This is a genomic window from Rickettsia endosymbiont of Cantharis rufa, from assembly GCF_964026445.1.
In the GTDB taxonomy this organism is placed as follows: Bacteria; Pseudomonadota; Alphaproteobacteria; order Rickettsiales; family Rickettsiaceae; genus Rickettsia.
Genome location: NZ_OZ032150.1, coordinates 1,032,906 through 1,263,591, shown reverse-complemented (window position 1 = coordinate 1,263,591; position 230,686 = coordinate 1,032,906). Strand labels below are relative to the sequence as shown.

Here is a 230,686-nt window from a genome sequence, read left to right as displayed (position 1 = left end):
TGCCTCATGATTTAGTAAATTCTAAAATTTTAGTTTCGGTAGTAAAAGAATTTTTTAGTACTTCGCAATTATCGCAGTTTATGGATCAAACAAATCCATTATCAGAAATAACTCATAAAAGAAGGTTATCGGCCCTCGGTCCGGGAGGTCTTAGTCGAGATCGAGCAGGTTTTGAGGTGCGTGACGTACACCCGACTCACTATGGTCGTATTTGTCCTATTGAAACACCTGAAGGTCAGAATATCGGGTTAATTAACTCTATGGCTACTTATGCTAGGATAAATAAACACGGTTTTATAGAGAGTCCATATAGAAAAGTTAAGGATGGGCGTGTAACTGATGAAGTGGTATATCTTTCTGCTATTGAAGAAGGTAGATACAAAATCGGACAAGCAAACTCTAAAATTGACAAAGATGGAGTATTACAAGGGGAGTTTATTAATTGCCGAGTTGAAGGTGGTAATTTTGTAATGGCAGAGCCGCATGAGGTGGACTTCATTGATGTAACCCCTATGCAGGTAGTATCGGTTGCGGCTTCTCTAATACCTTTCTTAGAAAATGATGATGCTAACCGTGCTTTGATGGGCTCAAACATGCAAAGACAGGCAGTTCCCTTAATTAAAACGGATGCACCTTTTGTAGGTACCGGAGTTGAAGGGGTGGTAGCTAAAGATTCCGGAGCATCGGTACTTGCGTTACATGACGGTATTGTTGAGCAAATAGATTCAAATAGAATCGTAATTAGAACTCTAGAACAAAAAGTTGACGGTTCTCCTTCGGTTGATATTTATAATTTATTAAAATTCCAAAAATCTAATCATAATACTTGTATAAATCAAAAACCTTTAGTTAAGGTTGGTCATTACGTTAAGAAAAACGATATTATAGCTGACGGTCCTAGTACGGACAACGGTGAAATTGCTTTAGGTAGAAACGTGCTTGTGGCTTTCTTACCTTGGAATGGTTATAATTTTGAAGATTCAATTTTAATATCCGAGCGTATAGTAAAAGAAGATGTATTTACATCTATTCATATTGAAGAGTTTGAAGTAATAGCTAGAGATACACGTCTTGGTCCTGAAGAAATTACTCGTGATATACCGAATGTAAGTGAAGAAGCGTTGCGTCATCTTGATGAGGTCGGAATAATTTATGTAGGTGCAGAAGTAAAAGCCGGCGATATTTTAGTCGGAAAAGTAACGCCGAAAAGCGAGTCACCTATTACTCCTGAAGAAAAATTATTGCGTGCTATTTTTGGAGAAAAAGCTTTTGACGTGAAAGATTCATCTTTGCATGTGCCTTCTGGAGTTAGCGGAACTGTGGTAGAAGTAAGGGTATTTTCTCGTAGAGGTGTAGAAAAAGACCAGCGAGCTATTGCTATTGAAAAACAGCAAATTGAAAAATTAGCAAAAGACAGAGAGGATGAATTAGAAATTATTGAACATTTTGTGTTTAGTTGGCTTGAAAAACTTTTAGTAGGGCAAGTGATTATTAACGGTCCTAAGCAAGTAAAAGTCGGACAAACAATTACTAACGAAACGCTGAAAGGTTTATCTAAAGGGCAATTTTGGCAGTTTACTGTGGAAGATGCAAATGTAATGAATGAAATAGAGCGGGTTAAGACTCATTATGATGAGAAAAAATATACTCTCGATAAAAGATTCGCCACTAAGGTAGAGAAATTGCAAAGTGGTGATGATTTACCTCAGGGAGCTTTAAAAGTAGTAAAAGTATTTATCGCAACTAAGCATAAATTACAACCAGGTGATAAAATGGCAGGAAGACACGGAAATAAAGGTGTTATTTCACGTATCTTGCCTGAAGAAGATATGCCATTTTTAGAAAATGGAAGAGTAGTAGATATCATTCTTAACCCCCTTGGCCTTCCGTCCCGTATGAATATAGGACAGATTTTAGAAACACATCTTGGGTGGGCATCAATAAATTTAGCAAAAAAAATATCCGAATTAGTCAAGGAATATCAAAATAAACAGATCGGTATTGAGCAGATTAAGAAGTTCTTAATTGAGCTGTACGGGGAAGATATTAATCCTATACTTGAAAGATCAGAAGAGGAGATTATCTCTTTCTGTAAGAAAGTAGATAAAGGCGTACATTTTGCAACTCCTGTATTTGACGGAGCAAAAGTTCAGGATGTTAAAGATATGCTAAAACTTGCCGGTCAAGATCCTTCAGGACAAGTAAAATTAATTGACGGTAGAACTGGTGAATATTTTGATCGTCTAGTAACCGTCGGACAGAAATATTTGCTGAAATTGCATCATTTAGTCGATAATAAAATTCACTCCCGTTCTATAGGACCTTATAGCTTAGTAACACAGCAACCGCTTGGAGGTAAATCTCATTTTGGTGGACAGCGTTTTGGGGAAATGGAATGCTGGGCTCTGCAAGCTTACGGTGCAGCTTATACTTTACAAGAGATGTTAACGGTTAAGTCAGATGACGTAAACGGTAGAATTAAAACTTATGATTCTATAGTGCGCGGTGAAAATAATTTTGAATCAGGTATTCCTGAGTCATTTAATGTTATGATAAAAGAGTTTAGATCTTTATGTCTTAACGTAAAACTTGAAGTGACTTCGAGTTAAATGTATGCTTGGTGAATTTCAAAAATTGGCTACGTCGTCTAGCAAGTTCTGCGGTACTCACGTATTAAGTATACGCTCCGCTCCTCGCCTTGCAGACCCTTGCTCTTTTTGAAATTGACCTTCGCAGTACCTTTTAATGGCTGGATTCCCGCCTTCGCGGGAATGACATAAACGAGGCATGCAACAAGGCTGAATAAGTCACGTGGTGACATTTTTAGAGTACGAGTAATTTTTAAGGAAAAGTATTTATGAGTGTAGTAAATTTTTACGGACAATTAAGTAATACTCAACAATTTGATCAGATAAGGATTAATATAGCAAGTCCCGATCAAGTACGTTCGTGGTCTTTCGGTGAAGTAACAAAACCTGAAACAATTAACTATCGAACTTTTAAACCTGAAAAAGACGGTTTATTTTGTGCAAGAATTTTCGGTCCGGTAAAAGATTACGAATGTCTTTGCGGTAAATATAAGCGGATGAAAAACCGTGGTATTACTTGTGAGAAATGTGGTGTTGAAGTTACGGTTTCTAGAGTAAGACGTGAAAGAATGGGGCATATTGAACTTGCAGCCCCCGTTGCTCATATTTGGTTTTTAAAGTCACTGCCTTCAAGAATTAGTACGATTCTTGATATGACGATGCGAGATGTAGAAAAGATTCTTTATTTTGAAAATTATGTAGTAGTTGACCCAGGGTTATCGATTTTACAAAAAGGCGAACTCCTAACAGAGGAAGAATTACAGAAAGCAAAAGATAAGTATGGTGAAGATGCGTTTACTGCGTCTATTGGTGCAGAAGTAATACAACAAATGCTAAAAGAACTTGATTTTTTAAAGTTAAAGCAAGAATTATACGAAGAATTACAAACCACTTCTTCAGAGGTCAAAAAGAAAAAGTTAGTAAAGCGTTTAAAATTAGTAGAGGATTTTTTAGAGTCGGAAAATAAGCCGGAATGGATGATTATGGATGTTTTACCTGTGATTCCTCCTGAAATTAGACCGCTTGTTATGCTTGATGGTGGAAGATTTGCTACTTCAGATTTAAATGAACTTTATAGAAGAGTAATTAATAGAAATAATCGTTTAAAGAAATTAATAGAGTCAAAAGCGCCTGATATAATAGTAAGGAACGAAAAAAGAATGTTACAAGAAGCGGTGGATGCATTATTTGATAATGGCCGCCGCGGCAGAGCAGCAAAAAATGCTAATAAGCGTCCATTTAAATCATTAAGTGACATGCTTAAAGGTAAGCAGGGTCGTTTTCGTCAGAACCTGCTTGGTAAGAGGGTTGATTACTCAGGACGTTCGGTTATCGTAGTAGGACCTGAGCTTAAGCTTCACCAGTGCGGCTTACCTAAAAAAATGGCGTTAGAGCTATTTAAGCCGTTTATTTACTCTAAGCTTGAATTATACGGTATCGCTACAACTATTAAAGCTGCTAAAAGAATGGTGGAAGCTGAAAAACCTGAAGTTTGGGATGTGCTTGAAGAAGTGATAAGAGAGCATCCGGTTTTACTTAATAGAGCCCCAACGTTACATAGGCTTGGTATTCAAGCATTTGAACCTTTATTAATTGAAGGTAAAGCGATTCAGCTTCACCCACTTGTTTGTGCTGCGTTTAATGCGGATTTTGACGGTGATCAGATGGCGGTACATATTCCATTATCGATTGAAGCGCAGCTTGAAGCTAGGGTATTTATGATGTCTACAAATAATATCTTAAGCCCTGCTAACGGACGTCCTATTATTGTACCGGATAAAGATATAGTACTTGGTTTATATTATCTAACCCTTGCATTTAATAATGAAGTAGGCGAAGGGATGATATTCGCGGACCTAGCTGAGATGGAGCATGCTCTATATAATAAATTTATAACTATCCATACAAAGATAAAATATCGTAGAAATCAGCTAAATGCTGAAGGTAAAATGGTTCCTGTTATCATTGATACTACTTACGGTAGATTAATAGTTGGCGAGTTATTGCCTTCTAATCCTAATATAGAATTTAAATTTATAAATAAACAACTAACTAAAAAAGACATATCATTAGTTATAGATTTAGTTTATCGTCACTGCGGTCAAAAAGCTACTGTGATTTTTGCTGATCAGTTAATGAAATTAGGTTTTAAATATGCTTGTTCCTCAGGCATTTCTTTTGGAATGGACGATATGGTAGTGCCGGAATCTAAGAGTACTCATATCAATGAAACTCAACTTGAAATAAAAGAATTTGAACAACAATATTCAAACGGTTTAATTACTTACGGTGAAAAATATAATAAAGTAGTTGATGCTTGGTCAAGATGTACCGATAGAGTAGCAAACGACATGATGAAAGAGATTGCTACGCCACCGATTAATGATGATCCGAATCATCAGAAAATAAATGCCATATATATGATGGCTATTTCAGGTGCAAGGGGTTCTTTCCAACAAATTAAGCAGCTTGGTGGTATGCGTGGTCTTATGACCAAGTCAAACGGGCAGATTATACCTACCCCTATTAAATCTAACTTTAAAGAGGGATTAACTGAATTTGAGTGCTTCAATTCTGCTAACGGAATGCGTAAAGGGCAAATAGATACGGCTTTAAAAACTGCAAGTTCAGGCTACTTAACAAGAAAATTAGTAGATGTTGCACAGGATTGTATTATTACTGAAAGAGATTGTGGAACAGATAAAGGAATTGAAGTTAAAAGCGCTATTGAAGGTGGTGAAATTATAGTACCTTTAGCTGAAAAGATTCTAGGTCGTACTGCTGCTATCGATATATTTCATCCGGTAACTAATGATCTAATCCTCAATAAAGGCGAGTTAATTAATGAAGCTAAGCTAGAGCAGATTGAATCCGCGGGCTTAGATAGAATTATGATTAAATCTGTATTAACTTGTGAAAGTACTATCGGTATATGTAGCATATGTTACGGTAGAGATCTTGCTACCGGCACGTTGGTGTCGGAGGGTGAAGCAATCGGGGTTATTGCTGCTCAATCTATCGGTGAACCTGGTACGCAGTTAACCATGAGAACTTTCCATATCGGGGGAGCGGTAACAAAAGGTGCTGAGGTTTCTTCCGTAGAAGCTTCATACGATGCAAAAGTTAAGATCATAAGCCGTAACGTTGTTATTAATTCCGAAGAACGCAAAATTGTTATGAGTCGAAATTGTGAATTATTGCTGCTTGACAATAATGGTAACGAAAAAGCTCGTCATAAAATTCCATACGGAGCTAGATTACTTGTTGATGACGGTGATATGGTGACTAAAACTCAAAAACTAGCGGAGTGGGATCCCTACACTATACCTATTATTACCGAGAAATCAGGTAAAGTTTTATTCAAAGATATGGTTGACGGTATTTCTATTCGTGACGTAACTGACGAAGCTACCGGAATACCAAGTAAAGTTATTATTGAATCAAAGCAATATTCACGCGGTGCAGAATTACGCCCTCGTATACAGCTTTTAGATTCTAAAGGTGAAGTCATTACCTTATCAAACGGTTTAGAAGCTAGGTATTACTTGCCGGTTGGAGCAGTTTTAAGTGTAGAGGACGGAGTGCAAATATCGGTAGGTGATATTATTGCACGTATACCGAAAGAATCGACTACTACTAAAGATATTACCGGTGGTTTACCGAGGGTTGCTGAGCTTGTAGAAGCAAGACGCCCTAAAGATCATGCAGTTATTGCTGAGATTGACGGTAGAGTAGAATTCGGTAAAGACTATAAATCTAAGAGACGTATTATTATACATCCGATTGATGAAACAATGTCTATTGAGTATATGGTACCAAAAGGCAAGCATGTTGTAGTCAATGAAGGTGATTTCGTCAAAAAAGGTGATTTATTGATTGACGGTAATCCGGTACTTCAAGACATTTTAAAAGTAATGGGTGTAGAGGTTCTTGCAAATTATATTGTTAAAGAGATTCAAGCCGTTTATCGTCTACAAGGTGTAAAGATTGATGATAAGCATATAGAAGTTATTATTCGTCAGATGTTACAAAAAGTAGAGATTACAGATTCAGGCGGAACTACCTTATTAGCAGGTGAAAAAATAGATAGACATGAATTCGAGGAGATAAATGAAAGAGCTATTAAAAATGGTTTAAAACCTGCTGAAGCCCAATTAATATTACAAGGTATTACTAAAGCTTCTCTGCAAACTAGATCATTTATCTCTGCGGCATCATTCCAAGAGACTACTAGAGTTTTAACTGAAGCGGCTATTGCCGGCAAAGTAGATAAGTTACGAGGGCTAAAAGAAAACGTAATAGTTGGACGATTAGTACCTGCCGGAACCGGTTACTTTATGGATAAAATGCGTAAAGCAGCCGCAAAGCTTGATGAAGAGAATGTATAAATCTGACAAAGAATAAGATTTTAATCTTATCCTAAACTGATGTTACGAATGTTTAGTGTGTTATTCCTGCTTTCGCAGGAATGACTATAGTACCGGACAATTTTTTTCGATGTCATTTCTAGCTAAAGGCGGGAGTCCATTACTTTAAAGCCATTTTAGAGCTTAATTTGAAAAGCAAAAAACCTTTGAAATTAAGATTTTTTAAAAGCTCGATTTATCTCGCTTTACCCTGGATTCCAGCTTTCGCGGAAATGACATCGAACGAATTATAGTAAAAGCAGTTAATAACAAACGATTGGTGCTATTAAAGGCTCATAGTTTTGACCTAAATAAGATACCAGTTGTTCACAGGTATTAGTGTTATTGCTCTCATAATTATAATTACCGTATAATTGTAATCTTGCTAAAGAATCTTCATATCGGAAGTTTTCAAGTATTTCTTGATGATTACGTATTCGCCATTCTGCCAAATAATCCTCAATATAGACTTTTTGTACTTCTTGACAAATTTCATCATGTAAAGCTTTTAACATGAGTAAGTTTACGACAGGGTTAATATTATTATTAGTAATCTTAATTTCTTCACGTTTTTGATCAACAGGTAATTTACAAATTAAAGATTCTTTACTATTTATTTCTGCTTTATCTATCTCAAGATTTTCTGATTCAGCTTTGACCTCTTTTTCAAATTTATTTTTGGGAAGAGTGCTTTCACATCTGTTATTTCAAGTTCCCCTTCTTTTTTACCTACCTCATAAGCTTTAGAAACAATTTGTTTATAAATAACATCAATTAATTCTCGTTTTGTTTGTATTTCGTCAGAATAGTTTACTCCTCCTTCATTCCAAAATTTTGCTATTTTAGAAAAAGCAGGAATATATTTACCAGCCTTTGCTAAAAATTTTTGTATAAATGTAGGTTCAATAATAGGTGCTAATGTAGGGGTTTCTTCATATTGTTTAAATACATATTCAACAATTTTAGGTATATTTTGATCTGTTTCTATCTCATCAGGTAAGCCATGTAATATTTTTGGCTATTGCTTGATCAATCTTCTTATATTAAATATTAACCCCGATCCATGTCCATACCGAATTAGCTGAAAGACAAAGCTTTGTTACATAAAATGCTAGTGATATAGGTAGAGATAATAGCTTTAAATAATTAAGGTAAGTATAGCGTATTGGATGAGGCGCGAGACTATAAACCTCGTCCATATCACAGTTTAATTCACATGATGTTTTAATCATTGTGTATTTCTGTTTAATCAAGTAAGGAGTGATGTCATGTATTAGCATATGATTACTTAAATTTAACTAATTCGACAGCAAAATATAAAAAACATTAACATTTATCAACTATTATTTAATGGGATTTTGTTTTAAATCAATTATAATACTTGCAAAGTTTTAGCAAGATAAATAGAATTATCCAAAGTCAAAAGTAATATAAGGAATAAGTATGCTTAATATAAATTTTGTGAATGAAGAATCATCTACTAATCAAGGTCTAGTAGTTTTTATTGATGAACAGTTAAAGCTTGATAGTAATTTAATAACACTTGATCAACAACATCACGGATTAATTTCTAAAACTATTAAGAATAAACTGCAATTTACCGGTAAATATGGACAGATCAAGGTTATTCCGTCCGTTATTAAATCAGGCGAGATTAAATATTTGATAATAGCGGGTCTTGGGAATGAAGAAAAATTAACTGAAGCAAAAATCGAAGAGTTAGGGGGCAAAATCTTACGGCATGCAACCAGTAGCAAAATTTCTACTATTGACTTAAAGATTATAAATAGAATAAGCAAATTTACATCCCAAACATTTGTATCTTTAATTGCTAGCGGTGTGTTTCTCGCTTCTTACAGATTTGATAAATATAGAACTACTTTAAAAGAAACAGAGAAGTTCGCAGTAGAATCAATTGAAATTTTTACTGACAATAATTCGGAAGCAATAAAGTTATTTGAAGTCAAAAAATTAATTGCTGAGGCAGTATTTTTTACAAGAGATATATGTAATGAACCGTCAAATATTAAAACTCCACAAGTCTATGCCGAAAGAATAGTTGATATATTTGAGCCACTCGGAGTAGATGTCGACGTTATCGGTGAACGTGAGATGAAAAATCTTGGTATGGGAGCATTACTTGGTGTTGGACAAGGTTCACAAAATGAGTCAAAATTAGTGGTTATGGAGTATAAAGGTGGCAGTAAAAATGCTCCTACTATTGCTTTGGTCGGTAAAGGAGTGATTTTTGATACAGGCGGTATTTCCTTAAAACCATCAAGTAATATGCATTTAATGAGATATGATATGGGAGGTTCTGCAGCAGTTGTGGGCGCCATGATTGCGGTCGCCGGTCAAAAATTACCTGTAAATATAGTTGGTGTTGTAGGGATTGTCGAAAATATGCCGTCCGGTAATGCACAGCGTCCTGGGGACGTCGTAACTACTATGTCAGGGCAAACTGCTGAAGTTTTAAATACCGACGCAGAAGGGCGTTTAGTACTTGCTGATGCTGTTTGGTATGCACAAGAAAAATTTAAGCCTAAATGTGTGATTGATGTTGCAACTCTAACAGGAGCAATAACTGTGGCACTAGGTAGCACATATGCCGGTTGTTTTGCCAATAACGATGAGTTAGCTGATAAGTTAATAAAAGCAGGGGAAGAAGTTAATGAAAAACTTTGGAGAATGCCGCTTCATGATGAGTATGATGCAATGATTAACTCCGACATAGCTGATATGGCAAATATCGGTAACGTACCAGGAGTTGCCGGAAGCTCTACGGCTGCTCATTTCATTAAGCGCTTCATTATAGAGGGAGTAGATTGGGCTCATTTAGATATAGCAGGCGTTGCAAATAGTAATAAAGCTTCAGCGCTTGGTCCTAAGGGAGCTGTGGGGTACGGCGTGAGATTACTAGAGAAATTCATCAAGGAATATACTTAATGTTATTCTTGCTTTTAGAGGCGTTGTTGTATGGCTCGAGAAAAGTGTTCGATGTCATTCCTGCGAAAGCAGGAATCCATCATAAAGCGAGATAAATCGAGCTTTTAATTTCAAAAATTTGCTGTATGTATATTTTTTTTCTGGATTCCCGCTTTCGCGGGAATGACATAAAATTTCGTTTATTCTGAATATAATTATGAACACAATAAATAAACCTTATATATTTGTTGTAGGTAATGAGAAAGGCGGAGCAGGTAAAACTACCTGCTGCCTGCATCTAATAATAGCTTTGCTTTACCAAAATTATTCGGTAGTAAGTATAGATACCGACTCACGCCAAAGTTCTTTAACAAACTATTTAAAAAATCGAGATTCATATAATAAACAAAACCCTAATAAACTCGTATTAGTACCGAAGCATTTTCATATATCTGAAGGAGAGATAGGGTGGCAAGCCAAGAGTTTTGAGAAGATGCTAGAAAATAATCAAAATGCCGATTATATCGTGGTTGATACGCCTGGTAGTCATACTGCTTTATCAAGAATTGCTCATTCTTACGCTGATACAATTATTACACCGATTAATGATAGTTTTCTAGATTTAGACGTGATAGCAAAAATTGACAGCAAAGACGAAATTATCAGTCCGTCAATCTACAGCCAAATGATTTGGGAACAGAAAATGCAGCGAGCAAGTCGTGATAGAGGTAGTATAGATTGGATAATATTGCGTAATCGCCTAAGTAACCTTGATGCGTTGAATAAAAGGCGAGTAGGAAATGTATTAGCTAAACTTGCAAAAAGAATCAATTTTAAACTTACTGAAGGTTTTAGTGAGCGTGTAATATATAAAGAATTATTCCTGCAAGGTCTAACATTACTTGATCTAAAAACTGCAAAATATGATAGAGCATTTAATAGCTCACATGTGCTTGCACGCCAAGAACTACGAAACTTTTTAGACTTTTTAGGCATTAAAACCATACTCAAAAGTTAATTCATTAAAGTTTTTCTTGTATAAAGTTAAAAAATATATATAATGTGCAACATTAGTATGTTTTAACTTTTTAAAAGAAACAAATGCCAAATATTGCTGAAAATATTTCACCGAACCAACGAAAAGCAGCGGATGAGCTTATTAATAAATATAAAAATTTAACTCCTGAAGAACAAAAAGAAGTTGATAGAAAACTTGAATCACATTTCAGAGAAAAAAATCTTGAACGAAATGATCTTCAGTTAAGAATGAATAAGATATTTGGTAATCTATCAAGCGAAAATCAAGAAAAATTACAAGCAAGTAATAATTCTATAAATAAAATTAAAGATGAGTTATTACCGTTAATTAAGGGAATAATAAATTTAGTAGAAAATGTTGCAGAGATAATTAAAAATCCTAAGAAAGCAATATATGAATGGATTAAAGGTGAGTTAAGTCAAGCAAAACCTCAACAGCAAAATTATCAGCGGCTCCCATCAAAGCCAAAAGTTGCCGCAATATCAAGATAAATTTTTAGTTTTTATTTGCGAAAATTTGTAATTTTATGTATATAATATAAGGAAAATCGTATAATAAAAAATAAAAATGCATAAATATAGAACTCATAATTGTAACGAATTACAAATTTCTGATGTTAAGAAAGAAGTTAAACTATCAGGTTGGGTACATCGAAGAAGAGATCATGGTAATTTGGTTTTTATAGATTTACGTGATCATTACGGTATAACTCAAATCGTCTTTACCGATCAAAATCCAGAGCTTATGGATACGGCCGGCCGTTTGCGTTATGAGTCGGTAATCACTGTAACAGGAAAAGTGGTAGCAAGATCAAGTGATGCTATTAATGACACGCTTACCACCGGTCATATTGAAGTATTAGCCGGAGGATTTATTATTGAATCAGCTGCGGATACCCTACCTTTTGTTATTAATACCGAAAAAGACGCTCCGGAAGATTTAAGGCTTAAACATCGCTTTTTAGACCTTAGACGTGAGAAATTACATAATAATATAATACTCCGCTCACAAATTATTGCTCATATTCGTCATTTAATGACAACAAGAGGTTTTACTGAATTTCAAACACCGATTTTAACGGCAAGCTCACCTGAGGGTGCTAGGGATTTCTTAGTGCCGAGTAGAATACATTCGGGTAAGTTCTATGCGTTACCTCAAGCACCTCAGCAATTCAAGCAGCTTTTGATGGTTTCGGGGTTTGATCGTTATTTCCAAATTGCTCCTTGTTTTCGGGACGAAGATGCAAGAGCCGATAGATCACCTGGCGAATTTTATCAGCTAGACGTAGAAATGTCGTTTGTTACACAGGAAGACGTGTTTAGTACTATTGAGCCTGTCATGTATGATTTATTTACTAAATTTACGGATAAGAAAGTATCCAATACTCCTTTTGTTCGTATCCCATATAATGAATCTATGCTAAAATATGGCTCTGATAAGCCTGATTTACGAAATCCCATTATAATTGCCGATGTAACAGAAATATTTAAAGATTCTAATTTTACAATCTTTAGGGAAAATATTAAAAAAGGTAGTGTTGTTCGTGCTATTCCTACGCCTAAAGCTGCTTCATTACCTCGTAGCTTTTTCGATAAAATGATCGAGTTTGCGATATCCGAAGGGGCGAGGGGGCTTGGCTATATTCAATTTAGCGAAACCGGTGAAGCAAAAGGGCCGGTAGCAAAGTTTTTAACTGAGCAGCAATTAGATACTTTAAAAACTGTGGCTAATATAAGTAATGGTGATGCAGTGTTTTTTGCTAGTGATAAAAAGGAAAAAGCTGCCAAACTCGCCGGCAAGATTAGAATTAGAATAGCAGAGGAGCTAGATTTACTTGAAAAAGATTGCTTTAAATTCTGCTGGATTACTGACTTTCCATTTTATGAATTAAATGAAGAAACAAGTAAAATTGACTTTAGCCATAATCCGTTTTCTATGCCGCATGGTGGTTTAGAAGCTCTAGAAAATGCTAAAACAACGGAAGAACTACTTGAGCTTACCGCGTACCAATATGATATTGTTTGTAACGGCACTGAACTTTCTAGTGGTGCTATTAGAAACCATAAGCCGGAAATTATGTATAAGGCATTTGTCATAGCAGGTTATAGTGAAGAGGAAGTTGATAAAAGATTTGGGGGAATGATTAGAGCATTTAAGTTTGGTTCTCCGCCGCATGGTGGCATAGCTCCAGGAATTGACCGAATTGTTATGCTACTTGCGGAAGCTAATAATATAAGAGAAATAATTGCATTTCCTTTAAACCAACAAGCCGAAGATTTACTTATGAGTGCTCCAAGCTATGTAGAGGATAAGGCTCTAAAGGAGCTAAGTATTATGCTCTCACCGTCAGCCCCTAAGAATATGAAATAAACTTCGCATAATAAATTAAATTATTTATTCAATTATGTATATACATTGGTGTTGCTGCCTAACGCTGCATCATCGGGTCATTATTTTATAATAAGTACAAGACTCTGCTAACAAGGTTAATAATGTTAGTAATAGTCTGTTTGGTGAAAGTTTAATAATGCAATATGATGCGGTATAAATAAATACCAATTTGCTATAGCATAATTCAGAAAGCTTCAGATAAGATGAATTTAAAAACAAGTCTGCACAGCGTAGATAACCAGACGAGTCATGCGAAATTCGCTTGTATCAAGCTTTATGAAATATGCTGTGCATTATCTCCTATTGTTATTAACTCATCCTCTTTAATTTTGGTATTAGCTTGACTAAAAATCTTTGATAATATTAAATCATCTATATCATTCATTAATTCCTGTGAAGTAACGCCTTCATGATTAGGTATATTTATAGGTGCTTCCTTTTTTACTAATATAGATATTACCGTATAATTATAATTCTCACTATAGATAGCCAAATGTAACGTCGTATCGCCAGCAGAATTTGGTAGTTTAATATTTGCTCCTTTTTCTATAAAATATTTTGTTATTGTTATGCAACCACTTTTACCAAATAAATGTAACGGTGTATTCCCCGCGTTATCCCTAACAGTAATATCAATATTATTATCTAAAAGCAGCTTTATGATTTCTGTATAGCCTCTTGAAGCAGATATATGCGTTAAAGTCCAACTGTTTTCTTCGTCTATAATAGTATTGGCAAAATTTATTAACAATTCTTTCACCGCTCCGTTAATAGAACTATTATATTTTAATAATAAATTAACTGTTTCAAAGTAACTTTTTCTAACAGCAATTTGTAATATGTCTATTTTACCTGGAGCTAATATATGTGCATTTGCGTTATGTGTTAAAAGCAACTCTACTACCCTAGAGTGATTATTCATAACAGCTAGATGTAACATAGTAAAACCACCATCATCCTTAAGGTTAATATCTACTTTATCTATGAGTAGTTCTATGATTTTCTTATAATCTTTTGCTGCACTCGTATGTAGGATAGTAAAACACTCTTTAGTTATATGAAGGTTAGGATTATGTTCTAAAAAGAGTTTTAATATTTGAATTTTATCCTCTAAAACTATAACATCATTTAATATCAATAAATCAAGTGATGCTTCACCTTTATTATTAAGTGCATTAATATCAATTTCATGTTTCAGTAGATTTTCTATTACCGCAATGCTTCTACCATCAAAATTTGTAATAGCTAAGTGTAGTGCGGTATATCCTGCGTTGGTGGTAACTTTTAGATTAGTCTTCCTGTGAATTAAGTCTTGCAAGACCGAAGAATTTTTAGCAATAACTGCCAAATGTAATATGGAGTAACCTTGATCATCCCTTATATTGTCAATCTCACTTATAGAGAGTTGTTTTGTTAGATTCTTATAAGCTTTAATTCTCTGATTACTAATAGCATCATTCAGTTTTTTAATTAAACTGACAATCCCCCCTCATCTTTATTAATACCAATAGCGAAATTCATGCAGATTCAACTATTAAGGTCTTAACACCAAATTTTGTAAGATTCGCTTATACTCACGTATTAATACACACTACGTTAATTTCACTTTTAAATTTAATGTCAAGATCTTAATGCTTTTTGCTGTAACCAGCTATTGGTGATCGTAGCCTCTATAGACGAAAATATAAAGTCTTTCTAATTTCTTCTATTGCCTAAAAATCTCATTAAATATAGGAAAAGATTTATAAAATCTAAATATAAAGTAAAGGCTGCCATAATAGAAAGCTTTTGTCCTACTTCATCGTTTCCTGCTGTATAATACATAGACTTAATCTTTTGAGTATCCCAAGCTATTAAACCCATAAATACTACTATTCCAATAAGAGAAGTGGCAAAAGAAAGAGCTGAGCTTTTCAAAAACAGATTAACTAGCGAAGCAATTATAAGACCTATAAGACCCATTGCAAAGAATGAACCCATGGATGTTAGATCTTTACTTGTACTATAACCGTATAAGCTCATTGCTCCAAAAACAGAAGAACAAATGAAAAAAGTACGTGCTATTGATGCCCCGGTATAAATAAGAGCTAGATATGCAAGCGACATACCGGTTAAAGCGGCATAAACCCAAAATAATACTTGAGCTGTTTGTAAGCTCATGCGTCCGAAGCCCATAAAGAAATATAAAGCAATACCAAGCGGTGCAAACATTATAATAGTGCCAAAGCCGGTTTGAAACATTAAGTTATATAGCGGTTCAACTGATATAGTCGTTACGGCTGCTACGCCGGTTAATAAAAGTGCTAAAGCCATATAATTATATACTTTAAGCATGTATTTTTTTAAGCCTTCATCAAAAGTTTTATTTTTTGAGGCTGTTGTTAAAGTTTTTGTATAATCGATCATAAACAAACCTATATGTATTTATATAATAAAATATAGCCTGTTAGAAGTATTTTTTCAAGCTATATTAATTATATTTTATATGTGACTGTTAACAAAATAAATTTTAAATCTAATTAAATTACTTTTTGCTGCAAATTATAAAATTTTTTTGAAATAGGAGTAGCTATTCTTTCAAAAATCTAATTAATTTTCGGGTCGCACCTCCATTTTACAGATGTGGATATTAAATGCTATACGTTCAATAAGAGTTCCGATGACTTTATCATGAATATCCAATGACTTGGAAAAACAAATTGTTTTACGTGTCAGTCTTTTGCATCTTGTTCTAAGATTTAAGTTACCCCGTTCTATCCGTTGAGTATATTTTTTACTAACAATGTGTTTTTTGGGATCTAATAACCTAGCATAACTTCCCTATCCATCTGTAAAGTAAAAAGTAACCTTAAAATCCTCCAGTTTTTTTCAGTAATGATTCTGATGTGCTATCACATCTTGTACCAAAAGTATAAGCAACTACTTTTAACAAAATCTTATCCAAAGAATATCAAAGCCATCTTTGTTTGGATTTATTCTGTACATAAGACCATTGTTCATCTATTTCAGGAGCAATAATTACTTCTATCGTATTGATAGAATGATTTATCTTTTTTAACGCTAGATTTTTTTAAAACACGGATAACCGTATTGATACCCACTTTTAATACTCTTACTGTATCCCTAACTCCAGAGCCATTGATTGACATATCTACTATCTGAGCCTTGACTCCAGGCTTAGAGGCATTATTAATATATTACAGTTAAAAATATCGATTACACTGCTTGCATTGATATCTCTGTTGTTTTGAAATTGAATATCCCGCCTTTACTACTTTTTCTGTGTCGTTATAATATCTACACTTAACATCTATTCTTGATCTACACTTAACATCTATTCTTGCCATAACTCCTTAACTATAATTCTCTTTTATTACTGTTTGAGGATTATAGACTATTCATGCTAAGCTGCAATACGGGGGCGCGGCCACCCCTGTCATTCCCGCGCAGGCGGGAATCCAGAAAAATAACTTCAATATTGCTATTGCTACAGAGTTACATAATTGATTATATAACAATATAAAAACTTGTTTTTTTTATATGGTTATACTGGATTCCCGCTTTCGCGGGAATGACATATAAAGCCGCTTAAACCTAGACAATAATGCCATTTTACGAAAACAACTTTCCAATTCCGCTACGTAATAGATTTTTAGGATTCATTTTACTTGCTTTTTTCATCATCTCGCTTATTTGTCTATGTTGCTTTAGCAAAATATTTACTTTTTGTACCGTGGTCCCTGCTCCAGCAGCTATACGTTTTCTACGAGAGGCATTAATCATATCGGGGTTTTTACGCTCTTTCAGCGTCATAGATAAAATAATTGCCTCTTGATGTTCAAGTATTTTACTATTTAATTTTGATTGATCTATTTGATCCATAATTTTACCGCTTCCCGGTAACATACTAAGTATACCTCCAAATCCCCCCATTTTTTTTATGCTTCTCATTTGCTGCATATAATCATTTAGATCAAATTTACCTTTTTTTAATTTAGATGCCGTTTTTTCGGCTTCTTCTCTATCAACTATACTGGCGGCTTTTTCAACAAAGGAGATAATATCGCCCATATCGAGTATTCGAGAAGCTAAACGTTCAGCATTGAATTCCTCTAAATCAGTTAGCTTTTCACCACTACTTAAAAATTTAATCGGCTTTTTAGTAATATATTTTACACTAAGTGCCGCACCACCCTTAGAATCACCGTCAATTCTAGATAAAATTAATCCTGAAATTTCTAACTCCTCATTAAAGCTACTTGCCGTAACTACTGCATCCTGCCCTGTCATACTGTCAATTACTAATAAAGTTTCCGTAGGTTCTACTATCTTTTTTATTGCAAGGGCCTCATTCATCATCTCTTTATCAATTTGTGTACGACCTGCCGTATCATAAATTACAACGTCATAAGCAGAGAGCTTAGCTTCAGCGATAGCTCTTTTGACAATATCAAGAGGTTTCTCACCTTTAACAATCGGTAATGAATCAATACTCACTGAACTTGCAAGTATCGCTAGCTGCTCTTGTGCTGCGGGTCTATAAGTATCAAGAGATACAAGTAGAGGCCTTTTATTTTGATTCTTAAGACGTAAAGCAATCTTTCCACTCGCCGTAGTTTTACCGCTACCTTGCAGACCTACCATTAATAAATTTACCGGCGGCTTTGAATTTAAATTTAACTTTGTATCGCTTTCACTCGAAGCTAGGAGATTTATCATCTCTTCATGAATAATTTTAATTATCATCTGTCCAGGTGAAACAGACTTAATAACCTCCTGCCCTAAAGCTTTTTGTTTAGCTTCTGCTATAAAATTTTTTATCACCGGCAATGCTACATCCGACTCCAAAAGAGCTACTCTTATATCCCTCATAGTAGCATCTATTTGAGCTTCCGTTAAAATTCCTGAGCTGACTAGTCTATCAAAAATCTTCGTTAAATTTTGTGTTAAAGTTTTAAACATGTAAGTAATTTAATTTATAAAGTCCTAATATATTTTGCCCAATATGTTTTAGCAACAATAATATTTTATGGTTTTATGGGCATTGCCTGGAAACAGTTGGTTCATGGTGTAATTTAGTTTTTTGATGTCATTCCCACGAAAGTGGAAACCAGGGTAAAGCGAGATAAATCGAGCTTTTAATTTTAAAAATTTGCTGTATTTATGCTTTTTTCCCGGATTCCCGCTTTCGCGGGAATGACATCGAAACCTCAGATAAACTGTTTTTAAGCAACCTCTGTTTTATGGATAACATGTAGGATAGTATCGGATTCAATAGACCTATTCGGAAAGTCGCTTATAGGGAGGAATTTGAAGGAGACACTTCACCTCGAACCGCAACGAGCTTAAACATACGTGAGGATTAGGGGTTAGGATCGACGTACAAATTACTCCTAGAAGTAAAATTTCCAAGTAGGTCTAATTACTAGAGAACTCATTCACCACTAATATATAACTTGTTTTTAAGTCTAAATCATAATCAATGGTATTATATATTAACTTTTTTATGTCGATAAATTTTTGCAGTAAATATGAAGGATGCTTATTCGGTAGTTTATTAAAAATCTTATTTTCCAAATCTAGGAGTTCAATATTAATGTTAGCAGATTTTTTAAGGATTCTATTCATTAATAATAATATATTATCAATAAAATCTAGCCATAATTCTCGGTCTTTAGTAGTAAAACGATTAATAAAATCTAACGTTTCATTATCTGCTATCGGCTGAATAAACTCGGAATATAATTCGTTTTTAGTATGGTGGATAGATGATCTAACATTAATTTTAAAACATCTTGATCTAATTGTAGAAATAATACTTGCAGCTCTTGAAGTAATTAAAAAAATATAACTATTCTTTGGCGCATCTTCAAGAATTTTTAAGCAAGAATTAGCCGCATTCAAATTCATAAGATCCGCCGAATAAATTACGGCAATTTTATAACCTGAAATTGCAGAAGTCTTACTTAAAAAATCTTGTAACTTTCTTATTTGCTCTATAGAAATATTTTTAACATTAGATGTACTTGGAGTTTCCCTAGCGATAAAATGATAATCAGGATTGTTTATGAGAGGAATATTATTCTTAAAAAGCTTTAAATATATAAAATCTTCTAAATCTCTTAAAGCCTGTCTTATATTTTCAGCTTCAATAAGCCAGCTGTTATATAACTTGTTATGTTTTAAGTTAAACTCTAGATTTTCGATTATCAATGGTTGTAATATCGTTATAAATTCTACTTAAGAAGCATTATATATCATTCCGGCTTTTGCAAAGCATTGTTGCATGAGCCGGTTTTTCTAGTGTCGCCCCGCAAGCTTGTAGCGGGGTTCGAGAATTATCAGTACTATAAGTTACTTCCTTATCATTAATTACAAGCTTCTTTCATTTTTCTTCCTGCTCTAAAAGTAGGTTGATTGTAAGCATCTATCTTCATTTTTGCTCCGGTTTTTGGATTACGACCCTCACGTGCTTTTCTATGATGTATTTCAAATGAACCGAAACCTGTTATATTAATATTATGGTGACTATTTATAGCACTAATCACACTATCAAGAACTAAATTAAGTGCTTTCTCGGCATCAGCTTTTGTTAATGATTTATGTGAAGCATGTTTATGATTATGACCATGGTCGGTCATAAATGCTATAAATTCGGTTTTATTCATTTTTTTTGATTCTTGTTTGTTATGTGTACTCATAATAAAATCAACTCTCCTTTAATGGGTTAATATGTATTGATGTTTTTTTATAAAACAATATATACAACTGACAATAATATGCATCAATATATTTTTTATGTGAGTTAATTATAACAAACTACCCAAATACTGCAAATGCCAGTTATTTACAAAGTTTAAAGTATATACGTTATTATACTAATTTATAGAAAAATGTAGCCATTTTACATCAGTTATACTGTTAAAACTATCTTAATCAAGTAATTAAAGTGAAAATTTATCATTAAAACCCTAATTTATTGTCAGTAGTAAATTACAAAAATTAATTTCCTACCCTGTAAAAAATTATAAGTTTTTTAATAAAAAATAATATATACTTTTTTATATTAAATATTTCTAACCGAATAGAGGATTATATAATAATTCGCTATTCACGTTAATTTAGAATAAAATTTTTAAAAAACACCCATTAAATATTATGTTATTATCTGAAATTTGTATTAAGCGTCCTGTCTTTGCTACGGTTTTGAGTTTGGTTATCGTAGCTCTTGGAGCAATTTTTTTTACTAAACTACAAATTAGAGGAACTCCGGATATTTCAGTTCCTATAATAAATGTCAATGCTCATTATGCAGGTGCCGATGCTTTATATATGGAAAAAGAAATAACAACACGTATAGAAAAAACTTTAAAGACGGTTAAAAATTTAGATTATATAACTTCTCAAAGTTCCACCGGCGAAAGTAGTATTACTTTATCGTTTCTATTATCTACCGATATTGAAATAGCATTAAACGATGTTCGCTCTAAAATATCGGATATTACTTACATGTTTCCACAAGATATGAAGGCCCCATCGGTTGCAAAACTTGATGCCGATAGTTTTCCGAGCCTCTTCATAAGTGTTGAAAGCGACCAATATAACGATTTGGAGTTAACAAAAATTGTTGAAGATAGTCTACAAACACCATTGGATAAACTTGAGTCGGTTGGACAGTCGCAAATTTACGGTGGCAGGGAATATATAATGAGAATAGAACCAGACTCTAAAAAATTATATCAGCATAAAATTTCTTTATTGGAGATTGAATCCGCAATAAAAGAACAAAATAAAGATTATCCGGCAGGTACAATTAAAACCGGAATTAATAATTTTATAGTAACTCTTGAAGGCTCTTTATCTACACCAGAAGAATTTGGCAATATTATTCTAAAAACACAAAACGGCAGTATACTAAAATTACGAGACATAGCGAAAGTATCTTTAACTTCTCCCGATGAAGATATAATTTTTAGATATAACGGCAAAAGTTCTATTGCTCTTGGTCTTATAAAAGAATCAAAAGCCAACGTCATCGATTTATCAAATGAAGTAGCTAAAGAATTAGAAAGAATTAAAGAATCAATGCCGAGTGGAGTAAGCATGGGTATCGCATACGATGGAGCAACGCCGGTAAAAGCATCAATTTATGCAGTATTTCAAACAATTTTCGAAGCTTTAATATTAGTAGTTTTAGTCACTTATTTATTTCTTGCATCAGCTAAAATCACCTTGATTCCGTTTATAACGATTCCGGTATCGTTGATTGGTACTTTTAGCGTGATGTATGCTTTCGGCTTTTCTATTAATATATTTACGCTCCTTGCTATGATACTTGCTATCGGTTTAGTCGTCGACGATGCAATAGTTATGCTTGAAAATATTTTTAGATATAATGAAATGGGGCATAAACCCATGGAAGCAGCTTTGCTTGCTTCCAAAGAAATCGGTTTTGCAATCATTGCTATGACTATTACGCTTGCTGCCGTATTTTTACCTGTCGGTTTTATAGAAGGCTTTATAGGCAAATTATTTATTGAATTTGCCTGGACTTTAGCATTTTGTGTTTTGTTTTCAGGATTTGTTGCTTTAACTTTGACTCCCATGATGTCGAGTCGTATGGTCACAAAACATAATACGGACTTACCAAAATTCTTAGTAAAGTTTAATGATATTCTACAATTTATTCAAAATAAATATATTTACTACCTAAAGCTAACTTTTGACAATAAAAAGAAGTTTACTCTCATTATTGCTGCATCATTTATAGTACTGATAGTCAGCTTTAAATTTACTCAAAAAGTTTTTGTACCACAAGAAGATGATGGATTTTTGCAAGTTTCTTTTAAAGGGCCGGAAGGTTCTAGTTTAGAATCTTCTACTAAAGTAGTGAAGGAGGCAGAAAAAATCCTTGCTAATTATAAAGATATATTAGGTTATCTGATGGTAATAGGTGCAGGCGGTAGCGATAATGTTTTTGGATTCATTCCGTTAAAAGACTGGGGTGAGCGTTCTCGTTCCCAAGAAACTATTAAGAATATGCTAAATAAGCAATTTTCCGAAATACCAGGTATGTCGATTTTCGCTATGGATCCACGTTCAATGGTTAGCGGGAATGCCGGTAGCCCTATCGAGTTCACTATTCAAACAAACCTTGAGTACGATGATCTAGATAAAATATCACAGCAATTTATCGATATAATGAAAACAAACTCTATTTTCTTAAACGTCAATAGAAATTTACAATCGGCGATGCCAACTATAAGTATAGAAATTAATCGTGATAAGGCTTATTTATATGGGATGAATTTGGCAAATATCGGTAGAACAATACAATATTTACTCGCAGGTCAACAAATCGGTGATTTTAGAATGGGCAATGATTTATACGATGTTATATTACAATCTAATCAAAAAGAGCGAAAAGATATTAGCGACTTTAGTAAAATTTTAATTAGAGCAAATAATAATATGTTACCGCTTGAGTCGATAGCTAGCATTAAGGAAACAATATCCGTAAAATCATATAGCCATTATAACAATTCAAAATCCGTTACTATTTCTTCCGATCTCGCTCCTGATAGAAAAATTGATGACGCAATTGATGAAATTAATAAAATATCCGTTAAATTACTTGATCCTAGTAATACTATGCTTGAATATATCGGAGAAATTAAACAAATGAGAGAGGCAGACAGTAATATGCTTATAACATTTGGATTTGCTCTTATATTTATCTATTTAGTGCTTGCAGCTCAATTTGAAAGTTTTACTGACCCTTTATTAATATTACTTGCCGTACCTTTCTCAATAACCGGCGGCGTACTTGCTCTCTGGCTTGCCGGCAACAGCCTTAATATGTATAGCAATATTGGACTTATTACTTTAATTGGATTAATTACCAAAAATTCTATTATGTTAGTAGAATTTGCTAACCAATTAAGAGAGAAAGGAGTAAATGTTAGAGAGGCTATAATAGAATCCTCAAAACTCCGCTTGCGTCCAATTCTTATGACTACTCTTGCCGCCGTAGTCGGGGCTCTACCTCTAATCTTTGCAAGCGGCGCCGGTGCTGCTGCTCGTAATTCTATCGGTTTTGTAATAGTTGGAGGATTAAGCATCGGTACTATATTTACAATTTTTGTTATACCCGTAATATACCAAACTTTTAAAAAAGATTAATACGGCTTCAACCGGTAAAGTATTGACACTAAATTTTTGTAAGACTCGTCTATGCTCACGTATTTATATACGCTCCGCAGACTCACTTTGAAATTTAATTTTAATATTTTACTGCTTTTTGCTGCATGTTATGAAAATTTAGTAGACATAAGACTTAAAATACGAAATTATTATTTTACCATAAGTAAATAATTTAACAAAAGGTTTAGTATGCTAATAAACACTTCTAATAATCCGCTTATTACTACTATACATTTACTATCTTCTATAGGTGCTATAAATTGGGGTTTAGTTGGATTGTTTAACTTCAATTTAGTTACACTTTTACTTGGTTCATTTCCAATTATTGCTACAATACTTTACATAATTATAGGATTTTGCGGGGTTTATTCCTTTCTTTGTTTAGGTAAATTATTCTGCAAGCCAGGAATAGAGAAAGCGAGGTAAAATCCCTTTTTGCCATTGCGAGGAGGCGTTGTTGCGTGGATCGGTTTTTTCGTCATTGCGAGAAGAATTACCGTAATAATTCGACGAAACAATCTCGTGCCAAATTCCTAAGATTGCCACGTCGATGCTCCGCATCTCCTTGCAATGACGGCTCAGGTGTTCACGCGGGCAATACCTACTCACAATGATATCGCAACAACTTCACTTGTGCTATAGCAGTTATTGCTGCTGTTTCAGCTCGCAGTATATTACTTCCTAAACTTATAGATTTTGTATTCTTATGCGAGGCCAGAAGTTCAAGCTCATCATTAGTAAAGCCGCCCTCCGGTCCAATAACAATAGTTATACTCGATGAACTTGAAAAATTGGCTACGTCGTCTTTGTAAGTCCTTGGATGCTGAACGTTTAATATACGCTCCGCTTCTCGGCTTACAGACTCTTTGCTCTTTTCCAAGTTGATCTTCGTATAATCCCTCTTCATTTCGCAAGAGTACACATTACTAAGTGATGATGAAATTTGTAATATAGAGTCTTCTTCTTTTTCATGTTCATTAGCATATAACATAAAATTATTATTTTTTTTAAGATAATCCTGCAGTTTAATAGCTTGCTCAATTATCGGTGGGGTAAGACGTTCTGATTGCTCCGTCGCTTCAATAGTACACTTCGTTAAACGTTCAATATTTATCGATCTAAATTGGCATCGCTCTGTGATTAACGGAATAATTTTAGTTACACCGAGCTGCGTAGCCATATTTATTGTAAGCATTAATTTATTCTGCTTTATTATAGCAATAGCAAGAGTTAAAGCAGATTCCGTATAAGGCCTTTTTAGCTGTTCTTTAATCTTAACCGCTAGATTATTTTTACCTATATCGGTAATTTGTGCTAAAAATTCTCCGTCTATGTCGTTAAAGATACGTAAGGCATCATTTACTTTAAGACGTAGCACCGTTTTAATATAGTGAATATGATCGCTTGTTAATTCTATCTTGCTATTTTCACCTAAACGACTATTAATATAAATACGATTAAATTTCATGAGTATTAATTATGGACGATAAAAAAGATAATAATATATCAGAAGAAGAAAATTTGCCAAAAGAAAAAGAAACGCGGGAAGAGATTGGTGGTGTTAAAGGTCTAGAACCGACAAGATACGGCGATTGGCAGCATAAAGGTAAAGTCACGGATTTCTAATGTCTTGCTACCAACAAACAAAAATTTTACCTTACAAACCGCAAGAATTATTTGATTTGGTGTGTGATGTAAAGTCTTATCCTAAATTCTTGCCTTGGTGCTCTGCTTCTAGAATTATTTCAGAAGATAACTATGAGACCGTTGCCGAGCTAGTAATTCAGTTAAAAGGCTTCTCAGAAAAATATAACTCACGAGTTATAAATACAATAACAGATGATGGAATATATTTGATTAATACAATAGCTATTTCAGGACCCTTTGAATACCTAAAAAGCACTTGGCAATTTGTTCCGTGTGCAGTAGGAACTGAATTAAAATTCCTTATTAATTTTAAGATGAAGTCCGTAATACAAGATAAGTTAATTGGCACTTATTTTACCAAAGCAACCGAAAAAATGATTGTAGCTTTTGAAAAGAGAGCAAAGGATGTCATTAAATAAAAATTAAAGAGGTAATTAGTCAATCATTAACAACTATTAATATTAATACTTGACATTTGTTAAAAAATTCCGTATTTTATGGTAATTACAAATAAATTAGCATTGGAAAATACAAATGAAAGAGTTCGAGTATTTACATATAGCAGAAATTCCTGCAAATAATATAAGCAATAAGGAGTTTGCTCATTTAGGAGTAAATCTTGCATATAAGACAGATGATACAAATCGATATCTTGCAGAAGCATTAATGACTGATGGTCGTCACTTAGTAGGTAGTGGCTTTGAAATACTCGCAGCTTCTTGTGAGAATGCAAGTACAGCTCAATATGGTTACAAGGCCGTTGCGTTTATAAATAAAGACAATAAAGAAATTCATATTGCTAGTGCCGGCACAAAAGCGGATATTAATGATATATTGGATGATATACGTATTACTTTCCATTATGCTCCTAGCAAACTAGTACCAGTTAAAGAGTTTATTAACGAAATAATCCAGAAAATAGGCGGTAGCGAGAAAGCTGCAGAATATATTTTTAATACTAGTGGCCATTCACTTGGAGCAATAGTTGCGGATTTAACCGGCGTAGAATTACATTCCCGTAATTTAAATTTTAATAAATCTACTACTTTTGACAGTCCAGGTTCAGCAGAAGTAATTAGATATGCTATTGATCAGGATTTATTTACCGAAAAAGTGACAACTTCGATAGAGGAACTTGCTAACCATTCTGAAGTATATAATGCAAAACCTAATATTATTAATACTACCAATAATCATGCCGGTAAAATAAACTTAGTTTTACCGAAAATAACTAATATAGAGGAGTCCGGATCATCAAAGGCAGAAGGATGGGGAACATATTTATATAATATGGCTGGCTCTGCCGCTTACAAAGCCGCAGAATATCTAGGCATTAATAAAATGGTTGAAGGAATAAATAATCATAAGCTAAAGAATTTTGCTGATCTAAAAGATAGTGCTGTTTTATCCATAGCTGATTGGAAAGAACAAATATTAGAAAATAACAAATATACTCAAAAACTTAAAGACATTCCAGGTCATGGTAAAGATTTATTTTTATTAGACACTTATTTTGAAGAGGAATATCCTAGTATGGTCGGAATAAATATGTATCATTGGGGATATGACAGCTTACAATCTTGTGCTACAGAAGTTGAGCAAATAGGCAATATAAATAATAATGTAATACCGATAATATGTTAGAGTATGTTGTTTTCGGTATTGCTAGACTAGCACGCAGTGGAGCTAATACCATTTCAGAAGTTTGAAAAGACACTATTGATACTATTTCAAATACAACTCCGGAAGTGATAGAAGAACCTAACCTAAAGTCAGAAGATATTGAAGGCGACTGGGTAGAAGTATCTCTAATAGGAAAGTAAACTTCTATATTTTAATTGCAATCTAAATTACCCTCAATTGTTGATAAATAGTTGGGTTTTTTACTTTAAGCCAACTCTATAAATTTCCCCTGTAGAATATTTTAAAATAAACTCATATTCTATATCCTAATAAATATTAGCTTGTTGATTGACTTTTATTTCAAATTACCATAAAATATGGTTACAGATTAAAAAAGAAGTGGATATGTCTAAGCACAAAAATTCTAAACATATTAGCACTAAAAAACTTGCTTATATAGGTTTAGACCTAGCATATAAAACAGATGATTTAAATATTTATAATCTAGAAACATCAAAAATCAATGCACAATTAACAGATAGCGGCTAGGAAATACTAGCTGCTTCATGTGATTATGTCAGCACTACTCAATATGGTTATAAAGCCGTCGCATTTATAAATAAAGAAACTAAAGAGGTTCATATTGCTAGTGCCGGCACAAATTTAATATATATGATTTATTAGACGATGTGCTTATCGCTTTTCGCTACTTACCTACTAAACTAACTCCACTTCAGGATTTTGTTGGTGAAGTAATTGACAAATTAAGCGGCTTAAGTAAAGCCACAGAATATAGTTTTAATACTAGCGGTCATTCACTTGGAGCAATAATTGCAGATTTAACCTCAGTGAAAATACATTCTTGCAACTTACATTTTAATAAATCTATAACTTTTGACAGCCCTGGCTCAAAACCGATAATTGAAAGAATCATCGAAAAAAATTTATTTACCGGAAAAGTGGCAACTCCAATAAAAGAGCTAGCTACCCATCCCAAGATATATAATGCAAAACATAATCCTATTAATATTACTAATAAGCATTCGGGAAAAACAACAATGGTACTTCCAGGTAAAAAAACAGGGTCGCACCTCCATTTTACAGATGTGGATATTAAAAGGCTATACGTTCAATAAGAGTTCCGATGACTTTATCATGAATATCCAATGACTTGGAAAAACAAATTGTTTTACGTGTCAGTCTTTTGCATCTTGTTCTAAGATTTAAGTTACCCCGTTCTATCCGTTGAGTATATTTTTTACTAACAATGTGTTTTTTGGGATCTAATAACCTAGCATAACTTCCCCATCCATCTGTAAAGTAAAAAGTAACCTTAAAATCCTCCGGTTTTTTTCAGTAATGATTCTGATGTGCTATCACATCTTGTACCAAAAGTATAAGCAACTACTTTTAACAAAATCTTATCCAAAGAATACCAAAGCCATCTTTGTTTGGATTTATTCTGTACATAAGGCCATTGTTCATCTATTTCAGGAGCAATAATTACTTCTATCGTATTGATAGAATGATTTATCTTTTTTAACGCTAGATTTTTTTAAAACACGGATAACCGTATTGATACCCACTTTTAATACTCTTACTGTATCCCTAACTCCAGAGCCATTGATTGACATATCTACTATCTGAGCCTTGACTCCAGGCTTAGAGGCATTATTAATATATTACAGTTAAAAATATCGATTACACTGCTTGCATTGATATCTCTGTTGTTTTGAAATTGAATATCCCGCCTTTACTACTTTTTCTGTGTCGTTATAATATCTACACTTAACATCTATTCTTGATCTACACTTAACATCTATTCTTGCCATAACTCCTTAACTATAATTCTCTCTTATTACTGTTTGAGGATTATAGACTATTCATGCTAAGCTGCAATACGGGGGCGCGACCATTTACACATAGCAGAAATGGAAAAATTACCTCTGTTTTCCTTTATCCATGCGTACCTTATTGGGATTCTTTTGCAAAGTACGCGGCAGCCTTTTTAATAGATCACGTTCTTGTGTTACTCTATCTAGTTCTTCTTCAATCTCCTTAATTCATCATACAGATGTTCTTCATATCTCATTACTTCCTTGAGTTTTGAATGTTTATTAACCCAATTATATAGACTATACTTCGTAATTCCTAGTTCTCTAGCTGCTTGAGCAAAAGGTTGCTTAGACTCAATAGCTAATCTAATCGCTGATTCTTTAAATTCAGCTGGATATATCTTTGGCTCTATATCCGGCATTTTTATCCCTACTGTTAATATCGTCTATTATTAACTTTCTGGAAAACTATAGCCGCATCAATATGGAATCAGTAAATATGGACTTGTTAATTTTTCTGATTTGAAACAGAATATTACTTTAACCGTAGATGATTGGGAAGCAGAAATACAAAAATATGCTAAAAATACTCTAAATTTAAAAAATAATTTATATAATCAAATAGTTGAAACTGAAACTGGGGTTAATTTAGTTGAGATGTATAATGGTTTTCAAAGCTACAGCCAAGAATATACTCAAGAAGTCAGGACAACAGGAGATATAAGTAATTATCATCTAGTATGTTAAATAAAAAAATAATATATATAGTAAATTTGATAGGCAAAAATCACCTCTCACCTTCCATATTCATTAGACTTCTTGCATAGCGTGGCTAATAAGGAGAAATTTGAAGGGGACGCGGAAACGCTTGTCGCCGCAGCGTACACTTTAGTTCGTGCAGATGCGAGTACCCGAACGACGCACAAATTACCCTTAGAAGCAAGTTATGCAAAAAGTCTACTATTTCTTATTTAGAGCAACTAAATAGATTTCCGTAGATTCGCTACGGCTGGATGAAGGTTTAAAATGTTTCACCGTTCTAAATTCACGCTTCACTTTATTTAATAATTCGTTTTCTGCACCGCCACGAAAGATTTTAGCAATAAAATGACCGGAGGGTTTTAGCGCTTTTACAGCAAACTCAAAAGCTTGCTCGCATAAAAGTAAGGTTCTTATATGGTCGGTAGTTTTATGTCCTATAGTATTTGATGCCATATCACTCATTACTATATCAGCTTTACCGTCTAAAGTCTGAATAATTAATTCTTCCGCATCTTTTTCAAAAAAGTCTTTTTGAAAAAACTCAACTCCGACAATAGGTTCGATTTCTAATAAATCGATAGAGATTATTTTATTATTTAGGCTATTATCCGAAGCTTTAATAAGCTTAGACGCTACCTGACTCCATCCACCAGGAGCTGCTCCTAGATCAACAATTTTCATATTAGGAGTGAAAAGTTTAAATTTCTCATGAATTTCAAGTAGTTTATATGCAGCTCTTGATCTAAAGCCTTCAATGCGTGCTTTTGCAACATACGGATCGTTTAATTGGCGTTTTAGCCAGTTATTAGAGGAGACGGTACGCTTTTTAGAAGTCTTCACCCTAACGAATTTATTTCTATAACCACTTAAATTATTTGTCATAAAATCTTATAAATAAATGAAGAATAAGTAGACGAAGTTTAATTTGGAAAAGAGCAAGAAATCCACAAAACGAGGAACGGAGCGTATAATAATATGTGAGTACCCCCGTTCTTGTATGATGACGTAGCTAATTTTTCAAATTAAACGGGTATGCTCTTGTGCTATTTTGTCTAATACCGAATTAACAAAACCAATTTCATGCTCATTTAACATATCATTTGCTATATCTGTATATTCATTGATTACTACTTTAGCCGGCGTAGTAGGACAAAATAATAGCTCACATATACTAACACGCAATAAAGCTCGGAGTAAGATCGGCATATGCGCAGGATCTTTATCATTTGTTAGATGATTGTCAATAATTTCATCTAGTTTATTAATATTTTCAAATACTGACTTTACCAGCATTTTAAAATGACTTATACTTAATGATATTTTTAAATTGTCCGGTAAATTTGTTATAGAACTATCATTTTGATAAAAAGAAAGTACATTTTGCATGATATCATCCATATCCTCGTTATTTTGCAATATGTTTTGATAAATAGCCTGCACTGCTGCAATACGTGCAATCGACTTTTTATTAATTTTATTTGAACTCATAATACAGAAAAAAAGTTTAAGATTACTAAATTATACTTTAAAACTACTTACTTGTATACTCATAAACTTGTATACAAATATACTTGTAAATTAATAAAAATTTTATGCTACCTATAATCGGATTTATTATAACCATTAGTATCTTAGTGTTTATCCATGAACTTGGGCATTACTGCGTCGCTAGATATTTTAATGTAAAAATTGAAGAATTTTCAATAGGTTTTGGTAAAGAACTGATAGGTATTACCGACAGAAAAGGAGTTAGATGGAAGATTTGCCTTGTACCGCTTGGCGGCTATGTCAAGATTTACGGATATGATTGTAGCCTTATGGGTAAGACTAAAGAAGTTAACGAAAAAGTAGCTTTTTATACTAAATCTTGTTTAGAACGTTTTTTAATAGTTGCGGCAGGGCCGTTAATTAATTACTTACTTGCCATAATAATATTTGCAGGTTTTTATTGCTGCTTTGGAAAAACGGAGATTCCTCCTATAATAGGCGAGGTAATAGCTTCGTCACCGGCAGAGAGAGCAGGATTACGAGAAGGAGATAAAATTATTAAGGCCAATAATAAATCGGTTAAAAATTTTAGTGATGTACAACAAGAAATATTAATTAGCGGCTTTAGTTCTTCTACTTTAACTATAGAAAGAAAAAGCGAGGAATTTACCGTTAATATAATGCCTGAAGAAATAATTATATCGCATCCTGAAGAAAAGAAAGTTAAGAAAACCCCCCGTATTGGTATTGTAGCTAAAAATGAATTTATTCATACAAAAATAGGAATTTTAGAAGGATTTTGGGAAGCTATTAATGCTACTACAGATATGTCAGCTTTAACCCTAAAAGCAATATCGCAAATGATTATAGGAAAACGTTCGCTTGATGAGATAGGAGGGCCGGTAGCTATTGCTAAAGAATCGGGAAAATCTATAGCGAAGGGGGTTGAAATGTATCTGCTATTTATAGCAATGCTTTCTGTTAATTTAGGGTTACTTAACTTACTACCTATACCGGTCCTTGACGGAGGATATTTAGTATTTATACTCTATGAAGCAATTACCGGTAAATTACCGAATCCTAAAACTAAAAATATTTTGTTACAATTAGGAGCGGCAATAATAATTTTCCTTATTATAATCTCTGTTTCCAACGATATACAAAATTTATTTTCTTAGCGGTATTATAATAGATTTACTTGCTCTGACTAATATTATCCACTATAGTGGAGTACATTAATTATGTTTAAATGCATCTGTCATTCCGTGGCTTGACCACGGGATCCAGTTAGAAATATCAAGATTATTAGTATTGTTTTTTTTGGATACCGCGGTCAGGCCACGGGATGACTTCGTATTTAAACATTAGAAATCTAAATTAAATCTTAAAGAAGGTTTTAAGTGAAAATCAAATCAATTAATAAGTTAACAATTTTATTATTAACAATTTTTTATTATCATATTTCATTAGCTGACTCTGTAATTCGTAAAATAACTATCGAAGGTAACCATAGGGTTGAACGTTCTACTGTTGAAAGCTATTTAAAGCTTAAAGTAGGAGAAACTTATAATAGTTCTAAAGAAGATGAGGCAATAAAACGTTTATATGCCACCTCGCTTTTTAGAAATATAAATATGTATATAACAAATGACGGTAATTTAATAGTGGGCGTTACTGAAACGCCTTTTATAAGTAGCGTAGTATTTAGCGGTAATTCTAAAATCAAAACTAATATGCTCGCTAAAGAAATTTATACAATGTCTGGCGAATCTCTTAGCCAGGCTAAAATGGAATTAGATGTAAAGAAAATATTAGAAATTTATAAACGTAGCGGACGTTTTTCTACTACGGTAACACCTAAAATTGAGAATTTAGAAAATAACAGAGTTAAGGTTATTTTTGATATCGCAGAAGGACCGAAAACCGGTATTAAATATATTTATTTTAGCGGTAATGAAAATTATAGCGATTCAGAACTCAAATCTATTGTTTTAACTAAAGAATCTCGTTGGTTTCGTTTTTTAGAAAGTAACGATACTTACGATCCTGATAGAGTGGAGTATGATAAAGAATTACTAAGAGAATTTTATCAATCCGTAGGTTTTGCAGATTTTAGAGTAATTTCGGCATCGGTAGAGCTCAATAATACTAAAGAATATTTCACCCTTACATATTCTATTGAAGAGGGAGAAAAATATAGCTTCGGTAATGTTACGATAGACAATAAATTAACTAATATAAATATAACACCGCTTAATAAAATTGTTAATATCAGACAAGACAAGGTTTTCAATATGAAAACGATTGATGATATAGCTAAAAAAATCGGAGAATATTTTACAGCAAACGGTTACCCTGCAGTAAATGTTTATCCGGATATAATGAAAAATGCTAATCATACTGCAGATATTAAATTTATTATTGAGAAAGCCGATAGAGTTTATATTAATAAAATTAATATTATTAATAACCTTAAAACTGAAGATCATGTTATAAGAAGGGAGTTTAAAACAGAAGAAGGTGACATAATTAACCGTTCATATATTGAAAAAGGTGAGCGTAATCTTAGAAATTTAGATTATTTTGAGAAAGTAGCAATTAGCTTAGCTCCGACTAAAGCAAAAGATAAATATGACGTCAATGTTGAAGTTGATGAAAAATCTACTTCTTCTATAGGCTTTGATTTAGGATATAATACTGCCGGCGGCCTATTTGGACGTTTCTCTTTCCTAGAGCGCAATTTAGTCGGTACCAGTAAACTGCTTAATGCCGGTGTACAAGTAAGTAAAAACAGTACAAGCTATTACGGCGGTATCACTGAGCCTCACTTTTTAGATCGTGATTTATCACTTGGTGTAAATACATTTAGAAACTATACTGGACGCGGTGCTAGTGTATTAAATACGACCGATCAAAGCTATAAGTTACACTCTATAGGAGTAAAAACTTCTCTTGGTTATGAAATTAAAGAGGATTTAGATCACGAAATAGATTATTTAATCAAACGTGATATTTTAAGTGCACCATCTCCATCAAGTTCAATATTCTTAAATGAGCAAATGGGAAAATTCATTACTTCTGCTATAGGACATACTATTACCTATGATCAAAGGGATAACAGAATTGTACCAAAGAACGGTTATTTAGTAAGTGGCACCCAAGAATTCGCCGGTGTCGGAGGTGATAACAAATATATAAAACATGAAGTTGAAGGTAAATATTATAAATCTTTCATACATAACAAACTTATTTTAAACTTATCCGCTTCCGGTGGTGATATTGCAGGCCTTGGCGGAAAAATTATTAGAATTTCCGATCGTTTTAATTTAGGTGATTATAGTTTAAGAGGCTTTGCAAGCGGTGGAGTTGGACCTCGAGAAAAGGTCACTAATGAAGGACTTGGTGGGGAGCGATATTATACATTTTCAACAGAGCTTAATTTCCCAACTCCTGTACCTGAAGAGTTTAATTTAACGGGTGCGGTCTTTATGGATTTAGGAAGTGTATGGGGAGTAGGTTTAAATAAGAAACAATATCAAACTCCAAACGGCTTTTACAATGATAAATCGCTTAGAGCTTCTATTGGTTTTGGCTTTATTTGGGTAACACGTTTTGCACCGATCAGAATGGATTGGGGCTTCCCGGTTAAGAAGAAGAAATATGACGATACGCAGCATTTCCATTTAAGGTTTTCGACGCATTTATAAAGACGCTTCATTGTCACCTTGTGACTTGTCTGCGTTGTTGCATGGATGCCAAATTGTCATTGCGAGAAGCAAAGCGACGTGGCAATCCAAAAAATAATTAAAAATTTTGATTTACAAAATTTTTTGCTGGATTGCTTTGTCTAATTACTACGCAATTCTCCTCGCAATGACGGAAAACCGGTCCACGCAACAATACCTCACAGGAATGACATATCCCAAATAGCATAACTACATTTCAGCCGATGTAGCTCAGCTGGTAGAGCGACGCATTCGTAATGCGTAGGTCTGGGGTTCAAATCCCCGCATTGGCACCATTTTCTAAATACAAATTTATAAGGGTCTGTTAGTAAGTAAGTAAAGTTTGATATGTTGCATCTATCTTTGCTGCTAATATAAAGTCACTTTCCGTAAGACCGTTAATTTTATGAGTCCATATTTCTACACCACATGCGCCCCAAGATATAGTTAAATCCGGATGATGAGCTTCCTTCTCGGCAGTTTCAGCTATTTTATTTGCAAATTTCATAGCTTTTATAAAATTAGGAAATTTATATTTTCTATAAAGATGCCCCAATTCATCTACTTGCCAATCATTCTGTAGCTCCGCTAGTAACTTATCAATTTCTTTTTTCTCAAGCGGCGGAACCCCACCCTCACACGGAATACATTTTTTTTCGCTTAACGAACATATTGTTGTCATAATAAACCTAATTTTTAATTTGTTAATCTGCTGCGTACTTCTTCCCAATTGAGATGATTTAGCACATCAAATAATTCCTGAAAACTTTTTATTACAAAGTATGTTTTCTGAAAGGAATCTATATCATAATGTGTTTTTATTGCTTTTTCTAAATTAAATTCCAAGCGCACAGGAATTTCCGAATCCAAAGAGTAAATTGATTCGCCTTTTGATGAAATAATACCGGCTCCATATATACGTAATCCATTATTTGATTGCATTAGTCCAAACTCAACAGTAAACCAATATAATGCCGCCGCATATTCAAGCATATTTGCTTCAATCGCTTCTAAACCTCTTAATCCAAATTGCTGCATAAAATCTGCAAATATAGGATTTACAAGTAGCGGTACATGACCAAAAACATCATGAAATATATCAGGTTTTTCCAAATAATCAAGCTGATGCGATTTGCGAATAAAGCAAGTAGAGGGAAATTTACGCTCTGCTAAAAATCTAAAAAATAAATCTTCGGGAATAAAACCTTTTACCGGTATTATAGAAAAATTAGTTTCTTTCATTAATATCCTATTAAGTTCTGAAAATTTAGGTATTTGATTATTACAAATTTGCAATTTTTCTATTCCCTCTATTATTTCATTTGCAGCTCTGTTTTTTAATAGCTTAGTATGCCTTCCAAATAATATGCTCCAAATCTTGTGATCTATTGAAGTAAAATTTTCCCATTGCTCATGACATACCATGGGATGGTTTAATAATAAAGATGACATTATTTCCTCAGAATAAATTGTTAATTATTTTCTTTAAATACAAATACAAAAACTAACAATAGGTTAATAACAAACAAGTATTAGACAAAAAAGAATTAGTTAATTATTAGATGATTTAAACTTAGAATTAATATCGATAGTAAGAAATTAGGGAATAGTAATATGAGATAGTGGGGAGTAGTATAGGAATGAATATTAGATTAGCCGCAACAAGGCTGATATTAGATGATAAATTTTTTAAAGAATTTATAAGACAGATAAGTTGTGAGACGGACATTGTTTTAATCTATTTATTATTATATTACATGGTCGAAATATTTTTAAAATTTGATAATAATAAGACATAATTTTTCCTTAATATTCAATTAACAAGTTTATTATAATATATTTTATGTAAAACCGCAAGAATTTTTGCTGTAATGTATATTTTTAATAGAATGTGAGGGGGAAACATTTTTAGTACCGATTTCTAAAGTTTTGAATTAGCTTATCTTCCTTTCTTTGAAAAAATCACCTAACTAGCGCAAATAGTGGGTTATGTAATAATTCGCCATTCAATTAAAATCTAATAGACTCTAATAGTTGAGAACTAAAGAAAAATTAATTAACTATTATCTTTTTTCTTGGAGGAATATAGATTGTTTCATCTTCAGCATGTGAAATCTTTTCTAAAAGCCCTATAAAACGGTCTTTATCAGGTACTAGCTTTACTATCGCCCACCCCTCCTCTATTGATTTCTTTATGCGTTCTATATCAGATTTATGCTCTGAAAAAGATATAACTTTTTGTGCTGGATTTTGCATATTGATAAATCAGTTATAGTTAATAAATGTTAATACTATAGTAAATATTTTTTAATAAATCAATCAGATATTTATTATTTGCTAAATATAAATAAAATGATTACCATATATTAGGTCTTGTCTACTTATATCCTAATAAATAGTTTAATTAAAGATTAAAAGTTGTACAACAATTTTTTACTTTAAACACATATTTTTATGTTACTTATTAACTTTATTTAATTTAAACTGTATAATTTAATTATGTCAAATGATAATTTACAACCGCCTGCTCTTTCTAAAAAGCAATTATTTGCTTTTTTTGGTATGGTTGTCGGGATGTTTATGTCGGTACTTGATATTCAAATTGTCGCTAGCTCATTATCTGTAATAGCTTCTGGCCTTGCTGCTTCAAGTGACGAACTTTCTTGGGTTCAGACATCTTACTTAATAGCTGAAGTTATCATTATTCCTATTACCGGCTTTTTAGCAAGGTTACTTTCTACCAAGATTTCTTATTTTATTGCAGCCTTAGGATTTACGATTATGAGCATACTATGTTCGCTTGCAACTAATATTGAATCCATGATTATCTTTAGAGCATTACAGGGATTTTTTGGCGGTGCTATGATACCGACAGTATTTAGTACCGTTTTTATAATTTTTCCGGCATCACAACGTCCTACCGTTACTATCTTGATTGGGCTTGTCGTAACTGTTGCACCTACTTTAGGACCTACACTCGGTGGATATATTACAGAAATTTTGTCATGGCATTTTATGTTTCTACTAAATGTTATTCCAGGAATTTTTGTTTGCAGCGTTGTTTTTTTATACGGGGATTTTGATAAACCAAATTATAAATTACTGAAAAACTTTGATTTTCTCGGTATATTATTAATGGCTTTAACGCTTGGCTTATTACAATATGTTTTAGAAGAAGGAAACAAAAAAGGATGGCTTGAAGATAATTTAATATTATTCTTAAGTATTGCAGTAGCTTTAGGTTTTATTTTATTAATCATTAGAGAACTAACCTTTATTAATCCAATTTTAGATTTAAAAACATTTCTTTATAAAGACTTTACTTTCGGCTGTCTTTATTCGTTCGTTATGGGTATCGGATTATATGGGGCAGTATATATATTACCGCTATTTCTCTTTACCATTGCCGGATATGATACATTACAGATCGGGGCTACTATGATGGTGACGGGTGGAGCACAATTTTTATCTGCACCACTAGCTGGTAGAATGATGGGGGCAGGAGTAGATTTACGTATAATGCTTATTATAGGGCTTGGAGGGTTTGCTCTTGGATGTCATTTGAATAGTTTTCTAACACCTGATTCTAAATTTGCTGCATTTGCGCTTCCTCAGTTTGTTAGAGGGATTTCATTAATGTTTTGCTTTATACCGACTAATAATATAGCTCTTGGCAATATGCCAAAAGAAAGAGTAGGTAATGCTAGTGGGCTTTATAATCTTACTCGTAATCTAGGTGGAGCGGTAGGGCTTGCAACAATCAGCACTATACTTACTAATGATACTAAAACCTTTATGCAATATTTATCGGAAAATATCTCATCTACTTCTATAATGGCATTAGAACAGCTAGATTCTTACACTGAATTATTAAGCGGAAAAGTTCTGAACCCCGAACAAGCATCCTACTTGTTATTAGTAAGTAAACTGAATAACGATGCTTTTGTAATTGCAATAAATAACATATTTAATATGATAGGGCTATTATTTGTATTAATAATGCTGCTGATACCCTTTACTTCAAATATCAAATTAACCGGAAATGTTAATGCTCACTAAAATTAAATTTATATTATATTTTCCTTGGTTATTATTAGAAATATGGAAATCAGCTTTCTCGGTTATTAAAATAATTTGGCAAAGAAAGATAGAGATAGAGCCGGTTTTTGAATGGATTGACGCAGAAGGACTAGAAGAAATCGGTGAAGTAGTGTATAGTAACTCGATTACGTTAACACCTGGCACGGTAACACTCGACACAAATAATAATATGCTATTAGTGCATGCACTTGATAAATCATCAATTGTTGACCTACAAAGAGGTATAATGATCAAAAAAATTAAGCAGCTATTGAAAACAACTTAAAGTAGAAAATGATATCAGATATAAACACTCTAAAGTATAAAAAAGTTTTACTTAAAGTTTCAGGGGAAGCTTTAATGGGAGATAAGCAATTTGGGCATGAATATGAGGTAATAAAAAAGATTGCCGGAGATATTAAAGAGGTCATTGATTTAGGTGTAGAGGTTGCTATTGTAGTCGGCGGTGGAAATATTTACCGCGGGATTAATGCAGCACTCGTTGGCATGGATCGTGCTTCAGCAGATTATATAGGTATGCTCGCAACGGTAATTAATGCATTAACTTTGCAAAACGTTATGGAAAGCCTCGATATCTATACAAGAGTTCTTTCGGCTATTCCTATGATGAGTGTCTGCGAGCCTTATATTCGCCGTAAAGCTAAAAGACATATGGAAAAAAAGCGTGTAGTAATTTTTGCCGGCGGTACTGGTAACCCGTTTTGTACAACCGATAGTGCAGCAGTACTTCGAGCAATCGAAATGAATTGCGATATTTTATTAAAGGCAACTCAGGTTGACGGCGTATATGATTCTGATCCTAAAAAAAATCCGGATGCTAAAAAATATTTCACTATTAGCTATAAAGATGTTATAACTAACAACCTGCAAGTCATGGACACGGCCGCTATTGCAGCTGCAAGAGAAAATAAATTACCTATAAGGGTATTTTCAATAAAAGAACAAGGAAATTTTGCCAGAGTAATACAAGATAAAGGTGATTATACGACAATTGAGGAATAATATATGGACACAGAAACGCTAAAGAAAAATTTACAAGAAAAGATGGATAAGGCTCTAAAAGTTTTAGATCATGAGCTTAAAGGCTTACGTACCGGTAGAGCTTCAGTTAATTTACTTGATAGTGTAGCTGTGGAAGCTTATGGCAGTAAAATGCCCCTTTCACAAGTTGCATCTCTTACAACACCTGACGCACGGACAATTAATGTGCAGGTTTGGGATAAATCTATGGTATCATCGGTAGAGAAAGCGATTACGGTGGCAAATCTTGGCTTAACTCCATCATCAGACGGTCAACTAATCAGACTACCGATACCGGCTTTAACCGAAGAAAGACGCAAAGAACTTGTAAAGCTTGCTCATAAATACGGTGAGGATACTAAAATTTCATTACGTAATATTAGAAGAGACGGCAACGAAGAACTTAAAAAGCTAGAAAAAGAAAATATTATTGCAAAAGATGAGCATCATAACTTATCTGAACAAGTACAAAAGTTAATTGATGAATACAGCAGTAAAGTTGACTCGGCAATAAAACAAAAAGAACAAGAAATAATGACTGTTTGAATCTAATAGTCATGAGCTAAGCGACTGAAGGCGTTATTGTGCGGCTTGTTTATGTCATTCCCGCCTTCGCGGGAATGACAGCGATGGAATTGATCTATGCAACAATGCCAAGCGATAATGACATCAGAGCTACGTAAGTCTTCAAGGAAATAACATCAGATTATACCACTCAAAATAATAAAACTATGATTACAAAAGAAGCAGCGCAGAAAATAGCAAAATTAGCTAGATTAAAATTTGAAGAAGATACTGTAGAAAAATTTTCTACTCAGCTTAGTACTATTATGGATATGATCGATATTTTAAATGAAATAGATTGCAAAGATATAGAGCCTTTAACTTCGGTTTCTAATATGAATGCTAGAACGCGAGAAGATGAAGTTACAAGTTCTGATTTATCAAATAAATTATTTGATAATGTCAGCGGGAATAGTGCTCAGCTCGCTAAAGAAGTAAAATATTTTATCACTCCAAAGGTTGTTGAATAATTATGACGGAACTAAACAAATTAACAGTAGCAGACAGTGTAAGAGGTTTAAAAAATAAAGATTTTACAAGTACGGAATTAGTTAATGCACATATTAAACAAATAGAGAGGCATAAAAACCTAAATGCTTATGTTACCGAAACTTTTGATTTAGCTTTAAAACAGGCTGAAGCAGCTGATCAAAATTATGCTCAAAACCAGCCGCGAACTCTTGAAGGTATCCCGTTTGCCGCTAAAGATCTTTTTTGTACGAAAGGAGTTAGAACTACGGCATGTTCTAATATACTGAAAAATTTTATACCTAATTATGAATCAAGTGTTACACAAAATATTTTTGATAAGGGCGGTGTGATGCTCGGCAAAACCAATATGGATGAATTTGCTATGGGTTCAGCAAATATTACTAGTTGTTTTGGAAATGTAATTAGCCCCTGGAAAGCAAATGATGATAATGCTGATTTAGTTCCAGGTGGTTCTTCAGGAGGTTCAGCGACGGCAGTTAGCGGATTTATGGCACCCGCTGCTCTTGGTAGCGATACGGGCGGCTCGGTACGTCAACCTGCAAGCTTTACGGGTTTAGTTGGGTTCAAGCCCACTTACGGACGTTGCTCAAGATATGGAATGGTATCGTTTGCTAGCTCCCTTGATCAAGCAGGGATATTTACTAGAAGCGTTTTAGACAGTAGCATTATGCTTGAAGCAATGATGGGGTTTGACGAAAAAGATTCCACTTCAATCAAAACAGAAGTTCCAGTGCTACAATCTGCTATCGGAAGTTCGGTAAAAAATATGAAGATAGGCGTACCTCTTAGCCTTGGTGAAGGAGGTATTATCGAACCTGATATTATGAAAATGTGGCAAGATACTATAGAACTACTTAAAAATGCCGGTGCTGAAATAGTAGATATTACGCTGCCGCATGCTAAATATGGTGTTGCCGTTTATTACGTAATAGCACCGGCTGAAGCTTCTTCAAACTTATCTAGATATGACGGCGTTAGATACGGTCCTCGGGTAGAACGTGAAAATATGACGCTTGACGAAATGTATGAAATGACTAGATCAGCCGGATTTGGGGAGGAGGTAAAACGTCGTATTATGATTGGAACATATGTGCTATCATCTAGTTGTATGGATGCGTATTATTTGAAAGCTCAGAAAGTACGTCGCTTAGTTGCAAACGATTTTAACAATGCTTTCGCAAAAGTTGACGCTATTTTATTACCGGCTGCCCCGTCTGAAGCATTTAAGATTGGTGAAAAACAAAATGATCTGACTATCATGTATTTAAACGATTTATTTACTATTCCTGCAAGTCTAGCCGGTTTACCTTGTGTATCGGTTCCTGCCGGTTTATCGGCACGAGGTTTACCTCTTGGAATGCAGATTATAGGTAAACAATTAGATGAATATAATGTTTTAAAAGTAGCGTCGACAATTGAGTCAGGTGTTAAACATATTAAATTTAAGCCAAAAGGTTTTTAATTATGGCATATATTGAAGGTAATACGGGGAAATGGGAATATGTAATAGGGCTTGAAATTCATGCTCAAATTTCCTCAAAATCTAAGCTTTTTTCAGGAAGTAGTACTACATTTGCAGCAAGTCCAAATTCGCAGGTTTCTTATGTTGATGCAGCAATGCCCGGGATGTTACCGGTATTAAATAAGCACTGTGTACACCAAGCAATTAAAACAGGACTTGGGCTTAAAGCTAAAATAAATAAATATTCGGTATTTGACCGTAAAAATTATTTTTATGCCGATCTACCGCAAGGTTATCAAATTTCACAATTTTACTATCCTATAGTACAAAACGGGATTATGGAAATACCAACCGATACCGGTGACCTTAAAACTATTCGTATTAACCGTTTGCATTTAGAGCAAGATGCGGGTAAATCTATGCATGATCAGTCCCCGCATTATAGCTTTATCGATTTAAATCGTGCCGGCATTGGGCTTATGGAAATTGTGACCGAACCTGATATATCATCACCTGACGAAGCAGCTGAATTTGTAAAAAAGCTTAGAAGCTTACTACGTTATATTGGTAGCTGTGACGGTGATATGGAAAAAGGGTCAATGCGTTGTGATGCTAATATATCAGTAAGACGTAGCGGCAAACCACTCGGTACAAGATGCGAAATTAAAAATATTAACTCAATTCGTAACATAATTAAAGCAATAGAATTTGAAGCTAAAAGACAAGTAGACTTACTTGAAAGCGGCGGGACAATAATTCAAGAAACACGCTTGTTTAATGCCGATAGCGGCATCACTAGAACTATGCGTTTAAAAGAAGAAGCGCTTGATTATAGATATTTTCCTGATCCCGATTTATTACCGCTTGTTATCTCTGATGAGTTAATAAACGAACTAAAAGCAAACTTACCCGAGCTACCTGATCAAAAGATTGAGAAATATATAAAGGAATTTGGCTTAAGTAAATATGACGCCGAAGTAATTGTAGCCGATGAATCGGTTGCTGAGTATTTTGAGAAAGCAGCAAATGAATGTGACCCTAAAATGCTTACTAATTGGCTAACTAGTGAGTTGTTCGGACAATTAAATAAAGCATCAATAGGAATAAATGAATGTAAAATTACTCCTAGCAACTTTGCAAAACTGGTAAAGTTAATAGAAAATGATACTATTTCCGGTAAAATTGCAAAAATCGTTTTTGAAATTATGTTTGAAACCGGTAAAGCACCGGATAAAATAGTAGAGGAAAAAGGACTGATACAAGTTTCGGATAATAACGTGCTAAACACGGTAATTGACGAGGTAATGACTGAAAATCCTGAATCTGTGGATGGGTATAGAAGCGGTAAGGATAAATTATTCGGTTTCTTTGTAGGGCAGGTAATGAAGAAAACCGGCGGTAAGGCTAATCCGACGCTTGTGAATCAGCTTTTAAAAGAGAAGTTGGATTCTTGATGTTTAGTGTTATTGTCTGTATAGTTTCTATGTCATTACTAGCTAAAAGCGTGAATCCAGCTTTTTAAGCAAATAATATACTAAATTTTCATATAATTCTCTTTGTACTTATTATTTTTTACTGGATTCCCGCTTCCACGGGAATGACATAAGAGCCATACAATAAGAACAATGTCTCGCGAGAGGACATACTCAAACTTAAAACATTATTTTTATGAAATTTCTGAAAATATTTTTACTATCTTTCTTATTAGTTTCTTGTGAAAAAAAAGAGACGGAAAAAACTTTAATAGTCGGTACTGCCGCAGATAATCCTCCCTATGAATTTATTCAAGACGGAGAGATTGTCGGGATTGATATTGATATTATCAAAGCAATAAGCGAACGTCTAAATAAAAAACTTATCATAAAAAACTTTGACTTTAACGGTTTACTTGCAGCTTTGATTAGCGAAAATATTGATGTTGCGGTAGCAGAGCTTTCCGTAACACCGGAGCGTGCCGAATATATCAGTTTCTCCAATAACTATGCTACTGCAAGATTTGCCATAATATATAGAACAGGCGATAATATACAAAGTAGCAAAGATCTAGATAATAAAATAGTAGGAGTACAACTCGGTAGTGTTTTAGAAAAAAAAGCACAAGATCTATCACGGACAATGAATATTAAAGTTCATTCTTTAGCAAATCATTTAATGTTAGTTGAAGAATTAAAAGCTAGAGTCATAGATGCTATTATTTCCGAGGAATTTCAAGGCAAAAAATTAAAAGAAAATAATTCAAATTTAGAAAGCAGTATTTTAGAAGAATTTTCATCCGATTTTGCTATAGGTATGTCTAAAAACCCAGGACTAATCAATGAAATTAATGAGGCAATCGATTCATTAAAAAAAGATGAAACCATTAACAAAATTATGAAAAAATGGCTGGGACAATAATAGAAAGTCAATTTAAAGATGCTATGAGTCGCTTTCCTCAAGGAGTGACTATTATAACAACAAATTACAATGGCGAACTTTTTGGCTTCACTGCCAGCTCTTTCACTTCCGCATCTTTAAAACCGCCGTTAATATTATTTTGTCTTAGTAAAAACTCTTTTAGTATAAACAGTTTTCAAAAAAGCGATAAGTTTGCAGTTAGTATTTTAGCAGAGAATCAAATTGATACCTCAAAACATTTTGCTAAATTACAACCTAATAAATTTACAAAAATTGATTATGAGCTTGGCAATAAAACCGATTGTCCTTTGATAAACGGTGCAACTTGTCATATAGAATGTAATAAATACGCTTCTTACGATGCCGGTGATCATGTTATATTTATTGGTGAAGTAATAAATACAGCTATTAAAAATGATTTAAAACCTCTATTATATTTTCATAAATTATATACTAGTTTAATTTGAAAAATCGGCTTGTATCTAGCTTTCTGAAATAAGCTGTATGTCGCATTATAAGAGCTGCGGTGCGAACTATATTAAAGTATACGCTCCGCTCCTCGCCTCATAGACCGATTACCCTTTTCCAAATTAAACTTCGTCTACTACTGTTCATTTATTAGGCTTCGTGAAGGAAAATTAAATTATTGATATTTTTAGATATTTTTGAGCGAAAATTAATTAGATTTTTGTAGTAATAGTTGTTCCTATTTCAAAAAATCTTGTAATTTGCAGCCAAAAAGAGCTGAAATATAGGTGAATTAATTTTCCTTCACACAGCCTAGGAGTATATTATTACCAATATGATAAATATCGGTCTTAGCGGTTCTACCGGTAAAATGGGAAAAGCCATTATAGAGAAAATAGATAAATTTAAAAATTGCAATATTTCAGCAAAATTTAATAGTATTAATAATTTAGATGATTTAGATAATGTTTGTAAAAATTCTGATGTGATCATCGATTTTTCTACCCCCGAAATACTAGAAAAATTAATTAATTATGCACTAAAACATAATACAAAATTAGTTATCGGCACAACAGGTCTTCAGCCCCAACATTTTAAGCTTTTAGAAAAAGCAGCTCAAACCTTACCTATTTTATATTCTGCAAATATGAGTATAGGAGCTAATTTGCTCAGCTATTTAGCTAGAGAAGCAACAAAAATACTAGATGATTACGATGTTGAAATTCTAGAAACGCATCACCGTAATAAAAAAGATTCACCCTCTGGAACTGCTATTATGCTTGCTGAAACAATTGTCAGCGAAAAAGGATTAGATATAATATTTAATCGCGGTAACAGACCAAGAAAAAAAGAGGAAGTAGGTATTTCATCACTTCGTGGCGGGAATATTCATGGTACACATGAAGTATCTTTTTTAGGTGATGATGAAATAATAACTTTAGGACATGAAGCTCTGAATAAAAATTCTTTTGCCATTGGTGCAATTAAAGCTGCTATTTGGCTACAAGATAAACCTTCTGCTTTATATTCAATACAAGATATAGGACTATTAACAAAATAATTTTTAGCGAAAATTGGCCGCGCCCCCGTATTGCAGCTTAGCATGAATAGTCTATAATCCTCAAACAGTAATAAGAGAGAATTATAGTTAAGGAGTTATGACAAGAATATATGTTAAGTGTAGATCAAGAATAGATGTTAAGTGTAGATATTATAACGACACAGAAAAAGTAGTAAAGGCGGGATATTCAATTTCAAAACAACAGAGATATCAATGCAAGCAGTGTAATCGATATTTTTAACTGTAATATATTAATAATGCCTCTAAGCCTGGAGTCAAGGCTCAGATAGTAGATATGTCAATCAATGGCTCTGGAGTTAGGGATACAGTAAGAGTATTAAAAGTGGGTATCAATACGGTTATCCGTGTTTTAAAAAAATCTAGCGTTAAAAAAGATAAATCATTCTATCAATACGATAGAAGTAATTATTGCTCCTGAAATAGATGAACAATGGTCTTATGTACAGAATAAATCCAAACAAAGATGGCTTTGATATTCTTTGGATAAGATTTTGTTAAAAGTAGTTGCTTATACTTTTGGTACAAGATGTGATAGCACATCAGAATCATTACTGAAAAAAACTGGAGGATTTTAAGGTTACTTTTTACTTTACAGATGGATAGGGAAGTTATGCTAGGTTATTAGATCCCAAAAAACACATTGTTAGTAAAAAATATACTCAACGGATAGAACGGGGTAACTTAAATCTTAGAACAAGATGCAAAAGACTGACACGTAAAACAATTTGTTTTTCCAAGTCATTGGATATTCATGATAAAGTCATCGGAACTCTTATTGAACGTATAGCCTTTTAATATCCACATCTGTAAAATGGAGGTGCGACCCGAAAATACTAATAAATTTAGTATTTTTAACTGGCTCCCGGGAACTTCGTCCTGGGATGACATTCGAGTATTATTTCCTTAAGTTGACATCTATGCGCTTTTAGCTAGGATGACATCGGAATCTTTTTAAAAAATGTCCGGTACTATACTATTTACTACCAAATGAAGAAACTATTTTATTAATTAATGATTCAATATTAATTGCCGATTGAGTATATCTTATTTCTTCATTAGCTGCTAAATTTTCATCGTCATTACCTGGTACGATTGAAATATACTTACCTCCAAGTAATCCACTGGTGACTACTTGAGCCTTAGAATCTTTAGGTATTTTAAAATCATCATTAATATTTAGATATACACTCGCATAAAAGCTATCTGGATCTAAAATAATTTTCTTTACAGTACCGATTTTTATACCTGAAATCATTACGTCGCTTCCGACTGCTATCCCTTCCGCACTTTGGAAATTAGCAGTTACCTGATAACCTTTTGAGCTAGTTATAGAACTACCTGCTTTGTAGGCAAAAATCAAAAATAGCAAAGCAATAATTAACACTACAAAGCCGATAATTGTTTCAATAATATTCTGTTTCATTGTTTTTAATGTTATTTAGTTACGGTTGCCATCTATTATATTTAAGATTTAATATTTTAGATGATGTTTTAGTTGCTCTATTATTCTTTTGCCATGGAAAAAGTTGAATATTTTTTGGTATCTCATTTACTAAATGATGTAACCAAGCATGCCAACTTGGCGGAATTTTTGTAGGTTCATTTACATTTTTATAAATAACAAACCTCCTCGGACGCCCTAAATAATCAATATTACGGCTTTCATAATATTGATTCAAAAACTCATCTTCTCCTACTTTTTTATGAAAAAAAGTAATAAAAAACTTATCTATCCACGACATTTTAAAATTTCTATAGCAGTTTGTTTTCCTTGCGCTGCAAGTTTATCGGCAGCAATATTACCGCTATTATTTGCATGACCTTTTACCCATTTCCAAATAATAGTATGTTTACTCAATTCTGCGTACAATTTTTGCCATAAATCAGCATTTTTAACGGGTTCATTATTGCTTTTACACCAATTATTCTTTATCCAATTATGAATCCAAGCAGTAATTCCTTGTTGCAAATATTTACTATCGGTATAAATCTCAACATTACAAGATTTTTTCAAAATTCTCAATGCTTCAAGTGCGGCCATAATTTCCATACGATTATTAGTCGTATCTAACTCATACCCAAATATTTCTTTACTAGTATCACTAAATTGAAGTAAAGCTCCCCATCCTCCAGGACCAGGATTACCCGCACATGCACCATCAGTATATATAACTACTTTTGAATCCATATATGGGCATTAACTAGGTTTGGGTTTAGAAGAGTTACGAAACTTATCTAACATTATAACATTTGGATTTGGAGATAATGAAGTTTTATAACTTTCATTATTACTTATTTCCTCTTCATGTTGATGATTTTCTTGTATATTTAACGACTTCTTAAAAGTTAGGCTGTAATTATTATTGGAATCAACAAAACTTATAAGTGCATCAAAAGGTACGTAAATTATTTCTTTAACACCGTCAAAACTTACTGTTAAAGAAAAGCCCGTATCATTTACTATTAAATTTTCAAACTGATATTGCAGTACTATTGTTATCTGTTTTGGATATGCTTGCCTAACTTTTAAGGGTAAAATTACCGCAGGGTTATCGGTTCTGTATGATATATATATTAACTGATCCCAATATAATTTTTCATGCTGAATTTTTGCTAGAATTTTTTTCACAAATTCTAGCATATATTCATTCACAAATTTTTTATATTCGGTATTCATATGAGAAAAATAAATAAAAATAGGTAGACGAAGTTTAATTTGAAAAAGAGCAGGGTGTTTTATATTTTTGACCGCAGCGTGCATATTAGTACGTGAGGATCAAAAAATATGAAACAACGACGCTAATTTTTCAAATTAAACGAGTATACGCGAGGGTTTTTCTGTTGCCCGGCAAACCCCCAAGCCGCGTAAGGTTAAGCTGCTAAAGCTGCACCTACACGATTATTATCGTTTGCGTTTCTTTGTTTTGACCCATATGACAAAAGCCATCGGCGGAATCATCCCGAGTAAAAGCAATCTTTTTATTAGGCACGTCGATCCTATTTCGCCCCCAAGATTTTGATGTTATGTCTGTGTAGACGAGGCCTTTGTGTACGACTCCTATGTCATTCCCGCGAAAGCGGGAATCCAGTACTTTAAAGCTTTATTTGAAAGCTCGATTTATCTCGCTTTACCCTGGACCCCCGCCTTCGCGGGGATGACAAATACAACATCGAGTATTGGTGGAGGCGTCGGGTACTGCCCCCGAGTCCGCAACCTCTATTCCAAATTACGTTTATTACTATAGCTATTACTAGCACCAAATATTATGCCTTAATTTGATTAAAATGTAAAGGTTTTCTGGATTTATATTAAAAATATACTTATAATAAATGTTTAGACTTCTAAATTAAAAACTTATTATGCTACCAAATCTTGGAATTATCGCCGGCAGAGGTTCATTACCTTACTTAATAGCAGATAACTATACAAAGCAAGGCGGTAATTGTTGTATAGCCGCAATTAAAGACGAAGCCGATATAGATCAAATTAAAAATTTTGAATATAAAGTTTTAAAAATCGGTATGGTCGGGGAAGCTATAAAATATTTCAAGGATAATGAAGTACAAAATATTATTTTTATAGGTGGAGTTAATAGACCGAATTTTAAAAATTTAGCCGTAGATAAAATAGGTGGTTTATTGCTTTTCAAAATACTTGGACAAAAAATTCGAGGGGATGATAGTTTGCTAAAAATAGTAGCATATTTTTTTGAAAGCTACGGTTTTAAAGTAATTTCAAGTAATGAAATATATAAAAATCAACAATGTGACTCCAGTATTATAACCGATACCACCCTTGCGAGTTCAGATAAAAATGATATTGAGCTTGGAACGAAATTATTAAATCATCTAAGTTCATTCGACATCGCACAATCGGTTATAGTTGAAAGTGGATATATCCTTGGTATAGAGGCTGCCGAAGGGACGGATAATTTAATAGCAAGATGTACAGATTTACGTAAAAATCCTTATGGGGGAGTATTGGTAAAAATACCGAAATTAGGTCAAGATAATAGACTAGATATGCCAACGATTGGTCCTAATACTATAAAAAATCTTGCTAAATATAATTACAAGGGAGTAGCGATTCAGAAAAATAACGTAATTATAGTCGAAGAAGAATTAACTACAAAACTCGCTAATGAACATAAAATTTTTATAACAAAATGTTAGCAATAGGTATTACCGGTAGCTATGCATCAGGCAAAACTTTTATTTTAGATTATTTAGCAGAAAAAGGATATAAAACTTTTTGTGCCGATAGATGTATAAAAGAATTATATCAAGATTTGAGCGTGCAAACTCAAATATTAAGATTATTACCTGAGCTTGAGTATTTCAATATTGGAAAAATCAGTAATTTAATCTACAATAACGACCTAGCTAGAGAAAAGCTGCAAAATTTTATTTATCCCTTACTAATAGATAAACTCATTTTATTTAAAAAAGAAAACGCTAGTTCTAAATTTGGTTTTGCCGAAATACCACTGCTTTATGAAGCTAAATTTGATAAATATTTTGATTTTGTCGTAACAATACATTGCTGTGAAGAAATAAGAATGCAGAGAGCAGTAACGAGATCTTCGTTTGATATAGAAATTTATAACAAAATTAAAGAAATTCAACTGTCACAAGAGAGTAAAATAGCAAAAGCAGATTTTGCTATAAATAGCGGTGTTGATATGCTAGATTTGGAAAAACAAATAGCCGAGCTAATTCTTGTTATTGCAAGGAAATTATAAGCTTGTTGTATAGCACTTATGTCATTCCCCCACCAGCAATAACGATTTTAAAAAATAATGCAGGAATTGGAATGTCAAGTTTAAGAGAAATAATTTTAGATACCGAAACTACAGGGCTTGATCCAAAAGGCGGTCACCGAATCGTCGAAATCGGTGCAATTGAGATGGTGAATAAGGTATTGACCGGCAGACATTTTCATTTTTATATTAATCCTGAGCGAGACATACCGTTTGAGGCTTATAGAATTCACGGTATTTCCGGTGAGTTTTTAAAGGATAAGCCGTTGTTTCATACTATTGCCGATGATTTCTTAGAGTTTATCTCCGATAGTAAACTTATTATTCATAATGCTCCTTTCGATATTAGATTTCTAAATCATGAATTATCATTATTAAAAAGAGCTGGAATCAAACTTTTAGAACTGTCAAATGCTATCGATACTCTAGTTATGGCTCGAAGTATGTTTCCTGGAGCAAGATATAGTCTTGATGCTTTATGTAAAAGGTTTAAGGTTGATAATTCCGGAAGACAACTTCACGGCGCTTTGAAAGATGCAGCATTGCTTGCAGAAGTATATGTAGAACTAACGGGCGGTAGACAATCTGCTTTTAAAATGACTGATAAATCTGTCGAAATAAATAACTTAGCAACTAATCAAGTAAATAACAAAACAGAGCAAGCTACTATTGTTATTAAACCTACTAAAGAAGAGCTGCAAAAACATAAAGAATTTATAAATAGGATTTTAATACCGGCTTGATTAATGTCATTCCTAGGCAGCGTTGTTTGCATGGATCGAGAAAAGTGTTCGATGTCATTCCTGCGAAAGCAGGAATCCAGCATAAAGCGAGATAAATCGAGCTTTTAATTTCAAAAATTTGCAGTATTTAATATCTTTTTTCTGAATTCCCGCTTTCGTGGGAATGACATTGGATAATCATGACTAACAAAACTAATTTAACAAATTTCTTTGTACTTATAACCTTTATAATACTTATCTCTTTAGGCTTTTGGCAGCTTAGCCGCTTAAAAGAAAAGAGATTATTTTTAGCTTCAATGCAAACTAACCTAACCTCACCTGCAATTAATTTAGCAGAAATTCAAGACGGTTTACCTTATCACAAAGTAAAAATTACCGGTCAATTTTTGCCTAATAAAGACATATATTTATATGGCAGGCGTTCAATGTCGAGTGAAAAAGACGGCTATTATTTAGTGACTCCCTTTAAAACTTTAGAAAATCAAATTATTTTAGTAGCACGAGGTTGGTTTAGTAATCGCAATAAAAATATGATTGCCCAAGCTTCAAACGAGCATCCTCACGAGATTATCGGCGTTACTATGCCATCTGAAAAAACTCGTAGTTACTTACCTGCCAATGACGTTAAAAATAATGTGTGGCTAACGCTAGATTTAAAAGCTGCATCCGAAACTTTAGAGTTAAATCTAGAGAATTTTTATATTATCAGGGGAGGAAAAGACATTAGCAATCTAGATATTTTATTACCTCTTTCCATAAATCATTTAGCAGCTATTAGAAACGACCATTTAGAATACTCTTTAACTTGGTTTGGTCTTGCTATTTCCTTAATCGTAATATATGTGATTTATCGGCGTAATGTTATTCCTGTGTAGGCGATCTATATCATTCTCGCGAAAGCGGGAATCCAGTGCTTTAAGACTTTTTAAAAGCCAGATTTATCTCGTTTATGATGGATTCTCGCTTTCGCGGGAACGACATAAAATGAGCCACACAATATAGAAAAAGAAATAATGAGCGATTTACAACAACAAGCATCCGATCCTAATTATTCCGTTTGGGTATCGGCTTCAGCCGGTACCGGTAAAACCAAAATCCTAACCGATCGATTTTTACGTTTGTTAATAACAGGCGTAGAACCTACAAATATTTTATGCCTTACTTTTACTAATGCTGCTGCTGTAGAGATGCAAGCAAGGATTAATAACAAACTTAGAAATCTTTCTCTTTGCGATGTAGGGAAACTAGAAGAAGAGCTCTTCTTAATGACTGGTCATAAACCACTATTGTTAGAAATAGAAAACGCAAAAACTTTATATGATAAACTACTAAATAGCAATGAGCCTTTAAATATCTATACAATTCATGCTTTTTGTCAAAAAATTCTTAAAACTTTTCCTTTAGAAGCAGGCATAACACCGGAATTTAAAATTCTTGAAGAAACCAAGCTGCAAGATATTTTTCTAAATATCAGGAACGAAATTTACTTAAGCAATGAGCATAATGACCTAATTAAAATTTTACTTAACCGCTTTCATGAAATAACTCTTCAAGATATTTTTACTGAAATAATTGAGCAGAAAATTAAATTCAAAAAGTTATTTACTTATAAAACTATTCCGGAAGAAATACACAATAAAAGATTAGCATTAGGAGAATTAAATAATATTTATGATAAGGTAAAAAACTTATTTCTAGAATATGATTTAGAAACAGAGCCGAAAGAACTTTTTTTTACGAAAGACGGGAAAAAGCGTAAAAGCCTTTTATCGAAAGAATTAATAAGAAAATATTTTAAATTATTGCCAGAGTTAAAAAAAATTACCTCTGAAATTTACCGCTTGGATGAGCTACGTCGCATAGAGGAGCTAGAATATCATACGAACTTACTTACTAAACTTGCTTATATTATCTTAAAAAAATACGACTCATATAAAGAAGAAAATAATTTACTCGATTACGACGATTTAATTTACTACACCGAGAAATTATTAAATAATAAAACTACGCATGAGTGGTTAGTACACAAACTTGAAAACGAGATAAATCATATTCTTGTTGATGAAGCACAAGACACAAGCCCCCCGCAGTGGGATATTATCACTACTTTAATAACAGAATTTAATGCGGCAGATAAGCCAAGTAATAGTACCTTTATAGTAGGCGACGATAAACAATCTATCTTCAGTTTTCAGGGCGCCGATCTTGCTAATTTCAGCTTAGTAAGTGAGCAACTAAAAACAAACCTTATAAGTGCTAATAAGAAATTCAAAAATATCACCCTTGAATATTCATATAGATCATGTGCAGAAATTTTACAATTTACTCACCATGTTTTGAAAAATATAAAATCCAATTACCCTAATTTATTCCTTTCGGATAATCCCTTAATATCTTCATTTCGTACACATCAAGGTTCTGTAACGGTATGGCCTTTAGTAACGAGTGAAAAACAAGAAGAGTTGTTTTGGGCATTGCCTGAAGATTATAAAAATTCTAAATCTGCTGCCGATTTACTCATAGAAAAAATCGTAAATTTCATAAAAGAACAAATAGAAAGCAAAGAAATTTTGCCCTCTTCCGCAAGCAGAATATCCGAAAAAGATTTCATGATATTAGTAAGAAAGAGAGATGAATTTAGTAATAATCTGATCAAGGAACTTAGCGAGGCTAAGCTTAAAGTTGAGGCAAGTGATAGAGTTAACCTTAAAGAAAATCTAACGATAATGGATTTAATTTCGGTAGCTAAATTTGTGTTATTACCTGATGATGATTTAAATCTTGCTGGCTTACTAAAATCACCGATTATCGGCATGAACGAGCAACAATTATACGAACTTCTTGTAAATAAAAATGATAATAGCTTATGGGGTATACTCTCTTCTCATGAGGAAATATATAGTAAGCTAGATTCTCTAATTAAAATTTATAAAATATCAACTGCCGAAGACTTCTTTGATTTAGTGGTGAATAACTTAAATTTACGAGAGATTTATGATTATGATAGCGATGATATGATAAATGAGTTGTTAAAGTTAAGTAAAAATTATGCGAATGATGTAGATAATTCTTTACAAGGATTTGTTGCCTGGTTTGAAAATAACAACATTACGGTTAAGCGTGATATGGAGCATTCGGACAAAATAAGAGTAATGACCGTCCACGGCTCTAAAGGGCTTGAAGCACCGATCGTTATATTATGCGATTCTACTACTTTGCCGGTAAGCAGCAATAAATTTATTTGGGATGATAAAGGTGAAGCAGAGCCCTTGAATAACGTAGCTAATAAAGAGGAATTTGAAGGAAACACGGAACACAGCACCACAGCATACACAGGCGTACGTGAGGATGCGAGTATCGGATTGACGTACAAATTACCTTCAGAAGCAAGTTATGCAAGAGGGCGGATGTTTTTTTCTGCTAATGCTGCCGATACCCCAGAATTTTTACAAACACTAAAAGAAGCTGAAAAATTAAAAGACTTACAGGAATATGTAAGACTACTCTACGTTGCAATGACAAGAGCTAAAGACCATTTAATTATATGTGGTTTCAGTAATAAATCCAATATTTCTGAAAATTGCTGGTATGAAATGACTAAACAGATTTTCAATTAATAGTTGTTTAATTAAATATAATATGTTATTAAGGCGTGCATATAACTTAAAATAGCATATTATGTGGAATATTTTAGAATTTTTAGAAAATAAAGCAACAATTAAGATAGAGAAATTTAAGCAATTACCGCCTTTACATGCAGCTGCCTCAGAAGGTAATATTTCAGATGTAAGAATATATTTACATAGAAAATGTGATGTAAACAAGCAAGATATTAACGGTAAAACCCCCTACATCATGCTTATGAAAAAGGCAATAGGGAAATAATAGAAGTACTGCTTCGATATCATGACATTGATACGAATATTCAAGATAATAAAGGTTATATCCCTGAGTATTATAATACCGAATTTGAAAATAAAGTAGATGAGCTCAGAGGCCACGCCCCCCGTATTGCAGCTTAGCATGAATAGTCTATAATCCTCAAACAGTAATAAGAGAGAATTATAGTTAAGGAGTTATGGCAAGAATAGATGTTAAGTGTAGATCAAGAATAGATGTTAAGTGTAGATATTATAACGACACAGAAAAAGTAGTAAAGGCGGGATATTCAATTTCAAAACAACAGAGATATCAATGCAAGCAGTGTAATCGATATTTTTAACTGTAATATATTAATAATGCCTCTAAGCCTGGAGTCAAGGCTCAGATAGTAGATATGTCAATCAATGGCTCTGGAGTTAGGGATACAGTAAGAGTATTAAAAGTGGGTATCAATACGGTTATCCGTGTTTTAAAAAAATCTAGCGTTAAAAAAGATAAATCATTCTATCAATACGATAGAAGTAATTATTGCTCCTGAAATAGATGAACAATGGTCTTATGTACAGAATAAATCCAAACAAAGATGGCTTTGATATTCTTTGGATAAGATTTTGTTAAAAGTAGTTGCTTATACTTTTGGTACAAGATGTGATAGCACATCAGAATCATTACTGAAAAAAACTGGAGGATTTTAAGGTTACTTTTTACTTTACAGATGGATAGGGAAGTTATGCTAGGTTATTAGATCCCAAAAAACACATTGTTAGTAAAAAATATACTCAACGGATAGAACGGGGTAACTTAAATCTTAGAACAAGATGCAAAAGACTGACACGTAAAACAATTTGTTTTTCCAAGTCATTGGATATTCATGATAAAGTCATCGGAACTCTTATTGAACGTATAGCATTTAATATCCACATCTGTAAAATGGAGGTGCGACCGAAAAGAGTAATATTAATACTAAAGAAATCTATAGCTATACCCCGCTACATTTTGCCGCTAATTATGGTAACTATTTTATAGTAGCATTATTACTTAGCTATGGAGCTAATCCTAATATACAAAATAATAATGGCGAAACTGCGTTACATTTTGCTGCCATTAATGGTTGTGTAAGAACTATAGAGTGTCTCATAAAAAGTGGGGCAATAATAGATAGTTTTGATAAGTTTGAGAGAACTCCTTTAGAACTTGTAATTATAGTGGAAATACAGACGCAGTTAAGTTATTTTTACAATATGAAGCTACTATCAGTAATGCTCTAAGATCAATATCTAAATATACTAGTGAAGAATTAATAAATTTATTATACGTAGAACATACCTTACAAAAAATAAAAGAGAGCACGTGGGTAGTACAAAAAGTAGGGATGAGCTTTATTTCTATTGAACAAGAAGAAATACAACGTCTCTTAAAGTTTAGAAAAAGTGAGTGGCAAAAAACTCTAGCACCATGTAATATGCTAGATGAAAATTTTCATAAATATCTAGGTGCTTCATTTCATGTAAAAAAATATCATGATTGTAATGGTAAAGAATTTAAACATAAGTTTTATGATGTTTATAATAATGCCGAAGCGGGTAATCAGCCTATTTTATCTTTAAAAATACTGTCATTAAGTACAGTTGATAAATTCTTCCGTACAGAGGGGTTGGTTAACGATAGTATAGTACAAGATGTGTTTGCTCAATGCGGTATTAAATTATTAGGGAATGATTCACCTACAGAAGAAGTCATATGGATTTTATTATAAACAGCAATAATAATTGCATTATTAGACAAAAATACACAAAGTTACTAGATTTAAAAAATTGAATCCTTGAAATTCTTTAAGCCTATATGTATATTTAGGTATTAACTGAATTTAAGTTCTTATGAAATTAGCAAAATTATTAAGTGTCCTGTTCATTATAGGACTATCTTTAAGTGGCTGTAAAAGCAAAAAAAACAGCGATGACATAGTAATACCTATTCCTACTCTTTATAATGAAGGTCTTACTTTACTTGAGAAGAAGAAATATAAGAAAGCTGCAGAAGAGTTCGGAAGAGTATTTTACCAACATCCCGGTAATGAAATGACCCCGCAAGCTGAATTGATGCAAGGTTACTCTTTATTCCTTGCCGCTCAATATGAAGAAGCGGTTGACGTGCTTGATATGTTCATTAATTTACATCCCGCAAATGTTGATACTGCTTATGCATATTATCTTAAAGCTCTATCATATTACATGTTAATTTCAGACGTAAACCATGATCAGTCTAGAACTTTCCTTGCTAAAGACAGCTTTGAAGACGTAATAGCAAAATTCCCTAATACCAGATACGCTATTGATTCATCTTTAAAAATTGACCTAGTAAACGATCATTTAGCAGGTAAAGAGATGATGGTAGGTAGGTTCTACTTAAAGAAAAAGAGCCCTATGGCAGCTATTAATAGGTTTGAAGAGGTAATTGATAATTATCAAACTACTTCTCACTCGGTAGAAGCTCTTTACCGTTTGACCGAAAGCTATATGATGCTTGGACTGCCGGATGAAGCAAAAAAATATGCCTCCGTGCTAGGTTATAACTACCCTGATAGTCAGTGGTACAGTTATGCATATAAGTTGGTTAAGTAATGCACGGCTCTTAAAAAAAGCGTTTTATGTCATTCCCACCTACGCGGGAATGACATAATGGCCATGCAATGCAGCTTTTTTCAAATTCAGCGAGTATAACTATGTTTCATAGTCTTTCAGTCAAGAACTTTATTCTGATAGACGAGCTGGAAATTGAGTTTAATAAAGGTTTATGTGTTATTACTGGTGAAACGGGGGTCGGTAAATCTATTTTACTTGATGCTATTTTATTTTGCCTAGGTTATAAAACTTCAAATAATATAATAAAGCGTGGAGAAGATTACGCTGTTGTTAATATAATATTCTCTTTAAATGAAGAAATAAAAAATTTTCTGATCCAAAATTTTATTGAGCCTGAAGATTCATTGCTTGTAAAATGTTTGCAGAAAGCTGAGGGACGAAAAAATTTTTTCATTAATAATCAAGTAGTTAATAAGGCTATCATGCAGCAATTAGCTACTATTTTATTTGAACTTCATAGACAAAATAATAATATTTCTCTTATGGAAGCAAATACGCAGCGTGATATTTTAGATAGTTACGGAAACCTTTTGGACTTTCGAGCAGAGCTTTTCAAATGTTATCAGACTTGGCAAGATACTCGGAAAGAAATTGCCGAAGTATCACTTAAACAAAATTCTATAGACCAAGAAATTGATTATTTGAGCTTTGCAACGGAAGAATTAACTAAACTGAATATTCAAATAGGCGAAGAAGAAAAATTAGCAAATATCAGAAAAGATTTGCAAAATAAAGATAAGGATTTACAGTTAATAAAAGATATTCTAGAGCAGATTAATAGCCCCGAAATAAATATTTCAATTAATAGAGCAGAAAAATTATTAGCAAGGCAAAGGAGTAATGAACGCTTTGAAGCTATCGCTACAAATTTAGAAGAAGCCTATAATAATCTAGAGGAAGCACGCCAAGAATTATCAAATCTGTTAGATAGTTTTAATCATGAGGGATATAATCTCGAAGAAACAGAAGAAAGATTATTTTTAATAAAAGCTATTAGCCGTAAATATAATGTTCGCACTGATGAGTTAGGTATATTTTTAGATAAATCTTTAGAGCAGCTCGATATATTAAAAAACAAAATAGCAAGTAGCAATGAGTTAAAAGCTCAAGAAGTACTATTGCAGAAAAAATATTATGAACTAGCGAACGCTTTGTCCGCAAAGCGTCTCATTGCTGCAAAACACTTAGAAGAATCATTGCATCAGGAGCTAAAACAGCTTAAAATGGCGAAAGCAATTTTTGAGATTGAAATAACTGCTAAAAAAGAACCGACATCCGGCGGTAATGATGATATTGTGTTTAAAGCTTCTACTAACCCAGGGATGGCAGCAGAAGCAATTAATAAAATCGCTTCCGGCGGTGAATTATCTAGGTTCATGTTAGCTTTAAAAACTTCTTTATTTGATAAAATGGCAAAACAATCTATTATATTTGATGAAATAGATGTCGGGATTGGTGGAGAGGTTGCAGATAAAGTAGGTGAGAGGTTAAAAAAGCTCAGTAGCGTTACTCAAGTAATCGTTATTACGCACCAGCCGCAAGTAGCAGGTAAAGCAGATTTGCATATAAAAGTTGAGAAAACGCAGCTAGAGAAAGAAACAAAGGTAACCGTAAAAGCTTTAAATTTAGGTGAAAGACAAGAGGAGCTTGCACGCATGATTTCAGGTAAAACAATTACCGAGGCAGGTTTAAAAGCGGCAAAGGAGTTGCTGCATTTGTAATAGGCACTAGCGCTCCGGTTTTTATGTCATTCCTGCGAAAGCAGGAATCCATCATAAATGGAGCTTTTAATTTCAAAAATTTGCTGTATTTATACTTTTTTGGATTCCTGCTTTCGCAGGAATGACATAGTAGGGAAAATATGAACAACTACATAAAATTAGAAAACGAATTTTCAACCATTTCTCATTTTAATAATATCCTGAGCATATTATACTGGGATGTCGCCGTAAATATGCCTATAGGCTCAGGAGAAAGTCGCAGTAACGAAATAGTAACTTTAACGTCGCTCGTTCATTCTATGCTCAAATATCCTATGCTGAAAGAGCTACTTAGCAAGGCAAAAGAAGAATCAAAGAACCTTGACGATTGGCAAAATGCTAATATTAGAGAGATTGAGAGACAAATAATAGATGCGAATTGTATCGATGAGCAGCTACAAAAGAAATTGGTAGCTGCTACTACTAAATCTGAACTTGTTTGGCGAGAAGCAAGAAAAAATAACGACTATAATTTATTCAAACCATACTTACAAAAAGTTTTAAATTATACGAAAGAAGTAGCAAAAGCACGGGCAGATGTTTTTAATTGCGGATCGTACGACTCATTAATAGATATGTTTGATCCAAGTAGAAAAAGTAGCGAGATCAAACGAGTTTTTTCGGTACTTAAAAACGAACTCCCACAACTTATAAATAAAGTTTTAGAAAAGCAAAAAAGCGAAAAAGAATTAGTAAAGAGCAGTGAGCTAGCTCCTGAGATGCAAAAGTGTGTTGGAAAACGCATTATGGAAATTATACAGTTTGACTCTAACAAAGGATGCTTAGGCGAATCGACTCATCCTTTCTGCGGCGGAACGCCGAACGATATACGCTTAACTACTAGATATGACAAAGACAACTTCATAAGTGGTCTAATGGGAATTATTCACGAAACAGGACATGCTTTATATGAACAGAATTTGCCAGAAATGTACAAAGGACAACCGGTAGGACGCGCTAAAGGTATGGCTTTCCATGAGAGTCAGTCTTTATTTATGGAGATGCAAGTAGGTAGATCAAGAGAATTTACGGAATTTTTAGCTAAATTACTTCGAGATGAATTTGCTTTTAAAAGCGAAGAATATTCAGCGGAAAATTTATATAGAGCAATTACAAGAGTTACGCCTGATTTTATAAGAGTGGATGCCGATGAAGTAACTTATCCGATGCATGTAATATTACGTTTTGAGATAGAGGAGCTGCTAATAGGCGGTGATTTGAATCTTGATGAATTACCAAACTTTTGGGATAGTAAGATGCAGGAATATTTAGGCGTTAAGCCGTCAAGTTTCAGTAACGGCTGTCTTCAAGATATTCACTGGTCACACGGAAATTTCGGTTACTTTCCCGCCTATACAAACGGAGCAATTATCGCATCAATGGTGATGAAGAAAGTAAAACAGATACATCCGAATATAAAAGATGATGTACTAAAGGGTGATTTTAATAATTTAAATAATTATCTAAATAATAGCTTTAGAAATCTCGGTTCGTTAAAAAACTCTGATGATTTATTAAAAGTAGCAAGCGGTGAGGATAAGATTAACCCAGAAGTGTATATAAAATATTTAGAAGGGAAGTATTTATAATGTCATACCGTGGCTTGACTACGGTATCCATAAAAACAATTAAAAAATACTAATACTATTAGTATTTTTTAATTGGATCTCGCGATTAAGTCGCGGGATGACACCAAAAAGGACTGGATTCCTGCTTTCGTAGGAATAAAATATTATGCGCAATCAAACAATACAAACAACAATATGGAAGAATATTTAAAAAAAACGGACTTTTTATTTGGTGGGAACGCTGTTTTTGTTGAAGAGATATATAGGCTATATTTAAAAAATCCCGCTCTAGTTGATCAAACTTGGCAAGAATTTTTTGCTAAGCTCAAAGATAATAATGAAACTTTGCTTAATAAAAGTACGGCAAAAATAATTATTCCTGATGAAATAAAAAAAGAATCGTTAAGTAACAATCTATCTTCTGAAAGCTTAAATAGTAGACATATTTCCAATAGTTTAAAAGCTAAAGAAATGATTAATGCTTATCGCAAGCATGCTCATTATTTAGCAAATCTTGATCCGCTTGGTCTTGAGATACGCAAAACAAAAAATGATTTAAAGATTAATATAGAAACTTTTGGTCTTGATAGTAGCCAGTTAGAAGAAAATATCAATATTACGGATGAATTTGTCGGTAATTGGAACTGTAAATTATCTGCATTAGTTACTAAGCTCGATAAAGTTTATATAAATTCTATAGCTATAGAGTTTGAACAAATAGAAAATGTAGAGGAAAAAAACTGGTTATACCGTCAGCTAGAGAACGAAACTATATTTTCTTCTGAAGACAAAGAAACTATCTTAACTGATTTAGTAGAAGTAGAAGGGTTTGAGCAGTATCTACATACAAAATTTCCTGGAGCTAAGCGTTTTTCCGTTGAGGGCGGAGATAGCGCTATAGTTGCCATGAGCAAAGCTATTGACTTATCTATGAATTACGGCGTTGAAGAAATTGTCATCGGCATGGCGCATCGAGGGAGGTTAAATACTCTGACTAAGGTAGTCGGTAAACCATATAAATCTGTTATTGCAGGTTTTATAAGCGATAGTGTATTCCCTGAGGAGCTAAATGTTTCGGGTGACGTAAAATATCACTTAGGTTATTCTTCTGATAGAGTCATAGGGGGTAAAAAAATTCATTTATCATTGACCGATAACCCTTCACATTTAGAAGCAGTAAATTCTATAGTTGCAGGAAAAGTAAGAGCAAAACAGGATATTATTGGAGATACTAAACGCAGTAAAGTTAAGGCTATTTTAGTGCATGGGGATGCTGCTTTTTGTGGTCAAGGCGTGGTTGCAGAGTGCTTATCGATGTCACCGCTCACTGCTTATGATATCGGAGGAATATTGCATTTTGTCATTAACAATCAATTAGGTTTCACGGCAAATGCTGCGGATACTAGGGCTAGCAGATACTCTACGGAATTTGCTAAAATAATAGCTGCTCCGATTTTACACGTTAATGGCGATGATATAGAAGCAGTGTTAAAAGCAACTAATATTGCGGTAGAATACAGGCAAAAATTTGCTAAAGATGTTGTAGTGGAAATTATTTGTTACCGCAAATATGGGCATAATGAGGGCGATGAGCCGATGTATACACAAGGAAAAATGTATAACATTATTAAAAGCAAACCAACGCCCGGAAATATTTATGCAAATGAGCTAGTAAAAAGCGGTATAATTGATAATAATTATTTTCCTAAATTAAAAGAAGAATTTAAAGCAAAGCTAGACAAAGAGTTTGAGCAAGCGAAGAATTATAAGCCAGAAGCACATTCCTTAGACGGGTTATGGCAAGGTATTTCTCGTACTTGTGCCAAAGTTGCAATAACGGGTGTTAGTAAAAAAGCTTTGCGAGATTTAGGAACTAAACTATGCGAGATACCGGAAAATTTTGCCGTTAATCCAAAACTTATAAAATTATTTGATGCTCGAAAAACTACTCTAACGACTAATCAACCTGTTGATTGGGCAACGGCTGAGCAGTTAGCCTTTGCCACGCTGCTTAACGCTGGGACGTATATAAGACTAACGGGACAAGACTGCGGACGCGGTACTTTCTCACATCGTCATTCAGTATTGCACAACCAAATTGACGATACTACCTATATACCTCTAAATAATTTATCTAGGACCCAAGCAAAATACGAGGTAGCCGATAGTAATTTATCGGAATATGCGGTGCTTGGTTTTGAGTATGGTTATTCGTTAGCAAATCCAAAAAATTTAGTTTTATGGGAAGCACAATTCGGTGATTTTGCTAATGGAGCTCAGATTATTTTTGACCAGTTTATTTCAAGCAGTGAAACTAAATGGCTTCGTATGAGCGGTCTTGTGGTACTACTTCCGCACGCATTTGAGGGGCAAGGACCGGAGCATAGCTCGGCAAGACTTGAAAGATTCTTACAATTAGCCGCAGAGGATAATATGTATGTTACATATCCAACTACTCCAGCTTCGATTTTCCATCTGCTACGTCGCCAAATACTCGATGATGCCCACAAACCTTTAATTGTAATGTCGCCGAAATCGTTATTACGTCATAAATATGCCGTATCTAAACTTGATGAGCTAGCCGAAAATACTACTTTCCTACCGGTTTTAGATGAAATAAATAAAGTAGATGCAAACAATATTACTAAAGTAATTTTATGCAGCGGCAAGGTGTACTATGATCTATTTGAAATGCGTGGCAATAATAGTAATATAGTAGTTGTCAGGCTTGAGCAATTATACCCTTTTGAAAAAAAACTTGTAGCATCGCTATTAAAAAAATATAATAAAGCCGTGGAATTTATTTGGTGTCAGGAAGAACCAAAGAATATGGGGGCTTGGCGTTATATAGTTTCCCACTTAAATGATGCTTTAAAAGAAGCCGGGATTAATAACGAATTTAAATATGTAGGCAGAGAGGAATCAGCTTCTCCGGCAGTAGGTTCGCTGCAAGTACATAATAAACAGCAGGATAAGCTATTAAGAGAAGCATTAAAGGCGTGAATATTGTGGCTCTTAATGTCATTCCCGCCTAGGCGGGAATCCTCTATTGTCACACCGCGACTTGATCGCGATATCCAAAAATACAACTTAAAAATACTAAAATTTTAGTATTTTTAACTGGACCCCGCGGTCAAGCCACGGGGTGACACGGTGGATTTTACCGGTCCACGCTGGAATGACATAGAAATCGTATTTTTAGGAGTAAAATAAATTATGAGTGTTAGAATAATAGTACCGCCACTTGGGGAATCCGTAACGGAAGCGACTATTGCCAAGTGGTATAAGAAAGAAGGTGATTTAGTTAAAACCGATGAATTACTGTTAGAAGTCGAAACCGAGAAAGTAACTTTAGAAGTTAATGCTCCTTGCAACGGTACTATAGGTAAAATATCGAAAACTGACGGTGCAAATGTGCTAGTTGGCGAAGAAATAGGTGAAATAATAAATGAAGAAGCGGTTGCAAGTACTACAAATAGCAGTAATGAAGCTCCTAAGCCTCAACCGGTAGCACAACCTACTTCAGAAAAACCTGCCGTGGCTAATAATACTATCGCTCCTTCCGTGCAGAAATTAGTTACCGAAAATAAGCTTGATTCAAATAATATAAAGGGAACAGGCAGAGACGGTAGAATTACCAAAGGCGATGTGCTTGAAACACTAAACGCCCCAGCTACCGCTACTCCTACAGTAAACAAAGCTAACGAAGATAGAGTACAGCGTGTTCGTATGTCACGCTTGCGTAAAACTATCGCACAGCGTTTAAAGGATTCACAAAATACGGCAGCTATTTTGACTACTTTTAACGAAATCGATATGTTAAAAGTAATTGCCTTGCGTAATCAATATAAAGAAGAATTTGAGAAAAAGCACGGCGTAAAACTTGGGTTTATGTCTTTCTTTGTTAAAGCAACCGTTGAAGCTTTAAAGCTTATTCCTTCGGTAAATGCCGAAATAGAAGGCGATGATTTGGTATATAAAAATTATTACGATATAGGGGTAGCGGTCGGGACAGAGCAAGGGCTTGTTGTACCTGTCGTTAGAGATGTCGATAAAATGGGCTTTGCCGAAGTAGAGAAAGCTATAGGTGTTTTAGCTAAAAAAGCTCGTGAGGGTAAGCTTTCTATGGCTGATTTGTCAGGAGGGACATTCTCGATCTCCAACGGAGGGGTATATGGATCATTATTATCCACGCCGATTATTAATCCGCCCCAATCAGGTATTTTAGGCTTACATAAAACCGAAGAGCGGGCTGTAGTCATAGACGGTAAAATTGAAGTACGACCGATGATGTATATAGCTTTATCTTATGATCATCGTATAATTGATGGAAAAGAAGGAGTATCATTTTTAGTAAAAATTAAGCAACTTATTGAGAATCCTGAAAAGTTATTGTTAAATTTGTAGTATACTCGCCTACCAAGTCTTCTTTATCAATTCTTCATTTGCTCGGAGTTATAATTAATGATAAAATGTACTCGTCGCATTGAATTCGATGCAGGACATAGAATTATTGGACATCAAAATAAATGTCAGTTTTTACATGGTCATCGTTATGTTCTTGAGATAACTATAGCCGCAAACGAAACCGATAAACTCGGTATGGTAATCGATTTTGGTCTAATTAAAGATTTGGCCAAAAAGTGGACTGACGAAAACTTTGATCATGGCTTAATCCTACATCAGGATGATAAGGAAATGGGGCAGCAAATAGAAAATTGTACCGGTCAAAAAATATATTACATGCAAAATAACCCGACTGCAGAAAATATAGCGACGCATTTAAAAAATGAAATTTTTCCTAAGCTTTTCGTAAATCAAAATTTTTTCGTCGCTAGCCTTAAATTATTTGAAACTCCTAATTGTTTTGTTGAGGTTTAGGTGTGCATCTCAGCGAAATGAAGAATTGGGATACGAAGATTAACTTAGAAAAGAGCAAGAAATCTGTAATCCGAGGAGCGGAACGTACAAAAGTACGCGAGCATCCGAGGACTTATAAAGATGATGTAGCCAATTCTTTAAGTTCATTGAGTATGCAAGGTTATTGTTTAATTTTAACCACTACTAATGATTTGCAAATTGCCGAAAAAATAGCATCTATTTTGTTAGAATCAAACATCGCTGCTTGCATTCAAATTGACGATGTCAAAAGTTACTTTAGATGGTGTGGTAGAGTAACTTTAGAAACTGAATATAAACTTGTAATTAAAGCAAAAACTTCTAATTATAATGGAATTGAGAATAAACTCCTTGTAATTCATAATTATGAATTACCGCAAATAATAAAAATAAATATTGACTGTGGCCTTCAAAAGTACTTAGAATGGATTGACCAAAATGGTAAATAAACTCATAGTTGAGCAAATTTTAAAATTAAGTAAGTAAGTTATGAAATTATGGCAAAAAGTTACCTTAGGGTTAATCTTAGGTATTATATTTGGTATATACTTACCACAATATGTTAATTATATTAAACCTATCGGTGACATTTTCTTACGTTTGATAAAAATGATCATTACCCCTTTAATTTTCTTCAGTTTAGTTTCCGGTATCACCAGTATGAATGATACTTCCGCGCTCGGTAGGGTAGGAATGAAAGCGGTAGCTGCTTTTTTAGGTACTACTTTTTTTGCCACGGTTTTTGGACTGACTGTTGCTTTGGTATTAAAGCCCGGAGTAGGCATACATATAGATTTCACCTCCTCAGGAACGACAAGCAGAACTTCATTTAATATAATTGATTTTTTTGTAAATATCGTCCCTGATAATGCTATTGGGGCTTTTGCAAACGGTGATGTCTTGCAAGTTGTATTTTTTGCTATTTTTGTTGGAATTACCTTAAACAAAATGAAATCTATCGGTGAACCTATTACTGATTTAATTCATATCATGTCAAAATTAATATTAAAAATGATATCGTTTGTTATTCAATTATCCCCTTACGGCGCTTTTGCCTTAACAGGCTGGATTGTAGGTATGCAAGGAGTTGAGGTAATGATTAGTTTATCGAAACTTGTTGTAGCGGTAGTTGTGGCAATGACATTCCAATATTTAGTTTTTGGCTTACTTATATATGTATTCTGCCGTGTTTCCCCTGTACCTTTTTATAAAAAAAGTTTTGAGTATCAGATACTTGCTTTTTCTACTTCAAGTAGTAAAGCAACTCTTGCAACTACTATGCAAGTTTGTCGTGAAAAGCTTGGCATTTCAGAGTCCAGTACTTCATTCGTACTTCCGATAGGTGCGTCAATTAATATGGACGGCTTTGCTATAAATTTATCTCTTACTACTATATTCTTTGCTCAGATGATGGGAGTAACGCTTGCTCCTCACGACTATTTAGTAATTATTCTCACTTCAACACTTGGATCTATCGGCGGCGCCGGTATTCCCGGTGCCTCCTTGATAATGCTCCCTATGGTCCTTTCTTCGGTTCACTTACCTATAGAGGGAGTAGCAATTATAGCCGGTATTGACCGAATACTTGATATGCTCCGTACTACCATCAATATTACCGGCGATGCAACAATTACTATGATTATAGATAACAGTGAAGATACTTTAGATAAGGAAGTATATTTGTCTTAATACTCATCGACATTCCAAGCTAATTACGTCATTCTTGCGAAAGCAGGAATCTAGTTTTTTAAGCTTTTTTAAGAGCTCGATTTATCTCGCTTTACCCTATTCCCGCTTTCGCGGGAATGACACCTATCCACGCAACAATGCTCGCTCGTAATGACGGCTTGGGTATTAACACAACAACACTATACCCTATTCATTTACTTGAAGTATAGTTATAAAAAATTCTTTTCTTATTTTTAATTTTAATTTAAGAAGCTGTTGACTCTGGAATCTAAAGTATGTATTACAATAGCTATATTAACCTAGGATTAGAAATATATGCTAAATTTTCTAAATAATACCGCACCACCAAAGAGATTCGTGTCTATAAATAATAGAGCTTCAACAAGCGATTTACCTGTATCATTTTGGCATTCTATCGCCGAAAATAGCTGTGATATTAATTGGAAAAATATACCATTACAAAAAAGTCCTCTTCAGATTGTCACTACTTAAGGTTTAATTCAAGAATTAAAGCCCAAGGCCATAATTGAATTTGGAAGTTTTAAAGGGCTTCAGCCCTTTGGTTAGCGGACATACAAAGTTTATCGGTAAAAGACGGTATAGTTATTAGTATAGATATCGATTTTGAAAATATTGATCAAACTGTAAAAGAAGATAATAGAATAGAATTTTTACAATGCAATTCTAATAAAGTAGAAGCGATATTCCAAAAAAAATATCTGAAATAGTACATCCTATACTTTTAATAGAAGATGTTCATATTAATACTATAGGTATTTTAGAATATTTTCATAATAATATCTTTGAAGAAGGGGGCTATTTCATCATTGAAGATACTAGTATTGATTATAATAATGCGCGCTATGATGTTTGGAGGAAAACTTTAGATGAAAAAACTTGGGCCGCCCCCCCGTATTGCAGCTTAGCATGAATAGTCTATAATCCTCAAACAGTAATAAGAGAGAATTATAGTTAAGGAGTTATGACAAGAATAGATGTTAAGTGTAGATCAAGAATAGATGTTAAGTGTAGATATTATAACGACACAGAAAAAGTAGTAAAGGCGGGATATTCAATTTCAAAACAACAGAGATATCAATGCAAGCAGTGTAATCGATATTTTTAACTGTAATATATTAATAATGCCTCTAAGCCTGGAGTCAAGACTCAGATAGTAGATATGTCAATCAATGGCTCTGGAGTTAGGGATACAGTAAGAGTATTAAAAGTGGGTATCAATACGGTTATCCGTGTTTTAAAAAAATCTAGCGTTAAAAAAGATAAATCATTCTATCAATACGATAGAAGTAATTATTGCTCCTGAAATAGATGAACAATGGCCTTATGTACAGAATAAATCCAAACAAAGATGGCTTTGGTATTCTTTGGATAAGATTTTGTTAAAAGTAGTTGCTTATACTTTTGGTACAAGATGTGATAGCACATCAGAATCATTACTGAAAAAAACTGGAGGATTTTAAGGTTACTTTTTACTTTACAGATGGATAGGGAAGTTATGCTAGGTTATTAGATCCCAAAAAACACATTGTTAGTAAAAAATATACTCAACGGATAGAACGGGGTAACTTAAATCTTAGAACAAGATGCAAAAGACTGACACGTAAAACAATTTGTTTTTCCAAGTCATTGGATATTCATGATAAAGTCATCGGAACTCTTATTGAACGTATAGCCTTTTAATATCCACATCTGTAAAATGGAGGTGCGACCACGCATTGCAAGACTAATAAAAGAAGCTAATTTGCTATGTAAAACTAAACGTAAATTTAAAGCCATTACTGACTCTAATCATAATAAGCAAATTGCTCCTAATTTATTAAATAGAGAGTTTACAGTTTATGCTGCTAATTGTTATTGGGTTGGAGACATAACCTATGTGCCAACTGGTGAAGGCTGGCTATATTTAGCAACTGTTATTGATCTATTTTCTAGAAAAATTATAGGATGGTCTATGAGTAATAACATGAGAGCTGATTTGGTTAATAATGCTTTATTAATGGCAATATGGCAACGTAAACCAGCAAAAGGGCTTATTTGGCATACTGATAGAGGTAGTCAATATTGTTCTGATAGTCATTTAAAAATTATAAAACAACATGGTATCAAACAGAGTATGGGTCGTAAAGGAAATTGCTTGGATAATGCTGTTGCTGAAAGTTTCTTTCATACTATAAAAACAGAATTAATGTATCAATATAAATTTAAAACTAAGGAGGAAGCAAAATATGCCATATTTGAATATATAGAGGTATTTTATAACCGTATCAGAATGTATTCTGCTAACGATTATTTATCACCAGTAAGATATGAAGAGATACAAAATTGCGCTTAAACTGCAATAGCTGAGATTCAATCTTACATTTAGTAAAATAAGATAAGTATTAAATAGAGGATTAGAGATGAATCTAAATCAAAAAATAATAAAGCCAAAAATAGGATTACTGGGATTAGCTAGGAGTCTTGGAAGTATATCGTCAGCGTGTAAAGCTATGGGATACAGCAGGGACAGTTATTATAGGTTCAAAGAGCTATATGAAACTGGGGGAGAAGAGGCGTTATATGAGATTAGCCGGAAGAAGCTAATTATAGCAAATAGAGTTGATCCTGCGGTAGAGAGAGCAGTATTAGATATGGCGGTAGAATACCCAGCTTATGGTCAGATGCGAGTATCAAATGAGCTTAAGTGTAATTGGATTTCCGACTTTTTGATCATACGTGACACCATCCACATATATCTTTTCAATCTTAAACTCAAGTTTACATTCCGTAGCATGAACAGAAGGAGTAATAAAATAATTACAAACTTTAAAACTACTTGAATAATTTTCATATAATTAATCTTAATGGTTAACTACTTGATCAATCTAGGTACTATGTAACTATGCAGCATTAAACCTTTATCGGTAAGATAAATATTTTCATCTAGTCTAATTAAATCTAGCGCTTGATAATGTTTAAGGTTATTAATATCTAAAATATTCTCTAATTTTGCGCTCACTTTCTGCTCTAATGTAGAAATATTTATGCCACTTTTAAGACGCAACCCCATCATCAGTACTTCTTCAACAATTTCTTGATTTGCTAGCTTAGCATTAGTTTGAATACCGACATTTTTTATTTTAACCGAATCTAACCATTTTTCCGGTTTATGCAACATCATAATTGCCGACACCGAACTTGAAGCATCAATTATTCTACTATGAGCTCCAGGACCTATACCTAAATAACTATTATAATTCCAATAAGTTAAATTATGCAAACATTCATGCTCTACTTGAGCATAATTAGATATCTCATATCTAAAATATTTTTTAGATTCTAGATAATGGTTTGTCCATTCATACATTTCAGCTGCTTCATCCGAATGTGGTAAGGTCAAGTTACCTCCATGAAATAATTTATAAAACGGTGTACCTTTTTCGATAGTCAATTGATAAAGAGAAATATGACCGTTTGCGAGCTGCATAGCTTGCTTTAATTCTCCTTGCCAATCTTTTAATTTTTGACCGCTACGTACATATATTAAATCAAATGATACTCTTGGAAAAATCGTATTTGCCACCTCAATTGTTTTGATGGCTTGCAAAGCATCATGAGTTCTACCTAATTTTTTTAAATCATCTTCTTTCAAGGATTGTACCCCAATAGAAGCACGATTAATTCCGGCGGATTTGAATGCTTTAAACTTTTCAGTTTCAAAGGATGTGGGATTGGTTTCTAGAGTTATTTCAGTTTGATTATCAATAATTGCTAGATTACCGATTTTATTTATTATCCCTTCAACTACTACAGGATTCATTAACGAAGGTGTGCCACCGCCGAAAAAAATAGACTTTATATATTTATTTTGAATAATATCCTTAAAATACTCAATTTCAGTTTCATAAGATTTAAGCCATTGATTATGATCTATAATGTTTACAACATGAGAATTAAAATCACAATACGGACATTTTGATAAACAAAAAGGCCAATGAATATAAATGCTTAAATCATTAGCCATAACCCTCATATTTTGTATTTTTTCTAGTGCTATTTTAGCATTTTCTTTGATTTTGTTCAAGGTGTATGATGAAACATTATTCTGATTCAAAAGGAGCTTTAAATAAAGCAAGGCCTAATTGATTATTAATTGCATGATGGTTAGCTAATTCTGAAGCAACCGTAATTTTTCCGCTATTTAATTCAAATTCCCAATATGCCGGAATACGCCAGTATTTACCATTTGCTTTTAGATTACCGAAGTCCTCTTTAAAGGTTGCTGAAGCAAAGGTTTTAGTAATTAAATTTCCATTTTCAAAAACCCCAACTGATTCAACAATCTGAGTCACGCCCGGAAAACTTTTACGAAAATCATTAATACGGTAATGTAAATCATAAATAGTAGAAATATCAAGTATTGAATTTATAAATTTACCTTTACCATAAACATATTGTGCTACTTTATCCCATGAGCTATCCGGTTCAAAAAGTGCATCAATAAAATTTGTTATAATTTTTTTTCTGTATTCATAGTAAATAACCCTGATTAAATATAGTTATTGTTTATTGACTTTTAAATTAACATTTGATATCTCTTTTTTAATTTTTAAACAATATAATTAAATATTATAGGACTCAACGAATAGCAAGATGATTAACATTGAAAATTTGTATAAAAAACCTTATTTGTTAATTTCTTTTTCAATCAAAAAACTCAAATAGAAGAGAAGACAGTTGATTTAAACACCGTAACCATAAGGATTTAGAAATTGTTCAACAATGAATAAAAGTTTAGTCAAAAATCATAATAATCGAGAGATTACCTTAAAGGGGATTAGGTTTTACAATTTTTGGCCATTAATACAATATATATTGATTAGAATAAAATTTTTGTACTAGAAGATCAACGGTCCATTAACGGGGAATTCTACATAGAAGAAATTAAAGTTGAGCATTATATACTCTTTGCTCAGAATAGAACAATAGGTATAGGTAGAATTATATATGAAAACACATAACCTATTTAGGTAGAATAGCGATTCTAAAGGAGTATAGAGGTCAAGGTTATGGCACTATAGTAACTAATCTACTTATTGACACTACAAAAGCTCAAGATAATATAACTATTATAAGCCTTTTTGCTGATAATAAAAATAAGTTTCTATAAAAAATTTGGCTTTATAGAAACCCAGAATAAAATGACTTTTAATAATACTATATATGATAATTAATAAGAATAAATATGCTAGCTGAGATTTCAATAATCAGCATTTTTAATTTAAGAGTCTATCTATAAAATTATGAAAAAAATTACCTGCTACCTTACAATTGTTTTATTAACTTTTTGCATTCAAGCTATGGAAATGACAATAAACAAATATATAACCCGAAAGATGCTAAATTTCTAGAAGAAGCAGAAGGCTCTGAAGCTCTAAAATGGACTAAAGAGCGTGCTGATAAGACTAAAAACTCTTTTAAATCTATGTCTACTTATAACCAAACCTCTATAAAGCAGTTACAATAAGATGGAGTAATTAAAATAAATCATTGTAATAACATATTCAGTAGACTTTAGAAAGAAAGTTTCAGCAATCAAGAAAAAAAAGAAGATGAGTTTTGCATCAATATCAAAACGTTTTGGAATAGGAAAGAATAGAGTATTTGTATGGACAAAAAGAATATCGCCCTTAAGAAGTAGAAATAAAGATTCAACAAAAATACCGCTTGATAGATTGAAGGTAGGCGTAGAGCAATATAGTGATGCATACCAATATGAAAGGGCTGAGCGGTTAGGAGTTAGTAAATCAGGGATACATAAAGCATTAAATAAGTTAAATATTACGTATAAAAAAAGCTTTAAGACATCCGAAGGCAAAAGAAGAAGAGAGGCTAGAATTTCAGCATAAGATCAAAAAGTATAAAGCGGAAGAGAAAGTGATCGTATTTACCGATGAGAGCTGTTTTGTCCGTAGTGCTCCTAGGACCCATGGGTATTCAGTAAAAGGTCAGAGATGTTATGGTATCCATGATTGGCATCCGTCAAAAAGAACTAATGTTATAGGGGCGTTAATAGATAAATCATTGCTGACTGTGTCAATTTTTGAATGCAATGTTAATACTGCTATTTTTAACGCTTGGGTAGAACAAGATTTAATACCTAAATTACCCCATAATTCAGTAGTTGTAATGGATAATGCAAGTTTTCATAAAAGTCCAAATTTAAAAATTATGATAGAAAAAGCCGGTCATATATTAGAGTACTTACCGCCTTATTCCCCTGATCTAAATCCCATTGAACCAGAATAGTTTTAAGCTAAATCTAGGAGAAGAAAATATCTCTGTGATGTAGACACGCTTTTCGAAAAGTACATGACGTAACTGTTTTATAGAGGCTTAGCTATAGACCATAAATTTTATAAAAATCCCGTGTTTTATGGTTAACTTGACGGTGCCGATGCGACAGAGCCAACAAAGCCCCTATTTATCTGCGTCACACACGTACTTATTGGGACCTAAGTCTATGACTCCCGTTGCGTCCAAAAATCTCATGATGTTATCTGTTCTTGTTATAATTAGAATACCTACCATTATCATCATAGAGACCTGCCATGATATTTTGCCACGTAATGCTTGAATACCAAATACAATTATTGCAATTACTGCTATTGCCCTTGTTATTTTTGGACGCATATAGAATGAAAGCAAACATAAAGTTACACCGATAGGATCGTTATCATAATGTACATCTGCTAGTGCAACGCATGATGTAAGATGACATATAGCGCAAAATATAATTTTATAATGTATACTATAACCCTTCTTCATTATGATAACGATATATTAATTTTATATTAAATTAATATAAAATTAATGATGAGAGCAAGAAAAAAACGACGGCACACCGTCAAGTTAACCATAAAACACAGGATTTTATAAAATATATGGTTTATATACCGCATAGCTTCGTTCATAAAATACTCATTTTTTGCTAAATTTGAGTTAACTTGACGGTGCCCTAAAAAATGGAGCAACAATTAAAATCTACTATTACTAATAAAGAAAAACTTGAGAAGAGTTTAGGTGGACATGTAAGCAGTAATGTCACTGACTACTCTCAAGTAAATATATTTGATGAGATAATTACTACATCTGAAAATCATCTGCATGATCATGCTGTGGTACATATAATGGGGATGTTTTATGCAGAAGATGGTACTTTATAATGAACTGCGAGTTAATTTATAAAGCATAAAAGAAATCTAGCCTTACAAAACTGATCTGTCAACACTTTTCCGGACAGTTGTTTAAGCGCAATTTTGTATCTCTTCATATCTTACTGGTGATAAATAATCGTTAGCAGAATACATTCTGATACGGTTATAAAATACCTCTATATATTCAAATATGGCATATTTTGCTTCCTCCTTAGTTTTAAATTTATATTGATACATTAATTCTGTTTTTATAGTATGAAAGGGTCGCGCCCCCCGTATTGCAGCTTAGCATGAATAGTCTATAATCCTCAAACAGTAATAAGAGAGAATTATAGTTAAGGAGTTATGGCAAGAATAGATGTTAAGTGTAGATCAAGAATAGATGTTAAGTGTAGATATTATAACGACACAGAAAAAGTAGTAAAGGCGGGATATTCAATTTCAAAACAACAGAGATATCAATGCAAGCAGTGTAATCGATATTTTTAACTGTAATATATTAATAATGCCTCTAAGCCTGGAGTCAAGACTCAGATAGTAGATATGTCAATCAATGGCTCTGGAGTTAGGGATACAGTAAGAGTATTAAAAGTGGGTATCAATACGGTTATCCGTGTTTTAAAAAAATCTAGCGTTAAAAAAGATAAATCATTCTATCAATACGATAGAAGTAATTATTGCTCCTGAAATAGATGAACAATGGCCTTATGTACAGAATAAATCCAAACAAAGATGGCTTTGGTATTCTTTGGATAAGATTTTGTTAAAAGTAGTTGCTTATACTTTTGGTACAAGATGTGATAGCACATCAGAATCATTACTGAAAAAAACCGGAGGATTTTAAGGTTACTTTTTACTTTACAGATGGATAGGGAAGTTATGCTAGGTTATTAGATCCCAAAAAACACATTGTTAGTAAAAAAATATACTCAACGGATAGAACGGGGTAACTTAAATCTTAGAACAAGATGCAAAAGACTGGCACGTAAAACAATTTGTTTTTCCAAGTCATTGGATATTCATGATAAAGTCATCGGAACTCTTATTGAACGTATAGCCTTTTAATATCCACATCTGTAAAATGGAGGTGCGACCTACTGTACATCAAATTAGAAATAGTTTACGATATGTATCATACAAGGACCGAAAAGAGCTAGCCGGTGATTTAAAACCTATTTATACAGCTAGCACAGAAAAAGAAGCACCTTCCACTTTAGAGGCTTTTGAATCTAAATGGAGTAAACAATATCCTCAAATTGCTAAATCTTGGTACGTTCATTGGGATAATTTAATGATTTTCTTAGAATACCCTGAAGAAATACGAAAAATCATTTACACAACTAATGCTGTGGAATCCGTTAATAGTCAACTCCGAAAAGTCACTAAAAATAAACGTGTTTTTCAAATGATAATGCTGTTTTTAAAAGCTTGTATTTAGCAATTGATTACATGACCAAGAAATGGTCCATGCCTATATCAAATTGGAATGCGGCTATGGCTCATTTTTTTAATAAAATTTGAAGATAGAATCTAGGCCTTTGGGAAATTTACACACTTAATTGGGAAGACTCAATAATTCTAGATTCTGTGAAGGAAAATTAATTTAATTTTCTTTCACAGAGCATAGACCATGACCTGCTCATGAGAGTAGGAAAGTTAAGCAAAATTTACGACCATAAGCTTTTCATTTTGTTAAAAAAGCTGCTGTCATTTTCTTTTTCATTTACGGATTCTTTTTTGAGTTCTTCTAGTAACTCACGTTGTCTTTTGGATAAATTTTTAGGTACTTCAATATGAATGTGTGTAAGCATATCGCCTCTAATAGTAGATCGTATTTTAGACATACCTTTGCTACGTAGTCTTAATTGATCGCCGTTTTGTGTACCTGCAGGAATTGTTAAGTTTACTTTTTCTCCCTCAATTATCGGCACTTCTACCTCTCCTCCAAGAGCAGCATTTACAAAGCTAATTGGTAATTTACAATGTAAATTTGCTCCAACTACTTTATAAATATCATGAGGTTTTATTGCTATATCAACATATAAATCTCCGCTATTACCACCCCTAATACCTGCTTCACCTTCGCCTGGGTGCCTTATTCGAGTGGCATTTTCAACGCCGGCAGGAATATTTACCGATAAATTTCGTTGCTTATGGTAACGTCCCATGCCATGACATTTTTTACAAGGATTTTTTATAATTTGTCCATTACCTTGACATTTATGGCAAGCTTGCTCGATTGTAAAGAATCCCTGCTGAATTCTAGTAGCTCCAACACCGCCGCAAGCATCACAAGTAGTTACGGTCTCACCTTTTTCAGAACCGCTACCGTGACAAGTATCGCATTTTACTTCGCTAGAAAAGCTAATATTTTTTTCTATACCGTGAAATGCTTCTTCTAAATTAATTGTCAGATCATATTTTAAATCAGAACCTCTAACTTTGCTTGACGTGGGTTTTCTTCTACCGCCTCCCCCCATAAAGTCGCTAAAAAAATCGCCGAATATATCATTGATATCGGGATGAAAACCGCCGTGATTTCCTGCTCCTCCTCGTGATTGTTGATTTTGAAAAGTATCGTGTCCAAAACGGTCATAAGCTACTCTTTTCTTCTCGTCTTTTAAAACGTCATAAGCACTATTTATCTCTTTAAACTTCTTTTCAGCATCTTTAGCATCAGTAGTATCTGGGTGATATTGCTTGGCTAGCTTGAGATAGGCTTTTTTAAGATCAGCTTGACTTGCTGTTTTACTAACACCTAGTATTTGATAATAATTTTGTGACATGAAATTATGTTATATGGTTTTAATGTCATTCCCGCGGAGGCGGGAATCCAGTAAGACATATAAAAACAAGTTTTTATATGTCTATCTTGTTAAATATGTAATTTTTGTGCTAATGTTAAGGTTGTTTTCCTGGATTCCCGCCTCTAGCTAAGAATGACATTAAAACCACCGCGCATTAACATTTCTACTTCTTCCCTACATCCTGAAAATCAGCATCTACTACTTTTTCATCGTTAGTAGTATTTTCTTCAGGAGGCTGGCTCTCGCTTTGTGCTTTATACATTGCTTCGCCGATTTTCATACTGGCTGCAGTTAAGCTTTCGGTCCTTTCTTTAACTAAAGTCGCATCTTCCGACTCAAGCACAGCCTTTAAAGCAGCTAAAGATTCTTCGACCGCTCCTTTATCTTCGGATGATAACTTATCACCATAATCCGTCAAAGTTTTTTCGGTAGAATAAACTAAACTATCGGCAGCATTTTTTGCTTCAATAAGCTCTTTACGCTTTTTGTCTTCATCGGCATTCTGCTCAGCATCTTTAACCATTTGCTCGATTTCGGCATCACTAAGTCCTCCTGAGGCTTGAATAGTTACTTTCTGCTCCTTACCGCTTGCTTTATCTTTAGCCGAAACATGCACTATTCCATTAACATCGATATCAAATGTAACTTCTATTTGTGGCAAACCTCGTGGTGCAGGGGGGATGCCATCAAGATTAAACTGACCAAGTAATTTATTATCCTTTGCCATTTCACGTTCACCTTGGAATACTCTAATAGTTACGGCATGCTGATTATCGTCGGCTGTAGAGAATACTTGGCTTTTCTTCGATGGAATAGTGGTATTGCGATCTATTAATCTGGTGAATACGCCGCCAAGAGTTTCAATACCGAGCGATAGAGGTGTAACGTCTAATAATAATATATCTGTTACTTCTTTATTAAGTACTCCGCCTTGGATAGCTGCTCCAAGTGCTACCACCTCATCAGGGTTTACGCCTTTATGCGGTTCACGTCCAAAGAATTTCTTTACGGCATCTTGTACTTTCGGCATTCTAGTCATACCGCCGACAAGTACTACTTCCTGAATATCAGAAGCTTTTAAACCTGCATCCTTTAATGCCTTACGGCAAGGTTCAATGGTTTTCTCAATTAAGTCATCTACTAATTTTTCGAGTTCTGCTCTAGTAAATTTAATATTTAAATGTTTCGGTCCTGTGCTATCAGCCGTAATATAAGGTAAATTGATATCGGTAGTTAATGCGGAAGACAACTCTTTCTTAGCTTTTTCCGCCGCTTCTTTCAAACGCTGAAGTGCTAAAGGATCGTTACGTAAATCTATATTGCTTTCTTTTTTAAACACATCTATTAAATGATTTAATATTCTTGTATCGAAATCTTCACCGCCAAGAAATGTATCACCGTTTGTTGATTTTACTTCAAAAACACCATCGCCGATCTCAAGAATTGAAACATCGAATGTTCCGCCGCCAAGATCGTATACTGCAATAGTTTTGTTTGCCGATTTATCGAAACCGTAGGCAAGAGCTGCGGCAGTCGGTTCGTTAATTATTCTAAGTACCTCAAGACCTGCTATTTTACCGGCATCTTTTGTTGCTTGACGTTGTGCATCATTGAAATAAGCAGGTACGGTAATTACTGCTTGCGTTACTTTTTCACCTAAATAACTTTCGGCAGTTTCTTTCATTTTTTGTAAAATGAATGCACTAATTTGGCTAGGTGAATATTTTTGATTATCAGCTTCAACCCACGCATCACCGCTGTCAGCTTTAACTATATTATAAGGTACGATACCTTGATCTTTTGCAACCATAGGATCGGTAAAATTTCTACCGATTAATCGCTTTACCGCATATATAGTATTGCGAGGGTTGGTTACTGCTTGCCTCTTAGCAGATTGTCCAACTAATTTTTCGCCGTTTGCAAAAGCTATTATTGACGGCGTAGTTCTCTCTCCCTCTGAATTTTCTATTACTTTTGACTCTTTCCCCTCCATTACCGCAACACAAGAGTTGGTGGTTCCAAGGTCGATACCTATCACTTTTCCCATAAAAATCCTCGTTCTCTTAATTTCCTATTTTGTTATGACTTTTTATTTGATATAGTGCGACTTTAATTATTTTACAAGAGGTGAAAATGAAAAAACTACCGATTTTAATAAAATTTTTATTTATTATTAATTTAGTTTTCCTAAATAATATAGTTTTAGCCTCTTCTGAAACAAACAACGCTATATTTGAAAAAGCGAAGAAAGCAATCGTAACGATTGATACTAGAATTGCCGTATCGGCGTATGACGATACAAGCAGTTGGACAGGAACGGGATTTATTAACGATAGGCAAAACGGTTATATAATTACTAATACTCATGTTGTTGGCGGCGCGTCTACCGGAACTTATTTTGCTACTTTCTATAACGGTGAGCAGGCAGAAGCAAAACTTATCTATTATGATATTTGGCAAGATTATGCAATTTTAAAAGTAGCGAGCACAGATATACCAGAATCTGCAACGCAAATATCTTTCTCTAATGAAATACCAAAGCTAAATCAAAAAGTCTTTGTAGTTGGCAATACCGAAGGACAGGGTTTTTCTTTTCATAACGGTCATTTATCAGATCTCTATAACATTGACGGATCGATGCCGCAAGCTACTTATAATATTAATTTAAATATTACCGGTGGTGCTAGCGGTTCACCGGTACTAAACGATAAGATTGAAGCTATAGGAGTATTATACGGTGGCGGTAAGACCTACTCTTTAGCATTGCACGGTGATTATGTAGCTCGCACTTTGGAAAGTTTAAAGAATAATAAACAGCCGAGCAGAAAGCATATAGGAATAATAAGCGAGCTATATTCTTTAAATAAAGCAGTTAGACATCATAATTTCCCTAAAGAAGAGATGGATAAATATATAAATAAGTTTCCTGATAGTAGAAATAGAGTTATAAGCGTTAAGGCAGTTTTAGCCGGATCACCTGCCGAAAAATCTTTAAAAGCTGGTGATATTATTTGGGCAGTGAATGATAAGGAACTCGGCGGTAATCTAGCATTGTTTGATAGAGAAATCGATAATTTTAAAGGAATAGCTATTAAACTTACTATATTTCGTGACGGCAAAAAATTAGAACAGTCGGCAGATTTATATGACGTAAATGGTAACAAAATCACTAAAATGGTAAATTTCGGCGGCGCTGTATTTTTTGAAGCCGATGATTATTTTAGCAATAAATCAGGCATTCCGCTCAAAGCTTTAAGTATAGCCTCTGTTCAATCCGGTAGTAGCTTTAGCTCTATACCAACGTTTTTTACTAAAGATTATAAGAATGTTTATAGATTACAAATTTTTGAGATGAAAGATTTGCCTTTAAGTAATCTTGATGATTTGGTGAAATTCTTACCTGCTATTACTAAAGAGAAGTTTATAACGGTTAGATTTAGAAATTATCAACCTTATTATGCTAATTTCGGTTATAATGAGCTTATCTCCTCGCATGATGATATGATTGCTGATGTAACTCTAGATTCTATATATACTAAGCCTTATATATTAAAATATAATACTATTTCTCATGATTGGGGCACGGAAAATATAAAACTACAGTAACTAATGAATTGTGATAAATTAACAATTCTTAATCAATTAAGTAATAATCAATTCAACTGGGCTTATTGCATCATTACTTCTAAATTTGTAAGCTAAAATTTGAGAGAATTTCAAATTAGTTCAATGTCGTTCGCCATACTATATCATATTCCTGCGAGGCATTGTTGCGTGGATCGGAGAACGCTTTTGATGTCATTTCCACAAAAGTGGGAATCCAGTCATTAAAAAGTATAAACATATTAAGTTTTTAAAGTTTAAAGCTCGATTTATCTCGCTTTATACTGGATTCCTGCTTTCGCAGGAATGACATCAATCCGCCACTAACACTAATTAGCAATTCGTCCTAAAATAATTAACAATTTATAAATTTAGGAGAATTAATGACTAAGCAAGATACAATACATGATGAAGAATTATTCAGTGCTAAAAGTATGTTAAATTATTTGGCCGCACCTCCATTTTACAGATGTGGATATTAAAAGGCTATACGTTCAATAAGAGTTCCGATGACTTTATCATGAATATCCAATGACTTGGAAAAACAAATTGTTTTACGTGTCAGTCTTTTGCATCTTGTTCTAAGATTTAAGTTACCCCGTTCTATCCGTTGAGTATATTTTTTACTAACAATGTGTTTTTTGGGATCTAATAACCTAGCATAACTTCCCCATCCATCTGTAAAGTAAAAAGTAACCTTAAAATCCTCCGGTTTTTTTCAGTAATGATTCTGATGTGCTATCACATCTCGTACCAAAAGTATAAGCAACTACTTTTAACAAAATCTTATCCAAAGAATATCAAAGCCATCTTTGTTTGGATTTATTCTGTACATAAGGCCATTGTTCATCTATTTCAGGAGCAATAATTACTTCTATCGTATTGATAGAATGATTTATCTTTTTTAACGCTAGATTTTTTTTAAAACACGGATAACCGTATTGATACCCACTTTTAATACTCTTACTGTATCCCTAACTCCAGAGCCATTGATTGACATATCTACTATCTGAGTCTTGACTCCAGGCTTAGAGGCATTATTAATATATTACAGTTAAAAATATCGATTACACTGCTTGCATTGATATCTCTGTTGTTTTGAAATTGAATATCCCGCCTTTACTACTTTTTCTGTGTCGTTATAATATCTACACTTAACATCTATTCTTGATCTACACTTAACATATATTCTTGCCATAACTCCTTAACTATAATTCTCTCTTATTACTGTTTGAGGATTATAGACTATTCATGCTAAGCTGCAATACGGGGGCGCGACCTGCTAGGTTATTAGATCCCAAAAAACACATTGTTAGTAAAAAATATACTCAACGGATAGAACGGGGTAACTTAAGTCTTAGAACAAGATGCAAAAGACTGACACGTAAAACAATTTGTTTTTCCAAGTCATTGGATATTCATGATAAAGTCATCGGAACTCTTATTGAACGTATAGCCTTTTAATATCCACATCTGTAAAATGGAGGTGCGACCTTTCTTCGCTATTAGAATGTTGTATACACCCCTTACTTATCGGCTTTCCGATTTTCTTTGCATCCATTACGGCTTTTCTATGGTTTGAATCATCTTGTTTTGTAAAAAATATACTATTTACTGATTCAAAAAGAGTGAGTATCCCTTTATTTTGTTCTTCCATTATCGATTTTGAATTAGATAACTCTATCCCGTTTTCTCATATGGGTTTTTTGTTGGGTGACTACTAAGCGTTCTTCAAAAGATGTATCTACACATGTATCATCGGGAAATAGTGTATATAATGATTCTGATTTATAAAAAGTTTCTTTTTGCTAAAACAAGGCCCATAAACCTTTTGGAATATTTGATTTAGCTTTACTAGGGGAGTTGAATCATCTGCTATTTCTGAAGGCATTCTATTATTTTCTGTAGAGAAATTATACATGTTTTTTTGCGGCACTGATTGTGTCCGTATATTTATGTAATAATTTTTTACCAAATGAGCTTATTTGATTTAATGAAGTGGTTGAACGTTGTAAAAATGTTGTTAAACCCAACATATAATAATACCTTAAAAATTATTTTGAAGCGGCAATAATAAGTATTATTTATAGATATTGCTTAAAAAATTATAGCTCAGTGGTAGGAATATACTGGATAATTCCATCATCTCCCATTAATGGATAATATTCTGTTACAGTGTCATAATCATAATTACCAATTGATGTTTGTGATGATAGTTTTTGTGCTAATATTGCCAATTTTTCTTCATATAACTCAAAAGATTTTTCTAAATCTTTTCTTGTAATCTTTGCAGGTCCCGCTTTATCTACTTCATCCATGCTTCTGTTAGATACTTCAAAATCTTTTGTAACTTTTTTTTGAGAAAGAAAAATAATTTTTATTTTTACTAATGCTGTTTTTATTTTTTTTGGAATAATCATAATAAATTTATCTAATAACGTCTAATACCTTAAAATTATTTTGAAGCGGCAATATACAAGCCTTATTTTTAGATGTCAACGTAAATTAACTATTATTATCATAAATGCTAATTATTATAATTTTCTTTCACAAAACTCAAATAAACCGATATAATAAAAAATAAAAAATTATGCGTTCCTCATTTATAATAATATTCTTTCTAATAAGTAGCTGTAATTTAAAGCCCGTATATAAAGAAGAATACAATAGAAATAACGATTTAGAAGCTATTGAAGTTGAGCCGATCAAAACAATTGAAGGAGCTGAATTTTATCACCGTTTAACTAGTATTTTACCTCAAAAAGCAAAAGTGAAATACTTGCTTAAAGCAGAGCTTATAGCAACAACTTCACCTGCTACTATTGAGAAAAACTCGAATGTCTTAAGGGAATATATTAATCAATTAGTTAGATATAAATTAATTGATATAGAAAGCCAAAAGGTTCTAAGTGAGGAGAAGTTTTGCCAAAACACATCATATAATGCTATTTTTACACCATATGCAACAAATGTTGAAAGGGAAGATACCGGAATAGATTTGGCGTATCAAGCAGCGGAAGAAATTCATAGCAGATTAATTTTATATTTTAACCGGAAATAGGTTTATGAAATTTTACTTTTCACAAATTAAGCGATTATTTGAACTAATAACAACCGGCAAAGTCAAAGCTCTGTTATTATATGGTCCAGATAAAGGCTATATAGATAAAATTTGTAAGCACTTAGTAAAAAACTTAAATATGCTACAAACTTCTATAGAATACACGGACCTTAATATTTCATCTTTAGAAATATTGCTTAATTCACCTAATTTTTTTGGTCAAAAAGAATTAATTAAAATTAGATCAGTCGGGAACTCAATAGATAAGAATTTAAAAACAATTTTAAGTAGTGATTATATAAATTTTCCTGTATTTATAGGTGAGGAAATTACTTCTAGCGGGAGCTTTAGAAAATTTTTTGAGACGGAAGAATATTTAGCGGCAGTCGCTTGTTATCATGACAATGAAGCAAAAATTGAAAGAATTATTCTAGATAAAGCAACCAAAACTAATAAAATTATAAGTAAAGAAGCTATTACTTATTTAAAAGCTCATTTAAAAGGTGATCACGATTTAGTTTGTAGTGAAATAAATAAATTGATATATTTTGTTCATGATCGAAAAGAAATTACTTTAAACGATGTTCTAGAAGTTATAAGTAGTGAAATTACGGCAAACGGCAGTGATTTAGCAATGTATTTTTCAAAAAAAGATTATAATAATTTTCTGCAAGAGCTTGATATATTAAAAAAACAAAATATCAATGAAGTATTAATTATCAGAGCCATAATAAGACATTATTTAAATTTATATATAGTTTTATCGAAAGTAAAAAACGGTGAGCGTTTAGACCTTGCAATAAAATCATTATCACCACTGATTTTTTATCAGTATATTAATGATTTTACAAAAATAGCAAACGGTCTTAGCCTAACTGAATGTTTAGAGACTTTAAAACTGCTACAGCAAGCGGAAGTAGACTACAAATTAAATCCCGCTGGTTTTGATTTGCTCCAAAGTATACTCTAAAGTAAATGAAGAGTAGACGAAGTTTAATTTGGAAAAGAGTAAGGAGACTATAAGGCGAGGAGCGAGGCGTATACTTAATACGTGAGCACCGCAGTTCTTATAAGACGACGCAGTCAATTTTTCAAATTAAACGAGTATACATTATGCCAAGACCTGATTTTTCTGACCCTGACAAACAAATTCATGAAATTATTAGAGTTAATCATGCCGGAGAGTATGGTGCAAAAAGAATTTATCAAGGGCAGCTAAAATATATTAAATCTCAAAATGACCATATTTTGATTAAAGAAATGCTTGATCATGAAGAGATCCATTTAAATTATTTTGAAAAAAAATTATTAGAAAAGAAAGTAAGACCCACGGTTTTATTATTTTTTTGGCATCATTATGGCTTTCTACTTGGCGCTTTATCTTCCTTGACTGGAATAAAAACAGCGATGCTTGTTACCGAGAGTGTAGAAGAAGTAATAGAAAAACATTATGAACAGCAAATAAATTATTTAGAAAATAAAAATGTTGAGCCGGAATTATTAAATAATATTATTAAATTTCGGATTGATGAGATTGAGCATAAAGCTATTGCTATAGCAAATGATAGCACTGAGGCAATATTTGCAGATATAACTAGTAAAATAGTGAAGATAATTTGTCGTATTTCTATAAGTTTAAGCAAAAAAATTTAGAATAGATAGTTTAATAAGTAAAAATATATTTTTGAGTAATTACTTAGTTGATTGAAAAATATAGAAATATTTTACTTCTAAGATGCTAAGAAGATAATAAAAAAATATTAATAATATTATTAGAAACGGTAATGAAAGGAAAATTTTTTTAATTTTTTCTTTATTTTCGGCCTTTGTATTTTTTAGAATTAATAAATCTTTATTTTTATCAAACATAGCTAATACTACTACTCGCAATTCCTTTACTTAATTTATACCTAAACCTAATCTAGAAATTAATAAATAAAGGTGCCAGTGATTAAGCTCCGTTGCTGTAAGACAACAACCTCCATCATATTTCATGATTTTACTCACTTATAATAACAGACCTCTGGCATAACTTAATATTAAGTTTTGACAGATTGGTCTTGCAATAATGAAGCTTAAACATTATTAGCGGTCTATATATTAGTTGAATAATATAAAGAGTCAAGAGATTTCAGTTGTCATTAATAATAAATAATGTAATTCTAAGTTACGAAGTATATTTTCTATATAATCTGCTTCTAGAATTTGCTTTTACATCAATAATAATTTATATTTATTTTTAATTCACGCGAATAGCTGATTACTTTTGTAGTTTGTTATTGGTGATAATTAGGAAATATAAAATAAAAATATGAGTCAAAAAATAATTTTAAATAATTCGCATCCTATTACTAAATCGCACTTATTCCATATAGTAGGCCCAAGCCCTTGGCCTGTCCTAACATCTTTTGCTTTATTTCTTTCGGTTATAGGCGGCGTCTCGTTCATGCATGGCTACAAATTTAATGTATACATTTTATCTGCAGGAGTTATTTCAGTAGTCTGCTGTTTATATTCTTGGTGGCGGGATGTAGTGAAAGAAGGAATAGTTGAACATCAACATACCAGTCCGGTTAGAAAAGGTTTGCAAATAGGTATGGCGTTATTTATCTTAACGGAAATAGTATTTTTTTGCGTATTTTTTACTTCTTTTTTTAAATCAAGTTTATCGCCTGTAGGTCTTTTAGATGGTGTATGGGTTGTAAAACAAGGAATTTGGCCTCCGCCTACCATCAAAACTTTTGATCCGTTCGATATTCCTTTTATCAATACTTTAATATTACTCTTATCAGGCACTACCGTTACTTGGGCTCACTACGCCTTAGAGGAAAAAAATCAAAAAGATTGCGTAACTGCCCTCGCTCTGACCATATTGCTCGGAATATTTTTTACAACTATGCAAGCATATGAATATTATCATGCGGCGTTTAAATTTACAGATGGTATATATGCATCTAATTTTTATTTAGCCACAGGTTTTCATGGAGCTCATGTAATTATAGGTACTATATTTCTAATAGTTTGCTACTTTAGAGCAAAAAGAGGGGATTTTACTACAGAAGGTAATGGACATTTAGGGTTTGAATTTGCTGCATGGTATTGGCATTTTGTTGATGTAGTTTGGTTATTTCTATTTACGTTTGTTTATATATTGGGGAGTTAAGTTATACTATATGTGATTATAATGTTACTTAAAACAAGGGTTCTTGAAATATTTTTGCATATTAATTAAAATTGCATATATTTAGGAGTTGATTTATATGTAAATAAATTATACATTATTTCTTAAATACTAATTATTTTATTGAGGTAAAACATATGAACTTTCCTATTCGTAAATTAAACGAAGAATTAATTGATTATAATCTATCATTGCGTATATTATTTACTATTCTAAGCGTGGCTATTATCATGGTAGCTTTTGATAGCTTAGGTAGTAGCGTTGGCGATCCTATAGGTGATGCATTATGTAAGTTAATTAAAGTATTCAGAGGCAATACTGCAAAAGGTATAGCCGTTGTCGGTATAATTGTTCTAGGAATTCAAACTTTAAGAGGAAAATTGCAGTGGGAAGTAGCTTTAGTCGTAGTTACTGCAATTATTATATTATTTAAAGCTCCTGATATTGTTAACATGGTATCAAGTGATACTAATAACTCAACTTGTGGTGTTTCCTAATACTCTGTAATAAAAATTATTGTATCTTTAGTAATACCCATAAGTTTCGACTTATGGGTATTATCATTTTTAAGTGACGTTGTTGCATAGCCTCTATGTCATCCCCACATGGCATCGGTGTTGTTTCGTGGCTCTTATGTCATCCCTGCGAAAGCAGGAATCCATACTACTTCAAAGCTTTTTAAAAGCTCGATATATCTCGCTTTATGTTGGATTCCTGCTTTCGCAGGAATCACATAAATTGCCTTTCAGGTTAACAGCAACATTCCTACAATACTCAATATTATTGATGTTTTTAGTTGTTTTTTGGATCCCGTGGTCAAGTCACGGGATGACAGAAATGAAATTGATCCGCGCAACCATCTTCACATAAATAAAAGCCCCAATCTATTACCTATAGCAATATCAATATATTTTGCCGTAACAGGTATTCCTTCAATGTCCATTTCTAGATATATTGCTTGTTTTGCAGGAATTTTTGTTTGCAGCTTTGTAATTGATACATGTTCATCTAAAGCTTGATTATTAGTATCCATTACTCTAACTTTAATTATAGGATCATAAATAAGATAATCTGATTCATTAGATAATTTATAAAATATCTTCATACCGCCTATGTGACGAGATTTTCCTAAATTAATTTCCTCCATTTTTAATTGATCATATCTACCTAAGAATTTAAAGCTATCTACTAGTAATATCACTAAACAAAAAATTATAAAGCTAGTCCATAATATTGGAAATATATTGTATTTTTTCTTAGGAGGAATATAGGGTAAAATAACCGGTACATTAGCGTTATAATGATTTTTAATAGGAGTTTTAATAGTTTCTGTGCTTACTTTATCTTTAAAGTCATTTAATTCACTAGTATTATAGTCTAATTTTTGATACCACAAATGGCTACATTTGGAACATTTTACTCGTCGCCCGTTAATACCTATTTGATTGTTTGTAACAATAAATTTTGTTTGGCAATTTGGGCAAGTAATATACATAGTTAATTATAATTATTATGTTTGACTTCATGATAATCTCATTTATTATTTTTGGCAATAAAACAGTTAAAAGATATGTCCTCTCTTATTAAAGAAATTGAAGAAGCTTGGCAAATTAAGGACAAGCTTCTTCAGGATTCTACAAAGCTTATAACATTAAAGAAAAACCTTAATGACATTATAGAAGGCTTAAACCAAGGTGTTATTCGTGTTTGTGAAAAAAAAGAACAAGACTGGCAGGTTAATGAATGGGCAAAAAAAGCTATATTGCTATATTTTATCACTACGGAATCGCAGCTTTATAATAATAATTATAATAGTTGGTATGACAAAGTTGCTCCTAAATTTTCTGCAGATATCGATAAAAATATATTCAAAGAAGCAGCTATACGCAAAGTCCCTGGAGCTTTTGTTAGAACCGGTACTTACATAGCTAAAAATGTTGTAATTATGCCTTCTTTCATTAATATGGGTGCTTATATAGATGAAGGGACAATGATTGATACATGGGCTACTATCGGTTCATGTGCCCAAATTGGCAAGAATTGCCATATTTCAGGCGGCACAGGAGTAGGCGGGGTGCTTGAACCGCTGCAAGCAAAGCCTGTTATCATTGAAGATAATTGTTTTATTGGTGCAAGATCGGAAATAGCAGAGGGTGTAATAGTAGAGGAGGGAGCAGTCATTAGTATGGGAGTATTTATCGGTAGCTCTACAAAAATAGTATACAGAGACACAGGAGAAATTATTTATGGTAGAGTGCCGGCTTATTCTGTTGTAGTCCCTGGAGTATTACCTGCTAAGGAAGTCGGCAAGCCTGGACTTTATTGCGTAGTTATCGTAAAACAAGTCGATAAAACTACTAGAGCTAAAGTATCCGTAAATGATCTGTTAAGAATTTAAATCAACAATATCGCCTATTATACCCCTAAGACACCCCTTTCTTTGCTGTTCTAACATATCCGTTTACTGAATTTCGTTATTATCTAAGGTTTCTAGAGAGGTATTATATACCATCAACAGTGCATCACGTTCTTTTATCGGGCCAGATGCATAATCGGCAGCTTTATAATATGATGCTATAGCATATGATTTTTGTTGCTTCTGAGAGCAAAGATATTTTCCTTGCTCAATATATAAATCATGTATTAAATCTTGATTCTAGCTGAGATTTTTTTCAGCCTTATCGATAAGACTTCTATAACATTTTAATATCAAATTCAATGAATCATTAACTTTATAAAATATGATAGCTAATTTCCATGTTCTAATTTAAATAGCATGTCACCGACTTTATTACTAACTCCTTTAAGTTCTTTATTGTATACAAGAGTTAAGTGATAATTAGCTAAAGCGTTTTTGTAATTTCCTTCTTCACTTAATATATCGCCAATTTTAGAGTAGCAGACAGCTTTAGTTTTAGTTATTTCAGCAGGATGAGGTTTATCATATTTATTTAACCAGTCTAAGGCTTCTTTATAATATTTCACCAGTTGATCATTTTTAGGTTCTATATTTTTTATAGAAGATGGATAGTTAGTTTGTTTAAATGCTTCTAACTTTTCGATTAAAGAACTATAGCACTCATTAGATTGAGACCATGTTGTAGATAACATTTCTTCAAATAATAATAATTCTTTAATTTGTAGGTCTAATACATAATTGTAATTTTGAATAATCTGTTGATTACTCGCGAATTTCTCGATGCAGTCTAAAATTTGAAGTATTGCCGCTATGAGGTTACTATCTTGTTTATTTGATATAATAGCTTGAAATTCTAATAGTCGGGTTAATCCATCAAAATAAGAAAAAGTTTTTTCTAGAGCTGGATATTGTATTTGAGCATTTGGTAAATACAACTTAACATAATCCCCATAGTTATTATTATCTAAAAATTTTGAACAGTTAATAGGTGTAGATATATTAAAATCTCTGAAAATTGATTAGATAGTATTAATTATACCTTCTACATTTAGCTGTGTTTGTGCATGTAAGTTTGCCATAAGGATGTCTTGTTCATGTAGAAATGAACCTAGCTTCTTTATCTCTAGATTTTGCGCTCCTGCACTTTCTTCCAAGTCTTTCCACTCTAGAGTGAGGTTTATTCCCCCATTTTGAGAAATAGGTTTATAGAAAAATTTTATATCTGACAATGCTAATATATCATTATTAGTAGTAAGGCTATTTTGTAATATCAGTATAATTTTGTCGTGATTACTTCCATGATATTTTGTTATTACACACATAACATTTCCTTTTAATTTTGTGTGTTCTTTTGTAGGAAAAATGTTTTTAAAGCTTGTTAGAATATTATTAAAGCCAACGGGGGCTTCTACTGCTCCTTCCTCCAATATGAGGATAAAGTTTAATTTATTGGTAATTTTAATTAGGTTTTTAATGAAAAATACACTAATTAACTCTTGAATGACAACATCAGTCGTACCAGTTTTGCTAGAACATTCTCAAAATACTTTTCCTGCAATTACAAATTTTCGGGGTAATATACAGCCGGTTCATATTCATACTTAATCCCAGGTGCTTCGTTATGTTTTACGGATTGATCGAATACAAATTCTTCGCCTTTTTTGATAATTTTAAGGTTTTTTACAAGAGCGTTTAAAAAGGTACTTTTCCCGTTATAAGATAACCCTATTATTAATGTAGCTCCATGTGTTTTTCCTGTTTGTACTAATGAATCATTAACTTTAGTCAATGCTTTCGGAATATTTTCTTTTAAAGAGTCAAGATCAGTCTATTTTTGTGTTAAAGCTTTAAAATCAATTTTTGAAAATCTAGACTTCATAGCTATATTACTAATGTTTAATATAAATTTTTATACTGTCGCTTTCCCCGCTATCATTGATAGCTCTGATAATAAACTCGCTGGCTTTTGCTTTTCATATTACTGCTTCGTTTGGTTTTGCGGTTGTTATTAATTCATTACCTACAAACCAAAAGATATTGTTTGTTGTATTATCACTAATCGCACTAAAAGTAATATTATCACTATTGTTAATTAAATGTACGGAATTTTTGGTCGTGCCCCCCGTATTGCAGCTTAGCATGAATAGTCTATAATCCTCAAACAGTAATAAGAGAGAATTATAGTTAAGGAGTTATGACAAGAATATATGTTAAGTGTAGATCAAGAATAGATGTTAAGTGTAGATATTATAACGACACAGAAAAAGTAGTAAAGGCGGGATATTCAATTTCAAAACAACAGAGATATCAATGCAAGCAGTGTAATCGATATTTTTAACTGTAATATATTAATAATGCCTCTAAGCCTGGAGTCAAGACTCAGATAGTAGATATGTCAATCAATGGCTCTGGAGTTAGGGATACAGTAAGAGTATTAAAAGTGGGTATCAATACGGTTATCCGTGTTTTAAAAAAAATCTAGCGTTAAAAAAGATAAATCATTCTATCAATACGATAGAAGTAATTATTGCTCCTGAAATAGATGAACAATGGTCTTATGTACAGAATAAATCCAAACAAAGATGGCTTTGATATTCTTTGGATAAGATTTTGTTAAAAGTAGTTGCTTATACTTTTGGTACAAGATGTGATAGCACATCAGAATCATTACTGAAAAAAACTGGAGGATTTTAAGGTTACTTTTTACTTTACAGATGGATAGGGAAGTTATGCTAGGTTATTAGATCCCAAAAAACACATTGTTAGTAAAAAATATACTCAACGGATAGAACGGGGTAACTTAAATCTTAGAACAAGATGCAAAAGACTGACACGTAAAACAATTTGTTTTTCCAAGTCATTGGATATTCATGATAAAGTCATCGGAACTCTTATTGAACGTATAGCATTTAATACCCACATCTGCAAAATGGAGGTGCGACCACGCATTGCAAGACTAATAAAAGAAGCTAATTTGCTATGTAAAACTAAACGTAAATTTAAAGCCATTACTGACTCTAATCATAATAAGCAAATTGCTCCTAATTTATTAAATAGAGAGTTTACAGTTTATGCTGCTAATTGTTATTGGGTTGGAGACATAACCTATGTGCCAACTGGTGAAGGCTGGCTATATTTAGCAACTGTTATTGATCTATTTTCTAGAAAAATTATAGGATGGTCTATGAGTAATAACATGAGAGCTGATTTGGTTAATAATGCTTTATTAATGGCAATATGGCAACGTAAACCAGCAAAAGGGCTTATTTGGCATACTGATAGAGGTAGTCAATATTGTTCTGATAGTCATTTAAAAATTATAAAACAACATGGTATCAAACAGAGTATGGGTCGTAAAGGAAATTGCTTGGATAATGCTGTTGCTGAAAGTTTCTTTCATACTATAAAAACAGAATTAATGTATCAATATAAATTTAAAACTAAGGAGGAAGCAAAATATGCCATATTTGAATATATAGAGGTATTTTATAACCGTATCAGAATGTATTCTGCTAACGATTATTTATCACCAGTAAGATATGAAGAGATACAAAATTGCACTTAAACAACTGTCCGGAAAAGTGTTGACAGATCAGTTCCGACTGTAACCCATAGCTTTACATGCTGACGATATACTTCCAAGACTCCTAGCTAATTCTAGTGATCCTATTTTCGGCTTCATTATTTTTTGATTTAGATTCACCCCTAATACCCCATTCAATATTTATCTTATTTTACTAAATGTAAGATTAAATCTCAACTATTACAATTAAGTTATAATCATCTTATGAACGGCGGTATCACACTTACTCCAAATATTGGTGTAAGATATGACCATTCTAAAGACGGTTTATACCAAGAAAGCGATGTAGGTATACAGCATTTAAGCATCTCTTCTAAGAAGCAAAACTTATGGATCGGTATTTTAGGCGGTAGCGTAGCGTTAGCTCCGCAGAAGATAGTTGAAGGTTTCAGTATTACGCCTGCACTTCAAGCTTCTGTAGAAAACTACTTTAACAATAAGAGCAAGAAATTTAATGCTAAAGTAAAATGGAAAGATAGAGAAGTTAATAAAACTATCGCATTACCAAAACAGCCTAAAGTCGGTTATAATATCGGCGCTAGTGTTTTAACTGAAAAAGGTAATGCAAGTATGTTACTTGAGTATAACTGTCACTTACAAAAGAAATATCAAAGCCACCAAAGTTTTGTAAAATTGAAAGTGAAGTTGTAAGTTATTGTGCTATACAAATTTTGACTTACGTACGGAGTAAATCGTCATTGCGAGCGGTCCAAAGACCGTGTGGCAATCCAAAAAAATAAAAAATTCTGTAAATCAGAATTTTTTACTGAATTGCTTCGTTAAAACCTAAAGTTTTTTCTCGCAATGGCGAAAAATACAAGTCGTACAATACTACCTATTCATCTCTTACTACTAAAACTGATATATCTGAATGGCGGACAATTTTAGAAGCATTAGGTCCAAGCATATAATCTTTTAATTGCAGTCTGACTGCAGATATTATTATTAAATCAGCTTTAATTTCATTAGAGCGCTTTATTATTTCATCATAAACGGCGCCGCTACCTATATAATAATCTGTTTCAATTTCATCGGGAATATATCGTTTGATAAGCTCTTTAATTTGAGCTCGATACTTTTCTTTTTTTTCTATTCTCCAATTTTTAGGTAAATAATCTTCGAACATTTTCGTACCGAATTCAGGAATTACATACATAAAATGTAATTTTGCTTGAAAGTTCGTCGCAAGCATTAAAGCCTTAGAAAGAATGCCTTTTATAGATTTTTTATCATTTAAATCTATAGGTATAAGTATATTTTTAAATATAATATTTTCAGACATAAGATATTATTAGTTTTTGTTTCTTACTGAATCATGTTTTGGTAGAACAAAATTTTTAGTACCGGCAAAATAGTTAATGTCGAGTTTATTTAATAAGTCATTAGAAAGCTTAAAATTCGCTACGTTTCTATGAAAAGCTCCGATAAATTTATCTAAAGTATCGCGATTCACCTCATCCCTAGTCACTAGGATTGCCGATACTTTTACTGTAGTTTGATCATCGGTAATCCCTTGATACAAGCCCTTGTGAAGTATCGTTTTATGAAAAGCTCTATTTTGTTTTATTAATTCTGCTATTTTATCATTTTCAATTGAAACAAAATCAACTTCACACTTATTAGCTATTAATTTTACTAAGGGGTTAGAGTGTCCAACCATCATTATTATAGCGTCTATTTCCTTATTACAGAATTTATCAATAGAATCCTCATAATTAATGTGTAGCTCTTCAGGTTCTTTAGAAAATTTATATAAAGAGCGTACAGCATTATAAGTAATATTACTACCGGAAAATGCCGGACCATTAGTTATTTTTTTTTCGTCAATATCAGCAAAAACTTTTATTTTATCCTCATCTTTTACAATAACCGTAAAAAATTCATCATGTAGATTAAGCACCTGACGTAAATTTTGCATTTTTTCTTGATCGTGATAATATCCTATACCCTCATATGCTTCTACTGCAATATTGGCTTGCACTAAGGCTAAATCAATTTTCCCTTGTTGTAATAATTCTAAATTTTCTATACTTCCGCTTGTTGCAACAACTTCGCATTTAATACTTTCATTATTTTTATCGTCGTTTGTAATTGTTTTACATAAATCAAGACCTATAGAATAATACCCTTTTAAAATAGAACCGGTACCGATTTTAACAACTTTTGGAGAAGCATAAATATTACTGCAAATAAGAAATATAATAATGCCGTATATTTTAAAAATAAAATTATTCATACAATTAATTTAGATTATTTTCAGTACTTTGTTCTTCCTTATGTTCACCAAGTTTTAGTTCCAATAAATTAATAGAACCGATATTTATTCCTTTATCTGAAAACTCAATATCAAACTTAGCTTTTTCTATATTGTTGTAAGCTGAATTTACATCAGTTTGATCTATATTTAAGCCCTCATCGGAAGCTTTATGAATTGCTTTAGTAATGATTGTTTTAATTATTTTTTTAGAAAAAATAATGTTATTCGGTAATAATTTATCAACTATAGAATTATAATTTTCCAGTTCAAAAGATAGTTTACCTTCCGGTAATTTATTAGCAAAGAATTGTAAAGCACCGTTTAAGTTAACTTTAGAATCATTATCACAAGTAAAAATGAATCTTTCTACGGTAAAATTTTGTAAAAGAGCTGAATCTTCCCCATCTTCAACAAATTTTAAAAAAGCAGCAATATCTAAATCAGCATTTTTAAAATTAAAAATATCTTTTTTAGAAGCGTAATTCACATTTAAAAATAGGGAGATATTTTCTTCACTTGCTAAATTCTGTTTTCTTATAAAAAGGGCTAAATCATTAATTTTAAAGATTTCTTGATCATCTTTAAATATCAATAATGCTTTATTATTTAACTGAATTGATTTCAATACATCTTTTAAATTATCATTTTTTGATATTTTGTATAAAGGTTTATTAAATTTTCCTATACCATTTATGTCGTCATTACTGCGTACATCATAAGTAAATGTTTTATCGCCATAATTATCAGCCTCTCTAATAAAAGGACCAAAATTAAGAGTAGCTTTTTTGGTACTAAAAGCTATATCTAGGACAATATTTTTGCTAATAAATTCTTTAGAATTTACATGATCAATTAATTTTAGTTTAGGATCAGTTACGATGATTTTCCAATTAAAAGGATAGCCTGAAAACCTAACCGCATTATAAGATATTTTAAGATTATCGGATTCAGAATTTTTAATTAAACTTACAACATTGTTTTTTATAGTATATGCGATTGCAAACCATGCTATAGTAAATGCTAAAAACACAAAAAGAAGTATTTTACGTATCACTTTATTTAACCCTTTATAATTTTATATTACGAGTAGCAGAAGGAAGGCGTGCTTTTATACCATCTAATTCTTCGGTTAAAATAATTTGACACCCTAATCTAGAAGTATCCGTAAGACCGAAAGCTAAGTCAAGCATATCTTCTTCTGCTTCCGTAGGTTTTTTTAATTTGTTGTAAAATTCTTCTTCTAAAATAACGTGACAAGTAGCACAAGCAAGCGATCCTTCACAAGCTCCTTCAAGGTCTATATCGTTACTATGGGCAATTTCTAAAATAGAAAGCCCTATAGGTGCTTCTACTATTTTTTCTTCCCCACCATTTATAATAAATGTTACTTTTATTTTTCCCGACATTCTTCTTATTCTTCCTTATCTTATTTGATTGATATTTTTGCCTTTTAGCAAATCATTAATTATTATATTAAACTTTGTACCCATAGATTTTTTTATTTTGGATTTAAAATCTTTAATAGAATTATTAATTAAGAGCCGATCTCTAGCGCATGCGGCTTCTTTTATATTATCTAATAAAGAATTAATTATAGATATCTCACTTTCCGATAATAAAGTTGTTAATTCTGCTATAGCACTTTCTATGTTAAAGATTAAAGCCTCTGCCCCAATTACTGCTTCTTGTAATAATCTTGTAGTATAATCTATTTTAGCATTTTTATAAGCGTTTTCTAATATAATATCAATCTCTGTTTTATCAATACCGTGATTTGGCTTTACTTCTATAGTATGTGATGTATTACTGATTTTTTCATAAGCGGAAACGGATAATATTCCGTCTGCATCAATAGCAAAAGTAACTTCTGCTCTAATACTTCCTGCTTTCATAGGAGGAAGTCCCTTTAACTCAAACCTTGCTAAACTGCGGCAATCAGCAGCCATTTCACGTTCACCTTGCAGTATATGAAATTGTATACCGGTTTGATTATCGGCATAAGTCGTAAATTCTTTTACTACCGAAATAGGAATCGGAGTATTACGCATGATGATTTTTTCAACTATACCGCCATATAATTCCATACCCAGCGATAAAGGTACTACATCAATCAATAATGAATCTATATTGGGGGTTGTTAAATTTTCTGCTTGTAATGCAGCTCCCCATACAACTGCTTTATCAGGATCAATATCAGATAAAATATCTACGGTAAACGCTTTATATAATTCTTTTTTTATTAAAGGAGTACGGGTTGCGCCGCCAACTAAAATAACCCCGTCTATATTTGGATTTCCTGCTTGCTCTAAGCATTCTTTGGCTATATTGATAGTACGTTCTATTAAAGGTAAAATTAATTGCTCTAATGATTGCTTATTAATTGATATATTATCGTTATTAAAACTATCTTTATATGTTAAAGTTTCTTTTGCTTTTTTTGCAAGTTGTAAAGTATCTATAGAATCAGGTAAATCAAATTTATTACAAAGATATTGTGTAATTACTACATCTATATCATCGCCCCCAAGCATGTTATCGCCGTTTGTTGCTATAACTTGAAAAATACCTTCTTGTATATTAAGAATAGATACGTCAAAAGTGCCGCCGCCTAGGTCATATACTAAATAACAACCATTTTGGTTTTTGTTTAAGCCGTAAGCATAGGCAGCTGCAGTAGGTTCGGCAATTAGCCTTAACACTTCAAAACCTGCTATTTTAGCTGCAAGCATTACTTCCCCTCTTGCTGCATCGTTAAAATGTGCAGGTACTGTTATAACGGCTTTAGTTATACTAATCTTCAATTGCTCTTCTGCTTGATTTTTTAGGTAAATAAAAACTTCCGCTGCAATTTCAGGGATTCGCATCTTTTTATTGGCAAAATTTAGTTTAAGCTGCCCGCTATTTGTATCTAGATAATCTTTAACTATCGAAAAAAGTGTTTGGGTATTTAGAATCTCCTTTAATGTTTTACCGAATAGTCTTTTAATGGAACGAAGACCCTTATTATTACCTATCGTAAAACTTTCATTTGTAAATTCTATAGTAGTCGGAATTAATTCTTTATCGTCTATAGTATTAATAACTTTAACTTCTCTATTAGCTGAAATGGCTATTAGTGAGTTAGTAGTGCCGAAATCGATACCTACTGCTATTTGAGGCTCGCACTTAATGTCAGCTTGTTCCGGTTCCCTAATTTCTATTATTTGCATGATTTTATTTTTTCTTGCAGCTTACAAAGCAATGTCCCAATATATTTAAGTTTGCTAGTTTTTATGGTTGCATCTGATAAATTCTGCTCTTCAAACGCTTGGTTTAAAGAATCAATTTCTTGCTTCTTCATTAATTCATACCTATCTTTTATTTTTTCTAAATCACTTAATAAGTTAGTATTTTCAATTATTTCCATTTCATCCCAAAATATACTTAATTCTGAACTAGAAAGTGAACTACGTACTTTTTTGTCATTTAAGTTTATATCTTGTAAAAGCAGCATATATTCGGCACGTTTCAAAGTATCTTTAAGAGTAGAGTAAGCGTTATTTAATTCAGCTGCAATAATTAGATTTTGTTCCTTTTCTTGCAAATTTTTTGCTTTGTCAGGATGATATTTCACCTGCATAGCAAAATATTGCTTTTCTAATATCTTTAAATCAATATTATAATTTTGCGGAAGCCCTAGTAATTGAAAATAATTTTGCACTTTATAATTTTATATTGTTTTAGGTTTTGTTGCATGGCTCGTTCACGTCATTCCCGCGTAGGCGGGAATCCAGAAAAAAGTATAAAATACAGCAAATTTTTAAAATTAAAAACTTAGGTTATCTCGCTTTACGCTGGATTCCCGCCTACGCAGGAATGACATAATCCAATTTTTCAAATTAAACGAGTATACATTAAAAATTAAAAAAATACAATTATGGAAGTAGATCAATTACAGTTTGAGAAGAAATATCATAACTATATTGTAGCAGGTATAGATGAAGCAGGTAGAGGACCTCTCGCAGGTCCAGTAGTAGCAAGTGCCGTTATAATAGATAGCGCCAATATTATACCGGGTATTAAGGATTCCAAAAAGCTTTCTAAAAAAAAAGAGAATTATTATATGAGCAAATAACTAGTAACTATGTTTGGTCAACCGCTATTATTTCCCATACTGAAATTGATGAGATTAATATATTAGAAGCAACTAAAAAAGCTTGTGCTATTGCTGCGGCAAATCTTACCGTTAAACCGGAAATAGTTTTAATTGATGGCAATATGCGGTTCAATGATGAAAGGTTTGTTAGCATCATAAACGGAGATAATTTATCATTATCGATTGCTGCGGCTTCTATTATCGCAAAAGTTACTAGGGATCGTTTGATGTTAGATTTAAGTACTAAATTTCCGCAGTATTTATGGCATAAAAATTCCGGCTACGGTACCAAAGAGCATATCGAAGCTATTAATAAACACGGCTTATCACCGTATCATAGAGGGAGTTTTAAGCGTTGTTAATGAGTATTACCTGTGTGGTGATCGATGTCATTCCCGCGGGGCATTGTTGTGTGGATCAATTTCACCTCTGTCATCCCGCGACCTGACCGCGGGATCCAGTTTAAAATACTAAAATTATTAGTATTTCAGTTGTTTTGTTGGATACCGTGGTCAAGCCACGGTATGACACCGAACGGATTTTTCGATCCACGCAGGAATGACATCGATCTAACTCAATTCAAGTGCTGCTCCTTCAAGCATTTTTAGCTGATCACGAAGTTTAGCGGCTTGTTCAAATTCAAGATTACTTGCAGCTTTAAGCATTTCTATTTTTAATTTATCAATATGAGCTTTTAACTTAGCCGGATTGTCAAATAGAGTGTGAACTTGTTTCTTATCAAGCTTATTATTGATTTTTTCAAGTTCTGTTAAAGCGTGAATAGCACGATTGATGGTTGTTGGAATTATGCCGTGTTTTTCATTATATTTCTGCTGAATCTGTCGTCTACGTGCCGTTTCACTAATGGCTTTATCAATAGATTTAGTCATTTTATCGGCATAAAGTATTACTCTGCCTTCACTATTTCTTGCAGCTCTTCCTATAGTTTGTATTAGCGATACTTCTGACCGCAAAAATCCTTCCTTATCAGCGTCAAGTATAGCCACCAAAGCACATTCAGGGATATCAAGCCCCTCCCTTAATAGATTAATACCGACTAAAATATCGATAGTACCTTGTCTCAAATCTCTTAATATTTCAATACGTTCTAGAGTATGAACATTGGAATGTAAATAAGATGTTTTGTATTTTAACTCCTGCAAATAGGCGGTTAAATCTTCTGTCATTTTCTTAGTTAAAGTAGTGACTAAGACACGAAAACCTTTAGCGATAGTGTTTTGGATCTCGCTAATTAAATCCTCAACTTGGTTAGTAGCAGGTTTGATAATACATTCAGGATCAAGCAATCCCGTAGGTCTGATAATCAGCTCTACTACAGTACCGCCGGTTTCTTCTAACTCAAACGGTCCCGGAGTTGCAGATACAAAAACGGTTTGTGGTCTGAATTTTTCCCATTCTTCAAATTTTAAAGGTCTATTATCAAGAGCGGAGGGTAGACGAAACCCATGCTCTACCAAAACTTCTTTCCTTGCTCGATCACCGTTATACATCGCTCTAATTTGCGGAACAGATACGTGGCTTTCATCAACAAATAATAACGCATCTTCCGGTAGGTACTCGAATAATGTCGGCGGCGGCTCACCGGCATTACGCCCTGTAAAGAATCTAGAATAATTTTCAACGCCTTTACAACTACCTGTTTCCGTTAACATTTCAAGATCATATTGAGTACGTTGATTTAGCCTTTGCGTTTCAAGTGGTTTATCTTGCGACTTTAAGAACTCTAAGCGTCTTTGTAACTCTTCTTCAATGCCTGATATAGCTTTATTTACGGCTTCTCTTGGCATCACAAAGTGTGAATTACCAAAGACCATAGCTTTATCGAGTTTAGCGAGTTTTTCACCTGTTAGGGGATCAAATTCATGAATAGATTCTAACTCATTACCGAAAAACGATAAACGCCAAGCTTTATCGCTGTAATGTGAGGGAAAAATATCGATGTTGTCACCTTTAACTCTAAAGCAACCACGTTCAAACCCGATATCGTTACGCTCATACTGCAGATTTACCAAATCATTTAGTAGTTTATCACGAGGATAGCTTTGTCCTGGCTCTAGATTAACTGTCATCTGATAATATAAATCAGGTGAGCCAAGCCCGTAAATGCATGAAACGGAAGAAACTACTATAACATCACGACGCTCTAATAGTGATCTTGTAGCGGAATGACGCATTAAATCAATCCGTTCATTAATTGATGAATCTTTTTCTATAAAAGTATCGGTGCGTGCTATATAAGCTTCAGGCTGGTAATAATCATAATATGAGACAAAATACTCAACGGCATTCTTCGGAAAAATCGACTTCATTTCTGAATAAATTTGAGCGGCTAAAGTTTTATTATGTGCCATAATAAGAGTAGGGCGATTAGTTCTCTCTATAATATTAGCCATAGTAAAAGTTTTGCCCGATCCCGTAATACCAAGCAACATTTGTGAGCGTTTTTTGTTATTTAACCCTGTTATAATTTCATTTATTGCTGTTGGTTGATCGCCTGCTGGTTTATAATCCGATATAATAGAAAAATTATTCATTTATTTACTTATCTTAAATTAGAGTTATAATAACTTAAAATTAACTAAAAAAATATAACATTATGAATAAAACTATATTACATACGATTATTATTTATACTCTTGCTAGTTGTTCTTATTGTATTAAAGCTAAAGCATTGCTTGATGAGAAAAATGTTGTTTATGAGGAAATTGAAGTAAGTAATTTTACTCAGGAAGAGAAAGAAAAATTTATTAAGAAATCCGGTGGCAAAAGAACTGTTCCGCAGATATTTATAGATAATATGCATATTGGCGGTAATGATGATTTACAGAAGCTTAATGAAGAAGGTAGACTTGATAAGTTGTTAGAAAATCAACCGAAGAAGACTTTACCTGCTGCTGGAGCGTAATTAATAAAAACGCCATTGTGAGCGAACGTAGACAAAACCATATGTCATTCCCGCGCAGGCGGGAATCCAGAAAAAATAAATAATAAAAATGTATTGGGTATATATATTATGCTCTGATCGCAACGGCACTCTATATATTGGTGTTACTAATAATATACTATGTCGTACTTATGAACATAAACAAAAAATAATCAAGGGTTTTACGACAAAATATAATGCTATAAAACTTGTTTATACAGAAGAATTTGCTGATATTAAAGAAGCACTTGTTAGAGAAAAAGCATTAAAAAAGTGGAATCGTAGTTGGAAAATAAAATTAATAGAAAAACTTAATCCTAATTGGGAAGATTTAGGTAAGTGTATTTCTGGATTCTCTCCTACGCGGGAATGACATCGAACCACACCTACAAGCTTCCTGGATTACAAAGCCATACAAATTCACAAAGACTTCAAAATGTCCAAAAACAACAATCACAAAAATTCATTCTATTTACTTCTACCGTATTTATGGTCGAAGGATTTTGACATACGCTTGCGTATTGTTACGTCTCTTATTTGTCTAGTCATAGCTAAAATAATAAATATTTTCGTCCCGATTGTTTATAAATATATCATAGACGGGCTAAATAAAAATTTTGCTCTTTCGGTTATTATCGGGATTATTGTTGCATATGGCGGAACTAAAATACTTGTTCAAATTTTTAGTGAAGTACGAAATATTATTTTTTCAAAAGTAGGGCATGGAGCGACTCGTTTGGTTGCTCTAAATGTCTTTAAGCATATGCATAATTTAAGTATGCGTTTCCATATTACCCGAAAAACAGGGGGCTTAAGTAGGTCAATAGAGCGTGGTACTAAAGGTATTGAAGCGGCTCTGCGGTTTTCATTATTTAATATTTTTCCGACAAGCATAGAAATAATACTTGTAAGTGGGATGTTATGGTATGTTTATGGTATTTGGTTTGCCCTGACTATCCTAATAACCATGATAGTTTATGTCGGTTATACTTTCCTAATCAGCACTTGGCGTATTTCTTTTGCAAGAGAAATGAACCAAAGCGATAACACTGCCAATAATAGGGCAATCGATAGTTTGCTGAATTTTGAGACCGTTAAATATTTCGGTAATGAAGAATATGAGGCAAGGAAATTTGATGAAGCGATGCAAATTTATGAAAAAGCCTCAACTAAAACTACTAATAGCCTATCAATTTTAAATATTGGGCAGGATGTTATTATATCCCTAGGGCTTGTGGCTTTGATGATACTTTCGGCAAACGCCATAAGTCAGAATAAAATGACGGTAGGTGATTTAATCATGGTAAATGCTTACCTGCTTCAGTTATCAATTCCGCTTTCAATACTTGGTTTTGCTTTTAGAGAAATTAAGAACGCTCTAGTTAGCATGGAAGATATGTTTAAGCTACTCGATATACCGGCAGAAGTGCAGGATGCTGCAGATGTTAAGGAGCTAATTATATCAAAAGGCGAAGTTAGTTTCGATAATGTAAGCTTTGCTTATAATAACGAGCGTTCGATTTTGCATAACATAAGTTTTACGATCAAGAGCGGTAAGACCCTTGCAATAGTAGGTAGTAGTGGGGCAGGTAAGTCGACGATATCACGTTTGCTTTTTAGGTTTTACGATATTAATAGCGGTAGTATTACTATAGACGATCAAGATATAAGAGAAGTCACGCAACAATCGCTTCGTAAATCCATAGGAATTGTCCCGCAAGATACAGTATTGTTTAACGATACGATATATTACAATATTGCATACGGTAATAATGCAGCTAGTTATGACGAAGTTATAGCAGCTTCAAAAAACGCTCACATCCATGAGTTTATTAGCGCGCTACCCGAAGGGTATGAGACGCAGGTAGGCGAAAGAGGCTTAAAGCTTTCAGGCGGTGAAAAACAGCGTATTGCGATTGCAAGAACCATCTTAAAAAATCCGTCAATATATGTTTTTGATGAGGCTACTAGCTCGCTTGATACTAAAACTGAAAAGCTAATTCAAGCAAGCCTTAAGGAAATATCGGCATATCATACTACTCTTATTATTGCTCATAGACTATCAACTATTATCGAAGCAGACGAGATTATCGTTCTAGATAAAGGCTATATAGTTGAGCGAGGCAACCATAAAACCTTACTAAAGCAAAAGGGTTATTACGCAGAACTTTGGTATAAACAACAGGAAGAGGAGAACTCTTAAAATTTGTCATTCCCTGTCATCCTAGGTGTTATTGCATGGCTCGTTTATGTCATTCCCGCGTAGGCGGGAATCCATTACCCTAAAGCTTTTTGAAAGTTCAATTTATAACCAAACCTCTATAAAGCAGTTACAATAAGATGGAGTAATTAAAATAAATCATTGTAATAACATATTCAGTAGACTTTAGAAAGAAAGTTTCAGCAATCAAGAAAAAAAAGAAGATGAGTTTTGCATCAATATCAAAACGTTTTGGAATAGGAAAGAATAGAGTATTTGTATGGACAAAAAGAATATCGCCCTTAAGAAGTAGAAATAAAGATTCAACAAAAATACCGCTTGATAGATTGAAGGTAGGCGTAGAGCAATATAGTGATGCATACCAATATGAAAGGGCTGAGCGGTTAGGAGTTAGTAAATCAGGGATACATAAAGCATTAAATAAGTTAAATATTACGTATAAAAAAAGCTTTAAGACATCCGAAGGCAAAAGAAGAAGAGAGGCTAGAATTTCAGCATAAGATCAAAAAGTATAAAGCGGAAGAGAAAGTGATCGTATTTACCGATGAGAGCTGTTTTGTCCGTAGTGCTCCTAGGACCCATGGGTATTCAGTAAAAGGTCAGAGATGTTATGGTATCCATGATTGGCATCCGTCAAAAAGAACTAATGTTATAGGGGCGTTAATAGATAAATCATTGCTGACTGTGTCAATTTTTGAATGCAATGTTAATACTGCTATTTTTAACGCTTGGGTAGAACAGGATTTAATACCTAAATTACCCCATAATTCAGTAGTTGTAATGGATAATGCAAGTTTTCATAAAAGTCCAAATTTAAAAATTATGATAGAAAAAGTCGGTCATATATTAGAGTACTTACCGCCTTATTCCCCTGATCTAAATCCCATTGAACCAGAATAGTTTTAAGCTAAATCTAGGAGAAGAAAATATCTCTGTGATGTAGACACGCTTTTCGAAAAGTACATGACGTAACTGTTTTATAGAGGCTTAGCTATATCTCGCTTTATGCTGGATTCCCGCTTTCGCGGGAATGACATAGTGAAGTGCGAGGATGACATCGAACACTATTCCCGACCCATACAACACAATTTTTAGCCACTCGCAATAATAAGTAAGTAAACAAAATATTAATAAATTAGTTATGTATCTATAAATTCTAAGTACAATAATCTTTCAATAATTAATAAAGGTGAAAATTATGCTGGAAAGTGCTGCAAGAGGTATAGTTAAATTTAACTAGGAAGACAGTATGTCGGCAGGTTCTACATTCAATAATGCAAGTACAGTAGTAGGAGATACACTTACATTTAGAAGTTCTTTCGACATAAATTCTAATAATTTAGGTGGAGCACCTGTTATTATATAATGCCTGGATTACTTCTTATACTAATAGGACTCCTGTTTCTTTTTCAAATGATGAGACAATAGCTCCCCTTGGTGCAGAGGTGGGGCCGGAAGGCAATTGACATTTTTAAAAAATTGAGTAAAATCTCTTGCAGGAATAGCGTTAGCATTATTCCGGGGTTTCAAAGCCTCTATCCTAAGCGGTATTATCAGTCGTATAAATGGTATAATCCTCGATTTCATGGTCGGGAAGATAGTGGCTATGTACAGAGTTTAAAGTGTGAACTTTAAACCTAAAAGCTATTATAACTGTCTTAGGCGGTTCTTTGAACTCCTCGGCCACCAAAGTTAAAATCTTCGGTGGTTAAAACTTGAGCAATTTGAGTTTAATTAATCGGGAGTAATTACATGTTCAACAAAAATAATAAATTATTATCTAAAATATTACCGATTTCTAAGAAAAACAAAGATTTAGAAAAATTGAGATCTAAATTTTAAACAAACGTTAGAAGAGCGGGTAACAGTAGATCAGCTAAAAAGAATAGAGCAGCATTCATTATATTTAGAAAGTATAAAATAATTATTTTGCAACATCTCGATTATAAATACAAGCAATCCTTGAAAGCAATTCATAATGTCTCTATAATTAAATATAATTACATTGAATTTAAGGCTAAGTAATCGTGACTGATAAATATTCTCCTAATTTAGTACCGGTAAATATCGAAGATGAGATGAAAGTATCTTATCTTGATTATGCTATGAGCGTTATAGTAAGTAGAGCTATACCGGATGTTCGAGACGGCTTAAAGCCGGTACATCGCCGAATTATCTATTCCATGCATGAAGCCGGTAATCATGCTAACAAACCTTATAGAAAATCCGCTAGAATAGTCGGTGACGTGATGGGTAAATACCATCCGCACGGGGATAGTGCTATTTACGACTCGTTAGTACGTATGGCCCAAGATTTTTCCTTGCGTTTGCCACTGGTAGACGGGCAGGGTAATTTCGGTTCGATGGATGGTGACGCGGCGGCAGCAATGAGATATACCGAATCTCGGATGTCTAAAGTTTCGCATAAGCTTATAGAGGATATTGATAAAGAGACAGTCAGCTTTAATCCAAATTACGACGGTTCAGAGGAAGAGCCGACGGTACTTCCTGCGATGTTCCCAAATTTATTAGTTAACGGTAGTGGTGGTATTGCTGTTGGTATGGCAACTAATATCCCCCCTCATAATCTTGGAGAAGTTATCGATGCTTGTTGTTTATATGTAGATAATAATGATATAGAAATATTAGACCTGCTTGAAGTTTTTAAAGGGCCTGATTTTCCTACAAGTGGAATGATTTTAGGTACTAACGGTATTAAATCGGCATATCTCACCGGTAGAGGTAGTATCATTATGCGAGGTCGGGTTGAGATCGAAACTATCGGTAGCGGGCGTCAGGCAATTATTATTACCGAAATACCGTATATGGTAAATAAAGCAAGGCTCGTTGAGAAAATCGCTGAAATGGTTAAGGAAAAACGTGTAGAAGGTATAAGTGATTTACGTGACGAATCAAATAAAAAGGGCGTAAGGATTTTTATTGAGTTAAAGAAAGATGTTGTCGCTGAAGTAGTATTAAACCAAATATATGCCTGTACGCAACTACAAACTAGCTTCGGTGTTATTATGCTTGCTCTTAAAGACGGGCTACCGAAAGTTATGAATTTGAAAGAAGTAATTGCTGCTTTCGTTAGTTTTAGGGAAGTAGTAATTACTAACCGTACTATATATTTGCTAAATAAAGCAAGAGATAGAGCTCATATTTTACTAGGACTAACTATTGCCGTTAGTAATATCGATGAAATAATCCGTATTATAAAAGCCTCGACTGATCCTAATGCCGCTAAACAAGAATTAATGACACGTAGCTGGGATGCGTTAAATATTTTGCCTCTTGTAAAGCTGGTTGATGATAAAGCAATGTTAAATGAGCATGGCAAATGTAGCTTTACCGAAGTGCAAGCTAAGGCCATCTTAGAGATGAGACTGCAACGTCTAACCGCTATGGAAAAAAACAAGCTTGAAGATGATTTAAAGAATCTTGCTACGGAAATTGCCGAATATCTTAATATACTCGGTTCACGCGAACGTTTACTTGAGATTTTAAAAGAAGAGCTAATTAAAGTTAAAGAAGAATTTGCCACGGATCGCCTTACTTCAATTGAATTTGGCGAATTTGATCAAGATATAGAGGATCTAATTCAGCGTGAAGAAATGGTAGTAACCGTAACGCTTGGTGGGTATATAAAACGAGTACCTCTAAGTAGCTATCGTGCACAAAGACGCGGCGGTAAAGGTAGATCAGGACTTTCAATGCGTGATGAGGATATTACCACGCAAGTTTTTGTCGGCAGCACTCATACCCCAATGTTGTTCTTCTCAAATATCGGTCAGGTTTATAGTTTAAAACTGTATAAATTACCTTTAAGCAATCCACAAGGTAAGGGTAGACCGATGGTTAATATATTGCCGCTGAAAGAAAATGAACATATTACAAATATCATGCCGTTACCTGAAAATCAGGATGAGTGGGATAATTTAAATATTATGTTTGCGACTGCTAAAGGTAATATTAGAAGAAGTGATTTATTAGACTTTAAAAAGGTTCAGTCAAACGGTAAAATCGCTATTAGGCTTGATGAGGACGATAAATTAATAGACGTAAAACCATGTAAGGAAGACGAGCATATTTTACTTGCCACTAAAGCCGGTAAAGCTTTAAGATTCCCTGTCGAGTCACTTCGTGTTATCAAAAGTCGTACTTCCGATGGTGTACGTGGTATGAGACTTGCCAAAAATGATTTCGTGATTTCTATGACTGTGCTTAAAGGTATCAAGAGTACAAAAGAAGATAGAGGCGCTTATTTGTCAGTTCCATGGGAGCAGAGGCTTGAGATTGCTAAAGGTGAGACGTTTAATCCTGAAGAGTTAGGCGTAAATCTGACTGCAGATTCTATTTTAGAAATGGCAAATTCCGAAGAATTTATCCTAACAGTTACAGAGAATGGTTTTGGTAAAAGAAGCTCGGCATATGGTTATAGAATTACCGATAGAGGCGGTAGCGGTGTAATTAATATGGATATTAACGATAAAACCGGTTTAGTCGTCGGTGTGATGCCGGTTAAAATGGATAATGAGTTAATGCTGATCACCAATAGCGGTAAGTTAATTCGCTGTAAACTTGAGACCGTGCGTATTACGGGACGTAACACTAGCGGTGTAATCCTGTTTAAACTAGATGACGGTGAAAAAGTCGTATCTGTCTCTCTCATTGCTGAAAGTGCTGAGGGCGAAGAGGATAGTGAGTCATGGGAAGAGAATTTAGATCAGCCTGAAGAGGTGTAGTAGTAGTTAGATGGATACCCAAGTCGTCATTGCGAGGAAAAATTGAAAATTTTGACGAAGCAATCTCGTGCCAAAATCCTGAGATTGCCGCGTCGCCTACAGCTTCTCGCAATGACGATTTAGTATTCACGCCGACAAGGTCACAATCTTTGTGCAGGAAATTAATATATTTAAGTATAATTATGATATGGTTATTAATTGCGATTGGTTTAACTGTTGCGGTTCTTGTTATAGGGGTAATGTCGATGGCTATCGGGGGAAAGTTTGATAAGAAATTTAGTTCAAAGCTAATGACTTTGAGAGTTTTTTTTCAGGCAGTTGCTATATTATTGTTATCTATAATATATTTTTATAAAGTTAATTTATATAGTAAAAGAAGTTGAATTATGTATTATCTATAGGGAAGATTTTATTTTTTTAAAGGCATAGCGAATGTCGGCGAATAGCTAACCTATTTACGATATGAGGTATGTTTTTAAAAAATTAAAAGATAATGTATAAATTGTATATAATTCAGCCTCTCTTACTATCAATGCCTGAAAATAACTGCTTAATCAATTTCTCTCATTTCTTCGTGTATCTCTTCCCATTTATCTAGAATTTCTTCTAACGTAACTTCCCCGACTTTTTTATCTTCATCCTCAAAGTCTTTTAAATCCCTAACTAGTTTTTCTAATTTTGATAATGAAATTTTTTTTTCGTTATACTGATCGCTACAATGCTCTTCGAGTTGTGCGGCAATTTCTTCAATATCACCCCAATGCATTATTATTCCTCCTTAATTTTTATGCAAGCCTTATTTATTAACATGTTATCTGATATTTACCATTATTTTTTACTAAATATCATTAACCCAATAAATTATTATTATTAGGTGAGTTTATTATGCAACTACTGTGTTTTTTAATTCAAAGTTTCTTTCTTTACATTCAGGCGTTTTTATAATATATTAAAATGAAACATTAAGATTTAATTATGTCAATATTACCGATAGTAACGGCACCGGATGAAAGGTTAAAACAGAAATCCCAGTGGCTTTTAGAAGTTACTGACCAAACACGGAAATTTATGGATGATATGGTTAAAACTATGTACCATGAGGATGGTGGAGGTCTTGCAGCGGTACAAGTAGGGGTGTTAAAACGTATTTTAATAGTCGATATAAAGGATCATGATAAGGTAGAAAGACCAAAAGATTTCTACCCTCTATTTATAGTAAATCCTGAAATAATAGAAAAATCAGATGAGCTAGTTATAGCTAATGAAGGCTGTATTTCATTACCAGAGCAACGTGTTGATGTAGCAAGACCGGAATCTATAAAGATTAGGTATTTAGACTATCATGGTAAATCGCAAGAGCTTGAGGCAAATGATTGGCTTGCAAGAGTTATCCAGCATGAGTATGATCATTTAGAAGGTAAGCTCATGATTGATTATTTAAGTAGCCTGAAACGAGATGTAGCACTTCGTAAGCTCAAGAAACATAAAAATAATATAGTGTGAAAGTAATCTTTATGGGAACGCCTGAATTTGCAGTTCCCGCTCTTAAAAAACTTGTAGCTCATCACGAAGTTATGGCTGTTTTTACACAGCGACCTAAAGCTAAGGGCAGAGGACTCAACTTAGCTAAATCCCCTATACATCAATTAGCCTTTGAGCATCAAATTCCTGTTTATACTCCTTCTACTCTTCGTAATGATGAAACAATAAATCTAATTAATAAAGTTAATGCTGATATTATAGTTGTTATTGCATATGGTTTTATTGTACCAAAAGCTATATTGGAGGCTAAAAAATACGGTTGCCTTAATGTCCATCCGTCCGATTTGCCCCGTCATAGAGGAGCGGCTCCTCTGCAGCGTACTATTATTGAGGGTGATTTAAAAAGTAGTGTATGTATTATGCGTATGGATGCAGGGCTTGATACAGGTGATATATTGATGAAAGAAGATTTTGATTTAGAGGAAAGAACAACATTGGAAGAATTACACAATAAATGCGCAAATCTCGGAGCGGAGCTATTAATTAAAACACTTGCAAATATCGATAATATAGTACCGATGAAGCAGTCAAGTGAGGGTGTTACGTATGCTCATAAGCTAACTAAAGAAGAAGGGAGAATTAATTGGCAGGATTCAGCTTATTCTATTGATTGTAAAATAAAGGGAATGAATCCTTGGCCGGGAGTGTATTTTAGTTATAACGATAAAATAATTAAAATTATTGAAGCAGAATATGTTAATAAATCTCATGACTTTACTCCAGGTATCGTTATTAGTGATAAGTTAGAAATAGCTTGCGGAAATGGTATATTACGAGTTAAAGTTTTGCAGCAAGAAGGAAAACGAGCTTTACTTATTTCCGAGTTCTTGCGCGGTACAAATATTTTAATGGGGGTAATATTAAAATAATAGATAGATGGTATAAAATTAGAGACTGCAAACCTTAATAAAAAGCCGGCAAAGCCTACTCTAAAAAGAGGTTAAAATAACTTTAGAACCCTTCATAAAAAATAAAATTAAAATTATTTGAAATTAGTGTTTGACAAGCTTTAAAAATATAGATATAAAATCATCACACAAAGTTTGAAACGTAAAACTTTGTAGCTGTTTAAAAAGTTGATAAAGCTAAAAACTAAATACACCGCGATAATAAAAATTTATATCGTGAGTAGATACTGAAAATAATTGTGAAATTAATTCTGTATGCATCGTGTAATCTCAAGTTAAAAGCGTAAGTAAACATAATAAGAGCATTTGGTGAATGCCTTGGCACTAGAAGGCGATGAAGGACGTAATACGCTGCGATAAGCTTCGGGGAGTTGCGAATGGACTTTGATCCGAAGATTTCCGAATGGGGCAACCCACCTAATTTATTAGGTATTGTATAGTGAATACATAGCTATATGAGGCAAACCCAGCGAACTGAAATATCTAAGTAGCTGGAGGAAAGGACATCAACCGAGACTCCGTTAGTAGTGACGAGCGAACGCGGACCAGGCCAGTGACTTCAAAAAAATAACTAAAACAACATGGAAAGGTTGACCATAGAGGGTGATAGTCCCGTATAGGTAAAAAGTTTGAAGTCCTTGAGTAAGGCGGGACACGTGAAATCCTGTTTGAACATAGGGGGACCACCCTCTAAGCCTAAGTACTCTCTAGTGACCGATAGTGAACAAGTACCGTGAGGGAAAGGTGAAAAGTACCCCGACAAGGGGAGTGAAATAGTATCTGAAACCAAATGCTTACAAGCAGTCGGAGCAAGAGTATTTATATGTCTTGTGACGGCGTACCTTTTGTATAATGGGTCAGCGACTTAGTTTATCTAGCAAGCTTAAGCCGTTAGGTGTAGGCGTAGCGAAAGCGAGTCTGAATAGGGCGTTTTAGTTAGATGAATTAGACCCGAAACCGGGTGATCTAGCCATGGCCAGGTTGAAAGCGGAGTAAAATCCGCTGAAGGACCGAACCCACTACTGTTGAAAAAGTAGGGGATGAGCTGTGGTTAGGGGTGAAAGGCCAATCAAACTCGGATATAGCTGGTTCTCCGCGAAATCTATTTAGGTAGAGCGTTATAGCGATTACCGTCGAAGGTAGAGCACTGAATGAGCTAGGGGGTCCCACAGACTTACCAAACTCAATCAAACTCCGAATGTCGACGAGTACAGCATAGCAGACAGACTATGGGTGCTAAGGTCCATAGTCGAGAGGGAAAAAGCCCAGACCGCCATCTAAGGTCCCTAAATCATGCCTAAGTGTTAAAGGATGTGAGAAGACCAAAACAACTAGGATGTTGGCTTAGAAGCAGCCATCATTTAAAGAAAGCGTAATAGCTCACTAGTCTAAATAAGTTTTCTTGCGCCAACAATGTAACGGGGCTCAAGTCATGTACCGAAGATGCGGATTCACGCCAAGCGTGAGTGGTAGCGGAGCGTTCCGTAAGCCTGTGAAGGTGAACCGCAAGGTTTGCTGGAGGTATCGGAAGTGAGAATGCTGACATAAGTAGCGATAAAGAATGTGAGAAACATTCTCGCCGAAAGTCCAAGGGTTCTTGCGTAAAGTTAATCTGCGCAAGGTTAGTCGGCCCCTAAGGTGAGGCTGAAAGGCGTAATCGATGGGAATCAGGTTAATATTCCTGAACCTGAAGGATGTGACGAAAGTAGTAAGTTGTACAATCTTATTGGATTGATTGTGCAGTGAATATTTTCCAGGAAATAACACCTTCATTATAGACCGTACCCGAAACCGACACAGGTGGACAGGTAGAGTATACCAAGGCGCTTGAGAGAACGATGCTGAAGGAACTAGGCAAATTGCATCTGTAACTTCGGAAGAAAGATGACCTGTATATGGGCAACCATTTGCAGGTGGCACAAGCTAGGGGGTAGCGACTGTTTATTAAAAACACAGGGCTCTGCAAAGTCAATAGACGACGTATAGGGTCTGACGCCTGCCCAGTGCTGGAAGATTAAAAGGAGGAGTGCAAGCTCTGAATTGAAGTCCCAGTGAACGGCGGCCGTAACTATGACGGTCCTAAGGTAGCGAAATTCCTTGTCGGGTAAGTTCCGACCCGCACGAATGGCGTAACGATTTCCCCGCTGTCTCCAGTATCGACTCAGCGAAATTGAATTCTCCGTGAAGATGCGGAGTTCCCGCGGTCAGACGGAAAGACCCCGTGAACCTTTACTATAGCTTTGCACTGGTGTTAGGAATCAGATGTGCAGAATAGGTGGGAGACTATGAAGCGAAGGCGTCAGCCTTTGCGGAGTCACCTTTGAGATACCACCCTTTTGATTCTTGACATCTAACCGAGATCCTTGAATCAGGATCCGAGACAATGCATGGTGGGTAGTTTGACTGGGGCGGTCGCCTCCCAAAGAGTAACGGAGGCGCGCGATGGTTAGCTCAGGTTGGTCGGAAATCAACTTTTAGAGTGCAATGGCATAAGCTAGCCTGACTGCGAGTCTGACAAGACGAGCAGAGACGAAAGTCGGTCATAGTGATCCGGTGGTTCCGAGTGGAAGGGCCATCGCTCAACGAATAAAAGGTACTCCGGGGATAACAGGCTGATGATTTCCAAGCGTCCATAGCGACGAAATCGTTTGGCACCTCGATGTCGGCTCATCACATCCTGGGGCTGGAGAAGGTCCCAAGGGTTCGGCTGTTCGCCGATTAAAGTGGTACGTGAGCTGGGTTTAGAACGTCGTGAGACAGTTCGGTCCCTATCTGCCGTGGGTGTAGGAAGTTTGAGAGGATCTGCCTTTAGTACGAGAGGACCGAGGTGGACGTACCCCTGGTGGACCAGTTGTCATGCCAATGGCACAGCTGGGTAGCTAAGTACGGAAGGGATAACCGCTGAATGCATCTAAGCAGGAAACCCACCTCAAAACTAGACTTCCCCATTAGAGCCGTGGAAGACCACCACGTTGATAGGTCGGGTGTGGAAGCGCAGTAATGCGTGTAGCTAACCGATACTAATAGCTCGATTGATTTACTTTGCTGTGAGATTACACATGCATATAGTGTTAATTTTATAAATATGTAAGTATCAACTCACAAAGTTATTAGGTTAAATTAGCTTTATCAACCAATAAAGATGTTGTTACATGTCTCTTTCTATGTTATTTTTGTGAAAGTAGAAATCTGGAAAGGTCATGCAACAATGTTAACAGCGGACTAATACAAATCTATCTTTTTAAAAGTTTGTATTGCTAGCTTGGTGGTTATAGCATGAGTGAAACACACGATCCCATCCCGAACTCGAACGTGAAACCTTATAGCGCTAATGGTACTATGTCATAAGACATGGGAGAGTAAGTCGCTGCCAAGCTTGCAATACAAATTTTTAATCGTCTTTCTTTCTCTTTATGAAATACCCTATATCCATAATTTTCACTTTTTTATTTTAGTAATACTTACGCATTAAAGAATAAACATCAATTTATTTCCACAGAATCATTAAAATCTAACGTAGAAATTAAAAAGCTGTTTAAAAAAATACTGATCAATTTATTTTGGTGTTACCAAATGGAACAGCAATTAATGAAGGTGGAATTTTAACTCAAGAAGGTTATATTTTACAAGACACTCAAACGAGCTTAGGTGATCGACATCGTTTATTAAATAAAAACGAGATATTAATACAGAAAGTCCTTTATATTCTAATTGAAAATTAGCAGTAATTTCATCTCCAGGTTCTGAAAATTGGTATCATTGGCTGTTACAAATTTTGCCTAGATTAATTATATTAAAAGAATCAAATTTTGAATATGATCGTATCTACATTAATAATTTAAAATATCCATGGCAAATTAAGTCATTAAAATAGTATTAAATTATTTAAATATACCGGAAGATAAGCTTTTTGTGGCAAATAGCGATTGTATAATTCAAACTACTAGACTAATTGTTCCATCTGTACCGTTCATTCCGGTAAAAGGTACATCTCTACCTTTATGGTTAAAAAAAGATTTAAGAAATATTTTTATTAAAGGCAATAGTAAAGCATACGATAAAATATATATTTCTCGTAAATACGCTTCTACACGAAAAATAGTTAATGAAGAAGAATTAATAGAAAAAATTGAAAAAATCGGTTTTATGGTAATATACCTAGAGTTATCCTCTCCGTATGAACAGATCCAGCTTTTTAATAAAGCAAAAATAATAGTTAGGCCGCACGGATCAGGGTTTGCTAACCTTATTTTTTCAACTCCGAAATGTAAAGTAATAGAGATTGATCACGGCGCAACTCCCCCTAGAAGTTTTTATAAAAGAATGGCAAATTATATGTCATGCGATTATTATCCTTTTTATTGTTAGCAACGGAAGTAAAATGATACAGCACAATGGATAAAAATTGATACAGTATTAAAGTAATATCTTCTGGGTAAGGAGGTAAAAAATAATGATAATACTGGAGCAAATAATGGAAATAAAAATATTAAATAAACAAGACACAAGCCTAAGAAGTATATCAAGAGAAGTAAGTGTTTCAGTAAATACAGTACGTAAATATTTAAAATATGATGGTAGCCCTAAATATAAGGATGGGAGGAAGTTGATAACAAAGCTAGCCCCGTATAAGGAGTACTTGAGCGAAAGAATAAAATCAGCCTATCCTATATCGCTACCCGGCACTGTATTGTTTCAAGAGATAAAGGAGATGGGTTACACGGGCAAGATGACCCAACTCAGAGATTATTTAAAAAGCATAAAGCCAGCAGCTAAGCAGGAGGATATGGTAAGATTCGAGACTGCATCCGGTAAACAGATGCAAGTTGATTGGATTGAATTTCGTAAAGGCAAGAACACTTTATCAGCTTTTGTAGCTACATTAGGATATAGTCGAGCAAGTTATGTGGAATTTGTTACTAATGAGAAGCTTGTAACGTTAATAGAATGCCATAAGCGTGCATTTGAATATTTTGGCGGAGTACCAAAAGAAGTGCTTTATGACAATATGAAAACAGTAATACTGGGTAGAGATACGTATGGTCTTGACATACATCTTTTTAATAAAGGAATGCTAGATTTTGCAAAACATTATGGTTTCCGCTTAAGAGTGTGTAGACCTTATCAAGCAAAAACCAAGAGCAAGGTTGAGCGATTTAATAGATATCTCAGAGAAAGCTTTTATAACCCATTAGTGACAAAATTAAAAACAGCAGAGCTAGTGTTGGATGTGGATACTGCAAATTCAGAGGTGCTAAAATGGCTGCGAGATATAGCGAATATGCGTGTGCATGGCACCACAGGTGAAATACCTGTAAAAAGATTAAAGTCTGAGAGGAGTACTCCTCAACCACTACCATTGGATTATAGCGGTAGTCATCCTGCGGTATTAGAGATTATGGAAGGTAAAGAAGAACGATTTTCTACAGTTTCTTTGCAGCATTCCCTATGCGTATACTAGATATATTGGAGGCATTATGAACCTGCAGCACCAACGTATAGCAGAGATGTGCCACTCATTAAATCTTGTTCAGGTAGCTGAAAATTATTTTGATATCGCACAGTCCTTCTAGTAAAGAAGACTCAAGTTATACGGATTTCCTTGAGTCAATATTAAAAACAGAGTTGTTGGCGCGACAAAATAGGAGTAAATCAATACTCACAAGAATGGCAGACTTTCCTGCTATAAAAACGCTGGATGATTTTGACTATGATTTTGCTACAGGAGTCAAACGCAAGGTTCTGGAAAATCTAAGTTCCCTATCTTTTGTAGAAAGACAAGAAAACATTATTTTGCTTGATCCTTCTGGAGTAGGAAAAACACATATAGCTATTGCCCTTGGTTATGCAGCTACGCAATGTGGAATCAAGACTAAATTTATAACAGCTGCGGATTTAATGCTCGTACTTAATGCAGGACTAAATCAGGGAAATCTAGGCGCTATACTTAAAAAAGTGGCCGCGCCCCCGTATTGCAGCTTAGCATGAATAGTCTATAATCCTCAAACAGTAATAAGAGAGAATTATAGTTAAGGAGTTATGACAAGAATATATGTTAAGTGTAGATCAAGAATAGATGTTAAGTGTAGATATTATAACGACACAGAAAAAGTAGTAAAGGCGGGATATTCAATTTCAAAACAACAGAGATATCAATGCAAGCAGTGTAATCGATATTTTCAACTGTAATATATTAATAATGCCTCTAAGCCTGGAGTCAAGGCTCAGATAGTAGATATGTCAATCAATGGCTCTGGAGTTAGGGATACAGTAAGAGTATTAAAAGTGGGTATCAATACGGTTATCCGTGTTTTAAAAAAATCTAGCGTTAAAAAAGATAAATCATTCTATCAATACGATAGAAGTAATTATTGCTCCTGAAATAGATGAACAATGGCCTTATGTACAGAATAAATCCAAACAAAGATGGCTTTGGTATTCTTTGGATAAGATTTTGTTAAAAGTAGTTGCTTATACTTTTGGTACGAGATGTGATAGCACATCAGAATCATTACTGAAAAAAACCGGAGGATTTTAAGGTTACTTTTTACTTTACAGATGGATGGGGAAGTTATGCTAGGTTATTAGATCCCAAAAAACACATTGTTAGTAAAAAATATACTCAACGGATAGAACGGGGTAACTTAAATCTTAGAACAAGATGCAAAAGACTGACACGTAAAACAATTTGTTTTTCCAAGTCATTGGATATTCATGATAAAGTCATCGGAACTCTTATTGAACGTATAGCCTTTTAATATCCACATCTGTAAAATGGAGGTGCGACCCATTTTTCGACCGCTGTTGACATTATGTAGATAAGACAACAGAAGAACATTTAGAAGACGATATAAAGATCAATACTGATGAATTTATTAAATTTCTTAGAGGTTATAAATAAATTTTAATTAGTAATTAAAGAGCTTTTTTAGCGAAAATTGATAAGATTTTTGAAGGAATAGTTATCCATATTTCAAAAAATCTTATAATTGCTAACCGAAAAAAATTAAATTATCGGTTAAAGTTTATTTACAGATAGCCTCCCAAGGAAACTAATTCCTAAAATCATTATTTAATAAATATGATTCACTATTCATTTCATTTAGTCTTGATATTGTACGCTTGAATTCTTCGCTCCGATTAGAACCTTGATATATTTTAGTAGGTTTATCTTGAAGAGTCATAAATAATAGGATTTTGTAGAAATAGGCATTATCGATAAAATTAATGAATCTTACGGCCGTGTTCGTATCATTAGCCTCAATAATTTGAACATTCCTCGTTATAATAACGTTAAAATTTTGGCAAATATTAACGTAATCAATATAACTAAGGTCGCGTGTAAATAATTCATTATAATCTGTTACTAATATTTTTTTATGAACTTTTTGAAATGATATTTCTCTACCTAGAACCTCAATATTTTGAGAAACAAGGTTATTATCGCTAATATCCGTGATAATTTTTTTAAGTTTGTTTTGGTTTTCTAAAGTTAAGGGATAAATGATTCTATCCCCTTTAACTCCTAAAGCCTTATCAAATCGATAATCGTGGTGATTATCAAGACACTTAACATAAAATCTGTTATTAATGATCTCTATAAAAGGCAAGAAAGATTCTCGTTGTAGTCCATCTTTGTAAAGATTATTAGGTATTGTATTAGAGGTGATAAAAATAAAAATATTTTGCTTTATTAATTCACTAAATAATCTGCCGATTATCATTGCATCGGTTATGTCTTTAATTTCAAATTCATCTATACAAAGAATTCTGACTTTTTTAGCACAATCTTTAGCAATTTTTGGAATAATATCCTTTTGATTTTCTGTTTGTAATTTATGCATTATTTTATGAATTTCCTGCATAAAGTTCTGGTAATGTATTATTATTTTAGGCGTGGTTAATTCTTCAAAAAAAGAATTCATCAGCATAGTCTTACCACTACCCACCGGACCGTATAAATAAATACCGCTTTTTAAATTGTTTTGATTAAAGAATTTAAATAAACTTCTAGGCTTATTAAGTTCTGCTGCTAGTTGTTTTAATTCCTTTAATAAAGCGATCTGTTTTTCATCCAGTATTAATGAAGTAGAGGATTTAATCATCCAAAATATTTTTTCTCTAGTTTGTTATAGGTTTTTTTAAAATCGGTAGGTATAACTTTATATTCCCAAAAACTCGTTTTGCATCTTCATATTTATAAGCATGTGAAGTAATATTACGATCATCAAGCATTTCGAGCCACATTTTTTCATCATCGATCATGCTAAATTGAAAAGCTTTACTTAAGACATCTTTCAGAGTAGTACTATCAATTTTTTCATAAGCTAGTATTTTCTTTAATACTTTCCAAAATAGTTCTATTACGAATTCAAATCGTTGAATAGCAGCATCTAAAAAAATAGGATCTTTATCTAGTTTAGTTCTCTCTATAACCTCATGTAAGCGTTGTATAACTTGCCCTAGTGTTTTAAATTAATCTTGCCAAAATATTTTTCCCATTAGAACTTCTCCTTCTTTATAAAGAATTTTTTTAAAATTAATGATATTTTGTTTAAATTTATCATCATCATTTAATGTATCAAATCGTACACAATCTATTTTTAAAAGTGTATCTGCATCATATATTTTTTCTAAAACTTGTTGCCAGTCATCTTTACTTGCATTAGGACAGAGGATGGCAATATCAATATCAGAACGTTCACGATTATCACCTCGCACGCGTGAACCAAAAAGCCAAATTTCTTCTATAAAGGGTAATTTGGCTAGATTTACAAAAAAGAATACCCTTTAATACTATTCATATTTTTCTATATAAAAGTGTTGCATCGCCGTAGCTAAAAAAACACATTTTTTCTTTTATAGCATATTTATATAATTCATGCATCTCTTTAAATCCGGCAAAAGCACATATGAGCATAAATAAAGTAGATTTCGGAAAATGGAAATTAGTAAGTAGCATGTCTGCCGTTTGAAATTTAAAACCCGGGGTTATGAAGATATCGGTTTCAAAATCACCTGCTTTTACGATGCCGTTACTGCAAGAACTCTCAAGTGTTCTAAGTGTCGTAGTGCCGACTGCAATAATGCGCCCCCCCCTTTGTTTTACTTTATTGATGATTTTGGCAGTTTCAGGAGTAATGGAGCAATACTCGGTATGCATTTTATGCTCGTGAATATTTTCGGTTTTTACAGGTAAAAAAGTTCCCGCTCCCACATGTAATGTTAAAAATGCAGTCTGTATGCCTTTTGCTTCAAGCTTATCAAGTATACCCTTAGTAAAATGCAACCCTGCTGTCGGGGCTGCAACTGAGCCTTCTATTTGACTATAGACAGTTTGATAGCGTTCGTTGTCTAGTCTATCGTCATTGCGAGGCATCCTTTGGGATGCCGTGGCAATCTTAGGATTTTGTAATGAGATTGCCGCGTCAGGACTGCGCCCTTCCTCACAATGACGTTTAGAGCGTCTAATATAAACCGGCAAAGGCATCTCACCATATTTATCCAAAAATTCAAATACCGAAATATCATCAAGTACAAATTTTACTTTAATCTCACCCATCGCAAGCTTTTCAGTAATTATTACCTTGTGATTATCAAAATAAAATTCATCATCCACATGCAACTTTCTAGCAGGCTTCGCAAAAGCCGTCCAACAATCATAGTCAATTGATTTGGACTCGCCTACTGCGTTACTCGTCGTCTCACCTATTATAGGATTTGCTCCTCGCTCCTTGTATCCGAATCCAACTGAATTTACTATATCTGATAATTTTTGATTCAAATTTATTGTAATATTTTCTCCCAAATATAACTTTGCTTTTATCACTTTACTATTATTAAAAACTAATAAATCCCCTTCATTTAAGTAATCAATTATATTATAAAATTTAGTTTTAATAGGTGTTGTAGCAGCAATTAATAAATCTGAGTGGTCACGTTTATCAGATGGGTGTTGTGCAATAAGCTCGCTTGGTAAATCAAAGTCAAAATCAGATAGTTTCATAAAACTCACACTATCAATCCTTTAACTTGAGAGTTCCATAATTTTTGATATAGCTTACTATTTTTTAGTAATTCGGTGTGGCTACCGTCATCGACTATGCTACCTTTTTCAAAAACTAAAATTCTATCCATGTTTAGTAAAGTAGATAATCTGTGAGCAATAACTATCACGGTTTTATTTTGCATTAAATATCCCATGGATTCTTGAATTAGGCTTTCCGTTTCGCTATCTAAACCACTTGTTGCTTCATCGAGAATTAAAATAGGAGCATTTTTTAAGATAGCTCTTGCTATAATAATTCTTTGGCGCTGACCGCCTGATAAGTTATTCCCCCGCTCACCGCACATAGTATCGTAACCGTCAGGTAAATTATCGATAACCTCATGGATATGTGCAGATTTTGCCGCCTCTATAACTTCCTCAAGAGTAGCATCTTTTTTCCCATATCTGATATTTTCCAAAATAGTACGATGAAAAAGTACCGGTTCTTGCGGTATAAGGCTAATAGCTTTTCTTAGAGAGTCTTGAGTTACATGTTTGATATTTTGATTATCTATTAAAATCATCCCTTCTTCTATATCGTGCAACCTAGTAAGTAAACTAATAAAAGTGGTTTTCCCTGAACCGGAAAATCCGACTAGCCCTACTTTTTGTTTACTTGGTATTAATACCGACTTATTATAAAATAGATTATTGTTGCGATGATAATTAAATGTAACGTTTCTAAATTCAATAACTCCTTCTTTTATATCTAGAGGAGTAGCATTCTCAATATCCGTTATAATATGTGGTGCCATTAGGGATAGGCCTTGATTAAATGCACCGACCTGCTCGAACATATCGCCGATTTCTTGCGTTAAATCCCAAATATCGTCTGCTACATTTATACATAATGTTAGTACTAATACGCAATCACCTATTGTTATAGATAGTTCGCTACGAAGTTTAGATAAGTAATAGATCATTATAAAGATCATTATTGAGCAAGAAGTTCCAAGAGCATAGCGTAATTTGAACATGAAAAATTGCATAGTTTGCTCATCGGCTACGGCATTTTCTACTCTTGTTTCTAAATGCTGACGTTCAAATTTATGGGCTGTAAACATTCTAACCGCATTAATGTTACTAATTGCATCTACAACACTACCGGCAACAAAAGATTGGCTTCTAGCATAATTTAATGAGTATTTATTGATTTTATTCGAGAAAAGAACACTAAGTCCTAAAAAGACCGTAATCCATAAGATAAATATTGTAGCAAAAACGTAATGTACCGAATATAAAGCAACTAATGCAAATACAATAATAGCGAGTTTACGAAGAATTTTTTCACCGAATATCGAAATGATCATCTCGAACGATCTTGCGGTTTCGGTAATACGATTGCTAATATGCCCCGCTAGATTATCCTGAAAGAATTTATGACTATGATACTGTGTATAATTATAAAGTTCATTTAATATCTTCCCTTTTATTACAGGCATAGTCTTTAGATATAAATAATCATATGAACGATATGCTATATTAATACTCTCCCACCAAAGAGCATAAAATACTGCCCAGTAAATCATCGAAGATAAAAGGTTATCTGCATTCTCATCACTGAAAGATTCAATTAAATCAATAATTTTCTGAAGTAATATACTATCAATTGCTGGAATCATGCCGAGTAAAATACAGATCACGGTCAATAAAGTAATTTTAACTTTATCGAATTTTAAAAAATAAATACCTAAGCTAAATGTTGATTTGGATAAAGTAGGGTATTTTATCACGATAATGGACCTCAATATATTTTTTACTATTATTTTAGAGCATATATTCAATTTAATTATTTTGCAAAAATATACCTAAAAATATTAAATGTATGGAAAAATAATAAACAAACCTTGCTTCTTACTTTAAATAATGCTACAAAATTCAGGAAATAACTTCAAAATCAATAGAAATGCAAGAAAAAGAATTATCTAATAATTTTTTAGAAGAACAAGAAAAGTCTAAGGAGGACGATTCCCCGTTCTTTGATGTAAAATATATTTGTCAAGCAAGTTTATTAATTACGGACTCTATCCGAAAAGGGTATGATGTAACGCAATTGCCCAATGGTGATATTAATGTCACAGAAGTAAGAATAGTAAATGTTCATTATAATTGGAGTTTCGAAAAAGGAAAATTTGCTAAAACTAACCAGATAGAATTTAATAATAGCAAAGGCGGCTAATTAAATCAATATTGTATTGATTATTGTACACCTCAGTTTTTTCGTCATTAGCTAAGCGACTACAGGTGTTGTTGTACAGCTCGTTTTATGTCATTCCTGCGAAAGCAGGAATCCAAAAAAAAGTGTAAATACAGCAAACTTTTGAAATTAAAAGCTCGATTTATCTCGCTTTACGCTGGATTCCTGCTTTCACAGGAATGACATCGAACATTTTTCTTGAGTCATGCAATAAGGTTGCGACTGCAAGGAGCGTGGCAATCCAGAAAATAATAAAAAATTACTATAAATCGGAATTTTTAACTAGATTGCTTCGTCAAAATTTTCAATTTTTCCTCGCAATGACGTTGAATCTTAAAGCAGCAGCTTAAACATGGAATTTGATCAAGTATTATTATCAAGGATTCTATTTGCTTTTACTATAAGCTTTCATATAATATTCCCTGCTTTTACTATAGGGCTTGCAAGCTTTTTAGCGGTAATTGAAGGGTTATGGTTAAAAACAAATCGTCAAGTTTATCAAGAAATATACAAATTTTGGGTGAAGATTTTTGCCATTACTTTCGGTATGGGGGTAGTTTCAGGCGTTGTAATGTCTTATCAATTCGGTACTAATTGGTCAAATTTTTCAGATAAGGTTGGAAATGTCCTCGGTCCGCTTTTCGGTTTTGAAGTATTTACTGCTTTTTTTTTCGAATCCTCTTTTTTAGGTATAATGTTATTTGGCTTTAATAAAGTCAGTAAAAAAGTGCATTTTATTTCTACGTTAATAGTTGCTATCGGTACTGTAATCTCAGCTTTTTGGATACTTGCAGCTAGTAGCTGGATGCATACGCCTGCGGGTTTTGAATTGCGAGGCGAAGGGTTCTTTTATCCTTTAAATTGGCTGGAAATTATTTTTAATCCATCTTTTCCTTATCGCTTTTTCCATATGATTACAGCGGCTTATTTAACTACTTCTTTTGTTATCGGTGGCGTCGGTAGTTTTTATTTACTAAATTATCGTTATAAAGAACATGCTAAAATTATGCTTTTTATGGCGGTATTAATGGCATTAATCGTTGCGCCTATTCAAATATTTATCGGTGATCTACATGGTTTAAATACCCTTAAATATCAACCGGTCAAGGTCTCAGCTATGGAAGGTATTTGGAACACGGAAAAAGGAGCGGCTTTTAATCTTATTGGCTTTCCTGACGGGGAAGAAGAAAAAACAAAATATGCTATAGAAATACCTTATGTCAGTAGTTTAATCTTAACGCATAGCTTAGAAGGTGAAGTGAAAGGATTAAAAGAATGGACAAAAGAAGAGCGTCCGCCGGTTGCAGTAGTATTTTTTAGCTTCCGTATTATGATAGGCATCGGTTTCTTAATGATATTTACAGGTGTAGCGGGCTTATATCTTTATTTGAAAAAAAGATTATATACTACGCATTGGTTTCAATATTGGTATATGCTAATGTCACCTTCGGGTTTTATTGCAGTACTTGCCGGTTGGTTCGTAACCGAGGTAGGTAGACAACCTTACATAGTATATAATATTTTAAAAACGGCTGATATGGTATCGCCGGTACTTGGCAAGTATGTATTTATTTCTCTAATTGCCTTTGTAGTGGTGTATGTGATAATTTTCGGAGCAGGTATATATTATATAATGCATTTGATAAAGAAAGGTATAGAGGTGATAGATAATAAATAAATGTACGGAGAGCATGGGTTTAAGTAATCGGTTGTAATTTATATCATACCGCGACTTGATCGCGGTATCTTTTGAATTAAATTTTTGGTGGATATCGCGATCAAGTCGCGGTATGACAATGTAGGTAATTTATGTTAAATTTTGCACCTTATATAGATTTACCGCTTGTTTGGGGTGGACTTATAGCTACCGCTATTTGTTTATATGTTTTATTAGACGGTTTTGATTTAGGAGTAGGGATATTATTTCCGTTTGCACCTACCGATGATTGTCGTCATAGAATGATCAATTCTATTGCTCCTTTTTGGGATGGTAACGAAACTTGGTTAGTACTTGGCGGCAGTGGTTTATTTGCAGCTTTCCCGCTTGCGTATTCGCTTTTAATGCCAGCTTCATATATCCCTATTACATTAATGTTACTTGGCTTAATATTTCGTGGTGTAGCTTTTGAATTTCGTTTTAAAGCTCATATAGGTCATCGTTATATTTGGGACTATGCTTTTCATTCCGGCTCTATGCTTGCTGTTTTTTGTCAAGGTTTAACGCTTGGTAATTTTGTCCAAGGAATAGAAGTGCAAGGACGAGAATTTGCAGGTGGAAGCTTTGATTTTCTTACTCCTTTTTCTGTGATGACCGGGATAGCGTTAATATTCGGTTATGCTCTTTTAGGAGCTACTTGGCTTATTATGAAAACAGAAAAAGAAACACAAGAATGGGCTTATAAATCCGCTTTGTATATTTTATTTTATGTCGCCCTGTTTATGGGGCTTGTAAGCTTATGGGTGCCTTTTTTAAATAACCACATAAATCATCGTTGGTTTAGTATACCGAATATTTACTATTTATCGATTGTACCTATTATAACTGCCTTAATACTTATCAAATTAATTAAAGCTATTAAGCAAAAAAAAGAAGTAAAACCTTTTATTTATACGATTTCATTATTTTTATTAGGATATTTAGGGCTAGCTATAAGTATATGGCCATATATCGTTCCTTATAAAGTTACGCTTGAAACAGCAGCAGCAGCACCGGAGTCGCAGTCTTTACTGCTGATAGGAGCAGTGATATTCCTACCTGTCATACTTGGCTATACTTTTTATTGTTATTATATATTCCGTGGCAAATCATCTCATCATCCGTTATATTAAAAAAATAACTTCTTGTCTAAAAGGGTGGCAATGGTTTATTATTCTATGGCTTAGTGGATTATTATCTACGCTACTTTTAACTTATGTAATTAAGCTGGTGTTTAGGATGATAGAGTAAAATTGTCATCGTCATTGCGAGCGACTGAAAGGAGCGTGGCAATCTCAAGATTTTGGCCCAAGATTGTTTCGTCAAAATTTTCAATTTTTCCTCGCAATGACCTATTATAAAATATATGAAAAAAATCTCAGCATTTATTATTACTAAAAACGAAGCTGCAAGGATAGCACGAGCTGTAAATAGTGTAAAAAATATTGTTGATGAAGTGATAGTAGTAGATAGTGAAAGTACTGATGATACAGTAGCAATAGCCGAAAAATTAGGAGCTAAGGTAATAGCAAAACCATGGCTTGGTTATGTAGGGCAGAAATCTTTTGCCGAAAGCCTTTGCACTAATGATTGGGTTCTTAATATTGATGCTGATGAGGAGCTATCTAAAGAGTTACAAGACGAAATAGAGTATATTTTTGCTTCTCATAATCAAGATCGTTATGTAGCTTATCAAATAAAGCTTTTAATAATACATCGTAATGACCGAAAGCCACGGATGTTTGCACCATTTAATAAATGTACTCGGTTGTATAATAAAAAGTTTGCAAGCTTTGCAAATACTGTAAATAGTACTACTCATGATTCGGTGGTATTTAACAAAAATGTTGATTTTGTAGGTAAAATTTATCTATTAAATGAAGCTGCTTATCATTATTCAGGTACTTCAATTGATCAGTTGGTAACCAAAGCAAATTTTTACTCTAGTGAGCAAGCAAAAGACTTAAAAGCGCAAGGTAAAAAGCTTTCAAATATCCGAATAGCTTTTGAAATGTTATGGTGGTTTTTCAAAGCATTTTTTATTAGAAGATATTTTGTATTCGGTTTTGACGGGTTTGTAGATTCAATGATATTTGCTTTCGCAAAGTTTTTACGTCTTGCAAAATTAAGAGAGTCGTTGCTTAAATCAAAAAACGTCATTGTGAGCGACTGTAGGAATTACTGCATGGATACCAAATCGTCATTGCGAGGAGCGAAGCGACGCGGGAATTCAGAAAAATAATTAAAAAAAATTCTGATTTACAGAATTTTTTACTGGATTGTTTCGTCTTTATTACTATGTAATTCTTCTCGCAATGACGATTTAGAAAATAAAAAGTAGATTATGAAAGAAAATTTTAACGCTAGTAAATTAAAAAACGGTTTGACGGTCTTAACCTATAATATGCCTTATGTTAATTCGGTAGCAATAAATTTAATTGCTAAAGTTGGGGCACGTTATGAAAATGCAGAAGAGGAGGGCATATCTCACTTTCTCGAGCATATGGCTTTCAAAGGTACAAAAACTAGAACGGCAAAACAGATAGCAGAAGAGTTTGACTCTATAGGTGGACATTTTAATGCCTATACCGGTCATGAGAACACGGTATATTATGCACGAGTCTTGTCTGAAAATTGTGATAAAGCACTTAATATACTTGCTGATATAATTCAAAATTCCATTTTTGCCGACGAAGAAATAGCTAAGGAATATCAGGTGATAATGCAGGAAATTGCTCATCATCAGGATAATCCTGATGATCTAGTATATGAGAAATTTTATAATAAAGTTTATAAAGATCAACCTTTAGGTAAGTCAATCTTAGGTACGACTAAAACCCTTGTGACTTTTACAAAAGAGCATTTTTCTAAGTTTATAGATAAGCATTATAATGCCGGAAATCTCTATTTATCGGTTGCGGGTAATATTGATCATGATAAAATAGTAACTATAGCAGAACAGTTATTTTCTTCCTTGAAGCAAGGAGAGAGGAGTAGTTTTTTACCTGCAAAATATATAGGTGGGAGTGGATTTATTAATAAGAAGTTAGAGCAAACTAGTTTAATACTAGGGTTTGAAGGTACGCCATATGTTAATTTAGAAAAGCTTTATCAAATCCATCTACTTTCTATAATATTCGGTGGCGGTATGTCATCTCGTTTATTTCAAAGCATTCGCGAGAAATTAGGTTTAGCATATTCCGTAGGTAGTTATATTAGTGCTTATTTTGATAGTGGAGTGTTTACAATTTATGCCTCCACTGCACATGATAAATTAGAATTATTATGTAAAGAAATTAAAAACGAAATAACAAAAATGACTGAAAGAGTAAATACCGAAGAGATTATTAGAGCTAAGACGCAGCTCCGAAGTAATTTGCAAATGGCTCAAGAAAAAAATACTTATAAATCAGAAGAAATAGGTAAAAATTATTCTGTTTTCGGCAAATATATTTCCCCCGATGAAATTATGGAAATTATTATGAATATACAGGCCGAGGATATTATTAATATGGCAAATAAAATATTTAGCGGTACGACTACCTCGGCAATTATAGGTCCGAATAATCTTCAGGGATTTTAATGATATGTTTTGATACCGTCATTGTGAGGAAATTGCATAGTAATTGACGAAGCAATCTCAGGATATTTGGCAAGACTGCCACGCAGCCTACGGCTGCTCGCAATGACGATAGCCTATGACGAGAAAAATGAATTTTGAGAAAATAACAAATGAAAACACAACTTTACAAAGGTTCGAGTAAAATCTTATATTCTGCCGAAGAAGATTTTTTACTTATAATGGCTTTTTTCGATAATGTAACCTTAGAAAGCGGTGAAATTATTGAGGTATCAGGCAAGGGGGTGCTTAATAATAATATTTCTTCTTTCCTAATGGATAAACTAGAAATGATTGGTATTGAAAATCATTTTATCGAAAAAATAAATATGAGAGAGCAATTAATTCAGTATGTAGAAGTATTCCCGGTGCAAGTAATAATATCATCGGTAGCGTGCGGTAGATTTGTAAAAGAATTTGGGATGGACGAAGGGTATGTATTTGATAAGCCGATCATTGATTTTAGAGTCCGGAGTCGTGAATTTAAATATCCGATAGTTAATGAGTACCAAATATTAAATTTCGGATGGTTAACTAATGACGAAATTAAAGCGGTAAAAGAACAAGCTTTGCGTATATATGGTTTCTTAAGCGGGTTATTTATCGGTGTCGGGATTCGGCTTGTTGAGTGTAAATTAGAATTTGGACGTGTATTTAACGGTGAAGAATCTATCATTATGTTAACTGATGAAATTAGTCCGGATAATTGTAGATTGTGGCATATTAATAGTAATGAGAAGCTGGGTTTTGAATTGCTTGAAAACGAGCCGAATAAAGCTTTTGAATCATATCAGTTAATAGCTGATCGTTTAAAAGAAAAATAAATATATTTTTTAAGTGGCATATGTTATTTTGGACTTGAAAAACGCGCTTGGTGTTATCTAGTAGCTTGATCACGGTATCCAAAAAAATTTAAAAAGACTAGACTCCGTGGTCAAGCCACGGGGTGACATCGGAAAACTTACCCACGCAGGAACAACATTTTAATTTTTAATAATTTTTTACAGTAGAAAAGATGAAAATACGTTTTATTATAATAATCTTTTTAGTTTTAATCTTAGTAGGGTGGGGATATGCTGCCTATAAATTTGAACATCAAAGTAAAGAGAATATTATCCCTATCCTTGATAAATATGAAGAATATATAACTTATGATACAATTAAATTTAATAAATATAGTTTTAGTATTACTTTAAATAAAGTAATACTAAAACCTGTAGATTTTTATTATGATGAAGTAGTTATTAGGCGCATACCGTTTTTAAATATTACAAAAATTGATTCTTACGGAAATAATGTAAAAATTACTACCGCTCAAGATGAAGAAGATATTTTTTATTCTCCCGATCATCATACAACAATTTGGTTTAGAAAGTCTTTGCTTAATATAGAACCTGATTATTGGAAATTAAGCGTGAATGATAATAAATCAGCTTATTACAGTTCTAAAGATGCAGAAAAATTATCAGAGAATGATGTTAGTAATGCTATAATCACTAACACTAAAACATCTGATAATCTTAATTTGTTAACCTTGGATGGGAAAAGCACAGCTTATTTTATTTCTGAAAACTATAGTAAAAATTTATCCGATAAAGTTTTTAAATTTTTAAGAGATAAAATAGAAGAAGATGCTATTTTTGATTCGTTTGAATATGATTTAGCAAAGTTGGAAATATTAAATGTACCTACTACTTATAGTAGCCAATTAAAACTTAAATATAGCGATGAGTTAGTGGCTCTTGGAAAATTATTAATTCAAAATTTTTCTCTAGATCAAAAGCAAGATGAGAATATGAATGCTGTTATTTTTATGCAAATATTAGGCGAATTAGTAAAAGGTAAGCCGTTTTTATTTGCTTGCGATATTGAAAGAAAAGGGAAAATAGAAAGTAATTTATACAAATTAAATATAGAAAAAGATAAAGTTTTTGACTTTGCTTTAAATATTAAATCTACTATAGAACTTTCGGAGATATATCAAAAGACGGCGATTGAAGCTTTAGGAAGCAACTTTAGTAATGGTTTAAACAAAAGAGCCGAGTTAGACAAAATTTTTAAACTAACTAGCCCTATTACTCAAGAAGATGGGGAAAAAGTAATGGGTGTTTTTGCAAAAATAAATAATTCTGAATTTAATTTAAAAGGTGAGTTTGACCCTGAAGCAAAAAAATTAACCGGTGAAACTAATCTTATAATGGATGATTTCAATTTCTCTATTGATATTGATATGCCTAATTTAGAGAATCCTATGAATATAGAAAGCGTAATAAAATTATCGGATCCAAATGCGTTTATAAATAATTTTGTGAATTATACTAATAATGCTATTGTACCGGTGCTTAATAAAATAGAAAATTCTAAGGAATTTGCTTTAAATCTAGGAAAACAAACTTCAGTAATAAAGCAATACGGTTTTGGAGTAATAGAAGCTTTTAGTAAAAATTCTGAATTAAAAGACGGTGAATCTTTAGTAGTTGATATAAAAGGTAAAGATGATGAACTAACCGTTAATGATAAAACTATAGGTCAGATTTTCAGTGATGCAAGAGTATTAGAATTTATGAATGCCATGGCTCAAATAGACCTAGATGCCATTCCTGCGAAAGCAGGAATCCAGAATAAAGAGAGATAAATCGAGCTTTTAAAAAGCTTTGAAGCAATGGGTTCTAGCCTACGCGGGAATGACATATTAAGGTATACAAGTAAAAAATTTGAAGAAAAAATAAGTTAGAATAAAAAATGATTAATATCTTCTTTCCCGATGGGAGTGTAAAACAGTTTGAAAAAAATGTTACAGCTTTTGAAGTAGCAAATGCAATTTCAATGTCACTTGCTAAAGCAGCAATGGTTGCCGAAATAAACGGCGAGCTTAAAGACCTAAGTACCGTAATTGAGAATGATTGCAAGCTTCGTATTTTAACTGCAAAAGATCCCGAATGTCTTGAGATAATAAGGCATGATGCAGCTCATATTATAGCTGAAGCTGCTAAAGAATTATTTCCTGATATTCAGGTAACTATTGGTCCTGCAATTGAAAACGGCTTCTTTTACGATTTTGCTAAGGATAAGCCATTTACGCCGGATGATGTGGCAATGATAGAAGCAAGAATGTATGAAATAGTCAAGCGAAATGAAAAAATTACTAGGGAGCTATGGGATCGTGATGAGGCTGTAGAATTTTTTAAATCGATAGGAGAACATTATAAAGCCGAAATTATTGCGTCAATTCCGGCAGGTGAACCGATTACTTTATACAAGCAAGGTAATTTTATTGATTTATGCCGAGGTCCGCATGTTCCTTCCACAGGTTTTGTTAAGCATTTTAAGTTGATGAAAGTTGCGGGAGCTTATTGGCGAGGTGATAGTCGTAATGAGATGTTACAGCGTATATACGGTACTGCGTGGGCTACGAAAGAGCAGCTAGATAATTACCTATTTATGCTTGAAGAAGCTGAAAAACGTGATCATAGAAAACTAGGGAAAGAGCTTGATTTATTCCACTTCCAAGAAGAAGCCCAAGGAATGGTATTTTGGCATGATAAAGGCTGGAGTATATATAATACAATTGAGCAGTATATTAGGAAAAAGATTCGTAAAAACGGTTATACCGAAGTTAAGACACCTGTTTTAGTTGATAAGAGCCTGTGGGAGGCTTCAGGACATTGGGAAAAATTTCGTGATGATATGTTTGCGTTAGAAACAGATGACAAGACGCTTGCTTTGAAGCCGATGAATTGCCCTTGCCACGTGCAGATATTCAAACAAGGTATCAAGAGTTACCGTGATTTACCGCTTCGTATGTCGGAGTTTGGGTTGTGCCACCGTAATGAGGTATCTGGTGCATTACATGGTTTAATGAGGGTACGAAGTTTAGTACAAGATGATGCTCATATATTTTGTACTGAGGAACAAATTACCGAGGAAACAGTTAGCTTTTGTAAGTTACTTACTGAAGTTTATAAGGATTTTGGCTTTACCGATATAAAGATAAAATTCTCTGATCGTCCTGAAACTCGAGCAGGAAATGATGAAGTTTGGGATAAAGCTGAGAATGCTTTAAAAGAAGCTGTAGAAAAAGCTGGGTTTACCTATACGCTAAACCCAGGTGAGGGAGCATTTTATGGACCGAAGCTTGAGTTTGTGCTAACTGATGCGATAGGGCGGCAATGGCAATGCGGTACATTGCAGATGGATTTTGTATTGCCGGAGCGACTCGGTGCTAGCTATATTGCAGCAAGCGGTGAGAAAAAAAGACCCGTAATGCTTCATAGAGCGATACTTGGCTCGCTTGAGCGTTTTATCGGTATATTGATCGAAGAATATGCAGGTAAGTTTCCGCTTTGGCTTGCACCTAGGCAGGTTGCCATCGCAACCATCACCAGTGATTTAAATGATTACGCTTCGGAAGTACAAAAAGCTTTAATTGATAATGGTGTAAGGACGGATATTAATATTTCTCCCGATAAAATTAATTATAAAATTCGTGAGTTTTCTAACCAAAAAGTACCGATGATTGCCGTAATTGGTAAACAGGAAAAAGAAAATAAACAAGTAACGATTAGAAGGTTCGGAACTACTGAGCAGGAAGTATTATCGGTAGAGCAATTGGTAGCCTTAGTTAAGGAAGAAAATGAGAAGTATTTATAGTATATATAAAATTTGGAATGAGCCTTCCCAATTAAGTGTGTAAACTTTTTTTCAAAGGCCTAGATTATATCTTTTAATTTTATTAAAAAATGAGCCATAGCCGCATTCCAATTTGATATAGGCATGGACCATTTCTTGGTCATGTAATCAATTGCTAAATACAAGCTTTTAAAAACAGCATTATCATTTGAAAAACACGTTTATTTTTAGTGACTTTTTGGAGTTGACTATTAACGGATTCCACAGCATTAGTTGTGTAAATTATTTTTCGTATTTCTTCAGGGTATCCTAAGAAAATCATTAAATTATCCCAATGAACGTACCGATCGCACCTCCATTTTACAGATGTGGATATTAAAAGGCTATACGTTCAATAAGAGTTCCGATGACTTTATCATGAATATCCAATGACTTGGAAAAACAAATTGTTTTACGTGCCAGTCTTTTGCATCTTGTTCTAAGATTTAAGTTACCCCGTTCTATCCGTTGAGTATATTTTTTTACTAACAATGTGTTTTTTGGGATCTAATAACCTAGCATAACTGCCCCATCCATCTGTAAAGTAAAAAGTAACCTTAAAATCCTCCGGTTTTTTTCAGTAATGATTCTGATGTGCTATCACATCTTGTACCAAAAGTATAAGCAACTACTTTTAACAAAATCTTATCCAAAGAATACCAAAGCCATCTTTGTTTGGATTTATTCTGTACATAAGGCCATTGTTCATCTATTTCAGGAGCAATAATTACTTCTATCGTATTGATAGAATGATTTATCTTTTTTAACGCTAGATTTTTTTTAAAACACGGATAACCGTATTGATACCCACTTTTAATACTCTTACTGTATCCCTAACTCCAGAGCCATTGATTGACATATCTACTATCTGAGTCTTGACTCCAGGCTTAGAGGCATTATTAATATATTACAGTTAAAAATATCGATTACACTGCTTGCATTGATATCTCTGTTGTTTTGAAATTGAATATCCCGCCTTTACTACTTTTTCTGTGTCGTTATAATATCTACACTTAACATCTATTCTTGATCTACACTTAACATATATTCTTGTCATAACTCCTTAACTATAATTCTCTCTTATTACTGTTTGAGGATTATAGACTATTCATGCTAAGCTGCAATACGGGGGCGCGGCCAATGTATCAATCTATTGAGTGGAAATTAAGCAACCCTCTACTCATTACACTATTTTCAGGGATTACTCTTGCCTATACTAATATTAAAATATTTACCGTTATTATTGGCTTTACTGCTGTTTATTTACCGCTTGCATTAAGGTTTTTTACCAAGCTTGCCAAAATGGAGCAGGATAAGCAGGATTCGTGGTATAATTTATTTGGTATAGTAGCTGATTGCATTACAAACATCTTTATAATTTTCTCATTTGCAACAAAAAAAACGAGAATTAAATAAAGTACAAGATTATAATCGTAACGTACACAACCCTTTAACGATTAAATATTATAAATATTATCTTTAGTATATTGGGTATATGTGATAGTGGTACTTATATATGTGATTCATTTGCGTAATCTAGGGGAGATTAGCATTGGTGACATTGCTTTTATTATGTCACTAACGTTTCTATTTGCTGAAAATTCTTGGCATGCTATTATGGCAGTTAAGGACTTTTTAGAAGATGTAGCCGCTTTTCGATCGAGCTTTACGATAATGCAAATCCCGCAAGATAACATAGATAAAGAAAATGCAGTCAAATTAAAAATTTCTAAAGGTGAGATTATATTTAAGGATATATCTTTTGCTTATAACGAAGGTAGTAGTATATTTCAATCCCCTAGCTTACATATTAAAGTCGGTGAAAAGGTTGATATTGTAGGGCATTTATGTAGCGGTAAATCTACTCTAATTGCATTATTGCTGAAAAATTTTAAAACCGGAATCGGAGATATTATAATCGATAACCAAACTATTTACGATATTTCCACTGACAGCTTGCGGGAGTAGGTATCGTTAATCCCTCAAGATATTATGCTTTTCCATCGCTCCATCGGTGAGAATATCGGTTATGCTAAAAAATGCTTCGCTAGATGAAATAGAAAATGCCGCCAAAGCTGCAAATATCCATGAATTTATCGAAAGTTTACCGGATAAATATAACGCAATTGTCGGCGAGAGAGGAGTAAAGCTAAGCGGTGAACAGAGGCAACGTATAGCAATTGCTCGTGCTATTCTTAAAAACGCCCCAATCTTGATTCTAGATGAAGCAACTTCAAGCCTTGATAGTCATACCGAGCAAGAAATACAAAAATCTATTAATACTATGCTTGATATTGATAATGTAACTATAATTGCTATAGCTTATAGATTATCTACCATTAAACATATGGATAGGACTATTGTTATGGATAAAGGTGAGCTCGTGGAAGGTGGTAATTTTAAGGAACTAGTCCGCAAGCAAAATGGTAAGTTTAAAGAGCTTTGGGAACATCAAGTTAACGGATTTGTTTAAACAGGCGTAATTAGGAATATGTAAGATACCTCTAGAAAACAAAATTAACTATGAAGTTCATAACCTAACAAAAGGCATTTATTACATTTATAATCAAATATTCCATGAAACGTTATTTTTAATTGCCAATCTTTTTCACAAGATGGGCAATTTGAATAATTAGAACGTGCATATGAGTTTCCTGATGCCGGTTCTGCTATAAGATAAAAAACTTTCTTTTTTTAAACATTTTTGTACTCGCCTACTAATTTTTCTTCCTTCTATAGAAATATCACTATCTAATTCTGCTAATTGTCCTTCCATTAACGGTTCTAATTTTTTATAGCTTGAAAGCCATAATCTGCGAGTCGCCGCATAATCATTTTTCCAAGAAGTAATTGTTCCTCCAAGATATCGGTCCTTATCATTTATTATATATAAAGGTAGATATTTCCTCTCATCTGTACGTAATACAAGTTGCTCCTCATAAGCTTTTGACCATGAAATAGGATATAAATAAAGAAATTTTACATTTTCAATATTTTTTTTGATATCAATAGGTGTTTCACTAACATAGTCTGCTGTTATTTTATAACTAATTACCACATCCAATTGCTCTAATTCATCTTTATCTTTCAATGCAGGATAGCTTAAATGTGAATCATGCAAAGCATCGTTATTAGGAATTACTGCACAAAAGATCAATTTATTTTTTGTTGGACTAAAAAATTCTCCATTATTTAATATATTACCGTTTTGGTATAAAGCACCGATAAAACTACAAAGTAAATGCCAAGCCTTCCCATAATCCCTTAATAAGAATTACTTACTTTTGTTAAACGATATAGTAATAAGATATATATTAGACATAATTTAATAAAATTTACTTATTTAGCTAAGAATGCTGCCTTTTATAATCTAACTTAATCGGAGTGTATTCCTAAAAAAGCTCACTATTTAGGAATAAGCTGCTAAAAAATTATATTTTATATAAGTAAAAGATAAAAAACATAATTGATTTTAAACCTACGGAGAAGTATAAAATACTACTCTTCAAAAAAAAGGTATTACACCCCTAGAGCTTTTTTGCCCTTAGATTGTTCTTGTTCAGCTGCTTGAGTATGAGACTTAACTTGAGGGATTGCAAGGTCGACTACATGTTCATATCTAACACCGTTATCAAGTAAAACCTGACCGCATTTGTTCACTTGAATAACATCTTCTTTAGAGAATTTATTTAAAATAATTTCTGTGATGTCATAAAGGAATTTCCAAGATAATTCTATCCTTTCTTGTAATGTTAGTTTCTTATTTTTCGGTTTGTTATTATTAAGAGCAATATTTGGCGAGTCGTCAAAATTACCTCCTTCAGTAGGTAATATATTTTTTTTACGTGCCGCTATTTTCTGGTATATTAAAAATATTACTAGTAATGCTAAGCAGCCTAAGGCAATTAAAGTATTAGAATTAGACACTATTTTGCTCTTCCTTGTTGTTGAGTTAAGTTTTGTGTTTTAGAAAGGATCGTAACCACTGCTTTACCTATATTAACTAAGTTAGCTATATCAGGAGTTAACTTTGCAACCGCTAAGACCGGAGTCGGTAATAAGTTAGTTTTTATTGCTAAACTTATAACATTTTCAAGTTCTTTACTTCCCGGTATTGCTCCTACTATTTTTTTTACATCACTTGCAATTTCCGCAGTTTTTTCTGCTGCTTTATATAAAGAAGTTATCTTTTCAGCAAAAGAAGTTTCCGGATTTAGTACTTCTAACAATTCTGTTTTAGTTTCATTTAGATTACCGGAAATAGTATTCTTCACGGAGTTCAATTTGTCAATATTTATATCTTTCGGAATTGCACCTTCAATATTGTTTCTTAGTTCTGCTATTTTTTCTTCTACTGCATTTTTACTTTTTGGTATATATTTAACAGCCTCTACAACATTCTCTAAGGAAGCTTTATTACTAAGGTTTTTTTTTGTTATTTCAATAATTTTTCGAGGTGGTTCTTTTGATATTTCTGAAATTGCGGCAACTTTTTTGGCTTTTTCATAGATGCTTTCAAGCTTCTCATTAGATTTAGCCTCTTCCCTCATTTCTTTTATGTCATTATGCAATTTTGTTACTTTTGGTAATAATTTTTCATGATCAATAAGGTTATTTACTTTCTCAAATATACCGCTTGTTTGTATAAATATCCCAAGAATCGGCATTTGAGTTGAAATAACCGCGACTAATATATTTTCTAACGATCCTATAATTTTTTTAGAAGCTCCTGGATAGAGTTTATCTAATTCTTGCTGAAATTTTAAAACTTGTTCTAAAACGTTTAAACATTTTTCTACAATAATCCCGTCAAATAAAAAGATATCTTTTGTTTTTAACTGTTCTTGATATGCTTTCTCGAGTGCTTCAGATAAAGTAGTTAGAGATTCTTGGATTGTGCTATTAAAAAGTCTTTCTATTTCCTCTACATCTATATTTTTAGTGTGAGATAATTCGTTTAAGGAGTTTTTCAAAATATTAAATAAATGATCTTCTAAATCCTTCACGTTTATTTTTAAAGATTTCGTAAAACTATTTAATTTTATTAAAAGTCTTCGTAGCTCTTCTTGCTGCTCTCTATTTAATCCACTGAAACGAGAAAAATCAATTATAGACATAAAAATTATTATTTTGTTACTAAATGCTAATTAAACTTAAAGCTTTATAACCATAAAATAAAATGTAAAATAGTTATCATTGCCCTTAAGATTAATTTTTGTTATATTACGTGCTAATATTACTACAATAGATTTATATTGTTTTACTAAGAAATAGCTATATTCTTGAGAGATTAAACTAATCTAACTAACATATTATCAATTATTCAAAAAATTTATGCGTAAATTCACTACATTTATTATTACATTATTACTAACCGGCTCGGTTGCTGCTGTTGATTTGCAGGAAGCTTTAACTGAAGGGTATAAGAATAATGAGGAGCTGAAAATTGCTAGAATTAAGTTTTTAAACGCGATTGAGCAGTTCCCTCAAGCTTTCTCAGGGTTCATGCCTAATGCCGGATTGCAGATTAATAGACAAAATAGCAAGACTAAATATAATAAAAAATATGCTGATAGGCTTGGTCTTACTCCAAGAGAGACGGATAGCAATCAAGGTGCATTAACAATTGAGCAATCATTATTTAGCGGTGGTTCTAGTGTTGCGGCTCTTAAAGCTGCTCAATCAGGGTTTAGAGCGTCACGAGGCGAATATTATGCCGGTGAACAAAAAATATTATTAAATTTAATAACTGCTTATCTTGATTGTTTTGAGAGCAAAGAGAAATATGATATTTCTGAAAGTAGGGTTCGTACTAACATACAACAAGTTAACACTGTTGAAGAGAAATTAAAACTAGGGGAAGCAACGGTAATAGATATAGCAACTGCAAGAGCAGGGCTTGCAGCAGCAGAAACAAATAAACTAGCTGCCTATGCCGATTTTCAAGGAAAAAAAGCAAATTTTATTAAAGTATTCGGAATAGAGGCTACTGATATAACTATGCCTAATTTACCTGATAAATTGCCTGCTTCATTGAATGAGTTAACAAAAAAAGCCGCTAAGTTAAATCCTGATATTGATTCGGCAAGACATAACGTAACTTCGGCGAAAGCTTTGGAAATGGTGCAGAAAGGAAAATTATTGCCACAAGTAAGCGTAAAGTTGCAATCAGGTAGAACTAACTATAATCCACAAGATGCAGCTGTTCAAAATATAAACAATAAAAGCTATACTACTATTCTTTCGGTAAATATACCTATTTATCCAGATGGAGGAGCTCAATATTCAAAAATCAGATCGGCTAAAAACCAAACGAGAAATAGTGCAGTTCAGCTTGATAGTACGATAAAACAAACACAAGCAGGCGTTGTAAGTGTATGGGAGGGGTTTGAAGCGGCAAAATCTCGTATTGTTGCAGCTAATCAAGGAGTGGATGCTGCTCAAATATCATATGACGGTACGGTGCAAGAAGAAATTGTCGGGTCTAAAACAATATTAGATGTTTTAACTGCTGAAGAAAAATTATATGAAGCGAAAATAACTCGTGTGGATGCGTATAAAGCCTCAGTACTTACGGCATATCAAATGAAATTGTTAACCGGTGAGCTAACGGCTCAAAGTTTAAAACTTAAAGTAAAATATTTTAGTCCTGAAGAAGAGTTTAAGACTATTAAAAAGAAAATGTTTATAGGTTTCTAACGTGAGTACAGAAAGTAAGAAAAATCAAGATATGTCTATAGAAGACATATTAAAATCGATCAAAGGAGTAATTAACGAGCGTAAAAATCCTATTTATGAAAATGATAGTGAAGATGAAGATATATTAGAGCTAACGGAAATAGTAAATCAAGAGAAAGAAGAAAAGCTAATATCAACTAAATCTGCTGAAGAGGTAGGTGATATTTTTAAAAATTTTACCGATACCATTAAAGATAAAAAGCTGGATAGCAATATTTCATCTAAAAATGCACTTGAAGAATTAGTCACCCAGATGTTAAAACCAGAACTTAAAGTTTGGCTCGATAAAAATCTACCTTTACTTGTTAAAGAGTTAGTAGAGATTGAAATAAAGAAATTGGTGCAGAATAGTAGGAGGTAGGTAGATGTCATTCCCGCGTAGGCGGAAATTCAGTAAAACATATAAAAAACTTAGTTCTTTGTATGTTTATTTTATCAAATATGTAACTTTTATATCAATATTGAAGTTATTTTTCTGGATCCCCGTCTACGCGGGGATAACATCAAGTGTACACGCAACAACGCCATGCGGGAATGGCATCTGTTTGTAATTATTTAATAAGGAATTATATGTTAAATAAATTATATAAGATATTATTTTTTATCAATCTGCTATTGGTTGCAGTGCAAAGCTATGCTTCACCTCCCCCATTACCCCCCTCATTACCGGCTACCGAAGTAAATACCGACGATAAGAAAGTTAGTTCTAATTCTGATGTCTCTATTTTTGATAAATTTAAACAATTTTTTAGTAAACCAAAAAAGAAAGATATACCTCCTAAACAGGCGAATGAACAAACTAAAGTAGCTAATCAAGAAGAACCAAAGCTAGCTTCACAAGAGCCTAATGAAAATGAACATGCTGAGCCGTTTATAGATGTCGGTAATGCAGCATTGCCTAGTGCTGCAAGTAATGATGCTCATACAAATACGGATCATGAAAATAGTACAAATTTAGTTTCTCATGACATTCATGAATCTAATGAAACCGAGGCATCTGAACCTTTTATAGATATTGGTAATGCAAAGTTACCTAGTGCTGCAAGTAATGATGCTCATACAAATACGGATCATGAAAATAGTACAAATTTAGTTTCTAATGACAACACGCCAGATAGGCAAGTTACGCAACAAGAACCTAATGAATCAGAAACATCTGAATCCTTTATAGATATTGGTAATACAAAGTTACCTAGTGCTACAAGTAATGAAATGCGTGATGATAAAATTGCTTCTAATGCACATGATGATACAAATCTATCTTCCAATATTATAACTCCTAACGTACCAAGGCCGCTGGTATCTATGCCTCCGGCTCAAGCAGGAAGTTATGTAGTACCTCCGCAGCGACCGGTACAAATATATAAACCTGCAAATTTACCGCCCGTGCATAAGCCTATCCCGCTTAATCCACCTCTTGATGCTAATAAAGAGGAAGAAAGTGTAACACCGGTAGAATCGCCGGCAACACCGTCTATACCTAATATGCCTGCTGTTTCTCCACCTGCTAGCCTACCTATAACCCAAGACACTAATCCAAGTACCATGCCGGTAACAGTACCTATTGCAGAAACTTCAGTAGTACCTAGTAATGTACCTCCACCTCCGGTAATGCCGACTAATCAACCTTCTACACAGCTGATAACGCCGATTAGCCCGAATGCACCTGTTAGTACTCCGCCTAAAGTAGTTCCTACAACCGATTCTTCGGCAGAAATAAATAACTCGAAAGAGGCATTTGTTGCTGTTTCAGATGTTCCAAAAAAACAAGATTGGAATACTCCGCTTATACCTGTTGTTGTAGTAAAACCGAATCAATCTCAGTCTTTAGAGAAGCAAGTTAAGAATAGCCAAACTACAAATAATCAAGAGAAAGCACCGCCGGTAAGCTCTCCAAACGTTACAATTCAAGAGCAAGATAATAACGTAAATAATGAAACATCGGAATCAGCAACAAAATTTGTTAAAGATGAAACGCAAATGTTACTTTTACCTGATGATGATATAGTTCTTGGTAAACTGACAGAGCAGGCGACTTTAGAGCAAATGGATATGTATGCATATATAGGGCTATTCCAAAAGAAAGAAGAGTGGATAGCAAGTGCCGAAAGAAGAAAAGTTGTAGATAGCTTTATTAAATATGATAATGATATAAATAAAAAGAAAGATATTTATGCCAATCTATCTTATTGTAAGGCAGTAGATAATGCTTTTAGAGCAGTTGATAAAAATAATCTTTTTGGGTTGCGTGCGTTACTTGACGTTTATCCGATATTGCAAGAAAAGAGTGGACTAGGTGAAACATTACTAACTGCTGCTACTTACAATGATAATTACTATTTAGCAAAATATTTAGTAATACGAGGCATTAAAATTTCTACTCTAAATGATGAATGCCAATATCCATTAGATATTGCCTTAGCAAGAGGTAGTAGTAATATAGCATGCATGTTAAGCAAAGCTAAGGGATATAATTAATTATGTCATTCCCGCGAAAGCGGAATCCGGGGTAAAGCGAAATAAATCGAGCTTTTAACAAAGCTTAATTTCAAAGATTTTTTACTTTTCAAATTAAGCTTTAAAATGGCTTTAAAATAATGGATCCCGCTTCCGCGGGAATGACACAGAATAAAAATCGTCCGGTACTATAGGTCAAGCCACGGGGTGACATAGGTAATTCGCTCCATACAACAATACAAACAATTTCTTTAAAGCTTAATTGCTTTCTTGAGTTAAATAGTTTAATTTAGGAAAGAAAATAATTAATTGAATCTCTAATATATGAGCGATTTATTTAGCTTTAACAAAGAAAAAAAAAATAAGCTGATCGATAATAACTATAGTGCAAAAGATATTGAAGTATTAGAGGGGCTTGAGCCTGTCCGTAAGAGACCAGGGATGTATATTGGCGGCACCGATTCAAATGCTATGCATCACTTAGTGTCTGAAGTGCTTGACAATGCTATGGATGAAGCAGTTGCCGGCTTTGCAAGTATCATCACGATAAAAATGCACCATGATCATAGTATTACTATATTTGATAACGGTCGCGGTATCCCTATTGATAATCATCCTAAATTTCCTGATAAATCAGCTTTAGAAGTAATTTTAACTACTCTTCATTCGGGCGGCAAATTCTCAAATAATGTTTATCATACTGCGGGCGGATTGCATGGTGTTGGAATATCGGTAGTAAATGCTTTATCTAAACATTTAGAAATAAAAGTCTATAAACAAGGTAAATTATATAGCCAAAGTTATTCTAAAGGAGAAAAATTAACCGATTTAATATGTGAAGAAGCGCCTAAAAGGCTAAGAGGTACATCAATAAATTTTACTCCTGATCCAGAAATTTTTAGCGAAAAATTACATTTTAATCCTAAAAAGATTTATGAGCTTGCAAGATCAAAAGCTTATTTATATCGCGGCGTTACTATAGAATGGGAATGCGAAGTAGAAGTACCGTCAGATATACCTAAAAAGGCATTAATAAATTTCCCGAACGGTTTAAAAGATTACTTAAGTTCAAAAATAACTTTAGATAATTTAATTATCCCGGAAATTTTTTCAGGTAATATAGAATCTACGTCGGACGGGGTGAAACTTGAATGGGCAATCTGCTGGCAAAATAACGATAACTCAGCGTTTATCCAATCTTACTGTAATACCGTTTCGACTCCGCAAGGAGGAACACATGAACAAGGGCTTAAGTCAGCTATCTTACGCGCTCTTAAAGCATATGGTGAAATGATAGGGAATAAAAAAGCTGCTAATCTAACTATTGAGGATATTCTAGAAACCGCAAGCATCGTACTTTCTATTTTTATAGCTGAGCCGTCTTTTCAAGGGCAAACTAAAGAGAAATTAGTATCAAACGGTGTAAGTAAACCTATTGAAAATATAATAAAAGATCATTTTGACCACTTCCTTAGTAGAGATAAAGCTTTAGCTATTAATTTACTTGAGCATGTAATTGCTATTGCTGAATTTAGAATAAGTAAGAAAAACGAAAAAAACATTTCTCGTAAAAATGCTACTCAAAAATTGCGATTACCAGGTAAACTTGCCGATTGTACACGAACTTCTCCTGCGGGCACCGAATTATTTATTGTGGAAGGTGATTCGGCAGGTGGTTCTGCAAAACAGGCGCGTAATAGGGAAACGCAGGCAGTGTTACCGTTATGGGGGAAGGTGCTAAATGTTGCAAACTCTACTCTCGAAAAAATCGTTAATAATCAAGCAATACAAGATTTAGAAATAGCTCTTGCCTGCGGTAGTTTAAAAAATTATAAAGAAGAAAATTTGCGTTACGAAAAAATAATTATTATGACTGATGCAGATGTTGACGGTGCTCATATAGCTTCATTATTAATGACTTTCTTTTTCTTAAGAATGCCAAAATTGGTAGAAGATGGGCATTTATATCTAGCGAAGCCCCCGCTTTATCGTTTAACGCAGTCTAATAAAACTTATTATGCAGGCGATGAAGAGGAAAAAGCTAAATTAACAGATAAATTATCAAAAACAAGTAAAGCTAAAATTGAAGTAGGTAGATTCAAAGGTCTCGGTGAAATGATGCCTGAGCAATTAAAGGAAACTACTATGCATCCTGAAAAAAGATCTCTTTTAAAGGTGACTTTAGAAGATTTCCAAAGTGTCGATAAAATAGTAGATGATTTAATGGGTAAAAAGCCGGAAAAAAGATTTCAATTTATTTATGAGCAGGCTTTAGTTAAAATGGATAAGATTATTAACGAACTAGATATTTAGTCGTTATTACGAGCGACTGCAAGAAGCGTGGCAATCTCAGGAAGTTTGACAAGATTGCCGCGTCGCTTCGCTCCTCGCAATGACGTTTTACTGAAAATTTAAAAACACACATACTTGGAGTATTATGTTATTACGTTTAATTATAGCACTATTTTTTATTATAAATTCTATTTGTGCATTTGCAGAAGAAGAAAAAGAACCCGAGAATAAAATATCAAATCAGGAAGCTTATAAGCAATTTCAAGAAGTATTTGAACGTATTGAAAAGGATTACGTACAGGTACCCGATAAGCAAAAAATGATAGATGAAGCAATTAACGGCATGTTAAATTCACTTGATCCCCATTCAAGTTATTATACCGATGAAGATTTAGAAGATATTTTTACTTTTACAAAAGGTGAGTTTGGCGGAATCGGTGTTGAAATAATGTATGATAGTGGAGTAATTAAGATAATATCCCCTATTGATGATTTACCGGCTTTCAAAGCAGGGCTTAAAGGCGGAGATTACATAGTAGGGGTGAATGACGAGTTGGTTTCTACGCTTGGTCCTAATAAAGCTATAAAAGAAATGCGTGGTACCCCTGGTACTAAGGTTAAATTGTTGATAATTAAGGAAGAAGAGGTAAAACCGCAAGAAATAGAACTTACTCGTGAAATAGTAAAAATCAAGCCGATAAAAGCACATTTAGAAAAGAATAATATTGCATATATACGTATAACTACTTTTAATGAATCAACAATTTCTGAGCTGAAGGCAGCAGTAAAGAAGTTAAAAGCTGAAAGTAAAGATAATCTTAAAGGTATAATTCTAGATTTACGTAATAATGCCGGTGGTATACTCGATCAAGCTATTGCTGTTAGTGATTATTTTATTGATTCCGGTGTAATTGTAACAACAAAAGGTAGAACCTCGTCAAGTAATAGCGAAACTAAAGCAAATGAGTTTTCGTTAAAAGCTCCCAAAGTACCTATGATAGTTTTAATAAACGGTAATTCTGCCTCTGCCTCGGAAATAGTTGCCGGAGCTTTGCAAGATCATAAAAGAGCAATAATACTTGGCACCAAATCTTTCGGTAAAGGATCGGTTCAGGCTTTAACGCAAATCAATTCTAGGGCTGCCGTAAAACTTACTATATCTAAATATTACACCCCAAGCGGCCGTTCTATTCAAGCAGAAGGAATAGAGCCTGATATTTTAATTGAGCCGGCAAAAGTTGAGTATCCTGAGGTGAAAAAAATAGATAAGCGTTTTTCTGAAAGTTCTTTAAAAAATTATTTAAAGAATGATAATGCAAAAAATAGAGACATTAACGGAAAAGATAATTCATCTAAAAACAAAGATAGTAAAAAAGAAACAAAAGCTAAAAATAATAAACAAGAAGAGAATGAATTATCGGAATTATACAAAAAAGATTATCAATTTGCTCGTGCTTATGATGTAATTACAGGGTTGATTATTAATAAAAAGCTAGGTGATTAGATTCTAAAACGTCATTGCGAGCGGTCAAAGACCGCGCGGCAATCCAGAAAAATAATAAAAAACTCTGTAAATCAGAATTTTTAACTGGATTGCTTCGTCAAAACTTGCAGTTTTTCTGTAGATCAGACGTTAAATAACACTAGTCTGCGTGAAAGAGAATTAAATTAATTTTCCTTCACACAGACTAAACAAAAATGACATAAAAGGAGTCATTAAAAACGAAATAACTATTAGGTTATAATGAACCATAATAAGTATATAGTAAGATTATCATTCATTATATTGTTTCTTAATATTGTCATAAATATGATGTTTTACCGTTATTTTATGATAAAAGAAATGATAGTAAAACAAGTAGCTCTGGAACATACTAAAATTGCTGAACTTTATACTAATAACATTTGGAATACCCATCAGAACGTAATCAGTAAATTACATAAATTCGGTTATTTAAAATTATTACAAGATCAAGAGTTTATTGATTTTGCAAAGATTACCGCTCGATGGTTTACTAATCTTAATATTAATATTTCTCTCTACGATCTTAAAGGTAATAAATTCATCACTAGTAATATGCTACATATGTATAGTGTAGACAATTATAAAGATGGCAGTTTGGTTGAGATAATTACCGCAAAAATTGATAAATATTTTTTAAAGTCCTTTACTTCCAAAACCCCACTTCGAGATGCTTTTGAAGGTATTACAAGTCATATATTATTTCCAAAGGTAGTAATAGAAAATGAGAGTGATTTAACAGTGGAAGAAGCTTCCTTTGTTACTAGCTATATACCTGTTATAGATAATAATTCAGATTTTCCTGTAGATGCAGTATTTGAGATTAATACTAATATTACAGGTCAGTGGAGCAATATAACGTCTCTTGAGCAAAAGGTATTCATAACTTTTATTATTATTTTTATAATACTCTGTACTATAATTATTAGTAATACTAACTATGCTAGACAAATTATTGAGGAGCAGTTTGAAACAAATAGAAATTTAAAAGCTCAAATAGTAAGGGTAGAAAAAACCACTTCTTCAAATACAAAGTTTTTCGCTAATATTAGTCATGAGTTGCGTACACCACTTAATTCCATAATAGGCTTTTCGGAAATTCTTATGTCAGAAAAGGATGCAGAAAAAAGTAAAAATTATATTAAAGATATAAATGATGCCGGTAAACATTTGCTTAGTATGATTAATGATATTTTAGATCTTTCTAAAGCTTCTGCCGATAAATTAAAAGTAGATAGTATAGATCTTGATTTAAATAAATTAATTAGTTCTTCGCTGATACTTGTTAAACCTCGTGCCGATCAAGCCGAAGTAGCTTTAATTAGTAGATTACCGAGAGAGCATGTTGTTATAAAGGCTGATCCAAAAAGGCTAAAACAAGTATTCTTAAATCTTTTATCAAATGCTGTGAAATTTACAAATTCCGGAGGAAGTGTTACTATTGCACTTGAAAAAGATGAGTTAGCAAAATTAGTATATATAAAAGTTATAGATACCGGCATCGGTATTGAGGAAAAAGATATACCAAAAACTTTATCGGCGTTCGGTCAAATTGATAGTGAGCTTAGTCGAAAATATGAGGGTACTGGTCTTGGGTTGCCGCTTACTAAAAAGCTGGTTGAACTTATGAACGGTAAATTTGATTTGCAAAGTAAGATAAATGAAGGTACCACCATAACAATAACTTTTAAATATGACGGTAGTATTGAAATATAAAAAAATTGTGTGGAATATTAAAAAATTTTCGATATTATAAGAAGCATTATAAATTTAAAAAATATATGAAACTGATCATCCTACTACTTACTTTTTTATTTTCCATGTTTTCTTCTGGAGAAAGCAAAACTATTAAAGGAAAGCCTTTAAAATATGCAGCAAATAATGATTTTGAAAATAGGCTAGATGAGCAGGAGCAAGAAATTAGAAGGTTAATCGGTAAAGTTGAGATTTTGCAGCATAAAGTTGATATGTTAACACAAAACTCTAATATTCCAAATCAAGAAGAAAATACGGAAGTTTTAGAAGTCAGTGATTCAAAAAAACAAGATATTTTTGATGTAGCTTTGCTTAAAGATATGCCGGATGCTACTCTCAAAAAAACCGTTGCGGTTAATAAAGATATAGCTCCCGATAAGCAAGCTTATGATTTGGCTCTAGCTGATTATAAAGATAATAAGCTTACTGAAGCAAAAAATAAATTTAAAAATTTTATCCAAAAATATCCTAACAGCTCGCTAATTAGTAATGCTTATTTTTGGTATGGGGAATGCTTTTTCAAACAAAAAGATTATAACGGAGCAGCTGTTAACTATTTAAAAGGCTATAAAGAATCACCGAAAGGAGCAAAATCTTCCGATGGGTTATTGAAGTTAGCACTTTCTTTAGGTGAACTAAAAAAGACTGCAGAAGCTTGTAATATTCTTGCTAAGCTTGATAAGGAATTTCCGACTAATAGAACTGTCACATCCAAAAAAATGGCAGAAGATGCTAAGATCAAATTTGACTGTAAAAATAAATAAAAATAATAAAATATGACTGATATTTTAGATGAAGTATTGAGTGATCAAAATGAAGAAAAAAGATTAATTTTTTTCAAAAAACTTTTACCTGTAATAATAATTATTTCTATAATAGCTATTACTATAATGGTTGTTAATAATAATAATAAAGATAAAAGAATTAAAAATAACCAAAAAAACGGAGATGTTCTTGTTAAAACCGTTAGTTTGGAAACAACAAAAGATAATGAAGAATTAGCTTTTAATACTTTAGAGAATTTAGTTACTACTAGTAATACTAGAATAAAAGAAATAGCTGCATTAGAACAAGTAGCTATAAAGATTTCGGAAAAAAAATATTCAGAAGCGAAAGACCTGCTTAATAAAATTATTGAAAATAAAGAATATTCTGAAATTTCTACTTCTTATGCACGTATTTCATGGTGTGGTCTTGTTATTGATGATCAAAATCTAGATATTCAAGGTAAAGAAAAACTGACAAAATATTTAAATTATTTTGATGACGAGAAAAAACCTTTTTGGGCTACGGCAACTATTATGAAAGCTATATGGGATATTAAGAATAATATGAAACCGCAAGCAGAAAAAAATCTAAAAAATTTATTAATTTCAAATAATGTATCCGATTTGTTAAAAGATCAGGCTAAGGCACTGTTAACGAAATAGTTTTAATTAGTTTTAAAACTATTTTATTAACAGTGCCTTGGGCATTGAATTTAAATAAATAATTAATTCATACTTAAGGAAAAATATGACAAAAAAAATAGCGCTTCTGTTATTACCGTTTATTTTAATTTCATGTAACGGGCTTGGACCGAAAAGGGTAAAAAATATTGTTGAGTTGACTCCTAAATTATCACTTCAGACCGATGAGCCGATATATTTAGACTCTAGTGCAAATATACATGCATTTAATGCAAATATGCTTAAAAATAAACAATATAGCTTTGCTGGAAATAAAACAATTGCCGAGCCGGTTTTTGTGGGCGATATAATTTATGCATTAGATATCAGATCAAATATTTCTGCTTTTTCTATAGAGAAAAATAAAGTTATTTGGTCTTACAATTTGAGTAGACATAAAAAAGATAATTATATAGGCGGCGGAATTTTACATCATAATGAAAAATTATACGTAACATACGGCTCGAGATTGCTAGTTGTGCTAGATGCAAAATCAGGTTATGAAATAATTAGAAAAGAACTTCCGGATATTATCAGAATTAAGCCTGTTATGTTAAATGATAATACTGTCTTAGTGCAAACTATCGGTAATCAAACAATTGCTTTAAATACAGAAACTTTAAAAACCGTATGGGAGTATGAAAGCATTGCGGAAGTTTTGTCATCTAGTTATTTTATGACGCCGATAGTACAACATGACAATGTAATAGTGACTTATAATTCTGGTCAAGTACTTGCCTTAAATATAAAAAATGGTGAATTAAGATGGAGTTTTGAGTTTACAAATCTTAACGACCGTACAGCTATACCGAATTTTGACGAATCAAGTATTTTATGTACCCCTGTTCATGATAATATGAATTTATATATAGCAACCGGTCTCGGTAAGCTTATTAAGCTGAATATAGCAACCGGTAGCGTTATTTGGCAGGTAAATGCTGAGGATATTCAATCAATGTCTTTAATTGGTAATAGTCTATTTGTAACAAATAATGCAAGACAAATAGCAGCATTTAATCCTAAAACAGGGAAAGTAAAGTTTGTAGCTGATTTAAATGATGGAAAAGACCCTAAGAGACTAAAATCTGCTACTTTTTTAACTCCTTTTGTTGGAGTTGATAATAACAATAAGCGAAGTTTAAATGTTATTTCCGTTAACGGCGTTTTATATAGTTTTGATGTTGATAATAATGGATTAAATATGATGCCTCATATCGACAAAATTATAAAAAATATTTGTTATTATGGAATAAGAGCAAATAATAATTTATATTTTTCTACGGATAGAAAAATAATATTCGGAAGTAAATAGATTATACCCCAAATAAATTTAGTAATAGGTAGACGAAGTTTAATTTAGAAAAGAGCTAGGAGTTTTACAAGACGAGGAGCGGAACGTATACTTAAATACGTGAACACCGCAGTGCTTGTAGAACGATGTAGCCAATTTTGCAAATTAAACGAGTATATTTAACTTGACAAATGGCATGAATTAATGCTATTAAATATGCTTCTTAAGTCTTTATTTAAAAAATTAAAATTAAAATTAAAATTAAAAAGATACTATTGTGAAAACTTACTCGGCAAAGCCATCGGAAATTGAAAAAAAATGGTGGGTCATAGACGCAAAGAATATTGTACTAGGACGACTCGCTAGCAGGGTTGCTAATATGCTACGTGGTAAGCATAAGCCTAGCTTCACGCCTCATTTAGATTGTGGTGATAACATAATCATAATAAATGCAGAGCATATAAAACTGACTGGTAAAAAAGCAAATCCCAAAGACGGGAAAATATATTATAGGCATACAGGATTTCCAGGGGGCATTAAAGATACTACCGCAGGTAAAATCTTAAGCGGTAAATACCCTGAGAGAGTTATTAAAATGGCTGTAAAAAGAATGATTACAAGAAATGCTTTAGGTGCTAAGCAAATGAGTAATTTATATGTTTATGCAAGTAGTGATCATCCTCATGTAGGACAGCAGCCTGCAATTTATGATTTTGCAAGCCAAAATCCAAAAAATAAAAAGTAATTACCTATGACAAAATTAAAGATTAAAGCAAATAAGCCATTAACTAAAGAAGTTCTAACTCCTGAAAAGCTAGTAGTAAAAGCATCTAAAGAAAAAATAGACAATTCAGGCAGGTTTTATGCTACAGGTAAAAGAAAAAATGCTATAGCACGAGTATGGCTTAAATTAGGAAAAGGAAAAATAGTTGTTAATAAAAAAACAATAGACCAATATTTTCCTTCTGAAACTTATGTAAAAACGATCTTACAACCTTTTGTTTTAACAAAAACTATTGATCAGTATGATGTAATTTGTACTGTTAAAGGTGGAGGAATTTCAGGGCAAAAAGGAGCAATTTTGCATGGAATTTCTAAGGCTCTAGATATATCTACCCCGGACTTTCATGTTATTTTACGTAAAGGCGGCTTTTTAACACGTGATTCTAGGGTAGTAGAGCGTAAGAAATACGGACAACGTAAAGCACGTAAGAAAACACAATTCTCTAAACGTTAGGATATTGGCCATTGTTACATGGCTCGAAAAGCCTATTCAATGTCCATTCCCGCGTAGGCGGGAATCTAGTAAAACATTAAAAATAAGTTTTCTATATGTTTATTTTATCAAATATGTAGCTTTTGTATCAATATTGAAGTTATTTTTTCTGGATTCCCGCCTATGTGGGAATGACATAAACAAGCCTATACGACAACGCCTGCGATCTTAACAAGTTATACAAACATTCTCCCCTGGCGGGGTAGCTCAGCTGGTTAGAGCGACGGAATCATAATCCGTGTGTCGGGGGTTCAAATCCCTCCCTCGCTACCATTCATTTATTTTTTTAAAGTTCTAGCTTTAATTAGACTTCTTGCATAACCTTCCCCCAAAGGTAATTTGTACGTCGATCCTAACTCCTCATCCTCACTAGGCTGTGGTTCGAGGTGAAATGTCCCTTCTAAATTCCTTTTTATTAGCAGACTTTTGCAAGAAGTCCAATAAAATTTTGTGTAAAGTAAATTATAAATATTTTATATTAGTATTTTATGAAATTGATTTTAACAAGTTTAATTCTTATATTTATGAGCTTCTCTCCAATATATGCTAGATCCTTACCTAAAGGGTTCGTGTATCTGAAAGATATCGATCCTACAATTATCCAAAATATGCGTTATTACTCAGATGAAAATTTTGTTGGCAAAAATGTAGAAGGTTATAAAGCGCCGGAAGCAATTTTAACCATAGAAGCTGCTAAGGCTCTTAAAGTAGTACAAGCTGAGATAAAAAAAGATGGTTATTCACTTATTATATATGATGCCTATAGACCACAAAAAGCTGTACAACGCTTTTTAAGATGGAGCAAAGATAATATTGATCAAAAAATAAGAAAAGCTTTTACCCATATATAGATAAGTCTAAATGTTTTACATTAGGTTATATAGCTGAAAGAGCTAGTCATAGTAGGAGTAGTACTGTAGATTTATCAATAATAAAACTTCAGTAGAAAGTTAATAACAATCCTAAAGTCATTAAGAGAAAGTTGAAAAACGAGTGTGTTATATCCTATTTAGATGACAATACGGTAGACATGTATACTTCTTTTGATATATTTGATGAAGCCTCACATCATGATAGTAAATTAATTGATAAGCAATATTTAGCAAATCGTAATTATTCACATTTTAAAATGCAAAAAACATAATTTTAAAGCATGTCAAATTGAGTGGTGGCATTATACACTTGAAGATGAGCCTTATATAGATCAATATTTTAACTTTGATATATACTAAACGCAGTTGAATTATATGCTATTTATAGGAAATAATTCAACTGCGTTTATTATAGAATAAAAAACTATGACAGTACTAAGTGAAAAAAATGTATCCCATGTGATGGTGGAGTTCCACCGCTTGAGAAAAAAGAAATTGATAAATTACTAGAGGAGCTGCAAGGCGAATGGCAAGTAAATAAATTAGGGCGTCTTTATAGAAAATATAAATTTCCTAATTTTATAAAATCTATGAAATTTGCAAATAAGATAGCTGAAATTGCAAAACAGGGAGCACATCATCCCGATTTAACTATATCTTGGGGAGTATGTAGTGTTGAAATATGGACTCATAAGATTAATGGTTTTACCGAAAATGATTTTATATTAGCTGCTGTCAACAGCGGTCGAAAAATGATACATAATTTTAATATATACTGTTTGAAAATTGATACAGTATAATAAGAAATCATTTGATATTTAAGTCATAAGATTATCCTCCTGTTTATTAATCACCTCTATTGATACAAGACCAGCTTTCTTTTTATTTCTAAGTCTGAAACTATCCCCTTTAATATTGAGTATCGTGGAATGATGGAGCAGACGATCTAAGATAGCAGCTGTAGGAGCACTATCCTGAGCAAGATTATTGTGCCATTGTCCAAATGGAAGATTACTTGTAAGAATTATACTATCTTTCTCATAACGCTTTGCTATAACCTGAAATAATGGATTAGCTTGTTCCTGTTTTAATGGCAGATACCCAAATTCGTCTACTATGAGTAATTTGTATGGAAGGATGACTTTCGGTCGCGCCTCCATTTTACAGATGTGGATATTAAAAAGCTATACGTTCAATAAGAGTTCCGATGACTTTATCATGAATATCCAATGACTTGGAAAAACAGGCCGCGCCCCCGTATTGCAGCTTAGCATGAATAGTCTATAATCCTCAAACAGTAATAAGAGAGAATTATAGTTAAGGAGTTATGGCAAGAATAGATGTTAAGTGTAGATCAAGAATAGATGTTAAGTGTAGATATTATAACGACACAGAAAAAGTAGTAAAGGCGGGATATTCAATTTCAAAACAACAGAGATATCAATGCAAGCAGTGTAATCGATATTTTTAACTGTAATATATTAATAATGCCTCTAAGCCTGGAGTCAAGGCTCAGATAGTAGATATGTCAATCAATGGCTCTGGAGTTAGGGATACAGTAAGAGTATTAAAAGTGGGTATCAATACGGTTATCCGTGTTTTAAAAAAATCTAGCGTTAAAAAAGATAAATCATTCTATCAATACGATAGAAGTAATTATTGCTCCTGAAATAGATGAACAATGGTCTTATGTACAGAATAAATCCAAACAAAGATGGCTTTGATATTCTTTGGATAAGATTTTGTTAAAAGTAGTTGCTTATACTTTTGGTACAAGATGTGATAGCACATCAGAATCATTACTGAAAAAAACTGGAGGATTTTAAGGTTACTTTTTACTTTACAGATGGATAGGGAAGTTATGCTAGGTTATTAGATCCCAAAAAACACATTGTTAGTAAAAAATATACTCAACGGATAGAACGGGGTAACTTAAATCTTAGAACAAGATGCAAAAGACTGACACGTAAAACAATTTGTTTTTCCAAGTCATTGGATATTCATGATAAAGTCATCGGAACTCTTATTGAACGTATAGCCTTTTAATATCCACATCTGTAAAATGGAGGTGCGGCCAAAACGATGTATGTCAAGACCATACGTATCTCTACCCAGTATTACTGTTTTCATATTGTCATAAAGCACTTCTTTTGGTACTCCGCCAAAATATTCAAATGCACGCTTATGGCATTCTATTAACGTTACAAGCTTCTCATTAGTAACAAATTCCACATAACTTGCTCGACTATATCCTAATGTAGCTACAAAAGCTGATAAAGTGTTCTTGCCTTTACGAAATTCAATCCAATCAACTTGCATCTGTTTACCGGATGCAGTCTCGAATCTTACCATATCCTCCTGCTTAGCTGCTGGCTTTATGCTTTTTAAATAATCTCTGAGTTGGGTCATCTTGCCCGTGTAACCCATCTCCTTTATCTCTTGAAACAATACAGTGCCGGGTAGCGATATAGGATAGGCTGATTTTATTCTTTCGCTCAAGTACTCCTTATACGGGGCTAGCTTTGTTATCAACTTCCTCCCATCCTTATATTTAGGGCTACCATCATATTTTAAATATTTACGTACTGTATTTACTGAAACACTTACTTCTCTTGATATACTTCTTAGGCTTGTGTCTTGTTTATTTAATATTTTTATTTCCATTATTTGCTCCAGTATTATCATTATTTTTTACCTCCTTACCCAGAAGATATTACTTTAATACTGTATCAATTTTTATCCATTGTGCTGTATCATTTTACTTCCGTTGCTAACACTGCAAAAATAGAAAGTAAAATCTAATTATTTTCAAATTGTAATAAATAATTACTTAAGTGAAAAGAATAATAGCAAAAATCACACAAGGATGAATAGTTAAACGATGATTACTTAATTAAATTATTGAATTATAACAATAATCTTAATAATATTTAATAATAAAGGATACATTTATCATAAATATAAGGTAATATTATGGCAAATTATTACATTAAGTCTTTACCAAATATAGTCAATTTAATCAGTTATTTTTGCAAACTTACTTTATTACCAAATTTAATATTTGCTGATTCTAGTGGAAATACCTATGAACAAAACCTAGACAAAAATAAGGTATATTCTGCACATTTAAAACCTTTTTCTAATACCTCTACATACTCTTTAGATGAGTATTCTGATCATACTTTTGTACATATTGCTAATAAAAAATATATTTTATGTGGATTGGTTAGAGAGCTAAAATTTGCGTTTGAAGATATAAATTCATGGTTTTTAATGCCGGAAGCTCAAATTGATACGGTTAATTGGGAAACTGAAACAACAACAAATCACTGCCTAAGTAATTTTATTATAAATTTATTTCATATAAGAGAAGTAAAAGATTTTATTGCTAATATAACTATATCTAACTTAGCAAATGTATTTACTGCACATATAATCGGTGATAATAATTATAGCCTAATAAAGAATGATAGTACATATTATATGGTTGAATCTAGTTGCGATAAAGATATTAGTTTATTGTCTAGAGGAACAAATGAGTGTGCTGTATTTACTTTAGGCAATGATACAGATATCTCATTATTTAGTGCTATAAATGAATTAATTGAAGGTGATAGAGAGGTAAATAGTGCTGCTACAGGTAATTTTGTTACCTATATTATAGCAGTAACATTAAGTATATTAGGCATAAGATATGTAGCTAATAAAATTAAGGTACATATAAGTCCGGATCACTATGATAATAATGACCAGCATAATGTATGTCTAGGTCAAATAGAGGATCAAGAGGCTCTAAATAGCTAAGTACATATAAAACTTTTATTAGGTTCTGTGAGCGAAAATTAATAAGATTTTTGCAGTAATAGTTGTTCCTATTTCAAAAAAATCTTATAATTTTTAGCTAAAAAGAGCAAAAATGTGAGTGTTCACGGTATTATTCCTCTATTTGATCCCGTCTTGTTGCATGGCTCTTATGTCATTCCTGCGAAAGCAAGAATTCAAAAAAGTAATATATTGTGACCCAAACAAATAAAAAAAATAGTTTTACAGCATTGATTAGATTTTACTGTCGAATTTGATGTATGGATGCCTAAAGAAATAGTTTTAGATTTACCATTTTCATTTCTAGCTCCTATATTAGGAGTAAATTTACTTATTATATGCAATAAACATATGTGGTGTGAACTTAAAGATAATGAAGGGGAGCAATCAATAAGAGATAGTCAGATAATTGAACAAATAGGAGAAATGTTAGAAAGATACCTATCGTTTATTTCAAAACTTAAAGATTTAGATGATATAATACCATTATTGCATGAGGATGAGAAAACAAAACATAGTTGGAATATACCGCATACGGGAGACAGACAATAGAATTTTGGTCGCACCTCCATTTTACAGATGTGGATATTAAAAGGCTATACGTTCAATAAGAGTTCCGATGACTTTATCATGAATATCCAATGACTTGGAAAAACAAATTGTTTTACGTGTCAGTCTTTTGCATCTTGTTCTAAGATTTAAGTTACCCCGTTCTATCCGTTGAGTATATTTTTTACTAACAATGTGTTTTTTGGGATCTAATAACCTAGCATAACTTCCCTATCCATCTGTAAAGTAAAAAGTAACCTTAAAATCCTCCGGTTTTTTTTCAGTAATGATTCTGATGTGCTATCACATCTTGTACCAAAAGTATAAGCAACTACTTTTAACAAAATCTTATCCAAAGAATATCAAAGCCATCTTTGTTTGGATTTATTCTGTACATAAGACCATTGTTCATCTATTTCAGGAGCAATAATTACTTCTATCGTATTGATAGAATGATTTATCTTTTTTAACGCTAGATTTTTTTAAAACACGGATAACCGTATTGATACCCACTTTTAATACTCTTACTGTATCCCTAACTCCAGAGCCATTGATTGACATATCTACTATCTGAGCCTTGACTCCAGGCTTAGAGGCATTATTAATATATTACAGTTAAAAATATCGATTACACTGCTTGCATTGATATCTCTGTTGTTTTGAAATTGAATATCCCGCCTTTACTACTTTTTCTGTGTCGTTATAATATCTACACTTAACATCTATTCTTGATCTACACTTAACATCTATTCTTGTCATAACTCCTTAACTATAATTCTCTCTTATTACTGTTTGAGGATTATAGACTATTCATGCTAAGCTGCAATACGGGGGCACGACCAGAATTTTTAGCAACAATAAATTATATTTTAGGAAGAAAACAGGGGGCAATAAAAATAATAGAAAATTATCTTACTAAAATTCCAAAATTTGCTGAAACTCTAGAAGAATTAAAAGAACAAATGTAAAACAATACGCCTCATCCAGCAAATGTAAAATATCTTACACTTATGCCTAAATTTAATCCATGCTTAAAGTATAAATACAGCAAATTTTTGAAATTAAAAGCTCGCTTTATGCTGGATTCCTGCTTCCGCAGGAATGACACCGAGCACTTTTTTCTTGAACCACTCAACAACGCCGGTCACGCGAACTAGGCGACAGTGAGCGGTTACTCCTCACGTACTAGTATGTACTCTACGGTTCGAGGTGAAGTGTCTCCGGAGGGTTTCTTCCCTAAACCCTCGCTTCCGAAAAGGTCTACTGAATTAATGATTCAAATTCCTTTACGACGGCTTGATAAAGTTTCCGTTTGAAAGGAATTATAATGGATAATAGCTCATCAAGTGATGCCCAGCGCCATTGGTCGAATTCGGGATTAGGCATATTTATATTAATGTCTTCATTATTCCCGGTAAATCTAATTAGAAACCAGCGTTGTTTCTGCCCACGAAAATTACCGTTCCACAATTTAGGTATTAAAAAGCTTGGTACATCATAACTATACCAGCATTTGCTTTCAGCAATAATATATCCCTTATCGCTTCCTATTTCTTCTAACATCTCACGCATTGCTGCAATACTTGGAGTTTCGCCGGGAACTATCCCACCTTGCGGCATTTGCCATGCAGATATTTTTGTATCTATTCTTTTACCGACGAATATGTGGTTATCGGCATTTAATATCATCATGCCGACCCCTGGTCTATATGGTAAATCAAGATGTTTTTTGGAAGAATTTCTCATTATTTTTTTACTTTAAAAAATCAATTATAATTTTACTACTTTATTTTTACCTGTTGTTTTAGCCTCATACATAGCTTTGTCAGCACGTTCAATGAAAGATTCCATTGATTCTTCTTTTTTATATTCCGCAACTCCGATTGAAATAGTTTTTTTTAAATGTTCAATTTGATCTTCAATGGGAAAATCCATATATTCTATTTTAACTCTAACTCTCTCCGCAGTTTCAATCGCTTTAGAAATATCTATATCCGTTAAGAGCATAGTAAATTCTTCACCGCCGAATCTTGCTATTAAGTCTGTTACTCTGAGAGTATTCTTCAAAATACGAGATACAATTGTTAAAACCTTATCGCCTGCTTGATGACCGTAAGTATCGTTTACATGTTTAAAATTGTCGATATCGCACATAAGTAAATATAATTTAATACTTTCTCTATTAGCCTTCTCAATCATTTGTTTGAGATGTATATCGAAATAGCGACGATTAAATAAGCCGGTTAAGCCGTCTTTAGCTGCTAAATTAACACTTTGTTCAAGATCATTACGTAAATTATCTTGATATTGCTTACGCCTTAATTGCGTTCTAATTCTAGCAAGCAATTCACTTTCTTCTATAGGATAAACGAAATAATCATTAATACCGAGTTCAATACCTTTTACAACCAAAGGCATACCGTCCTCATCAATTTGTAAAATTATTACCACGCCGCTTATTTCTGCCTTACCTCTTAAAATAACACTGATTCTTAAAGGATCTTCATTCTCAAGCGTACTACTGATAATTACTAAATCGGGTGCATATTCATTTATAATATCTAATTCATCGGAATTACTTATCACCTTTACGTTTTGAGTAATCCTAAGTAACATTTGTTTTATATTTTTAGCTTGTACTACATCATCATTAATTAGTAATATTTTTTTATCTACAAAAGTGTCGTGCATTTCAATATTTGTTACGCCTAATAATGCATTAGTGCTATTACGAAGCTTTAACTCATCAATTAAGCTTTTCATTCTAGATAGCGATTTAAGTCTTACAAATAAAGCAGTATCGTTAATAGGCTTTGTTAAAAATTCATCAGCCCCTGCTTCAAGACCTTTAACTCGATCATCAATATCAGAAAGTGCAGTTACCATTACAACCGGTATATGAGTAGTTTCCGAATTGGTTTTTATAATCTTACATACCTCAAATCCATCCATTTCCGGCATCATAACATCAAGTAGTATAATATCAATTTTTTCCTTTTTCAGAATTGCTAATGCTTCTTTACCGCTATTTACAGTAAGAACCGTATAATACTCTTTTAAAAGTTTGGCTGTTAGTAATTTAATATTGGTGTCTATATCATCTACTACTAATATTGTGGTCATAAGATTAAATTCTTGTTTTTAAAGGAAATAATTTGTATATTTATACTTTAATTCTGAGTCTTAAGATGTATAATATATGAAAATTTCAGCAAATTCAATTAGAACAGGTAACATATTAGTTTATAATAATGATTTATGGGTTGTAAGTAAAACGCCGGAACATACACAACCTGGGAAAGGTGGAGCTTATGTACAAGTTGAGATGAAAAATTTAAAAACAGGTACAAAGCGTAACGATAGATTCAGTTCTTCCGATTATTTAGAAAAAGCCGAACTTGAGCAAAAAGATTATCAATTTTTATATTTTGAAGGTGATGATTTAGTATTGATGGATACAAAACATTTTGATCAAATAAATGTTCCCAAGAAAATTTTAGAAGAAAAATTACCTTTCTTAACTGAAAATATGGTTGTTAAAGTCGAATTCTATAATGAAAAGCCTTTAAATATTGAGCTTCCTCCAACTGTTATACTTGAGATTAGTGAAACTGATCCGATAATAAAAGGAGTAACCGCTACTGCTTCTTATAAACCGGCAATTTTAACAAACGGCATTAAAGTTAAAGTACCGCAATATTTAGAAATAGGAGAAAGAATTGTTGTTAAAACTGATGATATGACATATGCCGAGCGAGCGAAGTAAGCTGCTTTATTGAACTATGGATGTCGTTCCTAGGTAAAAACGACGTTGTTACATGGATCGAAAAGCACACTCGATGTCATTCCCGCGTAGGCAGGAATCCAGCATAAAGCAAGATAAATCGAGCTTTTAATTTCAAAAATTTGCTGTATTTATACTTTTTTCTGGATTCCCGCCTGCGCGGGAATAACATAAAATGAGCCATGCAACAACGCTTCTAAAAGCGTAAATGACACAATAAATTAACTATTAAAATCAAATGCAACCTATAACTAATTTATTAATTAATGCCTTGCGTAAAGCTGTTAAGTTTTTGCACAGAGATTTTTTAGAACTCGAAATGCTACAAAAAAATTCTGTAAGAAATGAAGAATTTTGTAGACGATCTTACTTAAGATTAAAAACTTTATTATGCGAAGAATTACAAAAACATACACAAGATTTATTTTTTCCTGAAGATCAATTTGATTTAAATAATAATTATGAAAGTGTTTTTTTAGTGAATCCTATAGATAGTCTAAATAATTTCGCTAGAAGCATACCTTTTTTTGCGGTATCTATAACTTATTTAAAAAAACCCCAAGGAGCTTTATCTCCAAGTTCTACAGTAATATACTTCCCCGTTCTTAATGAAATTTATTATGCTGAAAAAGGTAAAGGAGCTTGGGTAGAAAAAAATAATTTAAACTCTAATGATCAAAGATTAAGACTTAGAGTCTCTGATAATGACGATTTAAAGAATTGTTTAGCAATTATTGAAGGTTTAAATTATGATAATTTGGAGGAGATAGATAATATTAGATCTTTTGGCTCTCCTTGCTACGGGGCTATGCTTGTAGCTTCAGGCAAAGCGGATTTAATATGTTTATCATTATTAAATTTTACGTTATATTATGCGTTTGAGCTTCTTATTAAGGAAGCAGGCGGGATAATTATAGATTCTAGCGATAAATTTATATATTCAAATCTCTATATTGCTAAGAGGCTATCAGTAAATAAATTTTAATTGATAATTAAAAAGATTTTATAGCGAAAATTAATAAGATTTTGGAAAGAATAGTAGTCCCTATTTCAAGAAAATCTTATAATTTGTAGTAAAAAAGCATTTAATTAGCTTTAAAATAATTCATGTAGTGGCATCTTAGACAAGAAATTATTTTAGATTTGCATCTTTATTGTTAGAATATAATAATATTAATATAATTATTAATTCATAAAGTTATGGCACATTATAAAGAGTTTGAATTTGACTGCGATTTTGGTGGACAAAGAGCCAAGTTTAAGTTTTATATAGGTACGCCGCAAGAAGGGCATCATCCGCTGCAATTTCAAGCAAAATGGTTATCTGACGAAAGAGGTGGTACTATTCTTGATGAGGTTATGAAAGCAATGTCACGGCTAAATGATCTTGCCAAAAAAAACGGCGTCCCGCTTCCGGATTTATGTGTATATGCTCTTGGTTCTGCTCAAGAAGCTCAAACTACCCCTCAAGAAGAAGATGAAGACGAGAATGAGAAGCAAGAAGATAAAGCCGAGCAGGCATAGTTAAAATAATAAGGAGATTCATAGAGATTAAAATGAAACAATATAATGATTTATTTAAAATTATTCACCGCGAGGGATATATATTCATTGCTAGTTTTGCATTAGTAAGCTTTTTATTGGCATCATTTAATGAAAAACTTGGCTGTATTGGGTTTATTGCCACTGCATGGTGTATTTACTTCTTTCGTAATCCCGATCGACATGTTCCTATAAACGATGATCTGGTAATAAGCCCTGCAGATGGAGTAATTCAAGAAATCAAAGAAGCATTGCTGCCGCCGGAATTAGGACTTGGTGATGTGGAAATGATTAGAGTTAGTATTTTTCTAAATATTTTTAATGTTCATGTTAATAGAATTCCAGCAAACGGAAAAATTTTAGCGCTTCATTATAACCCCGGAAAGTTTTTTAATGCCTCGCTTGATAAAGCCAGTGTTTATAATGAGCGTCAATCAGTATTAATGGAAACTGATCAAGGACAAAAAATTGTTTTTGTTCAAATAGCCGGACTTATAGCAAGGCGTATAGTTTGTGATTTAGAAGAGGGTAATGAAGTTAAAACGGGCGAGCGATACGGTATAATTCGTTTTGGTAGTAGAGTAGATGTTTACCTACCGTTGAAAACAGCTTTATTAGTGAGTAAAGGGCAGACTGCTATAGGTGGTGAAACTATCATTGCTGATTTTGGACGTAAAAAAACAGCAGAATTTAAGTTTGAGAGAAAGTAGTTACTCGTCATTGCGAGGAGAATTACAAGGTAATTTGACGAAGCGATCCCAAGAGTTTGTTTTATGAGATTGCCACGTTCCTCGCAGTCGCACGCAATGACGTTTTTTATACCATACATTCCGAGTATTAAAATTGTTAAAAATTCGTAAGCCTATAATAACTAAGCCTGTACCCATAATAAAATTAATTCCCAACTTTGTTACGTTGCTTGGGCTTGTAACCGGTATGAGTTCTATAAAATTTGCTTTAGATAGCAGATGGGAGCTTGCGGTATATTGCATTATAGTAGCAGCAATTATTGACGGTATCGATGGCAGAATAGCAAGGATGCTAAATGCAACCAGCCCATTTGGTGCAGAACTTGATTCATTATGCGATTTTGCTAATTTTGGTATAGCTCCTGCTTATCTAATATATTTATGGTCTTTTCAACAATATGAGTATAAAGTATTTTCATCAGCAGTAATGCTGTTATTTATAGTGTGTATGGCTTTGCGTTTAGCTCGCTTTAACGTTGGTATTTCTCAACCAAAACAAGATAAAAAAGCTGAATATTTTTTTACCGGTGTACCTGCTCCATGCGGTGCATTACTCGCTTTAATGCCTGTAATGATAGATTTTGAAATCGGTACGTTATTAAATATCAATACCCGCACTCACACTATAACAATTAATATATATTTAGCTATTATAGCTTTTCTACTTGCTAGTAGACTCCCTACAATCTCAACAAAAAATTTAAGTATTAAACCTGAGTATTTATCCCTTGCAATGATTTTAGTTGCTATTGTTATTATAAATCTTATCATATATCCATGGTATTCAATGCCATTAATTGCAGTTATATATATTCTTTCTATACCAATTTGTTACTTTTTTAAACATAGAGGATATCTAGGTTCTGTGAAGGAAAATTAAATTAATCTATTTTTGCTCTTTTTTGCTACAAATTATAAGATTTTTTTTGAAATAGGAACAATTATTACTGAAAAAATCTTATTAATTTTCACTCAAAAATATCTAAAAATACAAATAATTTAATTTTCCTTCACAGAACCTACAAAGTTAATTTTAAATCTAATTAGAATAACTTTGTAAGCACTCTTTAAACTTAATGCAAATTAATTATGCTGAATATCTCACAAACTATCTTAAAATATAAGCATCATCCATTCGCTAAATATATACTTATTATAGTTCTAGTAATATTTATTTATTTTGGATATAGAATTTATGTTTGGGCAAATACGCAATCCACAAATAATGCTTATATTGATGCAGATATTTCAAATGTTAGTGCTGAAGTTAGCGGTGTTTTAACTAATCTATCGGTAACCAATAATACTAAAGTTAGTAAAGGTGATTTAATAGCTTGTATCGATGATAGAGATTATAAGGCAAAGCTTGCGGCGCTTGAAGCATCTATTGAAACTTGCATAAAAAACATAGAAATTATAGAGCAAAAAATCTCAATAGGGTGGATTAGCCTAGAACAAGCGGCTGAAAAATCAAAACTTGCTAAAATAAGCTTTGATATTGCCTCAACAGATTTTACTAGGGTGCAGGAATTAAATAAGGCTAAATTTGCTAGCTCTAAAACATTAGATGATTCCGAAAACGCATATCAAAAAGCTAAAACAGATTATAAACAATCACAATTAGATCTCGATATATCTAAGCAAAATCTGACTCTTTTAGATCTTGAGAAATCTGCGGAAAAAGAAAAACTCAAAGAATTAACAGAAAATAAAAAGATTATCTCAAGAAGTCTACAAAATACTAAACTTACTGCTATGGTACCGGGTATATTTAGTAATAGTAGTTTAGAAGTCGGAAATTATATAGTACAGGGTAGAGCATTGTTTTCTATAGTTCAAGATAATACTATGTATATTCAAGCTAATTTTAAAGAAACACAAATTAAGAAATTTAAGCCCGGTATGAACGTCAAAATTGAATTCGATGCTTTGCCTAAAAAAGTAATTTATGGAAAGATTCGTAATATTGCTCCTGCTACCGGTTCTAAATTTAGCTTAATCCCACCCGATAATGCTACCGGTAATTTTACTAAAATCGTACAACGTATACCTATTTTAATAGATTTTGAATCCCCAGATGTCAATCTAGTTCCCGGCATGTCAGCAATTGTATCCATTAGAACTGATCAAAAGATTTAGTGGTATATCCCTTAAAAGATGCTACAATACATTAGACTTCCTGCATAAGTCATCTTAAAAGAGGAATTCGAAGGAGACGCGGAACGCAGAACCACAGCCATACGTGAGGATTCGATTATCGGATCGACGTACAAATTATCTTTAGAAGTGACTTATGCAGGAAGTCTATCCATAATAATATATCAATAATAGCATGTATAAAGTTAACCCAAGAGTAGATCTAGCCTTTAAAAAAATCTTTGGAGTAGAAGAGAATAGGGGCTTACTAATATCTCTTATAAATTCAATAGTGTCAGAAACGGATCAAATTATAGATGCGACACTACTTAATCCTTATAATCCAAAGAATTTTAAAACAGATAACCCTCCATACTTGATATTAAAGCCAAAAGTGAAAGCGGTAAAAGATATAATATCGAAATTCAAGTAACCGATGAAGCGGATTACGATAAAAGAGCTTTGTATTATTTGGCAAAAATGTATAAGGAACAACTGAAAGAGGGGGTGGATTATTCAGAATTAAGCAAAGCAATAGGTATACATATACTTAATTTCACTAGTATTACGAATACTAACAACTATCACAATGCCTTTCAGTTGAGTGAGAAAAATAATGGTTTGGTATATTTTAAATATATAGAATTACATACAATAGAGCTTAATAAATTTGCTAAGAATCCTAAAGAGGAGTTATCTGACGTCGTCAAGAAAGTTAAAAATGCTCTAGATACATGGCTTGCTTTTTTAACACGTAATGATTTATTAAATAAAGATAATTTACCGAAAGAGCTAAATAATAAAGATTGGTCGCACCTCCATTTTACAGATGTGGATATTAAAAGGCTATACGTTCAATAAGAGTTCCGATGACTTTATCATGAATATCCAATGACTTGGGAAAACAAATTGTTTTACGTGTCAGTCTTTTGCATCTTGTTCTAAGATTTAAGTTACCCCGTTCTATCCGTTGAGTATATTTTTTACTAACAATGTGTTTTTTGGGATCTAATAACCTAGCATAACTTCCCCATCCATCTGTAAAGTAAAAAGTAACCTTAAAATCCTCCGGTTTTTTTTCAGTAATGATTCTGATGTGCTATCACATCTTGTACCAAAAGTATAAGCAACTACTTTTAACAAAATCTTATCCAAAGAATATCAAAGCCATCTTTGTTTGGATTTATTCTGTACATAAGGCCATTGTTCATCTATTTCAGGAGCAATAATTACTTCTATCGTATTGATAGAATGATTTATCTTTTTTAACGCTAGATTTTTTTAAAACACGGATAACCGTATTGATACCCACTTTTAATACTCTTACTGTATCCCTAACTCCAGAGCCATTGATTGACATATCTACTATCTGAGCCTTGACTCCAGGCTTAGAGGCATTATTAATATATTACAGTTAAAAATATCGATTACACTGCTTGCATTGATATCTCTGTTGTTTTGAAATTGAATATCCCGCCTTTACTACTTTTTCTGTGTCGTTATAATATCTACACTTAACATCTATTCTTGCCATAACTCCTTAACTATAATTCTCTCTTATTACTGTTTGAGGATTATAGACTATTCATGCTAAGCTGCAATACGGGGGCACGACCTAATTTTTTTAGGATACCCTGAAGAAATACGAAAAATAATTTACACAACTAATGCTGTGGAATCCGTTAATAGTCAACTCCGAAAAGTCACAAAAAATAAACGTGTTTTTCCAAATGATAATACTGTTTAAAAGCTTATATTTAGCAATTGATACATGACCAGGAAATGGTCCATGCCTACACCAAATTGGAATGCGGCTATGGCTCATTTTTTAATAAAATTTGAAGATAGAATCTAGGCCTTTGGGAAATTTACACACTTAATTGGGAAGACTCAATTCTAAAACTAGTTGACTAATTATCTGCCCTTTAACTCTCTTAGTTCTTTTTTTAGCTTTATTACTAAAGTTTGTAATTTTTCAAATTCTTCACGAGTGACGTAGTTACCTTTAAGTATTTTATCCTCAATTATGCCACAGCTTTTATCCGCTATGCTATCTAAAGCTTTTTGTGCTACGCTGCTAGCTCCAACGGCTACTCTTAAAATACTATTTGTTTTCATAATACCTCTATAGATAACGCATGTAGACCGCTGTTAAATTCATCGGTAAGTAAGTTATTAATAGTGCGATGATTAGCAATTAGGCTTTTCCCCTGTAATGTTTCTGCAGAAATTCTTATTTTTAGATGGCTGTGAATACCGTCATAGTGACTCGCATGCTTGTAGCTTTCATCTATTATTTCTTGAAAATGTGGTTTTAACACACTTAGTTTTTCTCGTATCCTGTCTATGCGGCACATATTTTTATTTCATTTACAGTAAAAATGTCCTAATATTCTTAAGTATATAATTTTATGATAAAAATGGCAATGTCGGAATTAATAACGGATTATAAAGATTTACAAGATGAGATAGATAAGTTGGGAAAAGGCGTATGTTTAGCTTGTAGATTAGTTAATTATGACGAAATCGAATTTATAGAGCAAGATAAGCATTTTATAATTGAAGATTTAGATCAAATTATTGAAAATGTAAGCAAAGAACTTAATATTTTTCCAAAGTTTAAAAAAATACAAAAAGATAGGATATTATTTATTTTAGATACTACTGATTCTGACTTAATTAAAAATTTTGCTAGGAAATTATATTTGTTTTCGCAGCTTTATATTAATGAACAGAAGCCGGCAGTTTATATGAATTGTTATATTTCTAGTATTAAATTCCCAAAAATAAGTAATAATGCCGGAGAAATTGAAAAAACCTTGAATATGTTACTTTCACAAAATAATAATTATTATTACCGTGAATATAGCAGCACAGAACATGATTTAGAAAATATAAGAAAATCTAACATCTTGCTTAATTTGCTAAGGAATGCTTTAGCAAAAAAGACTATGCGATTTGCTTATCAGCCTATAATAGATCGCAATACTATGAAGATTCATTATTATGAATGTCTGCTTCGTATACCTGATGAGAACGGTGTTTATATTTCCGTAGGTCCGATAATCCCTATTGCTGAAAATAAAGGATTAATTTTTATAATTGATCAAATTGTTTTGGAAATGACTGTTAACGAACTTGCCCGCAATCCAAACTTAATGTTAGCCGTGAATATTTCAAATATAGGAACGAGCGATGAAGCTTTATGGGAAATAGCGGAAAACTTATTAAAAACTCATAATGTTCGAGGTCGCTTAATTATTGAAATTACAGAAACTTCTTTTAACGAGAATTACGATAAAATAACTTTGTTTATTAATAAGCTTCGCAAATACGGATGTAAGTTTGCGTTAGATGATTTTGGTTCTGGTTTTACTTCTTTTAAACAGCTTCAAAGTTTACCTATCGATATTATCAAAATTGACGGTAAATATGTACGTAGTATTACAAGTGATGTACAAAGTAGGTATTTCATAGAAAGATTAATTAAGATTTCAGAAGATTTAAATATTGAAACGGTAGCTGAGTTTGTAGAGAATGGAGAAATAGCTAAATTTTTAATTGATCTAAAAGTCGGTGGGCTACAAGGGAATTTCTATTCCGAAGCAAAGTTCGATAGGATCGATGTCATACCGCGACTTGATCGCGGTACCCATAAAAATAACTTTTAATATCAACGTTTAAGCTGGATACCGCGATCAAGTCGCGGTATGACGCAGTTAACACTTGACGACCTACATAAAAAACCTTTATGCAGAACTCAACTTTGAATGATTAAACTCAGATGCTGCTACTTGAATTAAAAAAAACTAATCAAACTTTAGAAACTATACATTTCATAGGCATCGGTGGTGTTGGAATGAGCGGTATAGCCGAGATATTACATAATCTAGGCTATAAAGTACAAGGTTCTGATTTAGTAGAAAATTATAATACTAAAAGACTTGCAGTTTATGGTATTAAAATATTTTTAGGGCATGCTGAGCAAAATATTACCAATGTTTCGTATGTCGTTATTTCATCGGCAATTAACCCAGATAATCCCGAAATAAAAGAAGCGTTAGAACGTAAAATCCCGATTATTAGACGTGCGGAGATGCTCGCTGAGCTTATGAGGTTAAAATGTTCCGTAGCAGTTTCGGGATCGCACGGCAAAACCACCACTACTTCTTTAGTCGCTTGTTTATTTGAGGCAGCCGGTTTATGCCCTACGGTTATTAACGGCGGGATTATCAATAATAGATCGACTAATGCATATCTTGGTTCAAGTAATTATTTAATTGCGGAGGCCGATGAATCTGATGCGACATTTATTCATATTCCATCAACTATTGCGATAATAACTAACATTGATCCAGAACATTTAGATTATTATAAAGATTTTGAAACATTAATTAGTGCTTTTAAAAGTTTTATTACTAATCTGCCGTTTTACGGTTTTGCAGTTTGCTGTATCGATCATAAAATAGTTCGTAAGTTAGTAGATGATATTACCGAAAGGAAGATTGTTACTTACGGAATCGATTCGGAAGATGCTCATATTATAGCATTTAATATTAACACTGATATTGCCTCTTCTACTTTTGACGTAAAAATTAGTCTACCAAATGTACTAGGTACAACGATCATTGAAAAAATTACTATTCCAACGCCCGGAAGACATAATATTTTAAATAGTCTTGCTGCAATCGCTGTTGGTATAGAATTAGATTTCGGTATTAAAGCTATTAAAAACGGCTTCAATAATTTTAAAGGAGTGAAGAGGAGATTTACTAAAGTAGCTGAATATAATAGTGCGGTGGTTATTGATGATTATGCTCATCATCCTGAGGAAATCAAAGCAACGCTTGCTACGGCTAAAAATATAGCAAATAAACAAAACGGTAAAGTTATTGCTATTTTTCAGCCTCATAGATATTCAAGGATACAGCATTTATTCGATGATTTTATGGTCTGCTTTAATGATGCGGATATGATTTATATTACCGATATATATGCCGCAGGAGAAGAGCCTATAGAAGGAGTTACAGGACAAAGTTTAGTTGATAAGATTACTAAGAATAAGCATCACGATAAGGCAAATTTTCTAGCAGAACTAGATGATGCGGTGGAAATTATTATAAGTAACGCAGATGCAGGTGATATGATAATTATGATGGGAGCAGGTAATATTTCAAGTTTTGCAAATGAATTAGATAGGAAGTTGTCCTCTCGCGACTAAGCTGTCATACCGTGGCTTGATGTCATTCCCGTGTAGGCGGGAATCTAGGGTAAAGCAAGATAAATCGAGCTTTTCAAATAAAGCTTTAAGGTACTAGATTCCCACCTACGCGGGAATGACATAAAACGATCCGCGCAACAACGTCACACAAGAAAAAAGATAACAGTAAAGATATGTTAATTTTACCGATAATAAAAGGTGAGTATAAAAAGGACTATAATTTAAAACACTTAACATGGTTTAAAGTAGGCGGGAATGCCGAAATTTTCTTTAAACCTTTAGATAATGAAGATTTAGCAAGTTTCTTAATACAAAATAAGCAAAAATTACCTATAACTACTTTTGGAGCAGGCTCAAACATTATTATAAGAGATGGCGGCATAGAAGGGGTTGTTATAAAACTTGGTCAGAATTTTAGTAATATTGATTTTATAGATGATAATCATTTAGTAGTAGGTAGCAGCTGCCTTAATTATAATTTAGCAAAATTCTGTCAAGCAAATTCTATTTTCGGTTTTGAGTTTTTAGTAGGTATTCCAGGTACTATCGGCGGCGGTATTGCTATGAATGCAGGAGCTTATGGCTCTGAGTTTAAAGATATTATAGTTAGAATTGAAGCGATTGACTTGGCGGGAAATTTTTTAACATTTACCAACGAAGCAATAGGTTTTAAATATCGCGGTAACAATTTACCAAAGGATTTAATTATTCTCAAAGCTGTTTTTAAAGTAAATAAAGGCGATAGTGAAAATATATTATTACGGATGAATGAAATAAATAATGCAAGATCATCGACGCAGCCTATTAAAGAGCGTACAGGCGGTAGTACTTTTGCAAATCCTGAGGGGCTTAAATCCTGGGAACTTATTGACAAAGCAGGACTTAGAGGCTATAGAATAGGCGGCGCTTCGATGTCGGAGCTTCATTGTAATTTTATGATTAATAACGGTGATGCTATTGCTAAGGATTTAGAAGATTTAGGTGACTTCGTCCGGCAAAAAGTATTTGAAGATAGAGGTATTAAGTTAGAATGGGAGATTAAGAGAATAGGACGTCATCTCGTGGCTTGATCGACCTTGTTACGTGGCCTCTATGTCATTCCTGCGAAAACAGGAATCCAGAAAAAAGCGAGATAAATCGAGTTTTTAATTTTAAAAACTTACTGTAGTTATACTTTTTAGTGACTGGATTCCCAATTTCGCGGGAATGACATAGTCACCTCTTAATTCAGTAATAAAAATAAAACAATATGCATAAATACCAAACACATTGGGTGGAACACTCTGAAGTTAAAATATTAAGCAATAGCGGTAAAAAGCATATAGCATTAGTTGCGGGCGGTATGTCTTCTGAGCGTGAAGTATCTTTAATATCAGCTGAGGGAGTTAGTAAAGCTTTAATTGAATTAGGATATAAAGTTACCTTTATTGATATGGGAGCGGATATTGCTACAAAATTACAGGAAATAAAACCCGATATAGTTTTTAATTGTCTGCACGGTACATACGGTGAAGACGGTAACTTACCGGGGCTATTAAATATACTTCGTATTCCATATACTCATAGCGGCGTATTAGCATCTAGTATAGCATTTAATAAAATATATTCTCGTGGTGTTATGTTATCAGCAAGGGATATACACATTCAAGAAGAATTTGCTATAATAAATAAAGAAGATAATATAAAAGCCGATCCAATACCAAGGCCGTATGTTATTAAACCATTAACTCAAGGATCAAGTATAGGTATTGAAATAATATTTGAAAAAGATAATTTTAATTTTGCTGATTATAATTTTCCTTATGGTAACCAAATAATAGTTGAGAGATATATTAAAGGTCGTGAATTGCAAGTAGCCTTATTAAACGGTAAGGTTTTAGGAGCTTTAGAAATTCAGCTTCTTAAGAATCGCTTTTATGATTATGAAACTAAATATACTGAAGGATTAGCTAAACATTTATGTCCAGCTCCATTAACTGAAGATTTATATAAAAAACTATTAATTACTTCTGAAGAAATTTATCATGTTATTGGTTGTAGAGGGGTAGCAAGGGCAGAATTTATTTTAGAAGACCAAACAAACAAATTATATGCTTTGGAGATAAATACTCACCCGGGTATGACGCCTTTATCAATAGTGCCGGAAATTGCAGCTTATGCAGGGATAAATTTTACTAACTTAATTGAAGAAATTATAAAGACGGCAAGCTTTGAATCATGAGAAAAAAAACAAGCTCAAATAAAAAAAAACAGACAAAAAAAGCTAATAATATCTCATTACGCCGAAAATTAGGGTTAATTTATAAAAAAACAATATTAGTAGTTAAAATTGCTTTAATTATTTTTATATGTTTATTTGCTTTTACAAAATATTTTGCTTCTCTCAAGACCTACTTAACCACAAATATATATCAAACAACGACAAAACTTGGTTTTAAACTCGAGAATGTTATAATTGAAGGACAGCAAAATGTCGATGAGCCTACAATATTAAAGGTTTTAAATGCAAGCAACGGCAGTCCTGTTTTTGCTCTTAAATTAGACGAAATTAGAAATAATTTAAAGAAAAATAAATGGATTAAGGAAGTATATGTCGGTCGAAGATTACCAAATACGATATATATCAAGTTATTTGAAAGAGAGCCTATTGCTATTTGGCAAATCAATAATCAGCTTTTCTTGGTTGATGAAGAAGGTTACGAAATTAGTAAAAATATTCAGCCTTTTCCTCATTTATTACATGTTGTAGGGGAAGGGGCAAATATATATGCAGGTAAATTAGTAAGCGAGCTACAGAAATATCCAGCATTAATGAATAAAACTTCAGCTGCTATAAGACTCGGAGATAGAAGATGGGATTTAAACCTTAAAGGTAATACAAGTATTAAGTTACCTGAAAAAGATTTTGAAGAAGCATTAAAATATATTGATGCACTCAATAAAGCTAACAAGCTATTTAACCAAAATTATAAGGTTTTGGATTTGAGAGATAAGAATAAGTACTATCTTGAGAAATACTAGTTTCTGTATAATCGAACTGTGTCATACCACGGCTTTTATACATTCCCGCGAAAGCGGGAATCCAGAAAAAGTATAAATATAGCAAATTTTTGAAATTAAAAGCTCGACTTATCTCGCTTTATGCTGGATTCCTGCTTTCGTAGGAATGACATAAGAGTCTTTTAACAAAGTTGCTCCCTCCATGGTATGACAATAATTTAAATAAAAAAATGAAAGAGAAAATATCAAATTTTGTGACACTTGATTTCGGCAGTAGTAAGATTGCTGTCATTGCTGCCTATATTAGTAAAAAAGGCGAAATTAAAGTAGCGAGCCAAAATTTGCATCATTCTAAAGGTATTAAATCAGGAGCTATATCAGATTTAAAAAATGCTGAAACTAGTATCGTTTCCGCAATTTATGCACTTGAAAAAGATTGTGGTAAAAATATAAAAAAAGTTATATTATCGTTATCAGGTGCGGATACTAAATCTTATTATATAAATTATACAATTAAAGTTAACGGTCAAACCGTAACGCAGCAAGACATTAAAAAATTACTACAAAAAGCATTACTTGAATTTAAAGTTAAAAACCAAGAAATTATTCATTATTTTCCTCTTGAGTTTACCCTTGATAATAATTCAGTCGAAAACCCTATAGGTATGTACGGTAGAGAACTTAGTTGCGAATTGCATATTGTGGCAGCTAGTTCAAATATGTTGTCAAATATTGTACAATGTTTTGCTAAATGTCATGTTGAAGTCACGAATATCACTCTAGCAATTTATGCTTCTGCCATAGCTTGTCTTACGAATGATGAAAAAAATCTTGACTCGCTTATCATTGATATGGGCGATAAAACTACCTCTTTCGGTATTTTTTTTGCAGATAAATTAATATATACGGGGCATGTAAATATAGGTAGTTTTCATATTAGCTCGGATATTGCTAAAGTTTTCGGTATCGATCTTGTTACGGCAGAGAAATTAAAGATTTTATACGGCAACGCAGTTATACCTTTATTTGAAAAAGATAGTATTATAAATATGGATGATTTTCAAGTTGATACTCATCATAATTTAAATATTTCCGTAACAATTTATAAATTGGCTGAGGTAATAAGAGCAAGAGCCGAAGAAATATTATCAATGGTAAAAGCTGAATATGATAAAGCAACAAAAGGGCAGGTTGAAGTTTTTAGAGTTGTAATTACCGGTGGTGGGTCTCAGCTTAGAGGGCTTAAAGAGCTTTCAAATAAAATTTTTGAAAAACAGAGCAGAATTGGTAAACCGGATATTATTGCAGGTTTTACAGAGGATTATAATCCGGCGATGTACTCAGCAACTATAGGGATGCTAAAGATTCATGCACTAAAGCAGCAAAAAGAATTTGCTCATATTAGATTTGATGAAAATAGCAGCTTCTTCAAGAAAGCTTTTGATTGGTTTAAGGAGAATGTTTAGAGATGTGACAGTTCACTGTCGCCCCGTGGCTTGACCACGGGGTCCAGCAAAAATGATTTCAATATTGCTACTTATATGTTTTACCGGATCCCGTGAATAAATCACGGGATGACAGAGAGGAATGACATTGCTAAGAATTAGTATTAGATTTCTGTCTAGAGCAGATTAGTACATTTCCTTTAACTTCAATAATAAAGAGTCGGTCGCCTGTTTTTGCATCGATTTCGTTTGATATAAGATAAGCATTCATAATAGCACCGGACCATTTCACTTGTCCCACAGTATCAGAAGAGATGGTAGAACTATAAACCTCTACCGCTTTGCCTATCATATCCGAGTAATTTTCTACTTTAGTAGTTTTATTATAAACATATTTTTTAAGAGGATAATATAATATGCAAAACCAAATAAGCGATAACATACCAAAAATCGTTATTTGATTTGTTAAGCTAACTAGAGGATAGTTATATACCGCAAGAGTGTTTGATAATGCTCCAAACCCAAAAAATAAGAACCCGATACTTGGAGCTGTAAAAAATTCAATAGCTACACAAATTATGCCGATTATTAACCATATTTCTGTAAGGTAATTATTTATCATGAACATAAGTTTTTAAAAATAATATTACATCGGCTATGTCTTGCGGTTTTGATATACCGGCAAAGGACATTTTAGTTCCCGGTACATAGCTACTTGGTTTATGTAAGAAAGCAAATAAACTATCATCATCCCATACGCCGCCAAGTTTTGATAGAGCAGGGGAGTATTTATAGTCTGTTAGTCTTGCTTTAGGGCGACCAGCTACATCCCACAAGTGAGGTCCTAGTTTATTTGGGCCGTCCTTATCAAGAGAATGGCACATTAAGCATTTTTTTGCTATCGCGCGGCCGTTATCGGTGTTAGCAGTCTTCATCAATTCCGGTATATTTACTGGCGCTTGCTCTAGTGTCGTAGTACCTTGATTTTCTGATGATTCGTGAACTGCAACGCTGTAACCGCGATGTAAAGTTTGTAAATTAGGTTTATACAGTATATTGGCAACAAACCCAACCATCATAGCAATTAAACTAGCAAATAAGATGGCTGCAACAATTTTATTTAACTCTTTTCCAGACATTTATTTTGTTTTTTATTAGAATTTATACTATAATTTAAGTTGTAAGAGAAGTTAATTAAATAAATAAAAGAAAAATTTATAAAAATATTTGTTCTTTGGAGAAAAAATAAATGTCTGATTCAAAAAAATCAAGTATTAGAAAAATATTTAATAAGTTGAAATCTTATTGGACCAGTTTTAGAGAAAGTAAAATAGGTAAAATATTATTTAGTAATAGCTTAAGTTATGCAGTTTCCGTAGCTTCTATAGCAACTGCAGTTTCCGGACTTCTTACTCCTATATCACCGATAATTATAGCTGTAGCTGTTGTTTCAGGTGTTAGCGTAGGAATTCGAGCTATAAACGAGACTTTAAAAGTGCATAGTTTGCGTAAACTTCATAAAGAGAATAATTTAGTAGTACATAACAGAGATGCTAAAAGTCAGCAAGATTATATATTATCATTAGAACCGAGCCTAAAAGATATTTTGAAAAATGAATTATATACGCCACAAACGACAGGTAAGGATTCTACTCAAGATAAGTATCAGTTAAATGTAAATAAATTGAAAAGTACAGGACGAATATTTGGAAATAATATAGGTAGAGCCGCAAATTTGGCTGCTTCTATTATCAAAGGTTCTAGCGGTAATGTGCTTGATATATTAAAAGCTACGGGTTACGGCATAGTTACGACCGCATCGTTAATTATCGACGGTCTTACTGAAAAGGAGAAAATAGAAATAAAAACAATATTTAAATTAAATATAAATGAAGAATATAAAAAACAAGATACTCCCACATATGAAAATTTAGAACAATTAGAGAATTATACTAAGAGTCAAGTATTACAAACATTAGCTTTAAAAAAATTAATAACGGATAAAAATTATTGGAGTATGAATAAAGACCAAAAAATACAAAAATTTCGAGAAATAAGAGGTGGTGTTAATTTTGAAATAAAAAGAAACGGTTTAGAAGAATTTTTTAGAAAAAATAAAATAACAATGGATAATAGAAAAGAGAGTTATGTTAAAGATATTAAAAATGTAATGAATCCATTTTATGAAAATCCTAGTAAAGCCGAAGGATATAGTCCTTTAACTAAAGCTATGGATAAAGATAAAGTTAATAATGCTGAAACAAAAAAGGCGCAAAGTGTAAGGTCAAAAGTGATGCAAAAAAGGAAACAAAATTTAACAATATGAAATGATCACTATAGCTCACTACTAGTTACAAATTTGTAAGAGGTAGTATCGCTAAATATTTTATGCAATAATTCATTATTAAGAGCATGGCTGGTTTTATAGCCATTAATTGCACTCACAATGTTAGTACCGCTGGTATATAAATCGCCGAATAAATCTAATAATTTATGGCGAACAAATTCATCTTTATAACGCAAGCCGCTTGGGTTCAAGATTTTATCTTGCTCATCTATTCCTATCGCATTCTCAAATGAAGCGCCTAGGGCAAGTCCTTTGCTTTGCAAATAATTAAGATGTTCCATAAAGCCAAAAGTTCGGGCATCTGCAATATTTTTAGTAAAAGATTCCTGGTCTGAAAAACTTAGATTTTGTTTGCCTATAGCCTTACTGCTAAAATCAATGGTTAAATCTACAGTCATATGACTAGAAGGAGTGCAATATAATTCACAATCTTTATGAACTACCTGCATATCTTTTAAAATTTTCAGATATTTTTTAGGAGCATTTTGTAATTTTTTTCCTGCACATTCAATCATAAACACAAAAGGTTTACTACTGCCGTCCATGATTGGTACCTCAGGACCATCAATTTTAATAATTGCGTTATCGATTCCGCATCCCCAAAGTGCTGCCATTAAATGTTCAATTGTTGAAACTTGAACTTTATAATCATTGCTTATAGTGGTAGATAATAAAGTATCGGAGACGTTGAAATAACTAGCCTCAATATAGTTCATTTCAGAAGATATATCAGTTCTAATGAAGATAATGCCGGTATTTTCTTTAGCAGGCTCTAGAGTTAACTGTGTACGTTTTCCTGAGTGAACCCCGATCCCGTAACAACTAACCGGTTTTAATAATGTACTTTGCTGCATGCGAGGCTATAAAAAATATATTTAAAATATTAATATTTTATGCCGAATTATACAAGCTATATTATGTTACAAAATATTACATGGTATACTCGATGAACTTGAAAAACTGGCTTCGTTGTTTTTTGCTTTTAATCCTCACGTACTAATATGTACGTTGCGGTTAAAAGTTTCAAAACGTCTAGCTCTTTTTCAAGTTGATTTTCGTCTTATGTAGTACAGCTAAAATTAGAACTTATACAATTTATACTTAATAAAATACCAAAAATGATAAGCCACAAAACTACCGACTACAGCAAAAGCAGAAAATAAGAAATCACTGCCGCTAATAGTGCCGTAAGGTACATGAGATGATAAAGCTCCGGCATATATACCTATGCCACACATTGAAAAATATGAAAACAAAGCTGTCCTGAGTTCGTAATCTCTAAATTTATCAATTAATATTAAAATATTACAAATATAAATGGACCCTAAACAACTACCGATTATTATTATATATAATATATTAAGGTTTTTACTAGTTCCATGAAGCGGTAGTAAAATAAAGCAGATGAGTAAAATTATAGTTAGTGATAAATTAGCCAAATATTTATTTACTTTGCTTAAGATGTAACACATAGGAATTATAGAAAAACAGATTGCTAGGAAAATATATTTTAGTATGAGCCTTAAATTAATTAATGCTAATTCTTTCATTAATGTGAAAGCTTCATAATACCATAATATATCCAAGGTAACATAAGCAACTACGAAGCCTGTCAATAATTGTAATTCGATATTTTTTATTAAGGATGAGAATTTTGAATTTAAATTTAATTTATGAGATGTAGGATTACAATGTAGAAATTCTGTTAGAATATTGATGCAATATAACAACGCACAAATTACTATAGTATTATTTGTCAGTTTTATAAATGGATTTAATAAATCTACCATTAAGTTTCCACCTGAACATAACAACAATATACAAGCTAAAAAAAAATATTTCTTTTCTTTGCTACTCTCAATAATGTCTAATGTTATAGAGGTGAAATATGAAAATATTCCAAAATTAATTAAAATAAAATTAATTTTAATCAGGGTATAATTATTCAATAAAATTAGGTTTATTGTACAAATAATTAATAAAGATAAGCTAATTAAAATAATTTCTTTATTACTTAATTTATTAATCAATTGTGTTAAGGCAAAGCCTGCGATTATCAAGCCTATAAATTTAGTTTGATTGATATGATTTATTTGTTCTTCGTCTAGATTTTTATTTATCAGTAAAAAAATTTTAAAATTATAAAAATTTATAGCATTGATACAGGAAAAAATAAATATCCCTAAAAGTGAGAAAAAAATAGTTTTATAATCGTTTCTTAAAGTCATAAATTAAGTGTTTGCTAAACATAAATACATGGTATATAACTCATTATTATAATAATTAAGATAATAGATCCTTTCGGCAACTCTACTTCTAGGGGTAATTTGTACGTTGAGCCTAGACTCGAATCCTCATGTACTAGTATGTACGCTGCGGTTCAAGGTGAAGTGTCTCCGAGGGATTCCCCCCCTAAATCCTCGTTTCCGAAGAGATCCATTATCTTAAAAATATAAAAAGATTCGTAATTCCATTATTTAAGTATATATGGATAGTTATTAGATTATCAGCTTTTAATCAAGTATGGTAGCCTTATTTATAATTTATATATAATTATTGTTTAATTTTAAAAAAATTAATGAATTACAATAATATAAAAATATTTTAATGTAAGAAAAATAATAATATATTTTTTGGTATTTTAAAGAGGTGCTATTTGAAGTTTATCTAAAATTTCATTTTTGCTTTTTAATTATGGGTAAATTATTTTTTAAATAAATTAATACAAGATAAGCAATGATTTTTCTTAAGATACAAGTATTATATTAATTATTTGTTCTTCAAGTTAGTGAGCAAGATAAATGCATAAAAAGATTATAATTGATGCTAATTTTTCAAGTGAAACAAGAGTAGTTTTATTAGGACAAAGCAACAATATAGAAGATATTGAATTTCAAACAACCGTAAGACAACAAAATAAAGGTAATATTTATTTAGCAAAAGTTACAAGAATAGAACCATCGCTACAAGCTGTTTTTATAGAGTACGGAATGGATAAAAGCGGTTTTTTACCGTTTAGTGAAATCCATCCTAACTATTACAATTTGCCTACCTCGGAAAGAAATTTTCCGATTAATGCTTTTCATGAAATAGATCTTTCAGATATTACGGTTGAGGATGATAAAGAGAAGCCGGCTGCTATATATGATTCTTTGGTTGATAGTGAAGAAATTGACCTAAAAACCATAGAAGATTTAGTAGAGAGTAAATTCCAGTCGGAACTTAATTTAGAGGCGGCTGATGATATTGAAATTATTCAAAGCGGCATTGAGTCAAATATTCCGCAATATAAACAATATAAAGTTCAGGACGTAATAAGAAAAAACCAAATATTATTGGCGCAAGTTACTAAAGAGGAACGAGGAAATAAGTGCGCCGCTTTCACTACCTATATATCCTTAGCGGGTAAGTATTGTGTTTTAATGCCCAATAAAGGTTCGCAAAACGGTATATCACGTAAAATATCAAACACGGAAGAAAGAAAAAGACTGAAAGATATTTTAAATAAAATAGTAAGTGGTGACAAAAATACTTACAGTGTCATTGTTAGAACTGCAGGTAGAGGAAGTAGCACCTTAGATTTGAAGAAAGACTATAATTATTTAGCAAGCTTGTGGAATAAAATTCGTAAAAGTACCATTAAATTTCCGGCTCCGTGTTTTATTCATGAAGAAGATAGTATAATACGTAAAACCATACGTGATATGTGTGATCACAATGTTAAAGAGGTAGTTATTCAAGGACAGGAAGCTTATGAAGATGCTTCAAAATTTATGCAGGATTTATTACCTTCAGAGCTTTCAAAACTTAAAGAGCATAAAAATAAAATTCCTATATTTACTAAATTTCAAGTAGAAGAACAATTAGTTAAATTATATCAGCCTGTGGTGACATTACCTTCAGGGGGATATATTGTTATTAATCCTACGGAAGCTCTTATTTCAATTGACGTAAATTCCGGTAAATCAACTTCTGAAAAAAATATCGAAGAAACGGCATTAAAAACTAATCTAGAAGCAGCAAAAGAAGTAGCAAAGCAAGTAAAGCTTAGAGATCTATCGGGTTTGATAGTTGTTGATTTTATAGATATGAGCGAAGCAAAGAATCGTAAAATTATTGAGCGATCCTTTAAAGAATTTTTAAGTCGCGATCGTGCTCGTATACAAACTGGTAATATTAGTCAGTTTGGATTGCTTGAATTCTCAAGGCAGAGATTACGCTCTTCTTTCTTAGAAACTAATTCGGCAATTTGTTCTCATTGTAACGGTAAAGGAGTCATTAGAGCGAGTGATGCTAATGCTATGTTAATTTTACGTACTATAGAGAATGAAATTTTTGAAGATAAAATTGATGTAATAAATGTTTTTACCAATATCACCTCAGTTATTTATTTACTTAATAATAAACGTGCCGAGATAAAATTTATTGAAGAAAAATATAATATAAAACTTAATTTTTATTCCGATCCTAATGCTACATTAGATAGTTATTCGATTGAAAAGGTGAAATTATTAAAGAAAAATAACAATAATACTAGTTTGGTTAAGCCGGTGGTTCAGAATCATAGTGCCGATTATACTGAAGAAGAGCCGAAAAAAGAACAGCTACGCAAGAATAAGCATAAATGGAAAACAGTTAATAATAATGCTTCAGTTGAAGAAAAGACTATAGTTGATTCAGTTGGATCTGTATACAAGGAGCCAAGGGCAGAACCTATAACTAATAAGAGAGCAACGAACAACAGCGTCAGCGAGTCCAAACCAATTGACTATAAAAGTCCTGATGTAAAAGAGATAGAAGATCAGGTAGTAAGTGTAGTGCAGGAAAAAATAGAGGTTACGGATAATAACGTAGTTGCAGAAGAAGTTACGACACCGAAAAAGACAAAACGTAGATATCGTAATAAGAAGTCAAATAAGAAACGTCCCGCTAATACTGCTGAAGATACGGAAAAGAATGCGGAGGTTTAATTGAGAGGTATTTGTGATACCAAATCGCCATTGCGAGCGACTGAAAGCGTTGTTGTATGGCTCGGAAAACGCGTTTTATGTCATCCCGCGCGACTTGATCACGGGATCCAGTTAAAAATACTAATATTGTTAGTATTTTTAATTATTCTTATGGACCTCGTGGTCAAGCCACGGGGTGACACAGTGGATTTTATCGGTCCACGCAACAATGCCTTCGCGGGAATGACATAGAAATGCAGCAATGACGAGGCAACATAATAAAAACATAAATTTAGCGATACAAGTGCAGAAAAGTTTAATTATAAGATGGTTGTTTATAAGTTGTATAATGGTCATAGCGATGATTATTATAGGTGGTATAACAAGGCTTACAGGTTCTGGTTTATCTATAGTAGAGTGGCGCCCGATAACAGGTATTTTGCCGCCTTTTAGTTTTGAAGGTTGGCAAGCGGAGTTTGTTAAATATAAAGCTTTTCCCGAATATAATTCCGTTAATTACGGAATGACTTTATCAGAGTTTAAATTTATCTATCTACTAGAATTTACACATAGATTATTTGGTAGAATTACCGGTATAATATACATCCTACCCTTAGTATATTTTTATTTTAAAAGAATAATAAAAAATCGTGATATGCTACCTTATATAACTGCTTTGTTGTTGTTTTGTGTACAAGGCTTTATGGGGTGGTATATGGTTAAAAGCGGTTTACTGAATAACCCGTCTGTTAGTCATTTCCGACTTGCTTTTCATTTAATTATCGCTGTAATTATTTATCACATACTTTTTTATCAATTAATAAAAAATCGTTGTGATATTTTGTTAATCCCAGCACAAATAAATTTAAAATTACCGTTAATATTTTCTGGTATTGCTATTACTGTAATATATGTACAAATTTTTTTAGGTGCTTTAGTTGCAGGGCTTGATGCAGGGCTGATATATAATAGCTTTCCGCTAATGGGTGATAGCTTTATTCCGACAGAGATAAAAGATAATTTCTTTGACCTTAAAAACTGGTATGATTCGGTTTTTATGCAATTCATACATCGTTTAGGTGGTTATATCGTATTTATGGTTGTTATGGCTTTGGCAATTTATTTGTTAAAAATAAAACATCCGAAATTAAATAAAATAGCATATTTTCTAATGATTACACTATTGGTGCAGATATCTACCGGAATAATTACTCTTTTATACTATGTACCTATAATAATTGCCTCTACTCATCAATTTTTTGCTATAGTTCTTTTATCAGTATTAATATGGTGCTATTTTTTAATAAAAAATTCTTAAGTTTATTAAAAATATGATCATCGATGTCAATACTCCCATTCCTTCTAGATTAGATAAATATTTAAAGCGTTTATATCCTTTATTGACTCAAGGAATAATAGAGAAAGCACTACGTCAAAAACAAATTACCGTTAATTCTCAGAAAGCAGAAGCAAATTTAAGGGTAATAGACGGCGATGAGATTGTAATTAACGATAAGTTTAATTTGCCTGTTAAACAACCTGAAAAATTAGTTTTTACCGATGCTGAAATTAAGTTAGCGAAGAAAATTACTACTAATTATTTAATATATGAAGATGATAATTTAATAGCTATAAATAAACCGTCAGGGATTGCTACTCAAGGCGGTAGTAAAATAAATTTATCTATTGACGCTGCATTAAAATATCTAAATCACGTGGGAGCAGATTTTATAGTCAATTCGGTTGAACTTGGATACAAGGAGCAAGAAGCAAAGCCTATATCTAATATGAGAGCGATGAGTGACGATGTAGGCAAGTTTAAATCAATTGACTATAAGCTAGTACACAGGCTAGATAAAGAAACAAGCGGCTTGCTTTTAATAGCTAAAAATTATTTAAGTAGCGTAAAGCTCCATGATGCTTTTAAAGAAAAAATGGTCGTAAAAAAATATCTTGCCGTAACCTATGGAAAACCAATTAAAGATATAGGAGAAGTTAGAAATAATATAGGAAAAAGCAATGGTAGCACACCTAAAATTATAGATATTGACAACGAAAATGGTAAACTTACCATTACTTATTATAAATTACTTAAATCACTTGATAATAACTTATTTTTAATTGAATTTACTCCGGTTACAGGTAGAATGCATCAATTAAGGTTGCATGCTAAATTATTAGGTTGTCCTATACTTGGAGATGATAAATATGGTAATAAAGAAATAATGCCATATAGTAAATATATGTTCCTGCATGCTAATAGTATATGTTTATCTGAAAAGGTTTTTGGTAAAGAGATTAATCTAGAAGCAAAATTACCGTTTTATTTTACTAAATGTCTTACATAACTTGCTTCTAAAGGTAATTTGTGTGTTGATCCTAACGCCTCATCCCCACATACTTTTTTGTACGCTGCGGTTTGAAGTGAAGGGGCTCTCTCAAATTCCTATTTATTAGCGAATGTTTGTAAGATGTCTAATGATAAGTTTGTGGAGTGTTGAAGTTATGTCTCGTAAGTATTTTTTATTATTTTTTCTTTTATTAATTAGTAATAGTAGTTTTGCAGATATACAGCAAAGAATCAATGAGGCAGAAAAAGAATATATAAGTAATAGATTTTTAAATGCCGTTTTTATGTTTACCGATGATTATAAATCTTTATTAACCGGTGCTAAGGGAATCTTTGCTTTAAATGGTGAGCAATTAAAAGCAAATGAAATGATGCCTATTGCTTCTGCTACAAAGCCCTTTACGGCGGCAGGAATTTTAAAACTACAAGAACAGGAATTATTAAATATTAACGATAAAATCTATAAATATCTCGATCCAGAAATGTGGGGAGGAAAAGTGCCGGATTGGGCATATAAAATATCTATCCATAATTTATTGACGCATAGTAGCGGTATTACCGAATATTTTAGTTTTGTTAAGCTTGATTTAAATATGTCTAAGAAAGAGATTCACAAGAAAATATTACAATTTGTTTCTTCTAAGCCTTTAGAAATATCTATAGGAAAAAAATTTAAATATAGTAATACTAATTTTGTTATACTTGGTATGATTATCGAAAAAGTAGCTAAAAAAGATTTAGGTAACTTTTTTTATGATGAATTTTTTAAACCTCTTAATATGAAATCTACTAGTTTTGCTTCGTATAGTGAAGCCGCTAGAATCCAAAAAAACGTTATTAGTTCTAATTATCCGGTAAGATATTTTTTAACGCCCAATAATAGTAATAAACCTATATTTACTCCTGTAACTGTCGATTTTTTAGCAGTTCCTTGTGCAGACGGGGGTATAATATCTACACCAAACGATTTAGTTAAATGGTATAGGGCATTAAATGAGGAAAAAATTCTTTCTAAGAAATCTTATAAACTTATGACTACTAAATATTTTTTAGCAAAAGATATAGAAGGTCGTAAATCTTATATGGGGTACGGTATTTTCCTTACCAATCTTGATTCTAAGCATTTAATGATTCATTATACTGGAAAGGCTCTCGGGATACAAAGTGAAGCGGGATATGTTTTGCCTAATAATCTTTACTTTGCTATACTCAGCAATACTATGATTAAAATTCCGAAAGATGAAAAAGGAAAAATTGACATGAAAAATCCTTTAAATCAACTCGGAATAATTTATTTCAGGAATGCAATAATAGAAGCAGCTATAAAAAAGGATTAAATGAAGATAGTTACTTGGAATATTAATTCATTGCGCCTACGGATTGATTTATTAAGAAAATTAGCATATGAACATCAGCCGGATATTATTTTACTTCAAGAAACAAAGGTAGATGATTCATTATTTCCTCTTGAAGTTATTAAAAATATAGGCTATGAACATGTAATATATTCAGGGCAAAAATCATATAACGGTGTTGCTATTATTTCTAAATTTCCTTTGAATAATGTTTTTTCATTGGAGTTATATAATAGTGATAAAAGGCATATAGCAGCTATAGTTAATGATATAGAAATACATAATTTTTATGTTCCTGCTGGTGGCGATATACCTGATATAGAGGTAAACTTAAAATTTAAGCATAAGCTCGAATATGTAAGGTTAATGCAGGAATGGTTAACTACTAACCGTACTAAAAACGATAAAATTATCATTGTCGGTGATCTAAATATCGCTCCGCAGGAGCATGATGTATGGTCAAGTAAGCAGCTGCGAAATGTTATCAGTCATACCGATATTGAGCGCTCATTATTGATAGAGTTACAAAACTCGTTAGGTTTTATCGATAGTAGCAGGCATTTTGTTTCGCTTGACGAAAAATTCTATACTTGGTGGAGTTATAGAAATATAGACTGGAAAAAATCTAACAGAGGTAGAAGGCTTGATCATATTTGGGTTAGCGATAATTTAAAAGATGCATTATTTTCTATGCATTTATTATCAGAAACACGTGATTGGTCGCCACCTTCGGACCATGTGCCGTATTTTGTGACTCTCGATGTCATTCCCGCGTAGGCGGGAATTCAGGGTAAAGCGAGATAAATCGAGCTTTTAAAAAAACTTTACAAGTATTGGGTTCCCGCCTACGCGGGAATGACATAAAACGCTACGGGATGACAATAATCTTAAGGAGTAATTAGTGAATATTAAACCATGGAAATATAAACCGACAAAAGAAGAATATTTAAGAGCTTTCAAGGAAATGCTATTAGTACGTCGCTTTGAAGAGAAATGTGGACAGTACTATGGTATGGGAGAAATTGGCGGTTTTTGTCATTTATATATAGGGCAGGAAGCAGTAATTACTGCTGTAAATATGATTAAGCAAAAGGAAGATAGTACGATTACTAGTTATCGTGACCATGCTCATATTATTTTAGCAGGTACAGATCCTAAATACGTTCTTGCTGAGCTTATGGGGCGAGCTACAGGTTGTTCAAAAGGTAAGGGCGGCTCGATGCATTTATTTGACGTACCAAACAAATTTTACGGTGGACACGGTATAGTAGGGGCTCAAGTGCCGATAGGTACAGGGCTTGCTTTTGCTGAAAAATATAACGGTACGAATAACATCTGTTTTACTTTTTTAGGTGATGGTGCGGTTAATCAAGGTCAGGTATATGAAGCCTTTAATATGGCTGCTTTATGGGGTTTGCCGGTAGTTTATATTATCGAAAATAATGAATATTCGATGGGTACTTCCGTTGCTCGTTCTACCTTTATGCGTGATCTTTACAGAAAAGGAGAGTCATTCGGTATAACGGGATTTCAGCTAGACGGTATGGATTTTGAGCAAGTTTATGATTATTCTAAGCAAGCAGCAGAATATGTTAGAGAAACTAGCCAGCCGTTGATATTAGAAGTAAAGACTTATCGTTATCGTGGGCATTCAATGTCCGATCCGGCAAAATATCGGAGCAAAGAAGAAGTGGAGCAATATAAAGAGCGCGATCCGTTAGTAATAATAAGAAAAATGATACTCGACAATAAATATGCGACTGAAGCGGATTTGAAAGAAATAGAACAGGTGGTAAAAGAAATTGTGAAAGAAGCAGTAGAGTTTTCAGAAAATTCATTGCTGCCTGATGAGGTAGAGTTGTATACCGAGGTATATTGTTAGGACATCATTGCGAGCGACTGAAAGGAGCGTGGCAATCTCAGGAAATTAAAACTAGATTGCCACGTCGCTTTGTTCCTCGCAGTGACGTTTAATTTAATTCAAATAAAAAGAAAAATGCAAATAACGATACGTGAAGCATTGTGTGATGCGATGCAAGAAGAGATGATAAGAGACGACAAAGTTTTTGTCATGGGTGAGGAAGTTGCAGAATACCAAGGAGCTTACAAGGTAACCCAAGGATTACTAGAGAAATTTGGTCCTAAAAGAGTAATTGATACACCTATAACGGAATATGGGTTTGCAGGGCTTGCAGTTGGGGCAGCTTTTGCAGGACTTCGCCCAATTGTGGAGTTTATGACCTTTAACTTTGCTATGCAAGCATTCGACCACATAGTTAATTCAGCTGCAAAAACTCATTATATGTCAGGTGGGCAGGTCAAATGCCCGATAGTATTTAGAGGGCCAAACGGAGCAGCAAGTAGAGTAGCTGCACAACATAGCCAAAATTATACAGCTTGTTATGCTCATATTCCAGGGTTAAAAGTAGTAGCTCCTTATAACGCCGAAGATCATAAAGGGCTTATGATTACAGCTATTAGAGACGATAATCCCGTTGTTTTTTTAGAAAATGAAATTTTATACGGTCATAGTTTTGACGTACCGGAAACAATCGAGCCTATACCTTTTGGTCAGGCAAAAATTTTAAGAGAAGGTAGTAGCGTCACTATAGTCACTTTCTCGATTCAAGTAAAACTTGCCTTAGATGCTTCAAATATTTTACAGAATGATAATATTGATTGTGAGGTTATTGACCTGCGTACTATTAAGCCTCTTGATACTAAGACAATAATAGAATCAGTGAAAAAAACTAATCGTTTAGTTGTAGTGGAAGAAGGATGGTTTTTTGCTGGCGTTGGAGCAAGTATAGCTTCTATTGTTATGAAAGAAGCTTTTGATTATTTAGATGCTCCGATAGAGATTGTCAGCGGTAAAGATGTTCCTCTTCCTTATGCCGTTAATTTAGAAAAACTAGCCCTGCCGAGTGAGAGCGATGTAATAGAAGCCGCTAAAAAGGTGTGTTATTATAGTGCTTAGATACATTAGCTTAGTTTTTTCGTCATTGTTGCGAGAAAAAATCTAAAATTTAGACGAAGCAATTCAGTTAAAAATTCTGTAAATCAGAATTTTTTAATTATTTTTCTGGATTGCCACGCAGTCTACGGCTGCTCGTAGATGGTAGCCACGCAACAACGCCATGGGTGTTGTTGCATGGCTCGTTTATGCCATTCCCGCACAGGCGGGAATCCAGAAAAATAAGTATAAATACAGCAAATTTTTGAAATTAAAAGCTCGATGTATCTCGCTTTATGCTGGATTCCCGCCTACGCGAGAATGACATCGATTCCTAAGTTGACATTTATGCGTTTCTGTAGAAATGACAGTAAATTACTTCGCAGCTCTTTTTCGGTCGTTAGGGTCAAGCATAGCTTTACGCAAACGTATAGATTTAGGTGTTACTTCAACTCTTTCATCGTTTTCTATATAGCTGATAGCTTGCTCTAGTGTTAAAAGCACCGGTGGTGTTAACCTTATCGCTTCGTCTTTACCCGAAGCTCTAACGTTACTCAGTTGCTTCGCTTTAAGCGGGTTTACCTCTAAATCATTATCACGGCTATGTTCGCCGATAATCATACCTCTATATACTTTATCGCCAGGGTTTATAAACATTTTCCCCCTTTCTTCTAGATTCCATAAAGCATACGAAACCGCTGCCCCGTCACCGTTAGAGATAAGCACGCCGTTACGCCTTCCCTCGATAGCTCCTTTATAATCAGCATATCCGTGGAAGATACGGTTCATAATTCCCGTGCCTCGAGTTTCGGTTAAAAACTGACTGTGATAGCCGATTAATCCTCTAGATGGCCCAATAAACGTAACACGGCTTTTACCACCGCCCGATGGTCTCATGTCAGTCATTTCGGCTTTTCTAAGAGCTAAAGATTTTACGACTACTCCGACATAATCATCATCAACGTCAACTTGGATTTCTTCCATAGGTTCTTGTTTATTGCCTTTCTCATCGGTTTGGAATAATACTTCCGGTCTGCTGATAGATAACTCAAATCCTTCACGACGCATAGTTTCGATTAAGATACCAAGTTGTAACTCACCACGCCCCGCAACTTGGAAAGCATTTTTCTCAGCGGTTTCGGTAACTTTTAATGCTACGTTACTCTCAAGTTCACGCATTAACCTAGTTCCAATTAAGCTTGACGTCACTTTTGTCCCTTCGCTTCCTGCAAGCGGTGAGTCGTTAACGCTAAAAGTCATGGATAAGGTAGGTGGATCGATCGGTAGAGACGGTACAGCCTGCGTTACTTCTGGTGCGCAGATAGTATCGGCAACGTTGGCATTTTCAACGCCTGCTACGGCAATAATATCGCCAGCTGTAGCCTCATCTATAGCGATTCGCTCTAAGCCTCTAAATGCTAATATTTTAGTGATACGTCCAGTTTCAAGTACTTTATTTTCACGGCTTAATACTTTGACATTTTGGTTGATTTTAACAGCTCCGCTTTGTACACGTCCCGTTAAAACCCTACCAAAAAAAGAATTATATTCTCTAGTAGTAACAAGCATAGAAAACGGTGTTTTATCATCGGCTGCGGGCGTTGGTACATGCTGTACTACAAGGTCAAAAAGTGGGGCTAAATCATCTGCTAAATTGTCCAAAGGATTGATTTTATCATCAAAGGTTAAAGAGGCTCTTCCTGCTCTACCTGAGGCATAAACTATAGGGAAATCAAGTTGATCGTTATTTGCTTCAAGTGCTACAAATAGCTCAAATACTTCATCGATAACTTCCACAATTCTTTGATCATCTCTATCGATTTTGTTAATAACAACAATAGGTTTTAAGCCGAGATTTAAAGCTTTAGAAAGCACGAATTTTGTTTGTGGCATCGGTCCTTCGGAAGCGTCGACAAGTAACACAACACCATCAACCATGCTTAATATGCGTTCTACTTCACCGCCAAAATCGGCGTGTCCAGGTGTATCGACTATATTGATGCGGATATCGTTCCACATAAGAGCGGTGCATTTGGCAAGTATTGTTATCCCACGTTCACGCTCAAGGTCGTTAGAGTCCATAGCACGCTCGGCAACTGCTTGGTTAACTCTAAATGTACCGCTTTGTTTAAGCATATTATCGACAAGCGTAGTTTTCCCATGATCAACGTGGGCAATAATTGCTATATTACGAATAGATGTCATCTTTAAAATTCTCTCAAGTTTACAATAGTTTCCCGTATTATACACTAAAATACTAAAAATTGGAATAAGGTTCTTGAAAAAGAAACTGATTTAACTTCAGAATAAAAATTACTAAGAATTTTTAAACTTTAAAATAAGAGAAATTAATGAACGAAAATATAGCACTACTTATATTTGATTTTGACTAAACTTTAGTTAAAGGACATTCGCATTATTATGTTGGAAAATGAGTATGGGAGCGTATAGGTAGATATATGGCTAATAAGGTTTTTGATTCAGATAAAATACGTGATCAGGTGATAGCTGAGCTTACTAAATATTGGTCTATACAGTTAATGGAAGAATTTCTAGATGATAACAATTTAGGTTGGAAAAATAAAGAGCAATTAGTACGTCTTTTTAAAAATATTATATATTCGGTTATAAAATAGCCATAGCATCATTTGGTGATTATCCTGATGCCGTAAAATACGCATTGGAACAGTTATTAGGAAAGGAAGATGCGGCAAAAGTTTATATAAAATCAAAGTTGCCTGCTGGTAGTGTTGAAAAGATACAACTTTGCGATAAAGTACCGTATATCAAAGAAATAATGAGTAATACCGAAATAACGAATAAAGCAAATGTATTTTTCATGGATGATACTAAAAAGCATACCGATGCTGCAAAAGACTATGGTACTATAGCAGTTTTGGTCAAGAACAAAGGAACAGAGCATATTGATAAAGCTTTTAATTTTTTATATGAATTTGATGAACAGCATGAAATTTATGTCGAGTTAAATTATCTTGATGCTGCACCCCCTCTTAGTGAAAAAGATTTAAAGCAAAAAAATAATAGAAAATATTGGATTTGAACCTATTTCGGATGATTATTATTCAAATGGCAAAGATACGCTATGGGGGAACGGGAATGTGTAAATGTTAGGTAACGGCAACGGCTAAGTTTTTAATTATAGACAAATCGCTTGGTGTTATTTATTCTTAGAATTAATATGGGGGGTTGCTCCAATGTCATTCCTACATAGACGGGAATCCAGAAAAAAGCGAGATAAATCGAGCTTTTAATTTTAAAAACTTACTGTGTATACATCTTTTAATGACTGGATTCCCACCTACGCGAGAATGACATAAGTATACGAGAATGACATCCTTAAATATAATCCAAATTATAGGACCAAAAATGATATATCGAATATTATGTTTATGTATATTAATAATAAATTTGCCGGTTATGGCAAAGATAGAAAATATAGTAAATAAAGACGGTGATTTTAAAGTTAGAGTAGCCGTTGTAGACGTACAATCCGTCCTAGAAGGATCGATTGCTATTAAGGACCTACGTAATAAAATCGAAAAGCTTAATCATAAAATTCAAGAGGATATCGCTGCAAAAGAGGCTGAATTTAAGCCTATGGAAGAAAAGCTGATAAATGCAAGGGCTTCTTTAAGTGAAGATGATTTTGAACGAAAAGTAAACGAATTTAATGCAAAAGTTAGTCACGTTAGAAAAGAAATTCAGATTAAGAAAACAAAACTTGAACAAGCTCACGCTGAAGCTATGAGTAGAGTTCATGAAACAACTATAACGATAATTAGTGATTTGGCTGAGAAATATAATCTTAATTTGGTAATTCCAAGTGCTCAAGTCTTATATGCTAAAAACAATTTAAATATAACTTCTGAAGTGACTTTTATGTTGAATGAGAGATTAAAAGAAGTAACAATTAACTATTGATAGTGTTGTATATGTCATTCCCGCGAAGGTGGGAATCCAGTAAAACCTATAAAAACTAGTTTTTTTATAGGTTTATTTTGTTAATTAACATATAATTTTTGTACTAATATCCAATTTTTTTCTGGATTCCCGCTTCCGCAGGAATGACATAAACAAGCCGCGCTATGTATTTAACAAGAGAGTATTTAATATGGCAGAATTTACACCGATTACAATTGCATACGGAGACGGAATAGGCCCTGAAATAATGGAGGCAGTGCTTTATATATTGCGTAAAGCGGAGGCTCGTATTCGCCTAGAGACCATTGAAGTAGGTGAAAAGCTTTACAAGAAGCATTATACCTCGGGCATAAGCGAAGAAAGCTGGGAATCAATACAACGCACCGGCATTATGCTTAAAGCCCCGATTACCACACCACAAGGTGGAGGATATAAAAGTTTAAATGTTACGATTCGTAAAACATTACAGCTTTTTGCTAATATTCGCCCTTCCGTCTCGCTTTATCCATTTACTAAAACTCTGCATCCAAATCTAAACCTAACTATTATACGTGAAAACGAGGAAGATTTATACGCAGGTATAGAATACCGCCAAACGCATAATATGTATGAGTCAATGAAGTTGATAAGTCATACAGGATGTGAAAAAATTATTAAATATGCTTTTGAATATGCGGTAAAAAATAACCGTAAAAAAGTCACGTGTTTAAGCAAAGATAATATAATGAAATTTTCCGATGGGGTTTTTCATAAAGTATTTAATGAGATTGCAAAAGAATATCCGCAAATTAATAATGAGCATTATATTATCGATATCGGGACGGCAAGGCTTGCTACCAAACCGGAAATATTTGACGTTATCGTGACTTCTAATTTATACGGTGATATCATATCCGATGTAGCTGCCGAAATTTCGGGCTCGGTAGGGTTAGCGGGTTCTGCAAATATCGGGCAGCATTATGCGATGTTTGAAGCAGTACACGGAAGTGCCCCCGATATTGCAGGTCAGGATATCGCTAACCCGTCAGGGTTGTTAAATGCTGCTATAATGATGCTTGTTCATATAGGGCAGGGTGATATTGTTACATTAATCGAAAATGCTTGGAAGAAAACTATAGAGGATGGAGTTCATACAGCCGATATATATAATGAGCAAAATTCTAGTAAAAAAGTCGGTACAAAAGAATTTGCTGAAGAAGTAGTGAAAAGACTAGGGCGGCTACCAATAAAATTACCTAAAGCAGATTATCCCTTAATTGCCGAGAAACAAGAAAGCAATATAGATTATAAAATTGATACCAAAGAAGTTAAGAAATTGGTTGGTACAGATATATTTGTAAATATAAATGTATCTTCCGCTCATGATATAGCAGATAAAATTAATAAGCTCGATATTGGTAATTTTGAGTTAAAAACAATCTCGTCAAAAGGGTTAAAATTGTGGCCTCGTGATACAAGATTTGAGACTATATCCGATCATTGGTGTTGTCGTTTTATGACTAAAGGCGGTTCAGAGCTTAAACATCTAGACATTACTAAACTGCTTGAAGCTTTAAGCAAAGCAAATATCGATTTTATCAAAGTAGAGAATTTATTTGAGTTTGACGGTGTGGCAGGTTATAGCTTGGCTCAGGGTGAATGAGAAAAGGATGTCATTCCCGCGAAGGCGGGATCCAGTAAAACCTAAAAAACTTGTTTTTTTAGGTTTATTTTATTAATTAATATGTAATTTTGTACTAGTATTAAGATTATTTTCTGGATTCCCGCCTACGCGGGAATGACATGAAAATGTAGGGATAACATAACAAAGAAATAAAACAATGACACTATATTATATCGGAATTTTATTAGTAATTACTGGATTATTTGCTATATTTTCAGGTATAATCGGGTTTTTTAGATTTCCTGATTTTTATACTAAATTACATGCCGCAAGTGTTATTGAAAGTTTAGGAGTGCCTATCTGCTTATTAGGTTTTGCATGTATTAATGCAGATATTGTTAGCTCTGTTAAATTAATTTTAGCGGCTTTATTGATTTTTCTACTAAATCCGGTAGCAACTCATGCACTTGGTAAAGCCTCTTTGCTTTCTGTGTCATTCCTGCGGAAGCAGGAATCCAGAAAAAAATTAAAAAAGACTGGATCCCGTGATCAAGTCGCGGGATGACATTTACTACTGGATTCCCGCTTCTGCGGGAATGACATTAGATATCAACATCTTATAAAACTAATGAATACAGCTTTAAATTTTGATATTGGAAATTACCTACTTAACTTAATTGTTTTTTTATTGATTTTAATATCCATAAAAATAATTTTTACTAAAGATTTGCTAAATGCAGTGATTGCTGCCTCTGTCTTTAGTTTATTAATCGGGGTATCTTATCTCATTATGGATGCTCCGGACGTTGCAATGACTGAAGCGGCTCTTGGAGCTTGCTTATCAACATGCGTATATTTAAATTTATTACGCAAATTACCCCCTGATTTAAAAAATATAGAGAGAACTAATATTATTCCCGCAAGTTTAATATGTTTATTGTTTGTAGTAACTCTTACTTATATAGGGCTAGAATTACCGAATTACGGCAAGGATAATGCCCCTCTTCATATGTATGCAAGTAAGTATTATATCGAGAATACTAGCAAAGATATTGGAGTCCCCTCTCTTGTTGCAGCTATTTTAGCTAGTTATCGAGGTTATGACACTTTAGGTGAAACTAGCGTAATTTTAATAGCAGGAATTGCTGTGTTGTTGGTATTTTCAAAGAAACTTGAGGAAGTAGATTCCCGCACGCAAGATGTCATACCGTGGCTTGACCACGGCATGACAAAACCCACAACTATACTTAAAGCATATCCGATAATAAAATATATCACTGGCTTTATAATACCTTATATAATTTTATATAGTATATATATTCAGCTTAACGGTGAATCTTCGCCGGGCGGTGGGTTTCAAGCTGGCGTTATATTTGCGTCTAGCCTCATTGCTTATGATCTGATTTATGGAAAGCAATATTTCCAAACTAATATATTGATTTCCGTTGCCGTTTTAGGTGTATCAATATATGCAATCGTAGGAACGACATCATTATTCTTTAATGATAATTATTTAAATTATTATTCACTAACAAATTTTATCAATGATAAGCTGCTTGCCCAACATATCTTTATAGTTATTGCTGAAATAGGAATAGGTTTAACTATCGCAGCTACTATGTATTTAATTTACAATGTACTTAATAGTTATGAATAATCTATTCGTATTAATTAAGCATGAATTTATAGTGCAGAATCGCATTAATAATATAATTAAATATTTAGTGATATTTTTTTTATTTTGCATAATTAGTACTGTTTTAATTAATAGCGAGAAAGATATTACCAAATTCGGTTTAATTTTTTCGGTAATTTGTTTATTAATTTCATTAATCGGTTTTTCTTCGGTTATATTTAAATCTGATTTAGAAGACGGAAGTTTAGAGTTATTATTATCAATTGTTAGTCATGAAAAAATTATATTGGCTAAATTTTTTGCTATATTTATCAGTAGTACGGTAGGGCTGGTTCTTGTTTTACCCGTTATTTATGTTTTTTTTGATCAAACTTTGCTTGAGATAATATTTTTCTTTATTAGTGTATGGATGATATTAGTTTTATCAAGTAGTTTAGTAGTTTTATCCGGTAGCGTACAATGTTATTTTAAGAAGAATGCTAATTTTGTTGGTACATTTATTATGCCGTTATTAATTCCAAATATTATAATGACGGGTTTAATATTACAAGATAATAACTTACGATTAATTTTTATTATGATAGGAATTAATTTAGTATTTTTACCGGTTTCGTTCTTCTTAAGTTCCTATTTAATTAAAAATATTTATAATATTACGTGATTTTGCTTTATTTTTGCTGGCGTAATGGTATAAAATAAGATAATAAATTTTCTTGAGAAAAATATATGTGGCAGGCTTTACGAAGGTTAATTGCAGCGAATCCTATGGGATTTTTTCTGTGGTCTATTATCACTAAATGGTATTTAATTATAGCAGCTGCTTCCTTAATTACTTTATATTATACAGTATTGGGCTTAAAAAAAATCGGATTTATAGATTATTTTACTAAAACTACAATCGAGATATTAGATACAACTAAAGCAGTTGCTCAAAATTGTACTACAAAACTAGGTCCTGATTGGAATCATCTAGTTAGCTTTTGGAATTGCTTAAGTGATCCTGGAGAATATAGGCATGAAGAAGGGACGGGAGCAAAAGTGCTAGAAGATGAAATAAATAAGCTTGCGCCAAAACAAGCAGATAGTGCTGCAGACGCCGAGCGTCCTATAATAAATCCTTATGAAGAACTAGAAAATCCAAATAATCTTAATAATACCCAAAGCGGTAGTAATAATAATCGTTAATTTATGTCACTTTAATATTATATGTCAGACACTGAAGATAATAAAAACAAACAAACCTCGCGTCGTGATTTTATGGTTCTAACGGCTAGCAGTGTTGCAGCAGTTGGGGCAGCATGCACTCTTTGGCCCCTTGTTGATTCTTTAAACCCTTCTGCAGACGTGCTAGCTTTATCATCAATTGAGGTTGATTTATCAAATATTGCGGTAGGGCAAACAGTTACGGTTAAATGGCAAGGTAAACCGGTTTTTATCACTAACCGCACACCTGACAAAATAGCCGGAGCAAGAGCGGTAAAAATGTCGGAGCTTATTGATCCTGAGACTGATGAAGCGCGTGTAAAAGCAGGTCATGATAATTGGTTGGTGACGATCGGGATCTGCACGCATTTAGGTTGTGTACCACTCCCTAATCAAGGAAAATATGATGGATGGTTTTGTCCGTGCCATGGTTCACAATATGATTCATCTGGTAGAGTACGCCAAGGACCGGCGCCTTTAAATTTAGCAGTGCCGCCTTACACCTTTATTAGCGACAAAAAAATTAGAATAGGGTAATTATTGATGAGTAAAAAGATTATCCCTAAAAAGCCTAATGCCGTTGTCCAGTGGATAGATTATCGCCTACCTATCTTTTCATCCCTAAAGCATTTTAGCCATTACCAGACCCCAAAAAACCTGAGCTATTTATGGAATTTAGGCTCTATTGCCGGTATTGCTTTAGTGATTCAGATAATTACCGGCGTGATACTTGCTATGCACTATACCCCGCATGTTGATCATGCTTTTGATAGTGTAGAGCGAATCATGCGTAACGTGAATTATGGCTGGTTACTGCGTTATACTCATGCAGTAGGTGCATCGATGTTTTTTGCTACTGTATATTTACACATAGCAAGAGGTTTGTATTACGGCTCTTATAAAGCACCAAGAGAACTGCTTTGGCATATCGGTATAATCATTTTTCTAACCATGATGGCTACTGCTTTTATGGGCTATGTGCTTCCTTGGGGGCAGATGAGCTATTGGGGAGCAACTGTAATTACTAACTTATTTTCGGCTATTCCGCTAATAGGGGAATCCATAGTTACATGGCTATGGGGCGGTTTTTCCGTTGATAATCCTACATTAAATAGATTTTTCTCCCTGCATTATTTATTGCCATTTATTATTGTTGCTTTAGTGATACTGCATTTAGTAGCCTTGCATCAGCATGGTTCAAACAATCCAAAAGGTATAGATGTTAAAAGTCCTAAAGATACTATTCCGTTCCACCCTTGTTATACCGTAAAGGATTTTGTCGGTTTTGGGGTTTATTTCATAATATTTGCTTATTTTATTTTTTACGAACCAAATTATTTAGGACATCCTGATAATTACATTCCGGCAAATCCATTAGTTACTCCTGCTCATATCGTACCTGAATGGTATTTTCTACCGTTTTATGCGATTCTTAGAGCTGTGCCTTCTAAACTTGGTGGCGTATTATTAATGTTTGGAAGTATATTTGTGTTATTTTTGTTGCCTTGGTTAGATAGCTCAAAAGTTAGAAGTGCAAACTATAGACCTATGTACCGAATTGCTTTTTGGCTATTTATGGCAGATTGTTTATTGCTTGGTTATTTGGGCGGACAGCCGGCGGAAGAGCCGTATATTACCATTAGCCGTCTTGCTGCTTGCTATTACTTTTTCCATTTTCTAGTAGCTTTGCCGCTAATAGGTAAATATGAAAAACCGCTGCCGCTACCGAAAGAGTTGTAAAAGAGGGTGTTATTGCGAGCAGGTGTTGTTGTATGGATACCTGAGTCGTCATTGAGAGAAGAGTTACGCAGTAATTTGACGAAGCAATCTCAGGAATATTATACTGCTTTACGAGATTGCCACGCCCTTGGCTTCGTCTCTCCTCGCAATGATGATTTAGTACCCATAAATTACTTTGTAACAGACCTAATAAATTATGAAGCAACCAATAGTATATATAGTAACTAACAAGAAAAACGGTATACTTTATACTAGTGTTACTTCTAATTTAATAAAAAGAGTATATCAACACAAAAAATGATATAATTAAGGGGTTTAGTAAAAAGTATAATTGCAAAATTTTAGTATTTTATGAGATTCATCAAACTATGAATTCAGCAATAAATAGAGAAGAACAAATTGAAGCTGGTTCAAGAGACAAAAAAATTAAATTAATAGAACAAATAAATATAAATTGGGATGATTTATATAATGAAGTTATTCTATAATAAAAATATCATTATAAGGAAAGACAAAATCTTAATACGACAATCTTGTAAAATAATAATAAACTCCTGAGATTGCTTCGTCAAAATTTTCAATTTTTCCTCGCAATGACGACTCAAAAAAATTTATGAAAACAAAACTACTTATTTCTATCATCATACTACTAACTTCTAGCTTGAGTCCAGCAAACGAAGAAGCATTGCCACCGAAAAAGATGAAATGGTCGTTTGACGGTATATTCGGCAGTGTTGACCGCGCGGCTGCACAAAGAGGTTTTCAGGTCTATAAAGAAGTTTGTAGCGTTTGCCACGGCTTAAATAATTTGTATTATCGAAACCTTAAAGATATTGGTTTTTCGGATGATGAAGTAAAAGAAATTGCTAAAGGATATACGGTAAAAGATGGACCAAATGATGATGGTGAGATGTTTGATCGTCCTGCTATCCCTGCTGATCGTTTTGTATCGTCTTATCCAAACGAACAAGCAGCAAGAGCGGCTAATAACGGTGCACACCCACCTGATTTATCTTTGATAATAAAAGCACGTCATGATGGAGCTAATTATATATACTCATTGCTCACCGGTTACAAAGAACCGCCGGTAGATTTTAAATTAATGCTAGGTGCTCATTATAATCCGTATTTCCCGAATGATCAAATAGCAATGCCGCCGCCTCTTACAGACGGGCAGGTGACTTACATAGACTCTACTCACGCAAGTGTAGAGCAAATGAGTCGAGACATCGCCGTATTTTTACAATGGGCAGCTGAACCGGAAATGGAGCATCGTAAATCGATGGGTCTTAAAGTTATAATGTTCTTAGTAGTTTTTACGATCTCTTTCTATATTGCTAAAAACCGTATTTGGTCTAATTTAAAGTAATTGTTGAGTGAATCAGTTTTCCTATTATTGGCGTTGTTGTATGGATAGGTTTATGTCATTCCCGCGTAGCATAGTTTCACCTATGTCATCCCGCGAGCTTGTAGCGGGATTCAGTTTAAAATACTAAAATTATTAGTATTTTTGGCCGTGCCCCCCGTATTGCAGCTTAGCATGAATAGTCTATAATCCTCAAACAGTAATAAGAGAGAATTATAGTTAAGGAGTTATGGCAAGAATAGATGTTAAGTGTAGATCAAGAATAGATGTTAAGTGTAGATATTATAACGACACAGAAAAAGTAGTAAAGGCGGGATATTCAATTTCAAAACAACAGAGATATCAATGCAAGCAGTGTAATCGATATTTTTAACTGTAATATATTAATAATGCCTCTAAGCCTGGAGTCAAGGCTCAGATAGTAGATATGTCAATCAATGGCTCTGGAGTTAGGGATACAGTAAGAGTATTAAAAGTGGGTATCAATACGGTTATCCGTGTTTTAAAAAAATCTAGCGTTAAAAAAGATAAATCATTCTATCAATACGATAGAAGTAATTATTGCTCCTGAAATAGATGAACAATGGTCTTATGTACAGAATAAATCCAAACAAAGATGGCTTTGGTATTCTTTGGATAAGATTTTGTTAAAAGTAGTTGCTTATACTTTTGGTACAAGATGTGATAGCACATCAGAATCATTACTGAAAAAAACTGGAGGATTTTAAGGTTACTTTTTACTTTACAGATGGATAGGGAAGTTATGCTAGGTTATTAGATCCCAAAAAACACATTGTTAGTAAAAAATATACTCAACGGATAGAACGGGGTAACTTAAATCTTAGAACAAGATGCAAAAGACTGACACGTAAAACAATTTGTTTTTCCAAGTCATTGGATATTCATGATAAAGTCATCGGAACTCTTATTGAACGTATAGCATTTAATATCCACATCTGCAAAATGGAGGTGCGGCCTAAGAAAATTATAGGTTTAGTGTTATGAGCAAAGAAGAAGTCGAAATTAGGTTGGTTATCAAAATATCTATTAACACAGGGAAAATGATAAGCATGAGTAACAATTGCAATTTCAGCGTTATTTAAATCAATATTACCTTTTTCATGTTCTATATATTAAGTTTTAAATTGTCCGCCGGTATTGATTTGGTTTTCCAGTAACATGAAAATATAGAAACTTTCTTTCGGATAATCGGTAATAATATTGGTCGCACCTCCATTTTACAGATGTGGGTATTAAATGCTATACGTTCAATAAGAGTTCCGATGACTTTATCATGAATATCCAATGACTTGGAAAAACAAATTGTTTTACGTGTCAGTCTTTTGCATCTTGTTCTAAGATTTAAGTTACCCCGTTCTATCCGTTGAGTATATTTTTTACTAACAATGTGTTTTTTGGGATCTAATAACCTAGCATAACTTCCCCATCCATCTGTAAAGTAAAAAGTAACCTTAAAATCCTCCGGTTTTTTTTCAGTAATGATTCTGATGTGCTATCACATCTTGTACCAAAAGTATAAGCAACTACTTTTAACAAAATCTTATCCAAAGAATACCAAAGCCATCTTTGTTTGGATTTATTCTGTACATAAGACCATTGTTCATCTATTTCAGGAGCAATAATTACTTCTATCGTATTGATAGAATGATTTATCTTTTTTAACGCTAGATTTTTTTAAAACACGGATAACCGTATTGATACCCACTTTTAATACTCTTACTGTATCCCTAACTCCAGAGCCATTGATTGACATATCTACTATCTGAGCCTTGACTCCAGGCTTAGAGGCATTATTAATATATTACAGTTAAAAATATCGATTACACTGCTTGCATTGATATCTCTGTTGTTTTGAAATTGAATATCCCGCCTTTACTACTTTTTCTGTGTCGTTATAATATCTACACTTAACATCTATTCTTGATCTACACTTAACATCTATTCTTGTCATAACTCCTTAACTATAATTCTCTCTTATTACTGTTTGAGGATTATAGACTATTCATGCTAAGCTGCAATACGGGGGGCGCGGCCAGAATGTCTTGCCGATAAAACCCACGCATATTTTATATTTTTATCTATTTCAGGATTTTCAGCTGCATAAATATTTTGTATTTCAGAAATGAAATTTTGACGAATCGCTTCATTAGCAGGTTCAAACTCTAGATTATTAAGATCGCTTACTATTTGCTCAAAATGCCGATCTTGAGCAAATTTTTAATAATTTTGAAATCCTAGAACTGAGACTATTCCTATAATAATTATATAAATAGCTATGTTAAAATTTTTGCAGTTTTTCATATACAGCTGCCACCCCGTGGCTTGACCACTGGGTCATAAATATTTATTAATATAAGTTGTTTTTTTAGATGCTGTGATCAAGTCACGGCATGACATTTTGATTACTTAAATCTACCTCTTACCACCCGCATTCATAGATAAGCTTGCTGAGACAAAGTCCTCAAGGTCACCGTCGAGTACACCTTTAGTGTCGGAAGTTTCGTAATCAGTGCGTAAATCTTTCACCATTTGATAGGGCTGTAAAACATATGATCTAATTTGATGCCCCCAGCTATTATCGGTTTTAGCGGCATTCTGTTCGTTAATGCTATCAGTGCGTTTTTGCATTTCAAGCTCATAAAGTTTTGCTTGAAGCATTTTCATAGCTTGAGCTCTATTCTTATGCTGCGACCTATCACTTTGGCATTGCGTTACCGTATTGGTCGGTATATGGGTGATACGTACGGCTGAATCGGTAGTATTAACGTGCTGCCCTCCTGCTCCCGATGCTCTAAAAGTATCGATTCTTAAATCCTTGTCCTCGATAGTAATTGCTATATTATCATCAATTTCAGGATATACCCAGCTACTTGCAAAGCTGGTCATTCTTTTACCTGCCGCATTAAACGGGGAAATACGCACTAGCCTATGAACTCCTGCTTCGGTTTTAAACCAGCCGTAAGCTCGTTTGCCTATCATTCTAATGGTGCATGATTTAATCCCTGCTTCTTCGCCGTTAATCATGTTGATTATCTCGGTTTTAAAGCCGAGTCTCTCGGCAAAACGCAAATACATACGCATCATGATAGATGCCCAGTCATGGCTTTCAGTTCCTCCGGCTCCGGCATTAATCTCTAAAAAGCAGTTATTGCCGTCTGCTTCACCTGAAAATAAGCATTCAGTTTCAAATTTGGCAGCAATGACACTTAAATTTTTAAAGTCCTGTTCAACTTGCGAAAGTGTTTCTGAGTCATTTTCAGCTTCAACCATTTCTTCAAGTTCCAAAGCATCTTTTAAATTGGATTTGAGTTTATTAAAAGCACTTAGTTTTTCCTCTAGATTACTTTTTTCTCGCAGTAATTTTTGAGCATTAACCTGATCATTCCATAAACTCGGATCGGCTGCTAATTCTTCTAGCTTTTCGAGTCTTTCAGTTGATGCTTCAACGTCAAAGTGACCTCCAAAGTAGCTCTAAAGACTGCTCAATTTTTTTTACATAATTTTCTATTTCGGCTCTCATTATTTTTTCCTGTTATAAATTTTGATTTTGTTATATATTACATGTCATTCCCGCGTAGGTGAGAATCCAGTAAAACATATAAAAAACTTGTTTTTTTATATGTTTATTTTACCTAATTATGCAAGTAAATACTTAATATTAAAGATTATTTTTTCTGGATTCCCGCCTACGCGGGAATGACAAAGGCGATAACCCCAACAAACAAACGCAAATTATATCACAATAATTATGAATAATCAAAAATATATACGGAACTTCTCAATAATCGCCCATATTGATCACGGTAAATCTACTTTAGCAGATAGGTTAATTGAGCATTGCGGCGGGCTTCAGGCTAGAGAAATGAGCCAGCAAGTGCTAGATTCGATGGATATCGAAAAAGAAAGAGGCATAACTATTAAAGCACAAACCGTGCGGCTTGTATATAAAGCTAAAGACAGTAACACCTACTATTTGAATTTAATGGATACTCCCGGGCATGTCGATTTTGCTTATGAGGTTAGTAGGTCACTCGCTGCTTGTGAAGGATCGTTATTGGTAGTTGATAGTACGCAAGGAGTAGAAGCCCAAACTCTTGCCAATGTTTATCAAGCGATTGAAAATGATCATGAAATTTTGCCGGTGCTTAACAAGATTGATTTACCCGCTTCCGAACCTGAACAAGTTAAGCAGCAGATAGAGGATATAATCGGAATCGATGCAAGTGAGGCTGTGCTAATCTCTGCTAAAAGTGGCATAGGGATTGATTTAGTTCTAGAGGCTATAGTAAATAAATTACCTCCACCAAAAGAAAGTAGTACGGATATCTTAAAAGCGTTGCTTGTCGATAGTTGGTACGATCCTTATCTTGGTGTGGTTATTTTAGTACGAATTATTGATGGGACTTTACGCAAAAATATGCGTATTAAAATGATGGCTACTAACTCGGTTTATACCGTTGAGAATGTTGGTTATCTTACTCCGAAAAAACATATTTCGGATGTTTTGCATGCAGGGGAAATCGGCTTCTTTACTGCCTCTATAAAGCAGGTAGCGGATTGTAAAGTTGGGGATACTATCGCTGATGAGAAGAAACCTTGCGAGCAAGCATTGCCCGGCTTTAAGCCGAACTTACCTGTAGTGTTTTGTGGACTTTATCCAACGGATAGTTCAGAGTTTGAGCATCTAAAGGATTCGCTAGCTAAATTACGGCTTAATGATGCCAGTTTTGAGTATGAAATGGAAAGTTCTTCAGCACTTGGAGTAGGCTTTAGGTGTGGCTTTTTAGGGTTACTACATTTAGAGATAATCCAAGAACGTTTAAGTAGGGAGTTTGATTTAGATTTAATCACTACTGCTCCAAGCGTAGTGTATAAAATTCATATGCGAGATGGTGAGAGCTTAGAAATTCATAACCCCGCAGATTTGCCTGATTTGCAAAAAATCGAATCAATGGAAGAGCCATGGATTAAGGCAACTATAATGGTGCCTGATGAGTTTTTAGGTACGGTATTATCGCTTTGTACGGAAAAGAGAGGGGTGCAACTTGATCATAGCTATATAGCAAATAGAGCTAAAATAGTTTATAAATTACCGCTAAATGAGATAGTTTACGATTTCTACGATCGTTTAAAAAGCTGCTCCAAAGGTTATGCAAGTTTTGAATGGCAAATGGATGTTTATGAATCTTCCGAGCTTGTTAAGCTTGGGATTTTGGTTAACGCAGAGGTGGTTGATGCACTGTCCACAATCGTACACCGCTCACGTGCGGAGCAGAGGGGTAGGGCGTTATGCGTAAGGTTAAAGGACTTAATACCAAGGCAGCAGATCGATATAGCAATTCAAGCAAGTATCGGTAGCCGTATTATTGCCCGTGAGACTATTAAGGCCTTGCGTAAAGACGTTTTATCTAAATGTTACGGTGGCGATATAAGCCGTAAACGTAAGCTTCTTGAGAAGCAAAAAGCAGGTAAAAAGAGAATGAGACAGTACGGTAATATCGAAATCCCACAATCTGCATTTATCGCAGCGTTGAAAATTGGGGATGAGTAAATTTTTTTATTTCATATAAAGAAAACCCTAGACGTTATAGAAAAGATTTGTTATAAGAAGTTATCTAAAACTTTTTAGAAACTTCTATGTTCCTCGGTAGCTCAGTGGTAGAGCAAACGGCTGTTAACCGTTCGGTCGCTGGTTCGAGTCCGGCCCGGGGAGCCATTTCTCGATTTTCAACAAATTTGCGAATGAATCAAACGGCAAATGCAGCATAAAGTCAAGTTTTTTGCCTGTTAATTTAATTGTCGAAAACACAGTTTTTATTAGGCGTCTTTTTCCTGGGGCATTCGACAAAATAAAATATTGATGTGCATTGGCAACTAAATTTAGTACCTCTATCATTTTTTCCGTATCATCACCTTTATTATGCCCTGCTATTTCTAACATTACTTTATCACGACGTGTTGTTAATTTACGTTTATCTTCTCCATATTCTTCATTTATGAATATATCTTCTAAAAGTTTACTTCTAAGATTATCAAGTTTATCTTTTATACTGATAAGCTCTTTATTTAACTCGTAAATATGAGGGTAGTATTTGTTACCTTTTTTATAAATTTTGAGCTACTGTAACATTTAAATTCCAAAGAAGTTGAATATTTATGAATAATACAGTTTTCTGTATAAAAATGTATTTCTATTATTCCTTTTTCTATAAGCCCATAAAGCATAGTAGACTGTTTGAAATTACGCTGTAACCTATCTACCCTGTTTATTACTATTGCTATTATTTTCCTCGTCTCTTCAGCAAAATTTTTAGCAAACTCTATAGCTTCCATAAATTTTTTGCGGTTACCTACTGTTGAAGATTCAGCAAATTCAAAACTTTTAGTAATTTTAAGATTTTTATTTTTACAATAATCATTTAATCATCTTGTTTATGAATCTATTGAACAACCCTCGTCATATTGTCTTTCAGTTGATACCCTAGATAATGTTATTTCTTCTTCAGCTACTTCTCTATCTTCTAAAAATAATATTTTGAATTCTTTTTAAGTGAAAAATTAAAATTTACTCCTCAGAATCTTTGTGCATTTTTTCTAATATCTCTAAGCGTTCGTTTATTCTCTCTATGTCTTCTTTGGTTAAAGGTTCTGCTATTTGTTGTTTTATTCCCTTTCTTAAACCTTTTTCCAATTCTTCTTGTTTATTATTTTTTCTAAAAATTCATGGAAGCCTCTAGAAATAATCAGTTGTGTCAATACCGGCTGATCCGACTGTTGGAATCGGCAGAAGTAAAGAAAAGCTAAAAGATAAACAAGGAGCAAAAAAAAGTAAGTGATTATAAATATGGAGTAAGAAATAGTATGGAACTTTATTATTCTATAATTTTGCTAATTTAATTATCGAACAATGGGACGTATTAAATGTACTAGTAGATCCATACGCTTTAGGTACTAGCGGCGGCATAAGAACAAGACTTATGCAGGATATCGACATTGCCATAAAACACCCTGAATACTCTGCAGTTGCTAAGAAATAATCAACTAGCTTTTCTCGCTATTTCCATTGTACGAATAGGATTTTTAATATAAGACCATTCGTTACGCTGGGCTAATTTTAAATCATACCTTGCTTGTAAATTAATCCATAACTGAGCTGAAGTTTGAAAATATGATCGCGCCCCCGTATTGCAGCTTAGCATGAATAGTCTATAATCCTCAAACAGTAATAAGAGAGAATTATAGTTAAGGAGTTATGACAAGAATATATGTTAAGTGTAGATCAAGAATAGATGTTAAGTGTAGATATTGTAACGACACAGAAAAAGTAGTAAAGGCGGGATATTCAATTTCAAAACAACAGAGATATCAATGCAAGCAGTGTAATCGATATTTTTAACTGTAATATATTAATAATGCCTCTAAGCCTGGAGTCAAGGCTCAGATAGTAGATATGTCAATCAATGGCTCTGGAGTTAGGGATACAGTAAGAGTATTAAAAGTGGGTATCAATACGGTTATCCGTGTTTTAAAAAAATCTAGCGTTAAAAAAGATAAATCATTCTATCAATACGATAGAAGTAATTATTGCTCCTGAAATAGATGAACAATGGCCTTATGTACAGAATAAATCCAAACAAAGATGGCTTTGATATTCTTTGGATAAGATTTTGTTAAAAGTAGTTGCTTATACTTTTGGTACAAGATGTGATAGCACATCAGAATCATTACTGAAAAAAACTGGAGGATTTTAAGGTTACTTTTTACTTTACAGATGGATAGGGAAGTTATGCTAGGTTATTAGATCCCAAAAAACACATTGTTAGTAAAAAATATACTCAACGGATAGAACGGGGTAACTTAAATCTTAGAACAAGATGCAAAAGACTGACACGTAAAACAATTTGTTTTTCCAAGTCATTGGATATTCATGATAAAGTCATCGGAACTCTTATTGAACGTATAGCATTTAATATCCACATCTGTAAAATGGAGGTGCGACCTGGCGCAATAATCTTGCTCAGGATAGTGCTCTTACAGCTGCTATCTTAGATCGTCTGCTCCATCATTCCACGATACTCAATATTAAAGGGGATAGTTTCAGACTTAGAAATAAAAAGAAAGCTGGTCTTGTATCAATAGAGGTGATTAATAAACAGGAGGATAATCTTATGACTTAAATATCAAATGATTTCTTATTATACTGTATCAATTTTCAAACAGTATATATTAAAATTATGTATCATTTTTCGACCGCTGTTGACATTCCAGAAAGTTAATAATAGACGATATTAACAGTAGGGATAAAAATGCCGGATATAGAGCCAAAGATATATCCAGCTGAATTTAAAGAATCAGCGATTAGATTAGCTATTGAGTCTAAGCAACCTTTTGCTCAAGCAGCTAGAGAACTAGGAATTACGAAGTATAGTCTATATAATTGGGTTAATAAACATTCAAAACTCAAGGAAGTAATGAGATATGAAGAACATCTGTATGATGAATTAAGGAGATTGAAGAAGAACTAGATAGAGTAACACAAGAACGTGATCTATTAAAAAGGCTGCCGCGTACTTTGCAAAAGAATCCCAATAAGGTACGCATGGATAAAGGAAAACAGAGGTAATTTTTCCATTTCTGCTATGTGTAAATTTATGAAAGTATCACGTAATGGTTATTATGAATGGTTAAATAATCTTGGATGTAATAGGGTTAAAGAAGGTAATGAATTAACAAACAGAATTGAAATTATCTTTAAAGAAGGTAGAGGTAATTATGGAACTAGACCTATTAAAAAGGAACTATCACGGCAAGATATAACTGCTAGTAGGAGACGCATTGCAAGACTAATAAAAGAAGCTAATTTGCTATGTAAAACTAAACGTAAATTTAAAGCCATTACTGACTCTAATCATAATAAGCAAATTGCTCCTAATTTATTAAATAGAGAGTTTACAATTTATGCTGCTAATTGTTATTGGGTTGGAGACATAACCTTTGTGCCAACTGGTGAAGGCTGGCTATATTTAGCAACTGTTATTGATCTATTTTCTAGAAAAATTATAGGATGGTCTATGAGTAATAACATGAGAGCTGATTTGGTTAATAATGCTTTATTAATGGCAATATGGCAACGTAAACCAGCAAAAGGGCTTATTTGGCATACTGATAGAGGTAGTCAATATTGTTCTGATAGTCATTTAAAAATTATAAAACAACATGGTATCAAACAGAGTATGGGTCGTAAAGGAAATTGCTTGGATAATGCTGTTGCTGAAAGTTTCTTTCATACTATAAAAACAGAATTAATGTATCAATATAAATTTAAAACTAAGGAGGAAGCAAAATATGCCATATTTGAATATATAGAGGTATTTTATAACCGTATCAGAATGTATTCTGCTAACGATTATTTATCACCAGTAAGATATGAAGAGATACAAAATTGCACTTAAACAACTGTCCGGAAAAGTGTTGACAGGTCATTATCGCAATGCAATTGGAATGGAAGATTTAGACGATAACTTAAAGAAAATAGCTATTAATAAAACGCAAGAACGCAAAAACGAAATAATAAATCTTCCAAAAACCTCTGTATCAAATTCTCCGAAATCTCAAACTAAAACACAGAAATTCGGTAATATGGTTAAAGAATTCGTGTTTCCTAAAGCTTTAGAAAGACATGATAAGGATAATATAGTCGTGCAACTAGCTTTAAAGGACCCTATTTTATTTATCGAATCTTTATACACAAGCCGTGATGATATATTGAATAAAAAAGCGATATATTTTTTAGAAGAAGATAATATAAAGAAAGTTTTTGGTAGACAGGATTTGCACGAGATAAGGGCCGCACCTCCATTTTACAGATGTGGATATTAAAAGGCTATACGTTCAATAAGAGTTCCGATGACTTTATCATGAATATCCAATGACTTGGAAAAACAAATTGTTTTACGTGTCAGTCTTTTGCATCTTGTTCTAAGATTTAAGTTACCCCGTTCTATCCGTTGAGTATATTTTTTACTAACAATGTGTTTTTTGGGATCTAATAACCTAGCATAACTTCCCCATCCATCTGTAAAGTAAAAAGTAACCTTAAAATCCTCCGGTTTTTTTCAGTAATGATTCTGATGTGCTATCACATCTTGTACCAAAAGTATAAGCAACTACTTTTAACAAAATCTTATCCAAAGAATACCAAAGCCATCTTTGTTTGGATTTATTCTGTACATAAGACCATTGTTCATCTATTTCAGGAGCAATAATTACTTCTATCGTATTGATAGAATGATTTATCTTTTTTAACGCTAGATTTTTTTTAAAACACGGATAACCGTATTGATACCCACTTTTAATACTCTTACTGTATCCCTAACTCCAGAGCCATTGATTGACATATCTACTATCTGAGTCTTGACTCCAGGCTTAGAGGCATTATTAATATATTACAGTTAAAAATATCGATTACACTGCTTGCATTGATATCTCTGTTGTTTTGAAATTGAATATCCCGCCTTTACTACTTTTTCTGTGTCGTTATAATATCTACACTTAACATCTATTCTTGATCTACACTTAACATCTATTCTTGTCATAACTCCTTAACTATAATTCTCTCTTATTACTGTTTGAGGATTATAGACTATTCATGCTAAGCTGCAATACGGGGGCGCGGCCCGAGATAAGTAATAACAACACTAACAAAACAGGATGATAGTTGTTAAAATCCCCCTTTAGGAAAATAATCGAAGAAACTTTTGACAATAGATATTAAAGGAAATCTGCTATAAATATTTATCAGTTAAGAAGGTATCCCCGGAGAAGAAGTTACAAAAGGTTTTGTCGGATAATTCCCGCTTTCTTTCTCCAATCTTTCAAAATGAAATATACCAAATCCAAATCCAATACTTGTCGGAATCATAATAATTAATAATCCCCAGTTTCCAAAGGTATTTATTAAATAAGGGAAACCAAAGGAGCTAATAACATACATACAAGCAGCTGATAAAGCGTATGTGAATGTTACAGAAGTAAAACGCTTAAAGATTGGAAAATGTCTAAAACAATTTGGTACAGCCGGCATAACATTCAGGGCAAAAGCCATGATAAGTGATTGAATAATAAATATTTGATTTGAATTTGAAGCTTTATTTAATAAGTATGGACATAATAGTACCGTAATGGTGAAAATACTTAATAATACTTTTAGAATTTTTAAAGGATATATCCTATAGCTTAATGCCACCACTGTTATTATACTTATAAGCTCTACTATAGATAACTTGAAATTTTGCTTGATTACTTCATCAGGAGTATAATTAAATTTAGCTATAAGAATATCACCACAATAAATATATGCAAAATAAAAACATACAGGCCATGCACAATCCATTATAAATAGGGCTATTGCTGTCTTTTTATCAATTTTTTCTTTCCAAATAGGATTATTTTCTAATACTTTTATATCTCTATTAGCTTTTTCAAAAGTTTTAAGTAATTTAAGTTTCGCATTAGCAAATTCAGGAGTTTCTCGTAATGCAGTTCTTGCTATTGTTCCCACAACAGCAATAATTGCGCCAATACCAAAAGCATAACGCCAATTAAAGCCATAAGAAGTAACAATAGTAGCAATCCCTAAAGCCGCAAAAGTTCCGACAGTAGCAAAAACTGTAGCTAGGGCTACAATAGGATATTGTATTGGAGGTTTAGTAAACTCGGTTAAATAAACTTCTGTTCCTATTACCTCTCCCATTGAGGACATACCTTGGGCAATTCTACATAATATTATTATAATAGAAGCTGTTATACCAATTTCATTGTAAGTAGGAAGTAATGCTATTACAATGCACGAAGTAGCCATCATCATAGTTGTTATAACTACCGTAGTTTTTCGTCCATATGTGTCGCCTAAATATCCAAAAACAAGTGCCCCGAGTGGTCTAAAGATAAAAGTAGCACATAAAGCTGCTATAGAGTAAAGTGAAGTAGCATAAGTATCAGCTTTTGGAAAAAAAAGCTCATTAAGAAGCACAGACATATGCACATAAAGCATAAGATCAAAATATTCCAATAAGGTTCCTACAGATAACAACCCTACAGCTTGTCTCTGCTCTTTTGTCAAATTTCTTTGTTCTTTCTCGTAGCCTAACATAATTTTTGTATAAAAAATTAAATTGTAAAAAAACTTATACCGTTTTAAATTAAAAATTAAGTACAACTTATTATTAATTTGATTTTTCTTCGCAGAACCTAGTTTAAAGTGGTATGTCCGTGCACCTGAGCATTCATCACCAATCCAAAGCCGATTAGCATTGATACCATCATTGTTCCGCCGTAAGAAATAAACGGCAGAGGTACGCCTACTACAGGAAGTAAGCCCATAACCATAGCTATATTAATAAATACGTGACTAAATAAAATTGAAGTGATACCTATTACCATTAATTTACTGAAGGTCTCTCGGCAATTTGCGGCAATTAATAAAGAAATAGTTATAAGTGCAAAATATAATATTAATAAAAATATTCCCCCTATAAAGCCGAATTCTTCAGCAAAGGTAGCAAATATAAAGTCGGTTTGATGTTCGGGAAGAAAATCTAAATGGCTTTGACTGCCTTGATTTAAACCACGTCCAAATAAGCTACCTGAACCTATAGCGATTTTAGATTGAATAATATTATAGCTAGCACCGAGCGGATCATGTTCAGGGTCTAAAAAAACCATCACACGCTTTTTTTGATAATCATACATCATATTCCAAGAAATAGGCAGGCTAATAAGAGCGGCGAAGCCCAGCATTATAAAATATTTTATTCTAAAACCTGCTGCAAAAAATATAATTACCGAAACAATTAAGACAATCATTCCCGTACCTAAATCAGGTTCCCTAATTATTGAAAAAGCTGGTACTAAGACTGCTATAATAGGTATGATAACTTTGTGGAATTTTGTAAGATCGTCAATTGCTAAGGAGTGAAAATATCTAGCAAGCATTAATACAATAGCAATTTTTATCGGTTCGGAAGGTTGAAGTTTAACTATACCGATATCGATCCATCTTTTACCCCCCATGGCAGTTGAGCCGAAAAGCTCCACGGCTACTAGTAAAGCTAATACGCAAAAATAGAAGATATAAGATAACCTAAAGATTATTCGCAAATCAATTAATGAAATAATAATAGCTATAGGTAAGAAGATGCAAAAATTTATAATTTGTTTGTAAGCCCAGGGCTGTAAATTGCTATTCGCAGCAGAATAAAGCACAATGAAACCAATACAGCAAATTAAGCTAATGAGTAAAATTAAAGTAATCGGTAATTTTTGTAATTGCTCTAGATAATTTTTATGCATGGTTTTTGTATTGGGTAATGTTACTATGTCATTCCCGCGTAGGTGGGAATCTAGGGTAAAGCGAGATATATCGAGCTTTTAAAAAGCTTTAAAGTAATGGATTCCCGCTTTCGCGGGAATGACATAACGGGATTCCAGCAACAAATTTGCTAACTAAACTTCCACATCAAACACCTTAAAAATAAATACTAATTCGCCAGCTGCCTCTTTCAAATAATCAAAGCGACCGGCTGAACCTTTATGACCCGTATCCATATTTGTTTTCAATAATAGGGGGTTATTATCCGTTTTTAGTTCTCGTAATTTTGCTACCCATTTAGCAGATTCCCAGTAACCAACGCGAGGGTCGGATATACCACAAGTAATGAATAGAGCAGGGTAGTTTTGTGCTTTTACATTATCATAAGGAGAATAGGATTTAATATATTCAAAATATTCTTTCTCTTTCGGACTACCCCACTCATTATATTCCACGAGAGTTAGCGGCAAGCTTTCATCAAGCATGGTGTTAAGTACGTCTACAAAAGGTACATGTGCAACTGCCGCCTTATAGATTAGACTTCTTGTATAATTTGCTTCTAAAGGTAATTTGTGCGTCGATCCTAACCCCTTATCCTCACGTACTTTTTTGTACGCCGCGGTGCTGCGTTTCGTGTCTCCTGCAAATTCCTCTTTATTAGCTTCGTTCTGCAAAAAGTCTATTTCCGGTTTTTCGTTGAGTACATAACCAATTAACATACCGCCGGCACTTCCCCCCATTATTACGATATTATTGTTACTTGTATATTTTTCTTTGATTAAAGCTTTACTACAAGCTATAAAATCCTCAAAGGTTCTTTTTTTGGTTAAAAACTTAGCGGATTCATACCAATCATGCCCTAGATCATTGCCACCTCTAATATGAGCAACCGCATAAATAAAGCCGCGATTGGCGAGTGTTACTGCCGTATTTCTAAAATTGACAGGCATACTAACCCCATAAGATCCGTATCCCATTAAATATAAAGGGTTTGAGCCGTCTTTTTTAAATAAAGATTTTTTGTAGAATAAAGTAATAGGTACTTTTACATCTTCATTATCTGCGAATATTCTCTCTACTCTATACTCTTCCGGATTAAAGCCTGATGGTATTTCCTGGGTCTTTAATATCGTTAATTTATCGCTATTAAAATCGTAGCTATAAGTGGTACTTGGTCTTGTAAGAGAGGAGTAATTTACCTTGATATCGTCTTCCTCAAAGTTTGTAGAAAAACTACTTGCCTGGAAACTTTCGTCAGGAAAATGAATTGTTTTTTCTTGTAGATCTTTGATATGCTTTATTTTAATTAGCGGTAAACCTTGGTCACGATAATTTAAGATTAAATAATTACTTGTAACATCAAAACTTTCTAAATACTTACTAGTTTCTTCTTTGATATATGTTTCATCCCAGCTAGAATTTTCAAAATTATTTACCGGCAACTTTACAACATGGAAATTTTTAGCTCTATAATTAGTTTTAATATAAAAATAATCGCCATTATGTTCTATTTCATAGAATATATTATTTTGTGCAGTTCGTACTAATTTAGGTATAAAACTATCACCCCGCATGGAAATTACATAAATTTCATTTTCATTATAATCACCTGAATTTATAAAAATATATTCGCGGCTACTGGATTTCTCGCAGCTGATAAAATGAAGAGGGTTTTTTACCTCGAATATTAATTTGTCCTGAGTAACATCTTCGCCTAAACGATGAAACATTACTGTATCCCAGCGTTGATTCTCATTAATAGTAATATAGAAAAAGCCACTTAATTGTTCGTGCCAAATTATAACAGGCGCAACATCTTTTATTTCACCAGGTAAGTATTTTTGCTCTTTAAGATTATATATTTTGATATTGTATTGTTCATTACCTGTAAAATTAACGCTATAAGCCATTAAATTTTGCTCAGGTGACACTGCAACTTTGGCAACATCAGTAAAACCACTGTTTGGAGCAAGAAGGTTAACATCTAATATTACTTCTTCAGAAGCATTAATATTATTATGCTTTCTACAATATATCGGATAATTTTTATCCCCCTCTACTCTTGTATAATAGTAATAATCTTTTTTCTTAACATAAACTGATTCATCGTCTAATTTGATCCGCCCTTTTAATTCTTCAAAAATCCTTTCTTTATCCTTTTGCAGATCGGCAAAGAAGTTTTCGGTATGTTTATTCTCGGCTTTTAAATGGTCTAAAATTTTAGGGTCTTCTACATTTGGCCACTTTGGATCTCGTAGCCAATGATAATCATCTTTTATTGTTTGTCCGTGAACTTCAAAGCTGTAATTTTGCTTATTTGTTATTAGTGGCCCCATGTTTTTTATTTTTTTTATGTTGTATTATGTCGTTTTGGCTCAGTATTGTTACACGATTTTATGTCATTCCCGCGGAAGCGGGAATCCAGAAAAAGCGAGATAAATTGAGCTTTTAATTTAAAAAATTTACTGTGTTTATGCTTTTTAATTACTGGATTCTCGCCTACGCGGGAATGACAAGCACTAAAATCAAACTAATTAATAAAGATAATACAATAAATATAGCAGTTTGCTGATTATGCCAAGCAGATATTTTACTTAAAATAGTATCCCAAATAACCTTAAAATTAAGATACTCTTCTGTATCTTCATTATTGTCTGTCGTCTCTTTATATTTATCGATACTGAAATATATAAATTTTTCAATATATTGGTATAAGTCAAGATTGATGTCTTCTGTTGAAATACGTGGTATTTTTCTAAAAATTAAAGCTAATAATACCGAGATTGCAAGGATAACTAGCTTGTTAGAGTTAGCCTCATATAATATTTGAACAGGATAGAATAAACATACACATAAAGTTATGATACAGAAAGAGAGATAAAGCACTTTTGTCATACCGTGGCTTGACCACGGTATCCATAAATATTTAGTATCATTGTCTATTTTTTTATTGGATACGGTGGTCAAGCCACGGTATGACAAGCGTACACTCCCCAACAACAACCCGAATAACACGGTACAAGTTGCTATCTTGGAAAATAGCATTATATTATTCTCGTTTAAAATATTAGCTATTTCATCTTTGATATAAAAAGAGCTAATAGGAAGTAGGGAGGTATATATCAATATGCTAACTACAAATCCACCTAATATAATAAGATTAATTGGAGTATTCTCAAGATCTTGGTAATTTTTAATATTGTACTCATCTTCTATATAAGTGAAATATAAAGCAAATAACCCATTATATAATATATGTATAAATATAAAGCTTGTAATAAGATAAGCTATATTTGGAGAGTTTATACTAATAGCCGCTAATATAAAACCAAGCTGCGATACGGTAAGATAACATATCAATCGTTTAAAGTTTTTCTCAATTAGAGAAAATACTAACCCGTAAATGATCATTGATATTCCAAAAAACTTAAGTATCCCAAGACCACTAAATAATTTTAAAATGATAATTAAAGTAACTTTAGTAGTGAAACTTATTAAATATATTATGCCACTACTTGAAGCTATCGGGTAACAATTAACCATCCAACCATTTACAAAAATAGATCCAGCATTAATTAAACAGCCTGCAAGTATTAATATTGCCGGTAACTCAAAATTATATATTGATTCTGTTAAAGAAATAAATGCGGTATTACCTGTTGTTTGGATTAAAAGGGCTATGCCGATTAAAATTAACCCGCTACTGAATAAATGTGTGAGAAAATATTGACGTACCGGTTTTATTTTTAATTGGTCACAAAAAACAATTATGCAGGCAAAAATTGTCATGAATTCAAGCGAGATTATCATGGAAATAAAATCAGCTGCAAATACGCATATAATAGAGAAGAAACAGTATAAACTACCTATTAGTGTCTCAAATTTTCTATTTTGGGAAATTGTATAAAGATTTAAGATAGCAGTAACAATTAGAAATGCTAAAGCTATTAATTGATTTTGAGAGCTAAGGTCAAAAGCAAGTTCAAAATTAGCTAGCGAAAGTGCAAATTGAGTGTTTTGAATAAACATTTTAATCTTTAAGTAGAAGATGTTAAAACTGCTAAAGTGTTGTTGCGTGTATCAATTTCATCACTGTCATCCCGCGACTCGATCGCGGGATCCAGCCTAAAATACTAATATTATTATTAGTTTAAATTGTTTTTCTGGATACCGTGGTCAAGCCACGGTATGACATCGGACACTTTTTTCGAGTCATGAAACAACGCTGCTTTTAGCTAGAAATGATATCAACTTTTTTAATATCTTGTCTAGTATTATGTCTTATTTCTTCGATATCTTTCATGAATTGATCAGCATCTTCAGAATCAAGATGAGGACTATTTTTAAAAGCTTCCCCTAGGTCTCTTACTGCTATAGAAGGCTTGGTTTCTACAGGCGTAATTCTTGCTACGATATGGTTACCTTTTTGAACGTCAAAACTCTCGCCTTTATAATACACTCTATTTATAATATCTGAAAAAGAACGTACAAATTCTGTTGCTCTAATAATTTGTGCCATATTTATCCTCATAATTACTATATTTACATATTATATGATTATATGTAAATTATGTAAATATGTATTATATAATATAAGCTAAAAATTCCCTGATTAAGATTTGAATAAAGTAAAATAATGTTATAGCTAAGGCACAAATAATGATGCTGATTCGCATAGAGTAGGGTAGTGGTTTTGCCGTGCTATATTCTGCTAAAGCAGGTTTATAAATAGAGCTTAATATTTTGAGAAGATAAAGGCTTGAGAATATACTACTAGCTATTACGACAACCATAACAATGACTTGATTCTGTTCGCTTGCGGCAAGTAATATTGAGAATTTGCTAATAAAGCCGCTAAAGATAGGTATACCGATTAGCGATAATGAAGAGATAGATATAATAAAAGAAATTAAAGGAAATTCTTTGGATGTACCATGCAAATCCTGTATTTGATCGACTTTCTTTAAACTATAAATACTTCCCATACTATAAAATAAGCAGATTTTTGTAAAAGAGTGTGAAACTAAATGTAAGATTGCGGCTCCGAGTGCTTTAGGTGTTAGCATGAAAGCACTAAGTAATGCAAGACTTAGTTGATTCATAGTAGAATGGGCGAGTACTTTTTTAATATTATCAGTGCCTAGTGCTTTGATTGAGCTATAAAATATGCTTACTATCGGTATGAAAATTAACCAGTTAAACCCAGCAAGTATTATTTGTAAATATGATAAACCGAATATGTATAATAGGATTTTGTAAATACAAAATAATCCGGTTTTAACAACTATTACGGCATGCAGTAAGCTACTAACAGGGTAATGTGCAACCATTGCGGCAGGAAGCCACGAATGCACAGGAAAAATTGCAGTTTTGGCAATACCGAAAATAAACATTAATAATAAAATAATCGATTGGCTTTGAGAAAAATAACTTTCTACTAAACTCGCACTTGCAAAATCTCCGTTACCCGTTTTAGTATAAATAATTATCACTGCCGGTAAAAATAATATTGTGGCAGAAATCATCAGAATTTTTAGATATTTGTATAACCCGCTAAGTACTATGTTATTTCTAGTATGCCCTATTAGGAATGCTGTAGAAATGGTTAAAAGCTCATAGCAAATAAACATCGTGAATAAATTGGCTGATAGTGCAATTAAAACACCGATTAGAATAGTTAAGTTAAAAAAAAATAAGAATCTAGAAGAGTGCTCTATATTATTAATAGCAAGATATTTTGGAGTGTAAAGTAAAGCACAAATCCATAAAAAGCCTACTAAGCTTAAGAAAATAAGCCCTAAAGGTTCAAGATGAAATCCTATAGAGTAATTACCGAATATATTAAATTCAAATCCTGCTCTAATACCTTTTAAAAATAACAAATCAATAATTAAAATATTACCGAAGAAAAAAATAGCGATAGTAATAAGTAAAAAATTACGTATAAAACTATCTTTTTGAGTAGCATACGGACTGATCAAGTTTAATGCGCCGACTAGCAAAGTTGATAGAATCAAAAGACTTGGAGTAGTAAATTGTGTAATCATGTGTTCCACCGCCACCCCGCGGCTTGACCACGGGGCCTAGTTAAAAATACTAAAATTATTAGTATTTTAAGTTGTTTTTCTGGATACCGCGGTCAAGCCACGGTATGACACCGGGTAGGTTTTTCAAGCCGAGCAACAGCACCCTCTTTACCTTTTTCCTACATTTCTATAGTTTAACCACTCTTCAAACTCAGAAGGTTGTAAATTAATTTCTTTAGCAAGTTTTTGAAGCTCGATAGTTGCTGTTTTTATTTTTTTAAAATTTTCTTTGTAATATAAAATTTCATAATATTTAGGTTAATCAATTCTTCCAAAAAGTAACCTTCATCATTTTATAATGGTAAAATAACGATCCTATCGAGCTGAGTAGAATTATAATAAAATCTAATAGTAGATTTTGTCTAAATAGTAATTCAAGAATATTTACTTTGATAAAAAATAATGGGCTGATAGGTAAGCCACAGCTGCAAATAATAACAATTATTATTAAAACTTTGTTAGGATTTCTTTCATAGCTTTCATTATAAGCATCTATCAAGAAAAGAGCTATTTTATTTATGCTATCCGTAAGTAATAAGCTTGGTAAAAGTATTATGCCGTTCGCGGTAACATATAAGAGAAATACGTAACCTATTTGAGTGAAACATGAATAAATTATAATATTCTTGAAATCTTTTGCCTGGTAAGCAAAATACGGGGCTATAATAAGAGTAGCTAAAGCAATAGGTCTTATAAAATTTGTAATAGCAATTTTAATTGTCTCATAGCCTATAATGATATAAGTAAATTTATATATTATATATAGTCCTATTATAGTAGAAATCCCGGCCAAATATACTAAAATAACCGAAGAAGTAGCGCTATAAGCTCTCATCATCCAAAAATGCATAGGGAAGAAAGCGGTTTTTAAAATAATACCTATCAAGAAAAAACCTATAGCTATAGTGATTATACGGGAATTATGATGTTCTTGTAGATAAGTTGCAACATCGTACATATTTAAGCTACCCGTAATGCTCAGTAAAAACCCTATGGCTATAAGAATAAGGGTTACACCGATACTACCCATGATTAAATAATCAAAAGCTCCGATTAAAGATTTCGGGTTACTACCTGAGGCTATCAGGACATAGCTGCTAAGTGCGGAAATTTCTATAAATACATATAGATTAAAGAAATCATTAGTACTAATCATTCCTAAATAGCCGGTATGAGTAAATAATAATATACCATAAAATAAAGATTTTCTATTATTGTTGATATATTTTAGAATAGTCTTGTCGGTAATCTTATGACAAAAAACTAAAAAGAATAATAAAACCAAGTTAAGATAAATAATAATAGCTTGGTTTAGTGAATTTAGTCGATATTCTATTCCTATTTTTGAAGTCCATCCTCCCATGGTGTAAGATAGTTCCGTATTTTGTATAATGCTATATCCATAAACACAGACCAAAAGGCTAGATAAAATGCAAGCTATGGTAATTACTCGTGCCAAGACAGTAAAGCGGAAAGAGATTATTGAGAGTAAAGCACCGAATAAGGGGAATAATATTTGTATGATAGGAAAATGGTTAGCTAGGATCATGGAAGTTTATTCAAAACCGATGCTGCAGTAAATCCTTATATCATTCCTGCAATTCTCTATGTCATTCCCGCGAAAGCGGGAATCCAGAAAAAATGAATTATTGTCATACCGTGACTTGTTCACAGTATCCAGAAAAAAATAAAAAAAAGACTGGATCCTGCGATCAAGTCGCGGGATGACATAGAGGTTACTGGATTCCCGCTTTCGCGGGAATGACATAGAAGTCATACAATACCCCAGAATAACATAATTAAAAAAATTACTTATCAAAATTAATTTCATTTTCCGATATTGTACCAAAATGTTTATAAATTTGATATATTAAACTTAAAGCTACGCTAAGAGTAGCGAACCCAACTACTATAGCAGTTAACATTAATACATGAGGTAAAGGGCTAGTGTAAGTAGTTAGCCCATCTTGTAAAATAGGTACACCGCCTGTCTTAATTTTTCCGATACTTAAATAAAATACTAATACCGAACTTTGAAAGATTCCAAGCCCGATAATTTTATGAATATAATTACGACATGTAAGCATTATAAACAAACCGTTAGTTAGTAAAATCAAAGTAAAGAAATATATTAAATGTGACATAACATTGTTATACCGTGACTTGTTCACGGTATCCAGAAAAAAATAAAAAAAAGACTGGATCCTGCGATCAAGTCGCGGGATGACAGTTAATATGCTTTGAAAGACTGATTAAATATACATGTGACTTTTTTACCCTTACGCACAGCGAGCTTAGGAAAAACCTGTTCAAGGATCACCATATTAGGATTATCTTGAGCAAGGCGATAATTCACTAAAGATTCTCGAAGTGAATCATCTACAGCAAAAATACCGGAAATTTCAGCGTTTTTATCCCTAAATTGAAGATAGGTAAACTCGCCGTCGTCAAAAATTTTAATAGGAGCTATTTCCTCACTGCCGCTAATATAGTAATTAAAGTTATATTTTTCAGGATGAGTAAGATCGGGGATTGCCAAGGAAGCAGAAAAAGTTTGCATATGACCGCTCATATTATCATTTTCGTCATCCGGATAAAGAAACTTTACGTTAAAGACCATTTCAGGATCGCGCATATCAAGCGTTTCTGCAGCATATAATTCAAAGAAGTAAGTTCGTTTATTGGTAATTAAAGTCATATTAGTAGTAGCATCCGGTTCCATCGGTTTAATAAAAATCCTATGACCGGCAGGCACTATTTGCCATGAAGTAGTATCTCCCATAGAAATACTTACTATTTCCTCATCTCTTGCTAGTTCTATACTTGCTTGATAGCCGTAATATCCTGTAAACTTAAAGACATCATCAGGGTTATAAGTCATAACTCTTAAGCGCGGGTCTCGACCTAGAGGTCGTGATATAGTAAGAGCAAATACATCTAATGTAAGTATTATAAAAGTACAAAATATTATTAGTTGCTTCATATTATTTCTGATTTTTATTCCTTAATAACTTTAGCTTGTAACTAGTAACGGTAAAATTGAACGGCATATCAGGGGATGTACTTGTACTGATAGAATCCATTATAAATCCGATTCTTGCTTCCCATACCATATTTTCTAAAATTTCACCCGTACTATTTTTTGCCAATGACTCAAAAGTAACAACTGCCCCATTATCGTTTATATTGTTAATTGATAATACATTAATTGAGCGTCTATATAGTTTTTGATATCTTATGACTGGTGATAATGAGTTATCAATATTCATAAAATTAGCAAATTGCATATAAACAATACTCGTAGAAGCATTTTTGATAAAGATAAATTGTTCTTTTAATATATCGTAACTATATTCTTCTCGTTGTTTTACATAATTCTGAAGCATGATATTTGCAACAGAAATATAAGGATTTGATAATGATGAATGTTTAGTATTAGTAACGGTAGCTTGTTTCTCAGCATTATCTTTTATTAAATAACTTACTTTTTCGTTTATTGGTAGCAATATATCGATATTTATACAAATTAAAGTGAATAATAAGGTAAAAATCGTGCATATTAAAAGTAGAAGACTTCTATGACTTAACGGTAAGATATACTTAAAATTATACCATTTTCTTGCATCAATAAAATATTCGCCGGATTTTATATATTCTTGTATTGCGTTGGTTAATGGGTCCATAATTACTAGATTGATAGCTAATTTATTTTGTTTTATAACTCTACCATAATTATTATAATATGATTATGATTTGTTAATTTAATGTTATTTAAGCTATAAAATAAGTTTATATTACTACTACAATACCAAATATTATTTAACTTTAAAATTAAAATAAATTATAAATTAAAATTATACAATAACAATTATTAATGGTAGTTATTATATTATACTCGCCCACTTTAAAAACTGGTGACAATGTCCTTGTAAGTCCGTAGGTAGCCACGTATTAAATATACGCTCTGCTTCTCGGCTTATAGACTCCTCGCTCTTTTCCAAGTTGAACTTCGTATAAATACCCTTTATTTACTTCAGAGTATAATAGTTTACAATCTTTTTAATATTTATAAATAGATTTTTTCAAAAAATGCTTGTGAACTATTGTATAGTAAGGTAATTTTAAAATAGTAACAAGATAATTTAATAATGTATAATTAGAATGTTAAAATCATTAAAGTTTTTATTAGTATTAATTATGCTTTCTCAATTGTTGTCATGTACCCCTTCAGCTCCTTATGAAATTAAAAGCCCGTGCGTTTCTGCTGATATAGATGATGGATTGAGTTTAAGCATAAATCCTTGTATAAGAAGACCGGTTAATTCAGTAAATATAGCATAAAAGCAATAGTTTTACACAATAACAATGTAATAATAAAAATACCTTTGATATGAATAATATATTTGGCTTCTTTAAATCAAGTAATAACTCGCAAAGCGGTTCAGGAGATACACAAAATCAAGAAAGTATTAAATCAGCTAATCCTTTAAAAATTACTCAGAATTGGTATGAAGAGCGATCCGATAAGTTAATTGTTCAACGTAATTTACTTATCATATTAATAATACTACTAACCATTTTTATGGTTATATCAACTTTAGTAATAGCATTTGTAGTAAAATCTAAACAATTTGATCCCTTTGTTATTCAGCTAAATAGTAATACCGGACGTGCCTCGGTGGTAGAACCTATTTCATCACCGGTATTAACGGCGGATGAGTCTCTTACAAGATATTTTATAAAGAAATATATAACGGCACGGGAAACATATAATCCGGTTGATTTTGCAACGATAGCTCGTACAACAATAAGATTATTCTCAACAAGCGGTGTTTATTATAATTATCTTGGCTATATAAGAAATAAAGATTTTGATCCTACTTTAAAATATAAAGAAGATAATACTACATTTTTAGTAATAAAATCATGGTCAAAAATCGCAGTAGATAAATATATAGTCAGATTTTCTGTAAATGAAACATCAGGAAGCCAATTAGTTTATAATAAAATAGCGGTAGTAAGTTATGCTTATGTACCTATGCAATTAACAGATTCAGAATTTGATGTAAATCCGGTAGGGTTTCAAGTTAACGGATATAGGGTAGACGATGACAATAGTTAGATTTTATTTTTTAGTTCTTGTATTATTAAGCGGCTTTACAATACAACGAGAGTGTTCACTTGTAGATGATTCATGTAATAGTAGTAATAATAATTATGTAGATGATTTATCTATAACTAAAGATAATAGGATAAAAACTTATATATATAATCCAAATGAAGTCTATTTATTAGTTTTGCATTTTGGCTTTCAATCGCATATAGAATTTGCTAAAAACGAAGAAATCCAAAATATAATTCTTGGAGATGCTTATGCTTGGAAAATAACTCCTTTGGCAAATAGATTATTTATTAAGCCTCTTGAAAAAGATATTCGCACAAATATGACTATTATAACTAATAAAAGAACATATGAATTTGATATCGCTTCTACGGAACTTATGATGGGTAACGAAAGGGATTTAGTATATGTAATTAAATTTTACTACCCTAAGAAAAATAGTAATTACATGGCAAGATTTTAGTAGGGTACTGTGTCATACCGTGGTCAAGCCGGTGTTGTTACATGGATAGGTAAAACCTACTGGATGTCATTCCCGCGTAGGCGGGAATCCAGAAAAATAACTTCAATATTGATATAGAAGTTACGTATTTGATAAAACTTTTTATAGATTTTGCTGGATTCCCGCCTACGCGGGAATGACATTGGAATTCATGCAACAACGACAATAAAAATACTTTAACTAATATATTTTATATATGACTGAAGAGCAAAATAACAATAATAATATCAGTTCTTTATCAGGAGCAGATTCGCCTGAAGTACAAAGGGAATTATCAAAAGTTTCAGTTAGCTTTAATAAGAGTATTGTGATAGTAGTCGTAATTTGCGGTATCTTTATATATATTTCTTACACTCTTTTTTTTGGTTCTAAAAAAGAAGAGATACCAGAGACTCAGATACCGAGTAATATTGTAAAACCTGTCACGGATGTTGATGATAATATTCCGGAGATTCCAAAGTTGCCTGATCCACCTAAGCTTGAGGCGCCTACAGCCCCACCGCCGCCGCCTCCGATAGTAGAAGTTCCACCGGTCTTACCTCCTACTACTCCTGTAGAGGAGAATAAAGATAAAACGCTTCCATTGCCACCGGTTTCATTGCCTTCCACTTCAGGAACGCTAGTTGAGAGTGATGCAGAGAAGCAACGTCGTGAAGCAAAAAGAAAATCAGCTATAGTGTTAGTTGGTGGTGTAGAGCCTAAAAAAACACCGGAACAGATTACGGCAGAAGCGACATTTAAAGATCGCGGTGATATGTCGTTGGTTCTCGGACGCGGTAAATTAATTGATGCAGTGCTTGAGACGGCAATAAATAGTGATCTCGGCGGCGAAATAAGGGCCATTATTAGTAGAGATGTATTTTCTGAGAAAGATAAAGTTATATTAATACCGAAAGGATCAAAAATATTCGGTAAATATGCAACCTCAACTTCATCAGACAGTTACGGTAGAGTTTCTATAATATGGGATAGAATAGATTTAACTAACGGTTATACTATAGAATTTGACTCACCTGTAGTTGATAATTTAGGTAGACCGGGACTACAAGGAAGAGTCGATAATAAATATAAAGAACAATTTGCAAATGCCGTATTACAATCCGGCTTTAATATAGGTCTTGCTAAAGTCCTTGATAAGTTAGTGCCGCCTCCTATAGATTCGCAGGCAGCAGCAACTAATAGTGCTACAGCCACACAATTGTTAAATACTGCTCAAACTATTGCGGCTAATACCGGTATGGATGCAAATACTAGAATAGTTACAATTTGTACTAATATACTTGCTGCTATTACCGATAAAACTTCGACTGCTTATACTACTATGACTCAAGCGTGTACAACAGCGCAAACTGCTTCTTCAGCGAATACTGCTGACCAGAGACTTCAAACCTTAGTACAAGCAGTTAATACGGCAGCTTCAAGTTTGCTTACTACTACATCTATAGCATCAACTCCTACGCAAGCACAACAAGCTTCTACTCAAGCTTTTACGGATGTTACAAATGTTGTACAAAATATGATAACTCAGCAGCAATTTAAGCCTACGACAACGGTTAATCAAGGTACGCCGGTTAGAATATACGTTAATAGGGATTATAAATTCCCAAAAGCCGTTTTATTAAAATCGCAGGTAATGAAATGAATGAAGAATTTGCAGCCTTAGAGACGTTCTTACTTCCTTTTAAAAATTTATTTGCTGAAGACGGTATTAATGAAATTATGGTTAATAAGCCTGGAGAAGTATGGGTTGAAAAAAAAGGCGATATATACTCTAAGCAAATACCGGAGCTGGATAGCGAACATCTACTTTCATTAGGGCGTTTAGTCGCTCAATCTACCGAACAGATGATTTCAGAAGAAAAACCGCTGCTCTCAGCAACTTTGCCGAATGGCTACCGTATTCAAATAGTATTTCCCCCTGCTTGTGAGATAGGACAAATCATTTATTCTATCAGAAAGCCTAGCGGTATGAATTTAACTTTAGACGAGTACGCTAAAATGGGGGCATTTGATGAAACTGCAACAGAGAGTTTAGTAGATGAAGATGCAATAATTTTAAATGATTTTTTAGCTGAAAAAAAGATTAAAGAATTTATTAGACACGCAGTTGTTTCAAAGAAAAATATCATAATTAGCGGCGGTACTTCAACCGGTAAAACTACCTTTACAAATGCGGCACTTACTGAAATACCATCAATAGAAAGATTAATTACTGTAGAAGATGCTCGTGAGGTTGTACTATCAAGCCATCCTAACAGAGTGCATTTACTTGCTTCCAAAGGAGGGCAGGGCCGCGCAAATGTTACTACCCAAGATTTAATAGAAGCTTGTTTACGTTTAAGACCGGATAGAATTATAGTCGGTGAGCTTCGAGGCAAAGAAGCTTTTAGTTTTTTACGTGCTATTAATACCGGTCACCCTGGTTCAATATCGACGCTGCATGCCGATAGTCCTGCTATGGCAATCGAGCAGTTAAAGCTTATGGTTATGCAAGCTGATCTCGGTATGCCGCCTGAAGAAGTAAAGAAGTATATTTTAACCGTTGTAGATATCGTTGTGCAGTTAAAACGCGGTAGTGGCGGGAAAAGATATGTTTCGGAAGTGTACTACAAGAAAAATAAGAACGCTAAAGGTATGGTGTAGACTCGTTTTATTTGGAAAAGAGCAGAGTGTTTCATATTTTTTGATCCTCACGTAGGTTATCTACGCTGCGATCAAAAAATATGAAACACTCTGCTCTTTTCCAAATAAAACTTCGTATACCGTTTTCTATGCAATATGTATAGACGTTAGTTTCAAGATCGATGTCATACAGTGGCTTGACCATGATATCCAGAAAAAAATAAAAAAAGGACTAGATCCCGCGATCAAGTCACGGGATGACGCTGGAAAAATCGTTCTATGCAATAACGTTAACAATATTAAGTGATAAGTAAAAACTAGGAATATTATTCATGGAATGGCATAAGATACTTAAAGTTACTAGAAATATATTTGGTCACGCTATAATTCATCCAGTTGTTATTTTTTGTACCATTTGGATAAGCGGTGCATTTGTTGCAATTTTTACTAATGAGGTTGGAGTTTTAGGTGTAGATATAAATGCTATAAATATTGCTTATAAGTGGGCTTATTGGCTTATTAACGTTTGGGGACAGTTAAAAATTTCCGACTATAATTATTTAAAATTGAAACTACTTGCATCTCTTCTTAGTCCTGCTATTGTTGTTATAAT

At 33.1% G+C, this 230,686-nt stretch carries 256 protein-coding genes, 3 tRNA genes, 2 rRNA genes, 1 other RNA gene and 22 pseudogenes (2 of these 284 only partly in view); 184 read left to right on the top strand and 100 right to left on the bottom strand.

Annotated elements, in window-relative coordinates; all coding sequences use genetic code 11:
* Both rpoB and rpoC read left to right on the top strand, forming a co-directional pair.
* On the top strand, nt 1-2,609 hold the 3' portion of the coding sequence (gene rpoB, locus AAGD46_RS07180) for a DNA-directed RNA polymerase subunit beta (RefSeq protein WP_341787105.1). Its footprint begins 1,513 nt before the window's first position; the window shows 2,609 of its 4,122 coding nt (coding positions 1,514-4,122); its start codon lies off the left edge, out of view; its stop codon occupies nt 2,607-2,609.
* A 248-nt stretch (nt 2,610-2,857) separates the two neighbouring features.
* On the top strand, nt 2,858-6,976 hold the full coding sequence (rpoC, locus tag AAGD46_RS07175) for a DNA-directed RNA polymerase subunit beta' (RefSeq protein WP_341787104.1): 4,119 nt from the start codon (nt 2,858-2,860) through the stop codon (nt 6,974-6,976).
* Nucleotides 6,977-7,257: 281 nt separating this feature from the next.
* Here the strand turns inward: rpoC and AAGD46_RS07170 are convergent.
* Nucleotides 7,258-8,274 (bottom strand): annotated as a pseudogene (locus AAGD46_RS07170) (DNA-binding protein).
* A gap of 163 nt (nt 8,275-8,437) precedes the next feature.
* Here AAGD46_RS07170 and AAGD46_RS07165 point away from each other — a divergent pair.
* The 4 genes from AAGD46_RS07165 (at nt 8,438) to aspS (ending at nt 13,328) form a co-directional block, all read left to right on the top strand.
* Complete coding sequence (locus AAGD46_RS07165) at nt 8,438-9,940, top strand: leucyl aminopeptidase (protein WP_341787103.1); 1,503 nt, start codon at nt 8,438-8,440, stop codon at nt 9,938-9,940.
* Between the two features lie 196 nt (nt 9,941-10,136).
* Complete coding sequence (locus AAGD46_RS07160) at nt 10,137-10,937, top strand: division plane positioning ATPase MipZ (RefSeq protein ID WP_341787102.1); 801 nt, start codon at nt 10,137-10,139, stop codon at nt 10,935-10,937.
* 83 nt (nt 10,938-11,020) lie between these two features.
* Complete coding sequence (locus AAGD46_RS07155; RefSeq protein WP_341787101.1) at nt 11,021-11,449, top strand: DUF3106 domain-containing protein; 429 nt, start codon at nt 11,021-11,023, stop codon at nt 11,447-11,449.
* 76 nt (nt 11,450-11,525) lie between these two features.
* The gene (aspS, locus tag AAGD46_RS07150) at nt 11,526-13,328 is read left to right on the top strand and encodes an aspartate--tRNA ligase (protein ID WP_341787100.1); all 1,803 of its coding nucleotides are present in this window, start codon (nt 11,526-11,528) and stop codon (nt 13,326-13,328) included.
* A 295-nt stretch (nt 13,329-13,623) separates the two neighbouring features.
* Here the strand turns inward: aspS and AAGD46_RS07145 are convergent, their stop codons facing one another.
* The 8 genes from AAGD46_RS07145 to AAGD46_RS07115 all read right to left on the bottom strand — a co-directional run bounded on the left by AAGD46_RS07145 (nt 13,624) and on the right by AAGD46_RS07115 (nt 20,050).
* Nucleotides 13,624-14,730, bottom strand: a complete 1,107-nt coding sequence (locus AAGD46_RS07145) for an ankyrin repeat domain-containing protein (protein WP_341787937.1) — start codon at nt 14,728-14,730, stop codon at nt 13,624-13,626.
* Between the two features lie 314 nt (nt 14,731-15,044).
* On the bottom strand, nt 15,045-15,755 hold the full coding sequence (locus AAGD46_RS07140) for a Bax inhibitor-1/YccA family protein (protein WP_341787099.1): 711 nt from the start codon (nt 15,753-15,755) through the stop codon (nt 15,045-15,047).
* A 183-nt stretch (nt 15,756-15,938) separates the two neighbouring features.
* The gene (locus AAGD46_RS09685) at nt 15,939-16,133 is read right to left on the bottom strand and encodes an IS1 family transposase (protein WP_410525990.1); all 195 of its coding nucleotides are present in this window, start codon (nt 16,131-16,133) and stop codon (nt 15,939-15,941) included.
* A 166-nt stretch (nt 16,134-16,299) separates the two neighbouring features.
* Entirely contained in the window at nt 16,300-16,353 is a 54-nt protein-coding gene (locus tag AAGD46_RS09680; protein ID WP_410525952.1) for a hypothetical protein, read from the bottom strand.
* A 1-nt stretch (nt 16,354) separates the two neighbouring features.
* The gene (locus tag AAGD46_RS09675; RefSeq protein WP_341786690.1) at nt 16,355-16,498 is read right to left on the bottom strand and encodes an IS1-like element transposase; all 144 of its coding nucleotides are present in this window, start codon (nt 16,496-16,498) and stop codon (nt 16,355-16,357) included.
* A gap of 463 nt (nt 16,499-16,961) precedes the next feature.
* A complete protein-coding gene (gene ffh, locus AAGD46_RS07130; RefSeq protein ID WP_341787098.1) occupies nt 16,962-18,311 on the bottom strand; it encodes a signal recognition particle protein in 1,350 nt (449 codons plus the stop codon).
* Nucleotides 18,312-18,767: 456 nt separating this feature from the next.
* Nucleotides 18,768-19,562 (bottom strand): DNA polymerase III subunit delta', encoded by a 795-nt coding sequence (locus AAGD46_RS07120; RefSeq protein WP_341787097.1) that lies wholly within the window; start codon nt 19,560-19,562, stop codon nt 18,768-18,770.
* A 155-nt stretch (nt 19,563-19,717) separates the two neighbouring features.
* Complete coding sequence (locus tag AAGD46_RS07115; RefSeq protein ID WP_341787096.1) at nt 19,718-20,050, bottom strand: HU family DNA-binding protein; 333 nt, start codon at nt 20,048-20,050, stop codon at nt 19,718-19,720.
* A gap of 457 nt (nt 20,051-20,507) precedes the next feature.
* Between AAGD46_RS07115 and AAGD46_RS07110 the strand changes: the two genes are divergently transcribed.
* Nucleotides 20,508-23,531 (top strand): efflux RND transporter permease subunit, encoded by a 3,024-nt coding sequence (locus AAGD46_RS07110; protein WP_341787095.1) that lies wholly within the window; start codon nt 20,508-20,510, stop codon nt 23,529-23,531.
* Between the two features lie 210 nt (nt 23,532-23,741).
* Entirely contained in the window at nt 23,742-23,978 is a 237-nt protein-coding gene (locus AAGD46_RS07105; RefSeq protein ID WP_341787094.1) for a DUF378 domain-containing protein, read from the top strand.
* Between the two features lie 175 nt (nt 23,979-24,153).
* Here the strand turns inward: AAGD46_RS07105 and AAGD46_RS07100 are convergent, their stop codons facing one another.
* Nucleotides 24,154-25,020, bottom strand: coding sequence for a 16S rRNA (uracil(1498)-N(3))-methyltransferase (locus AAGD46_RS07100; RefSeq protein ID WP_341787093.1), 867 nt, complete (start codon nt 25,018-25,020; stop codon nt 24,154-24,156).
* Between the two features lie 20 nt (nt 25,021-25,040).
* Here AAGD46_RS07100 and AAGD46_RS07095 point away from each other — a divergent pair.
* The 4 genes and pseudogenes from AAGD46_RS07095 to AAGD46_RS07080 form a co-directional block, all read left to right on the top strand.
* Nucleotides 25,041-25,178: pseudogene (locus tag AAGD46_RS07095) on the top strand (DUF1674 domain-containing protein); the annotation flags it as partial.
* Entirely contained in the window at nt 25,178-25,618 is a 441-nt protein-coding gene (locus tag AAGD46_RS07090) for a type II toxin-antitoxin system RatA family toxin (protein ID WP_341787092.1), read from the top strand. The pseudogene AAGD46_RS07095 and the gene AAGD46_RS07090, both read left to right, overlap by 1 nt.
* Nucleotides 25,619-25,733: 115 nt before the next feature.
* On the top strand, nt 25,734-26,843 hold the full coding sequence (locus tag AAGD46_RS07085; protein WP_341787091.1) for a hypothetical protein: 1,110 nt from the start codon (nt 25,734-25,736) through the stop codon (nt 26,841-26,843).
* A 384-nt stretch (nt 26,844-27,227) separates the two neighbouring features.
* A pseudogene (locus AAGD46_RS07080) lies at nt 27,228-27,904 on the top strand (hypothetical protein); the annotation flags it as partial.
* A gap of 31 nt (nt 27,905-27,935) precedes the next feature.
* Here the strand turns inward: AAGD46_RS07080 and AAGD46_RS09670 are convergent.
* The 4 genes and pseudogenes from AAGD46_RS09670 to AAGD46_RS07070 all read right to left on the bottom strand — a co-directional run.
* Nucleotides 27,936-28,100: pseudogene (locus AAGD46_RS09670) on the bottom strand (IS1 family transposase); the annotation flags it as partial.
* 55 nt (nt 28,101-28,155) lie between these two features.
* Nucleotides 28,156-28,311 carry an IS1 family transposase gene (locus AAGD46_RS09665; protein WP_410525961.1) on the bottom strand — a complete coding sequence of 52 codons (156 nt, stop codon included), beginning with the start codon at nt 28,309-28,311 and terminating at the stop codon, nt 28,156-28,158.
* 1 nt (nt 28,312) lies between these two features.
* Nucleotides 28,313-28,456, bottom strand: coding sequence for an IS1-like element transposase (locus tag AAGD46_RS09660; protein ID WP_341786690.1), 144 nt, complete (start codon nt 28,454-28,456; stop codon nt 28,313-28,315).
* A 404-nt stretch (nt 28,457-28,860) separates the two neighbouring features.
* A complete protein-coding gene (locus AAGD46_RS07070) occupies nt 28,861-29,079 on the bottom strand; it encodes a transposase (protein WP_341786680.1) in 219 nt (72 codons plus the stop codon).
* A 64-nt stretch (nt 29,080-29,143) separates the two neighbouring features.
* Here AAGD46_RS07070 and AAGD46_RS07065 point away from each other — a divergent pair.
* Together AAGD46_RS07065 and AAGD46_RS07060 are read left to right on the top strand one after the other, a co-directional pair.
* Nucleotides 29,144-29,404: pseudogene (locus AAGD46_RS07065) on the top strand (hypothetical protein); the annotation flags it as partial.
* A 39-nt stretch (nt 29,405-29,443) separates the two neighbouring features.
* Nucleotides 29,444-29,620, top strand: a pseudogene (locus tag AAGD46_RS07060) (palindromic element RPE1 domain-containing protein); the annotation flags it as partial.
* Here AAGD46_RS07060 and AAGD46_RS07055 read toward each other — a convergent pair.
* Nucleotides 29,618-30,301, bottom strand: coding sequence for an RlmE family RNA methyltransferase (locus AAGD46_RS07055; protein WP_341787090.1), 684 nt, complete (start codon nt 30,299-30,301; stop codon nt 29,618-29,620). The pseudogene AAGD46_RS07060 and the gene AAGD46_RS07055 overlap by 3 nt on opposite strands.
* A 135-nt stretch (nt 30,302-30,436) precedes the next feature.
* Nucleotides 30,437-30,907 carry a transcription antitermination factor NusB gene (gene nusB, locus AAGD46_RS07045; protein ID WP_341787089.1) on the bottom strand — a complete coding sequence of 157 codons (471 nt, stop codon included), beginning with the start codon at nt 30,905-30,907 and terminating at the stop codon, nt 30,437-30,439.
* 104 nt (nt 30,908-31,011) lie between these two features.
* Here nusB and rseP point away from each other — a divergent pair, with 104 nt between their 5' ends.
* From rseP to AAGD46_RS07030, 3 genes are all read left to right on the top strand, one after another.
* Complete coding sequence (rseP, locus tag AAGD46_RS07040) at nt 31,012-32,085, top strand: RIP metalloprotease RseP (RefSeq protein WP_341787088.1); 1,074 nt, start codon at nt 31,012-31,014, stop codon at nt 32,083-32,085.
* A 222-nt stretch (nt 32,086-32,307) separates the two neighbouring features.
* Nucleotides 32,308-34,614: an outer membrane protein assembly factor BamA gene (gene bamA, locus AAGD46_RS07035; protein ID WP_341787087.1), complete on the top strand. Its 2,307-nt coding sequence runs from the start codon at nt 32,308-32,310 to the stop codon at nt 34,612-34,614.
* Between the two features lie 238 nt (nt 34,615-34,852).
* Nucleotides 34,853-34,928: transfer RNA gene (locus tag AAGD46_RS07030), tRNA-Thr, on the top strand.
* A gap of 29 nt (nt 34,929-34,957) precedes the next feature.
* Here AAGD46_RS07030 and AAGD46_RS07025 read toward each other — a convergent pair.
* The 3 genes from AAGD46_RS07025 to AAGD46_RS07015 all read right to left on the bottom strand — a co-directional run bounded on the left by AAGD46_RS07025 (nt 34,958) and on the right by AAGD46_RS07015 (nt 36,888).
* Nucleotides 34,958-35,314, bottom strand: coding sequence for a 4a-hydroxytetrahydrobiopterin dehydratase (locus AAGD46_RS07025; RefSeq protein ID WP_341787086.1), 357 nt, complete (start codon nt 35,312-35,314; stop codon nt 34,958-34,960).
* A 14-nt stretch (nt 35,315-35,328) separates the two neighbouring features.
* Nucleotides 35,329-36,084, bottom strand: coding sequence for a phenylalanine 4-monooxygenase (locus AAGD46_RS07020; RefSeq protein WP_341787085.1), 756 nt, complete (start codon nt 36,082-36,084; stop codon nt 35,329-35,331).
* Between the two features lie 600 nt (nt 36,085-36,684).
* The gene (locus AAGD46_RS07015; protein WP_341787083.1) at nt 36,685-36,888 is read right to left on the bottom strand and encodes a DUF2674 domain-containing protein; all 204 of its coding nucleotides are present in this window, start codon (nt 36,886-36,888) and stop codon (nt 36,685-36,687) included.
* 243 nt (nt 36,889-37,131) lie between these two features.
* Here AAGD46_RS07015 and AAGD46_RS07010 point away from each other — a divergent pair, with 243 nt between their 5' ends.
* The 13 genes from AAGD46_RS07010 (at nt 37,132) to AAGD46_RS09645 (ending at nt 47,009) form a co-directional block, all read left to right on the top strand.
* Entirely contained in the window at nt 37,132-38,691 is a 1,560-nt protein-coding gene (locus AAGD46_RS07010) for a DHA2 family efflux MFS transporter permease subunit (RefSeq protein ID WP_341787082.1), read from the top strand.
* The gene (locus tag AAGD46_RS07005) at nt 38,675-38,998 is read left to right on the top strand and encodes a monovalent cation/H+ antiporter subunit E (protein ID WP_341787081.1); all 324 of its coding nucleotides are present in this window, start codon (nt 38,675-38,677) and stop codon (nt 38,996-38,998) included. Before AAGD46_RS07010 ends, AAGD46_RS07005 begins: the two co-directional genes overlap by 17 nt.
* Nucleotides 38,999-39,006: 8 nt before the next feature.
* Nucleotides 39,007-39,735, top strand: coding sequence for a UMP kinase (gene pyrH, locus AAGD46_RS07000; protein WP_341787080.1), 729 nt, complete (start codon nt 39,007-39,009; stop codon nt 39,733-39,735).
* A gap of 3 nt (nt 39,736-39,738) precedes the next feature.
* Nucleotides 39,739-40,299 (top strand): ribosome recycling factor, encoded by a 561-nt coding sequence (frr, locus tag AAGD46_RS06995; RefSeq protein WP_341787079.1) that lies wholly within the window; start codon nt 39,739-39,741, stop codon nt 40,297-40,299.
* A gap of 185 nt (nt 40,300-40,484) precedes the next feature.
* Nucleotides 40,485-40,787, top strand: a complete 303-nt coding sequence (gene gatC / locus AAGD46_RS06990; RefSeq protein ID WP_341787078.1) for an Asp-tRNA(Asn)/Glu-tRNA(Gln) amidotransferase subunit GatC — start codon at nt 40,485-40,487, stop codon at nt 40,785-40,787.
* Between the two features lie 2 nt (nt 40,788-40,789).
* Nucleotides 40,790-42,271 carry an Asp-tRNA(Asn)/Glu-tRNA(Gln) amidotransferase subunit GatA gene (gene gatA / locus AAGD46_RS06985; protein ID WP_341787077.1) on the top strand — a complete coding sequence of 494 codons (1,482 nt, stop codon included), beginning with the start codon at nt 40,790-40,792 and terminating at the stop codon, nt 42,269-42,271.
* Nucleotides 42,272-42,273: 2 nt separating this feature from the next.
* Entirely contained in the window at nt 42,274-43,725 is a 1,452-nt protein-coding gene (gatB, locus tag AAGD46_RS06980; RefSeq protein WP_341787076.1) for an Asp-tRNA(Asn)/Glu-tRNA(Gln) amidotransferase subunit GatB, read from the top strand.
* 214 nt (nt 43,726-43,939) lie between these two features.
* Nucleotides 43,940-44,665 carry an ABC transporter substrate-binding protein gene (locus AAGD46_RS06975; RefSeq protein ID WP_341787075.1) on the top strand — a complete coding sequence of 242 codons (726 nt, stop codon included), beginning with the start codon at nt 43,940-43,942 and terminating at the stop codon, nt 44,663-44,665.
* Nucleotides 44,650-45,132 (top strand): flavin reductase family protein, encoded by a 483-nt coding sequence (locus tag AAGD46_RS06970; protein ID WP_341787074.1) that lies wholly within the window; start codon nt 44,650-44,652, stop codon nt 45,130-45,132. The genes AAGD46_RS06975 and AAGD46_RS06970 overlap by 16 nt, the downstream gene beginning before the upstream one ends.
* Nucleotides 45,133-45,467: 335 nt before the next feature.
* Nucleotides 45,468-46,193: a 4-hydroxy-tetrahydrodipicolinate reductase gene (gene dapB, locus AAGD46_RS06965; protein ID WP_341787073.1), complete on the top strand. Its 726-nt coding sequence runs from the start codon at nt 45,468-45,470 to the stop codon at nt 46,191-46,193.
* Between the two features lie 295 nt (nt 46,194-46,488).
* Complete coding sequence (locus AAGD46_RS09655; RefSeq protein WP_341786690.1) at nt 46,489-46,632, top strand: IS1-like element transposase; 144 nt, start codon at nt 46,489-46,491, stop codon at nt 46,630-46,632.
* On the top strand, nt 46,589-46,687 hold the full coding sequence (locus AAGD46_RS09650; RefSeq protein WP_410525956.1) for an IS1 family transposase: 99 nt from the start codon (nt 46,589-46,591) through the stop codon (nt 46,685-46,687). Before AAGD46_RS09655 ends, AAGD46_RS09650 begins: the two co-directional genes overlap by 44 nt.
* Before the next feature lie 166 nt (nt 46,688-46,853).
* Nucleotides 46,854-47,009, top strand: a complete 156-nt coding sequence (locus tag AAGD46_RS09645) for an IS1 family transposase (RefSeq protein WP_410525951.1) — start codon at nt 46,854-46,856, stop codon at nt 47,007-47,009.
* Here the strand turns inward: AAGD46_RS09645 and AAGD46_RS06955 are convergent.
* From AAGD46_RS06955 to ssrA, 6 genes are all read right to left on the bottom strand, one after another.
* Nucleotides 46,953-47,102 carry a hypothetical protein gene (locus AAGD46_RS06955; protein WP_341787072.1) on the bottom strand — a complete coding sequence of 50 codons (150 nt, stop codon included), beginning with the start codon at nt 47,100-47,102 and terminating at the stop codon, nt 46,953-46,955. The genes AAGD46_RS09645 and AAGD46_RS06955 overlap by 57 nt on opposite strands.
* Before the next feature lie 85 nt (nt 47,103-47,187).
* Nucleotides 47,188-47,637 (bottom strand): outer membrane lipid asymmetry maintenance protein MlaD, encoded by a 450-nt coding sequence (gene mlaD, locus AAGD46_RS06950; protein ID WP_341787071.1) that lies wholly within the window; start codon nt 47,635-47,637, stop codon nt 47,188-47,190.
* 19 nt (nt 47,638-47,656) lie between these two features.
* Nucleotides 47,657-47,956 (bottom strand): NADH-ubiquinone oxidoreductase subunit NDUFA12 family protein, encoded by a 300-nt coding sequence (locus AAGD46_RS06945; RefSeq protein WP_341787070.1) that lies wholly within the window; start codon nt 47,954-47,956, stop codon nt 47,657-47,659.
* Nucleotides 47,944-48,402 carry a ribonuclease HI gene (rnhA, locus tag AAGD46_RS06940; protein WP_341787069.1) on the bottom strand — a complete coding sequence of 153 codons (459 nt, stop codon included), beginning with the start codon at nt 48,400-48,402 and terminating at the stop codon, nt 47,944-47,946. Before rnhA ends, AAGD46_RS06945 begins: the two co-directional genes overlap by 13 nt.
* Before the next feature lie 9 nt (nt 48,403-48,411).
* Complete coding sequence (locus tag AAGD46_RS06935; protein WP_341787068.1) at nt 48,412-48,891, bottom strand: SspB family protein; 480 nt, start codon at nt 48,889-48,891, stop codon at nt 48,412-48,414.
* Between the two features lie 149 nt (nt 48,892-49,040).
* Nucleotides 49,041-49,510, bottom strand: a transfer-messenger RNA (tmRNA) gene (ssrA, locus tag AAGD46_RS06930).
* A 64-nt stretch (nt 49,511-49,574) separates the two neighbouring features.
* Between ssrA and AAGD46_RS06925 the strand changes: the two genes are divergently transcribed.
* From AAGD46_RS06925 to AAGD46_RS09605, 24 genes are all read left to right on the top strand, one after another.
* Complete coding sequence (locus AAGD46_RS06925) at nt 49,575-50,387, top strand: LpxI family protein (protein ID WP_341787067.1); 813 nt, start codon at nt 49,575-49,577, stop codon at nt 50,385-50,387.
* A complete protein-coding gene (gene coaE / locus AAGD46_RS06920; protein WP_341787065.1) occupies nt 50,381-50,956 on the top strand; it encodes a dephospho-CoA kinase in 576 nt (191 codons plus the stop codon). Before AAGD46_RS06925 ends, coaE begins: the two co-directional genes overlap by 7 nt.
* Before the next feature lie 71 nt (nt 50,957-51,027).
* Nucleotides 51,028-51,717 (top strand): DNA polymerase III subunit epsilon, encoded by a 690-nt coding sequence (dnaQ, locus tag AAGD46_RS06915; protein WP_341787064.1) that lies wholly within the window; start codon nt 51,028-51,030, stop codon nt 51,715-51,717.
* 179 nt (nt 51,718-51,896) lie between these two features.
* The gene (locus tag AAGD46_RS06910; RefSeq protein WP_341787063.1) at nt 51,897-52,592 is read left to right on the top strand and encodes an SURF1 family protein; all 696 of its coding nucleotides are present in this window, start codon (nt 51,897-51,899) and stop codon (nt 52,590-52,592) included.
* Nucleotides 52,593-52,730: 138 nt separating this feature from the next.
* Nucleotides 52,731-55,334 (top strand): UvrD-helicase domain-containing protein, encoded by a 2,604-nt coding sequence (locus AAGD46_RS06905; RefSeq protein ID WP_341787062.1) that lies wholly within the window; start codon nt 52,731-52,733, stop codon nt 55,332-55,334.
* Between the two features lie 61 nt (nt 55,335-55,395).
* Entirely contained in the window at nt 55,396-55,602 is a 207-nt protein-coding gene (locus AAGD46_RS06900) for an ankyrin repeat domain-containing protein (protein ID WP_341787061.1), read from the top strand.
* Entirely contained in the window at nt 55,599-55,739 is a 141-nt protein-coding gene (locus AAGD46_RS09640) for a hypothetical protein (RefSeq protein ID WP_410525989.1), read from the top strand. Before AAGD46_RS06900 ends, AAGD46_RS09640 begins: the two co-directional genes overlap by 4 nt.
* A gap of 254 nt (nt 55,740-55,993) precedes the next feature.
* Entirely contained in the window at nt 55,994-56,137 is a 144-nt protein-coding gene (locus AAGD46_RS09635; protein WP_341786690.1) for an IS1-like element transposase, read from the top strand.
* Nucleotides 56,094-56,192 (top strand): IS1 family transposase, encoded by a 99-nt coding sequence (locus tag AAGD46_RS09630; protein WP_410525956.1) that lies wholly within the window; start codon nt 56,094-56,096, stop codon nt 56,190-56,192. The genes AAGD46_RS09635 and AAGD46_RS09630 overlap by 44 nt, the downstream gene beginning before the upstream one ends.
* Nucleotides 56,193-56,358: 166 nt before the next feature.
* Nucleotides 56,359-56,625, top strand: coding sequence for an IS1 family transposase (locus tag AAGD46_RS09625; RefSeq protein ID WP_410525988.1), 267 nt, complete (start codon nt 56,359-56,361; stop codon nt 56,623-56,625).
* Complete coding sequence (locus tag AAGD46_RS09620; RefSeq protein WP_410525987.1) at nt 56,556-56,867, top strand: ankyrin repeat domain-containing protein; 312 nt, start codon at nt 56,556-56,558, stop codon at nt 56,865-56,867. The genes AAGD46_RS09625 and AAGD46_RS09620 overlap by 70 nt, the downstream gene beginning before the upstream one ends.
* 104 nt (nt 56,868-56,971) lie before the next feature.
* Nucleotides 56,972-57,355 carry a hypothetical protein gene (locus tag AAGD46_RS06890; protein ID WP_341787060.1) on the top strand — a complete coding sequence of 128 codons (384 nt, stop codon included), beginning with the start codon at nt 56,972-56,974 and terminating at the stop codon, nt 57,353-57,355.
* A 121-nt stretch (nt 57,356-57,476) separates the two neighbouring features.
* Nucleotides 57,477-58,220 carry an outer membrane protein assembly factor BamD gene (locus tag AAGD46_RS06885; protein WP_341787059.1) on the top strand — a complete coding sequence of 248 codons (744 nt, stop codon included), beginning with the start codon at nt 57,477-57,479 and terminating at the stop codon, nt 58,218-58,220.
* Between the two features lie 101 nt (nt 58,221-58,321).
* A complete protein-coding gene (gene recN / locus AAGD46_RS06880) occupies nt 58,322-59,962 on the top strand; it encodes a DNA repair protein RecN (RefSeq protein ID WP_341787935.1) in 1,641 nt (546 codons plus the stop codon).
* Nucleotides 59,963-60,102: 140 nt separating this feature from the next.
* Entirely contained in the window at nt 60,103-61,590 is a 1,488-nt protein-coding gene (locus AAGD46_RS06875; protein ID WP_341787058.1) for a carboxypeptidase M32, read from the top strand.
* Between the two features lie 174 nt (nt 61,591-61,764).
* Nucleotides 61,765-64,572: a 2-oxoglutarate dehydrogenase E1 component gene (locus AAGD46_RS06870; protein ID WP_341787057.1), complete on the top strand. Its 2,808-nt coding sequence runs from the start codon at nt 61,765-61,767 to the stop codon at nt 64,570-64,572.
* 213 nt (nt 64,573-64,785) lie between these two features.
* A complete protein-coding gene (odhB, locus tag AAGD46_RS06865) occupies nt 64,786-65,976 on the top strand; it encodes a 2-oxoglutarate dehydrogenase complex dihydrolipoyllysine-residue succinyltransferase (RefSeq protein ID WP_341787056.1) in 1,191 nt (396 codons plus the stop codon).
* A 57-nt stretch (nt 65,977-66,033) separates the two neighbouring features.
* Nucleotides 66,034-66,450, top strand: a complete 417-nt coding sequence (locus AAGD46_RS06860) for a 6-pyruvoyl tetrahydropterin synthase family protein (protein WP_341787055.1) — start codon at nt 66,034-66,036, stop codon at nt 66,448-66,450.
* A 152-nt stretch (nt 66,451-66,602) separates the two neighbouring features.
* Nucleotides 66,603-66,917, top strand: a complete 315-nt coding sequence (gene cutA, locus AAGD46_RS06850) for a divalent-cation tolerance protein CutA (protein ID WP_341787934.1) — start codon at nt 66,603-66,605, stop codon at nt 66,915-66,917.
* A gap of 40 nt (nt 66,918-66,957) precedes the next feature.
* A complete protein-coding gene (locus AAGD46_RS06845; protein ID WP_341787054.1) occupies nt 66,958-68,157 on the top strand; it encodes a dicarboxylate/amino acid:cation symporter in 1,200 nt (399 codons plus the stop codon).
* Between the two features lie 315 nt (nt 68,158-68,472).
* The gene (locus AAGD46_RS06840; RefSeq protein ID WP_341787053.1) at nt 68,473-68,649 is read left to right on the top strand and encodes a hypothetical protein; all 177 of its coding nucleotides are present in this window, start codon (nt 68,473-68,475) and stop codon (nt 68,647-68,649) included.
* Between the two features lie 688 nt (nt 68,650-69,337).
* Nucleotides 69,338-69,481, top strand: coding sequence for an IS1-like element transposase (locus tag AAGD46_RS09615; protein WP_341786690.1), 144 nt, complete (start codon nt 69,338-69,340; stop codon nt 69,479-69,481).
* A complete protein-coding gene (locus AAGD46_RS09610) occupies nt 69,438-69,638 on the top strand; it encodes an IS1 family transposase (protein WP_410525969.1) in 201 nt (66 codons plus the stop codon). The genes AAGD46_RS09615 and AAGD46_RS09610 overlap by 44 nt, the downstream gene beginning before the upstream one ends.
* 64 nt (nt 69,639-69,702) lie before the next feature.
* Nucleotides 69,703-69,858 (top strand): IS1 family transposase, encoded by a 156-nt coding sequence (locus AAGD46_RS09605; protein WP_410525951.1) that lies wholly within the window; start codon nt 69,703-69,705, stop codon nt 69,856-69,858.
* Here the strand turns inward: AAGD46_RS09605 and AAGD46_RS06830 are convergent.
* On the bottom strand, nt 69,802-69,954 hold the full coding sequence (locus AAGD46_RS06830; protein ID WP_341787969.1) for a hypothetical protein: 153 nt from the start codon (nt 69,952-69,954) through the stop codon (nt 69,802-69,804). The two genes, AAGD46_RS09605 and AAGD46_RS06830, sit on opposite strands and share 57 nt — an antisense overlap.
* On the opposite strand from AAGD46_RS06830, the gene AAGD46_RS06825 reads away from it, so the two are divergent.
* Together AAGD46_RS06825 and AAGD46_RS06820 are read left to right on the top strand one after the other, a co-directional pair.
* Complete coding sequence (locus tag AAGD46_RS06825) at nt 69,920-70,510, top strand: IS3 family transposase (RefSeq protein ID WP_341787933.1); 591 nt, start codon at nt 69,920-69,922, stop codon at nt 70,508-70,510. The two genes, AAGD46_RS06830 and AAGD46_RS06825, sit on opposite strands and share 35 nt — an antisense overlap.
* A 67-nt stretch (nt 70,511-70,577) precedes the next feature.
* Nucleotides 70,578-70,862, top strand: a pseudogene (locus AAGD46_RS06820) (helix-turn-helix domain-containing protein); the annotation flags it as partial.
* 167 nt (nt 70,863-71,029) lie between these two features.
* On the opposite strand, the gene hemW reads toward AAGD46_RS06820, so the two are convergent.
* Together hemW and AAGD46_RS06810 are read right to left on the bottom strand one after the other, a co-directional pair.
* Nucleotides 71,030-72,190: a radical SAM family heme chaperone HemW gene (gene hemW, locus AAGD46_RS06815; protein ID WP_341787932.1), complete on the bottom strand. Its 1,161-nt coding sequence runs from the start codon at nt 72,188-72,190 to the stop codon at nt 71,030-71,032.
* Nucleotides 72,191-72,257: 67 nt separating this feature from the next.
* Nucleotides 72,258-72,509, bottom strand: coding sequence for a hypothetical protein (locus tag AAGD46_RS06810; RefSeq protein ID WP_341787052.1), 252 nt, complete (start codon nt 72,507-72,509; stop codon nt 72,258-72,260).
* Nucleotides 72,510-73,174: 665 nt separating this feature from the next.
* Here AAGD46_RS06810 and AAGD46_RS09600 point away from each other — a divergent pair.
* The 4 genes and pseudogenes from AAGD46_RS09600 (at nt 73,175) to AAGD46_RS06795 (ending at nt 74,466) form a co-directional block, all read left to right on the top strand.
* Nucleotides 73,175-73,327, top strand: a complete 153-nt coding sequence (locus AAGD46_RS09600) for a GNAT family N-acetyltransferase (protein WP_410525986.1) — start codon at nt 73,175-73,177, stop codon at nt 73,325-73,327.
* A 133-nt stretch (nt 73,328-73,460) separates the two neighbouring features.
* Nucleotides 73,461-73,660: pseudogene (locus AAGD46_RS06805) on the top strand (peptidase S9); the annotation flags it as partial.
* Between the two features lie 109 nt (nt 73,661-73,769).
* A complete protein-coding gene (locus tag AAGD46_RS06800; protein WP_341786833.1) occupies nt 73,770-74,066 on the top strand; it encodes an IS630 transposase-related protein in 297 nt (98 codons plus the stop codon).
* The gene (locus tag AAGD46_RS06795) at nt 73,996-74,466 is read left to right on the top strand and encodes an IS630 family transposase (protein ID WP_341787877.1); all 471 of its coding nucleotides are present in this window, start codon (nt 73,996-73,998) and stop codon (nt 74,464-74,466) included. Before AAGD46_RS06800 ends, AAGD46_RS06795 begins: the two co-directional genes overlap by 71 nt.
* A gap of 171 nt (nt 74,467-74,637) precedes the next feature.
* On the opposite strand, the gene AAGD46_RS06790 is transcribed toward AAGD46_RS06795, so the two are convergent.
* Entirely contained in the window at nt 74,638-74,985 is a 348-nt protein-coding gene (locus AAGD46_RS06790) for a TrbC/VirB2 family protein (RefSeq protein ID WP_341787051.1), read from the bottom strand.
* 197 nt (nt 74,986-75,182) lie between these two features.
* On the opposite strand from AAGD46_RS06790, the gene AAGD46_RS06785 reads away from it, so the two are divergent.
* Nucleotides 75,183-75,383: a hypothetical protein gene (locus AAGD46_RS06785; RefSeq protein ID WP_341787050.1), complete on the top strand. Its 201-nt coding sequence runs from the start codon at nt 75,183-75,185 to the stop codon at nt 75,381-75,383.
* 81 nt (nt 75,384-75,464) lie between these two features.
* Here the strand turns inward: AAGD46_RS06785 and AAGD46_RS06780 are convergent.
* Nucleotides 75,465-75,635 (bottom strand): annotated as a pseudogene (locus AAGD46_RS06780) (IS3 family transposase); the annotation flags it as partial.
* A 282-nt stretch (nt 75,636-75,917) separates the two neighbouring features.
* Between AAGD46_RS06780 and AAGD46_RS09595 the strand changes: the two are divergent.
* From AAGD46_RS09595 to AAGD46_RS06770, 4 genes are all read left to right on the top strand, one after another.
* Complete coding sequence (locus AAGD46_RS09595) at nt 75,918-76,061, top strand: IS1-like element transposase (RefSeq protein WP_341786690.1); 144 nt, start codon at nt 75,918-75,920, stop codon at nt 76,059-76,061.
* Entirely contained in the window at nt 76,018-76,218 is a 201-nt protein-coding gene (locus AAGD46_RS09590; protein ID WP_410525969.1) for an IS1 family transposase, read from the top strand. Before AAGD46_RS09595 ends, AAGD46_RS09590 begins: the two co-directional genes overlap by 44 nt.
* 65 nt (nt 76,219-76,283) lie before the next feature.
* Nucleotides 76,284-76,439 carry an IS1 family transposase gene (locus AAGD46_RS09585; RefSeq protein ID WP_410525929.1) on the top strand — a complete coding sequence of 52 codons (156 nt, stop codon included), beginning with the start codon at nt 76,284-76,286 and terminating at the stop codon, nt 76,437-76,439.
* A gap of 16 nt (nt 76,440-76,455) precedes the next feature.
* Nucleotides 76,456-76,812, top strand: a complete 357-nt coding sequence (locus AAGD46_RS06770) for a transposase (RefSeq protein ID WP_341787049.1) — start codon at nt 76,456-76,458, stop codon at nt 76,810-76,812.
* 229 nt (nt 76,813-77,041) lie between these two features.
* Here AAGD46_RS06770 and dnaJ read toward each other — a convergent pair whose 3' ends face one another.
* Together dnaJ and dnaK are read right to left on the bottom strand one after the other, a co-directional pair.
* Nucleotides 77,042-78,160 carry a molecular chaperone DnaJ gene (gene dnaJ / locus AAGD46_RS06765; RefSeq protein WP_341787048.1) on the bottom strand — a complete coding sequence of 373 codons (1,119 nt, stop codon included), beginning with the start codon at nt 78,158-78,160 and terminating at the stop codon, nt 77,042-77,044.
* Nucleotides 78,161-78,344: 184 nt separating this feature from the next.
* A complete protein-coding gene (dnaK, locus tag AAGD46_RS06760; RefSeq protein WP_341787047.1) occupies nt 78,345-80,228 on the bottom strand; it encodes a molecular chaperone DnaK in 1,884 nt (627 codons plus the stop codon).
* A gap of 65 nt (nt 80,229-80,293) precedes the next feature.
* On the opposite strand from dnaK, the gene AAGD46_RS06755 reads away from it, so the two are divergent.
* Entirely contained in the window at nt 80,294-81,787 is a 1,494-nt protein-coding gene (locus AAGD46_RS06755; RefSeq protein WP_341787931.1) for a S1C family serine protease, read from the top strand.
* A gap of 475 nt (nt 81,788-82,262) precedes the next feature.
* On the opposite strand, the pseudogene AAGD46_RS09580 reads toward AAGD46_RS06755, so the two are convergent.
* Nucleotides 82,263-82,427: pseudogene (locus AAGD46_RS09580) on the bottom strand (IS1 family transposase); the annotation flags it as partial.
* 267 nt (nt 82,428-82,694) lie between these two features.
* On the bottom strand, nt 82,695-82,784 hold the full coding sequence (locus AAGD46_RS09575; protein ID WP_341786649.1) for an IS1-like element transposase: 90 nt from the start codon (nt 82,782-82,784) through the stop codon (nt 82,695-82,697).
* 251 nt (nt 82,785-83,035) lie between these two features.
* Between AAGD46_RS09575 and AAGD46_RS06745 the strand changes: the two genes are divergently transcribed.
* Entirely contained in the window at nt 83,036-83,248 is a 213-nt protein-coding gene (locus AAGD46_RS06745) for an IS1 family transposase (protein WP_341787046.1), read from the top strand.
* On the opposite strand, the gene AAGD46_RS06740 is transcribed toward AAGD46_RS06745, so the two are convergent.
* Nucleotides 83,226-83,441 (bottom strand): hypothetical protein, encoded by a 216-nt coding sequence (locus tag AAGD46_RS06740; protein ID WP_341787045.1) that lies wholly within the window; start codon nt 83,439-83,441, stop codon nt 83,226-83,228. The genes AAGD46_RS06745 and AAGD46_RS06740 overlap by 23 nt on opposite strands.
* A 448-nt stretch (nt 83,442-83,889) precedes the next feature.
* The gene (locus AAGD46_RS06735) at nt 83,890-84,204 is read right to left on the bottom strand and encodes a hypothetical protein (protein WP_341787044.1); all 315 of its coding nucleotides are present in this window, start codon (nt 84,202-84,204) and stop codon (nt 83,890-83,892) included.
* 170 nt (nt 84,205-84,374) lie between these two features.
* Here AAGD46_RS06735 and AAGD46_RS06730 point away from each other — a divergent pair, with 170 nt between their 5' ends.
* From AAGD46_RS06730 to AAGD46_RS06710, 5 genes are all read left to right on the top strand, one after another.
* Nucleotides 84,375-84,845, top strand: a complete 471-nt coding sequence (locus tag AAGD46_RS06730; RefSeq protein WP_341787043.1) for a hypothetical protein — start codon at nt 84,375-84,377, stop codon at nt 84,843-84,845.
* Between the two features lie 4 nt (nt 84,846-84,849).
* Nucleotides 84,850-85,815, top strand: coding sequence for a DNA polymerase III subunit delta (gene holA / locus AAGD46_RS06725; RefSeq protein ID WP_341787042.1), 966 nt, complete (start codon nt 84,850-84,852; stop codon nt 85,813-85,815).
* 143 nt (nt 85,816-85,958) lie between these two features.
* Nucleotides 85,959-86,498 carry a demethoxyubiquinone hydroxylase family protein gene (locus tag AAGD46_RS06720; protein ID WP_341787041.1) on the top strand — a complete coding sequence of 180 codons (540 nt, stop codon included), beginning with the start codon at nt 85,959-85,961 and terminating at the stop codon, nt 86,496-86,498.
* Between the two features lie 658 nt (nt 86,499-87,156).
* Nucleotides 87,157-88,008: a cytochrome c oxidase subunit 3 gene (locus tag AAGD46_RS06715; RefSeq protein ID WP_341787040.1), complete on the top strand. Its 852-nt coding sequence runs from the start codon at nt 87,157-87,159 to the stop codon at nt 88,006-88,008.
* A gap of 155 nt (nt 88,009-88,163) precedes the next feature.
* On the top strand, nt 88,164-88,523 hold the full coding sequence (locus tag AAGD46_RS06710; RefSeq protein WP_341787038.1) for a TrbC/VirB2 family protein: 360 nt from the start codon (nt 88,164-88,166) through the stop codon (nt 88,521-88,523).
* 365 nt (nt 88,524-88,888) lie between these two features.
* Here the strand turns inward: AAGD46_RS06710 and AAGD46_RS06705 are convergent, their stop codons facing one another.
* Nucleotides 88,889-89,521 (bottom strand): MJ0042-type zinc finger domain-containing protein, encoded by a 633-nt coding sequence (locus AAGD46_RS06705; protein WP_341787037.1) that lies wholly within the window; start codon nt 89,519-89,521, stop codon nt 88,889-88,891.
* Nucleotides 89,522-89,596: 75 nt separating this feature from the next.
* On the opposite strand from AAGD46_RS06705, the gene dapD reads away from it, so the two are divergent.
* On the top strand, nt 89,597-90,424 hold the full coding sequence (gene dapD, locus AAGD46_RS06700) for a 2,3,4,5-tetrahydropyridine-2,6-dicarboxylate N-succinyltransferase (RefSeq protein WP_341787930.1): 828 nt from the start codon (nt 89,597-89,599) through the stop codon (nt 90,422-90,424).
* A gap of 350 nt (nt 90,425-90,774) precedes the next feature.
* Here dapD and AAGD46_RS06695 read toward each other — a convergent pair whose 3' ends face one another.
* From AAGD46_RS06695 to AAGD46_RS06680, 4 genes and pseudogenes are all read right to left on the bottom strand, one after another.
* Nucleotides 90,775-91,380, bottom strand: coding sequence for a hypothetical protein (locus tag AAGD46_RS06695; protein WP_341787036.1), 606 nt, complete (start codon nt 91,378-91,380; stop codon nt 90,775-90,777).
* Between the two features lie 84 nt (nt 91,381-91,464).
* The gene (locus AAGD46_RS06690; RefSeq protein ID WP_341787034.1) at nt 91,465-91,872 is read right to left on the bottom strand and encodes a hypothetical protein; all 408 of its coding nucleotides are present in this window, start codon (nt 91,870-91,872) and stop codon (nt 91,465-91,467) included.
* A 131-nt stretch (nt 91,873-92,003) separates the two neighbouring features.
* Nucleotides 92,004-92,234, bottom strand: coding sequence for a hypothetical protein (locus AAGD46_RS06685; protein WP_341787032.1), 231 nt, complete (start codon nt 92,232-92,234; stop codon nt 92,004-92,006).
* Between the two features lie 100 nt (nt 92,235-92,334).
* Nucleotides 92,335-92,556 (bottom strand): annotated as a pseudogene (locus AAGD46_RS06680) (bifunctional penicillin-binding protein 1C); the annotation flags it as partial.
* Nucleotides 92,557-92,837: 281 nt separating this feature from the next.
* On the opposite strand from AAGD46_RS06680, the gene AAGD46_RS09570 reads away from it, so the two are divergent.
* From AAGD46_RS09570 to AAGD46_RS06670, 4 genes and pseudogenes are all read left to right on the top strand, one after another.
* Entirely contained in the window at nt 92,838-92,927 is a 90-nt protein-coding gene (locus AAGD46_RS09570) for an IS1-like element transposase (protein WP_341786649.1), read from the top strand.
* Nucleotides 92,928-92,938: 11 nt separating this feature from the next.
* The gene (locus tag AAGD46_RS09565; RefSeq protein WP_410525956.1) at nt 92,939-93,037 is read left to right on the top strand and encodes an IS1 family transposase; all 99 of its coding nucleotides are present in this window, start codon (nt 92,939-92,941) and stop codon (nt 93,035-93,037) included.
* Between the two features lie 166 nt (nt 93,038-93,203).
* Nucleotides 93,204-93,296: pseudogene (locus tag AAGD46_RS09560) on the top strand (IS1 family transposase); the annotation flags it as partial.
* A 78-nt stretch (nt 93,297-93,374) separates the two neighbouring features.
* Nucleotides 93,375-94,010 carry an IS3 family transposase gene (locus AAGD46_RS06670; protein WP_341787929.1) on the top strand — a complete coding sequence of 212 codons (636 nt, stop codon included), beginning with the start codon at nt 93,375-93,377 and terminating at the stop codon, nt 94,008-94,010.
* 30 nt (nt 94,011-94,040) lie between these two features.
* Here the strand turns inward: AAGD46_RS06670 and AAGD46_RS06665 are convergent.
* Nucleotides 94,041-94,148 (bottom strand): annotated as a pseudogene (locus AAGD46_RS06665) (IS481 family transposase); the annotation flags it as partial.
* 84 nt (nt 94,149-94,232) lie between these two features.
* Between AAGD46_RS06665 and AAGD46_RS06660 the strand changes: the two are divergent.
* Complete coding sequence (locus tag AAGD46_RS06660) at nt 94,233-94,679, top strand: autotransporter outer membrane beta-barrel domain-containing protein (protein WP_341787031.1); 447 nt, start codon at nt 94,233-94,235, stop codon at nt 94,677-94,679.
* 184 nt (nt 94,680-94,863) lie between these two features.
* Here the strand turns inward: AAGD46_RS06660 and AAGD46_RS06655 are convergent, their stop codons facing one another.
* From AAGD46_RS06655 to hscB, 6 genes are read right to left on the bottom strand one after another with little or no spacing between them, the layout of a single operon-like run.
* Nucleotides 94,864-95,310: a universal stress protein gene (locus tag AAGD46_RS06655; protein ID WP_341787029.1), complete on the bottom strand. Its 447-nt coding sequence runs from the start codon at nt 95,308-95,310 to the stop codon at nt 94,864-94,866.
* A gap of 9 nt (nt 95,311-95,319) precedes the next feature.
* Nucleotides 95,320-96,264, bottom strand: a complete 945-nt coding sequence (locus tag AAGD46_RS06650) for a TAXI family TRAP transporter solute-binding subunit (RefSeq protein ID WP_341787028.1) — start codon at nt 96,262-96,264, stop codon at nt 95,320-95,322.
* A 4-nt stretch (nt 96,265-96,268) separates the two neighbouring features.
* A complete protein-coding gene (locus AAGD46_RS06645; protein WP_341787027.1) occupies nt 96,269-97,339 on the bottom strand; it encodes a hypothetical protein in 1,071 nt (356 codons plus the stop codon).
* Nucleotides 97,340-97,352: 13 nt separating this feature from the next.
* A complete protein-coding gene (locus AAGD46_RS06640) occupies nt 97,353-97,691 on the bottom strand; it encodes a ferredoxin family 2Fe-2S iron-sulfur cluster binding protein (protein ID WP_341787026.1) in 339 nt (112 codons plus the stop codon).
* 15 nt (nt 97,692-97,706) lie between these two features.
* Nucleotides 97,707-99,494: a Fe-S protein assembly chaperone HscA gene (gene hscA / locus AAGD46_RS06635; RefSeq protein WP_341787025.1), complete on the bottom strand. Its 1,788-nt coding sequence runs from the start codon at nt 99,492-99,494 to the stop codon at nt 97,707-97,709.
* On the bottom strand, nt 99,485-99,985 hold the full coding sequence (gene hscB / locus AAGD46_RS06630; RefSeq protein WP_341787023.1) for a Fe-S protein assembly co-chaperone HscB: 501 nt from the start codon (nt 99,983-99,985) through the stop codon (nt 99,485-99,487). Before hscB ends, hscA begins: the two co-directional genes overlap by 10 nt.
* A 216-nt stretch (nt 99,986-100,201) precedes the next feature.
* Here hscB and AAGD46_RS06625 point away from each other — a divergent pair.
* Nucleotides 100,202-100,782, top strand: a pseudogene (locus AAGD46_RS06625) (ribonuclease HII).
* Nucleotides 100,783-100,989: 207 nt separating this feature from the next.
* Here the strand turns inward: AAGD46_RS06625 and uvrB are convergent.
* Nucleotides 100,990-102,975, bottom strand: a complete 1,986-nt coding sequence (gene uvrB, locus AAGD46_RS06615; protein ID WP_341787022.1) for an excinuclease ABC subunit UvrB — start codon at nt 102,973-102,975, stop codon at nt 100,990-100,992.
* A 62-nt stretch (nt 102,976-103,037) separates the two neighbouring features.
* On the opposite strand from uvrB, the gene grxC reads away from it, so the two are divergent.
* The 7 genes from grxC to AAGD46_RS06580 all read left to right on the top strand — a co-directional run bounded on the left by grxC (nt 103,038) and on the right by AAGD46_RS06580 (nt 110,713).
* Nucleotides 103,038-103,346: a glutaredoxin 3 gene (gene grxC, locus AAGD46_RS06610; RefSeq protein WP_341787020.1), complete on the top strand. Its 309-nt coding sequence runs from the start codon at nt 103,038-103,040 to the stop codon at nt 103,344-103,346.
* Between the two features lie 88 nt (nt 103,347-103,434).
* Nucleotides 103,435-103,737 (top strand): GIY-YIG nuclease family protein, encoded by a 303-nt coding sequence (locus tag AAGD46_RS06605; protein ID WP_341787019.1) that lies wholly within the window; start codon nt 103,435-103,437, stop codon nt 103,735-103,737.
* Nucleotides 103,738-103,800: 63 nt separating this feature from the next.
* Entirely contained in the window at nt 103,801-105,567 is a 1,767-nt protein-coding gene (locus AAGD46_RS06600; RefSeq protein WP_341787018.1) for an ABC transporter ATP-binding protein/permease, read from the top strand.
* Between the two features lie 221 nt (nt 105,568-105,788).
* On the top strand, nt 105,789-106,085 hold the full coding sequence (locus AAGD46_RS06595) for an IS630 transposase-related protein (RefSeq protein WP_341786833.1): 297 nt from the start codon (nt 105,789-105,791) through the stop codon (nt 106,083-106,085).
* The gene (locus tag AAGD46_RS06590) at nt 106,015-106,485 is read left to right on the top strand and encodes an IS630 family transposase (protein WP_410525985.1); all 471 of its coding nucleotides are present in this window, start codon (nt 106,015-106,017) and stop codon (nt 106,483-106,485) included. The genes AAGD46_RS06595 and AAGD46_RS06590 overlap by 71 nt, the downstream gene beginning before the upstream one ends.
* A gap of 1,127 nt (nt 106,486-107,612) precedes the next feature.
* On the top strand, nt 107,613-110,330 hold the full coding sequence (gene gyrA, locus AAGD46_RS06585; protein WP_341787017.1) for a DNA topoisomerase (ATP-hydrolyzing) subunit A: 2,718 nt from the start codon (nt 107,613-107,615) through the stop codon (nt 110,328-110,330).
* A 182-nt stretch (nt 110,331-110,512) separates the two neighbouring features.
* Nucleotides 110,513-110,713, top strand: a complete 201-nt coding sequence (locus AAGD46_RS06580; RefSeq protein ID WP_341787927.1) for a twin transmembrane helix small protein — start codon at nt 110,513-110,515, stop codon at nt 110,711-110,713.
* Nucleotides 110,714-110,880: 167 nt separating this feature from the next.
* Here the strand turns inward: AAGD46_RS06580 and iscX are convergent, their stop codons facing one another.
* Nucleotides 110,881-111,096 (bottom strand): Fe-S cluster assembly protein IscX, encoded by a 216-nt coding sequence (gene iscX, locus AAGD46_RS06575; RefSeq protein ID WP_341787016.1) that lies wholly within the window; start codon nt 111,094-111,096, stop codon nt 110,881-110,883.
* A gap of 209 nt (nt 111,097-111,305) precedes the next feature.
* Here iscX and def point away from each other — a divergent pair, with 209 nt between their 5' ends.
* The 11 genes and pseudogenes from def to AAGD46_RS09545 all read left to right on the top strand — a co-directional run.
* On the top strand, nt 111,306-111,833 hold the full coding sequence (def, locus tag AAGD46_RS06570; RefSeq protein ID WP_341787015.1) for a peptide deformylase: 528 nt from the start codon (nt 111,306-111,308) through the stop codon (nt 111,831-111,833).
* Nucleotides 111,830-112,741 carry a methionyl-tRNA formyltransferase gene (fmt, locus tag AAGD46_RS06565; RefSeq protein WP_341787014.1) on the top strand — a complete coding sequence of 304 codons (912 nt, stop codon included), beginning with the start codon at nt 111,830-111,832 and terminating at the stop codon, nt 112,739-112,741. Before def ends, fmt begins: the two co-directional genes overlap by 4 nt.
* A gap of 324 nt (nt 112,742-113,065) precedes the next feature.
* Nucleotides 113,066-115,825 (top strand): 23S ribosomal RNA (locus AAGD46_RS06560).
* Between the two features lie 216 nt (nt 115,826-116,041).
* Nucleotides 116,042-116,156 (top strand): 5S ribosomal RNA (gene rrf, locus AAGD46_RS06555).
* Nucleotides 116,157-116,340: 184 nt separating this feature from the next.
* Nucleotides 116,341-116,502: a hypothetical protein gene (locus tag AAGD46_RS06550; protein WP_341787013.1), complete on the top strand. Its 162-nt coding sequence runs from the start codon at nt 116,341-116,343 to the stop codon at nt 116,500-116,502.
* Nucleotides 116,503-116,692: 190 nt separating this feature from the next.
* The gene (locus tag AAGD46_RS06545) at nt 116,693-117,148 is read left to right on the top strand and encodes a glycosyltransferase family 61 protein (protein WP_341787012.1); all 456 of its coding nucleotides are present in this window, start codon (nt 116,693-116,695) and stop codon (nt 117,146-117,148) included.
* 106 nt (nt 117,149-117,254) lie between these two features.
* A complete protein-coding gene (istA, locus tag AAGD46_RS06540) occupies nt 117,255-118,241 on the top strand; it encodes an IS21 family transposase (protein ID WP_341787866.1) in 987 nt (328 codons plus the stop codon).
* An 89-nt stretch (nt 118,242-118,330) separates the two neighbouring features.
* Entirely contained in the window at nt 118,331-118,768 is a 438-nt protein-coding gene (locus AAGD46_RS06535) for an ATP-binding protein (protein ID WP_341787011.1), read from the top strand.
* Nucleotides 118,769-119,017: 249 nt separating this feature from the next.
* Nucleotides 119,018-119,161 carry an IS1-like element transposase gene (locus AAGD46_RS09555; protein WP_341786690.1) on the top strand — a complete coding sequence of 48 codons (144 nt, stop codon included), beginning with the start codon at nt 119,018-119,020 and terminating at the stop codon, nt 119,159-119,161.
* Complete coding sequence (locus tag AAGD46_RS09550; RefSeq protein WP_410525969.1) at nt 119,118-119,318, top strand: IS1 family transposase; 201 nt, start codon at nt 119,118-119,120, stop codon at nt 119,316-119,318. Before AAGD46_RS09555 ends, AAGD46_RS09550 begins: the two co-directional genes overlap by 44 nt.
* A gap of 55 nt (nt 119,319-119,373) precedes the next feature.
* Nucleotides 119,374-119,538 (top strand): annotated as a pseudogene (locus AAGD46_RS09545) (IS1 family transposase); the annotation flags it as partial.
* On the opposite strand, the gene AAGD46_RS06525 reads toward AAGD46_RS09545, so the two are convergent.
* The 6 genes from AAGD46_RS06525 to AAGD46_RS06500 form a co-directional block, all read right to left on the bottom strand.
* Entirely contained in the window at nt 119,482-119,607 is a 126-nt protein-coding gene (locus AAGD46_RS06525; RefSeq protein WP_341787010.1) for a hypothetical protein, read from the bottom strand. The pseudogene AAGD46_RS09545 and the gene AAGD46_RS06525 sit on opposite strands and share 57 nt — an antisense overlap.
* A 225-nt stretch (nt 119,608-119,832) precedes the next feature.
* Nucleotides 119,833-120,885: a cell division protein ZapE gene (gene zapE / locus AAGD46_RS06520; protein WP_341787009.1), complete on the bottom strand. Its 1,053-nt coding sequence runs from the start codon at nt 120,883-120,885 to the stop codon at nt 119,833-119,835.
* Between the two features lie 16 nt (nt 120,886-120,901).
* On the bottom strand, nt 120,902-121,213 hold the full coding sequence (locus AAGD46_RS06515) for an HI0074 family nucleotidyltransferase substrate-binding subunit (RefSeq protein WP_341787926.1): 312 nt from the start codon (nt 121,211-121,213) through the stop codon (nt 120,902-120,904).
* A 42-nt stretch (nt 121,214-121,255) separates the two neighbouring features.
* Nucleotides 121,256-121,501 carry a nucleotidyltransferase domain-containing protein gene (locus AAGD46_RS06510; protein ID WP_341787008.1) on the bottom strand — a complete coding sequence of 82 codons (246 nt, stop codon included), beginning with the start codon at nt 121,499-121,501 and terminating at the stop codon, nt 121,256-121,258.
* Between the two features lie 79 nt (nt 121,502-121,580).
* Nucleotides 121,581-122,786 (bottom strand): tRNA preQ1(34) S-adenosylmethionine ribosyltransferase-isomerase QueA, encoded by a 1,206-nt coding sequence (gene queA / locus AAGD46_RS06505; RefSeq protein ID WP_341787007.1) that lies wholly within the window; start codon nt 122,784-122,786, stop codon nt 121,581-121,583.
* Nucleotides 122,787-122,791: 5 nt separating this feature from the next.
* The gene (locus AAGD46_RS06500; RefSeq protein WP_341787006.1) at nt 122,792-124,561 is read right to left on the bottom strand and encodes an ABC transporter ATP-binding protein; all 1,770 of its coding nucleotides are present in this window, start codon (nt 124,559-124,561) and stop codon (nt 122,792-122,794) included.
* 173 nt (nt 124,562-124,734) lie between these two features.
* On the opposite strand from AAGD46_RS06500, the gene AAGD46_RS06495 reads away from it, so the two are divergent.
* From AAGD46_RS06495 to thrS, 8 genes are all read left to right on the top strand, one after another.
* Nucleotides 124,735-125,007, top strand: a complete 273-nt coding sequence (locus tag AAGD46_RS06495) for a DUF2671 domain-containing protein (RefSeq protein WP_341787005.1) — start codon at nt 124,735-124,737, stop codon at nt 125,005-125,007.
* A gap of 370 nt (nt 125,008-125,377) precedes the next feature.
* Entirely contained in the window at nt 125,378-126,703 is a 1,326-nt protein-coding gene (locus tag AAGD46_RS06490; RefSeq protein ID WP_341787004.1) for a cytochrome ubiquinol oxidase subunit I, read from the top strand.
* A gap of 131 nt (nt 126,704-126,834) precedes the next feature.
* Entirely contained in the window at nt 126,835-127,854 is a 1,020-nt protein-coding gene (gene cydB, locus AAGD46_RS06485) for a cytochrome d ubiquinol oxidase subunit II (RefSeq protein WP_341787003.1), read from the top strand.
* Between the two features lie 233 nt (nt 127,855-128,087).
* Nucleotides 128,088-128,963 (top strand): glycosyltransferase family 2 protein, encoded by an 876-nt coding sequence (locus AAGD46_RS06480; RefSeq protein ID WP_341787001.1) that lies wholly within the window; start codon nt 128,088-128,090, stop codon nt 128,961-128,963.
* A gap of 102 nt (nt 128,964-129,065) precedes the next feature.
* On the top strand, nt 129,066-130,304 hold the full coding sequence (locus AAGD46_RS06475; protein ID WP_341787000.1) for a pitrilysin family protein: 1,239 nt from the start codon (nt 129,066-129,068) through the stop codon (nt 130,302-130,304).
* A gap of 149 nt (nt 130,305-130,453) precedes the next feature.
* Nucleotides 130,454-131,164 (top strand): phosphoribosylaminoimidazolesuccinocarboxamide synthase, encoded by a 711-nt coding sequence (locus tag AAGD46_RS06470; RefSeq protein ID WP_341786999.1) that lies wholly within the window; start codon nt 130,454-130,456, stop codon nt 131,162-131,164.
* 191 nt (nt 131,165-131,355) lie between these two features.
* A complete protein-coding gene (locus tag AAGD46_RS06465) occupies nt 131,356-132,975 on the top strand; it encodes a phosphoribosylaminoimidazolesuccinocarboxamide synthase (protein WP_341786998.1) in 1,620 nt (539 codons plus the stop codon).
* A 107-nt stretch (nt 132,976-133,082) separates the two neighbouring features.
* Complete coding sequence (gene thrS, locus AAGD46_RS06460; protein ID WP_341786997.1) at nt 133,083-134,990, top strand: threonine--tRNA ligase; 1,908 nt, start codon at nt 133,083-133,085, stop codon at nt 134,988-134,990.
* Between the two features lie 154 nt (nt 134,991-135,144).
* On the opposite strand, the gene AAGD46_RS09540 is transcribed toward thrS, so the two are convergent.
* Complete coding sequence (locus AAGD46_RS09540) at nt 135,145-135,291, bottom strand: transposase (protein WP_410525930.1); 147 nt, start codon at nt 135,289-135,291, stop codon at nt 135,145-135,147.
* Between AAGD46_RS09540 and AAGD46_RS06455 the strand changes: the two genes are divergently transcribed.
* A complete protein-coding gene (locus AAGD46_RS06455; RefSeq protein WP_341786996.1) occupies nt 135,243-135,401 on the top strand; it encodes a hypothetical protein in 159 nt (52 codons plus the stop codon). The two genes, AAGD46_RS09540 and AAGD46_RS06455, sit on opposite strands and share 49 nt — an antisense overlap.
* Here the strand turns inward: AAGD46_RS06455 and AAGD46_RS09535 are convergent.
* The 3 genes from AAGD46_RS09535 to AAGD46_RS09525 form a co-directional block, all read right to left on the bottom strand.
* A complete protein-coding gene (locus AAGD46_RS09535) occupies nt 135,345-135,500 on the bottom strand; it encodes an IS1 family transposase (protein ID WP_410525929.1) in 156 nt (51 codons plus the stop codon). The two genes, AAGD46_RS06455 and AAGD46_RS09535, sit on opposite strands and share 57 nt — an antisense overlap.
* A gap of 65 nt (nt 135,501-135,565) precedes the next feature.
* Nucleotides 135,566-135,721 (bottom strand): IS1 family transposase, encoded by a 156-nt coding sequence (locus tag AAGD46_RS09530; protein WP_410525961.1) that lies wholly within the window; start codon nt 135,719-135,721, stop codon nt 135,566-135,568.
* Between the two features lie 56 nt (nt 135,722-135,777).
* On the bottom strand, nt 135,778-135,867 hold the full coding sequence (locus AAGD46_RS09525; protein ID WP_341786649.1) for an IS1-like element transposase: 90 nt from the start codon (nt 135,865-135,867) through the stop codon (nt 135,778-135,780).
* Between the two features lie 251 nt (nt 135,868-136,118).
* Between AAGD46_RS09525 and AAGD46_RS06445 the strand changes: the two genes are divergently transcribed.
* From AAGD46_RS06445 to AAGD46_RS06435, 3 genes are all read left to right on the top strand, one after another.
* The gene (locus AAGD46_RS06445) at nt 136,119-136,424 is read left to right on the top strand and encodes a hypothetical protein (protein WP_341786995.1); all 306 of its coding nucleotides are present in this window, start codon (nt 136,119-136,121) and stop codon (nt 136,422-136,424) included.
* Between the two features lie 156 nt (nt 136,425-136,580).
* On the top strand, nt 136,581-136,976 hold the full coding sequence (locus AAGD46_RS06440; protein ID WP_341786994.1) for an ATP-binding cassette domain-containing protein: 396 nt from the start codon (nt 136,581-136,583) through the stop codon (nt 136,974-136,976).
* Nucleotides 136,977-137,037: 61 nt separating this feature from the next.
* Nucleotides 137,038-137,481 carry an ATP-binding cassette domain-containing protein gene (locus AAGD46_RS06435; protein ID WP_341786993.1) on the top strand — a complete coding sequence of 148 codons (444 nt, stop codon included), beginning with the start codon at nt 137,038-137,040 and terminating at the stop codon, nt 137,479-137,481.
* 44 nt (nt 137,482-137,525) lie between these two features.
* On the opposite strand, the gene AAGD46_RS06430 is transcribed toward AAGD46_RS06435, so the two are convergent.
* The 4 genes from AAGD46_RS06430 to AAGD46_RS06415 form a co-directional block, all read right to left on the bottom strand.
* Nucleotides 137,526-137,681, bottom strand: coding sequence for a DUF2310 family Zn-ribbon-containing protein (locus AAGD46_RS06430; RefSeq protein WP_341787925.1), 156 nt, complete (start codon nt 137,679-137,681; stop codon nt 137,526-137,528).
* A complete protein-coding gene (locus AAGD46_RS06425; RefSeq protein ID WP_341787924.1) occupies nt 137,641-138,207 on the bottom strand; it encodes a DUF2310 family Zn-ribbon-containing protein in 567 nt (188 codons plus the stop codon). The genes AAGD46_RS06430 and AAGD46_RS06425 overlap by 41 nt, the downstream gene beginning before the upstream one ends.
* Nucleotides 138,208-138,527: 320 nt before the next feature.
* A complete protein-coding gene (locus tag AAGD46_RS06420; RefSeq protein WP_341786992.1) occupies nt 138,528-138,935 on the bottom strand; it encodes a DUF2660 domain-containing protein in 408 nt (135 codons plus the stop codon).
* Nucleotides 138,935-140,125, bottom strand: coding sequence for a hypothetical protein (locus AAGD46_RS06415; protein WP_341786991.1), 1,191 nt, complete (start codon nt 140,123-140,125; stop codon nt 138,935-138,937). The genes AAGD46_RS06420 and AAGD46_RS06415 overlap by 1 nt, the downstream gene beginning before the upstream one ends.
* Nucleotides 140,126-140,342: 217 nt before the next feature.
* Here AAGD46_RS06415 and AAGD46_RS06410 point away from each other — a divergent pair, with 217 nt between their 5' ends.
* From AAGD46_RS06410 to AAGD46_RS06340, 15 genes and pseudogenes are all read left to right on the top strand, one after another.
* On the top strand, nt 140,343-141,707 hold the full coding sequence (locus AAGD46_RS06410) for a TolC family protein (RefSeq protein ID WP_341786990.1): 1,365 nt from the start codon (nt 140,343-140,345) through the stop codon (nt 141,705-141,707).
* A gap of 1 nt (nt 141,708) precedes the next feature.
* Entirely contained in the window at nt 141,709-142,107 is a 399-nt protein-coding gene (locus AAGD46_RS06405; RefSeq protein ID WP_341786989.1) for a PopZ family protein, read from the top strand.
* Between the two features lie 209 nt (nt 142,108-142,316).
* Entirely contained in the window at nt 142,317-144,224 is a 1,908-nt protein-coding gene (locus tag AAGD46_RS06400) for an ankyrin repeat domain-containing protein (protein WP_341786988.1), read from the top strand.
* A 303-nt stretch (nt 144,225-144,527) separates the two neighbouring features.
* A complete protein-coding gene (gene parE / locus AAGD46_RS06395; protein ID WP_341786987.1) occupies nt 144,528-146,516 on the top strand; it encodes a DNA topoisomerase IV subunit B in 1,989 nt (662 codons plus the stop codon).
* A 124-nt stretch (nt 146,517-146,640) separates the two neighbouring features.
* Complete coding sequence (locus tag AAGD46_RS06390) at nt 146,641-147,999, top strand: S41 family peptidase (RefSeq protein ID WP_341786986.1); 1,359 nt, start codon at nt 146,641-146,643, stop codon at nt 147,997-147,999.
* Between the two features lie 240 nt (nt 148,000-148,239).
* Nucleotides 148,240-149,733, top strand: coding sequence for a HAMP domain-containing sensor histidine kinase (locus AAGD46_RS06385; protein ID WP_341786985.1), 1,494 nt, complete (start codon nt 148,240-148,242; stop codon nt 149,731-149,733).
* 65 nt (nt 149,734-149,798) lie between these two features.
* A complete protein-coding gene (ybgF, locus tag AAGD46_RS06380) occupies nt 149,799-150,536 on the top strand; it encodes a tol-pal system protein YbgF (protein ID WP_341786984.1) in 738 nt (245 codons plus the stop codon).
* A 12-nt stretch (nt 150,537-150,548) separates the two neighbouring features.
* Nucleotides 150,549-151,202, top strand: a complete 654-nt coding sequence (locus AAGD46_RS06375) for a DUF2659 family protein (protein WP_341786983.1) — start codon at nt 150,549-150,551, stop codon at nt 151,200-151,202.
* 85 nt (nt 151,203-151,287) lie between these two features.
* Nucleotides 151,288-152,532: an outer membrane protein assembly factor BamB gene (locus AAGD46_RS06370; protein WP_341786982.1), complete on the top strand. Its 1,245-nt coding sequence runs from the start codon at nt 151,288-151,290 to the stop codon at nt 152,530-152,532.
* A 256-nt stretch (nt 152,533-152,788) separates the two neighbouring features.
* Nucleotides 152,789-153,256, top strand: a complete 468-nt coding sequence (rplM, locus tag AAGD46_RS06365; protein ID WP_341786981.1) for a 50S ribosomal protein L13 — start codon at nt 152,789-152,791, stop codon at nt 153,254-153,256.
* A gap of 6 nt (nt 153,257-153,262) precedes the next feature.
* Nucleotides 153,263-153,748, top strand: a complete 486-nt coding sequence (gene rpsI / locus AAGD46_RS06360; RefSeq protein WP_341786980.1) for a 30S ribosomal protein S9 — start codon at nt 153,263-153,265, stop codon at nt 153,746-153,748.
* A gap of 235 nt (nt 153,749-153,983) precedes the next feature.
* Nucleotides 153,984-154,060: transfer RNA gene (locus AAGD46_RS06355), tRNA-Met, on the top strand.
* 215 nt (nt 154,061-154,275) lie between these two features.
* Nucleotides 154,276-154,638 (top strand): M15 family metallopeptidase, encoded by a 363-nt coding sequence (locus AAGD46_RS06350; protein WP_341786979.1) that lies wholly within the window; start codon nt 154,276-154,278, stop codon nt 154,636-154,638.
* Between the two features lie 179 nt (nt 154,639-154,817).
* Nucleotides 154,818-154,968, top strand: a pseudogene (locus AAGD46_RS06345) (peptidase M15); the annotation flags it as partial.
* Nucleotides 154,969-155,111: 143 nt separating this feature from the next.
* Complete coding sequence (locus AAGD46_RS06340) at nt 155,112-155,459, top strand: 4a-hydroxytetrahydrobiopterin dehydratase (RefSeq protein ID WP_341787923.1); 348 nt, start codon at nt 155,112-155,114, stop codon at nt 155,457-155,459.
* An 18-nt stretch (nt 155,460-155,477) separates the two neighbouring features.
* On the opposite strand, the pseudogene AAGD46_RS06335 reads toward AAGD46_RS06340, so the two are convergent.
* Nucleotides 155,478-155,786: pseudogene (locus AAGD46_RS06335) on the bottom strand (ATP-binding protein); the annotation flags it as partial.
* Between the two features lie 398 nt (nt 155,787-156,184).
* Between AAGD46_RS06335 and AAGD46_RS09520 the strand changes: the two are divergent.
* From AAGD46_RS09520 to AAGD46_RS09510, 3 genes are all read left to right on the top strand, one after another.
* Complete coding sequence (locus AAGD46_RS09520; RefSeq protein ID WP_341786690.1) at nt 156,185-156,328, top strand: IS1-like element transposase; 144 nt, start codon at nt 156,185-156,187, stop codon at nt 156,326-156,328.
* Nucleotides 156,285-156,383 (top strand): IS1 family transposase, encoded by a 99-nt coding sequence (locus AAGD46_RS09515; RefSeq protein WP_410525956.1) that lies wholly within the window; start codon nt 156,285-156,287, stop codon nt 156,381-156,383. The genes AAGD46_RS09520 and AAGD46_RS09515 overlap by 44 nt, the downstream gene beginning before the upstream one ends.
* Nucleotides 156,384-156,549: 166 nt before the next feature.
* Nucleotides 156,550-156,705 (top strand): IS1 family transposase, encoded by a 156-nt coding sequence (locus tag AAGD46_RS09510; protein WP_410525951.1) that lies wholly within the window; start codon nt 156,550-156,552, stop codon nt 156,703-156,705.
* Here AAGD46_RS09510 and istA (AAGD46_RS06325) read toward each other — a convergent pair.
* Entirely contained in the window at nt 156,649-157,344 is a 696-nt protein-coding gene (istA, locus tag AAGD46_RS06325; RefSeq protein ID WP_341786978.1) for an IS21 family transposase, read from the bottom strand. The genes AAGD46_RS09510 and istA (AAGD46_RS06325) overlap by 57 nt on opposite strands.
* Before the next feature lie 288 nt (nt 157,345-157,632).
* On the opposite strand from istA (AAGD46_RS06325), the pseudogene AAGD46_RS06320 reads away from it, so the two are divergent.
* Together AAGD46_RS06320 and AAGD46_RS06310 are read left to right on the top strand one after the other, a co-directional pair.
* Nucleotides 157,633-157,923, top strand: a pseudogene (locus tag AAGD46_RS06320) (hypothetical protein); the annotation flags it as partial.
* Between the two features lie 822 nt (nt 157,924-158,745).
* Entirely contained in the window at nt 158,746-159,033 is a 288-nt protein-coding gene (locus tag AAGD46_RS06310; protein WP_341786977.1) for a hypothetical protein, read from the top strand.
* Between the two features lie 36 nt (nt 159,034-159,069).
* Here the strand turns inward: AAGD46_RS06310 and AAGD46_RS09505 are convergent, their stop codons facing one another.
* The 3 genes from AAGD46_RS09505 to AAGD46_RS09495 form a co-directional block, all read right to left on the bottom strand.
* A complete protein-coding gene (locus AAGD46_RS09505; RefSeq protein ID WP_410525951.1) occupies nt 159,070-159,225 on the bottom strand; it encodes an IS1 family transposase in 156 nt (51 codons plus the stop codon).
* A gap of 167 nt (nt 159,226-159,392) precedes the next feature.
* Nucleotides 159,393-159,446 (bottom strand): hypothetical protein, encoded by a 54-nt coding sequence (locus tag AAGD46_RS09500; RefSeq protein ID WP_410525952.1) that lies wholly within the window; start codon nt 159,444-159,446, stop codon nt 159,393-159,395.
* A gap of 1 nt (nt 159,447) precedes the next feature.
* Entirely contained in the window at nt 159,448-159,591 is a 144-nt protein-coding gene (locus tag AAGD46_RS09495) for an IS1-like element transposase (protein WP_341786690.1), read from the bottom strand.
* A 251-nt stretch (nt 159,592-159,842) separates the two neighbouring features.
* Here AAGD46_RS09495 and AAGD46_RS06300 point away from each other — a divergent pair, with 251 nt between their 5' ends.
* Nucleotides 159,843-159,998 carry a hypothetical protein gene (locus AAGD46_RS06300; RefSeq protein WP_341786976.1) on the top strand — a complete coding sequence of 52 codons (156 nt, stop codon included), beginning with the start codon at nt 159,843-159,845 and terminating at the stop codon, nt 159,996-159,998.
* Nucleotides 159,999-160,290: 292 nt separating this feature from the next.
* Here the strand turns inward: AAGD46_RS06300 and AAGD46_RS06295 are convergent, their stop codons facing one another.
* Both AAGD46_RS06295 and AAGD46_RS06290 read right to left on the bottom strand, forming a co-directional pair.
* The gene (locus tag AAGD46_RS06295; protein ID WP_341786975.1) at nt 160,291-160,776 is read right to left on the bottom strand and encodes an RNA pyrophosphohydrolase; all 486 of its coding nucleotides are present in this window, start codon (nt 160,774-160,776) and stop codon (nt 160,291-160,293) included.
* 24 nt (nt 160,777-160,800) lie between these two features.
* On the bottom strand, nt 160,801-162,153 hold the full coding sequence (locus AAGD46_RS06290) for a PleD family two-component system response regulator (protein ID WP_341786974.1): 1,353 nt from the start codon (nt 162,151-162,153) through the stop codon (nt 160,801-160,803).
* A 76-nt stretch (nt 162,154-162,229) separates the two neighbouring features.
* Between AAGD46_RS06290 and efp the strand changes: the two genes are divergently transcribed.
* The 8 genes from efp to AAGD46_RS06245 all read left to right on the top strand — a co-directional run bounded on the left by efp (nt 162,230) and on the right by AAGD46_RS06245 (nt 168,102).
* Nucleotides 162,230-162,796: an elongation factor P gene (gene efp / locus AAGD46_RS06285; RefSeq protein ID WP_341786973.1), complete on the top strand. Its 567-nt coding sequence runs from the start codon at nt 162,230-162,232 to the stop codon at nt 162,794-162,796.
* Between the two features lie 256 nt (nt 162,797-163,052).
* Complete coding sequence (locus AAGD46_RS06280; protein ID WP_341786971.1) at nt 163,053-163,799, top strand: inositol monophosphatase; 747 nt, start codon at nt 163,053-163,055, stop codon at nt 163,797-163,799.
* Nucleotides 163,800-164,014: 215 nt separating this feature from the next.
* Nucleotides 164,015-164,338, top strand: a complete 324-nt coding sequence (locus AAGD46_RS06275; RefSeq protein ID WP_341786970.1) for a DUF2610 domain-containing protein — start codon at nt 164,015-164,017, stop codon at nt 164,336-164,338.
* A 32-nt stretch (nt 164,339-164,370) separates the two neighbouring features.
* A complete protein-coding gene (locus AAGD46_RS06270) occupies nt 164,371-165,066 on the top strand; it encodes a phosphatidylserine decarboxylase (protein WP_341786969.1) in 696 nt (231 codons plus the stop codon).
* A gap of 133 nt (nt 165,067-165,199) precedes the next feature.
* A complete protein-coding gene (gene pssA / locus AAGD46_RS06265) occupies nt 165,200-165,985 on the top strand; it encodes a CDP-diacylglycerol--serine O-phosphatidyltransferase (RefSeq protein WP_341786968.1) in 786 nt (261 codons plus the stop codon).
* 209 nt (nt 165,986-166,194) lie between these two features.
* The gene (locus AAGD46_RS06260; protein ID WP_341786967.1) at nt 166,195-167,244 is read left to right on the top strand and encodes an HlyD family secretion protein; all 1,050 of its coding nucleotides are present in this window, start codon (nt 166,195-166,197) and stop codon (nt 167,242-167,244) included.
* Between the two features lie 193 nt (nt 167,245-167,437).
* Entirely contained in the window at nt 167,438-167,674 is a 237-nt protein-coding gene (locus tag AAGD46_RS06250) for a PD-(D/E)XK nuclease family transposase (protein WP_341786966.1), read from the top strand.
* Nucleotides 167,614-168,102, top strand: coding sequence for an Rpn family recombination-promoting nuclease/putative transposase (locus tag AAGD46_RS06245; RefSeq protein WP_341787921.1), 489 nt, complete (start codon nt 167,614-167,616; stop codon nt 168,100-168,102). The genes AAGD46_RS06250 and AAGD46_RS06245 overlap by 61 nt, the downstream gene beginning before the upstream one ends.
* Here AAGD46_RS06245 and AAGD46_RS09490 read toward each other — a convergent pair.
* The 3 genes from AAGD46_RS09490 to AAGD46_RS09480 form a co-directional block, all read right to left on the bottom strand.
* Complete coding sequence (locus AAGD46_RS09490; protein ID WP_410525984.1) at nt 168,080-168,328, bottom strand: IS1 family transposase; 249 nt, start codon at nt 168,326-168,328, stop codon at nt 168,080-168,082. The genes AAGD46_RS06245 and AAGD46_RS09490 overlap by 23 nt on opposite strands.
* A gap of 74 nt (nt 168,329-168,402) precedes the next feature.
* On the bottom strand, nt 168,403-168,456 hold the full coding sequence (locus AAGD46_RS09485; RefSeq protein ID WP_410525954.1) for a hypothetical protein: 54 nt from the start codon (nt 168,454-168,456) through the stop codon (nt 168,403-168,405).
* 1 nt (nt 168,457) lies between these two features.
* Nucleotides 168,458-168,601, bottom strand: a complete 144-nt coding sequence (locus tag AAGD46_RS09480) for an IS1-like element transposase (RefSeq protein ID WP_341786690.1) — start codon at nt 168,599-168,601, stop codon at nt 168,458-168,460.
* 285 nt (nt 168,602-168,886) lie between these two features.
* Between AAGD46_RS09480 and AAGD46_RS06235 the strand changes: the two are divergent.
* A pseudogene (locus tag AAGD46_RS06235) lies at nt 168,887-168,976 on the top strand (transposase); the annotation flags it as partial.
* A 179-nt stretch (nt 168,977-169,155) separates the two neighbouring features.
* On the opposite strand, the gene AAGD46_RS06230 reads toward AAGD46_RS06235, so the two are convergent.
* The gene (locus tag AAGD46_RS06230; RefSeq protein WP_341786965.1) at nt 169,156-169,359 is read right to left on the bottom strand and encodes a hypothetical protein; all 204 of its coding nucleotides are present in this window, start codon (nt 169,357-169,359) and stop codon (nt 169,156-169,158) included.
* A complete protein-coding gene (locus AAGD46_RS06225; protein WP_341786964.1) occupies nt 169,356-169,598 on the bottom strand; it encodes a BolA family transcriptional regulator in 243 nt (80 codons plus the stop codon). The genes AAGD46_RS06230 and AAGD46_RS06225 overlap by 4 nt, the downstream gene beginning before the upstream one ends.
* Nucleotides 169,599-169,652: 54 nt before the next feature.
* Between AAGD46_RS06225 and AAGD46_RS06220 the strand changes: the two genes are divergently transcribed.
* From AAGD46_RS06220 to ftsA, 6 genes are all read left to right on the top strand, one after another.
* Complete coding sequence (locus AAGD46_RS06220; protein WP_341786963.1) at nt 169,653-170,912, top strand: EAL domain-containing protein; 1,260 nt, start codon at nt 169,653-169,655, stop codon at nt 170,910-170,912.
* 113 nt (nt 170,913-171,025) lie between these two features.
* Entirely contained in the window at nt 171,026-172,462 is a 1,437-nt protein-coding gene (murC, locus tag AAGD46_RS06215; RefSeq protein ID WP_341786961.1) for a UDP-N-acetylmuramate--L-alanine ligase, read from the top strand.
* 173 nt (nt 172,463-172,635) lie between these two features.
* The gene (gene murB / locus AAGD46_RS06210) at nt 172,636-173,532 is read left to right on the top strand and encodes a UDP-N-acetylmuramate dehydrogenase (protein WP_341786960.1); all 897 of its coding nucleotides are present in this window, start codon (nt 172,636-172,638) and stop codon (nt 173,530-173,532) included.
* 179 nt (nt 173,533-173,711) lie between these two features.
* On the top strand, nt 173,712-174,683 hold the full coding sequence (locus tag AAGD46_RS06205) for a D-alanine--D-alanine ligase (protein WP_341786959.1): 972 nt from the start codon (nt 173,712-173,714) through the stop codon (nt 174,681-174,683).
* Nucleotides 174,680-175,483 (top strand): cell division protein FtsQ/DivIB, encoded by an 804-nt coding sequence (locus tag AAGD46_RS06200; RefSeq protein ID WP_341786958.1) that lies wholly within the window; start codon nt 174,680-174,682, stop codon nt 175,481-175,483. Before AAGD46_RS06205 ends, AAGD46_RS06200 begins: the two co-directional genes overlap by 4 nt.
* A gap of 209 nt (nt 175,484-175,692) precedes the next feature.
* Nucleotides 175,693-176,928: a cell division protein FtsA gene (ftsA, locus tag AAGD46_RS06195; protein ID WP_341786957.1), complete on the top strand. Its 1,236-nt coding sequence runs from the start codon at nt 175,693-175,695 to the stop codon at nt 176,926-176,928.
* A gap of 130 nt (nt 176,929-177,058) precedes the next feature.
* Here the strand turns inward: ftsA and AAGD46_RS06190 are convergent, their stop codons facing one another.
* Complete coding sequence (locus AAGD46_RS06190) at nt 177,059-177,535, bottom strand: NfeD family protein (protein ID WP_341786956.1); 477 nt, start codon at nt 177,533-177,535, stop codon at nt 177,059-177,061.
* On the bottom strand, nt 177,519-178,046 hold the full coding sequence (locus AAGD46_RS06185) for a cytochrome c family protein (protein ID WP_341786955.1): 528 nt from the start codon (nt 178,044-178,046) through the stop codon (nt 177,519-177,521). Before AAGD46_RS06185 ends, AAGD46_RS06190 begins: the two co-directional genes overlap by 17 nt.
* A 110-nt stretch (nt 178,047-178,156) precedes the next feature.
* On the opposite strand from AAGD46_RS06185, the gene AAGD46_RS06180 reads away from it, so the two are divergent.
* A complete protein-coding gene (locus AAGD46_RS06180) occupies nt 178,157-179,233 on the top strand; it encodes a hypothetical protein (protein ID WP_341786954.1) in 1,077 nt (358 codons plus the stop codon).
* 8 nt (nt 179,234-179,241) lie between these two features.
* Here the strand turns inward: AAGD46_RS06180 and lpxC are convergent, their stop codons facing one another.
* The 3 genes and pseudogenes from lpxC to AAGD46_RS09475 form a co-directional block, all read right to left on the bottom strand.
* Nucleotides 179,242-180,108 (bottom strand): UDP-3-O-acyl-N-acetylglucosamine deacetylase, encoded by an 867-nt coding sequence (gene lpxC / locus AAGD46_RS06175; RefSeq protein WP_341786953.1) that lies wholly within the window; start codon nt 180,106-180,108, stop codon nt 179,242-179,244.
* A 225-nt stretch (nt 180,109-180,333) separates the two neighbouring features.
* The gene (locus tag AAGD46_RS06170) at nt 180,334-181,482 is read right to left on the bottom strand and encodes a hypothetical protein (protein ID WP_341786952.1); all 1,149 of its coding nucleotides are present in this window, start codon (nt 181,480-181,482) and stop codon (nt 180,334-180,336) included.
* A gap of 65 nt (nt 181,483-181,547) precedes the next feature.
* Nucleotides 181,548-181,634: pseudogene (locus tag AAGD46_RS09475) on the bottom strand (palindromic element RPE1 domain-containing protein); the annotation flags it as partial.
* Between the two features lie 421 nt (nt 181,635-182,055).
* Between AAGD46_RS09475 and AAGD46_RS06160 the strand changes: the two are divergent.
* From AAGD46_RS06160 to AAGD46_RS06120, 7 genes are all read left to right on the top strand, one after another.
* Nucleotides 182,056-184,224 (top strand): Rne/Rng family ribonuclease, encoded by a 2,169-nt coding sequence (locus AAGD46_RS06160; protein WP_341786951.1) that lies wholly within the window; start codon nt 182,056-182,058, stop codon nt 184,222-184,224.
* Nucleotides 184,225-184,507: 283 nt separating this feature from the next.
* Entirely contained in the window at nt 184,508-185,521 is a 1,014-nt protein-coding gene (locus AAGD46_RS06155; RefSeq protein ID WP_341786950.1) for a COX15/CtaA family protein, read from the top strand.
* A 13-nt stretch (nt 185,522-185,534) separates the two neighbouring features.
* Entirely contained in the window at nt 185,535-186,551 is a 1,017-nt protein-coding gene (locus AAGD46_RS06145) for an RluA family pseudouridine synthase (RefSeq protein ID WP_410525928.1), read from the top strand.
* Nucleotides 186,552-186,708: 157 nt separating this feature from the next.
* Nucleotides 186,709-187,890 (top strand): serine hydrolase, encoded by a 1,182-nt coding sequence (locus AAGD46_RS06135; protein ID WP_341787918.1) that lies wholly within the window; start codon nt 186,709-186,711, stop codon nt 187,888-187,890.
* Nucleotides 187,891-188,685: an exodeoxyribonuclease III gene (gene xth, locus AAGD46_RS06130; RefSeq protein WP_341786949.1), complete on the top strand. Its 795-nt coding sequence runs from the start codon at nt 187,891-187,893 to the stop codon at nt 188,683-188,685.
* Between the two features lie 124 nt (nt 188,686-188,809).
* The gene (gene pdhA, locus AAGD46_RS06125) at nt 188,810-189,790 is read left to right on the top strand and encodes a pyruvate dehydrogenase (acetyl-transferring) E1 component subunit alpha (protein ID WP_341786948.1); all 981 of its coding nucleotides are present in this window, start codon (nt 188,810-188,812) and stop codon (nt 189,788-189,790) included.
* A 114-nt stretch (nt 189,791-189,904) separates the two neighbouring features.
* The gene (locus tag AAGD46_RS06120) at nt 189,905-190,885 is read left to right on the top strand and encodes a pyruvate dehydrogenase complex E1 component subunit beta (protein ID WP_341786947.1); all 981 of its coding nucleotides are present in this window, start codon (nt 189,905-189,907) and stop codon (nt 190,883-190,885) included.
* A 351-nt stretch (nt 190,886-191,236) separates the two neighbouring features.
* Here the strand turns inward: AAGD46_RS06120 and typA are convergent, their stop codons facing one another.
* Nucleotides 191,237-193,066: a translational GTPase TypA gene (typA, locus tag AAGD46_RS06115; RefSeq protein WP_341786946.1), complete on the bottom strand. Its 1,830-nt coding sequence runs from the start codon at nt 193,064-193,066 to the stop codon at nt 191,237-191,239.
* Nucleotides 193,067-193,320: 254 nt separating this feature from the next.
* Between typA and AAGD46_RS06110 the strand changes: the two genes are divergently transcribed.
* From AAGD46_RS06110 to AAGD46_RS09460, 16 genes are all read left to right on the top strand, one after another.
* A complete protein-coding gene (locus AAGD46_RS06110; RefSeq protein ID WP_341786945.1) occupies nt 193,321-193,497 on the top strand; it encodes a hypothetical protein in 177 nt (58 codons plus the stop codon).
* Nucleotides 193,498-193,541: 44 nt separating this feature from the next.
* Nucleotides 193,542-193,922, top strand: a complete 381-nt coding sequence (locus AAGD46_RS06105) for a hypothetical protein (RefSeq protein ID WP_341786944.1) — start codon at nt 193,542-193,544, stop codon at nt 193,920-193,922.
* A gap of 326 nt (nt 193,923-194,248) precedes the next feature.
* The gene (locus AAGD46_RS06100; RefSeq protein WP_341786943.1) at nt 194,249-194,803 is read left to right on the top strand and encodes an OmpH family outer membrane protein; all 555 of its coding nucleotides are present in this window, start codon (nt 194,249-194,251) and stop codon (nt 194,801-194,803) included.
* A 190-nt stretch (nt 194,804-194,993) separates the two neighbouring features.
* On the top strand, nt 194,994-196,445 hold the full coding sequence (locus tag AAGD46_RS06095) for an NADP-dependent isocitrate dehydrogenase (protein ID WP_341786942.1): 1,452 nt from the start codon (nt 194,994-194,996) through the stop codon (nt 196,443-196,445).
* A gap of 178 nt (nt 196,446-196,623) precedes the next feature.
* Nucleotides 196,624-196,971 carry a Na+/H+ antiporter subunit G gene (locus tag AAGD46_RS06090; protein WP_341786941.1) on the top strand — a complete coding sequence of 116 codons (348 nt, stop codon included), beginning with the start codon at nt 196,624-196,626 and terminating at the stop codon, nt 196,969-196,971.
* A 63-nt stretch (nt 196,972-197,034) separates the two neighbouring features.
* Nucleotides 197,035-198,063 (top strand): DUF4040 domain-containing protein, encoded by a 1,029-nt coding sequence (locus AAGD46_RS06085; protein WP_341786940.1) that lies wholly within the window; start codon nt 197,035-197,037, stop codon nt 198,061-198,063.
* Nucleotides 198,056-198,703, top strand: a complete 648-nt coding sequence (locus tag AAGD46_RS06080) for a heme exporter protein CcmB (protein ID WP_341786939.1) — start codon at nt 198,056-198,058, stop codon at nt 198,701-198,703. The genes AAGD46_RS06085 and AAGD46_RS06080 overlap by 8 nt, the downstream gene beginning before the upstream one ends.
* Nucleotides 198,704-198,768: 65 nt before the next feature.
* A complete protein-coding gene (locus AAGD46_RS06075) occupies nt 198,769-199,227 on the top strand; it encodes a DUF2670 domain-containing protein (RefSeq protein WP_341786938.1) in 459 nt (152 codons plus the stop codon).
* Between the two features lie 21 nt (nt 199,228-199,248).
* Entirely contained in the window at nt 199,249-199,782 is a 534-nt protein-coding gene (petA, locus tag AAGD46_RS06070) for a ubiquinol-cytochrome c reductase iron-sulfur subunit (protein WP_341786937.1), read from the top strand.
* Nucleotides 199,783-199,788: 6 nt separating this feature from the next.
* On the top strand, nt 199,789-200,985 hold the full coding sequence (locus AAGD46_RS06065) for a cytochrome b/b6 (protein ID WP_341787917.1): 1,197 nt from the start codon (nt 199,789-199,791) through the stop codon (nt 200,983-200,985).
* Nucleotides 200,986-201,181: 196 nt separating this feature from the next.
* Entirely contained in the window at nt 201,182-201,286 is a 105-nt protein-coding gene (locus AAGD46_RS06060) for a GIY-YIG nuclease family protein (RefSeq protein WP_341786936.1), read from the top strand.
* Nucleotides 201,287-201,353: 67 nt separating this feature from the next.
* Nucleotides 201,354-201,473, top strand: coding sequence for a nuclease (locus tag AAGD46_RS06055; RefSeq protein WP_341786935.1), 120 nt, complete (start codon nt 201,354-201,356; stop codon nt 201,471-201,473).
* Nucleotides 201,474-201,598: 125 nt separating this feature from the next.
* Complete coding sequence (locus AAGD46_RS06050; RefSeq protein ID WP_341786933.1) at nt 201,599-202,354, top strand: cytochrome c1; 756 nt, start codon at nt 201,599-201,601, stop codon at nt 202,352-202,354.
* Between the two features lie 424 nt (nt 202,355-202,778).
* A complete protein-coding gene (locus AAGD46_RS09470; protein WP_341786690.1) occupies nt 202,779-202,922 on the top strand; it encodes an IS1-like element transposase in 144 nt (47 codons plus the stop codon).
* Complete coding sequence (locus AAGD46_RS09465; protein ID WP_410525965.1) at nt 202,879-203,079, top strand: IS1 family transposase; 201 nt, start codon at nt 202,879-202,881, stop codon at nt 203,077-203,079. The genes AAGD46_RS09470 and AAGD46_RS09465 overlap by 44 nt, the downstream gene beginning before the upstream one ends.
* Before the next feature lie 64 nt (nt 203,080-203,143).
* On the top strand, nt 203,144-203,356 hold the full coding sequence (locus tag AAGD46_RS09460; RefSeq protein WP_410525983.1) for an IS1 family transposase: 213 nt from the start codon (nt 203,144-203,146) through the stop codon (nt 203,354-203,356).
* Nucleotides 203,357-203,477: 121 nt separating this feature from the next.
* Here AAGD46_RS09460 and AAGD46_RS09455 read toward each other — a convergent pair whose 3' ends face one another.
* The 4 genes from AAGD46_RS09455 to prfB all read right to left on the bottom strand — a co-directional run bounded on the left by AAGD46_RS09455 (nt 203,478) and on the right by prfB (nt 205,892).
* Nucleotides 203,478-203,852, bottom strand: coding sequence for an IS1 family transposase (locus AAGD46_RS09455; protein WP_410525982.1), 375 nt, complete (start codon nt 203,850-203,852; stop codon nt 203,478-203,480).
* Nucleotides 203,774-203,980, bottom strand: coding sequence for an IS1 family transposase (locus tag AAGD46_RS09450; protein ID WP_410525981.1), 207 nt, complete (start codon nt 203,978-203,980; stop codon nt 203,774-203,776). The genes AAGD46_RS09455 and AAGD46_RS09450 overlap by 79 nt, the downstream gene beginning before the upstream one ends.
* Nucleotide 203,981: 1 nt before the next feature.
* Nucleotides 203,982-204,125 carry an IS1-like element transposase gene (locus tag AAGD46_RS09445; protein WP_341786690.1) on the bottom strand — a complete coding sequence of 48 codons (144 nt, stop codon included), beginning with the start codon at nt 204,123-204,125 and terminating at the stop codon, nt 203,982-203,984.
* Between the two features lie 659 nt (nt 204,126-204,784).
* Nucleotides 204,785-205,892, bottom strand: a protein-coding gene (gene prfB, locus AAGD46_RS06035) for a peptide chain release factor 2 (protein ID WP_341786932.1) whose coding sequence is annotated in 2 segments (ribosomal slippage) — nt 204,785-205,822 and nt 205,824-205,892 — 1,107 coding nt in all. Because the reading frame shifts where the segments join, the coding sequence is not laid out codon by codon here.
* Between the two features lie 228 nt (nt 205,893-206,120).
* On the opposite strand from prfB, the gene lepA reads away from it, so the two are divergent.
* Together lepA and AAGD46_RS06025 are read left to right on the top strand one after the other, a co-directional pair.
* Complete coding sequence (gene lepA, locus AAGD46_RS06030) at nt 206,121-207,923, top strand: translation elongation factor 4 (RefSeq protein ID WP_341786931.1); 1,803 nt, start codon at nt 206,121-206,123, stop codon at nt 207,921-207,923.
* Nucleotides 207,924-208,013: 90 nt separating this feature from the next.
* A tRNA-Asn gene (locus AAGD46_RS06025) sits at nt 208,014-208,088 on the top strand.
* Nucleotides 208,089-208,438: 350 nt separating this feature from the next.
* Here AAGD46_RS06025 and AAGD46_RS06020 read toward each other — a convergent pair.
* The 3 genes from AAGD46_RS06020 to AAGD46_RS06010 form a co-directional block, all read right to left on the bottom strand.
* Complete coding sequence (locus AAGD46_RS06020) at nt 208,439-208,762, bottom strand: hypothetical protein (RefSeq protein ID WP_341787916.1); 324 nt, start codon at nt 208,760-208,762, stop codon at nt 208,439-208,441.
* Between the two features lie 175 nt (nt 208,763-208,937).
* Nucleotides 208,938-209,063, bottom strand: a complete 126-nt coding sequence (locus tag AAGD46_RS06015; RefSeq protein ID WP_341786930.1) for a hypothetical protein — start codon at nt 209,061-209,063, stop codon at nt 208,938-208,940.
* A gap of 346 nt (nt 209,064-209,409) precedes the next feature.
* Nucleotides 209,410-209,571: a pirin gene (locus AAGD46_RS06010; protein WP_341786929.1), complete on the bottom strand. Its 162-nt coding sequence runs from the start codon at nt 209,569-209,571 to the stop codon at nt 209,410-209,412.
* A 251-nt stretch (nt 209,572-209,822) separates the two neighbouring features.
* On the opposite strand from AAGD46_RS06010, the gene AAGD46_RS09440 reads away from it, so the two are divergent.
* From AAGD46_RS09440 to AAGD46_RS05985, 7 genes and pseudogenes are all read left to right on the top strand, one after another.
* On the top strand, nt 209,823-209,966 hold the full coding sequence (locus AAGD46_RS09440) for an IS1-like element transposase (protein ID WP_341786690.1): 144 nt from the start codon (nt 209,823-209,825) through the stop codon (nt 209,964-209,966).
* Nucleotides 209,923-210,021: an IS1 family transposase gene (locus AAGD46_RS09435; protein WP_410525950.1), complete on the top strand. Its 99-nt coding sequence runs from the start codon at nt 209,923-209,925 to the stop codon at nt 210,019-210,021. Before AAGD46_RS09440 ends, AAGD46_RS09435 begins: the two co-directional genes overlap by 44 nt.
* Nucleotides 210,022-210,187: 166 nt before the next feature.
* The gene (locus AAGD46_RS09430) at nt 210,188-210,421 is read left to right on the top strand and encodes an IS1 family transposase (RefSeq protein ID WP_410525958.1); all 234 of its coding nucleotides are present in this window, start codon (nt 210,188-210,190) and stop codon (nt 210,419-210,421) included.
* A pseudogene (locus AAGD46_RS06000) lies at nt 210,394-210,549 on the top strand (ATP-binding protein); the annotation flags it as partial. The gene AAGD46_RS09430 and the pseudogene AAGD46_RS06000, both read left to right, overlap by 28 nt.
* A 129-nt stretch (nt 210,550-210,678) precedes the next feature.
* Entirely contained in the window at nt 210,679-210,897 is a 219-nt protein-coding gene (locus AAGD46_RS05995) for a transposase (protein ID WP_341786680.1), read from the top strand.
* A 57-nt stretch (nt 210,898-210,954) separates the two neighbouring features.
* A complete protein-coding gene (locus AAGD46_RS05990; protein WP_341787907.1) occupies nt 210,955-211,824 on the top strand; it encodes an IS3 family transposase in 870 nt (289 codons plus the stop codon).
* A complete protein-coding gene (locus AAGD46_RS05985) occupies nt 211,799-212,251 on the top strand; it encodes a hypothetical protein (RefSeq protein WP_341786928.1) in 453 nt (150 codons plus the stop codon). The genes AAGD46_RS05990 and AAGD46_RS05985 overlap by 26 nt, the downstream gene beginning before the upstream one ends.
* Here the strand turns inward: AAGD46_RS05985 and AAGD46_RS05980 are convergent.
* The 11 genes and pseudogenes from AAGD46_RS05980 to AAGD46_RS05930 form a co-directional block, all read right to left on the bottom strand.
* Nucleotides 212,248-212,934 (bottom strand): annotated as a pseudogene (locus tag AAGD46_RS05980) (IS1 family transposase). The gene AAGD46_RS05985 and the pseudogene AAGD46_RS05980 overlap by 4 nt on opposite strands.
* Nucleotides 212,935-213,173: 239 nt before the next feature.
* Complete coding sequence (locus tag AAGD46_RS05975) at nt 213,174-214,523, bottom strand: MFS transporter (RefSeq protein ID WP_341786926.1); 1,350 nt, start codon at nt 214,521-214,523, stop codon at nt 213,174-213,176.
* Between the two features lie 98 nt (nt 214,524-214,621).
* Nucleotides 214,622-215,722 (bottom strand): rod shape-determining protein RodA, encoded by a 1,101-nt coding sequence (gene rodA / locus AAGD46_RS05970; protein ID WP_341786925.1) that lies wholly within the window; start codon nt 215,720-215,722, stop codon nt 214,622-214,624.
* Nucleotides 215,723-215,875: 153 nt separating this feature from the next.
* Nucleotides 215,876-218,077 (bottom strand): prolyl oligopeptidase family serine peptidase, encoded by a 2,202-nt coding sequence (locus tag AAGD46_RS05965; protein WP_341786924.1) that lies wholly within the window; start codon nt 218,075-218,077, stop codon nt 215,876-215,878.
* Nucleotides 218,078-218,240: 163 nt separating this feature from the next.
* Entirely contained in the window at nt 218,241-219,770 is a 1,530-nt protein-coding gene (locus AAGD46_RS05960) for a proton-conducting transporter membrane subunit (RefSeq protein WP_341786923.1), read from the bottom strand.
* Nucleotides 219,771-219,972: 202 nt separating this feature from the next.
* A complete protein-coding gene (locus AAGD46_RS05955) occupies nt 219,973-220,260 on the bottom strand; it encodes an antitoxin (RefSeq protein WP_341786922.1) in 288 nt (95 codons plus the stop codon).
* A gap of 64 nt (nt 220,261-220,324) precedes the next feature.
* On the bottom strand, nt 220,325-221,788 hold the full coding sequence (locus tag AAGD46_RS05950; protein WP_341786921.1) for a proton-conducting transporter membrane subunit: 1,464 nt from the start codon (nt 221,786-221,788) through the stop codon (nt 220,325-220,327).
* A gap of 301 nt (nt 221,789-222,089) precedes the next feature.
* Entirely contained in the window at nt 222,090-223,376 is a 1,287-nt protein-coding gene (locus tag AAGD46_RS05945) for a proton-conducting transporter membrane subunit (protein WP_341786920.1), read from the bottom strand.
* A gap of 259 nt (nt 223,377-223,635) precedes the next feature.
* On the bottom strand, nt 223,636-223,971 hold the full coding sequence (locus tag AAGD46_RS05940; protein ID WP_341786918.1) for a Na+/H+ antiporter subunit C: 336 nt from the start codon (nt 223,969-223,971) through the stop codon (nt 223,636-223,638).
* 86 nt (nt 223,972-224,057) lie between these two features.
* Nucleotides 224,058-224,810 (bottom strand): P-type conjugative transfer protein VirB9, encoded by a 753-nt coding sequence (virB9, locus tag AAGD46_RS05935; protein ID WP_341786917.1) that lies wholly within the window; start codon nt 224,808-224,810, stop codon nt 224,058-224,060.
* A 1-nt stretch (nt 224,811) separates the two neighbouring features.
* Nucleotides 224,812-225,510 (bottom strand): virB8 family protein, encoded by a 699-nt coding sequence (locus AAGD46_RS05930; protein WP_341786916.1) that lies wholly within the window; start codon nt 225,508-225,510, stop codon nt 224,812-224,814.
* A 478-nt stretch (nt 225,511-225,988) separates the two neighbouring features.
* Between AAGD46_RS05930 and AAGD46_RS05920 the strand changes: the two genes are divergently transcribed.
* From AAGD46_RS05920 to AAGD46_RS05895, 6 genes are all read left to right on the top strand, one after another.
* The gene (locus tag AAGD46_RS05920; RefSeq protein WP_341786914.1) at nt 225,989-226,168 is read left to right on the top strand and encodes a DUF2706 domain-containing protein; all 180 of its coding nucleotides are present in this window, start codon (nt 225,989-225,991) and stop codon (nt 226,166-226,168) included.
* 49 nt (nt 226,169-226,217) lie between these two features.
* Entirely contained in the window at nt 226,218-226,949 is a 732-nt protein-coding gene (locus AAGD46_RS05915; protein WP_341786913.1) for a virB8 family protein, read from the top strand.
* The gene (locus AAGD46_RS05910; protein WP_341786912.1) at nt 226,936-227,412 is read left to right on the top strand and encodes a TrbG/VirB9 family P-type conjugative transfer protein; all 477 of its coding nucleotides are present in this window, start codon (nt 226,936-226,938) and stop codon (nt 227,410-227,412) included. The genes AAGD46_RS05915 and AAGD46_RS05910 overlap by 14 nt, the downstream gene beginning before the upstream one ends.
* Nucleotides 227,413-227,647: 235 nt before the next feature.
* Nucleotides 227,648-229,093, top strand: a complete 1,446-nt coding sequence (locus tag AAGD46_RS05905) for a TrbI/VirB10 family protein (protein WP_341786911.1) — start codon at nt 227,648-227,650, stop codon at nt 229,091-229,093.
* The gene (gene virB11, locus AAGD46_RS05900; RefSeq protein WP_341786910.1) at nt 229,090-230,094 is read left to right on the top strand and encodes a P-type DNA transfer ATPase VirB11; all 1,005 of its coding nucleotides are present in this window, start codon (nt 229,090-229,092) and stop codon (nt 230,092-230,094) included. Before AAGD46_RS05905 ends, virB11 begins: the two co-directional genes overlap by 4 nt.
* 311 nt (nt 230,095-230,405) lie before the next feature.
* Nucleotides 230,406-230,686: the 5' end (the start) of a type IV secretory system conjugative DNA transfer family protein gene (locus AAGD46_RS05895; RefSeq protein ID WP_341786908.1), read on the top strand. Its footprint extends 1,495 nt past the window's final position; only the first 281 of its 1,776 coding nucleotides appear in the window; it begins with the start codon at nt 230,406-230,408; the stop codon falls past the right edge of the window.

Coding starts and splice junctions, on each gene's coding strand:
- AAGD46_RS07155 (WP_341787101.1), top strand. CDS start 11,021: ATGCCAAATATTGCTGAAAATATTTCACCGAACCAACGAAAAGCAGCG.
- dapD (WP_341787930.1), top strand. CDS start 89,597: ATGTCCTCTCTTATTAAAGAAATTGAAGAAGCTTGGCAAATTAAGGAC.
- petA (WP_341786937.1), top strand. CDS start 199,249: ATGTCAGACACTGAAGATAATAAAAACAAACAAACCTCGCGTCGTGAT.
- AAGD46_RS06465 (WP_341786998.1), top strand. CDS start 131,356: ATGAAAATACGTTTTATTATAATAATCTTTTTAGTTTTAATCTTAGTA.
- AAGD46_RS05995 (WP_341786680.1), top strand. CDS start 210,679: ATGCCGGATATAGAGCCAAAGATATATCCAGCTGAATTTAAAGAATCA.
- odhB (WP_341787056.1), top strand. CDS start 64,786: ATGAGTGTTAGAATAATAGTACCGCCACTTGGGGAATCCGTAACGGAA.
- AAGD46_RS06200 (WP_341786958.1), top strand. CDS start 174,680: ATGAGAAAAAAAACAAGCTCAAATAAAAAAAAACAGACAAAAAAAGCT.
- grxC (WP_341787020.1), top strand. CDS start 103,038: ATGAATAAAACTATATTACATACGATTATTATTTATACTCTTGCTAGT.
- uvrB (WP_341787022.1), bottom strand. CDS start 102,975: ATGAATAATTTTTCTATTATATCGGATTATAAACCAGCAGGCGATCAA.
- queA (WP_341787007.1), bottom strand. CDS start 122,786: ATGAAACTATCTGATTTTGACTTTGATTTACCAAGCGAGCTTATTGCA.
- ffh (WP_341787098.1), bottom strand. CDS start 18,311: ATGTTTAAAACTTTAACACAAAATTTAACGAAGATTTTTGATAGACTA.
- AAGD46_RS06225 (WP_341786964.1), bottom strand. CDS start 169,598: ATGTGCCGCATAGACAGGATACGAGAAAAACTAAGTGTGTTAAAACCA.
- AAGD46_RS06310 (WP_341786977.1), top strand. CDS start 158,746: ATGCCTAAAGAAATAGTTTTAGATTTACCATTTTCATTTCTAGCTCCT.
- AAGD46_RS07105 (WP_341787094.1), top strand. CDS start 23,742: ATGCTAATAAACACTTCTAATAATCCGCTTATTACTACTATACATTTA.
- virB9 (WP_341786917.1), bottom strand. CDS start 224,810: ATGAAGCAACTAATAATATTTTGTACTTTTATAATACTTACATTAGAT.
- AAGD46_RS05955 (WP_341786922.1), bottom strand. CDS start 220,260: ATGGCACAAATTATTAGAGCAACAGAATTTGTACGTTCTTTTTCAGAT.
- AAGD46_RS06060 (WP_341786936.1), top strand. CDS start 201,182: ATGAAGCAACCAATAGTATATATAGTAACTAACAAGAAAAACGGTATA.
- typA (WP_341786946.1), bottom strand. CDS start 193,066: ATGACATCTATTCGTAATATAGCAATTATTGCCCACGTTGATCATGGG.
- AAGD46_RS06945 (WP_341787070.1), bottom strand. CDS start 47,956: ATGTCGTGGATAGATAAGTTTTTTATTACTTTTTTTCATAAAAAAGTA.
- AAGD46_RS06790 (WP_341787051.1), bottom strand. CDS start 74,985: ATGAAGAAGGGTTATAGTATACATTATAAAATTATATTTTGCGCTATA.
- AAGD46_RS05905 (WP_341786911.1), top strand. CDS start 227,648: ATGACTGAAGAGCAAAATAACAATAATAATATCAGTTCTTTATCAGGA.
- AAGD46_RS06190 (WP_341786956.1), bottom strand. CDS start 177,535: ATGTTCATGATAAATAATTACCTTACAGAAATATGGTTAATAATCGGC.
- dapB (WP_341787073.1), top strand. CDS start 45,468: ATGATAAATATCGGTCTTAGCGGTTCTACCGGTAAAATGGGAAAAGCC.
- hemW (WP_341787932.1), bottom strand. CDS start 72,190: ATGAGGGTTATGGCTAATGATTTAAGCATTTATATTCATTGGCCTTTT.
- AAGD46_RS06785 (WP_341787050.1), top strand. CDS start 75,183: ATGGAGCAACAATTAAAATCTACTATTACTAATAAAGAAAAACTTGAG.
- AAGD46_RS06885 (WP_341787059.1), top strand. CDS start 57,477: ATGAAATTAGCAAAATTATTAAGTGTCCTGTTCATTATAGGACTATCT.
- lpxC (WP_341786953.1), bottom strand. CDS start 180,108: ATGCAGCAAAGTACATTATTAAAACCGGTTAGTTGTTACGGGATCGGG.
- AAGD46_RS06350 (WP_341786979.1), top strand. CDS start 154,276: ATGAAATTGATTTTAACAAGTTTAATTCTTATATTTATGAGCTTCTCT.
- AAGD46_RS07140 (WP_341787099.1), bottom strand. CDS start 15,755: ATGATCGATTATACAAAAACTTTAACAACAGCCTCAAAAAATAAAACT.
- rpoC (WP_341787104.1), top strand. CDS start 2,858: ATGAGTGTAGTAAATTTTTACGGACAATTAAGTAATACTCAACAATTT.
- AAGD46_RS09675 (WP_341786690.1), bottom strand. CDS start 16,498: ATGTCAATCAATGGCTCTGGAGTTAGGGATACAGTAAGAGTATTAAAA.
- AAGD46_RS05915 (WP_341786913.1), top strand. CDS start 226,218: ATGAATAATATATTTGGCTTCTTTAAATCAAGTAATAACTCGCAAAGC.
- AAGD46_RS09470 (WP_341786690.1), top strand. CDS start 202,779: ATGTCAATCAATGGCTCTGGAGTTAGGGATACAGTAAGAGTATTAAAA.
- AAGD46_RS06830 (WP_341787969.1), bottom strand. CDS start 69,954: ATGGCTTTAAATTTACGTTTAGTTTTACATAGCAAATTAGCTTCTTTT.
- recN (WP_341787935.1), top strand. CDS start 58,322: ATGTTTCATAGTCTTTCAGTCAAGAACTTTATTCTGATAGACGAGCTG.
- AAGD46_RS06410 (WP_341786990.1), top strand. CDS start 140,343: ATGCGTAAATTCACTACATTTATTATTACATTATTACTAACCGGCTCG.
- AAGD46_RS06250 (WP_341786966.1), top strand. CDS start 167,438: ATGTATAAAGTTAACCCAAGAGTAGATCTAGCCTTTAAAAAAATCTTT.
- AAGD46_RS05975 (WP_341786926.1), bottom strand. CDS start 214,523: ATGTTAGGCTACGAGAAAGAACAAAGAAATTTGACAAAAGAGCAGAGA.
- AAGD46_RS06975 (WP_341787075.1), top strand. CDS start 43,940: ATGAAATTTCTGAAAATATTTTTACTATCTTTCTTATTAGTTTCTTGT.
- AAGD46_RS06415 (WP_341786991.1), bottom strand. CDS start 140,125: ATGTCTATAATTGATTTTTCTCGTTTCAGTGGATTAAATAGAGAGCAG.
- AAGD46_RS09595 (WP_341786690.1), top strand. CDS start 75,918: ATGTCAATCAATGGCTCTGGAGTTAGGGATACAGTAAGAGTATTAAAA.
- AAGD46_RS09480 (WP_341786690.1), bottom strand. CDS start 168,601: ATGTCAATCAATGGCTCTGGAGTTAGGGATACAGTAAGAGTATTAAAA.
- AAGD46_RS06650 (WP_341787028.1), bottom strand. CDS start 96,264: ATGAATAATTTTATTTTTAAAATATACGGCATTATTATATTTCTTATT.
- AAGD46_RS06390 (WP_341786986.1), top strand. CDS start 146,641: ATGTTATTACGTTTAATTATAGCACTATTTTTTATTATAAATTCTATT.
- AAGD46_RS06490 (WP_341787004.1), top strand. CDS start 125,378: ATGGAATTTGATCAAGTATTATTATCAAGGATTCTATTTGCTTTTACT.
- AAGD46_RS06840 (WP_341787053.1), top strand. CDS start 68,473: ATGCTAAATTTTCTAAATAATACCGCACCACCAAAGAGATTCGTGTCT.
- AAGD46_RS06860 (WP_341787055.1), top strand. CDS start 66,034: ATGATAAAATGTACTCGTCGCATTGAATTCGATGCAGGACATAGAATT.
- lepA (WP_341786931.1), top strand. CDS start 206,121: ATGAATAATCAAAAATATATACGGAACTTCTCAATAATCGCCCATATT.
- AAGD46_RS06600 (WP_341787018.1), top strand. CDS start 103,801: ATGTCCAAAAACAACAATCACAAAAATTCATTCTATTTACTTCTACCG.
- rnhA (WP_341787069.1), bottom strand. CDS start 48,402: ATGGATTCAAAAGTAGTTATATATACTGATGGTGCATGTGCGGGTAAT.
- AAGD46_RS06900 (WP_341787061.1), top strand. CDS start 55,396: ATGTGGAATATTTTAGAATTTTTAGAAAATAAAGCAACAATTAAGATA.
- AAGD46_RS05965 (WP_341786924.1), bottom strand. CDS start 218,077: ATGGGGCCACTAATAACAAATAAGCAAAATTACAGCTTTGAAGTTCAC.
- AAGD46_RS09660 (WP_341786690.1), bottom strand. CDS start 28,456: ATGTCAATCAATGGCTCTGGAGTTAGGGATACAGTAAGAGTATTAAAA.
- AAGD46_RS06160 (WP_341786951.1), top strand. CDS start 182,056: ATGCATAAAAAGATTATAATTGATGCTAATTTTTCAAGTGAAACAAGA.
- istA (WP_341786978.1), bottom strand. CDS start 157,344: ATGATAATACTGGAGCAAATAATGGAAATAAAAATATTAAATAAACAA.
- AAGD46_RS06435 (WP_341786993.1), top strand. CDS start 137,038: ATGCTAAAAAATGCTTCGCTAGATGAAATAGAAAATGCCGCCAAAGCT.
- AAGD46_RS06050 (WP_341786933.1), top strand. CDS start 201,599: ATGAAAACAAAACTACTTATTTCTATCATCATACTACTAACTTCTAGC.
- AAGD46_RS06205 (WP_341786959.1), top strand. CDS start 173,712: ATGCATAAATACCAAACACATTGGGTGGAACACTCTGAAGTTAAAATA.
- AAGD46_RS06905 (WP_341787062.1), top strand. CDS start 52,731: ATGAGCGATTTACAACAACAAGCATCCGATCCTAATTATTCCGTTTGG.
- AAGD46_RS06770 (WP_341787049.1), top strand. CDS start 76,456: ATGGAGGTGCGACCTACTGTACATCAAATTAGAAATAGTTTACGATAT.
- AAGD46_RS06090 (WP_341786941.1), top strand. CDS start 196,624: ATGACACTATATTATATCGGAATTTTATTAGTAATTACTGGATTATTT.
- AAGD46_RS06890 (WP_341787060.1), top strand. CDS start 56,972: ATGAGCTTTATTTCTATTGAACAAGAAGAAATACAACGTCTCTTAAAG.
- AAGD46_RS06180 (WP_341786954.1), top strand. CDS start 178,157: ATGTCTGATTCAAAAAAATCAAGTATTAGAAAAATATTTAATAAGTTG.
- virB11 (WP_341786910.1), top strand. CDS start 229,090: ATGAATGAAGAATTTGCAGCCTTAGAGACGTTCTTACTTCCTTTTAAA.
- AAGD46_RS06470 (WP_341786999.1), top strand. CDS start 130,454: ATGAAAACACAACTTTACAAAGGTTCGAGTAAAATCTTATATTCTGCC.
- gatB (WP_341787076.1), top strand. CDS start 42,274: ATGGCATATATTGAAGGTAATACGGGGAAATGGGAATATGTAATAGGG.
- aspS (WP_341787100.1), top strand. CDS start 11,526: ATGCATAAATATAGAACTCATAATTGTAACGAATTACAAATTTCTGAT.
- AAGD46_RS06145 (WP_410525928.1), top strand. CDS start 185,535: ATGATCATCGATGTCAATACTCCCATTCCTTCTAGATTAGATAAATAT.
- AAGD46_RS07005 (WP_341787081.1), top strand. CDS start 38,675: ATGTTAATGCTCACTAAAATTAAATTTATATTATATTTTCCTTGGTTA.
- iscX (WP_341787016.1), bottom strand. CDS start 111,096: ATGCATTGGGGTGATATTGAAGAAATTGCCGCACAACTCGAAGAGCAT.
- AAGD46_RS06370 (WP_341786982.1), top strand. CDS start 151,288: ATGACAAAAAAAATAGCGCTTCTGTTATTACCGTTTATTTTAATTTCA.
- AAGD46_RS06495 (WP_341787005.1), top strand. CDS start 124,735: ATGCAAGAAAAAGAATTATCTAATAATTTTTTAGAAGAACAAGAAAAG.
- hscA (WP_341787025.1), bottom strand. CDS start 99,494: ATGCAAATAATAGAAATTAGGGAACCGGAACAAGCTGACATTAAGTGC.
- AAGD46_RS09520 (WP_341786690.1), top strand. CDS start 156,185: ATGTCAATCAATGGCTCTGGAGTTAGGGATACAGTAAGAGTATTAAAA.
- AAGD46_RS06445 (WP_341786995.1), top strand. CDS start 136,119: ATGCTAAGCTGCAATACGGGGGCGCGGCCAATGTATCAATCTATTGAG.
- AAGD46_RS06730 (WP_341787043.1), top strand. CDS start 84,375: ATGCGTTCCTCATTTATAATAATATTCTTTCTAATAAGTAGCTGTAAT.
- rpsI (WP_341786980.1), top strand. CDS start 153,263: ATGACAAAATTAAAGATTAAAGCAAATAAGCCATTAACTAAAGAAGTT.
- AAGD46_RS06280 (WP_341786971.1), top strand. CDS start 163,053: ATGCAACCTATAACTAATTTATTAATTAATGCCTTGCGTAAAGCTGTT.
- AAGD46_RS06910 (WP_341787063.1), top strand. CDS start 51,897: ATGACTAACAAAACTAATTTAACAAATTTCTTTGTACTTATAACCTTT.
- AAGD46_RS06720 (WP_341787041.1), top strand. CDS start 85,959: ATGCCAAGACCTGATTTTTCTGACCCTGACAAACAAATTCATGAAATT.
- AAGD46_RS09525 (WP_341786649.1), bottom strand. CDS start 135,867: ATGTCAATCAATGGCTCTGGAGTTAGGGATACAGTAAGAGTATTAAAA.
- frr (WP_341787079.1), top strand. CDS start 39,739: ATGGACACAGAAACGCTAAAGAAAAATTTACAAGAAAAGATGGATAAG.
- AAGD46_RS09570 (WP_341786649.1), top strand. CDS start 92,838: ATGTCAATCAATGGCTCTGGAGTTAGGGATACAGTAAGAGTATTAAAA.
- AAGD46_RS06640 (WP_341787026.1), bottom strand. CDS start 97,691: ATGTCGGGAAAAATAAAAGTAACATTTATTATAAATGGTGGGGAAGAA.
- thrS (WP_341786997.1), top strand. CDS start 133,083: ATGATTAATATCTTCTTTCCCGATGGGAGTGTAAAACAGTTTGAAAAA.
- AAGD46_RS06595 (WP_341786833.1), top strand. CDS start 105,789: ATGAGTTTTGCATCAATATCAAAACGTTTTGGAATAGGAAAGAATAGA.
- AAGD46_RS06955 (WP_341787072.1), bottom strand. CDS start 47,102: ATGTCATCCCAGGACGAAGTTCCCGGGAGCCAGTTAAAAATACTAAAT.
- AAGD46_RS07110 (WP_341787095.1), top strand. CDS start 20,508: ATGTTATTATCTGAAATTTGTATTAAGCGTCCTGTCTTTGCTACGGTT.
- AAGD46_RS06845 (WP_341787054.1), top strand. CDS start 66,958: ATGAAATTATGGCAAAAAGTTACCTTAGGGTTAATCTTAGGTATTATA.
- murB (WP_341786960.1), top strand. CDS start 172,636: ATGTTAATTTTACCGATAATAAAAGGTGAGTATAAAAAGGACTATAAT.
- AAGD46_RS06375 (WP_341786983.1), top strand. CDS start 150,549: ATGACTGATATTTTAGATGAAGTATTGAGTGATCAAAATGAAGAAAAA.
- cutA (WP_341787934.1), top strand. CDS start 66,603: ATGCAAGGTTATTGTTTAATTTTAACCACTACTAATGATTTGCAAATT.
- AAGD46_RS06120 (WP_341786947.1), top strand. CDS start 189,905: ATGCAAATAACGATACGTGAAGCATTGTGTGATGCGATGCAAGAAGAG.
- AAGD46_RS05950 (WP_341786921.1), bottom strand. CDS start 221,788: ATGATTACACAATTTACTACTCCAAGTCTTTTGATTCTATCAACTTTG.
- AAGD46_RS06290 (WP_341786974.1), bottom strand. CDS start 162,153: ATGACCACAATATTAGTAGTAGATGATATAGACACCAATATTAAATTA.
- holA (WP_341787042.1), top strand. CDS start 84,850: ATGAAATTTTACTTTTCACAAATTAAGCGATTATTTGAACTAATAACA.
- AAGD46_RS06605 (WP_341787019.1), top strand. CDS start 103,435: ATGTATTGGGTATATATATTATGCTCTGATCGCAACGGCACTCTATAT.
- AAGD46_RS06100 (WP_341786943.1), top strand. CDS start 194,249: ATGATATATCGAATATTATGTTTATGTATATTAATAATAAATTTGCCG.
- AAGD46_RS06110 (WP_341786945.1), top strand. CDS start 193,321: ATGGCTAATAAGGTTTTTGATTCAGATAAAATACGTGATCAGGTGATA.
- AAGD46_RS06580 (WP_341787927.1), top strand. CDS start 110,513: ATGATATGGTTATTAATTGCGATTGGTTTAACTGTTGCGGTTCTTGTT.
- AAGD46_RS07015 (WP_341787083.1), bottom strand. CDS start 36,888: ATGCAAAATCCAGCACAAAAAGTTATATCTTTTTCAGAGCATAAATCT.
- parE (WP_341786987.1), top strand. CDS start 144,528: ATGAGCGATTTATTTAGCTTTAACAAAGAAAAAAAAAATAAGCTGATC.
- AAGD46_RS09540 (WP_410525930.1), bottom strand. CDS start 135,291: ATGATTTTCTTAGGATACCCTGAAGAAATACGAAAAATAATTTACACA.
- AAGD46_RS06055 (WP_341786935.1), top strand. CDS start 201,354: ATGAATTCAGCAATAAATAGAGAAGAACAAATTGAAGCTGGTTCAAGA.
- zapE (WP_341787009.1), bottom strand. CDS start 120,885: ATGATTAAATCCTCTACTTCATTAATACTGGATGAAAAACAGATCGCT.
- AAGD46_RS09445 (WP_341786690.1), bottom strand. CDS start 204,125: ATGTCAATCAATGGCTCTGGAGTTAGGGATACAGTAAGAGTATTAAAA.
- AAGD46_RS09615 (WP_341786690.1), top strand. CDS start 69,338: ATGTCAATCAATGGCTCTGGAGTTAGGGATACAGTAAGAGTATTAAAA.
- nusB (WP_341787089.1), bottom strand. CDS start 30,907: ATGAGTTCAAATAAAATTAATAAAAAGTCGATTGCACGTATTGCAGCA.
- gatA (WP_341787077.1), top strand. CDS start 40,790: ATGACGGAACTAAACAAATTAACAGTAGCAGACAGTGTAAGAGGTTTA.
- AAGD46_RS06400 (WP_341786988.1), top strand. CDS start 142,317: ATGTTAAATAAATTATATAAGATATTATTTTTTATCAATCTGCTATTG.
- rodA (WP_341786925.1), bottom strand. CDS start 215,722: ATGCATAAAAATTATCTAGAGCAATTACAAAAATTACCGATTACTTTA.
- AAGD46_RS06065 (WP_341787917.1), top strand. CDS start 199,789: ATGAGTAAAAAGATTATCCCTAAAAAGCCTAATGCCGTTGTCCAGTGG.
- AAGD46_RS06475 (WP_341787000.1), top strand. CDS start 129,066: ATGAAAGAAAATTTTAACGCTAGTAAATTAAAAAACGGTTTGACGGTC.
- AAGD46_RS06655 (WP_341787029.1), bottom strand. CDS start 95,310: ATGTCTGAAAATATTATATTTAAAAATATACTTATACCTATAGATTTA.
- AAGD46_RS09495 (WP_341786690.1), bottom strand. CDS start 159,591: ATGTCAATCAATGGCTCTGGAGTTAGGGATACAGTAAGAGTATTAAAA.
- AAGD46_RS05940 (WP_341786918.1), bottom strand. CDS start 223,971: ATGTCACATTTAATATATTTCTTTACTTTGATTTTACTAACTAACGGT.
- AAGD46_RS06230 (WP_341786965.1), bottom strand. CDS start 169,359: ATGAAAACAAATAGTATTTTAAGAGTAGCCGTTGGAGCTAGCAGCGTA.
- AAGD46_RS07165 (WP_341787103.1), top strand. CDS start 8,438: ATGCTTAATATAAATTTTGTGAATGAAGAATCATCTACTAATCAAGGT.
- istA (WP_341787866.1), top strand. CDS start 117,255: ATGGAAATAAAAATATTAAATAAACAAGACACAAGCCTAAGAAGTATA.
- AAGD46_RS06800 (WP_341786833.1), top strand. CDS start 73,770: ATGAGTTTTGCATCAATATCAAAACGTTTTGGAATAGGAAAGAATAGA.
- AAGD46_RS06135 (WP_341787918.1), top strand. CDS start 186,709: ATGTCTCGTAAGTATTTTTTATTATTTTTTCTTTTATTAATTAGTAAT.
- AAGD46_RS07160 (WP_341787102.1), top strand. CDS start 10,137: ATGAACACAATAAATAAACCTTATATATTTGTTGTAGGTAATGAGAAA.
- AAGD46_RS06875 (WP_341787058.1), top strand. CDS start 60,103: ATGAACAACTACATAAAATTAGAAAACGAATTTTCAACCATTTCTCAT.
- AAGD46_RS07070 (WP_341786680.1), bottom strand. CDS start 29,079: ATGCCGGATATAGAGCCAAAGATATATCCAGCTGAATTTAAAGAATCA.
- AAGD46_RS07055 (WP_341787090.1), bottom strand. CDS start 30,301: ATGACAAATAATTTAAGTGGTTATAGAAATAAATTCGTTAGGGTGAAG.
- ftsA (WP_341786957.1), top strand. CDS start 175,693: ATGAAAGAGAAAATATCAAATTTTGTGACACTTGATTTCGGCAGTAGT.
- AAGD46_RS07090 (WP_341787092.1), top strand. CDS start 25,178: ATGTCTTGCTACCAACAAACAAAAATTTTACCTTACAAACCGCAAGAA.
- AAGD46_RS06440 (WP_341786994.1), top strand. CDS start 136,581: ATGTCACTAACGTTTCTATTTGCTGAAAATTCTTGGCATGCTATTATG.
- AAGD46_RS06735 (WP_341787044.1), bottom strand. CDS start 84,204: ATGATTATTCCAAAAAAAATAAAAACAGCATTAGTAAAAATAAAAATT.
- AAGD46_RS07115 (WP_341787096.1), bottom strand. CDS start 20,050: ATGAGTACACATAACAAACAAGAATCAAAAAAAATGAATAAAACCGAA.
- AAGD46_RS06480 (WP_341787001.1), top strand. CDS start 128,088: ATGAAAAAAATCTCAGCATTTATTATTACTAAAAACGAAGCTGCAAGG.
- AAGD46_RS06295 (WP_341786975.1), bottom strand. CDS start 160,776: ATGAGAAATTCTTCCAAAAAACATCTTGATTTACCATATAGACCAGGG.
- AAGD46_RS05910 (WP_341786912.1), top strand. CDS start 226,936: ATGACAATAGTTAGATTTTATTTTTTAGTTCTTGTATTATTAAGCGGC.
- AAGD46_RS06270 (WP_341786969.1), top strand. CDS start 164,371: ATGAAACAATATAATGATTTATTTAAAATTATTCACCGCGAGGGATAT.
- AAGD46_RS06080 (WP_341786939.1), top strand. CDS start 198,056: ATGAATAATCTATTCGTATTAATTAAGCATGAATTTATAGTGCAGAAT.
- AAGD46_RS06710 (WP_341787038.1), top strand. CDS start 88,164: ATGAACTTTCCTATTCGTAAATTAAACGAAGAATTAATTGATTATAAT.
- AAGD46_RS07020 (WP_341787085.1), bottom strand. CDS start 36,084: ATGTCATCTTTATTATTAAACCATCCCATGGTATGTCATGAGCAATGG.
- AAGD46_RS05960 (WP_341786923.1), bottom strand. CDS start 219,770: ATGTTTATTCAAAACACTCAATTTGCACTTTCGCTAGCTAATTTTGAA.
- AAGD46_RS05930 (WP_341786916.1), bottom strand. CDS start 225,510: ATGGACCCATTAACCAACGCAATACAAGAATATATAAAATCCGGCGAA.
- pyrH (WP_341787080.1), top strand. CDS start 39,007: ATGATATCAGATATAAACACTCTAAAGTATAAAAAAGTTTTACTTAAA.
- AAGD46_RS06260 (WP_341786967.1), top strand. CDS start 166,195: ATGCTGAATATCTCACAAACTATCTTAAAATATAAGCATCATCCATTC.
- ybgF (WP_341786984.1), top strand. CDS start 149,799: ATGAAACTGATCATCCTACTACTTACTTTTTTATTTTCCATGTTTTCT.
- AAGD46_RS06715 (WP_341787040.1), top strand. CDS start 87,157: ATGAGTCAAAAAATAATTTTAAATAATTCGCATCCTATTACTAAATCG.
- AAGD46_RS06705 (WP_341787037.1), bottom strand. CDS start 89,521: ATGTATATTACTTGCCCAAATTGCCAAACAAAATTTATTGTTACAAAC.
- AAGD46_RS09635 (WP_341786690.1), top strand. CDS start 55,994: ATGTCAATCAATGGCTCTGGAGTTAGGGATACAGTAAGAGTATTAAAA.
- AAGD46_RS07085 (WP_341787091.1), top strand. CDS start 25,734: ATGAAAGAGTTCGAGTATTTACATATAGCAGAAATTCCTGCAAATAAT.
- AAGD46_RS06740 (WP_341787045.1), bottom strand. CDS start 83,441: ATGGAAGAACAAAATAAAGGGATACTCACTCTTTTTGAATCAGTAAAT.
- AAGD46_RS06075 (WP_341786938.1), top strand. CDS start 198,769: ATGTGGCAGGCTTTACGAAGGTTAATTGCAGCGAATCCTATGGGATTT.
- AAGD46_RS06220 (WP_341786963.1), top strand. CDS start 169,653: ATGATAAAAATGGCAATGTCGGAATTAATAACGGATTATAAAGATTTA.
- AAGD46_RS07100 (WP_341787093.1), bottom strand. CDS start 25,020: ATGAAATTTAATCGTATTTATATTAATAGTCGTTTAGGTGAAAATAGC.
- AAGD46_RS07025 (WP_341787086.1), bottom strand. CDS start 35,314: ATGACAACAATATGTTCGTTAAGCGAAAAAAAATGTATTCCGTGTGAG.
- AAGD46_RS09655 (WP_341786690.1), top strand. CDS start 46,489: ATGTCAATCAATGGCTCTGGAGTTAGGGATACAGTAAGAGTATTAAAA.
- AAGD46_RS06745 (WP_341787046.1), top strand. CDS start 83,036: ATGCTAAGCTGCAATACGGGGGCGCGACCTGCTAGGTTATTAGATCCC.
- mlaD (WP_341787071.1), bottom strand. CDS start 47,637: ATGAAACAGAATATTATTGAAACAATTATCGGCTTTGTAGTGTTAATT.
- gatC (WP_341787078.1), top strand. CDS start 40,485: ATGATTACAAAAGAAGCAGCGCAGAAAATAGCAAAATTAGCTAGATTA.
- AAGD46_RS06870 (WP_341787057.1), top strand. CDS start 61,765: ATGGAAGAATATTTAAAAAAAACGGACTTTTTATTTGGTGGGAACGCT.
- AAGD46_RS06925 (WP_341787067.1), top strand. CDS start 49,575: ATGCTACCAAATCTTGGAATTATCGCCGGCAGAGGTTCATTACCTTAC.
- AAGD46_RS06170 (WP_341786952.1), bottom strand. CDS start 181,482: ATGACTTTAAGAAACGATTATAAAACTATTTTTTTCTCACTTTTAGGG.
- AAGD46_RS06095 (WP_341786942.1), top strand. CDS start 194,994: ATGGCAGAATTTACACCGATTACAATTGCATACGGAGACGGAATAGGC.
- AAGD46_RS09555 (WP_341786690.1), top strand. CDS start 119,018: ATGTCAATCAATGGCTCTGGAGTTAGGGATACAGTAAGAGTATTAAAA.
- AAGD46_RS06085 (WP_341786940.1), top strand. CDS start 197,035: ATGAATACAGCTTTAAATTTTGATATTGGAAATTACCTACTTAACTTA.
- efp (WP_341786973.1), top strand. CDS start 162,230: ATGAAAATTTCAGCAAATTCAATTAGAACAGGTAACATATTAGTTTAT.
- AAGD46_RS06010 (WP_341786929.1), bottom strand. CDS start 209,571: ATGCTAAGCTGCAATACGGGGGCGCGATCATATTTTCAAACTTCAGCT.
- dnaK (WP_341787047.1), bottom strand. CDS start 80,228: ATGGGAAAAGTGATAGGTATCGACCTTGGAACCACCAACTCTTGTGTT.
- cydB (WP_341787003.1), top strand. CDS start 126,835: ATGTTAAATTTTGCACCTTATATAGATTTACCGCTTGTTTGGGGTGGA.
- AAGD46_RS06970 (WP_341787074.1), top strand. CDS start 44,650: ATGGCTGGGACAATAATAGAAAGTCAATTTAAAGATGCTATGAGTCGC.
- AAGD46_RS09440 (WP_341786690.1), top strand. CDS start 209,823: ATGTCAATCAATGGCTCTGGAGTTAGGGATACAGTAAGAGTATTAAAA.
- AAGD46_RS06275 (WP_341786970.1), top strand. CDS start 164,015: ATGGCACATTATAAAGAGTTTGAATTTGACTGCGATTTTGGTGGACAA.
- AAGD46_RS06660 (WP_341787031.1), top strand. CDS start 94,233: ATGAACGGCGGTATCACACTTACTCCAAATATTGGTGTAAGATATGAC.
- rseP (WP_341787088.1), top strand. CDS start 31,012: ATGCTACCTATAATCGGATTTATTATAACCATTAGTATCTTAGTGTTT.
- dnaQ (WP_341787064.1), top strand. CDS start 51,028: ATGTCAAGTTTAAGAGAAATAATTTTAGATACCGAAACTACAGGGCTT.
- AAGD46_RS06670 (WP_341787929.1), top strand. CDS start 93,375: ATGGAGGTGCGACCACGCATTGCAAGACTAATAAAAGAAGCTAATTTG.
- dnaJ (WP_341787048.1), bottom strand. CDS start 78,160: ATGTCACAAAATTATTATCAAATACTAGGTGTTAGTAAAACAGCAAGT.
- AAGD46_RS06300 (WP_341786976.1), top strand. CDS start 159,843: ATGCTAAGCTGCAATACGGGGGCACGACCAGAATTTTTAGCAACAATA.
- coaE (WP_341787065.1), top strand. CDS start 50,381: ATGTTAGCAATAGGTATTACCGGTAGCTATGCATCAGGCAAAACTTTT.
- AAGD46_RS05920 (WP_341786914.1), top strand. CDS start 225,989: ATGTTAAAATCATTAAAGTTTTTATTAGTATTAATTATGCTTTCTCAA.
- xth (WP_341786949.1), top strand. CDS start 187,891: ATGAAGATAGTTACTTGGAATATTAATTCATTGCGCCTACGGATTGAT.
- AAGD46_RS06185 (WP_341786955.1), bottom strand. CDS start 178,046: ATGTCTGGAAAAGAGTTAAATAAAATTGTTGCAGCCATCTTATTTGCT.
- AAGD46_RS07010 (WP_341787082.1), top strand. CDS start 37,132: ATGTCAAATGATAATTTACAACCGCCTGCTCTTTCTAAAAAGCAATTA.
- AAGD46_RS06385 (WP_341786985.1), top strand. CDS start 148,240: ATGAACCATAATAAGTATATAGTAAGATTATCATTCATTATATTGTTT.
- murC (WP_341786961.1), top strand. CDS start 171,026: ATGCTGCTACTTGAATTAAAAAAAACTAATCAAACTTTAGAAACTATA.
- AAGD46_RS05945 (WP_341786920.1), bottom strand. CDS start 223,376: ATGATCCTAGCTAACCATTTTCCTATCATACAAATATTATTCCCCTTA.
- def (WP_341787015.1), top strand. CDS start 111,306: ATGTCAATATTACCGATAGTAACGGCACCGGATGAAAGGTTAAAACAG.
- AAGD46_RS06935 (WP_341787068.1), bottom strand. CDS start 48,891: ATGAATACCGAATATAAAAAATTTGTGAATGAATATATGCTAGAATTT.
- AAGD46_RS05985 (WP_341786928.1), top strand. CDS start 211,799: ATGAAGAGATACAAAATTGCACTTAAACAACTGTCCGGAAAAGTGTTG.
- AAGD46_RS09575 (WP_341786649.1), bottom strand. CDS start 82,784: ATGTCAATCAATGGCTCTGGAGTTAGGGATACAGTAAGAGTATTAAAA.